Genomic DNA, 220,684 nt, shown 5'->3' on the forward strand with positions numbered 1-220,684 from the left:
GAAGTTCGAGCATCCCCATCTCGTTCTCGGTCACCTCCAGACCGAGGGTGTCCGCGTAGAACGCGCGAGCTGCCGGCAGGTCGTCGACGGCGAATCCGGAGAACGGTGCTCGGGCCAGATCGATGGTGGTCATGGACGAATTATCGCGCTGTCCCACGTGCTGCGGGCCGATATCCGAGTAGCGTGGCAGCCGTGACTATTCGCCTCGGTTACCAGATGCCCAACTTCAGCTACGACGGTTCGGTCGCGGAACTCTTTCCCCAGGTCATCGCGCAGGCGCGCGAGGCCGAAGCGGCCGGGTTCGACACTGCGTTCGTGATGGATCACTTCTACCAACTCCCCGGAATCGGAAAGCCCGACGAGCCGATGCTCGAGGCCTACTCCGCCCTGTCGGCGCTCGCGACGGCCACCGACACCATCCAACTCTCCGCCTTGGTCACCGGCAACACGTACCGCAACCCGGCGATCCTGGCCAAGACCGTCACCACCCTCGACGTCGTCAGCGGCGGCCGGGCCATTCTCGGTATCGGTGCCGGCTGGTACGAACTCGAGCACCAGAGCTTCGGACTCGAATTTGGTACGTTCACCGACCGATTCGAGCGCCTCGACGAGGCCCTACAGATCATCGAACCGATGCTCCGCGGCCAGCGCCCGACGTTCGACGGCCTGTGGTACCAGGTCGAGAACGCGATGAACGAGCCCCGCATCCGCGATGATCTGCCAATCATGCTCGGCGGTGGCGGCGAGAAGAAGACCTTCGGCCTGGCCGCACAGTTCGCCGACCACCTCAACATCATCTGCGACGCAAACGAATTGCCGCGCAAGATGGCGGCCGTTCAGGCTCGTTGCGAGGAAGTCGACCGCGATCCGAAGGATCTCGAGACGAGCTTCCTCGCCTTCGTCATCATCGACGAGGACGGCGACAAGGCCAAGGAGTTGCAGCGCGAGTTCGTGCTGAAGCAGGGCCTCGATCTGACGAACCTGTCCGAGGAGGACGCAGCGAAGGCCACCGATCGCCACTTCTGCGGAACGCCCGACGATGTCGCCGAGCAGGTGCAGAAGCGCGTCCTCGATCAGGGCATCGACGGCGTCATCATCAACCTGATCACCAACGGACACCAGCCCGGTGCCGTCGAATTGGCGGGCAAGGCTCTGAAGCCTCTCGTCTGACACGGCTGTCGCCTGCTCCGCACGAACGGCGGAGCAGGCGACGAGCAGCAGGACCCCAGCGGTGCTATCGAGGCGGTTTGACCGCCAGCACCGGCTTGGGGCACGAGAGAAGCAACTGCTGGGCGGAGCTGCCCATCAGCAACTTACCCACCGCGGATCGGTGTCTGATCCCGATGACCAGCACATCGGCGTCGTCGGCGTCCATGACGCTGAGCAGCGCGTCGACGGTATCCGGGACCACAGCCTGGTCGAGGACATAGTCGACCCCGGAACGATCGAGAGTCGCGTGCAATTCCGTCATTGCTTCGGAATCGGCGAATCGCGGATCGGCCAAGGAGTCACCGGTGGAGGTATTGACGACCTTGAGGCCGGTACTGCGAAACTTCGCCTCGGCGATTCCGTGTTGGAGTGCGGCTGCGCCGAATTTGTCAGGTGTGTAGCCGACGACGATCATGCATTTTCCTTCGTCTTCTGGAGGGTGGGTGCAGTACGGGGTCGTACGAGCTTTGCCACGAACGGCGCAGCCAGTAGCAGAACGATGACGATGTAGACCACGATGGCGATGGGTTCGGACAGGACGCTGCTCCATTCGCCGCCGCCGAGCTGCAGCGTCTGGCGCAGTTGACGTTCCACTCGCGGGCCGAGGATGACTCCGATGATGAGCGGCAGGACCGGTAGTCCGAAGCGCCGCATCATCAATCCGAGCAATCCGAAGATCAGCAGCAGAACCAGATCGAGCCACTGGAGATTGACGGCGTAGGCACCCAGCACGGCGAAGAACAGAATTCCTGCGTACAGATACGGCCGCGGGGTGCGCAGCAGCTTTGCCCACAGCGGTGCCAGCGGAAGGTTGAGCACGAGCAGCAGGAAGTTTCCGATGAACAAGCTCGCGATCAGCGTCCAGATCAGCAGCGGTTCCTTGTCGAACAACGTCGGTCCGGGCTGGATTCCGTAGGACACGAACGCGGTGAGCATCACTGCTGCAGTGGCGTTCGTGGGGAGACCCAAGGACAGCATCGGCACGAGAGTTCCTGCCGCCGAGGCATTGTTGGCGGCCTCCGGCCCGGCAACACCCTCGATGGCACCCTTACCGAACTCCTCCGGATGCTTGGAGAGCTTCTTCTCGGTGATGTACGACAGGAATGTCGGCAGCTCGGCCCCGCCGGCCGGCAACGCGCCGAACGGGAATCCGTATGCGGTGCCGCGCAACCACGGCTTCCACGACCGCTTCCAATCACTCTTGCCCATCCAGGGACGGCCGACGGGAATCACCTCGGCGGGCTTGCGGCGCAGATGTGCAGCGACCCACAGTGCCTCGCCCAGCGCGAACACTGCAACGGCGATGACCACGATGTCGATACCATCGGAGAGCTGCGCGACACCGAAGGTGGCTCGGGGCTGGCCGGTGAGGAAGTCGATTCCGACGAGTCCGATGGCAAGTCCCAGAAGCAACGAGATGCATCCGCGCAGCTTCGAGCTGCCGAGTACTGCGGTCACAGCGACCAAGGCCAGCAACATGATTGCCAGGTAGGAGGGCGCTCCCAGAGACACCGCGAAGCGCGAGACAATCGGGGCGAACAACACCAGCAGCATGGTTCCGATGGATCCGGCGATGAACGATCCGATGGCGGCCGTGGCGAGCGCTTGAGCAGCCCGCCCGGCCTTGGCCATCTTGTTGCCTTCGATAGCGGTGATCACCGACGACGATTCGCCCGGCGTGTTGAGCAGAATCGACGTGGTCGATCCGCCGTACATGCCGCCGTAGTAGATGCCTGCGAACATGATGAATGCCGCACTGGGACTGACGTTGTAGGTGATCGGAAGGAGTAGTGCGACGGTCATTGCCGGACCGATCCCGGGCAGAACACCCACCGCGGTGCCCAACAGGACTCCGATGCACGCATAGAGCAGATTCATCGGGGTGACGGCTTCGGCAAAGCCTTGCATGAGCCAGTTCAGATTGTCCATCAGAGTATTCCGTCCAGAATGCCTGCAGGCAACGGTATTCCGAGCCCGACGTAGAACGCGTAGAAGCTCAGGAGCGATAGGACGAGCCCGATCGCCAGGTTACGAACCCAGTGTCGATTGCCGAGAATCGTTGCGGCCCCGCCGAAGAGCATCGCCCCGACGATCACCCAGCCCAGAGTGTCCACGAGCACGATCGTCGCCACGAACAGGCCGACGAGCAGTCCGACGGTTTTCCAGTCGGCCGGAGTCGATGTGTCGATGTCTTCACCGCCGTCCTGTTCGCCCCGACTCCCTCTCAGAGTGGCCGCGGCGAGCAGGATGGAGCAGACGAGCATCGCGATCCCGACGACGACAGGGATCAGCTTGGGACCCACGGGGTCGACCTTGGCGAATTCGGCTGTGAGAGAGAGCGCGTCGACGATCAGGAATACGCCGACCACCAGCAGCACCGCACAGACCACGAGCTGCGCGCGGTCCGGACCGACCTGCTCCGACCCGGTCTCGCCGCCATCGTCGGTGCGGTCGACCGTGGCGGTCATACGAGTCCCAATTCTGTGAGTGTCGACTCGACCCGGGCATCCTGATCGCGCAGGAACTGCTCGAAAGCAGGTCCGGTCTCGAATGCGTCGATCCATCCGTTGGTCACGAGCGCTTCCTTCCATTCGTCGGTACCGTGCAGCTCGGTCAATGCCGCAACCATCTGTGCACGAACGTCTTCGGGTGTGCCGGGCGGTGCGAGAACACCGCGCCAGTTGGTGAACTGCAGATCGATGCCGGCTTCGGTCAGGGTCGGCGCATCGATGCCCGGCAGTCGCTCCGCTCCCGATACGGCCAGCACTCGAACCTGTCCGGCCTCGATCTGATCGACGTACTCGCCCAACCCCGACGTGCCTGCGGAGATCTTGTTGCCCAGCAGGGCCGTCAACAGATCGCCTCCGCCGTCGTAGGACACGAAGTTCACGGCCGTCGGATCCACGCCCACCGTGCGAGCGGTTTCCATCGGGAACAGGTGGTCGGGTCCGCCCGGAGAGGATCCTCCGCCGATCGTCACCGACGACGGGTCTGCTTTCCACGCCTCGACGAAGTCGCCGATGGTCTGGAACGGAGAATCCGCGGGGACGAGAATTCCCTCCTGCTCTTCGACGATCTTGGCGAGCGGGGTGGCGTCGGAGACTCGATCGGTCGAGCCGTTGGTGTACATCGCGCCGACGACGCCGAGTCCCATCATCATCATCAGATCGTCGTTGCCTGCCTCGTTCATCAATCGAGCCATGGCGACGGTTCCGCCTGCTCCGATGACGTTGAAGACCTCGACGCGGCCGGTGATGTCGGTTTCTTCCATGATCTTCACTGCGCTTCGTGCGGTGAGGTCGTAACCACCACCGGGACTGTTGGGCACCATCATCCGGATGCGGTGCAGCCCCTCGCCGTCGTCACCCCGCGTGACGCCACATGATGCGAGCGCAAGCACGAGCAGTGGGATCAGTGTCAACACCACTGTCAGCCTTCTGGGCATCGGTCCTCGTTTCGGTTCGGTCTCTGGGAGACTGTGATCGGTAGCAAGTATCGATCCGCCCGTGATGTAAGTCACTTTTGAGAAAACAATGGAAGTTAAGTTCTTTGTGGTCACGACAGAGTCGACGAGCCGTCAGCCCGCGACACACCCTCACCCTCGCCGGGCAATACTTGCTGCTGCAGCTCGCCGTCCTCACCCTCGTACTCGGTGCCGTCGCCGCGATCTCGATCGAGCAATCCACCGACGAGTTTCGCGACCTGCGAGGAGCCCGGATGCTCTCCGTTGCCGAGAATCTGGCGTCGACTCCGATAGTGCGTGATCAGCTGGACGCTCCATTGGTCGAGCGAGTGCTCGCGCCCGACGTAGATCGGGCGGTCGCGCTCTCCGGCGCAACGCTGGCGGAAATTGTGTCCACCGACGGTGACGTGATCGTGTCGACCGATCCCAGCCGAATCGGTAGTGCAGCCGCCCTGGGAGACAGTGACGTTCTCGACGGCCGCGGGTGGTCGGGCGACATCGAATCTGCGGGCATCCGGTCCATTGCCGGCCACGTCCCCGTCCTGGCACCCGACGGTTCGGTCCTCGCCATCGTGACCGTGGCGGAGCGGTACCCGTCGACATGGACGCTGTTGTCCGAGTCCGGAGCTCGGCTGATCCTGTATCTCGCGATCGGCGCTGGGCTGGGTGCCGTGGGGTCGTGGCTGCTCTCGCGGCGCATTCGGCGACACACACTCGGTCTGGAGACAGCGGAGATCGCAAGCCTGGCCGACCATCGAGAAGCGTTGTTGCACAGCATTCGTGAGGGTGTGATCGCCGTCGGGAACGACGGCAAGATCACCGTCGTCAACGACAGCGCCTGCACCCTTCTCGAGCTCGATCCCACCGTCGTCGGCAAGCAGGTGGACGACGTGGGAATCGACGACGCGGTACTGGACGTTCTGAAGTCCGACGGCGAGGTGGCGGACTTCATCGTCACCACGGCGCACCGTGTTCTTGCACTCAACCGCCGCACAGCCACCAGCCGCGGACAGCACATCGGTACCGTCACCACGATGCGTGACAGCACCGAGCTCGCCTCGATGCAGAGTCAGCTGACGTCACACCGAAGTGTCACCGACACGCTGCGCGCTCAGACCCACGAGTTCGCCAATCAACTCCATACGATTTCCGGTCTGGCCCAGCTGGGCAGCTACGACGAGGTGACAGCCCTCGTCGGCACACTCACCCGCAGGCGCGCGGCGATCAGCGAGTCGATCACCGCGTACATTCACGATCCAGCGGTGGCAGCGCTACTCATCGCCAAAACGTCGTTGGCCGCAGAGATCGGCGTACGCCTGACGTTGGACCCGGCGTCCAACCTCAGACCGCTCGACCCCGCGATGTCGACGGACGTGATCACGGTGGTGGGCAATCTCGTGGACAACGCGTTGGACGCATCTCGTGAGTCCGGCGATCGTGCCATCACGGTCCTCATAGTCGACGCGGACGGCTTGGTCATCGATGTCACCGACTCGGGCCAAGGGGTACCCGAACACATGCGACAGTCGGTGTTCTCGCGGGGAGTGACCTCGAAACCCGACCTGCCCGGTGGACGCGGAATCGGTCTCGCGCTCGTCCGATTGGTCAGTACGCAACACGGCGGGACGGCGATGGTGGACGACGCCGCTGACGGGGGCGCTAGATTTCGAGTGCGCATTCCGTTACCGGAGCGAGAGAGCACAGGAGAACGATGATGGCGTTGGCAGGCGTTCTCGTGGTCGACGACGATTTCATGGTTGCCGACATTCATCGACGCTTCGTCGATCGAACGGACGGCTTTCGCGCAGTGGGCGTCGCTCACACCGCAGCCGCCGCTCTCGAGGCGGCCACCGAACTCCGCCCGGATCTGATTCTGCTCGACGTTCATCTCCCCGACGGCTCGGGCCTGGACGTACTGCGCGCCTTGCGTGCGGACAGCAATGCCGTCGACGTCATCATGATCACCGCTGCACGCGAACTGGACACCGTCAGCACAGCATTGAGCGGTGGCGCTGCGGACTACCTGATCAAACCGTTCGAGTACACGAACCTGCGCGACAAACTCGAGGCGTATCTTTCCCGCCGCAAGGCCCTCTCCTCGGACCGGTTGGACCAGGGCGTCGTCGACACCCTGTTCGGTCGAAGCAACGCTGCCGCAGAACGAGCACGATTGCCCAAGGGAATGTCCGCGGAGACGGGAAAATCGGTGCTCGACGTCATCACTCCCGGCATCGAACTGTCCGCGAGCGAGTGCGCCGATCTGGTCGGCATCTCGCGAGTCAGTGCACGGCGCTACCTCGAGCACTACCTGACCCACGAAGTTCTCGACATCAGGTTGCAGTACGGCAAGGCCGGAAGGCCGGAACGGCTGTACCGGCGTCGCTGACAGGCTTTCGATATCGCCAGCAGTAGCCGCGGGGGCGTGAGCAGTGGCATAGTTCCCCCGTGGCTCAGCTGAGGATGAACGGGCACCGTGTCTTGGTCGCAGACCTGACCGGTGACTCTCTGCGCGCGATGTCGGGTTCGATGGTTGCCTACGAAGGCGATGTCGCCTTCAAGAGCGCAGGCATGGGCGGTGGCGGCGGTTTCCGCGCCGCGCTCAAACAGAAGGTGACCGGCGAGTCGTTGTCGCTGATGGACGTGTCCGGCAAAGGCACCGTGTACTTCGCGGTCGACGCCCAGGACATCACTCTGGTCGAGGTGCAAGGCGACAACCTGCACGTCGAATCGTCTCAATTGCTTGCTCTCACAGGTCAATTGAAGACGGACGTGAAGTTCTCCGGCCTTCGTGGTGCGACATCGGGGCAGGGACTGTTCACCACAGTCGTCAGCGGCTCCGGGACGGTGGCGCTGCTGTCGAAGGGTGGGCCGATCATCGCGCTCGCCGTCGATCCGCAGTATCCGCTCGTCGTCGACCCCGACGCCTTCGTCGCCCATCGCGGACAGCTCAACCAGAGCTTCGTCACCGACGTCACGTGGCGCTCCGCCATCGGCGGCGGCAGCGGCGAGGCGTTCTCACTCCGCTTCGACGGCCAGGGCGTCGTCTACATCCAACCCGAGGAGCGCTGACGTGCCGCTCGAACTCGTCAACAGCAAAGTCGTCAAATCCGGTCTGGCACCGAATCAGAGTGTGCTCGCTCGTCGCGGATCGATGCTCTACTACACCGGCGACGTCCGGTTCGTCCCGCATTCCATGGGCGGCGGCGCGGGTGCCATGCCCGGCATGAGCGGCGTCGCGGGGATGGCCGGCCGCATGATGGCAGGCGAGCACGTGGCGATGATGGCCGCCGAGGGTCAGGGCGAGGTCTTCTACGGCCACGCCGGGCTGTACGTCGAAGTGATCCATCTCGACGGCTCGTCCATGCTCACCGTGGAAGCCGACCGACTCCTGGTGCACGACGGCTACCTGCAGAGTTCCATCGTTGCGCTCACCTCTCAGGGCGGGGTTCGCGGAGCAGTGCGCGGTGCCATGACCGGGCAGGGTCTGTTCACGACACAACTGACCGGCCAGGGCAGCGTCGCGGTCCTGTCGCATGGCGGCGCGACTCCGCTGCAGGTCGGGCCCAACAACCCCATGGTCGTGGTCGATCCGCAGGCGTACGTATGCCACATCGGCAACATCAACGTCGACATCTCCGCCAACGTCGGTTGGCGTGACGCCGTCGGCAAGGGCAGCGGCGAGGCGATTCAGTTGAAGATGACCGGCATGGGCACCGTGTGGGTGCAGGCGTCCGAGCAGAAGTTCTAGGGAGCGGCAATGAGTTTGGAGATTCACACCCCGTACACCCTGCCGGTCAACGACAACGTCCCCGGCAACGATTACGCGTTCTGCGTCGAACTCGCAGGCCAGCCGTGGTTCACGTCGAAGGGCGCGATGATCGCGTACTACGGCAATGTTCGCTTCGAACCGCTCGGGCAGACGTCCATGCCCGCCATCGTGGCGGCGCGGTTCTCGTCGCCGCTGTACTCGAACGACTGGGTGCTGGCGCAGGGGCAGGGCAAGCTGATCCTCGGCGATCGCGGGTTCAACATCAACAGCTACGACCTCGACGACGGCAACCTGACGATCCGAGCCGCGAATCTGCTGGCCTTCGAGCCGACTCTGGACCTCAAGCAGTCCATCGTGCCCGGCTTCCTGACCCTGCTCGGTACCGGCAAGTTCCTCGCCTCGTCCAACGGCACGGTCATGTTCGCCGAGCCGCCACTACGCATCGACCCGGAAGCGCTTGTCGGTTGGGCGGATTGCCCGTCGCCGTCGCATCACTTCGATGCCGCCTGGATGCAGAACTTCCTCGGCGCAGCACGCGGATTCCTCGGGGCCAACAGTGGGGAAGAGCGTCAGTTCGATTTCACCGGCGCGGGCACGGTGCTGATCCAGTCGAGCGAGAAGGTTCTGAACGACACCCATCTGTTGCGGCACATCGAATCGCAGACGGTCTCGCTCGGCCAGAACTCACTGCGGGCTCTGCACAACACCATCGGGGCCCGACTGCAGCAGTAGCTTCTCGTCCAATCGGAGAAAGCGCGCATACTGGAGTTTCACTCAGGAGGTAGCGCCATGGCCAACCAGGGACCCTTCGGATTCGGATCCGACGACTTCGACAAGTTCGCGCGTGAAGCAACCGAGGGCCTGCGCGAGGTGGTCGGCTCACTGTTCGCCAACACGGGAGCACCCAAAGCCCCGCCGGAGCCGGAAACCACAGGCCAGAAAGGTGATGGCGTCTGGGCGATCTACAGCGTCGACGATGCCGGCTCGGCGCAGGTCGATCAGCTCTACGCCACCGAACTCGATGCTCTCCGTGCACACAAGGACAACACCGACCCGCGTCGACGGGTTCGTTTCCTGCCCTACGGCGTGAGCGTCAGCGTTCTGGAGGCCTGAATCGGTACCTTTGATTCTCGTGACTACACAGCAGGATGCAATCTCGATTCCGTTGGGCCGACCCGTGTTCGTTCAGGCGCTGAGGTACACCGCACTGTTCGATCAGAAGCCGTTCGCCGAGGCGTTGTTGATCTACACCGACAACGGCGCGTACAAGATCATGTCTCCGGGGGAAGATCATTACGGCAGCTACGTCTCGTACACCGATCCCGCCGAGAGCCCTCGGCACGTGATCTTCCTGTCGTGGCCGTCGGAGGATTGGGGCCGCAACGTCGCCTCGCACACTCTGACGTTCAATCCTGACTCTGCAGCGTTCACGCAGGTACTCGTTCTGCCCGGTAGCCCAGTGCCGCGCTCGCAGTACGGCTATGCGCTGCCGATCGCCGGTCCGGAGAGTGTGGACATGACGGCTTCCTGGGATCAGGTCCGCGACACGTACGCCGAGACGTTCGAGGAGTTGGCGACGCTGGCTACGTAGCCGCGCCGCCGGCATCGACACCGAATGCCTCGATCGCATTCGCGGCCTGGTCGACGCCGCCGTGCGCGCGCACCTCTGCGCTGATCTCACGTGCGCGCGGCGCGAGTCCCCGGGCCTGTTCGACGGCGTCGCGCAGTCCTGTCGCCGTCACCCCGTCGAAGTCGACGTGCACTCCCACGTCGAGTTCGGCGAGCATCGCCGCATTGCCGAATTGGTCGACCGCCTGCGGTAGGGCAACTGTCGGTACGCCGAACCACAGGGCTTCGGTGCACCCACCCATTCCGGCGTGGGTGACGAACACGGTGGCGGCGTCGAGCACCGCGAGCTGCGGAACGTGTTCGTGGACTTCGACATTCGCGGGCAGTTCCCCAAGTACGGCGGGGTCGACGCGTCGGCCGATGGAGATCACCACGTGCCAGTCCGTGTTCGCGAACGTCTCGATGCACAGCCGGTAGAAGTCGGGGCGTTCGTTGTACCCGGTGCCGAACGATACGTAGAGAACGGGCCCCTCGGGCGCGGACCACGATCGGTCGTGCAGTCGCGCCGGATCGAGACATGGGCCGACGAACTGCACCGAGCTGGGGACTCGATCGGCGTTCGGCTGCATCACTTTCGGGATCAACGACAGGCAGTGCTCCGGGTACGTGATCCAGTCCCACGGGTCTGCGTCGATGTCGTTCTCTCGCAACCAGGTCGCATAGGTATCGCGATACGCAACGCCGGTTGTCGACTCGCGGATAGAGGTCATCCCGTCACCGAGATCCTCGACGTAGCCGTCCCAGGCGACATACGTGGGGGAGAGCTGCACGGCCGTCACGCCGTACCGGACGCCGAGAATCGGGGCGGTCAGGCCGCCGATGTCGTAGAGGATCACATCCGGCTGATCGTCGTCGTAGAACGCGGTGAGCGCGGGAAAGGACGCGATCGCTTCGTCGAGGAACACCTGCATCGCCGACGCCGGGTCGTCCGGCCAGGAGCCCTCCCCGTCGGGAAGTATCGAGGGGAACGCCACCACCTCCACTCCAGCGGGTTCGACCAGGTGCCGCAACGACTCGCCGACGGCATAGGTGACGCGATGCCCGCGTCGGACCAATTCGGCGACGACGGCGAGCGAGGGGTAGATGTGACTCGGTGCCGTCGTGCCGATCATCGCGAAGTGCATGCCGCTCACCGTAGGACGCGAAGAGGGCGCGGGGCTACCGGTTTTCGTTGGCGATCAGATCGAGCAGACCGGGGAATCGCTCTTCGAGCTCGTGGCGACGCAGCGTCACTTTGCGACTGTTTCCGCGATCGACCTGAAACACCAGGCCTGCCTCGCGTAGCACTCGAAAATGGTGCGTCAGAGTCGATTTGGTGACACCGAGCTCGAACGACATACACGTCCGCTCGGCTCCGTCGTCGTCGCCGACGAGTTCGGTGACCACCTGGCGACGCAACGGATCGGCCAACGCGGACATCACCGCACCCAGTTGCATTTCCTCGGGCTCGGGATGCCCGTCCTTGTCCGCCATGCGCTCCTCCTACAAGGTACGACTTGCGCCGTACCTTAAAACCTGGTCTAGTACGACAACCATCGTACCTACGGTTCAGGGGGACACATGAAAGCAGTGCTACCGGTCGTACTCGCGGCTCAATTCGTCGTACCGATGTCCATCTCGGGTACTGCACTCGCCCTCCCGGTCATCGCCGGCGACCTCGGCACCGATCCGACGCCTCTGCAGTGGGTCGTCAACGGCTTCAACATCGCGTTCGCGCTGTTCACCGTCGTCTGGGGCGCGGTGTCGGATCGAATCGGTCACCGCACGTCGTTCCGCATCGGGGTGGTGCTGACGGCCGTCGCGAGTGCGGTCAGCGCCGTCGCGCCGTCGTTGTACCTACTCGATGTCGCGCGGGTGTTCGCGGGCATCGGAGCCGCAGCGGTTCTGGTGGGCTCCACTTCCATTCTCTCGCTTCACTTCCACGGCGCGGCCCGAGCAACGGCGTTCGCACTGTTCGGCACCGTGAACGGTCTCGGTCTGGCACTCGGGCCCACCATCTCCGGGCTGCTCGTCGCGGCGTTCGAGTGGCGAGGCGTGTTCGCCGCACAGGCGGCCGTCCTGGCTGCGGCGGCCATCGGAACTGTCGCTCTGCCGGTTCTGCGAACCGAATCGACGGCGCAGCGCCTGCTCGATTTCTCGCTGCTGCGCAACCGCAGATTCCTGGCCCTGTGCCTCGTTCCGGTGGCCGGCGCCATCGGATTCGTCACGCTGCTCACGTATCTGCCCGCTGCGCTGAGCGCTGTCGCGTCGCTGACGCCGGGGCTTGCCGGAGTGTTCATGCTGGCCATGACCATCCCCGTTCTGCTCGCTCCGCTGACCGTTGCCCGCCTGAGCCGCATGTTCGACGCCGTCACCCCCACTCGCGTCGTGCTGGTCAGCCTCGGCTGCCTCGTACTCGGCAATCTGGGCATGTTGGCGCTGCAACCGGGTGTCCCGCTCGGTGCCGTCGTGGTCCCGATGATCGCGTTGGGGCTCGGATTCGGACTCCCGATCGGCTTGGTGGACGGCGAGGCACTGGCTGCGGTGCCGCCGCACAGCAGCGGTACCGCGGCGGGCGTGCTGAACCTGTTTCGCATCGGCAGCGAGGCACTCATGGTGGCCGGATATGCCTGGTTGCTGACCGTCCTGGTCCGCGGCGAGCTACCCGACCGAGCCGACGCCGACGCCGCGGCAGCCGGACGCCCCGGGTTTGCCGACGCCTACGCACACGCCTACACCGAGGTCGTGTCGATCGTCGTCGTAGCTCTCGTCGTGACCGCGGCGGTGATCTTCTCGCTGTTGCGAACACCACGCCGGGACGTATCGTCGGCCAATGTCCTTTCTGCAACCGGTGACCCTCACTGACGACCTCGTGACCCTCGAGCCGCTGAGCCGCGATCACCTCGAGGGGCTGTGCGATGCCGCCCGCGACGGCGAGCTCTGGAATCTCTGGTACACGAGCGTTCCGAAACCGGAAGACATGGCCGCAGAGATCGATCGCCGGCTGGGACTGCTCGACGCGGGAACCATGCTTCCATTCACTTTGCGGCGCAACGATACCGGGCAGATTCTCGGCGCGACGACCTTCTGCAACGTCGATGCGAACAACCGTCGCGTCGAGATCGGGTACACCTGGAATGCGCGCTCCGCCCACGGAACCGGTACCAACGCGTCGAGCAAACTGCTGTTGCTGACGCACGCTTTCGAGGAACTCGGTTGTATCGCGGTGGAATTCCGCACCCACTGGATGAACCTCCAATCGCGGACGGCCATCGCGAAACTCGGAGCCAAGCAGGACGGCATTCTGCGCAATCACCAACGCATGGCCGACGGTTCACTGCGCGACACCGTCGTGTTCTCGATCATCGAATCCGAATGGCCCGCCGTGCGCAACGAACTCCGTCGACGTACCGCACGGTAAGTTGAGCCCATGCGCGTGGATGGGCGGGACGTTCCCGTAGCGGGAAACCTGCTGCAGCCGCTGGTGAGAAGAACCAGTGACATCATTCGGGTCGTTGCCGCCTCGGTGTTCTTGAGCTTGGTCATCGCCGGCTCGCTCATCACCCGAAATCAGTGGGACGCACTCGAACAATCGGTGTCCAACATCGTCGGCGTGCTCAGCCCCGATCAGTCCAACGCCGTCTACATCGTGTACGGCGTCGCGATCCTCGCCCTCCCGTTCGGAGTGTTGATCGGGCTGATCGCCGGACGCAAATGGAAACTGTTGGCCGGGTATGCGGCAGCAGCTCTGATCGCCGCGCTGGCTCTGTCCATCACCGGTACCGGAATCTCGACTCCGACGTGGGACCTGGACGTGCCCGAGCGACTCGACACGTTCCTGTCACAATTCCTCGACGATTCGCGCTGGATCGCCATGCTCGCCGCGGCACTCACGGTGTCGGGCCCGGGCCTGCCCGCGCGGTGGCGTCGAGCATGGTGGGCACTGCTGCTCGCCTTCGTACCGATACACCTGGTGGTGTCCACGGTGGTCCCGGCCCGTTCGCTGCTCGGGCTGGCCGTCGGTTGGCTCGTCGGTGCGATCATCGTGCTGCTGGTCGGCACTCCGGCACTGGAGGTTCCACTCGACGCGGCCGTGCGCCTGTTCCGCAGCCGGGGCGTCGACGTCCGCAGCTTCACCGTCGTGCGCCCTGCGGGCCCGGGCCCGTTGGTGTTGAACGCACACACCCCGGACGCCGATGTGGTGGTCGAGCTCTACGGGCAGAACCAACGCAGTGGTGGTGCGCTGCGCCAGTTCTGGCGATGGATCACCCGCCGCGGCAGCGAGACAGCGCCGTTGCACGCGTCCATGCGCCGTGCCGTCGAGCATCGCGCATTGATGGGCCTGGCCATCAAGAGTATGAACGCCGCAGGCAGCGACCCGTTGGCGGTAGCAGCACTCGACCGCGGCTGGACGTTGTACGCGCACAGCCAGCCCATCGGCGATCCCATCGAGGCCGAGCTCGACGATGCCGCGCTCAGAGCTCTCTGGTCGGCTCTGAACACGTTGCACGAGAACCAGATCTCGCACGGTGACCTGCATCGGGGTGAACTGCGGCTCCACGACGGTGCCGCACTGTTCTGTGGGTTCGGGCACGCAGAACTCGGCGCGTCGGACGCCCAGATGCAATCCGACGTCGCACAGCTGTTACTCACCACCGCAGACCTTTTCGGCTCCCATCGCGCCGTGGCCACGGCCGTCGAGGTACTGGGAATCGACGTCGTGATCGCGGCGTCCGGTCGATTGACCAAGTCCGCCATCCCCCTTCGGGTGCGTCAGTCGGTTGCCGATGCCGGAAAGACGATGAAGTCCGTCCGGCTCGAAGTGCTCGAACAGACCGGTGCCGCGAGGATCGAGGCCGAGCAGGTCACTCGATTCAGCCGCAACCAGATCATCTCGCTCGTGTTGCTGATCGGATTGGTCTACGTCGCGTACCCGTTCATCAGTGCAGTTCCCGCGTTCGTCGTCGAATTGGGCTCGGTCGACTGGTGGTGGGCACTTCTCGGTCTGGCCGTTTCCGCACTGACCTACATCGGTGCGGGTGCCGCATTGTGGGCCTGCGCATTCGGCAAGGTCAGCTTCAGGAATCTGACGATCATGCAGGTAGCGAATACTTTTGCCGCGACCACGACACCTGCGGGTGTCGGCGGCCTGGCCCTGAGCGTTCGCTTTCTGCAAAAGGGTGGATTGGGTACCGTCCGCGCGACGGCCGCTGTGGCACTGCAACAGTCGGTTCAGGTGATCACCCATGTCAGCCTGTTGATCTTCTTCAGCGTCGTCGCCGGAACGTCGTCGGGGCTGTCCAACATGGTGCCGGGCAACACCGTGCTGTACCTCATCGCCGGCGTCGCATTCGGAGTCGTCGGGACCTTCATGTTCGTGCCCAAGCTGCGACTGTGGCTGAAAGTGGCCGTCCGGCCCCAGGTTGCCGAAGTGCTCACCGAGCTCGGCGAACTCGCCCGCGACCCGAAACGGTTCTCGATCATCATCCTGGGTTGCGCCGCAACCACTTTGGGTGCTGCGCTCGCCCTGTGGGCGAGTGTCGAGGCGTTCGGCGGCGGAACGACGTTCGTGACGGTGACAGTGGTGACGATGATCGGTGGCACATTGGCCTCGGCCGCCCCGACGCCGGGCGGTGTGGGGGCCGTGGAAGCAGCCCTCATCGGTGGGCTTGCCGCGTTCGGTCTCCCTGCCTCCATCGCAGTCCCGTCCGTGCTGCTCTACCGCGTACTGACCTGCTGGTTACCGGTGTTTCTCGGCTGGCCGACGTTGCGCTGGCTCACCAAGCACGACATGGTCTGAACGGCTGTATCCCCACTACGGGACCAGGTGTGGGTGCTAGCGTTCACGCAGGTTAGTGGCTGGTTCTACGGAGGGCGTCACCATTTCCGAACCGGGAGACTTCGCACCCACCGCGGAGGAACGCTGGGTGCGGCTGTTCATCAGCGGAATGACGCTCACATTCGGCCTCGCCGGGGCCCTGATGGTCCCCGCCGGTCAGTTCTCCAACCCCATGTCGATCGCCGTGCTCCTGGCGTCCGTCACCACGGTGCCGGTGGCGATTGCCTGGTACCTCCGGCCGTGGGCATCCCCGAGAATGGCGATCGTCTACATCCTCTACGCCGACGTCGGTATCGTGACCGTTCTGTTCGCCTTCCAAACCCACTTCGACGCGATGCCGGGCTGTGCGATGTTCTCGATCGTCGCAGCGTTCATCGTCGTCGCGAGCTCGCACCGTGTCATGTTGATTCACTTGGCAATCGGCGCACTCACCCTTGCGGGCCTCGCCGCTCTGGCTGTCTCGGAGGGCGCCGATCCATGGTCCACCACTTCTCGAATGGTCACCATCGGATCCCTCTACGCCGCACCCTTCATGATCAAGTCGTACATCGGTCAGCTGCGAACGAGCGCGGCGAGAGCATTACGAGATCCGTTGACCGGCCTGTGGAACCGACGTGGGCTGCTCGATACCGTCGACTCGTTGCGCCTGTCCCCAGCAGAGGATCGCGCACAGCAAGCGGTCGGAGTGACCGTCCTCGACATCGACCGGTTCAAGCACATCAACGACAAGTTCGGCCATCCCTCCGGTGACGCCGTGCTCGTCGAGGTCGCCCGTCGCCTGTCCTATGCGGTGGGGGACAAGTCCGCGGTCGCACGACTCGGCGGCGACGAGTTCGTGGTCGTCAGCGTTGGAACCAGAGAGTCGATCGCCGAATCGGACAACAGGATTCGCGCATCGCTGGAGGAATCGTTCGACGGCCCGCCGTTCACCACCAGTGTGGGCTCGGCCGTGGAGACGCCACCCGCCGACACCGGCCTACACGTACTGGTACGACGGTTGATCGCTCTCGCCGACATCGAGATGTATCGCTTCAAAGCACGGACCTCGGGAAAGTTTCCGGAGACGGGCCTGTCCGCAGCGGATGCCCGCGAACAGGCCAGGCACAGAATCGATGCGCTCATCGAATCCGGCGGTCCCGACATTTTCTTCCAGCCCATCTGCGACACGGTCACCGGTTCGACCGTCGGCTACGAGGCACTGTCGCGGTTCCCGTTCGGCCACGGATCGCCCCTGTCGTGGTACCGCGACGCAGCCGAGGCCGGCGTCGGTCCACGGCTCGAACGCGCAGCGCTGGAACAGGCACTGGCGGATGTTCACCTGCTGCCACCGGGGCCGTTCGTGTCGCTCAATGCGTCGGCCGACACCATCCGCACGACCGACCTACTCGACCGGTTGCGTCCGCATCTGGCAACCCGAACCTTCCACCTCGAGATCACCGAGCACGAACGCGTCGACGACTACCGTGCGGTGACCCGCGCCATCGAGAATCTGCGCGACGCGGGGGTTCAAATCTCCATCGATGACGTCGGAGCCGGATTCGCCGGTATGCGCCACATCGTCGAGCTCAGGCCCGACACCCTCAAAATCGATTACGCACTCGTGCACGGAATCGACCGGGACTCGTTCCGTCGCGCCGCGGCCACGGCGATCATCGACTTCGCCCGACAGATCGGTGCCGGCGTGATCATGGAGGGTGTCGAGACCGACGCGGAATTACGGGTGGCGGCCGATCTCGGTGCCGACATGGTGCAGGGGTTCCTCACCGGTCGACCACAACCGGCCACCGTGGCCGGTGGCCGGATCGACGAACCCGCTACACCGAGGAATCGACGGTGAATTTCGTCAACGACGGTGCTGCGGCGAGCAGCGGCGGCAATTCGACGATCTTGCCCGGTCCGGCGCGGAACTCGCGGTACTTCGCGTCGGCCTCCGCCGACTCCCACGTCTCGTGCGCGACGACGTGCGCTTCGTTCTCTTCGTCGACCCACACCTCGACACCGAGGCACCCCTCGAACGCGCGGGTGTCCGCGAGAACGGTCCGCAGCAGCGCCCGTGCTTCGGCAAGGGATTCGGGCTTGAACGTCAGATCCAACAGTGCAATGAGAGCCATACCGTCACCCTAGACCCGCTCCGCGAACGCGTCGCAGACTCATCTCAATCGCAGTGCCAGATAGAACTCGATCCGGTCCTCGAGGCGCGACAGGTCCCGTCCGGTGAGTTCCTCGATGCGCGCGATTCTGTATCGGACCGAGTTGACGTGCATGTGCAGGTGCTCGGCGCACCGTGTCCACGCACCATTGGTGTCGAGATACATCGACAGCGTGGCGATGAGATCGGTGTGGTGTTGGGCGTCGTACTCGGTGAGCGGGGCGAGCAGGCGAGCCGTGAACATGCGTCGAACGTCGTCGGGGACGTTGGCGAGAAGTATTGTCAACGTGGCGAGTTCGTCGTGCCCGACGACGGCGCAGTCGCCGCCCCGACGCTCGGCGAGGCGGCGGCCGTAGCGTGCCTCTTCGATCGCGCTCCGCAGATCACCGGGCGCGGCGGGAGCACTGACACCGATCGAGATGCCGCTTCCGGCCAACCCTGGCATCAGAGCACGGACCGCCGACCTGACCGCTTCGGTCCGGTCGGCTGCGGCGTCGATCAGCGCGATCGCCTCACCGTCGACAGTGGCGACGGTGATGTCGAGCGGAGCCACGATTTCGCCGAGCAGCGGTCGCAGCTCACCCAGCCGAACCGTCTCTCCCGATGTTGCGGCAGCGATTGCCGCATACCGAGTTTCGACGTCGAGACCGATGATGCCCATCTGCGCCACGATGTCGGTGGGCAACGCGCCACCGACGATCGATTTGACGAACTCCTGCGCCAGGATGGCCGAACCGGTGCGACGGTCATCGGCCCGGCTGCGTTCGACCGCGACGATCGCCGCCAGCTGCCCGGCCAGCGAGATCCTCGGCGCATCCCATGTCTGCCAATCACTTTCGAAGGCGACGAACCAGTCCACCACCCGAGGTGACGCCTCCCCGTCGACCGGAAAGATCGACACACGATGCTCTCGGCTGAATTTCGGTAGCCGAGCGGCGGTCATGAACTCCTGCGCGAGCGCCTCGGTGTCGGGTGGGCCGTCCGATCCGGCGAGGACGCGTCCCGACGACGTGACGACCCAGCACTTCATGCCCAGATCCGAACTCACCATGTCCAGCAGCGGACCGAGGCCTCCACCTGGCCCGGCGCTCGCCACCAGGCGACGATGCCGATCCAGCACGAGGCTCAGATCGGATGCTCGTGCCGTGGACAGCTGCCGGACGACGCTCTCGGTGACCGTCGCGAACGCGATGTCGGCCGGGACCCGGAACAGCGGCAGTCCGTGCTCGCGGCATGCGGCGACCAAGTCGTCGGGAACGACACCGCCGTCGGAGGCCGCCAGTGCCGACACGCCCGCCTTGGAGACCGCCCGGACGAAGGTCTGCGAATCCGCGGGCCCGGTCCGCCACATCAACCCGGTCAGCACCAGTTCTCCGCCGTTGAGGTACCGACTCGGATCGAGCATGTCGGTGGTGACGACCCACCGGATCGTCGGGTCGAAATGATCCGGTGTGACGATCGGCTGGAGCATCAGGTCGGGCAAATCGGCCAGATCACGCAACCGCACGGTGACATCGACCTCGCTCTTCGTAGGATCCTCCAAAAGTAGCACTGTGATCGTCGTCATACTTCGTCGTTCCTGTCCCTCGTTCGCAGCACCTCCGGCGGCTGTACTGGGTGAACACGACCGAAAGACACGTGAGCGGAGAGCAGCACGATGGAATTTCTACGACCACAGACCTGGAGCGACGCGTTGGCCGCCAAAGCCGACGACGTCGACGTCGTCCCTATTCAGGGCGGCACCGACGTCATGGTCGAGATGAACTTCGACCTGCACCGGCCGGGCGGATTGCTCGACCTGAACCCGATCACCGAACTCACCGAATGGGAAGAGCTCGCCGACGGCACCCTGCGCGTCGGGGCAGGCGTGCCGTACGTCCGCATCATTGCCGAGCTCGGCGATCGCCTTCCCGGGATAGCGCAGGCGTCGCGCACCGTCGGATCTCCGCAGATCCGCAATCGTGGCACCGTCGGCGGCAATCTCGGGGGCGCGTCACCGGCAGGCGATCTGCACGCGCCCCTGCTCGCTGCAGGCGCGACTGTGGAAGTGGAATCGGCCGAGCGCGGGGTGCGGATGATCCCTGCCACCGAGTTCTACGTCGGCGTCAAGCGCAATTCGTGCGAGCCGGACGAGTTGATCCGAGCCTTTCACGTTGCGCCGGCTGCTGGGCCGCAATACTTCTCGAAGATCGGCACCCGTAACGCGATGGTCATCGCCGTGTGCTCGTTCTCCATCGCACTGTTTCCACAGGACGGCCGCGTCGGCACCGGTCTCGGCTCCGCTGCGCCGACGCCGCGGCGGGCTTACGATGCCGAGAACTACCTCGCGGCCGAACTCGAGTGGGACGGTGCCCTCGATCCTCGGGTATCGGAGGGGTTCGGTCGGTTGGTCAGTGCGGCAGCAAGTCCCATCGACGACGTACGTGGCACTGCCGATTACCGCAAGCACGCCCTGTCCGTGATGGCCCGGCGAACGCTGGGCTGGGCATGGCGAGACCTGACAGCCGCACGGAAGGTGGCCTGAACATGCGAGTCAACTGCACCATCAACGGAAGAGACATGGAAGCCGACGACGTCTGGGAGGGCGAAAGTCTGCTGTACCTACTGCGCGAGCGCATGGGACTGCCCGGATCGAAGAACGCGTGCGAACAAGGGGAATGCGGTTCGTGCACGGTCTATCTCGACGGTATCCCGGCGTGCGCCTGCCTGGTGGCCGCCGGACAGGTCGAGGGCCGCGAGATCCGTACCGTCGAAGGCCTCGCCGACGGCGACAAGCTGGACCCGATGCAGGAGGCGTTCGTCGAGTGCGGAGCCGTCCAGTGCGGCTTCTGCACCCCCGGACTCGTAGTCCAGGCGCACGATCTCATCGAGCGTGTTCCCAACCCGTCGGACGTCGAGATTCGTGAGTCTCTCGCCGGAAACCTCTGCCGCTGTACGGGATACGAGAAGATTCTGGATGCAGTTCGGCTCGCTGCGACACGAAAGGCCGAGGCAAAATGACCACTGTCATCTCGGGTGCGTACATCGCACCCATCGTCGGTGACGAAATCCCGAACGGCTACCTCGTCGTCGAGGGCACCACGATCAGCGCCATCGGATCGGGCACGGCACCGATCATCCCCGGGGCCGAGACGATCGACGCCTCCGGCTGTCTCGTCACCCCCGGCCTGGTGAACACTCACCATCACCTGTACCAGTGGGCGTCCCAGGGCCTGGCCAAGGACAACACTCTCTTCGAATGGCTTGTCGCACTATACAAGCCATGGTCCAAGATGGACGCCGAGGTGGTCGGTGGTGCTGCCGCAGCCGGGCTGGGATGGCTCGCGAAATCGGGCTGTACCACCAGTACCGATCATCACTACATCTTCCCCCAGGGACGAGGCGACCTGTTCGCCGCCGAGATCGACGCGGCCCAGCGCATCGGTGTGCGGTTCCAACCGTGCCGCGGCTCGATGGACCGGGGTGTGTCCGACGGCGGATTGCCGCCGGACGAGGTGGTCGAGTCGCTCGACGACATCCTCACCGCTACCTCCGACGCCATCGACACCTATCACGATGCCTCCTTCGGTTCGATGCTGCGCATCGCGGTCGCGCCATGTTCGCCGTTCTCCATCAGCAAAGAGCTACTTGTGGAGTCCGCCGGGCTCGCTCGCGCGAAAGGTGTTCGGCTGCATACCCACTTGGCCGAGACCCTCGACGAGGAGGAGCACTGCCTGGCCCAGATGAACTGCACCCCGGTCGAATACATGGAGCAGGTCGGCTGGCTCGGTGACGACGTGTGGTTCGCCCACGCGGTCCACCTGCACGACTCCGACATCGCGAAGATGGCGGCCACCGGCACCGGCACTGCGCACTGCCCGAGTTCCAATGCACGTCTGGGCGCAGGCATCGCGCGGATCTCGGACCTGCTCGCGGCCGGCGCACCCGTCGGCCTCGGTGTCGACGGTTCCGCTTCGGCCGAGATGGTGCCGCTTGCCGGCGAGGTCCGCCAGGCGATGTACATGCAGCGAGCCAAGTACGGTCCGACAGCACTGACCGCGCGTCAGGCACTCGAGATCGGAACTATCGGCGGGGCAACGGTACTGGGCCGTCAGAGCGAGATCGGTTCGCTCGAGGTCGGCAAGCTGGCCGATATCGCGATCTGGCGCACCGACGGGTTCTACTCGGCCGTCGACGATCCCGTCGTGGCATTCGCGTACGGGCAGACACCTCCACTGGCTCGGTTGATGGTGGGCGGTCGAACGATCGTCGAGAACGATGTTCTGACCAGCGCCCCGCAGGACGAAATAGGCCGCGCCGGTGCCGATGCGCACCGTCGCCTCATGAAACTCGCGGAGGACGTGCTGTGAGCGCCCCGACCACTACACCCCGGCAAGTACCCGCCGATATCCCCGCCCCGGGCCGCGGTCGCGTAGGCGACAGCCCGCTCCGGCCCGACGGAACGTTGAAGGTCAAGGGCGAGTTCGCATATTCCTCGGATCTGTTCATCGACGGCATGCTCTGGGGCGCAACGCTTCGCAGCCCACATCCGCGTGCGAAGATCGTTTCGGTCGACATCTCGAAGGCGTTGGCAACGCCCGGCGTCGAGGCGGTGCTCACCCACGAAGACGTACCGGGACGCAAGTGCTTCGGACTCGACCACACGTGGGACCAGCCGGTACTGGCCTTCGACGAGGTACGGCACGAGGGTGAGCCCATTGCTCTGATTGCGGCCGATCATCCCGAAACCGCCAGGCGCGCAATGGAAAAGATCGTCGTGGTCTACGACGTGCTCGAGCCACTCACCGATGCTCGCCGCGCCGCTCTGGATCCGAACTACCCGAAGGTGCAAGAGCGCGGCGGAGTGGCGCGCCATCAGCCGGTGCGCGTCGGCAACGTCGCCACCGCCCGTGCCCGCGCGGATGTGATCGTCAGCAGCGACTTCGCCGTCGGGATCCAGGATCAGGCATTCCTCGGACCCGAATCGGGACTGGCTGTTCCGGCCGAGGACGGCGGAATCGACCTGTACGTCGCGACCCAGTGGATGCACAACGACCTCGCCCAGATCGGCCCGTGCCTCGGACTGCCCGAGGAAAAGATCAGGATGACGCTCGCCGGTGTCGGCGGAGCATTCGGTGGCCGCGAGGACCTCTCGATGCAGATCCATGCGGCGATGCTCGCCATGCACACCGGCAAGCCCGTCAAGATCGTCTACAACCGTTACGAGTCGTTCTTCGGGCACGTACACCGGCATCCGGCGCAGATGCATTACGAGTACGGCGCCACCCGTGACGGCAAGCTCCTGTTCGCCGACGTCGAGATCATCCTCGACGGCGGGGCGTACACCTCCGCTACCCTCAACGTCGTCGGCAATGCGGCATCGCTGGGCGTCGGACCGTACGTCATCCCCAACATCGAGATCGACGCGTACGGGGTGTACACCAACAACCCGCCGTGTGGCGCGATGCGCGGATTCGGCGCAGTGCAGGCATGTTTCGCGTACGAGTCGATGATGGACAAGCTCGGTGAGGCCTGCGGCATCGGACCCGTGGCGATCCGGCAGATCAACGCCGTCAGCCAGGGATCGATCCTGGCCACCGGCCAGGTCATCGAAGCACCAGCCCCACTGGCCGAGATGCTCGCGCGAGCCGAGGCCATGGAACTGCCTGCCCCCGTGGATGCGTCGGACATCCGTAATCTGCCGGGTGGGGCATCGCAGACCACCCACGGCGAAGGCGTCGTGCGCGGGATCGGATACGGCGTCGGCATCAAGAACATCTGCTTCTCCGAGAACTACGACGACTACTCCACCGCCCGCGTTCGACTGGAGGTGATCGGCGGTGAGGCAACAGCATTGGTCCACACCGCTGCCGCCGAGGTGGGCCAGGGACTCGTGACGCTGGAAGCGCAGATCGCGCGCACCGAACTCGGCGTCACGAAGGTCGTCATCCACCCGGCCGACACCAAGGTCGGCAACGCGGGATCATCCTCGGCATCGCGCCAGTCGTACATGACCGGCGGTGCCGTCAAGACCGCGTGCGAGGCCGTCCGCGAGGCGGTATTCGTCCTCGCCGGCCTCTACCTCGGACGTGCTGTGGCCGACCTGAGCCTCGACGGCGGCAAGATCGTCTCGACCACCGACGGCGTGCTGGCGACGATCGAGGATGTACTCGGCGACCGCGTCATCGAGCAGACGCGCGAATTCCACCATCGCCCCACCAGCGGAATGAATCCGGTGACCGGGCAGGGCGCGAGCCACACCCAGCTCGCCCTGTGTGTGCATCGCGCCGTGGTGGACGTCGACGTCGATCTCGGGCTCGTGAAGGTGGTCGAGATGGCCGCCGTCCAGGACGTCGGCAAGATCCTCAACCGACTCTCGCTCGAAGGCCAGATCCACGGCGGCACAGCCCAGGGACTCGGTCTTGCGGTGATGGAGGAGATCGTCGTCGTCGACGGTTTGGTGAAGAACCCGTCGTTCACCGACTACCTCATCCCGACGATTCTCGACATGCCGCCCATGAAGCTGGACATCCTCGAGAATCCGGATCCATTGGCACCGTATGGTCTTCGCGGTGCGGGCGAGCCACCCACCCTCTCGTCGACGCCGGCCGTCGTCGCTGCCATCCGAAACGCCACCGGGCTCGCGTTGACGCGCGTTCCTGTTCGACCCGAACACATCATCAACCCCTGATTCATTCGACGAAACCTTCCAGGGCACAACCGCACCGACGCCAACTCCCCCGGCACGTCGGCCCGGCCCGACGCCCGGCAAGGTTGATCACGCCCTGGGAGGGCCGATCATGACCGATGTACACATACCCAGCACCCGTCGGAGCGGACGAGGTCGATCCCAGATCGACAAGTTCTTCGACATCACGGGACGTGGCTCCACCATCTCGCGCGAGATCCGCGGTGGTGTGACCACATTCGTGGCCATGGCGTACCTGATCGTTCTCATTCCGTTGATCATCGGCGATGCCCGTGACGTCACGGGTGCGACGCTCGATGCGGCACAACTGTCGACGATGGTCGCTCTGTCCGCCGGCCTGACGACGATCCTGATGGGAGTTGTCGGAAACGCGCCCCTCGCGATGGCAGCCGGACTCGGTGTGACGCCCATCGTGGTGTTCCAGGCAGCGCCGTACATGACGTGGCCGCAGGCGATGGGTCTGGTGGTGCTGGAAGGCGTCGTCATCGTCGTCTTCGCACTCACCGGGGTCCGGCAGCTCATCATGGACGCAATTCCCCTGGTGCTCAAGCAGGCGATCGGGGTCGGCATCGGTGCGTTCATCGCCCTTATCGGACTGGTCGACGCCGGTTTCGTCGGTCATCACGAAGCCGCCTCCACCGCAGTCACTCTCGGCACGTTCGGCAAGTTGGCCGGGTGGCCCGTGTTCGTGTTCTGCGTCGGTCTGATCCTGATGATCATGTTGTTCGTCCGCCGAGTGCCCGGTGCGATGCTGATCGGGATCTTCGTCGCCACCAATCTGGCGATCGTACTCAATGCCGTCTTCGACATCGATCCGAAGGCGTGGGGGCCGGTCGTGCCCAAGGTGCCCGATTCCGTCGTCGCCACACCACAATTCGATCTGTTGTTCAACGTCGACTTGTTCGGCGGGTTCGCCCGAGCAGGTGTCGTGACGGCCTCGGTCGTCCTGTTCACGCTCGTACTCTCCGGATTCTTCGACGCCATGGGCACTATCCTCGGAGTCGGGGAAGAAGCGGGCCTGGTCGACAAGCAGGGCAAGATGCCAGGGTTGAGCCGCATTCTGACCGTCGACGGCATCGGAGCCATCGTCGGCGGTGCGATCAACGGTTCGGCGAACACCGCCGTGGTGGAATCCGCGGCCGGTGTGACCGAGGGTGCGAGAACCGGTCTCGCCAGTATCGTGACCGGTGGCATGCTGACTAGCTTGATCTTCTTCACGCCACTGGCGGGGGTCGTACCGGTGGGTGCAGCCGCTCCTGCTCTGGTTCTGGTCGGTGCACTGATGATGACGCACGTCCGCAAGATCGATTGGCAGAACACCGATATCGCGATTCCTGCCTTCCTGACGATCGTGCTGATGCCCTTCACGTACTCGATCACCGTGGGAGTTGCCGCTGGCGTCATCTCGTACACCGTCGTCCGGCTCGCCAAAGGCAAAGCACGCGAGACGCATTGGTTGCTGTATCTGATGTCGGGAATCTTCCTGGTCTACTTCGCCCTGCATCCCATCGAAGAAGCGTTGGGAATCTCGTAACGTGAAAGAGATCGTCGATCGTCTGACCGCCTGGGACCACGCAGGCATTGCCTACGCGGTGGCGACGGTCATCGCGGTATCCGGAAGTGCCCCTCGGCTTCCGGGTGCCGCGATGGCGGTGTGCGCCGACGGGGAGGCAGTCGGCAGTGTCTCCGGTGGCTGCGTCGAAGGCGCTGTGTACGAGCTGTGTCGCGAGGTTCTCGAAACCGGCGAGTCCAAGCGAGAGTCGTTCGGCTACAGCGACGTCGACGCTTTTGCGGTCGGGCTGACTTGTGGGGGAGTGATCGAGGTGTTCGTTCGCCTCGGGCCTCCGCGGGCCGTGTTGGCAGCCGTTGCGTCGGACACTGCAGTGGCGACGGTGACGATGCTCGCCGGGGCCGGGCAGTCGCTTGCGGTCTCGTCCTCGGCAACCATGGGTACCACCGGTTTTTCGGACGTCGATGCAGTTGTCGTCGGCGAGGCGTTGGCGATGCTGGAGTCCGGGGGTACCGGCATCCGCTCGGTGCGGTGTCGGCCGGATCTCGACGTGTTCGTGCAGTCCTACGCCACCGCCCCGCGGCTGCTGATCTTCGGAGCCATCGATTACGCCGCAGCGCTGGCGCGTGTCGGAAAGTTTCTCGGATACCTCGTCACGGTCTGTGATGCACGACCAGTATTCGCCACTGCTGCACGATTTCCCGATGCCGACGAGGTGGTCACCGAATGGCCGCACAGCTACTTGGCACGTACGACTGTCGATGCCCGCACGGTGATCTGCGTACTCACTCACGACGCCAAATTCGATGTGCCGCTGCTCGAGGTGGCCCTGCGCCTGCCGGTGGCGTTCGTAGGGGCAATGGGATCGCGTCGGACCCATGAGGATCGCGCGGCCCGATTGCGTGACGTCGGATTGACCGAGCAGGAGCTCGCACGATTGAAGTCGCCCATCGGCTTGGACCTGGGAGCCCGAACGCCCGAGGAAACTGCGCTGGCCATCGCGGCGGAATTCGTCGCGGCCAGACGCGGGGGTAGTGCGCTGCCATTGACGCACACCGCCGGCCCGATCCACCACGACGCCGAGACTGCCGAATACGCTTAGGCCCACATCACACCCCCACGCACTCCGCCCGGACAGAGCGCCTGCTCAAAGGCCTGAGTCAGGCAAATCTGTTTCTTGTCGGTAGGTCGAGATACGCTTTCCCCAGTTCGAACACATGTTCTTAATTGTTGCTCACCGGGGGGTGAAAAATGGGTGCAGTACCGACCGTGTCGCTGGAGGCGTTGACCGCTGCCGCGCGGGAAGAGAATCGGCATGCGGCCCGAAAGATCGCTGCCTGCTACGACTTCCACCTCACCTGCATCGCGCAGGATGCGAAGCATCGGCAGTACAGCCGGTACGGACGCACCGAACTCGCTGTCGCGTTGGGATGCTCGGCGACGGTCGCCGAGGCCTACATCTCTGCCGGGGTTGCCCTGCGCACCCGTCTGCCGAAGCTTCGGGGAGAATTCGAGGCCGGGGAGATCGACCTTCCGCGAGTGAGGGTGGCGTGCCGGATTCTCGACAACCTCTCCGACGACATCGTGAAGTCGGTCGAGGACGAGATCGTCGAGGCGGCCCGCCGGTCGTCACCGGGTCCACTGGAGAAGGAGATCTGGGACATTCTGCTCCGGGTCGCACCGGAGGAAGCGGCAGCGTTGCGGGAGTTCGCGAAGAAGTTCCGCAATGTTTCGTACGCCCCAGCTGGGGAATTGGCCCGGATCCGAGCAGAATTGACCGCCCCCGAAGCCGCAGCCGCATGGCAGCTCCTGGAGGAAATGGCCGACACGCTCTGCCCGAAAGACCCCCGCGGCAAACAGGAACGACTGTGCGATGCGTTCATGGCCCGGATGCACGGAGAACCCCGGCTGGCATGCCTGTGCCAACGCGCGGACTGCCCGAAGACCGAGACCGAGACCGAGACCGAGACCATATTGCCGGATCGTCGGGTGCCGTTGACGATGATCACCGTCGACATCGCCACTCTCATCGGACTGTTGGCGAATCCTGCGTATCTGGCCGGGCACGGTTCCATCGATCCTGATCTGGCACGAGAGTTGGCCCGCAACAGCCAGTGGCAGATCCTGCTCACCGAAGCAGTGACCCTTGCAGAGAAACTCGGACTGGCGGTGCAGAACTCGGAGACCGGGGAGTGGGAACGACGATCGAACAGTGAGAAGGCGGGAGCTGCAACAGGACCCGAGACGGGAACAGTGGCGGAAACCGACGAAGACGCGGACGCGGACTCGGCTGCAAATGCTGATGCTCATGAGGGAATGCGGTCGGCCACGGATTCGGGTAGGCAGGCTGATTCCTCGACCGAACCGACTTCTGCCAGTTCACCTGCCCCTGCAACAGACAGCACTTCATCACCGGCACTGTCAGACGATGTCGACGAGTTCGGCGATGCTGGGGTAAGCAACGAGTCCGACGAGTCCGCACCCGTACCTGCAGCCGACCCATCGATGACTCCCGACGCAGGTGCGGCCGATCCTGTACGGAAGCACGCAGCAACACGCGCAGGGGCACAGGTGACCGACCCGCTAGCGGAGGCAACATCGGAGACCGGCCATGAGGGAGCTGCGTCGTCCGACCAGCGCCGCCAGGCATCGCTGGCCTCCGCTGCAGCCCTGTTCTGCACCCACACACCCGTCGGCAAAGGCACACGGCACAGCTCTGCCCTCGATCTGCCCTCCGCGATCCAGCGCAGCAACCGGACAACCCCCGCAGCAGGCCACGCACCCGCCAACCGCACGCCCTCCGGCATCTACCTCGGCAACGCGTCCCTCGCCGCGGCCCTCGAAGCCGCCATCGCCGCTGACCCGGCCCTCGGAAAGTCCGTCCGACGCGACCCACTCACCGACCGCGCCCTGATCTATCGGCCCGACGCCCTCACCGCCGCCGCAGTACGCCTGCGCGATCGGCACTGCCGCTTTCCCGGCTGCCACCGACCCGCGGACCGCTGCCAACTCGACCACGTGATCCCGTTCGACCACGCCAACCCGTTGGGCGGCGGCTGGACCACCGTCAACAACCTTCAATGCCTGTGCGAGTTCCACCACAGCGTCAAGACCGCAGGCTACTGGAAGGCAGTCATGCTCCCCGGCGGTGCCATCTTGTGGACATCGACATCGAAGAACACTCGAATCACTCTGTCCGCCAACGGAACATCCGTACCTATCCTCGGCAACGGCCTCCGGCCCTGCATCCCTACCAAACCCAGACGATCCGGCATCATCGCCTATCCCGACCCACCCGACAATCTCGAGCCGGAGCCGGTGCCGGACCCGAATAGCGAAGGGCCTCCACCATTTTGAACGGGTTCACACCAAGAAGAGAGGTCTATCGCGACAGCAATCTACCCGTCGAAAATTCCGAACCTGCGATCCACGACCGTCTCACCACACCCGACAGTCCAAGCCGATCGTAGGCACTCACCGGGTTGCGGTGGTACAGGCGATCCACGTCGACGGTGAACGTCTCGTCGGGCGCGAACACCACAAGGTCTGCAGCGCAACCGACCTCGATGCGTCCGCGATCAGTCATGCCCACCTGATCGGCGGTGTTCGTGGCCATCCACCGCACGATGTCGGTCAGCGCGAACCCACGGGCACGCGCCTCGGTCCACACCGCAGCAAGCGAGACCTGCAACGACGCAATCCCACCCCAGGCATCGCCGAAGTCACCGGTATCGAATCGCTTGAGGTCGGGCGTGCAGGGGGAGTGGTCGGTGACGATCGTGTCGATCGTGCCGTCGTGAAGACCCTGCCACAACGCCTCGCGATTACCGGCCTCGCGGATCGGCGGGCAGCATTTGAACTGAGTCGCGCCCGCCGGCACGCCCTCGGCGTCGAAACACAGGTAGTGCGGGCAAGTTTCGACGGTCACCCGCACGCCGTCCCGCTTCGCCGCCGCAATCATCGGCAGGGCATCCGCGCTCGACAAGTGCAGAATGTGGACCCGACACCCTGTCTGACGGGATAGCTCGATCACCTGCTCGATGGCCCGGTTCTCGGCCGCCCGAGGACGCGATTCGAGGAATCCCGAGTACTCACGGCCCACTGCCGCCGGAGCCTCGGCTATGACCTCGGCGTTCTCGGCATGCACGATCATCAGCCCGTCGAACGACGCGATCTCGATCAGCGCCTTCTCCAGTTCCGGCAGCGTCAGCGGTGGGAACTCGTCCACGCCCGATGCCAACAGGAAGCACTTGAAACCGAAGACTCCTGCGTCGTGCAGCGGTCGCAGCTGCTCGACGTTGCCAGGAACTGCCCCACCCCAGAATCCGACGTTGACGACCGACTTCTCGACCGCCACCCTGCGCTTGATCTCCAACGCCTCAACATCGACCGTCGGCGGAATGCTGTTGAGCGGCATGTCGACGATGGTCGTGATCCCTCCCGCGGCCGCAGCTCGGGTTGCGCTGGCAAAGCCTTCCCATTCGGTTCGGCCCGGATCGTTGACGTGCACGTGGGTGTCGACCAGCCCGGGCAGCAACACCTCGCCCGGCCCGAGCTCGACCACCGTCTTCGCAGATACGCCGGCATCCAGGGAGTCGATTGCGACGATCCGGCCGTTCGAGACAGACACAGTCGCCGCCACCTCACGCCCATCGATCACCGCGCGGGCAGCCCGAATGACCAGATCAGACTGCACTGGAGGCACTCTGGAGCTCGGCGGATTTCCATGCGACATCTGCCGCGTCGAGGGCATCGGCGTCCAGTTCGCCGAACAGTCGCAATCGGGACAAGCCGCCATCGGGATACACGTCGAGCCGCAGGTGTGTGTAGGCCTCGTTCGCGTTGAGCAGGAAGCGGTGACGCGTGTCCGGTTGCACCGCGGTGCGCTCGAGGATCTCGGTCCACGCCGTCGGGTCGGAGGTGTGTCGGCGACGAGAATCTATGGCGCTGAGCCGAACCCACCCCGGGGCGTTGCCGACGTAGTAGCTGGTGTCGACCTCGACGAAGCGCGGAGCGCCAGGTGCCGCAAGCTCGAACACTGCGAAGTCGTTTCCGCCGCCACGTCGGCGGGAGTTCTCCCATCCCTCACCCATGTTGCGTGCCCGCCCGGGCAGGATGATGTTGGCGGGGGAAGAGTAGAAGGCGTCGGAGCAGTCGGTGAGCCTGGCACCGTTCTCGGCGGCGAGCAGATCGATGGTGCCGCCGAGGAAGCGCGGATCCTGCACAACCTCACCGTGCACACGGAACCGGGCCACACCGCCGTCGGGGTAGATCGACAGACGCACATGCGTCCACCGGTGCCGATCGGCTACCTCGTAGGTATTCGCTGTATCACCCACTGCCGCAGACTTGTCGACAATGGTGTGCCACTCTGCCTTCAGCACATCGTCGATGGACGGGTAGCCCTCGATCGACGCGGCTTCGACGGAGACGAACGGCGGGTAGTTTCCGGTGAAGTGTGCGGTGTCGACCACTACACCGTGGACGATTCCCGGCGCACCGAGCCGGACGATCGCCCAGTCGTGGCCGCCCTCATCACGTCGGCGTCGAGTCTCCCAGCCGTCGTACACCTTTCCCTTGTGGCCGAAGTCCGCCGGATCGAACAGCGGGGCGTCGGGCTTGATCAGGTTCTCGCGCTGCGCGAACAGTTCGTCGTTCGCCGCCGAGACGCTGCCGCCGAGTGCCCGCGATGCGAGATCGGTCAGGGAGGTGAAATGAGTGGTACTCATGATATTCCTTCCGAAATGTGTGTGGTGGCCATCGTTTTGCCTACCTCGTGGAGCAGCGCGGCCGCGTCGCGCATGGAGATTCGAGGGTCCGGCTCTAGATCGGCCAACGCATAGGAGGCAACGATCCCGTGAGTGCGCAGCCGGTCCAGGCCGATGACGCTGCGCCCGGCTATGGTGATCACCGGAACACCCGCTTCGCGCGCTGCGTGCGCGACTCCGATGGGTGCCTTGCCGTAGAGGCTCTGCTCGTCCAGCGAGCCCTCGCCGGTGACGACCAGATCGGCCGACGCCAGAGCGCTGCCGAAGTCGATCAGCTCGAGCACCGTCTCGATCCCTGGCTTGGCAACCGCACCGAGTACAGCCATGGCACCGAACGAAGTTCCACCTGCTGCGCCGGTGCCGGCGAGCCCACTGACATCCCGGCCGATCGCGTTGCGCACAAGATGCGCCCACTGCCGCATCCCGTGTTCCAGATACAGCAGCTCCTGCGGTCCGGAACCCTTCTGTGGTCCGTATACCGCTGCTGCTCCGGTAGGGCCTAGCAACGGATTGTCGACATCGCACGCCAACTCGAACACCGCATTCCGAGCCGAAGGCACCAGGCCGGACAGATCGAGGTGAACTGCACCGCGCAGTGGACCACCGCCGAGCGCGACGTCGTTGCCGTCGGCATCGAGGATCCGCGCACCGAGTGCGACGAGCATTCCGGCACCGCCGTCGGTGGATGCGCTGCCGCCGAGCCCGACGACGATACGCCGCGCACCTGAAACAGAGCCGGCACCGAGAGCATGCGCGATGACAGTCCCCAGTCCGAACGTGCTGGCTCCCAGCGCATCCGGCCGTCCGTCCGGCAGGAGCTCGAGTCCGACTGCAGATGCCAGTTCGACGACGGCGGTATCACCGCGACGGGCGTACGACGTCTCGACCGGCTCACCGGTCGGTCCCGAGCACGTAACTGCGATCCGGTCCCAGCCGGCGGCAACGGCTGCGTCGACAGTGCCGTCACCCCCATCGGCGACGGGTAGGCACACCGTCTCGAGGGACGCATCGCCCGCGACCAGACCTTCGGCCAACGCCCGAGCGACCTCGGCCGCGGACAGCGAGCCCTTGAACTTGTCGGGAGCCAGCAGAATTCGCGTCATCTCTAGTCCAGCAGGAGCAGTGCAGTGGGCGCGTCCGCCGACGTGTTGGCCAATTCCTCGAACTCGCCGACGTTGTCGATCTCGGTACCCATCGAGATGTTGGTGACTCGCTCCAGGATGATTTCCACGACGACGGGGACCTTGTGCTCGTTCGCCAGAGTCCTGGCCCGCACGAGTGCCTCACCGATGAGTTCGGGCTCGGTAACACGGAGCGCTTTGCAGCCCAACCCTTCTGCCACCTGCACGTGGTCGACGCCGTAGCCCTTGGGGATGCCGGGCTCAGTGTCCAACGTGTCCTGGTGGTTGATGTTGTCGAATCCCAACTGCACGCAGAAGTCCATGTCGAAGGCGCGCTGCGCCTGCCGGATCAGCCCCAAGTACGAGTTGTTCACCACCACATGCACGTACGGCAGATTGAACTGCGCACCGACAGCCAGCTCCTCGATCATGAACTGGAAGTCGTAATCGCCGGACAGGGCAACGACATTCGCAGTCGGATCAGCAGCTACCGCACCCAGTGCCGCGGGAATGGTCCAGCCGAGTGGGCCGGCCTGCCCGCAGTTGATCCAGTTTCGAGGGGAGTACACGTGCAGGAACTGACCGCCCGCGATCTGCGAGAGCCCGATAGTGCTGATGTAGCGGGTATCGCGATCGAAGACCTTGTTCATCTCCTCGTACACGCGCTGCGGCTTGATCGGCACGTTGTCGAAGTGCGTGCGCCGATGCATCGTGCGCTTGCGGGTTGCGCAGTCGTCCACCCAACCGGACAGATCGCGCAGTGACCCTGCAGCACGACGCTCTTCGGCGACGGCGACGAACTGCTCGAGGGCTGCCTTGGCGTCGGAGATGATGCCGTAGTCCGGTGCGAAGACGCGTCCGATCTGGGTCGGCTCGATGTCGACGTGGACGAACTTCCGGCCCTTGCGGTATGTGTCGAGTCCGCCGGTATGCCGGTTGGCCCAACGGTTTCCGATGCCGAGCACGAAGTCCGAGGCCAGCAGCGTTGCGTTGCCGTATCGGTGCGCGGTCTGCAGACCGACCATGCCCGCCGCGAGGCGGTGATCGTCCGGGATGGTGCCCCAGCCCATCAGCGTCGGGATGACCGGCACGTCGAGGATCTCGGCGAGCTGCACGAGCAGGTCCGACGCATCGGCGTTGATGATGCCGCCGCCGGCCACGATCAACGGGCGCTCGGCAGCCAGGAGCATGTCGATGGCCTTCTCGGCCTGAGCACGCGAGGCGACGGGCTTGTGCACGGGCAGCGACTGGTACGTGTCGGGATCGAAGTCGATCTCGGCCAGCTGCACGTCGATAGGCAGATCGATCAACACCGGACCGGGGCGACCGGACCGCATCAGATGGAATGCCTGCGCGAAGGCACCGGGAACCTGGGCCGGCTCGAGCACCGTCATCGCCATCTTGGTGACGGGTGCCGCGATCGACGCGATGTCGACGGCCTGGAAATCTTCTTTGTGCAGCCGCGCGACCGGGGCCTGGCCGGTGATGGCGAGGATCGGAATCGAGTCGGCCATGGCCGAATACAGCCCGGTGATCATGTCGGTACCGGCCGGACCGGAGGTGCCGATACAGATGCCGATGTTCCCCGGTGCGGCCCGGGTGAAGCCCTCCGCCATGTGTGAGGCACCTTCGACGTGGCGGGCCAACACGTGGCGGATGCCACCGTGATTGCGCATCGCCGCGTAGAACGGGTTGATCGCAGCACCGGGTAGGCCGAATGCGGTCGTTGCACCTTCGAGTTCGAGAATCTTCACTGCGGCATCTGCCGCGCGCATCTTGGCCATGTCAGTTGTCCTTGCTTGTGATCGGGGAGCCCGAGAGGCGAGCGACACCGCGGTACAACGCCGAATGATCAAGTCCACCATCGCCGTTGGCGCGGGCGGAGGCCATCAGCTGCGCCAGCACTGCACCCATGGGAATCACGACGCCCGCTTCACGCGCAGCCGAGGTGACGATGCCGAGATCCTTGTGGTGCAGGTCGATGCGGAACCCGGGCTCGAACGACCGGTCGAGCATCTTCTGGGCCTTCTGGTTCAGCACGGCCGAACCAGCCAGGCCGCCGCCGAGAACCTCTACCGACGCAGCCAGATCGACGCCGTAGGCCTCGAGGAACGCGATCGCCTCCGCGAGCACCTGAATGTTGCCGGCCACGATCAACTGGTTGGCCGCCTTGACCGTCTGCCCGGATCCGCTCGGACCCACGTGCACGACGGTCTTACCGACAACGTCGAGAATTGGTTTGGCCGTGTGGAAGTCGTCCGCGCTGCCACCGACCATGATCGACAGCGTCGCGTTCTCGGCCCCGGCCTGGCCACCGGAGACCGGGGCATCGAGGATCCGGAAGCCGCGCGCAGTCGCGTCGGCGGCCAGTGTGGCGGTGACGTCGGGACGGATGCTGGAGAAGTCGATGATCAGCGCGTCGCGTCGAGCATTGTCGAACACACCGCCTTCACCGGCGAGAACGTCCTGCACATCGGGGGAGTCGGGGACCATGATCGCGACGATGTCGGCGTCGTGGACGGCCTTGGCGATCGAATCGGCAGCGGTGCCGCCGGCCTCGACCAGAGGACCCGTGCGATCGGGGGTCAGGTTGTAGCCGACCACCTGGTGGCCGGCCTTCGCGAGGTGAACGGACATGGGACTGCCCATGATTCCGAGGCCGATGAATGCAATGGTGCTCATGTGAAATCCCTACTTGGTAGTGGTGGCCAGTTCGAGCCACGCGAACGGATCCGGCTGGGTGGCCTTGTATTCGAGTCCGACGTAGCCGTCGTAACCCCGTGCTGCGAGACCGGTGAGCTGCCCGCCGAGATCGAGGCTGCCGGTTCCCGGCTCACCGCGGCCCGGGGAGTCGGCGATCTGTACGTGCCCGATCAGGTCGTGGTGGGACTCGAGTGATGCGGGAACGTCGTCTCCGTTGACGGCGAGGTGGTAGAGGTCTGCAAGCAGGCGGAGGTTGTGTACGTCCTGCTCACGGGCGACACGTCTGATGGTCGCGACGGCACCGGCGGCGGACTTCAGCGGGTAGGCGGGTGCGCCGCTGACCGGCTCCACCAATACGACGCCGCCGATCTTCGCGGCGGCTCTGCCTGCGGCGGCCAGGTTCTCGATCGCGACCTCGTCCTGATCCAGCGGATCCACACCGTCGATGCGGTTGCCGTACAGGGCATTAAATCCTTTGGTGCCCAGCTGCTCGCCGATGCCGACGGTGACGTCGATGTTGTCGCGGAACGCCTGTACCTGCGCCGGATCGGAGAGAATTCCGCGATCACCGGCCGGCATGTCTCCTGCGGCGAAGTTCAGGCCGGTCAGCTGTACGCCCGCATCGCGGACGGACGACACGAATGCATCGACGTCGGCATCGGACGGGACCGGGTTCGAGAACGGCCACCAGAATTCGACGGCCTCGAAGCCGGCGTCGCGGGCACGCTGCGGGCGATCGAGGAGGGGGATATCGGTGAAGAGGATCGAACAGTTGACGGTGTACTGGAGTCGAGAATCAGCAAAGATATTCATGCGCAGTGCCTTTCAGTTCTGAGGTTGCGGCAGTCCGCGGTATCGACGCCAGCTGCCGGCATAGGTGATGTCGGTCAGCTCGTCCGGTTGCGCGTCGAGCACCCCGGGGCGGAGACCGACGCCGAGGACGGAACGCCCGTCCTCGAGCGCAACCACGGTGAGCTCGAGCTCCGGCGGTTCGTCCGGGAGGAATGCCGTACGGATGTCGTCGAGCGGAATGTCGTACAGCTCTCCCTCGATGGCCGCGCCGGCGGTGTGGTCGAGCAGCAGCGCCGGGAATTCGTCCCGCACGGAGAAGAACCGGTAGTTGGGTGTGGTGCGCACTGTCCCCACGAACGGGTGGGACGAGACGTTGTGGTGCAGGCTGCCACCGCGCATTGCGCCACCGTTGCAGAAGAGTTCCGTCATGAAGTGGTGCCTCCTAGGGGACGACTATTCATAGCTAAAGTCCGTCATGCGGAATATTGATTCCGTAATGTGTTTCGAGTGTGGCGTGCACCACGTCGCTCTGTCAAGACCCGTACGCCCAGGCGGCCCTCGCGAACCGCCGAGTTCCGCAGTGCAGCAACACCGAAGGGCTCGACATGGACTGCCATGGATCAACCCTTGACAGTCGGTGTGATCGGTGTCACGCTCGTTTGGTGGAATCAACATTTCGTAATACGGAATCAGAGGCACACGGAGCCGTTGCCGATCTGAACACGGCCTCCGAGGCCGATGCGGTACGCACGCTCTCGCTCTGCCTCGACGTGCCTCGCTGGGTCGAGGGAGTTATCAGCGCCCGCCCGTTCACCGACATGCAGGCCCTGCGTCACGCCGTTCATCACGCTGCCGCACCCTTGACAGCCGACGAAGTACACCGCGCACTTGCGGTACATCCGCGCATCGGCGAGAAACCCGTCAATCACGATGCGAGTGCGGACTACGCGAGCGCCGAACAATCCGGCGTCGACGTCTCCGACGCGAGCGTCGAGCAGCGGCTACGAGCGGGAAATCTGGCCTACGAGAACCGCTTCGGGCAGGTCTTCCTGATCAGGGCCGCCGGCCGGGATGCCGACGCAGTTCTCGACGCTTTGCAGACCAGGCTCGGCAACGACCCCGAGACCGAGGCAGCCGTCGTCGAACACGAACTGCGGGAGATCGCCGAGATTCGCGCAACGGGAAGCCTCGGCAATGCCTGACCCGAGGAGCCACGTGACCGCTCACGTGCTCGATGCTGCGAACGGCGTCCCCGCGCAAGGGATATCGATCTCCCTGGCCGACGCTACAGGTACACAGACAGCCCACGCCGTCACCGACGAACAGGGCAGAGTCTCCTCACTCGGACCGAGCGAACTGACGCCGGGCACCTACCGGCTCACCTTCGCAACCGGCGCGTATTTCGCGGCCCAGCACACCGAATGCTTTCACCCCGAGGTGGTCGTCACTTTCGAGATCACCGCACCCGACCAGCACTACCACATCCCACTTCTGTTGAGCCCGTTCGCTTTCACCACCTATCGAGGGAGCTAGAACCCATGACCATCGTGCTCGGAGCAAACCAGTACGGCAAGGCCGAATGCAGGCTCGTGCGTATCGACCGCGAGACTCCTCGCCACCGCATCACCGACGTCAGCGTCACCTCGCAGCTGCGCGGCGACCTCGACGCCGTCCACATCGAAGGCGACAACGCCCACGTCGTCGCGACCGACACTCAGAAGAACACCGTCTACGCCTTCGCCCGCGACGGCATCGGCGCTATCGAGGACTTCGCACTCCGTCTCGGCGCGCACTTCACCGGCAACTTCCACTGGATCACCGGCGGTCGCTGGGAAATCGAGCAATACCAGTGGTCGCGTATCGCGAACGGTCAAGACGGCTACGACCATTCCTTCGTCAAGGCCGGCGACGAGAAGCGGAACACCATCGTCACGGTCGACGGCGACAACATCTCCATCGTCTCCGGAATCAGCGACCTCGTGGTCCTCAACTCGACGGCGTCGGAGTTCTGGGGTTACCCGAAGGACCGCTACACCACGCTGAAGGAAACCACCGACCGAATCCTCGCGACGTCGGTCAGCGCCCGCTGGCGGTACCTCACCACCGATCTCGATTTCGACAAGACCTTCGACGACGTCCGTTCGATCATGCTCGACGCCTTCGCATCGACTCACTCTCTTGCGTTGCAGCAGAGCCTGTTCCAGATGGGCAAGCAGGTACTCGAGGCGCATCCCGAGATCGGCGAGATCAAGTTCTCGATGCCCAACATCCACCACTTCCTCGTCGATCTGGAGCCGTTCGGACTCGACAACCCCGGTGAGGTCTTCTATGTCGCGGATCGCCCCTACGGTCTGATCGAGGCCACGGTGGAACGCGACGATGCCCCGGACGCAGGCCGCGCCTGGGATACCGTGCCCGGATTCTGCTAGGAGCGAGCCGACATGAAGCTGACGAAACGCGCGTCGACCAAGACCCATGCGCCGCACGACCCCGCCCGTCCCGAGGACGAGCGTTTGTCGATCGGCAGGTCGTACGTCTACGGATTGCAACACATCCTGACGATGTACGGCGGCGTCATCGCACCACCTCTGATCGTCGGCGGCGCAGCGGGATTGACCGGCACCGAGATCGCGCTGCTGGTCTCGGCCGCGTTGTTCGTCAGCGGAGCGGCCACGTTGCTGCAGACACTCGGAGTGCCCTACTTCGGTGCCAAGCTACCTCTGGTACAGGGAATTTCGTTTGCATCGGTGTCGACGATGGTGGCAATCGCAAGCGGCCCGGGTGGACTGAACTCGGTGTTCGGAGCCATCATCGCCGCCGGTGCCATCGGCATCCTCATCACCCCGTTCTTCAGCAAGATCGTTCGCTTCTTCCCACCGGTGGTGACCGGCACGATCATCACCGTCATCGGGATCTCGCTACTGCCCGTTGCGGTTCGGTGGGCGATGGGCGGTGATCAGCAGGCCGCCGACTGGGGCTCGATGTCCAACATCGGTCTCGCGGCGTTCAGCCTCGTGGTGGTTCTGCTCGTGAGCCGGCTCGTACAGGGCACGCTCTCGCGCCTGTCGATCCTCATCGGCATCATCGTCGGCACCCTGTTCGCTGTCCTGGTCGGCAAGGCCGATTTCTCCGGCGTGAGTGACGGTGCCATCTTCAGCTTCCCCGAGCCGTTCGCGTTCGGAGCACCGACATTCCAGGTGGCAGCCATCATGTCGATGGTCGTCGTCATCCTGGTGATCATGACCGAGACCACCGCGGACATCCTGGCCGTCGGTGAGATCGTCGGTACCGACGTCGATGCCCGACGCGTCGGCGACGGACTTCGAGCAGACATGGTCGCCACCACCATCGCTCCCGTGTTCGGCACCTTCCCGGCCAGTGCGTTCGCCCAGAACGTCGGACTCGTGGCCGTCACCGGCATCAAGAGTCGCTACGTCGTCGCAGCCGGCGGCTCGGTGCTGCTGTTCCTCGGCCTCTTCCCCGTCCTCGGGCTCGTCGTGGCATCGGTTCCACTGCCGGTACTCGGCGGCGCGGGCATCGTGTTGTTCGGCTCGGTGGCGGCCAGCGGTATCCGGACGCTGTCCAAGGTCGAGTTCGACGGCAATCTCAACCTCGTCATCGTGGCCGTGGCGATCGGGTTCGGGGTCGTTCCCATCGCCGTGCCGGGCTTCTACGCGGCCTTCCCCGACTGGGTCCACGTGGTGCTCGACTCGGGCATCAGCGCCGCGAGCATCGTGGCCGTCGTGCTGAACATCCTGTTCAACGTCATCACGAAGGGTCAGAAGCCCTCGCCCTCGGTGGTGACCGCTGCACCGCCGGTGGCGACGCGGCATCACCAGTAGAGTTCTTCGGGACGGGTACGACTACGACGGTGCGAGGTGGACTGTGGCGGCAGGCGGCGGGGTGCAGTCCGTGGAGCGAGCGTTCGAGTTGCTCGACATCATGGCCTCCTCGGGCGGATCCATCGGCATCAGCGAACTCGCCGAGGGCACCGACCTGCCGATGCCGACGGTGCACCGACTGATCGGCACCCTTGTCTCCCTCGGCTACGTCAGGCGTTTGCCGTCACGCCGATATGCATTGGGCACCAAACTGATTCGATTGGGTGACAGCGCGTCCAAGCTCATCGGTGGATGGGCCAAGCCATATCTCGCCGAGCTGGTGCGGATCACCCACGAGACCTCGAACATGGCATTTCTCGAGGACGACATGGCCGTGTACGTCGCGCAGGTCCCATCGGAACACGCGATGCGGATGTTCAACGAGGTCGGTCAGCGCGTGTTACCGCATTCCACGGGCGTCGGCAAGGCATTGCTGTCGCAGTTGGACGACGACGCCGTCCGCGCGATCGTCGGCCGCCTCGGCATGGCCCCACGCACCGTCAACACCATCACCACACTCGATGCGTTGCTCGAGGATCTCGCACTGATCCGCGAACGCGGGTACGCCGTCGACGACGGTGAGCAGGAAGTGGGAGTGCGCTGCTTCGCCGTTCCGGTGATCGGCGCTCCGACGCTCACGGCGATGTCCATTGCTGGGCCCACCGCTCGGGTCACGCTCGAGTCGGCAGAGCAGTTCGTACCCCTGCTGATCTCGGCCGCGGAACGCCTGGCGAAAGATCTCGCGAGCAACATCCCAGCGCCTTAATCTTTCAACACTCTCGCGTCGCGGGCGAAAGACCGCACCTGCTCGGTCAACCACACATGCGCCGGGACTGCTCCGCCGAGAAGCTCCCGCGCCAGAGCCGGGGAGTCCCCGATCGGGACGTCACTGCCGGCAATGATGATGTTGCCGTAGCGCCTGCCCTTGAGCATCGCCGGATCGGCGACGATCGCCGTGTGCGGAAATATACTTCCGATGGTCGACGCCTCTTGCTTCGCGAGCGAGAGATCGCGTCGATCACCGCAGTTGACGACATACATGCCGCCGGGCGAGAGAACGCGTCGAACATGCTCGGTGAACTCGGCGGTGAGCAGCGGGGTCGGAGTTGTGGCTCCGGAGAACACATCTCGCACGATCAGGTCTCGGCTGTTCTCGCTCAGCGTCTCGGTGACGGCCCGTGCCTCGCCGACGCGGATACGCAGCAGCGGTGCCCGAGGGAGGTCGAACCATTCACGAACCAGCTCCGAGAGCTTCCCGTCGAGCTCCACGACCACCTGACGCGCACCGGGGAATTCGGCGGTGAACGAGCGCGCCAGTGTGCACGCTCCGCCCCCGAGATGCAGAGCCCGCAGCGGGAAGCTCGAATCCCATTGCGCTCGAACCAGTCCCGAGATCCACCGCATGTACTCGAACTCGAGGACTGTGGGGTCGTTCATGTCGATGTGCGAGCTCGGGACGTCGTTGACGTTGACGACCCAGCCGTCGTCGGAGAACGTATCGCGCACCAGTTCGCAGGTGCCCGAGTCGATTTCGAACAGGCCGGGCTTCAGCCCTCCAGCGGACTCACGCTTCCTACCCATGGGAGTCCTCGAGCCGGAAGTCCTCGAAATCGAATCCCGGGGTGACGGTGCAGCTGACCAGGCTCGGCTCCTCGCCCATCGGACGCGCCCGCTGCCACACCGACGGTGGCACGATCTGCTGCGGAGATTCGGGTGCAACCAGCAGCGAAGTCACCTCACCCGGCTGGGTTCCATCACTGCCCAGGTCGAGTTGCACCGGACTGCCCCGGTGATAGAGCCACATCTCGGTGCCGCGAACGGTGTGCCAGGCCGACTGCTGACCGGGCATGAGCAGGAACAGAATTGCCGTCCCTGCCACGCGGGGACCGGGATAGCCGTCGGGCAGAGCTGCCTGTGGAATCGTGACCTCGCTGCGCCAGGTCTCCTTGAACCATCCACCCTCCGGGTGGGGTGCAAGGTCCAGGCTCTGAGCCCAGTCGGGCAACGATGTCATGCCGGCAAGCCTAGTCAGTCCGTGGCGACCTGAACCCGGAACCGGTCGCGCACGGTGTGCAGGCTCCACAGCTGCTCGGCGAGAGCCTCCGGGCTCTTCTTCGGATCGCTACCGTCGATGGCACCACCGATGATCAACTGCGACACCTGGATTCCCTCTTCGGCCAACTCCTCGTTGAGCAGCTGCGCATAGGCGGCCTGGCCTGCGAACGCGATGGATGTGCCGGTGACGGTACGACCGGGCTTGACGGCAGAGCCGCCGTTGACGAACAGGATCGTGCCTTTGTTCTCGCCGAGGAAGCGCATTCCCGGCAGCACCTGGTGGACCGCGGCGATGGGTCCGTAGATGGAGAACTCGACCGGACCGACCATGTCGGCCGGGGTGGTCTCGAGCACGGGCCGCATGAAGTCCTTCTGCGGAAGCGGGCTGTACTGCAGCACCTCGATGGGGCCGAGCGTTTCGGTGACCTGCTCGAGCGCTGCGGCGATCGAGGCCGGATCGCGCACATCGGCGACGAATCCCTTCGCGGATACACCGTCGGCCGCCAACTGATCAGCGAGTGCGTCGACACGGGACCGGTTGCGGGAGATCAGGCCGACCGAGAAGCCCTGCGCTCCGAACTTACGCGCCACTGCTGCTCCGAGACCTGCACCTGCTCCGACTATTGCTATCGATGTCATGTCGAATGCAAGGAGCGAGAATCCTCGACTATTCCGCCGACCGTCTCGAGCAGGGCTTCCGCACTCTCGTGCAACGCGGTGACATCCGCGGTCCAGCCGAGCACCCGCAGGGCGGCCTCGGCAATCCCCGCCGCATCCACCGTCGGGTCGCGCCGTCCGTTCTCGCGGTCGGCACGCGCGTTCACCACGGTCTCCACCAGACGAAACGGCAGGTCTTCCGTGCCCGGTCGGCGCTCGGAGCCGAGCTGAACCACCGTGTCCGACGCGATGGCGGCATACAGGCTCATCAGTGTGTAGCGGTGGTCTCGAAAGGCCTCGAAACGCTCACTGCGCAACTCGGGCAGCAGGTAGAGCGCACCCAGATTCCAGGTGGACGCAGCCAGCTGCCCGGCGTCGAAGTAGGCGAGGGCGTACATCTGGGTCGGGGCCTCGGCGCCGGAATCGCGGATTCGCTGCGCAACGGCCAACGGCGCGTCGACGGTGCCACTGAGCAGTGCGTCGAGGATGTCGTCCTTGGTGGCGAAGTGGTGATAGAGCGAGGCCTGACGCAGTCCGACAGCGTCGGCGATGACGCGGGTCGAGGTGTTGGTGAATCCGCGAGTGGTGAACAGCTCAGCCGAGGCGTCGAGTATTTCCTCGCGAGCGGTGTCTCCTGCCCGCTTCTTTGTGCTCAGCCGTGGTCTGCCTGCGCCGGTCATGACTGCATCTTGTCAGGTCCACGTGACGGTGAGATTTCTGTCATCTGATCGAAATAGACGAAACGAGCTTGTTTCACGACGGACACCACCCGGGAACGGCGGTGCCGAAAACTATCAACTGACAGAAACCCGCCTCGGCGATGCAGCGGGCGGTCACTCACCACCCACCTCGCCCGTAGGAGTGAACATGAGCTCGACAACACTGCCGGCCCCCGGCGCGGGATCGGAACCGGTTCGTACGACGGACCATTCGGATCTTGCTGCCCTCGGGTACGACCAGCAGCTGCACCGTAGCCTCGGCAAGTACGCGTCGTTCGCCGCCGGCTTCTCGTTCGTCTCTATCCTCACCACCATCTTCCAGCTCTTCGGCCTCGGCTTCAGCTTCGGCGGCCCGGCCTTCTTCCTCACCTGGCCGTTGGTGTTCCTCGGCCAGTTCATGGTCGCCTTGAACTTCGCCGAACTCGCCGCGCGCTATCCCATCTCGGGGGCCATCTACCACTGGTCCCGGCGCATGGGCGGTGAACTGGTCGGGTGGTTCGCCGGGTGGTTCATGATCATCGCGCAGATCGTCACCGCCTCCGCCGCCGCAATCGCGTTGCAGGTGGTGCTGCCCAGCATCTGGGGCGGATTCCAGTTCATCGGTGAGGACACCGCGCTGACCTCGTCGAGCGGAGCAGCCAATGCCGTTGTGCTGGGATCGATTCTGCTGGTACTCACGACCACCATCAACTGCATCGGCGTGAACTGGATGTCGCGCATCAACAGCATCGGCGTCACCTGCGAGATCGTCGGCGTCATCGCTCTCGTGCTGGTGTTCTTCACCCATGCCGAGCGCGGCCCGCAGGTGGTCTTCGACACCGGCAGTGCCGGAGCCGATCCCGGCTACATCGGGGCCTGGATCGTCTCGGGTCTGATGGCCGCCTACGTCATGGTCGGCTTCGGCTCGGCGGGCGAGCTCGCCGAGGAAACCCGCAATCCCCGACGCGTCGCACCGCGCACCATCCGCCTTGCCCTCTCGGCATCGGCTCTCGGCGGTGGCCTGATGATCGTCGGCGCACTGATGGCCGCACCCAGTCTCACCGACGGTCAGCTTGCGACGCAGGGACTTCCGTACGTCATCGATTCGATTCTCACCTCGCCGTGGGGCAAGGTCCTGCTCGTCGACGTCGCCATCGCCGTGTTCATCTGCACCCTCGCCATCCAGACCGCAGCCTCCCGATTGATGTTCTCCATGGCCCGCGACGGACGACTGCCGGCATCCGCTGCACTGGCCAAGGTCAACTCGCGCACCGGAACTCCCATCGCACCCTCGGTGCTGATCGGCCTCGCCTGCGTAGCCATCCTCGCCGTCAACGTCGGGAACTCCGCGATCTTCACGACCCTGTCGAGCGTCTGCATCGTGCTCATCTACCTCGCCTACATGATGGTGACCGTCCCGCTGCTGATCCAGCGACTCAAGGGCTGGCCGCACGGCGGCATCATGCACGACGCCGACGGCGAGAAGCTCTTCACCCTCGGCCGCCTCGGCCTGCCGGTCAACATCGCCGCAGTTCTCTACGGCGGGCTCATGGTGGTCAACCTCTCGTGGCCACGAGCCGAAATCTTCGACCCCACCGGCGAATTCCCACTGCTGCGCTGGGCCGCACCCCTGACCGTCCTCGCAGTGATCGTCGTGGGCATCGCCTGCCTGCCCCGCGGCAAAGCCCACCCGAAGCCCGTCACGATCGGAGCCTGAACCACCATGAGCACAGCAACCACCCATTCGGCCAAGGAACACGCGCGGTCCCAGGCGACCCTCGCACCGGCCCCCACAGCACCGGAGGGCGTGTCGGAACTGACGTGGGCAGAATCGGTGCCCGGCGGCAGCTACACCACGAAGGTTCTGGCTCGCGGAACCCGCTTGCGCCTCGTCGACGTCGACGGTGCCGCCTGCGCCAACCTGCTGCTCTATCGCGTCGACGCACCGTGGGAGCGCCTCAACACCGCGGACACCGTCAAGGTTCCGTGGCAGGCGTACCTGAGCGCGGGCCACCCCCTGCTCTCGGATCAGGGCCGCGTGCTGGCGACCATCGTCGCCGACACCTCCGGTCACCACGACGCGCTGTGCGGTACCACGTCCACGGCGACGAACATCGCCAAATACGGAGTGAGCGGACCGCATTCGTCCGCTCCGGCCGGCCGCGAGCTGTTCACCCTTGCCGCGGCCAAGCACGGACTCGAGCCGCGCGACGTCGGACCGTCACTGTCGTTCTTCCATGGCGTCACCGTCGCGGCGGACGGGAGCCTCGTCAGCACCGGCTCGGCCGGACCGGGCTGCTCGGTGGATCTGCTCATCCACCTGCCGGTGATCGTATTGCTCGCCAACACCGCTCACCCACTGAACCCCAGTCCCGAGTACGACACGACGACACTCGACGTACTGGCCTGGCGCGCACCGGAAGAGCTGCTCACACTCGACAACACCGAGCCGGAATACCAGCGCGCAGTGCAGAACACCGAGAACGCATGGAAGGCAGCGCAATGACTACCAGCACAGTGAACACGGTGACAGTGAGAGACGAGATCGCTCCCGCGTTCGGCCCCTGGTCGGCAATCGTCGAGGCCGGTGACATCCTGACCATCGTCGACCTCTACGGCAATCAGGCCGTCGACACCCTGCTGTACGCCGCACACGACCACTCGCTCCGGTACTCCGCGGCCGCGACCGTCACCGCGCAACAGAACCTGTTCCTGACCACCGGAACCGTTCTCCGCAGCGATGATTCGACACCTCTGATGACGATCATCGACGATGAGGTCGGCAACCACGACACCGTCGGCGGTGCGTGCTCCAAGGAATCGAACACCCTGCGCTACGGCCATCACACCCAGCACCAGCACGCGTGCGTCGAGAATTTCCTCATCGAGGGTTCCAAGTGGGGACTGGGCAAGCGAGATCTGGCCCCCAACATCAACTTCTTCATGAACGTCCCCGTCGACGCCGACGGCACCCTCGGCATCGTCGACGGTCTGTCGGCCCCCGGCAAGACGCTCTCGCTGCGCGCCGAGATCGACACGCTGGTGCTGGTGTCCAACTGCCCGCAGATCAACAACCCCTGCAACGGGTTCGACCCCACCGCGGTGCAGATGATCGTGACGCGATCATGACCGCTGTGAACAGTACGGCCGCCAAGATGACCGTGCAGCGGCCCGGCATGATCACGACGGTGCAGGACTGGCCGGGACGCGTCGGATATTGGAAGGTGGGCGTGCCGCCGTCGGGTCCGATGGACGATCTGTCGTTCCGGCTCGGCAACACCGCGCTCGGCAATCCCGAGGGTGCACCGGGACTCGAATCGACCATGGCCGGGCCGGCATTGACGTTCGACGCCGATATTTACGTCTGTGTGACCGGTGCCTCCGTTCCGGTGCGCATCGACGGCCGATCGGCCGCGCAGTGGAAACCGGTTCTGGTACCTGCCGGAGCAACATTGGACGTGGGTACCACCACCGGACACGGTCTGCGGGTGTATGTCCTGATCCAGGGCGGCCTCGACGTCGACGACTACCTCGGCAGCGCAGCGACATTCACGCTCGGTAAGTTCGGCGGACATCGCGGCGGCATCCTGGGCGAGGGAGACATCATCGGACTGGCCGGCCGCTCCGACAACTCCGCCGTCCTCGGACCGATCCCGATGGAACACCTGCCGGTGCTCACGTCCAACTGGGACATCGCCGTCACCGAAGGCCCACACGGAGCACCCGAGTTCTTCACCCGCGACGACATCGACACCCTCTACGCCACCCGCTACGAGGTCCACTTCAACTCCGATCGCACCGGAGTTCGGCTGATCGGACCCAAGCCGCAGTGGGCTCGCGCCGACGGCGGCGAGGCCGGATTGCACCCGTCGAACATCCACGACAACGCCTACAGCGTCGGGGCATTGGACTTCACCGGCGACACCCCGATCCTGCTCGGCCCCGACGGCCCGAGTCTCGGCGGATTCGTCTGTCCTGTCACCGTTGTCGCGGCCGAACGCTGGAAGCTCGGCCAGCTTCGGCCCGGTGACACCATCCGATTCGTGCCGGTCCGGGCTGCAGCCACCGCGCCGCTGGGATCGCTTGGCCTCGCTCGGCGCGCATCACTACCCGCGGTCTTCTCCGCCGGCGGTGACGGGGACGACGGCGTCATCGCTCGGCGTGACGCCGATACCTGCGTCACCTACCGGCGATCTGGGGACGACAACGTGCTGGTCGAATACGGCGACATGAAACTCGACCTCACCCTGCGAGCACGGGTGCACGCGCTGCATCAGCGTGTCGAAGCCATCGCGCCCCGAGGCCTGTTGGATCTGACCCCCGGCATCCGCTCACTGCAGGTCAAGGTGAATCCCGATGTGCTGTCGATCGATTCGCTGATGGGTCTGCTCGCCGAGGTCGAGGATGATCTTCCTGCCGCCTCGGAACTCGTGGTCCCCAGCCGTCAGGTTCGGCTCCCGCTCTCGTGGGACGACCCGTCGACCCGCGAAGCAATTCAGCGGTACATGCACGGCGTGCGTGCCGACGCCCCGTGGTGTCCCTGGAACATCGAATTCATCAGGCGGATGAACGGACTCGGTTCCGTCGCAGACGTTTTCGATACCGTTTTCGCGGCGGACTACATGGTGCTCGGGCTTGGTGACGTGTACCTCGGTGCCCCGGTGGCGACTCCGCTGGATCCGCGTCACCGCCTGGTGACGACGAAGTACAACCCGGCACGCACGTGGACGCCGGAGAATGCCGTCGGCATCGGCGGGGCATACCTCTGCATCTACGGCATGGAGGGTCCCGGCGGATACCAGTTCGTCGGCCGAACCACGCAGGTGTGGAACCACAGTGCCACGTACAGCGGAGGCCCGTTCGAGGAAGGAACCCCGTGGCTGTTGCGGTTCTTCGACCGAATCTCCTGGTACTCGGTCGAACCCGAGGAGCTGATGGACCTGCGCGCGGATCTCGCGGCAGGCCGAGGCGGTGGAGTCGAGATCACCGACGGTGAGTTCTCGCTCGCCGAGCACGAGAACTTCCTCGAGTCCAACGCCGAATCCATCGCGGAGTTCCGCGCGACTCAGGCCGTGGCCTTCGGGGCCGAGCGGGACGCGTGGTCGGCAGCCGGAGAATTCGACAAGAGAGGCAAGATCGATGCTGCCTGAGGTACGAGAACGAGTTCTGCAGGCCTACAAGCGAATAGCGGAGGTCGACCGACCCGAGGTGTGGATCACCCTGCGCGACGAGGACGACGTACTGGCCGAGGCGGTGTCGCTGGACGAGGCGCTCGCGGCCGGTGCAGATCTGCCGCTCGCCGGCGTGCTGGTTGCCGTCAAGGACAATATTGACGTCGCCGGTCTGCCCACTACTGCGGCGTGCCCAGAATTCGCCTACACACCAGCAATCTCCGCCGTCGCCGTCGAGCGATTGACGGGCCAGGGCGCTCTGATACTCGGCAAGACCAACCTGGACCAATTCGCCACCGGACTGGTCGGCACCCGCAGCCCCTACGGAGCAGTGCGCTGCGCCTGGGACCCCACGCTGGTCTCGGGCGGGTCCAGTTCCGGCTCGGCAGTGGCGGTGGCACTGGGGATCGCGGACATCGGAATCGGCACCGACACAGCCGGATCCGGGCGAGTCCCCGCCGCGTTCCACGGACTCGTCGGCATCAAGGCGACACTGGGGATCGTGCCGAACACCGGCGTCGTTCCCGCCTGCGCCGACTACGACTGCGTCACCGTTCTGGCCCACGATCTCGACAGAGCCACGGCAGCAATCAAAGTCATGACCGGTCCGACCACCACCGATCCGCGCAGCCGGGCCTGGCCGGCCGACGTTCGACTGGCCGCGTCACCGGAACCCCGGGTCGCCGTTCCGCGTGCCGCGGATCTGGTGTCGCTGAGCCCGGCGTACCGTCGGGCATTCGAGGAGACGGTCGCAGGCCTGGCCGAGAAGGGCTTCACCCACATCGAGGTCGATATCTCGGGGCTGCTCGATGCGGCGACACTGCTGTACGACGGAGCCATTGTGGCGCAGCGCTATTCGGCCGTCGGAGAATTTCTCGACGCCGCGCCGGACGGTGCCGATCCCACGGTCGCTGCCATCGTCCGCTCTGCAGCCGGCCCGTCCGCGCACCGGTACGTGGACGATCTGGGCACACTCACCCAGGCCAAGACTGCTGCCCGCGAATTGCTACGAGACGTCGACGGTCTGCTGCTGCCCACCACCACCGAACACCCGAGCATCGCTGCAGTGCAGGCAGATCCGCTCGGCATCAATCGCCGACTCGGCACGTTCACCAACTTCTGCAATCTGCTCGACATGGCCGCGGTGGCCGTCCCCGGTGCCCCGACGCCCGAGGGCAACCCGTTCGGAGTCATGTTCGTCGTGCCTGCGTTCGAGGATCAGATCGCCATCGACCTGGCTGCTCGGCTGAGCGAAGCGCCGTCACCCTCGTTGATCGACGACGGCATCGAGGTGCTGGCCGTAGGGGCACACCTACGCGGGTTCCCGGTGCACAGCCAGCTGACCGATCGGGGCGCACGGTTCAACGGCGAGGTGACCACATCTGCGGACTACCGACTCGTGGATCTGCACACCACACCGCCCAAGCCCGGTCTGGTGCGGCGGGAAGGGGACGGCGCACCCATTGCCGGAGAGCTGTACCGGATGTCCGCTGCCGCGCTCGGCACCTTTCTCGCCGGGTTGCCCGCGCCGATGGGCCTCGGTCCGGTCGAGTTGTCGGACGGACGCTGGGTCACCGGGTTCTGCTGCGCCCACGACGCGGCCGAGAAGGGCACCGACATCACCGAATTCGGCGGGTGGCGCACGTACTGCTCACGCGGGAACGGGCCTGCTGCCGTCGGTGGCGACGCGGACAGCCAGTAGCCCGAGCACGGTGCCCATGAGGTAGCGCTGCATCTTCAGCCAGGTGGGCCGGACGGCGAGGAATCGGGCGATCGATCCGGCGAGCACCACGATCGCCAGGTTGACCACCACGGCCACGGCGATCTGTACGCCGCCGAGCGTGAAGCCCTGCAGCAGAAGGCGGCCGGCCGCAGGATCGACGAACTGCGGGATGACGGAGATGTACATGATCGCGATCTTCGGGTTCAGCAGGTTGGTCAGCAGACCCATCGCGAACAGTCGACGGTTCGAGTCCTGTTGCAGCGCAGTCGGCTCGAAAGCGGAGGCCGTTCCGCGTAGCGCCTGTACGGCAAGCCAACCGAGGTAGACCGCACCGGCAAGCTTGACCGCGATGTACAACGCGGGCACGGCCGTGAACACCGCTGCCAGGCCGAGATTGGTGGCCGTCAGATAGACCAGAAAGCCGACAGCCACACCTACGAGGGACACCATCCCCGCCCGCCTGCCTTGCGAAATGCTGCGCGAGACGAGGTAGATCATGTTGGGACCCGGTGTCAGAACCAACACGAGGGCGACGGCGAACACGCCGAATACTGCGGACCACGAGACCATACGGTCGACACTTCCCGATAGTCGAACGCCCGGGTAGAGCCAGTTACCTTCCCGTGGACACCTATTCGCTTCGCACGATCGAGGCGACCTCGTCACCGATGGCGGCCATGCCGGCTGCCGTCGGGTGCAGTGGCGCAGCGGGGTTCTCCGGGATGACGCCCTCGAAGTACCGTTGATCGACTGCCGCACAGACATCGTGGGCGACGCTGAGTGCCTCGGTGTCGACGAACTCGGCCCCGTGCTCCTCGGCCTGTGTCTTCAGCGCCTGGTTCATGGCGGTGATGCTGCTCTGGATGTAGTCGGCGTCCTCGGGGAGAACCGGCTGGGTCGGGAAGCAGCCACCGTCGGGGAGATACGTTCCGTATCCGACGACGAGGATCCGCGCGTCGGGCGCACGCTCGGCCACCGCGTCGAGCATCGCGCCCCAACCCGGAGCCTTGTCCGCGATGGCGGCGGCGACGGTGTCGACACCGCCGGCGGTGAGCCGGTCCTTGCAGACGTTGCCTGTCGAGGAATTCGCGAACGTCAGGCAACCCACCGCGGTCGAGACGAGCCCGATGTCGTTGCCACCGATCGTCACCGTGACCAGATCGGTCTCGGGCGTCACCGCGTCGAGTTGGACGGGCTGATCCCCGCTGGAGGTGCTCTGGGGCGTCGAGACGAGGTTCTCGGTCACGGCCCCGCCGCACGTGACGTCGACGAACGACGCGACCTCGAGCTGAGCCGCGACGACGTGCGGGTAGTTCGAGTCGGACTGCTCACAACCCGGTACGCCCACCTGCTCCGGGATACGTGGCCCCGACGCCGCCGAATCACCCAGCGCCACATAGTTCAGTGAGGCCGAGGCCGGGACGTCCGGGACGTCGGCGTCGGGTGCACTGGGCGAAGAACACGCCGCCAGCAGACTCACGGCAACAACAATCCCGACGTAGATCCCAGGGTTCCTCACAGGCTCGACGCTACCGCGGCCGGTAACCTCGACCGGGTTGTCCCACGAGTACGTCTACACATCGAAGGAAAGGAACATCGCATGATCACCAACTTCATCAACGCGATCCTGGCCGGCTTCGGCTCCATTTCTGCTGGTAGCAGCGGCTTCGAGCTGGCACCGGGAACGCTGCCCTTCGGACTGTAGGACCGGCAGTTCGCCATCCGTGCGGTGCCGACGGTTCGTCCGGCACCGCACGGGTACACCGCACACATGACTGATCCGAAGCACGACGAGAACTCTGCCCCCGACGCCGACAAGGACGTGCAGTCCGACCCGGCTGCGGACGCAGACACCAACGACTGGTCCAGCGAGGGTGGGGCCATCGAAACCGGCCCGGCCATTGACGACGAGCGAACCGACGGCAGCTAGCCGAACAAGCGGCGAGGTGCCGACCGCACCGTCCGGACGTCACCGTCGGCCACGATGTGCTCCACCGCTTCTCCGCGCGCTCGCATCGACGGGTCGGCGGTGAAGTCCACTCGGGCGTCGCCGAGCCAGTCGATGCCTACGACGATCCCCACGGTTCCCTTCGGAATGCCGCTTCGCCAACGCACGCGTCCCAGATTTCTGATTGCGACGACCGTATCCCCGATTTCGAAATTCCCCATTGCGCCCCCAAATTCTTCCTGCCGATCAGTAGACCGCACCCGAACGGCCTGTTCAAGCGGTAGATCCGCGCTTACTGCCACCGATGGCAACCGTCGGTTCGGCCGACGCGGGGACAAACAGGGCAGCTACCTCGTTTTGTCTGCGCGAGTCGGAGCAACGGTATTTTCGTCTTCGACAAGTTGCTGTCCTGGCAATATTCCTTGCCAACCATGCAGTCCTGTCCGCACACTGCAGACATGACTTCAGACAACGCACACCCAGCCCCCGTCGAGAATGTCCCCGTCGACGCGATCATCGTCGGCGGCGGAGTCGCGGGGCTCAGCGCAGCCGTGGCTCTCGGACGCTCCCGCCGATCCGTGGCGATCGTCGACGCCGGCGATCCACGCAACGCTCCGGCCGCCCATTCCCACAACTACCTGACGCGCGACGGCGAATCTCCGCTCGAGCTCGTCCGTCTCGGCCGTATCGAGGCCGAGCACTACGGCGTCCGCATCGTCCACGGCAACGCGACCTCGGCTGCGCGGACCGACTCCGGGTTCGAGGTGTCCCTCGCCGACGGGACCGTCGTTCGAGGCCGTCGCCTCCTGGTCACCACCGGTCTCACCGACATTCTTCCCAGCATCCCCGGGCTCGCCGAGCGCTGGGGCCGCGACGTACTGCACTGCCCGTACTGCCACGGATGGGAAGTCCGAGACCGGGCGATCGGCATCATCGGCAGCGTCATGTCCGGACATCAGGCTCAGATGTGGCGTCAACTGTCGGAGAACGTCACCGTATTCACCCACACCGCAACGGAATTGAGCCCCGAGGAGCTGACGCGGATGCGCGCCCGCGGGATCGTCGTGGTCGAAGAAGAGATCACGCGAGTCGACGTCGAGAACGACGCCATCGTCGGCGTCACGTTGGCGAACGGCGTCGCCGTCGCGCTCGACGCCGTGGTCGTCGGCCCCAACTTCACTTCCCGCGCAGACGTTCTCGAGTCATTGGGACTCAAGACGACCGAGATGGTGATGAACGGTCACGTCTTGGGCACCTACATCGAGGCCGACCCGGTCGGCGCGACGTCCGTGCCGGGGGTGTGGGTGGCCGGCAACGTGGCGGCACCCATGGACACCGTCGTCGCGGCGTCGGCGGCAGGCGTGAAGGCCGGTGCCGCGATCAACGGTGACCTCATCGAGGAGGACGTACGGTTCGCCGTGGAACGGGCCGAAGCAATGGCCTCCTGACGTCGGACATCAGCTTCCCAGCGCGGTTGCCAATCCGCTCTCGATGGCGTCTTTGCGAACCCCGAGTTCGGCCAGGGTGGCATCCTCGTTCTCGAGCAGCGCCAACAGGATGTGCTCGGTGCCGATGTAGTTGTGCCCCAACCGAAGCGCTTCACGGAAGGTCAATTCCAGTGCCTTCTGGGCACCGGCGTCGAAGGGGATCAGCGCCGGCAGGGGATCGGCCGGTTCGGGCAGCGTCGCCGTCACCGCGGTACGGATCTGCTCATCGGTGAGCCCCTGCGCACCCAGTAGCTTCGCGGCGAAGCCCTCGGGCTCACCGAGCAGGCCGAGGATCAGATGGCCGGTGGTGATGTGATCGTTGCTCGTCGCCCGGGCCTCGTTCTGGGCCCCCACCACCACATTTCGTGCGCGTGGAGTGAAGCGCGAGAAGCCCTGACTGGCGTCGAGTTCGGCCGGGTCGTCGCCACCCTTGGCCACGAAGCGCTTCTGTACCGCCTGCTTGCTGACGCCCATGGACGCGCCGATGGCAGTCCAGGACGCACCGGACCGACGCGCTCGATCCACGAAGTGGCCGATCAGATGGTCGGCGATGTCGCCGAGCGCATCGGCGGCGATCACCGCGTCGGAGAGTTGATCGAGTGCGTCGGTGTGCACCTTCTCGATGGCGGCGATCAGGTCGTCGAGTCGGACTGGATTGGTGATCTTCGTCGATTCGGTCATACGTCAACTTTAGGTTGACGCCAACCTGCCGTCAACCCCCGGTTGACGACTCTGTGCCGATGGTCGATGGAGTCGAAGTTTGTTCGGGGGCAAATAGTGACCCTGATCACCGTTTTTGCTGGCAAAGACGTATATTCACCGATGAAGGCGTCAGTCGGGACGGTGCGAGTCCGCACGCGAGGGGAAGTGGGGTCCTTCGATGAATGCGAAGGCCTCTGTGCCCTTCGCCGTGCCGTCGGTGCGGACCGCGTTCCTGGCTGCGGTGGCCGTCATCGCGGTGACGGTGTTCGTCCAGGGCAGTGCCGACGTGCGTGCCGGCGTTCTGGCCGTCGTCGCCGTGGGATCGGTCGTGGCGATCACTGCGGCAATTCGTCGCTACCGCCCGACCGACGCCCGATGCTGGTGGGCTCTGTTCGGAGCCTCGGTGCTGTTCATGTTCGGAGTCTCGTTTCGCAGCGACCCGAACGCGCTGGATCGATCGTTCTCGCTGCTCCCGGATCTGTTCACTCTCACCGGGTACGCCCTGGTGGGATACGCCCTGTCTCGGTGGATCCGAGACCGCCGATCGATCGACGACATCACCCCACTCGTCGATGCAGGCCTGATCTTCCTCGGCACGCTGTTCCTGTCGTGGTTGCTGCTGATCTCTCCGGCCCTCGACCTGCCGCGTTCGTCCGTGTCGACGGTGGTGAACGGGATTTATCCGGCGATCGACGCGGCGCTGATCACGTTGACGACATATCTGCTCTTCTCCTCGAAACCCCGCTCCGCCGCGCTGTTCTGGGCGCTGCTCGCCCTGGTGGCGACATTCGTCGGCGACGTGTCCTACGCCTTCGCGGCGACGACCGACGACGCTCCGTCCTCAGGGTTGCTCGACGGCATCTACCTGTTCGCGTACCTGTCGCTGGCGATGGCAGCGCTCGACCCGTCGATGCGCACGGTGTCGCACCGGCAGACCCCCGCGCCCGCCCACAGCAGCCGTCGGGTGGTCTTCGTGGTGTTGATGTTGGTGGTCTGCGCGACCGTGCCGCTGCTCGGTTCGGCGGTCTCCACCGGCGACCTGATCGTCCGCTCGCTGTTGCTCGCCTCGATCCTGGTGGGTGCCTTCCTGCGCGGTGAACGCGCCCTGGCCCGAGTGCAGACCGGCGAGGAGCATGCCCGATACCTCGCGGCACACGATCTGCTCACCGGCCTGCCGAACCGCACGACGCTCGACGCGGAGTACGCCCGACACGAACGCGCTCAGCGACCCGGACGCACCTGCACTCTGTTCGTCGACCTCGACAACTTCAAGATGGTCAACGATTCGTACGGCCACCGCGTCGGAGACGAGTTGATCGTCGCCGCGGCACGTCGCATCCGCGCGGCCGTCGGTGCCGCCGACACCGTCGTTCGGTATGCCGGCGACGAGTTCGTGGTGCTCACCCGCCGCGACCGTTCCGGTTCGGAACTGTTGGCGCGCCGCATCATCGAACGACTGAGCGAGCCGTTCCCGCTCAGTGCTGCCACCGCCTACGTCTCGGCCTCGGTGGGCATCGCCGACGCCGAACGACTGCACGACGCCATCCGCGAGGCCGACACCGCGATGTATCACGCGAAATCTCTCGGGGCGTCTCGCTACGCGTTCTTCGACGAGTCCTTGCGTGCGCGAGCAACATCGGCGATCGAGACCGCCACCGCACTTCGCGGCGCGATCCGGCGCGGGGAGCTCGAGGTCTACTACCAACCGATCGTCGCGACGAAGTCCCGCAAGACCGTTGTCTACGAGGCGCTCGTGCGCTGGAACTGGCAGGGCCGAGTACGGACGCCGAACGAGTTCATCCCGATCGCCGAATCGACCAATCTCATCGAGGAGATCGGTGAGTGGGTACTGCGCACCGCGATCTCCGATCTGGTGACACTGCGCGCGAACGGGCAGGACGTCACCATGTCGGTCAACGTCTCGCCGATGCAGTTGCGCGACGACTCGCTGCCGGGCATCGTCCAACGGGTGCTCGATACCTTCGGCGTCACCGGTGCGGACCTGGCGCTCGAGATCACCGAAAGTGTTCTGATCGACGACATCGGCGCAGCGAAGACCGTGCTCGATCGGCTCGCCGCCATGGGCGTACTCATCGTGCTCGACGATTTCGGTATCGGCTACTCCTCGCTGAACCGGTTGCGCAAGATGCCGATTGCGCTGCTCAAGATCGACAAGTCCTTCGTCCACGAGATCGGCGTCTCCGATTCCGACGTCCAGCTGATTCGCGCCATCACCGCCATGGCGTCCGCGCTTTCCGTGACGACCGTCGCCGAGGGGGTCGAGACCGAGGAACAGGCCGCGATCATCGAGCAACTCGACTGCCGTTTCGCGCAGGGCTATCTGTACGGCAGGCCCGCCCCCATCGCGCATTGGCTTCTCGAATCCGCGCAGCAACGGTGACCACGGTGTTAGCGTCGAGCGGTGTCTGCAACCGGAATGCGCCCTGTTCGCTACACCGCCCTCGCCTGTGCTCTCCTGCTGGTGCCGCTCGTCGCGTGCAGCAGTAGCGACGACGCCGGTACCGACACCGCCGCGGCGGACAGTTGCGTACTCGGTGCCAGTGGCGGCACCCCGGTAGGGAAGGCCCCGAGCACCGGCTCGGGTGACATCTCCACCAATCCGGAAGTGGCAACCGGATATCGGTCGAACATGACTCCGGTGGAGACGCCGTCGTACTCGGTCTCCACCGCCAACCCGGTCTCCACGGAGGCCGCATGCGAGGTACTACGCGACGGCGGCACCGCGGCCGACGCCCTCATCGTGGCGCAGACCGTGCTCGGGCTCGTCGAACCCCAGTCGTCGGGAATCGGCGGCGGCGCTTTTCTGATGTACTACGACGCCGCGTCGGGCGAGGTGCAGAGCTACGACGGCCGCGAGACCGCGCCGATGAGTGCCACCGGCGACTATCTGCGGTACATCGACGACGTCAACCGCACTGTGCCGCAACCCGATGCGCGGTCCAGTGGCCGATCGATCGGCGTGCCGGGCGTTGTGCGCATGCTCGAGCAGGCGCACGAGGATCACGGTGACAAGCCGTGGGGGGATCTGTTCCGACCCGCGATCGAGCTCGCCGACAACGGAATCGAGATCAGCCCGCGCATGGCCTCGTCCATCGCGGACTCGGCACCGAAGCTCGCACTCGACCCAGCGTCCAAGGACTACTTCCTGCAGCCCGACGGTACCGGTAAGCCCGCCGGCACGGTGCTGAACAATCCGGCGATGTCGAAGACGTTGTCCACCATCGCAACCGACGGTGCCGATGCCTTCTACACCGGCGACATTGCCCAGGCGATCGTCGACGCGACAGCAGATACCACCGCCGGCCGTACCCCGGGGCAGATCACGGTGGACGACCTAGCCGGCTACGAGCCGAAGACCCGTACCGCAGTGTGCACGCCGTACCGCGATCACGACATCTGCGGAATGCCGGGGCCGTCCTCCGGCGGCATCGCGGTGGCGTCGACGATGGGCATTCTGTCCAACTTCGATCTGGCGCAATACGCCCCGACGGACATGGACGCCAACGGCGGCAAGCCGACCGCCGAGGCCGTGCACCTGATCTCCGAGGCCGAGCGTCTGGCGTACGCCGATCGCGACAAGTACGTCGCCGATCCGGATTTCGTACCCCTACCCGGCGGCTCGCCCGACGCCCTGCTCGACCCCGAGTACCTCAGCAGCAGAGCAGGACTGATCGACGAGGGCAAGTCGATGGGTACCGCGAAACCGGGCGACTTCGGGCCCGTGCAATTCGCCTCGTCCACCGATCCCGAGCACGGCACCAGCCACATCTCGATCGTCGACGGCGAGGGCAACGCGGCCTCGATGACGACAACTGTCGAGTCGGCCTTCGGCTCGTTCCACATGGTCGACGGCTTCCTGCTCAACAATCAGCTCACCGACTTCTCCGCCGCGCCGGTGGCCGAGGACGGAACTCCCATGGCCAACCGCGTCGAGCCAGGCAAGCGCCCGCGCAGCTCGATGGCCCCGACCCTGGTGTTCGATCGCAGCGACGACGGCACACGCGGAGATCTCGTTCTCGTCGCAGGCTCACCCGGCGGGTCTGTCATCATCCAGTTCGTCGTCAAAACACTGGTAGGACTTCTCGATTGGGGAATGGACCCGCAGCAGGCGGTGTCGATGGTCGACTTCGGAGCGGCCAACACCCCGTCCACCAACTACGGCGGCGAACATCCCAACGTGACCGGAGAGAACGATCCGGTCGTGGTGACGCTGCGCGAGAAGGGCCACCAGGTCTCGGTTGCCGACCAGTCGAGCGGGCTGAGCGCGCTGCAACGCACCGACGGTGGCTGGATCGGCGGAGCGGACCCACGCCGCGAAGGTGAGGTACTGGGTGGGTAGGTGCGGGCGCGGGTAGCGCTCAGCTCACGAATCGATAGCCCATGCCGGTCTCGGTGATCAGATGCACCGGTGCCGCCGGGTCTCGTTCCAACTTCTGGCGTAGTTGGCCGAGATAGATTCGCAGATAATGCGTTTCGCGTTCGTGCCCGGGTCCCCACACGGTACGCAGAATCTCTTTCTGCGACACCAGTTTCCCCTCGTTGCGGACGAGCAGTTCGAGGACGCCCCATTCGGTGCGCGTCAGGTGCACGTTCTCGCCCTGTCGAACAACGGTTTTGGCGGCGAGGTCGACCGTGAAGTCCGCGGTCTCGACGATGGGGTCCGGCACCGACTGCGGACCGCGGCGCAGGGCCGCGCGGAGTCGCGCCAGCAGCTCGTCCATGCCGAACGGCTTGGTCACGAAGTCGTCCGCCCCGGCATCGAGTGCCTCGACGGTGTCGGCCGAGTCGGTGCGCGCCGAGAGCACCAGAATCGGCACATCGGTCCATCCGCGCAGACCTGCTATGACGTCGATACCGTCGATGTCGGGCAGACCGAGGTCCAGAATCACGATGTCCGGGTGGAAGTTCGCGGCCACCCGCAGCGCTTCCCCACCCGTAGCCGCGCTGACGACCTCGAATCCGCGGACGTTCAGATTGATCCGCAGCGCCCGCACGATCTGAGGTTCGTCGTCGACGACGAGCGCCCGTACCTTCACCTGCTCGCCGCCTTCAACTCGACCGTCATCGTCAGCCCTCCGCCGACGGTGTCCGACGCCGTGACGGTACCGCCCATGGCCCGCACGAATCCTCGCACCACCGACAGGCCGAGTCCGACCCCCACCGAGTTGTCACGGTCGCCGAGGCGTTGGAACGCGTCGAACATGGTCGCTTCGGCCCCGACGGTGATGCCGGGGCCGTGGTCGACGACGGAGATGGCGGCCATGTCACCGTGCACTGCGGCGCGCACGGTGATCTCGCCGGTGGGGGCGTAGCGGGCACTGTTCGCCACCAGGTTCGCGAGCACTCGTTCGAGCAGACCCGGATCGGCGAGCACTTCGACGTCGCCCACCTCGACCCGCACGCGCTCGTCGACCCCCACCAGGGCGCCTGCCAGTACGTCGTCGACGAAGACGGGACGCAGACTGGGTTGGACCACACCGGCTTGCAGCCGCGAGGAGTCGAGCAGATTGGTCACCAATGCCGTCAACTGGTCGGCCGACTCGTCGATCGTGGCGAGCAGTTCGTCGGTGTCCTCGGGCGAGAACTGAACGTCGGTGCTGCGCAGCGACGACGAGGCTGCCTTGACCGCCGACAGCGGCGTCCGAAGATCGTGGCTGACGGCCGAGAGCAATGCTCGACGCAACGCGTCGGCCTCGGCCAGTGCGTTGGCGCGGCTGGCTTCCTCGGCCAAACGGGCTTGGCGCACCATGCCCGCGGCTTGGTTGGCGACGGCTGCGAGGACGCGGCGATCGTGGGCGCGGGTGCGTTCGCCGACGAGCAGCAGCGTGAAATCGCCCGCGTCGATCTCGGTGTCGGCCCCGTTGCGATCGGTCGGCGGGTGTTCGCCCGAGCTGCCCACGATGGATCGGGACTGGTTGTCCCACAATGCGACGCCGGACTGGCGGTACGTCTCCCGTGCGCGCTCGAGCAGCGCGCCCAGATCGGCACCGCGCAGGACGGACCCCGCGAACAGGGTCAACAGTTCGGCCTCCTGCGTCGCGCGCCGTGCCTGACGCGTCCGCCGAGCAGCCGCGTCCACCAGGGCCGCGACCGCGACAGCGACCAGCAGCAGTACGACTGTCACGACGAAGTTGTCCGGCTCGGCGATCGTCAGGCTGTATCTGGGTGTGGTGAAGAAATAGTTCAGCAGAAATCCTGCGATCAGCGCCGAGAGTGCCGCCGGTGCAACACCTCCCAACAGAGCCACACACAGCACCACCATGAAGAACAGGGCGCTCTCACCGCTGGAATCGAAGTCCGGACCGACCGTGCTCAGCACTGCAGCGGCCAAGCAAGGCACGAGAACCGCGGCCAGCCAGGCGATCACCCGTCGACGCCCCGAATCGACCTGCAGACTCCGCCGACGGGCCTGCTCGGCGTGAGTGACCATGTGCACGTCGATCTTTCCCGAGTTCTGCACCACGGCCGCACCGATACCCTCGTCGAGGATGCGGGCGGCCCGTGACCTTCTCGAGGTACCGATCACCAACTGCGTGGCGTTCACTCCGCGCGCGAAATCGAGCAGGGTGGTGGGCACGTCGTCCCCGACGACGCTGTGCACACTCGCACCGAGGCCGGCGGCGAGCTTGCGCACGGAACCCATCTGCGGTGCGGACACGCCCATGAGGCCGTCTCCGCGAACGATGTGCAGGACCATCAGTTCGGCACTGGACTTCGAGGCGATCCGGCTCGCCCGCCGCAGCAGGGTTTCCGACTCGGGGCCGCCCGTCACCGCGACCACCACCCGCTCGCGCGCCTCCCAGGTATCGGTGATGCGATTGTCCTTGCGGTACTTCACCAATGCGGCGTCGACCTGGTCGGCGATCCACAGCAGTGCGAGCTCACGCAGAGCCGTCAGGTTGCCGCCGCGGAAGTAGTTGCTCAGCGCGGCGTCCACCTTGTCGGCGGCGTAGACGTTGCCGTGCCGCAGCCTGCTCCGCAGCGCCTCGGGTGTGATGTCGACCAGCTCGACTTCGTCGGCGGCCCGAACCACGCTGTCGGGAACCGTCTCTCGCTGCGGAACACCGGTGATCTGCTGCACCACGTCGTTCAGAGATTCGAGGTGCTGCACGTTGAGGGTGGAGATGACATCGATGCCCGCGTCCAGCAGCACTTCGACGTCCTGCCACCGCTTGTCGTGGACGCTGCCCGGAGTGTTGGTGTGCGCCAGCTCGTCGACGAGCACCACCTCGGGGCGACGAGTCAGGACCGCGTCGAGATCGAGTTCCTGCGCAGAGGATCCGCGATAACGGACGGTGGCCATCGGCAGGACTTCGATGCCCTCGAGCGCCTCGATGGTTCGCGCCCGGCCGTGCGTTTCCACGACGGCCGCGACCACGTCACGTCCGCGATCCTGCAGCCGACGAGCTTCGCCGAGCATGGCGAAGGTCTTGCCGACGCCGGGCGCGGCACCGAGGTAGATCCGCAGCTCACCCCTGTCCGCCACAGCCTGTCTCCTCACCCGGCCGGTATGCGTCCCGCAGTGCCAGGTTCAACTCCGGGACATTCACCGCTTCGGCACCGAGTACACCGTACTGCGGGCCGCGGGTGTACTTGTCGACCAGAGCCTCGACATCGTCGACCGACGCTCCGTTGACCTGGGCCACCCGGGCGACCTGGAGGGCCGCGTAGGCGGGACTGATATCGGGATCGATACCGGATCCGGAGCCGGTGACGGCGTCGGCCGGAATCGTGGACGGGTCGACGTTCTCCCGGGCTGCGATGGCGGCTCGGCGCTGTTCGACGAACGACGCGAGTACCTCGCTCGACGGGCCCTGATTGGTCGGTAGCGCTGCGGCCGGATCTCCCGGCGCGAACGCGTCGTCGTCCGATACCGAGCCCGTGACGCGGGTGTGGAAGAACGGATCCGGCTCTCCCGGAGCCACCTGCGGATCGACGCCGATCAGCGAGCTGCCGACGACACAGCCCTGTGCGTCACGCAGCGGCGACCCCTCGGCGGAGTCGGTGCCGATGCGGCTGATGCCCCAGACCACAGCCGGATACGCGATGCCGAGGATCACGGTGAGCGCCAGCAGCACTGCGAAGCCTGCAACGACCTGACGGAGAAATCCCTGTACGAAACGCATGGTCAGCCAATCCCTGGAATGAGTCGAACGAGCAGGTCGATGAGCCAGATACCGACGAACGGACTGATGACGCCGCCGACGCCATAGACCAGTAGGTTCCGCCGCAGCAACGCAGCTGCGGACGCCGGGGTGTATCGAACACCTTTGAGTGCCAACGGAATCAGCGCGACGATGACCAGCGCGTTGAAGATGACCGCAGACAGGATGGCCGATTCCGGCGTCGCCAGGTGCATGATGTTGAGCCCGCCCAGCTGGGGATAGACGGTGGAGAACATCGCCGGCAGAATCGCGAAGTACTTCGCCAAATCGTTGGCCAACGAGAACGTCGTCAGTGCTCCTCGAGTGATGAGCAACTGCTTACCGATCTCGACGATTTCGATCAGTTTGGTCGGATCGGAATCGAGATCCACCATGTTGCCGGCTTCCTTGGCCGCCGAGGTGCCGGTGTTCATCGCCACGCCGACGTCGGCCTGCGCGAGAGCCGGGGCGTCGTTGGTGCCGTCGCCGGTCATCGCAACGAGCCTGCCGCCTTCCTGCTCCTGCCGGATGAGCGTGAGCTTGTCCTCGGGAGTGGCCTCGGCCAGGTAGTCGTCGACACCTGCCTCGGCAGCAATGGCTTTGGCGGTCAGCGGATTGTCACCGGTGACCATCACGGTTCGGATGCCCATGGCCCGCAGCTGAGCGAACCGTTCGGCAATGCCGGGTTTGACGACGTCCGAGAGTTCGACGACACCGAGAGCGCGAGCAGCAAAACCGGTTTCGCGTACCGCGACCACCAGCGGAGTGCCGCCGTTCTGCGCGATGTCGTGCACGGTGCCGTCCAGATCGGCCGTCCCGCCGCCGTCGCGAATCCAACTGTAGACCGAATCCGCTGCACCCTTGCGGATCTCCATGCCCGGTAGATCCAACCCGCTCATCCGAGTTTGCGCCGTGAACGCCACGAACTCCCCGCGCTCGGATTCGCCTTCTGCCGTGACGGAGTCGAAGTCGCGCTCGACCAGTTCGACGATGCTGCGTCCCTCGGGGGTGCCGTCGGCCAGCGACGACAGCCGAGCTGCGCGAGCCAATTCGGCGGCGTCGATGCCCGTCGCCGGATGCAGGCCGGTGGCGCGGCGGTTACCGAAAGTGATGGTCCCGGTCTTGTCCATCAGCAGGGTGTCGATGTCGCCTGCCGCCTCCACTGCCCGGCCGGACATTGCCAGTACGTTGCGCTGCACCAACCGGTCCATGCCCGCGATACCGATGGCCGAGAGCAGTGCCCCGATGGTCGTGGGGATCAGGCAGACGAGCAGGGCAATCAGCTGGATTGGATCCTGTTGCTGTCCAGCGTAATTCGACATCGGACCGATGGCGACGACAGCGAAGAGAAACACGATGGTCAGCGACGCGAGCAGGATGTTCAGGGCGATCTCGTTCGGCGTCTTCTGCCGCGCCGCGCCCTCGACGAGTGCGATCATCCGATCCACGAACGTCTCGCCCTGTGCTGCAGTGATCTTCACGACGATCTCGTCGGACAGCACGATTGTGCCGCCGGTGACGGCCGACCGGTCGCCTCCGGATTCACGGACCACAGGAGCCGATTCACCGGTGATCGCCGATTCGTCGACGGTCGCAATGCCCTCGATGACATCGCCGTCGCCGGGAATGACCTCACCGGCCGAGACGACGACCTCGTCGCCGACCTTCAATTCGGCACCGGCCACCTCGGTGATCACGAACTCGGCACCCGACGCCGTGCGTCGTCGAGCAGTAGTGTCCTGCTTCACCTTTCGCAGGCTGGCCGCCTGCGCCTTGCCGCGGCCTTCGGCTACGGATTCGGCGAGGTTCGCGAACAGCACCGTGAACCACAGCCAGCCGGTGACGAACCAGGCGAACACCGACGGCTGAGCGATCGACAGGATCGTCGTGACGATCGAGCCGAGAAAGACGACGAACATGACCGGGTTGCGGGCCAGGTGACGCGGATCGAGTTTGCGAAACGCGCCGGGTAGAGCGGTGTTCAGTGACAGGTTCATTGCATGGCCTCTGCTATGGGTCCGAGAGCAAGTGCGGGGAAGAAGGTGAGGGCCGCGACCAGGATGGAGGTACCGATCAGCAGCGTGCCGAACAACGGTCCATCGGTGGGCAGCGTGCCCGCGTTGGGCGCGCTGCGTTTGGTCGTCGCAAGCGAACCGGCCAGGGCCAACACGAAGACGATCGGCAGAAAGCGGCCGAGCAGCATCGCGATACCGAGGGAGATCTGGAACCAGTCGCTCGTCACGGTCAGGCCGCCGAACGCGCTGCCGTTGTTGTTCGATGCCGATGCGTAGGCGTAGAGCACCTCGGTGAAGCCGTGGATGCCCGGGTTGCCTTGATAGCTCGTCGTCGATTCGAGTATCACCGTGATCGACGTGCCGACGAGCACGAGGATCGGCATCACGAGAACCGAGAGCGCGGCCATCGTGATGGCCCGTCGACCCAGCTTCTTGCCGAGGAATTCCGGAGTTCGGCCGACGAGCAGACCACCGACGAAGACGGCGATGACCGCGAGCACCAGCAATCCGTACAGACCGGTGCCGACGCCACCCGGCGCGATCTCGCCGAACAGCATGTTCAGCAACACCGCTCCGCCGCCCAGCGCAGACATACTGTCGTGGGCCGAATTGACTGCGCCGGTGGATGTTCCGGTCGTCGACACCGCGAACAGCGCAGACGCCGGGATGCCGAAGCGAACTTCCTTGCCTTCCATCATCGCGCCCGCAGCCGTTGCTGCCACTCCACGGGTACCGGATTCGGCGAACAACGTCACCGCCAACAGCGTCGCCCACAGCGTCGCCATCACCGCCAACAGAGTCAGGCCCTGCTTGCGGTTGCCGATCATCGTGCCGAACGTACGAGTGAGGGCCACCGGAATCAGCAGCAACGAGATGATCTGCACGATGTTGGTCAGTGGTGTCGGGTTCTCGAACGGGTGCGCCGAGTTGGCCGCCAGAATGCCACCACCGTTGGTGCCGATCTCCTTGATAGCCTCCTGCGAGGCAACGGGCGCAAGCGCATTGGTGACCGTCTGCCCATCGAGACCGGTGGAGGTGAAGCCGGACGAGAACGACATCACCGTGCCCTGAGTCAGCATGATCACCGCGACGAGCACAGAGAGCGGCAGCAGAATACGGAGCGTCCCGCGCGTGAGGTCGACCCAGAAATTGCCGAGCTCACCGCCCGTCGACACCCGAACGAAGCCGCGCACGACGGCGATCGCCACCGCGAGACCGACTGCAGCAGAGACGAAGTTCTGCACCGCCAGCCCCAGCGGCTGCGTCAGATTCGACAGCGTGGTCTCGGGAACGTACGACTGCCAGTTGGTGTTGGTGACGAACGACGCCGCAGTGTTGAACGCCATCGCCGGACTCACCCCCGACAGGCCACCGTTCAGCGGGAGCACACCCTGAATTCGCTGCAGTACGAACAGGAATACGACCCCGGCGAACGAGAACCCCAGCAGGCTGGTGGAATAACCGACCCAGGTCTGTTCCGACGACGAGTTCACCCGGGCCACCCGATAGAGCAGACTCTCGACGCGAGTGTCGTGGGTAGAACCGAACACTCGGGCCATGTAGTCACCGAGCGGCACGTACGCCGCCGCCAACACGACTATCACGATGCCGATCTGAAGACCGGCAAGCAGAGCAGGATTCATGGCGCCGTCAGAACCTCTCCGGATCGAGGAGAGCGACGAACAGGTAGACCGCGACGAACGCGGCCACCGTGAGACAGAGCAATTCGGTCATTGCTCGATCTTGGATCCCACCAGCGAACGAAAACGCGTTCCTTACGCTTTCCTACGCTCACGACCTGCGGTCATGACGGAGTTTTTACGCTGGCCACGCTAGCGCTCCTCGGGCAATCGCGATCCGCTAGCGCTCCTCGATGTCGTCGACGCGGATTTCGACCGCATCCCTGCCGAGGGTGACGCCGAGCAGGTCCGCAACCACGTCGATGGCGATCGATGCCAGTTCTTCGCCTGCCGCCTGCAGATCGTCGCCGTACACGCCGATCACCGCGACGAACAGACCTGTGCAGGCGTGATCCTCGAGATCGAGGTCGATCTCGGTGGGCTGTGCACCGTGTACGCCCGCGAGAGCACGGCGCAACGTCGTCTTGACGATGTGATCGCTGATCCGCAGTGAGTCCCGTGGATCGGCCGCTGAACCCGCCGGGAAGACGCTGTCGATCGGCCAGGTGCGGCGCGTCGTATTGCGCACTTTCGCAAGGATGGACGAGCTGATGTCCACCCAGTTCGGTTCCTGCGGTGCCTCCCGAAGCTCGGTGGCAGCACGCGCGAGAACCGCATTCGGTTCTACCGGGTTCGCCATGACGCCAACCTTTCGCTCAATGTTGCTCGTGCTCTGGTCAATTGACCTCGTACTGCTCCTGCGGACAACGTCATGATCGCGCCGATCTCCGGATGGGTCAGGCCCTCGACCTCCCGAAGCAACCAGCAGGCCCGTTGCCGATAGGGCAACTCCGCCAGTGCCAAACCCAATTCGGCCATGAAGCTGTCTGCTTCGACGTCCGCCTCTGGATCACTTCCCGCGCCCGTGCTCTTGCGCTCGAATACCCAGTCTTCCGCAGGAGGAACGCTGCGACGCCGGCGATGATCTATCACTTTGTGCGAGACCAACGAGAACAGCCAGGTGCGCAGAGCCGAATCGCCACGGAAGTTGTCGAGCCCCTTCCACGCTGCGACGAACGCGTCCTGCACCACCTCCTCTGCTGCACCCTGATCGGACAGCATGTTTCGGGCGTACCGAAACATCTCCGGTCCGTATCGGCCCACGATCTCCTCGAACGCATCCGTCTCGCCGAGCGCGGCTGCGCCGACGAGTACGCGGTCCGACGCATCTCTCCACTCCATCGGGCCCCCAGACGTAATCTATGACGTAGGTCACTTTATTTGTACGTGCGTTTCGGTGATCGAGCTACGACCAACTCCTGACACACACTGTGCACCACTACTCAGCGAAGAGAGGCAGTCATGAGCTCCACGACGGACACCAAGGCAACCGTATCCGCAGCAGGCGAAGGCAAGACCGACATCACCACGAAGTCGGATTCCGTGCTCGTCAGCTCGCAGGGCCGCACCACCATTGCCGATACCGTCGTCTCGAAGATCGCCGGCATCGCCACCCGTGAGGTCCAGGGCGTACATGCCGTCGGCGGCGGAGCGAGCCGCGCGATCGGTGCCCTGCGCGAGCGTATCCCGGGCGCCCGCGTCAACCAGTCGCAGGGCGTCTCGGTCGAGGTCGGCGAGCGTCAGGCAGCGGTCGACATCGACATCGTCGCCGATTACGGCGTCTCGATCGCAGACCTCGCAGCAGGCATTCGTCGCAACGTCATCAACGCCGTCGAGCGCATGACGGGCCTCGAGGTCACCGAGGTCAACATCGTCGTTCACGACATCTACCTGGACGACGGCTCGGACGAAGAGGAGACCACCGAGACCGCCTCCACCCGAGTGCAGTGACCGACCCGAACCCGACGGACCGTGACAAGTCCGAGGACATCGCCGACGCCGTACAGGCGATCGACGGTGTCGTCGGGCTGCACGGCGGCATGTTCGGCGAGGCTGCGACCTACCTACCCGGACGCCGCGTCGCCGGCATCCGGATCGCAGACGACGGCACCGAGGTACACGTCACTCTCCAGTTCGGCTACGCCGTACGGGAGACCGCCGAGGCAGTGCGTAGCACCGTCGCGGCAATGGTAGACGGGCCCGTGCACGTCACAGTCGAGGATGTCGTGCGGGTCTGAATTGTGCGAGTCTGACCAGGTGAACGAGCATTCAGCGCACGACCGGGCCGCCGAGTACAAGGCGGCCCGGCGCGCTGTGGCCCGAGAACACCACCCCGACATCGGTGGTGATCCCGCCCGGTACATGGCAGAGCTCGCGGAAGTCGACCGCCGGTTCGCCGTACTTCCGTCGACTCCGATCAACACTGCCAGCGCACCGACAGCGTTCCGTTCGTCCTCGGTACCGACGCCACTGCGCACACTGCCGAAACGCATCGCCCGGCTCCGCAAACGCGTCACTCGACGCAACTACTTCGACATCTGAACCCTCGACATCCGAACACTCTGACTGGAGATCAAGACCATGACCACTGCAACCATCGGTTTGTTCGTGGGACTTCTGCTGGCCATCGCCGCAGCAGCCGGCGGCTTCACCGGCTTCCTCATCGCCATCGTCCTCGGCGGACTCGGTTTCTTCGTCGGCCGCTACATCGACGGTGAACTGGATCTGAACTCGATCATGCGTGGTCGCGGTCGTGACTGACACAGCAGCAGCCCCCACGACCCCCGGGACACCGGCAGCAACCCCGGGGTCACTCGCGGACCCCGGCGATCGCGGTTCCCTGGAGATCAAGCACAAGGCAGTCGAACGCCTGGCCGTTCTGGCGGCCCGCGGCACCGACTCCGTCACCGACCGCCAGCCCGGACTGCACCTCCTCGGTGGGCGTGATCTGCCGAAGGCCGATGTGACGATCACCGGCGAGCGCGTGCGAGCGAAGGTCTCCGTCGGAGTCACCTGGCCCTCGCCGTTGGCGAAAGTGGCTGCGAACGTTCGCGCCGCCGTGGCCAGAGACCTGTCCGAACTCGGTATCTACACCGTCGACCGAGTCGACGTGACGGTCGAATGCATACCGGCCGAGCCCACCAGCGAAGAAGGGAGAGTGCAGTGACAGAGCAAGCAAGCAAGAAGCCGGTGGCCAACCCCACCGCAGCTGTTCCGGCCGTCCTGTTCGCTCTCGTTCTCATCGCCGCAGGAGTCGTACTCGGCCGCGAGGCGCTGCTGAAGCTGGGCGCTCTCGACGGCTCCGAGTGGGTCGGCCCGGCCGCGTCGAACCTCGACGGGCTCACCGCTCAGCAGTGGATGCTGCCCGCAGGTATCGCCGCCGTCGTCATCGGATTCGTTCTCGTGTTCGTGGCAATTCGCCCACGTCGTCGCACCCACCGTGCTCTCACCGAGCAGGGCGTCTGGCTTCGTAAGGGCGACGTCGCTGCCGTCGCGCGATCTGCCGCCCTGGACAGTGTCGGCGTCGACACCGCGTCCGCCAAGGCGGGCAACAAGAAGGTCACCGTCGCCGTATCCACCGTGGCCGGTACCGACACCTCGGCTCTCAAATCCGCGGTCGTGACGTCCGTGGACGACGCCCTCCGCCCACTCGCGTCGGCACCCAAGGTGCGCACCCGAGTGCGAACGACAGGACAGGCCTCATGAAAGGACAGCAGCTGTGAAACGTGCAACCGCATCGCTCGACCGCACCGGCACAGCCGTCGTCGGGCTGGCTCTGATCGCTCTCGGCGGCGGAGCCATCGCGTGGGAACGCGGCGAGCTTCCCGGCCGCGAGCGGCTGGACGCCGCGTTCGTCGACACCGCCGTCGACGCCGGTTGGTGGCCCTGGGCTCTCGGCGTAGCCGCTGTCGTGCTGATCCTGCTGGGTCTGTGGTGGTTGCTCGCGCACCTGCCGCGCCGATCGGTCGGGACCGTGGCCTTCGGATCCACGTCGGCCGAGGTCACGAACGTGGACGGAGAGCAGGTCGACGGCAGGCTCAGCGTCGACCTCGGCACCGCCGCCCGTAGTGCAGCCAAGTCGCTGGCAGGTCACGATGGAATCGTCTCGGCCTCCGGTCGCTCTGTCTCGGACAGGGGACAGCGCGTGGTCGAGATCGTCGCGACGCTCGACCCAGCCGTAACGACCCTCGAGCAGGTCTCCGACGCCGCAGCACGGACCCGTGACGACATCGTGACCTCACTCGACGGAACTCCAGCCAAGGTGCGAATTCTGTTGCAGTGCGGCAAGTCTCGCAAGCAGTCGGCGCGCGTCAGCTGACTCCGGCGAACTCGATCTCCCCGATCAGACCGTGGTGGTCCGATCCCGGGAGGTCGATTCTTTCCAGTGATCGGGCGTGCCCGGAATTGGTGAGAATGTGGTCGATGCCGACGACGGCCGGAGTGCCTTTGTCCGTGGGATAGGTCGGTATCAGCCCCATCCCCAATTGTGCTGCAGCGTCGGAATATCCGGCATCGAGTAGATTCCTGAACTTCTTGTGCGAATACGTGGTGTTGAAATCACCGCTGACGATGACGGGACCGCTCGCAGACACCGCCTCGAGATCGCTACGGAGCGTGTCCAACTCGGCGGTCCAGATATCGGCCGGGGTGACGTATGCGGGGCCGGGATGGACGGCCAGCAGCGTCACTGGCTCCGATCCGGGAACGTCGACGGAGGTGGCCAGGTTCACCGGCCCGTAGCCGGCGAGTTCGCGGTTGTCGGACAGCGGTGTGCGACTGTAGATTCCGGCACCTCCGCCACCCGTCGGCAACGCTCGCAGGTAGCTGTACGGAAAGAGTTGCTCCATGCCGGCATCCCGTAGCCCGAGCACCGACGCATCGGTCAGCTCTTGGATCGTCACGACGTCGACGGCGTTGTCGCGTGCCGATCCGACGACCACCGACGGATCGGCGCTGCCCACCATCAGGTTGGCCTGCATCACCCGCAGCCGGACGGCATCGCCGCTCGCCTCGTCCTGGGATGCCGCGTCGGCCACGTACAGAGGTGCGTACGCCACTGCGGCTGCTGCCAACACGACCGCGGACACCGCCGCCAGAATCCATTGCCTACCGATCAGCGCGACGACGGCACCGACCACGACGGCGACGAGCATCAGGGGAACGAACGATGCCAGCGCGATCAGAACGTTGATGCGGGTGTCGGTGTAGTACGCCCCCATCGCGACGAGTCCGGTGACGATGCCCAGCGTCGCGATCGTTCCGGTGAGAATCCGTACCCAGGTTCGCTGCATCGCACCGAGAGTAGCTACGCCCTGACGCCGACGGTCAATGCTCGGACGGTTGTCCAGGTCAGAGACATCAAGCCCCGTACAGCCGCGAACGAGAACGCCGTCGACCACACCGTTCTGGTCGCCGGTTCGGCAACAGGAAGGCCGGCAAAGCGATCGGCCAGCCAGTCGAGGGTCAGGGGCGCACTGAGCGGATGCAGCGACAGGTGCTCGCTCAGCCGATCTCGCAGGTAGGTCACGTGTGCGCCGGCTTCGAGATACCGATCGACCTGGCCGTCGACGTCGTCGACGGCAATGATCTGGTCGTGCACGGCCTGCACGACCAGCAGCGGCACCGACGGCGCAGTGCGACCGGGCTGGATGTCCTGGAACACCTGCACGATCTCGGGTAGGGCGAGCAGGTCGGCAAGCGGAATGTCGATGTAGTTGTCGAGATCGTGCCGAGCCAGCCGCCTGACGGCGCGAACCGTCGTCATCGATTCGACGGAATCGAGAATGCGCATTCCGTCCTCGCTGACGTACTGACGCACCACGCGATCGAGATCGGGGTAGGTGCGTCGCAGTCCCGCGACAACAAGCGTCGGCAGAGCCGCGTGCAGCGTCGCGTTGAGCCTGGTGAACGCAGAACCCGGATCGCCGACGGGGGAGCCGAGGGCGGCACCGACGAGCTCGAGCTCCGGTGCGTATTCGGGGGCCATCTCCGCGGCCCACGACGTCGCGAGCCCGCCGCCCGAATATCCCCACAATGCGACGGGTGTGCTCTCGTGCAGTTCCAACGACTCGAACGACAGCGCCGCGCGGATCGCGTCGAGTGTGCAGAATCCTGGTTCCTGCGGCGACCCCCAATGTCCGTCCGGTCCCTCGTGGTCGGGGATCGAGATGGTCCATCCGCGGCGCAGGGCATGCAGAACCAGCAGAAACTCGAACTGGGGAACTGCGCCGAGGGCCTTCGAGCCGCGTCGAAGCGCGTAGGACGGAAAACACGAGGACGCGACGCCGTCGATGGCGCACTGGTACGAGAGCAACACCGGTTCGCCATTCTGCGGTCGCAGCACCGTCGTCACACTGGCCTGCGGTATACCGCCCAGATCGGCGGTTCGGTAGAGCAGCTGCCATGCGTCGACTCGCTGTCGCACGTGGCCGAACATCGCGACCTCGACCGGCCTCACCTTGAGAATCGTCCCCGGTAGAGCCGTTTCGTAGCCCTCGGGCGCGGCGTAGAACGGGTCGTTCTCCGGCCTGGTCGCATCCTCACAGCTCGGCCATTGTTCCACCGGCCAGGACTGTTCGTCCGCCATCGATCTGTCGACGCTCATATCCCACCGCTTCTTGTCCGAGTCTCTTCGTCACACTAACTTGCCCTGAACGGCCCCTTTTCATGCAGCCTGCTGCCAGTTGGTGATCAGAACGTCGGTCGCGTAGCTCAGGTCGAGGCCTTCCCCGCCCCAGTTCGGGACAATGGCGTCGGGTTCGATGTGCTGATATTGCCGCCGGAGGACCTCCGCGTCTCCGGACAGCGCCGGCGCATGAACCATCTTTGCTCCCGATGGGTGCCGGAACGTGAATCGTTGGTTGCCGAGGGATTCGATGAGGAAGTAGCCGTCGTGCAGTGCTCGATGGTGTTCGCCGCACAGGAGAACCAGGTTGTCGAGCGACGTCGCACCTCCCCGCGAGCGGTAGGTGACGTGGTGAGCATGCAGAAACCGGGTGCGCCCGCACCCGGGCACCGAGCAGCATCGATCGCGAATGATCAACTGACGCAACTGGGTTCGACTCGGAGCTTTGGCCGTGGTACTCCACCGCACAGTTTTTCCCAGCCGGCCGTGACCGACGACTCGCATGACCGACGAACACAACACCTGGGCGAGAGTTTCGTCGTCCAGACCAGGTCCGTCGTCGAAATGAGCATGATCGCACCCTGCTTCGCTGCTGTCTCCGAGGTGTACCAACACTTCCGCGGCAGGTGAGACGACCGGCGAATCGATGGCGTCACACACCATCTCCGCCATTGCGACGAGCGCAGGGGCGGGGTTCGGCGGTGCCGGGGCCGACCGGTCACCCTCGGATTCCACCTCCGTGCGAGTGCGCTCGTACTCGGCCCTGGTCACGGCGGCCAGAAATCGCTTGCCGTCCTCGGGCCGAAAGCGCGCCGTCACCACGAGCGAGCCGTCCTCGTCGTCCCAGCGCCACCGTCCCACACACGGATCGAGGTCGACACCGTTGCCCCTGGTCGGCCTCATCGCCTTCTTCAGACCACGGCAGAGACGTTCGATGTGCGCGGCGGGTGCATCGAGCGCCTTCTGCAACAGTGACGCTTCGTTGTCGGCAGTAGCGACACGGGTCATCGCGCGCACCTTCGAGTACGACACCGTGCCGCTCAGGTACGCAGAGGTGATCAGGGGCAGCTCTCGCATCGCCTTGGCCACCCGTACCTGCTCACGGGCAGTGTGCAGATCGACTCCCGCGCGCCAGGACAACCAGTGCGCACAGGACCTCGTCTCCCACGCGGCCCACCCACGTCGAGCATCGAACTCACCGACCAGGATCAGATACTGCGCAGATGCAGCCGCGATCTGGCCCGCCAGCGCGCATATCTCCGTCTCGATGTCTGCAATCTCGACCATGAATGCCCCCACTCGTCGAATGTATGTTCGACGAACAGTACGACGAGGCACCGACAAGAACGGCGAGAAACCGACGCACCCGTCCCCGCGGGGACGTCGTCGGGGTTGCTTTCTCGCCCACGGGCCCGATACTGAGCAGCAGATGCTGGATCCGACGGAAAGTGGGTGTGGCCATGAGCGGTTCGGAACAGGAAGGGGAACTCGCCTCCACACATCCGGGACGGGTCGGGCAGCGAATGCCATACATGGCCGACGCACCCAACCCGCTCGCGCGCTTTCGCAGTCCGCTGCGCAGCACGTGGTTGACGTCGGTGTTCGGCGCGGTGCTGCTCGTTGCGCTGCCGATCGTGATTCTGACGGGCCTACTGTCCTACAGCGCGTACGGGCCGCAGTTCGGCCAGGCCAAACCAGGTGCCGTCGGGTGGTTGCGCTTACCGTTCTTCGACTGGCCGACGAACCCAGCCTGGCTGTACCAGCTGACGCAGGGCGTGCACGTCGGGCTGGGCCTGATCATCGTCCCGCTCGTCATCGCCAAGCTCTGGTCGGTGATGCCCAAGCTCGTCGAACTGCCGCCGGTGCGGTCGCCGGCACATGCACTCGAACGACTGTCGCTGCTGGCACTCGTCGGAGGCCTGCTGTTCGAGATCGTGACCGGCGTGCTGAACATCCAATACGACTACGTGTTCGGCTTCGACTTCTACGCCGCTCACTACTTCGGTGCCTGGGTGTTCATCGCCGGATTCCTGGTGCACCTCGGCCTCAAGGTGCCGCTGATGTGGCGGACCCTTCGATCGGAATCGTTGATGGACGTCTTGCGCGCCCGCAACGAAGCGCCGAGCCGGCCACACCAGACCATGAGCCGACGCGGTGCGATCGGATTGGTCGCCGCCGGAATGGGTTTCGTGGCCGTGTTGACGGTGGGGCAGACCGTCGGCGGCGTCCTACGCAAGGCAGCAATTCTCCTTCCGCGGGGACGGTCGTACGGCGACGGGCCCAACGACTTTCAGATCAATCGCACTGCCGAGGCGGCCGGGGTCACCGAAGAACAGACGGGCGCAGACTGGACACTGTCCGTCGAAAGTACTTCGGAGAACATGGAACCGGTGGTTCTCTCCCGCGGCAGGCTGCTGTCGATGACTCAGCACACCGCCGAACTTCCCATCGCCTGTGTCGAAGGATGGTCGACCACGCAGAGTTGGACGGGCGTTCCGTTGGCCGAACTCGCAGCATTGGCAGGTGTACCCGCACCCAGGTCCGCGGAAGTCATCTCGATAGAACAGGGTGGCCCATTCGGTCGTGCTGTGCTGCAGGGTATTCAAGCGCTCCATCCCGATTCACTGTTGGCATTGAAAGTCAACGGCGTCGATATCTCGCTCGATCACGGCTACCCGGCACGTGTCATCGTTCCCGCGCTTCCCGGTGTGCACAACACCAAGTGGGTGGCGCGCATCGTGTTCCGTTCGTGACTTTGCAAAACCGCCCGGATGGTCGAGAATCTTTCATCGGTGGCCCGCGGGGCTGCCGACGAAGGAATGCTCCTTCGCCTGGACGAGTCCAAAAGGTCATGCCACGATGCACGCACTATCTCGAGGCCTTCTCGCCGCGGGTGCAGCCCTCACGCTGATGCTCGCCGCGGGCTGTTCGTCGTCCGACGCCGGCACCGCCGTTGCCGCAGACACCACCGCCTCCAGCAGCTCCGCAGCCCCCACTACCACCGACAACGTGTCCGGCCAGGAAGGCATCGACGCCGGTGGCTCCACCGACATCGACGTCGAGATCGGCCAGTGCGTCAAGCTCGGTGGCACGATGACGGCCGCCGAAATCGACAACGCCGAATGCGGCAGCATGGAGTCCAACTACAAGGTCATCGCCAAAGCCGCAGAGAACGAGCAGTGCCCCACCGACGTCAATCAGACGTACTACGAGACTCTGAACGGTGTCGAGCAGGGCGCACTGTGCCTCGACGTCGACTGGGTGATCGACGGCTGCATGAGCGTGCCGAGTACCGGAATGGACGAGCCCGCCCGCGTCGATTGCGCAGACCCCAGCGCGACGAGCGTCGAGAAGGTCACCGAGATCAAGACCGGTACCGCGGACCCCAACGACTGCCCCGAAGGCGGATTCGCCTACGAAGCACGGCAATTCGTCGTCTGCACCACGACGGTGGCCTAGCCTCGAGTCGCCGTCATCATCTGCGTGACGTACTGATAATCCAGGTGGCCGTGGCTGTCGATAGCCCCATGAACCGCTCGGAGCACTTCCTGCCGACGTGTGTCGGTGAGAATCAGGTGACTCGAATATGTCGCGGCCATCGCGCAGAATTCGTCCGCGGAGTAACGCTGAACCCACTCGTACGTCGACGTGGACCAGGGGCCGAAGCCGGCCGCGCGGGGTACCGCGGTCTCGGATTGCACGCCGAGGGAGTGCGCCAACAGCGGTGCGGCGTCCGGCTCGGTGGCGATGTACGCAGCGCGTACCGACTCCCACACCGGGCCGTCGAGCTGACCGGGCATGTTCCACCACAACCGAAGTGATCCCCCGGGGACCAACGCACGAGCCGCCACCGCGGCTCCTCGATCGGGGTCGACCCAGTGCCACGCTTGAGCAGCCACGACGACATCGAACGATGACGGCGCGCAGACGAAGTCCTCGAACCGGGAGACCCGAACATCGACGTCCATGTTCTCGGTGCGGCGTCGGATCACCTCGGCCATACCCGAATCCGGCTCGACCGCAACCACCGAAGCGCCACGTTCGGCCAACGCGACGGTGGCTTTTCCGGTGCCGGCTCCCGCTTCCAACACGCGGGTCGCACCGCCGGCAAGAACATCCGTGTACAGCGCCGCCGGGTATCCAGGGCGAGCCCGGTCGTACTCCTCGGCGACTCTGCCGAAGCTCAATCCGCGGGGTCGTTCCGGCTCGTCCGTCACGTTAGCCAGAGTACCGATTATTCGGGACTACCGATGTTCGGCCGATTCCAGTTGCGACCGCAATGTGGACTCGGTGTGCCGAATCGCCTGCCCGACGACGGGCTCCACGACGGCCCCGAGGACTTTACCGGCGATGCCCCCGGGCAAGCTGTAGCGGAAGATGACGTCGAGACGGGTCCGGCCCTCATCCAGGTCCGTGAAAGACCAGGTCGAGGAGTTGGACAGGCCTTCGACCGATTCGAGCGTGAGTCGCTCGTTCTCGACCCATTCGGTGACGCGAACGATCGAATTCAACGACTTGGGGCCGATCTGCATGGTTGCGTCGTACGTCGCCCCGAGACCGGAGGTGGTCTCACTCCTCGGCTCGAACCGCGTGATCCCGAACATCCACCGCGGGACGTTTCGATAGTCGTCGAGGTAGGCGAAAGCCGCATCGCGGGGTGTCGACGCGACCGCCGAATGGTTTATCTCACTCATTCCACCGACACTAATACACGCGACGGCGTGTTACACATAGATTGACGTCGGCTTCTACCGGCGGACGTAGCCCGCCTGCTTGTCCACCACATTGACCAGGGACTCGTTCCGCCGGTACCTATCGAGATTGTCCTCGAACAGCGTCCACAGCCGATCGGCGAAGTCGTCGGCGTCACCGGCCAGATGCGCCGTCAGAATCACGTTGTCGAGCTCCCACAGCGGACTCGACGCCGGGAGTGGCTCGACCTCGAAGACATCCAACACAGCCCATCCGATCGCCCCGGAATCCAACGCCTCACACAAGGCCTGTTCGTCGACAACGGGACCACGGGCGATGTTGACCAGACCCGCGTCGTGACGCATCGCCCCGAGCACCTCTGCATTCACGAGCCCGCGAGTCTTCTCGGTCAGCGGCGCGGACAGCACCACCACGTCGTATTCACCTGCGTAGGAGGGTAACTCGTCCACCGAACGAATTCTCTCGAACTCCGCATCTCCCGGCCGCTCGGATGTGCCGGCCGCGTCGACACGCATGCCGAGTGCCCCGAGAACGCGACCGATGGCGCGGCCGATCGAACCCGGACCGACGACCAGCACCCTTCTATCGTGGATTCCACTGGTGAGGCGATGCTCCCAGACCCGTTCGCGTTGCCGCCGAAGCGCTTCGGGCAGCTTCTTCATCGACGCCAGAACGCCCGCAGCGACGTATTCGGCGATCGCACGGTCGAGAATGCCGCCGGAGTTGGTCAGCACCCACGGACTGTCCCGCAGCACCGGATCCAGCACCCGATCGACCCCGGCGCTCGACACGTGAATCCAGCGAAGCTTGTCGGCGTGCGGCCACACATCCTGCAGGTCGACTGCCTCGAACGTGCGAAACAGTAGAACCTCCGCCCACGACACCGCATCGACGAGTTCGGGGATCGTGCAACTGCGGAAGTGGACTCCGCCGATCGACGGGAAGGCCTTTCGGTCCGAATCACTCTCGACCACAAGCACGTTCACCAAAGGACTCGTCACCTCCGTACGATGGCAGGGTGCTCACCGTAGAACTCGCGTCTGCCGCCGACGCAGCAACGATACTCGACCTCCGGCACGCCGCCGAGGACTGGTTGGCCGCCCGGCGAATCGCTCAGTGGGCACCGCGCGAGGTACCGCTGTCGACTGTCGCGGCCCAGATAGAGGCAGGGGAGTTCCACGTTGCCCGACGACACCCCGGTGGCCCGATTGTCGGAGCCCTACGACTGATCTGGGCCGATCCGAGCATCTGGCCCGAGCCCGATGTGCTCGCCGGCTACGTCCACGGACTCGTGATCGACAGAAGCGAAGCCGGTACGGGGCTGGGGACGTCGTTGCTCCGGTGGGCGTCGCAGCGGACCCGACAGGAAGGGCGAGGGCTGCTACGGCTTGACTGCGCCGAGACCAACACTGATCTACGCAACTACTACGTCCGGCAGGGTTTCCAGTACGTCGGCCGTCGCGACTTCGACGGTGGCAGTTCGTGGTTCAGTGTGGCGCTGTTCGAGAAGACGACCTGCTTGTAGCGTGTCCCCCATGAGCGAGAACCGAGATCGGATGTTGCGCGGCGAACTCTACCGAGACAGTGATCCCGACCTGGTGGCGTCTCGGGTGTCGTGTGGAAAGCTGCTCGACAGATTCAACGCAACCGAGGCAGACCAGGACGCAGAAAGACGTGAACTGCTCGGCGAACTACTCGGTTCCATCGGAGCGGACTCGTGGATCATGCCGCGCTTCCAATGCGACTACGGCACATACATTTCCATCGGGTCCAACAGCTTTCTGAACTACGACGCAATCCTGTTGGACTGTGCTCCGATCACGATCGGGAACGATGTCTCGATCGGTCCACGTGCGCAACTACTGACTGCGCTGCATCCCATGGAAGACCATGACGCTCGTCGATCTCGTTGGGAGAGCGCCCTTCCCATCACTATCGGAGACAATGTCTGGCTCGGCGGAGGCGTCATCGTCTGTCCCGGAGTCACGATCGGAGAGAACTCGGTGATCGGAGCCGGAAGTGTCGTCACTCGCGATGTACCGCCGCATACGTTCGCTGCAGGCAACCCGTGTCGGGCGATCCGCGCATTACCGTGAGATCACCGAGTTCAGGATTCTGTCGGAGTCACGAACCAGCGTGCCGACTGCCATTCGCGCGCCCCACCACATCCCCAGCCAGCCGATCGCTACGGCCACCGGGATCGACAGATACGCCCACGCTCCCGGAAGGAGCACTGCGAGAAGCAGTGCGGGCACGACCGACACGGCCAGGACCACTATCCCGAGGATGAGGAAGACGAATGCATTTCCGGTGAACGACCCCCGTGTGTTCATCGAGAACGACTTCGTAGCTTCGGGCACCGGGTAGGCACCGCGTACGGAGTTCACGGCGGTCAGACCGGCGCCGACTCCGAGCATCGAGATCGTCACGGCGACAGGGATCTCCCATCGGTCGAGCCCGAGATCGCCGAACACTCGAACCACCACGACCGGCACGATCGCGAAGGGGGTCGCGACCAGCAACCAGGCGATCTGCCGACCACGGATGTCGTCGGGGAGAGCCTGCGGAATCATCACCAGGTGCCACATCGAACCACCGTCGAGACCGTACGAATTCGATCCCGCACCCATCGCCATGAAGATCGCGATCCACGCACCCCAGGCTGCGCTGAACGGAATCGAGTCGGTCACCAGCGGGCCGATGCCGGCCAGCACTGCGAAAATCAGCACCGACAGCAGCTGACTCCGACGACGCATGTCACCGCGCCACAGAGACAGCTCTCGCGTCACTACCGCGCCGACGCGCGTTGCCCGCCACCCTGTTGCACCGTCGCGGCCCTTCTCTGCCGTCTGCTTACGGGTCGATCCCGACGACGTCGAGACCCGCCCCTCGAAGTGGCGTAGAACCAGTCGCTGCCAGGCCCACACCAGTGCGACGTCCAGCAGCAGCAATCCCACCACCGCGCCGATCGCCAACAGCCACTTGCCCTCCAGCACAGCATCGACGCCGGTGATGCCCCAGCCGAAGGGAATCGAATGGGCCAGTGTGAGCGGCCACGTCACCTCACCCGACAGCACACGATCGAGATTCTGCGTGATGGGGAACTGCAGGAAGTACAGGCCTCCGAAGACAGCGCCGAACGCCAGCAACGCGAATTCGCGGCTGCGGCGACTCTTGAGTAGTTGCGACATGGCCAGCGTCACCACCCGCGACAGCGTCACGAAGAACACCACCGTCGCGGGCCAGGCCACGAGCGCCAGAGGCACTGCGGCAACCGACCGCGACAGAGCGTAGATCGGAATGGACGCCGTCGCGACGACCGTCAGCGGAACCACCATGCCGATCACCGACGTGGTCAGCAGTGCACGGGCCAGTCGCGCAGGATCGACGGACAGCAATTGGAAGTGGCGGGGCTGGATGTTGTCGTCGGAGATACCCGACAGCACCGGGAAGAGCACCCAACTCAGACCCGTCAGGGTCAGTCCGAGGCTTGCGGTGCCGCCCACCAGTACCTGCGACGCGCCGGTTCGGGCCGCCATCACGCATGCGAGAACCGCGAGGGCCAGCCCCAGCAACCCGAACACGGTCTTGACCACTGCTTGTCCGCCCTTGAACTGCCTGCGGTAGAGCGTGATTCGCATCTGCAGGACGGTGCGACCGACCGACTTCACGAGCGCATCCAGGACAAGCCGTCCGGGTTCTGGTCTCGGGATCCGACGAGGCGCACGAAGGCGTCGTCGAGGGTGCCACCGGCGCGGACGTCGTCGACCGTTCCCGCCGCCACGACTCGACCACCGGTGATGACACCGACGTGGGAGCACAGCCGTTCCACGAGGGCCATGACGTGACTGGACAGAATCACCGAGCCACCGGAGCGAACGAACTGAATCAGGATGTTGCGGATCGTCGTGGACGAGATGGGATCGACGGCTTCGAAGGGCTCGTCCAACACCAAGAGGCGAGGCCCGTGCAACAGCGCCGACGCCAGTCCGATCTTCTTGGTCATTCCGGCGGAATAGTCGGCGATGACGGTTCCGCCTGCATCGGCGAGACCCAACGCGTTCAGTAGCTCGTCGCGACGTTGCGCGATGACGTCCTCCGGCATCGCGCGCAGTCGACCGATGTAGGTCAGGAGCTCGTGGCCGGTGAACTGGGAAGGCAATGTCAGTCCGTCGGGTAGCACGCCGAGCAGCTCCTTCGCCGCGATCGGATCGGCCCAGACGTCACGCCCGAAAACGAGGCTTCGGCCGTACTGCGGTCTGAGCAGCCCGACCGCCGTGGACAGACATGTCGTCTTACCAGCACCGTTGGGGCCGACCAACCCGAACATCGACCCGGGCGGAACCATCAACGACAGGTCGTCGACCGCAATCTTCGGGCCGAAGGCCATGCACATGTGCTCGAGCAGCAAAGCGGGAGGATTCGTTTGCACGGGTAACAGACTAACCGGTATGGGCGTTTTCGTCATGCGCTACGAACCGACTGCACCGGTACCATCTGGGCATGAATCGCACCGCAGTGGTCACCGGAGCTTCGTCGGGCATCGGAAGGGCCGTCGCGTCGGCGCTGGTCGCCCGCGGCTACCGAGTTATCGGCACTTCTCGGAATCCGGATTCGATGACCTCCGATCAACGGGCAGCAGGCGTCGAGTATCGCGCTCTCGATCTCACCGATTCCGCGTCGATCACCGCATTCGTGACCGAACTCGGCGCCGTCGATGTTCTGGTCAACAATGCCGGAGAGAGCCAGTCCGGGCCCTTCGAGGAACTGCCGACCGACGCCATCGAGCGATTGTTCCAATTGAACGTGTTCGGCGCAGTGACGCTGTCGCAGAACGTCATTCCCGGCATGCGTGAGCGCGGGTACGGCCGCATCGTCATGGTCGGGTCGATGCTTGCGAGCTTTCCGCTCGCCTACCGCTCCTCGTACGCGTCGACGAAAGCAGCCATCAAGGGCTTCTCCGACGCCGCGCGACTGGAACTCTCTCCGTTCGGCGTGTGGATGACCACCGTGGAGCCTGGATCGATCAACACCGGAATCAGCGAACGACGCACCAAGTACATCGCCGCGGATTCGGTCCACCGAGACGACTTCCACACAGCGATCTCGTCATTGGATCGAAAGGAGGGAACCGGAATCTCCGCCGAGGACGTCGCCGAAGTAGTACTGAAGGCCATCGAGGCCGACAAGCCGAAACCCTTGTACGCCAGAGGAAGCAACGCACCGGTCGTGTTTCTGGCGCGACGGTTGCTGCCGGCGACATTCATGGAGAAGACGATTGCGAAGATGTTCGGGTTGAAGAGATAGTTTGAACCCCTGACCTGGTGGAATACAGCCGGGTGATAGAAACTCTGGGCCTGGTCCTGGCGGCGACGGGTCTGATCGTCGCCGCGCAGGTGATCTCGAAGAAGACGGCGCTGCCCGCGGCAGCGTTGTTGACCTTGGCCGGCCTGGCCGTCTCGGCGTCGGCGTTGCCCGACATCGTTCTCGACCCCGAAGTCGTGCTGACCCTGGTGATCCCGCCGTTGCTCTACAGCGCTGCGCTGAACTCCTCGTTGATCGCGATCCGCCGCAACGTCTGGACGATCCTGAGTCTGTCGGTCGCCCTCGTGGTGGCCACGGCTGCCCTCGTGGGCGTCGGCATGTGGTTGCTCGTTCCGGGCATCACCCTGGCCGCCGGTATGGCGCTCGGTGCCGCTGTTGCGCCGCCGGACCCGGTCGCCGCCCTTGCGGTGGGTCGTCGCGCCGGTATCCCTCCGAAACTCGTCACCCTCATCGAAGGTGAGGGACTGCTGAACGACGCGACGGCGCTGACGATGCTGACCGTTGCGATCGCCGCGATATCCAGTCAGGACATGACCTTCGTCCACGCGGGTGGGTTGTTCGTGTTGGCGGCGGCCGGCGGAATCGTCGTCGGATTGGTCGTCGCCCTGCTGATTCGCCTCGTACAGCGCTACGTTCACGATTCGCTGCTGCTCAACATCGTGTCGCTGGCGACGCCGTTCGTGGCGTACCTGGCGGCAGAGGAAGTTCACGCCTCGGGTGTTCTCGCCGTGGTCGTCGCGGCTCTGGTGATCGGGCACCACACCCGCCACGCCATCTCCGGGGCCAGCCGACTGCAGACCAGCGCCGTGTGGCGACTGATAGATCTGCTGCTCGAGGGCTTCGTATTTCTGCTCATCGGTGAGCAACTGCCCACCGTGGTCGGCGGCCTCTCGGCCTACTCGGGAACGACCATCGCTCTCGCGGTCACGGTCACTCTGGCCGGCGTGCTCCTACTGCGTCCGCTGTGGTTGCTCACGACCGGGCTGTCCCCACGCGAGGCGGTGGTGATGAGCTGGGCCGGCACCCGCGGCGTCATCACCGTCGCCGCGGTGTTCACGCTCCCTTTGACGATCGACTCGGGCGAGCCGTTCGAGAGCCGAGACCTGTTGCTGTTCTGCGCATTTCTCGTCGTGCTGGTGACGGTCCTTGGACAGGGCCTCACGTTCGCTCCACTGGTCCGCAAGCTGAACGTCGTCGCGGACCCCGCCGCAGAGGCGCGTCTGCGAAACGAAGCACGTGAGGGATCGGCCAAAGCTGCACTGTCACAGCTCGATCGCATCGCCGACGAAGAGAACCTCGACGACGAGGGCCGGGAGATCCTGCGGAGCGAGCTCGAGCATCGCATCGACCGCTACCACCGTCGACTCGATCATCTCGACGAGACGGACGTCGGCGACGCGGTCATCTCACCGGAACAGATTGCCGCGATGAGTACGCGCCGCCGAATCCTCGATGTGGAGCGAGAAGAGTTGCTCTGCTGGCGCGATGCCGGCCGGCTACCGGACAACAGCATGCGCAGCCTCGAACACGAACTCGACCACGAGGAGCATTCGTTCCGCCCACACCGAGAGACCGATTAACCGGCGATCGCGGCGTGCATCTCCCAGACGATCACTTCGGCACCACTGGCACTGCTCAGTTTCTGACCGCCGCCTCCGCTGACGCGCACGGCGTCACCCTGCGCGAGGGGTCCGACTCCCTCGAGCATCGCCTCACCCTCGGCCACGAAGATGTGCACGAACGGTGCATCGGGAATCTCCACCGGAGCCTGCCCGGGCTGTAGGCGCGCCACGTGCATGGCGGCGTACTTGTTCTTGATGCGAATGGCGGCGTGATCGGCATGGTCGGGCATGCCGGATGCGACGGGAACCAGACCGCCGCTGAGCAATTCGTTGTCGATCTCGAGCTGTTCGTAGCCCGGGGTGATGCCCTGCTCGTCGGGCACGACCCACATCTGGACGAAGCGAACAGGATCGCCGTGCTTGCCCGAGTACGAGCCGGCAGTATCGCCGAGTCGCCACGAATCGTTCTTCTCCGAGTGGAGAATTCCGGTGCCCGCACTCATGCGTTGCGCGAGGCCGGGGTAGATGACTCCGGAGTGGCCCATCGAATCCTGGTGCACCAGCGATCCCTGCAGAACCCAGGTGATGATCTCCATGTCGCGGTGCGGGTGGGTATCGAATCCCATTCCCGGGGTGACGATGTCGTCGTTGTTGACCATGAGGACGCCGTGGTGGGTGTTACTGCGATCGAAGTGGTTGCCGAACGAGAAGGAATGCTTGGAGTCCAGCCAGCCGATCTTGGTCTTGAATCGGTCGTCGGCGCGGCGGAGGTCGAGTGTGGTTGCTGCAGAGGTCATGTCATTGCCTCGAATCTCGAAGTAGGTGGGTTCTCAGAGAACGTGCGAGCCGTACATTTCACCGAGTGGGTCGGCGATCAGTTCGAGCCGTGCACCGTCGGGGTCGCGGAAGTAGAGCGAGACCTCGCTGTGCTCGATCAATTCGATTCCCGCGTCGATCAGCTTGGTGCGCAGGTGCTCCCAGCGGGTGGGCTCGACACTGATGGCCACGTGGTGCAGACCGCCCAGCACCTCCGCGTACGGGCCGACGTCGAGTCCGGGGAAGTCGAAGAAGGCCAGCAGGTTGCTGTTGCCGATGTCGAAGAAGAAGTGCGACGAACCCGGGTAGTCACGGTTCTCGATGAGCTCGGTCAGAGGGAACTCGAGCAGGTCTTGATAGAACCGCACGGTCGCCTCGACATCGCCGCTGACCAAAGCCGTGTGATGAAGTCCGCGGGCAGACGATGCCGGACGCTCACCTGCAGGCTTCATGTACTGCTGACGGATGCGGTCCCGCTGCTCGGCGTGCTCCTGCGCGCGGCGTGTCTCGTCTGCAGTCAGTTCGTTGGTTTCAGTCATCGCTTCGGCCTCCGGTCAGGTAGTTGCTTCGTCAACTACCGAGAACAGTACACCGGTTAGTTGCGTTGTCAACTAGCATGGAGGCATGGACTCACCACGGTGGCTCGGTGCCGACGAACAGCAGGCCTGGCGCGCATACCTCGATGCGACGCGGCTGCTGCTTCGCGACCTCGACAATCAACTCACACGCGACTCCGGGATCTCCTTCACCGATTTCGAGCTGCTGGTCGTACTGTCCGAGGCACCCGACCATCGCCGACGAATGAGCGAACTCGCCGACGCCGTCACCACGACTCGTAGCGGCGTCACCAGAGCCATCAGCCGACTCGTCGACAACGGCTGGGTCACACGCGTCAAATGCGACGACGACAAGCGCGGAATGTCCGCCGAACTCACCGAAGCGGGCATGAACACCCTCGCCGCCGCCAGCCCGGGACACGTCGAAGCAGTACGAGAGAAAATGTTCGACCTGGTTGACCCGAACGATCTCGCGGCTCTGACGCGAACTTTCACGGCAATGCGGAATCACGCATCGTGACGGTGACTCACATACCCGGTGCGCAACGCCATCACTGGTGGAACGAATGGCTCGATTCCAAGCAGTCGTTTCCCGCCACCGGCAATTACGACCTGGCGGCCAATGCGCACGGGCTACTGATGGTGCACAACGAGGACACGGTGTTTCCCGGCGAAGGGTTCGACTCCCATCAGCACGAGAACATGGAGATCGTCACGTGGGTGTTGGAAGGGACGCTGAAACATACTGACTCCGAGGGTAATTCGGGGCTGATCTACCCCGGCCTCGTTCAACGCATGAGTGCCGGAACCGGAATTCGGCACACCGAGACCAATGCGTCGAGCCGGTCCAGCCGAGAAAAGCTGCGCGTGGTGCAGATGTGGATCCCATCCGACACCGATGGAACCGACCCCTCGTACGAAGAGCTGGACGTGCAGGACCAGCTGGCGAGCGGCGAGCTGGTTCCGGTGGCGTCCGGCATGCCGGGTCGGGGCGGCGTTTGGATCGGCAACCGCTACGCGACGCTGCATGCCGCCCGACTCGCACCGGGGGAGTCCGTCACCGTCCCTGACGCGCCGTACGGTCACGTCTTCGTCGCCGACGGTTCCGCAGTGTTCGAGACCGTCGGAGACGTTGCCCAGGGTGACGCGGTACGACTCACCGCCACCGGAGGTCACCGTGTGACAGCATCGACGGCGAGCGAGATCTTGATCTGGGAAATGCACGCCGGCTTCGCCTGACCGAGAACCACTGAGGTTACGACTGCTCGCGCCCGTCCACAGCCTCAGCACACGTAACAAGGCTGCGGTGCAACACTTCTCGCTCACTCTTGGACAGCGACGCAATCATGGCATTTTCCACCGCGGCGACAGCGGCCGACGCTTGCCGCAGGCGCTCCCTGCCCAGGGTTGTCACGTACAGACGCTGGTCTCGACCTACCCCCTCGATCTCCACCAGGCCGCCGCGCGTGAGCCCGGCCAGCAGTTGATGGGTTGCCTGCCTGCTGACGAATACCGCGCGCGCGAGTTCGGCGTTGGACAGTCCCGGTTTGTGCGCGAGGAGTTCGAGGCTCGAGTACTGCGAGACGGTGATATCGAGATCGCGTAGGCACTCGTCCATCGCCGAACGCAGGGCGGACGTGGCCCGCTTGAGGGCGTAACCGATCGAGGTGTCGACATCCACTTGACTCATGTCAACATCTTGACATACATTCAGTTCGTCAAGAACTTGACGAACTACCGAAAGGACACGACATGACCGTTGCAACCGTTTCCGGACCGAGCTTCCTCTCCCTCCAAGTACGCGACCTCGCCGTCAGTGCAGACTTCTACGAATCGCAGCTGGGCCTCGTCCGCGCACCCCAGGCACCACCCGGCGCAGTGGTGTTCACCACCTCACCGATACCGTTCGCCGTCCGAAACCCCGCTCCCGAAACGGATCTCGACAGTGGTCAGCCGGGACTCGGAGTTGCCCTCTGGCTGGTGTGCGACGATGCCGAAGCGCTCCACGAAAATCTCGTCGCCGCCGGCGTGACGATCGTGACCGCCCCCTTCGACGGCCCCTTCGGAAAGACCTTCGTCCTACGTGACCCCGACGGATACGCCGTCACCGTGCACAGCAGTTAGCCCCGAAGTCATCGACAAATGTGGGACCCTGAGCGCGGATGCCACCTCCGACGCGTAGGGAACACGACCATCATCGAGCGCCTGAAGAACCGCCTCATCGAGTCGGCGAACGCACCTCGAAAAGCCGCGAAACCGCCCGGGCCGATCCTGCTGGCGTTCACCACGATCGCCGCCGTCACGTGGGTATGCGTGTCCAGGAACTGGTGGCCCTCGCCCTACGGACAGTTCGCCTGGTTCGATCCGCTCCTCGCCGGCGCGTCATCGATCCTGGTGCTGCTGATCGTCGGGCTCATCTGGGCAATTCGCACCCTCCACGTCGTCGGCCAGGATCGAAGATGGTCGTGGTGGATAGCGCCGGCTCCGGTGGTGGTGGGCTTGGCAGCGGCTGTGCTGGTACTGCTGCCACCGGACAATATGCTGGACCATCGCGACGAATTCGAGGCCGTTGCGCGAGAATTGAGTGCACAGCCGTCGAGTAGCCGCGAACACATCGAGATCGGCCCGTTCGACATCAGCTCGGCACGCGCCACATCTGGCGGCGAGGTCTACTTCACCGAAGACGGCGGCTTCTCCCTCATGAGCTCCTCCGGCTGGGCCTACGCGCCAGGTGGGCCGCCCGCGGGATTCGACGACTTCACCGCCACCCACCTGGACGGTCCCTGGTACGAATTCTCGGCCATCTGGCGGGACTGATTTCTGTCTCCGAGCGACGGGTCCTCGAGCTGGCTCGTCGGTGACGAAAGCTGTTCAAAGCAGTCGCTTTTCCAGCCATACCTCGGCATACGGCTCGGCGTTGAATGCCGGCACCTCCCGATGGCCGAGCTTGAAGTACAGGCCCCGGGCCTCGACGAGGTCCGCTCGCGTATCCAATCGCATTGTCTTGCGGCGCGATTGGCGGACCGATTCTTCGACGAACTCGACGACCGACGCCCCGACGCCGTTTCCACGGGCACGCGCGTCGATGAAGACCCGGGTCAGTTCTGCGATGTCGTCGGAGACGAAACGAGCACCACCGCAACCGACCAGCGTCGAGCCCAGGTATGCGACAACGAACAGACCCGAATCACCCACGAGATCGTCACTCGGCTCGTCGACCATGACTCGTCGTACTTCCTCGTCCGACGCCTCGCGGCCGAAGAAGCGTCCGACGATATCGACGTTGTAGCGAAACAGGATGTCGAGCGCCGGCTCCGAGGAGGGATGAACGACGGCGAACGTCGCCGATACAGGCACTACTTCGCGGCGGCCCGCTTGGCGAGCACCTTCGAGATCCCGAGCTGCGCAACAACGATGATGCAGCCGACGATCGCACCGATGACTGCCGACGCGAGAGTGTTGACTATCCACGCCAGCACTCCGCCGACACCCGCGACCCCACGCACCGCATCCTCACCGTGGTGCACCAGCTCGTAGATGGGGTGGAAACCGAGCTCGTCGATGCCCACGAGAAGGATGTGCCCACCGACCCAGAGCATGGCTGCGGTGCCGACGACCGACAGCACTGCCATCACCTTAGGCATTCCCTTGACCAGTCCGCGGCCGAACTTCTCGACGAACCCGGACGAGCCCTCGGCCAGCTTCAGACCGATGTCGTCCATTTTGACGATGAGTGCGACGACGCCGTAGACGACGATGGTGATGACCACCGCGACGACCGCCAAGATGATGAGGCGACTCCAGAAGCCCTCGCTCGCAATGGTGTCGAGAGCGATGACCATGATCTCGGCGGAGAGAATCAGGTCGGTCCGAACGGCACCGGACACCACGCTGTCCTCGTCCCGCGGCTCGTTCTCTGCCTCGGCGTGATGATCGCCGTGGCCGAACAGCGCTCCCCAGATCTTATGCGCTGCCTCGTAGCTGAGGTAGCAGCCACCGAGCATCAGAATGGGCGTCAGCAGCCATGGAAGGAACTGACTGAGCAGCAGGGCGATCGGCAGAATGATCAGCAGCTTGTTGCGAAGCGAGCCGACAGCGATGCGCTTGATGATGGGCAATTCCCGTTCGGCCGCGAGACCGCGAACGTATTGAGGCGTCACCGCTGCGTCGTCGATCACGACACCGGCGGCCTTGGCCGTCGCTTTGCCGGTAGCGGCTCCCACGTCGTCGATCGATGCTGCCGCCAGCCGTGCCAGCGCGGCCACGTCGTCGAGCAGGGCTACCAGTCCGCCGGCCATCAGTAATCTCCGAGTGAAGACGAATGCACGATCAGGCTCCTAGGGCTGAGTACGACGCCGAAATCCGGCAATCCACGTGCTCGAACCATACCGCCAGTAGCTCGCTGCGGACCACACATCGGAGTGGGATGTATGGTTTGCTATACGTATAGCGAGCTATACCAACGAACGGAGCATTCAGGTGAGACTCAGATGGATATCGGTCGCCGCTGTCGGCCTTGCCACTGCATCGGCGACGGCACTGCTCGCCTGGCTCGTGTCACCCATCGCGCCAGGGGTTTCCGCGCTGGTGTTCGGCGTCACCGCGCTGCCCTTCGGCGCGATGCTGGGCTGGATACTGTTCGTCGCGCCGGTCACTGCTGACCAGACCTACACCTCGGGCGACAGCATCGAAAGCCATTGGACGACATCCGCGTCCAGCGGCACAGCCACCGATCTGGTGACCGTACTGGGTCTGACTCTTGCGGTGGTATCCATCGCAAGAGTCGACCCCCCGGCCACGCTGCTTCTGACGGGCTTGCTGTTGGCTGCGTTCGCATCGTTCACTGCGCGGTACGCGTTCGCGCGCTACCGGGCCCTGTCCGAGTGAAGAACGATGTTCGACGTCGTCGCACCGAGAAGGGGTGGTCTCAGAGCGAATTGGCCGAGCGAATCGACGTCACCCGACTGACGATCATCTCCATCGAGAAGGAGCGGTTCGACCCGAGCCTGCCCGTCGCCTTTCGCCTTGCCGCAGCTTTCGACTGCACGATCGAGGACCTGTTCGAGCCGGATTCGGTTTGAGCACTACTGCGAATACGAACTCATGAAGTTACCGAGCCGCTCGAGTGCGGTCGAGAGATCGTCCACGTTGGGCAGGGTGACGAGCCGGAAGTGGTCGGGCACATCCCAATTGAACGCTCGACCGTGACTGACCAGGATTTTCTCGGATTCGAGCAGATCGAGGACGAACTTCTCGTCGTCGACGATGCCGAAACGGTCGGTGTCGAGCTTGGGGAACATGTACAGCGCGCCCGCAGCCTGCACACAGCTGATCCCGTCGATGGAGTTCAGCATTCGATGCGCCAGATCCCGCTGCGCGGTCAACCGACCCGTCGGCAGCAGAAGGTCCTCGATCGATTGACGGCCGCCGAGCGCCGTCTGTATTGCGTGTTGTGCAGGCACATTCGCGCACATGCGCATGTTGGACAGCAACGTGATGCCCTCGATGAAGCTCGCCGCACGGCGTCGTGGACCGGTGATCGCCAGCCATCCGGCACGGAATCCACACACTCGGTAGGCCTTCGACAACCCCGAATAGGTCAGGCACAGCACATCTTTGCCGGTGAGAGTTGCGAGATTGGTCATCTCGGAACCGTCGTACACGATCTTCTCGTAGATCTCGTCGGCGAGCAGAATCAGATCGTGCTCGCGCGCGAGGTCGACGAAACGCTGCAGAACGTCGCGTGAGTACACCGCACCGGTGGGGTTGTTGGGATTGATCACAACGATGGCCCGGGTACGGGTGGTGATCTTCGATTCCAGATCCTCGAAGTCCGGAGCCCAGTCCTGAGTCTCGTCTGCCAAGTAATGGACCGGTGTGCCTCCGGCGAGAGCCACCGAACCCGTCCACAGCGGGTAGTCGGGGGAGGGGATCAGCACCTCGTCCTCGGGGTTGCACAGCGCCTGCATCGTCATGGTGATCAGCTCGGAGACCCCGTTGCCCAGGTAGACGTCGCCGACGTCGAGGTCGCTCAGGCCCTTGGTCTGGTAGTACTGCACCACCGCGGTGCGCGCCGAGAACAGGCCCCGCGAGTCGGAATATCCCTGCGCGGTAGGCAGATTGCGAATCATCGCCATCATGATCTCGTCGGGTGCCTCGAAACCGAACGGGGCCGGGTTACCCACGTTGAGGCGCAGGATCTTGTGCCCCTGCTCCTCGAGTTCCTCGGTCTTGTCCAGAATGCGGCCACGAATGTCGTAGCGAACATTCTCGAGCTTGCGTGCCTGATCGATCGATCGCGTCATGACGAAAGTTCCTCCTGTCGAACGGACGGCGACATCCGAGTTCGGACCGCCACTGTTGCACATACGATGACCGCTGCTCCACCCACGACCACCGGCCACGTCAGTCCCTCGTGGAGCAGAATCGCGGCCCAGCAGATCGTCAGCACCGGCTGAACGAGCTGCACCTGGCTCACGCTCGACATCGGACCGATGGCCAACCCCCGATACCAGGCGAAGAACCCCAGGTACATGCTCACGACGGCCAGATAGGCGAACGCAGCCCACTCTGCGACACCTCCGCTCGTGGGTTGATGCCACCACGCGAATGCCGTCATCGCTCCGGTCACCGGAACAGAGACGACGAGCGCCCACGAGACCGTCTGCCACGCTCCCAGTTCACGCGCAAGCAGCCCGCCCTCCGCATATCCCACCGCGGCCGCCACGACGGCTCCGAGGAGAAGCAGATCCGACCACCCCAGTCCGGCGACCTCGCCGCCCTGCACGGCCGCGAATCCGACAGCGACCGCCGCACCCATGGCCGCAACCAACCAGAACATCGGCCGGACGCGTTGCCGCTCGCGGACGACGGCGAAGGCCGCGGTCGCAGCCGGCAGAAGCGCGATGACGACGGCACTGTGGCCGGCGGAGGCGGTGGTCAGAGCGAACGACGTGAGCACGGGGAAACCGATGACGACCCCGGCCGCGATGACACCCAGTCGAACCCATTGCCGTCCGCGTGGCAACCGTTGCGAGGTCAGGGCCAGGGCGGCAGCAGCGAGGGCCGCGGCGACGACGGCGCGTCCGGACCCGACGAACAGCGGCGACAGGCCACCGGTCACGGCGATCCGAGTCAGCGGCACGGTGAACGAGAACGCCGTGACACCCGCCATTCCCCACAAGAGGCCGGCTCGGGATAGCAGTCCCGGCGCAGGCTGGATAGCGCTACTATGCTGTGTCATGTCTGACGATAGCAGTTCCCGGATCGTGTCTGCACTGCGAACCTGGATCGCAACCGCCCCGCCCGAGGCGAAGCTGCCATCCACTCGGGCGCTGGTGGCCCAGCATTCGGCCAGCCCTGTGACGGTGCAGAAAGCACTGCGCACTCTCATGTCGCAGGGTGTCATCGAAACACGGCCTGGCGTCGGAACATTCGTCAAGACCGTGCACACGGCCCGCCCGAACGACTACGGGTGGCAGACTGCCGCGCTCGGTGCACCCGGAAACAGATTGCAACTCCCCGCCGCACTGCAGTCCACGTCGAGTGACGTGATCGCTCTGCATTCCGGTTACCCGGCCCGAGAGCTGTTGCCGGAGCGACTCGTTCACGCTGCTTTCACCCGAGCCTCACGCACCGACGCAGTGGTTGCCCGGCCGCCCACCGCAGGTCTGCCCGAGCTTCGAGCTTGGTTCGCCGCGGAACTGGGCGCTTCCACCCCGCTGGGTATCACACCGCCCTCGGCCAGCGACGTGGTCATCATCCCGGGCAGCCAGACCGGCCTGAGCACGGCCTTTCGAGCGCTCGTCGGTGCGGGACGCCCACTTCTCATGGAATCACCGACGTACTGGGGAGCAATTCTGGCGGCAACGCAGGCGGGCGTTCGCGTGGTCCCGGTCCCCACCGGGGTCGACGGACCCGACCCGGACGCGCTGGAGCAGGCATTCGCCGAGTCCGGCGCGCGGGCGTTCTACGCTCAACCGACCTTCGCCAGCCCCACCGGAGCACAGTGGTCTCCGGACCTGTCCGAACGTGTGCTCGACATCGTTCGACGACACGGCGCGTTCCTGATCGAGGACGACTCCGCCCACGATTTCGGCATCACCGCCGAACCCAGCCCATTGGCCGCGCGAGACGACGGCGGACATGTGGTGTACCTGCGTTCGCTGACCAAGGTCATATCACCGTCGATTCGATTGGCAGGCTTGATCGCTCGTGGCCCGGCCCACGAACGTATCCTCGCCGACACGGGAGCCGAATCGATGTACGTCAGCGGCATCCTGCAAACCGTCGCTCTCGACGTCGTCACTCAACCCGCCTGGCGCACACACCTACGACGCCTACGCACGCAACTCGAAGCTCGTCGAGACCTATTGGCCCACAGCCTGATCGAGTTCGCTCCTCGCGGTCATCTCGATCGGATCCCCCGGGGCGGACTCAATCTGTGGATGCGCCTGCGTGACGACATCGACCTGGAAGACGTTGTGCACAAATGCAAATCGGCGGGTGTCATCGTCGGAGCGGGAGACGACTACTTCCCGGCCGAACCCACCGGCAAGTTCCTTCGTTTGAACTACGCGGGCTCGAACGCCGGTGAGTTCCCGGATGCGGCACGCACGATCGGATCGGTCATCTGAGACTGTTCGACGCTTCGACGGCGAACGTCGAGGTGCGGCCCCATACGAACCAGACCAGAGGCCCGAGGAACGGAAACGCGAGCACGACGAAGATCCACACCGCACGGCCTGCGACACTGTAATTGGGTGAGCGAAGGATGCTGACGAGCGCGGTGACGAACAGAACGACCGCGCCGAGCACCGCCACCAGGACGATGGTTCCCAGCCCGAACCCGAGTACCTGCTCGGTGGTCGAGTGTTGTTGTGAAAGTAGTACTGCGGCGTGCATGACGGTTCCTCTGCTGTGTTTGTTCTTCGTTGTTTCGTTGACGACCACAACGCTATGGACCCGAACGTTCCTGCACATCGGTCTGCACGCGTATCTCGTCGTACATCGGACGATGTAGGCCTACCGCCGGAGTCGTCGCGCAGTTACCGTGGTGCGGACGTATCCGACCTGGGGGGACTTGTGCAGACCGTCAAGAACGACTACACGACGTGGAGGGCCTTGGGGCCGGGCGGCTTACCGGCCAACGTCGGTGGGTGGTTGATCGCCACCGCGCTACGACCGTTGTCCAGACGTGACCTTATGACCGTCGCCGGCGCGTCGCCCGCAGGCCGGCACTGGCACCTCGAACCGCGCCGAGGACCACGTCCGACGATCGCCCCGTACCCGATTCCACATCGCCAGCTCACCGACCGTGCCACGCCCGTACTGACAGACAGGATCACCGGCGCAGTTGCTACCGAAGCGCGCACGAACAATCGATACCACCTGGCGCGCAGCCACTTCGAGAGGCGAGGGGACGCGTTGTATCTGGCGGATGTCACCACTGCTGCACCGTGGATTTCGCGAACCAACGGCGAGATACTCCACGTCCACGAGACCGAAGGATCGATGCACGTCGTCATGCAGCCCGACGATGCTCAGACCGTCATCTCCGCGGGCTGGGGTGAGCTACACCCCCTCGCCGGACGCCCTGGCCTCGGACTTCCCGAAACCTACGTCTTCCTCTACGCACCGAGAGACTCCGACGACGCAGATCGAATCGAACAGATCATCCATCGCGCAACAGCTACTTCGACGATATGACCCTGCGCTCCAGGGGGTTCGCCTTCATCGCCGGGTACATTCCTGAGCGCCACAAGGTCGCAGCCGTCGACCGCGGTCGCCTTCTCGATTCGATCTTCATCCTGGATGCGAAGTCTGCGGCGAAACCTTCTCGCGTATAGCTGGATTCGATGACATCCACGCAGTGCGGATCGAGGTCTCGAATCCGACGGCCACTGACGTCCAGGTATGCCGCATCGTGCAGTAGAGCCGCCTCCGGTTCCTCCGGTGTCGCGACGTCCATGTGCCTGGCTACAGTCTCGTGGACGATCTGCGCCGTTCGGTCGTCGCCTTCGTGTCGGCGGACGAACTCTTCGGCTCGCTCGGCACCGATCAGCGCAAAACATCCAGCCACCGGGTTCTGTTCTGCGCCGAGACCGACGTCATGCAACAGGCAGGCGACGTACAGCGCCTCCCGATCCGGCCGTAGACCGTCGATGCTCGCAAAGGCCGAGGCGTACTGCCAGCACCGCACGCTGTGCATCAGTATCGGCTCGCTCAGACACTCCCTCGCCTCCTCCAGTGCTTCCCGGCACAACCGTGAATCCGGAGCATCGACTGTGTGCCATGCGGAACCCGCCGAACGTCGCCGGGGACCGAGCACGGTACCGGGCAACATCGCGAGTTGTTCTCGCACAGCAGCTGCCACTATTCGCGCACGATGACCTGCGCTCAGCTCACCGGGTTTCATCGGGTGTTCCCTTCAGGTGGCGGAGCATATCCGCCCGCGTGATCGCGAGCATGGCGTCGAGCATGGATCGATCGACGATGCGTCGTTGATGCAGTGACACAGCACCGTTCATCGCCGCCCAGGCATTCAGAACCAGTGCACGGGGGAGGACGTCGGCACCGGCGTCCTCCACCGCACGCGTCACCGAATCGATGAGTTCACCGAGCGCAGTGTCGATCTTTTCCTTCGCCTCACCGACCGACGCGGACTCGGACTTGTCCACATCCGTCAGCGCCAGCAGCCGCAACGCCAATGGATCGTCGCGGTGAAACGCGATGTAGCGATCGAGGAACTCGGCAACGACGTGCGCAGATTCGACCGCATCGGTGGGGGCAGTCATTTGCTCAGCGTGGCTCTGGGCGGTTCGCCACGCGAGAGCGGCGTAGATGTCCACCTTGCCGGCGGGGAAGTTTGCGTAGATCGAACTCACCGCCACATCGGCTGCGGTGGCCAGCATCTCGATCGTCGTTGCCCGATATCCGTGGCGTAGGAAGAGCGAACGAGCGCCGTCGAGCACCGCAGTGTGTGTTCGACGCTTCCGCTTGTCGGTGGGGGTATCCAAGACCATAACTTTATCGTACTCTGATTCCGATATCGGAATCCAATTATGATAGAGGGGTAGCGATGACAGCCAACGAAGTACTGGCACCGGACAGCGGCATCTCGGCGATGACCATGTTTCTCCCGCAATCACCGTTCGTGCAGCAACTGGGCATCGAGCTGGTCGACATCGACGAGGGCACAGCTCGACTGCGGCTGCCGTACCGCGACGAGCTGTCCACCGTCGGCCAGATGCTGCACGGCGGCGTGATCGCCGGCTGTATCGATATCGGGATCATGACCGCAGCATGGGCCGGATCCGAGGTGCCCGAGAAGCTTCGGGGCGTCACGGTCTCCATGTCTGTGCAGTTCATGGAACCGGTATATGCCGAGGGTGTCGATATAGTCGGTACTCGGATACACGCGGGTCGGAGCCTGAAGACGTGTCGAGTCGACATCGTCGGGACCGAATCCGGCCGCCTCGTCGCAACCGGCACGGGAACCTACAAAGTCGGCTGAACTCTGGGCAGAGACCGCAGAACATGTGACGATCGATGAATGACACTCGATGACATCGTGAATCTGGTCGGCAGCTTCGACGGCACGTTGGCGCAGCTGCCTCGGGAGGGTGATGGGACTCCGGAACTCGCATGGGGCGATGTGTTCTTCTACTACTCGCCGGACGGAACTGTTCCGTCGTCCACCCAGCCGTTCGCGACCATCGTGACGAAGAACTATCCGGGTGACGAGTTGTCCCGGCTGGACCGGCCCGACGCGTTCCGTGTCAATGTCGTTGCAGGAAAGCAGGAGTTCGAACGCCTACTGGGACTGCCCCCACGCGAAGCAGCCCACGCACCGCAGGCCGATACCGACGACACCGTTGCCGCCCACCCTCAGTACGGCACTGCGGGCTGGTTGTCGGTGGTCAACCCGTCTTCGCAGACCGAATCGCAGATCGGGGAACTCCTCGAATCTGCGTACAGCGTCGCGAAGGCCAGGTACGAGCGCCGCCGACACTGATCACTCGAAGAAGTCGTCCATCGATCGGGATAGTCCTTCGATGTCGAGGCCGTTGGCTCGGTCGTGTTGGGCCACCGTTCCGTACTTTCTACGCTCTCCAGGCTCCACCCCGATCCCAAGTACCCGATGCCGTATGTCTGCCATCGCTCGATCGATCTGCGGCACAGAGGTTCCCGCGAGATAGGGCTCGACGATCATGATGTCCGGCGCAGTCAGCGTTTCTCGAAGAGTTGTACCGTCGAAGGGCCTGATCGTCGACGCGTGCATCACGGTGACGTCACGTCCACGGGCCGCGGCCAGCACCCGGTCCGTCATCGGACCGACCGAGATCACAGTGCCCGAATTACCCTGTTGCAGAACGGTCATCGAACCTCCGGGTCGACCGTACGAGTGATCGTTCGAGACTCCGTCGAGCCTGATGTAAACGCGGTCGTCGGATGCAGCGGCACCGCGCAGCATCCATTCGACCTCGTCGACGTGCCCGGGCACGTGCACCGTCCACCCGTCCAGGGTGTCCAGCAGTGCGACATCGCGTTGGCCGAAGTGCGTCTCACCGCCTTGTGGCCACCCGTAGGAGCCGCCCGAGCTGACCAGGATCGCGCCGACATCCTGATGTCCCAGATCGAGTTTCACCTGCTCGAAGGGTCGCTCGATCAGAAACGGTGGAAAGGTGTGCACGATCGGACGCATTCCGGCGAGCGACATACCGCCTGCGACACCGATCATCGCCTGCTCTCGAATACCCACGTTGACCACACGCGATCGGATGTCAGGAGTGAGGTGCGGTTCGAGATAGGCGGCGCCGATCTCGGCCAGTACCAGCACGACTCGCTCGTCCTGCACCAACAACTCCGGCAGCAGTCGGTAGAAGGACTCGCGTTGATCCGCGGTCCTGTTCATCGTCGACGTCATTTTAGTTCTCCTTCTTCTCCACGTGGGCGACCACCACGTGAGGTCGGTCGCCGTGATCGACGCGAAACGCCCGCCGGAGCGCACTGTGGTCCCTCCCGTCGACGTCGGAGGTCGACCACCCCTCGACGGCGAAGCGCGACGCGATGCCGCCGGGCCAACCCAGACCAGCCGAATCGTTGTCGATCACCACGGTGGTCAGGTTGCCCAGCTGCGATCGGCCGGCGAATTGGATGGCTTCCATGTTGCTGCCCTCGTCGAGCTCGGCGTCACCGATCAGTACGAACACCTGAGCCTGGCTTCGCTGAATCTGCAGCGCCACAGCAGTTCCGGCTGCCAGCGCCAGACCATGACCGAGTGATCCCGATCCGATGTCGACCCCGGGAATCAGCGTGCGGTCCGGATGATTGCCCAGCGGTGAGTGGTAGCTGCCGAACGACGCAAGCTCGTTCGGCGTCAAGAAGCCCCGTGCAGCGAGCACTGCGTAGTACGCCATCGGGCCGTGCCCCTTGGAGAGGTAGAACCTGTCGCGATCGGGATCGTCGGGCTGCGCCGCGTCGAGACGAAGAATGTCGGAGTACAGCACCCACAGCACGTCCAGCGTGGATGTGGCGCTCGCACCGTGCTTTTCGTCGCCGGTCATCAGCGTCATGAGTTGAGGCGACTCTTCGAAAGTCATCTGCATGGGACCACCCTGCAACCTCGAGTGCACTCGAGGTCAAGAGCGACGTACTACACCCAACCGTCCGACGACCGTCCCGCGAAGTTCGCCAGGCGTTCCAACGGCCCTGCCTCGGAACGGGGTTCCACGATGGGCCCGAAAGGGACTCCTGGAACCCGACTCTCCGCCGGCAGCAGTGCTCGAAGTTCCACGGCGACCGGATTGACGAGAGCCGGGTCGGCGTGGGCCGGTTGTCCTGTCGCAACGGCTAGGTCCCATCCGTGCACCAGTAACTCCCGCGCATATCCCCACACAGCCGATCGCCCCGGCACTTCACCCCACGGGACCGCGACCGGGCCATCGAGCAATTCATCGTCGGCCCACGCGGCACGGGCTTGCGTCACCGACGTGTCGAAGGATGCGGCGTCATGATCGGAGCACAAGGGCGACACAGAGTCCGGACTCCCGAGTTCGGCGATCGCAATCAGCCTTCGGACCGTCGCAACGAGATGGCCTGCCAGCGTCCGGACATCGAACTCGTCGCACGGAGTGGGAAGGTCCAGTTGGTCGGCGCGCACGCCTGTGAGCAGACCGCTCACCCATGCGGCGGACGTGAAGTACACCTCGCGCGGATCCGTCTGCTGCGTGGTCTCGATGGTGTTCATTGTCGATCCTTCCGTTTCGCGGCCACCGGGTGTGGCCTGCTGGGTAGAAGTAGATCGGGTGAACATGACATCTTCTGTCATGTTTTGGTGAGAGACTTTTCGGGTGCGCGCAGACCGGTTGTTGTCCATCGTCATGCTGCTCCAACATCGGGGCAGACTGAACGCTGCCGACATCGCCGCCCAGCTCGAAGTGTCCACGCGCACCGTGTTGCGTGACATCGAAGCCTTGTCTTCGGCGGGCATTCCGGTCTACACCGATCGCGGTCGCGGTGGTGGCATCAGTCTGCTGCAGGGCTATCGCACCGAGCTGACCGGTCTGACGGCCGCCGAGGCGACGGCATTGCTCGCTTCCGGCGCGGGACGCGTCGCCACCCCGGCGTTCGCGAGCGCCATGCGCAAGGTGATCGCCGCGATACCCGACGCTCACCGGGCGGCGGCAAGCACTGCGTCACAACGAATCCTGGTCCGGCCCGACGGTTTCGCGTATCCCCACGAACCGGAAGAACATCTGGTGGAACTCCAACGGGTCGTCATAGACGGTGTGCGGATAAGAATCACGTATCGCGATCGCAGCGGTTCGGTGAACGATCGAATCCTTGACCCCATCGGGCTGGTCTACGCCGGCGATCACTGGTACCTACTCGCCGGGCGTGAGGGCACCGAACGTGTCTACCGGGTATCGCGGATCGACGAACTGACTGTGCTCGACGAGCAGGCTCACCGCGCTTCCACCGTGGACCTGGAGGCCGCCTTCACCGCACACTGGAAGTCGTTCCGTGCGAGTTTGACCCACATCGAAATCACCTGCCTCGCAGAAGAATCAGTATGGATCTCGTTGACGAAGAACGTCGTTCGCGTGATCAGCGACCAAGTACAGGACGACGGACGACGCCTCGCAGTCATCGAGTTTTCCGGCCACAATCACGCTGTGGGGGCGTTGTGGCACTGCGGACCTGCGGTAACAGTGCTCCAGCCGAACACAATTCGCGACGAATTGGCTCAACGGGCTACGGCAACGGCGCGGTTGTACAGCTGACGTCGCGGCTGGATCTTCTGGGAAGGTGTGCACAGTGTCCACTATTACTAGGCCGGCGCGCTTTCCCGATTCTCGAGCCGAATTGTGGACACTCAGCGCACCACCGATCACCAAGTCATTACCATTGCGAATAGTCTGGTGCCTTCATAGGGTGGACGCGACTCCGAACAGGCAGGACGGCGCTATGGCTTTCAATCCACCCCGAAGTTGGTTCGGCCCGAAACGGTACGGCTGGGGAATCAGCCCGCACACCTGGGAGGGCTGGCTACTCCTGTTCGTCTTCGTGATAGTCGTCGTCACGCTGGGGGCCACCGTATTCTCGTGACATGTCGCGTCCACACCTCGACGTAGCAGGGATATCCATCGACTGCCCCGAACCGGTAGCCCTCGCTCGCTTCTACCTTGCGCTTCTGGGCGGAGACCTGTTGTGGGAGAACCCGTCGAGCTCGGGGATTCGCACGCACTCGGGCCTGAACATCGTTGCGCAAAGAGTGGCGAACTACATCCCGCCTACATGGCCGTCGGCGTCCATCGTGCACTTCGATCTCGATGCGGGAGTGAGCCTCGACGAATCCGTCGCTCATGCAGTCGAATGTGGGGCAACAGAGGCAGAGGAGCAACCTGACCCGCGGTGGCGAGTTCTCCTCGACCCCGCCGGTCACCCCTTCTGCATCACTATGGAGGTGTTCGACGGTTGACGGGGGCAATAGCCTGAGACGGTGCGCAATCTCGTCATCTTCCTGCTGCTGTTCGGATTTGTCGTCGGATTGGCTCCACTGGGTTGGTACCTGATCGATGATTGGACCACCGACCTGGACGACGTTGTGTATCAAGGTTCATATGAGCCCCTCGAGGGCGTGACGATGAGCCGGAGCTATTCCACCGATTTGGATAGGGATCTCAATGGCGATCCATTGATCTTTCGCTCTGCGTGGCTGTACCTGGTGCCAGTGGCGACCGGAGCTCTCGGCGCGCTGACCGGACTGGTTCTCGGACGATTTGGATTCATGTTGAACCGCAACAGGACCCGCGATGCCTGAAGTGGATCAACCCCCTCAAGTGGATCTCAGTCTCGACGACATTCGGCATGTCGCTGCGTTCGCAGCTGCTTGTGCCCGTCGGGCCTTTCCGATTTTCGAGGCCTCGCACCCGAACGATTTCCGTCCACGTTCGGCGATCGACGGTGCTGAGCCCTTCGCCAAGAACGGCCACCGAACGGCGGAGTTACGCAGGCTCGCATGGGACGCACAGCGTCGCTGAGCCATTGCCCTGATCCATCGGCGATGACAGCATGGAACACATGAGTCGACGTCCGTGGGTCCGGTACCTGTACGTCGCCTGGATGGCCTGGATTGCGTTCATTCTGATTTCCGACGTGATCTCAGAACCCTCGACCTGGGACTGGATCCAGCTGTCACTTGCGGGTGTAGCCATCCCCTGGCTGGTGTACAGCCATCTGCGTCCCGAAAGAGCCAGCGTCGACAAGATCGGACCCGAATCCGTACCCGCCGAGGATGTCGAAGCGGTAGTGGAAGAACGCGGCAGAACTGTCTACGCCATCAAAGCGCTGCGAGAGAAGCATCCCGGCCTCGGTCTGCTCGACGCCAAGAATCTCGTTCAACCGGATCACTGACAGGGGAGAAGTCGATGACATCGGTCAGCGATACACGTGCCGTCCAGGATCCCGCCGAATTTGTCGAGGCCGCAACCCTGTTGATCGATTTCAATCGCGAGTACGACTACCCTGTGCCCGAGCCGGATTGGCTTGCAGCACATCTCGACACCCTGGTGAAGTCCGGCGACACCAGCGTGCTGACGTTCGGCACTCCCGCCATCGGTGTAGCGGTTCTGCGTTTTCGGATCGGTACGATGAGCGCAGCCCCGGAGGCCTATCTTGCCGAGTTGTACATTCAGCCTGGTCTACGCGGGAAGGGGTACGGCACAACCTTTCTCGATAATGTCATCGAGCACGCACGCGGTAGGGGTGCGACCTATATGGACCTCAATACCTCGGAAGACGACGAGGCAGCCCGCCACGTGTACGAGAAGCGCGGCTTCGACTGCCACGAAGGACGCGGCGAGGGACCGAAGGCTCTGTACTACGAACTCGAGCTCGAACCGGACGGGTAACGTGACCTTATGGTTAGCCGAGATAACAGCTCGACGTCGTTCGGGACCGCCGCCGAGGTGTATGAATCAGCTCGTCCCGAATACCCGTCGGACGCAGTCGCGTGGATGTTGGAGCCCACTCTCGCGTCCGATCGTCGTCCACGAGTCGCTGACGTCGGTGCCGGCACGGGCAAGCTCACGCGCAGCATCGTTGCCGCTGGTTGCGACGCCATTGCCGTCGACCCTGATAACGCCATGCTCGACGCCCTGCGGATCGCGGTACCGGGTGTCCCGACCACGGTCGGTACTGCCGAGTCCCTCCCAATAGACGACGAGAGTCTCGATGGAGTGCTGCTTGGACAGGCCTGGCACTGGGTCGATCCGGTGGCCGCGTCACGCGAGATCGGACGGGTCCTGCGTCCGGGCGGCGTGCTGGGCCTGATCTGGAACGTTCGCGACGAGTCACAGGCCTGGGTTCGCCGCCTCAACTCCGTGGTCTCACGCGGCGGAGCGATGGCCATGTTCGACGACGGTCCGCCGCCGATAGCGGAGCCCTTCGACCATCTCGAAGAGCGACGATGGGCGTGGTCTCGCACGGTGAACCGATCGCTGTTGACCGACCTGGTTCGATCGCGCAGTTTCTACATCACCGCGACGGCCGACGAGCGCAACGGCATAGATCAGAATCTCGCCACCTTGTTCGACGAGCTAGGGCTGCATGGGTCTACAACTATCGACCTGCCTTATGTGACCAGAGCGTTTCGATCCACAAGGCCGAACCGATGACATCTGACATCGGTTCGTTCGTTGTCGAATCAGGCGGTTCGATCGTGGGAATCGGCGCACTACTCGTCGACGACGGATCGCTTCGCTTCACGCCCAATGCCCCCGACGAGCGGGCAGCGACCGAAAGCGCAGCGACCGTCCCGGTGTCTGTACGCAGCCCCGTCATGCCATCGGGTGGGTGGGTGTCGCTGAGCGGCACGTTGCTCGATGGAGCCATCGAAGCCGACGTGATCGATGGCATCGACAGGCCCGAATTTCCTGGGGAACCCGCACTGCGCATTCCTGGTCCGGCCGGAAGTACCTGGACCAGGAATGCCGTCCTGGAATCCGTAGAGCAGAGCGAGTCGGATCTTCGTAGCGCGTCGGGCGCGTATCGCGACAGCGATGGAACACTGGTGGTGACATTGGGGTATTTACACCTCGATCGACGTGCCTGCGACTGGCTCGCCCAACCTCACCCGGGCCCGATCGACGTATGGATGGCCCTGCGCCCCGGGGACCCCGCAAGTCGCCATGATCACAGGAAACGAATATGATTCCCAATAAGTGGGTACCGGTTCGAAAACGAGGAGCTAAAACATGGCGTTTCCGATCATCGTCGCGAAGGCAGTATCGACGGTCGTGACGGGTGCAGTCGGCGTCGCCGCATACAACGGTGCCAAGAAGCTGTACGAGAAGGCCCCCGTCCGCAAGGCTGCGGTATCGGCCACCGAACTCGGTCTACGCGCAGCGCGCAAGGCCGAGGTTCACGCGGAATCGGCCCGACTGGCCGTGTCCGACGTCGTCGCCGAGGCCCGAGACCGAATCGGCGAAGAGGTTCAGCCGCCCACGGCCTCCGATGCGGGCCACGGCCACGCGCACTGACCGGGACTGCTTCCGATTATGACGACCCTCGCCGAACGCCCCCTCGACATCGACGCGACGCAGGCAGACGGCATCGAGATTCTCTCCGACGCCGGCGGCCGTATGCGCCTCCGCGTCGACTGGCTCCGCTCGAGCCCGGGCCGTGCAGTTGCGGTCGAGGACCACGTGGACAAGATCCGCGGAGTGCGCGCCGTTCATGCGTACCCGCGGACGGCGTCGGTCGTCATCTGGTACTCCCGCACACGAATCGACAGGGCCGAACTCTTCGACGCGGTGAACGCGGGGCGCTCGACGAATTGGGCCCTGGTACCGGTGCGTAGTCCGCGCTCAGCTGACGTCACCAGCGGCGACGTCCTGCGGATGACCATCGGCGGCGCGGCTCTGGTCCTACTCGGTCTTCGCCGCTACGCGTTCCGTCGGCCGCCCATCCTCGGTCCCACCAGTCGTCTCGTTGCCACCGGCGCAACGATCTTCACCGGCTACCCGTTTCTCAAGGGAGCCGTGCGCTCGCTTGCCGGCAACAGGACGGCAGGAACCGACGCACTCGTCAGCGCCGCAACCGTGGCCAGCCTCGTGCTTCGCGAGAACGTCGTCGCCCTCACCGTGCTGTGGCTCTTGAACATCGGCGAGTACCTGCAGGAATTGACCCTCAAGCGAACTCGACGCGCGATCTCCGATCTGCTGACCGGCACACAGGACACCGCCTGGATCAGGCTGCCCGACGGCTCCGAGATCTCCGTCGACGTCGATCGACTCGAGATCGGCGACGAGGTCGTCGTGCACGACCACGTGGGCGTTCCCGTCGACGGCACCGTGGTCGACGGTGACGCGGTGGTGGATCAGTCCGCGATCACCGGCGAGACCTTGCCGGTATCGATCGTCGCCGGAGACCGTATTCATGCGGGATCCGTCGTCGTCCGTGGCCGCCTCGTCGTGCGCGCATCCGCCGTCGGTCGCGACACCACGATCGGCCGCATCATTTCTCGCGTCGAGGAGGCGCAGGAAGATCGTGCACCGATTCAGACTGTAGGAGAGAACTTTTCACGACGCTTCGTCCCCGCGTCCTTCATCCTGTCGGCGCTGACTCTCGTCGTCACCCGGGATGTACGACGTGCCATGACGATGCTGCTCGTGGCGTGCCCGTGCGCGGTCGGGTTGTCCACGCCGACCGCCATCAGCGCAGCCATCGGAAACGGTGCCCGCAGAGGCATTCTCATCAAGGGCGGATCTCACCTCGAACAGGCCGGCAGGGTCGACGCCTTTGTGTTCGACAAGACCGGAACCCTCACGGTGGGACGCCCAGTGGTGACCAATGTCGTTTCGTTTCAGGACGATTGGGAACCCGAGCAGGTGCTGGCCTACGCAGCGAGTTCCGAGATCCACTCTCGACATCCTCTGGCAGAGGCAGTCATTCGGAGTACGGAGGAACGGCACATCGTCATCCCTCCGCACGAGGAGTGCGAGGTGATCGTCGGGCTCGGCATGCGGACGGTCGCAGACGGACGGACGCTGCTCCTGGGCAGTCCATCTCTCCTCCGCAGCGAGGACGTCGCGGTGTCCGAGGATGCGCAGCAATGGGTTTCGCGGCTGCAGGACGAGGCCGAGACTCCGCTGCTGTTGGCCGTCGACGGCGTACTCGTCGGCTTGATCAGTCTCCGCGACGAAGTCCGTACCAACGCATCCACCGTTCTGAACGCGCTCCGTGCCGACGGTGTCGAACGCATCATCATGCTCACCGGCGACCACCCGAAGACGGCAGCGGCGGTCGCCGCGGAACTCGGTATCACCGAGTGGCGTGCCGAAGTGATGCCCGACGAAAAGCTCGAAGCCGTCCGAGAACTGCAGGACGCAGGCTACGTCGTGGCGATGGTCGGTGACGGCACCAACGATGCTCCTGCGTTGGCCGTCGCCGATATCGGAATCGCAATGGGATTGGCGGGCACCGACGTTGCCGTCGAGACCGCGGACGTGGCACTGGCAAGCGACGACTTGTCGCGTCTGCTCGACGTACGTGACCTCGGCCGGCACTCGGTGTCGGTCATCCGTCAGAACTACGGAATGTCCATCGCCGTCAACGCTCTCGGCTTGGCGGTCAGCGCCGGTGGTGCGCTGTCCCCAGTGCTGGCGGCAATCCTGCACAACGCCTCGTCGGTCGCGGTGGTCGGCAACAGTTCGCGATTGATCCGATACCGACTCTGATCAGTAGGTACCGAACGCCAGGGCGAGGTGTCCGGTACCTACTTCGCTACTTTGCGTCGCGGAAGTACGGTTCGACCGTGCCCTTGAGCTTGACGAGCATGGGGTTTCCGTAGCGATCCTTCGCGGTCGGGACCTCGACACGCACCCAACCCTCGGACACGTTGTATTCGCGAATGCTCGTCTTCTCGACGCCGTTGAAGCGAATGCCCACGTCGCGGCGAAGAACCTCTTCGTTGTAGAAGCGGCTGCTCGGATCGATCGAGAGATGGTTCGGTGGAACGTCTGTGTTCTGGTCCTCGGGCATGATTACTTTCGTCGATGTGCTGCGTTGGGTGCTGGGGTCTGAACCCCATGAAGAATACGCGACCTAACGTTGGACCAGCGCCGCTGTCCCTAGCCCCGTGCCATGTCCACGAATCGGGACAGGTGCAGCTGGTGCGCCACAGTGATTGTCGCCGTCGGGCCGTTACGGTGCTTGCCGAGGATCAGGTCGGCCTCGCCGCCGCGGGGGTCGTCGCGCTCGATGGCGTCGGGCCGGTGCAGCAGAATCACCATGTCGGCGTCCTGCTCGAGTGAGCCGGACTCACGGAGGTCCGAGACCATCGGCTTTTTGTCGGTTCGCTGCTCGGGACCACGGTTGAGCTGGCAGACCGCGACCACCGGGCATTCGAGTTCCTTGGCCAACAGCTTGAGCTGACGGGAGAAGTCCGAGACCTCCTGCTGACGCGACTCGACCTTCTTGCCGGACGACATCAGCTGAAGGTAGTCCACCACAATGAGTTTCAGGCCGTTGCGCTGCTTCAGGCGTCGCGCCTTGGCTCGAATTTCCATCATCGTCAGGTTGGGCGAATCGTCGACGAAAAGCGGTGCTTCGCTGATCTCGCTCATGCGACGGGCCAGCTTGGTCCAGTCGTCGTCGGTCATCTTTCCGGAACGCATGTCGCCGAGCTTGATCTTCGCCTCTGCGGACAGCAGACGCATGACGATCTCGGTGCGACTCATCTCCAGAGAGAAGATGACACTGGGCATACCGTGCTTGATGGAGCACGAACGCATGAAATCCATACTTAGGGTAGACTTACCAACGCCGGGCCTCGCCGCGACAATAATCATCTGACCAGGGTGAAGACCGTTGGTGATCTCGTCGAGTTCAGCGAATCCAGTCGGCACGCCGAGGGAGATGCCGCCGCGGCTGGCGATGGAGTCGATTTCGTCCATCGTGGGCTGCAGCAGCTCTTCGAGGGGGAGGAAGTCCTCGGAGGTGCGTCGCTCGGTGACCTCGTACACCTCTGCCTGTGCGCGGTCGACGACCTCGGCGACGTCCTGACCGTCGGCTCCGGCGTAACCGAACTGCACGATGCGGGTACCGGCTTGCACGAGCCGCCGGAGAATGGACTTCTCCGCCACGATCTCGGCGTAGTACCCGGCGTTGGCGGCGGTGGGCGTCGTCTGAGTCAGCGTGATCAGGTACGGCGGGCCGCCGATGCGCTTGAGCTCGCCGCGGCGATCCAGCTCGGCAGAGACGGTCACCGGGTCGGCAGGCTCACCGCGGCTGTAGAGGTCGAGAATGGCGTCGTAGACGTTCTGGTGTGCCGGCCGGTAGAAGTCGCCCGGACGGAGCACCTCGAGCACGTCGGCGATGGCATCCTTGCTCAGCAGCATGCCGCCCAACACGGACTGTTCGGCGGCCATGTCCTGTGGCGGCTGTCGCCCGAAGTCTTCGCCCGGACCTTCGCTGGAGGAGGAGCCGGAGTAGTCGGACTGTCCTCGATCGTCCACAACTGCCACGCGAACCGGCCGTCCTCTCCCCATAGTCCGAGCACGGCCGGATAACACCCGGACGTGCGGTCAAGCAAGTTCTACCCCCGGGCACCGACAGGTCCTGTTCGGCACCGGATCCGCGCTGCCCCGGCACCGTTCGACGGCATCGAGAGAGACGCTGGAGGGACGTTAAGCGGTATCGCCAGGAGTCACAACACAGGCTGTGGATGGATCTGTGGATGAAATGTGGACGAGGTTGAACAACGGTGTTGACCGTCTGGGGATAACCTGGGTATAACTTTTGGACTTTGCACCATTCCCGCACGTCAAGGCGTGTACATAAAGTTTTTTGCCTGTGCATCGTTCTGGGGGCGGCGTGTCGGCCGAATTGACAACTCGGGCGTGTTGAGTAAATGCCGAGTGAACTCGGTGGTGAAGTACGTCACACCGGCTGGAAATTGGCACTGAAAAAGTCTTAATGCTGGTTTTCGAGCCGAAGGGCCCGACCCCCGTCGGGAATCGGGCCCTCGTACTTCGCTCGAACAGACCGTCAGAGATCGGCCTTCTGCGGGCACAGCGCCGGGTCGAGAACAGTGATCTCCTTCGTACCGATCTGCAGCACCCGGGCCGACGGGATGTCGAAGAAGAGACCGGTGATCCGCAGACGACCCTCCGCGTTCGCGCGTCCCACCACCCGGTGACGGGTCAACGTCTGCAGCTGCACCGCCACATTGACCATCGCGAGCTGGTCGGCCTCGCCGAAGCCCAACTCCGCCGCTTGACGGCCCACCGCGTGCCCACTGCGGAACGCCTCCAGGCTGGCTCTCCCGTGCCCGAGCCACTCGGCCACCGACGGGTCGGCGGCGTTCTCCGCCCCGCCGAGAATTGCCTTCATGGCACCACAACCGGAATGGCCACACACCACGACCGACGACGTACCCACTTCGTCGACGCCGAAGGCGAGAGCTGCCTCCACCGAGCAATCCTGACCTTGGGTGGGGATCATGTTGCCGACGTTGCGCACGGTGAACAGGTCACCGGGGCCGCTGCTGGTGATCGTGTTCGGCATGACGCGTGAGTCGACGCAGCAGAGGAACAGCGTGTCCGGGTCCTGAGACTCGGTCAGACCTTCCAGGTGCGGACGAATGTTGGGGGCATGAGTGCGGTGGTACTCGGCCACTCCGCTCAACACCGGACGCAGAGCAGCGGGCGAATCCTCCTGCGTGTCGTCGCCCTTGAGCTGCCACGCCCGCCACGGTGCCAACGAGCTGCGCACCGTGGCAGATCCGCGCCGCGGTGGCCCTTCGGTGGCCGCAGCCATCGACGCCGTGCCCACCTCCTCGACGCGCACGGAACCACCGGTCGCCTCGTGTTGGCGGACCCACTCGTTCAACGCGTCGTGCACAGCATGGTCGAGGAAGTCGACTCCGAGGTGGACGGTGACCGACGTGCCTGCGGGCACCGTGGCCAACACTCGAGTCAGTCGCGGCAGCGCGAGGAAGCTCAGCGAGCCCTCCATCGTCACCCGCCAGGTTCCGTCGACCGTTTCCTCGGCCCGAATCTTCGCCAGCACCACGCGTCGCAGAACCAGGATGATCGAGAGCGCCAGGCCGATCAGCACTCCCTCGAGCAGGTTGAGCGCCACGACACCCAGCACCGTGACTGCGTAGACAGCGATGTCACCGGTCTTGTTCGCGATCTTGATGTCGGCCAGTTTGATGAGCTGCACACCGATCATCACGAGCAACCCGGCGAGCGCCGCGAAGGGCACGAGCTCGACGATCGAGATGAACAGCACCGAGAAGATCAGGATCCACACGCCGTGCAGAATCGCCGACGCACGAGACTTGGCACCGACCTTGACGTTGGTCGCGCTACGCACGATGACGCCGGTGATCGGCAGGCCACCGATGGCACCGGAGGCCATGTTGCCCGCACCCTGCGCCATCAATTCGCGGTCGAAGTTGGTGCGCGCACCGCTGTGCATCTTGTCGACGGCCACAGCGGACAGCAGGCTTTCGACGCTGGCGATCAGCGCGATGGTGATGACACCGGTGGCGAATGCACCCCACTGACCGTCGGGCATGATCGGGAAGCTCAGAGACTCGATGAGGTTGCCCGGCAACTCGATTCGCTCGACGTCGAGCGAGAAGAAGATCGAGACCGCGGTTGCGGTGACCACTGCAACCAGTGCCGCAGGCACTTTGGAAACCTTGGCCATCACACTGGACACGCCGGCCAGTCGCGGCCACGAGAACATCAGCACGACGACGATGCCGCCGACGACGATGGACGGCCATTGGCCGTCGGCCACGGAACGCGGAATGGCGAGCAGGTTCTGCACCGCAGAGCTTTCGGACTCTCCACCGAGCAGCACGTGAATCTGTTGCAGCGCAATGGTTATACCGATGCCGGCGAGCATCGCGTGAACAACCACCGGCGAAATGGCAAGTGCACTACGAGCAATGCGGCTCATGCCCAGCAGAACCTGGACGAGGCCGGCCAACACCGTGATGGCACATGTTGTGGCCCAACCGAATTGGTTGACCAACTCGGCGACCACCACAGTCAGACCCGCAGCCGGACCACTGACCTGCAACGGCGATCCGCCGAGAATACCGGCGAGAATGCCGCCGACCACAGCGGCGATGAGGCCGGCCATGATGGGAGCGCCGGAGGCGACAGCGATACCGATCGAAAGTGGCACTGCCACAAGGAAAACGACCAGCGAGGCCGGTAGGTCGTACTTGATTATCGACCCGACCCGAGACGGCGGCTCGGATCGGGTCTTCGGACTGGGTTCTGAATCGTGCTCTGCTGTCGTTGTCACGGCAGTTCCTCCGGGCGTCTAGGCGTCAGGTCGGTCGATCGTGTTCCGGCTTGGAATGTCGCCCCCAAGTAAAGGGTACGCAAACCTCGGCCGAAGGTGGCACCGAGAGAGATCCTTCACAATTTGGAAACCGTTGTGACAGTTGAATTTTGTGAGATGGCACGAAAAAACCCCACGAACCGAAGTTCGTGGGGTTTCTTGCAGCCGTTTCGGGCCGAAAGCTGAAAATCAGCTTCCGACGACCTCCAGCTTGAACTTGGCGGTCACGTCGGGATGCAGGTTCACGACGATGTCGTGCTTGCCCGTGCTCTTGACGTGAGCCTTCGGCAGATCGATGCTGCGCTTGTCGACGACCGGTCCACCGGCAGCCTTGAGTGCAGAAGCGACGTCCGACGCGGTGACCGAGCCGAACAGCTTGCCCGAGTCGCCGGCAGTCTTGACAGACAGCGTGACGGACTCGAGGCCCTCGATGGCCTGCTTGAGCTCGTTGGCGTGCTCGAGGCCGCGAACGGCCCGAGCTTCCTGAGCGCGGCGAATGCCGTCGACCTGCTTCTGAGCTCCACGGGTGGCCTGGATGGCCAATCCGCGGGGCAGCAGGAAGTTACGGCCGTAGCCGTCCTTGACCTCTACGGTGTCGCCAGGCGCACCGAGGTTGTCCACATCAGCGGTGAGGATCAGTTTCATACCAATCGCCCCTTTCTATCGAGCCGTCGCGGCGTAAGGCAGCAGTGCTACCTCACGCGAGTTCTTCACGGCAACGGCCACGTCACGCTGATGCTGGACGCAGTTGCCGGTGACACGGCGAGCACGGATCTTTCCGCGATCGCTGACGTACTTACGCAGCAACGTCGTGTCCTTGTAATCGATCGCCGTGTTCTTTTCCTTGCAGAAGGAACACGCCTTCTTCTTGAGCACCTTGTCGCGCAATGGCGGTTTGGGCATGGGTCTTTCTCCGTTACATCTGGTTGTTCTCGATCGAAGGATCTAGAACGGTGGCTCTTCGTCTCCGCCACGTCCGCCGAAGGAGCCCGACGCCGCCGGGGCACTGCCCCAGGGATCGTCTCCACCGGAACCGGAGTTGGACGAGGAGTTCGAGCGGCCGCCGCCCGATCCGCCGGAGGAACCCGAGCCGGAGTTGAAGCCGCCTCCGCCGCCACCTCCACCGCGATTGGCCTTGTTGACCTTTGCGGTGGCGTAGCGAAGTGAAGGTCCGATCTCGTCGACTTCGAGCTCGACGACTGTCCGCTTCTCACCCTCGCGCGTCTCGTACGAACGCTGCCGCAGCCGTCCGCTCACGATCACTCGTGAGCCTCGGGTCAGACTCTCGGCAACGTTCTCCGCTGCCTCGCGCCAGATGTTGCAGCGCATGAAGAGCGCGTCGCCGTCTTTCCATTCGTTCGTCTGACGATCGAATGTGCGCGGGGTGGATGCAACCGTGAAGTTGGCAACTGCCGCACCGGCGGGGGTGAATCGAAGTTCTGGATCAGCCGTCAAGTTTCCGATGACGGTGATGACGGTCTCGCCTGCCATGGTTCCTCTTTCAGTAGTAAGCGTTGTGAGTGCCAGCCTAGGGCCGGACACCGACAATTACTTGCCCTGTCGCAGGACCTTCGTACGCAACACGGACTCGTTGAGTCCGAGCTGACGATCCAGCTCGCTGACGGTGGCAGGCTCGGCGTTGAGGTTCACAACGGCGTAGATGCCCTCGGCATGCTTGAGGATCTCGTAAGCCAGACGACGCTTGCCCCATACATCGACCTTGTCGACGGTGCCGCCATCCTTGCGAACGACGTTGAGGAACGTATCGAGCGACGGAGCGACAGTGCGCTCGTCCAGATTGGGGTCGAGAATGACCATCAATTCGTAATGACGCATAAGACCTCATCACCTCCTGTGGACTAGTGAAAACGGCCACGGACTATCCGCGGCAGGAGGGTCGTTGCGTCAGCAACCCCTCAAAGATACACGACAGGGCCCTGACCTGCTAATTCCCTCTGGGCGCACAGTCGGGCATTCGCTCGTCATACTCTTGCACCATGCGATCCGGGGTCCGCGCCAGTCCGACGACGGTTGTCGTGGTCGTCGCGATGGCAGCAATCGGGTTGATTCTGGGATATCTGAACAAGGCCCGCTGCGCCGTCGCACCGTTCGACGAGTCCGGACGCAGCACAGTGTTCGACGTCATCAAGGACTCGTCCGTCTGCTACTCCGACATCCAGTTCCTGTGGCTCGGTCGCGATATCGACAATCACATATTTCCCTACATCCACGGGGCCATCACGAGCGACGGAATCCTCACCGGAGGGACGGTGGAGTATCCGGTTCTGAGCGGTCTGCTGATGTGGCTCGGCGCAATCCCGGCCCACACCGACGCGCAGTTCCTGTTGACCTCGGCACTGATCCTTGCGCCGTTCGGGCTTCTCACCGCCTGGATGCTCGGGCGGATGGCCGGCTGGCCGGCGCTGCTGTGGTCCATCTCCCCACCCCTGGTGATGTACGCCTTCCACAACTGGGAGCTACCGGTCGTCGCCTCTGCGGTAGGTGCGATCTTCGTCATGACATTGCCGATTGCATTGCGGCGCAAGGCAATTGCGGCTTCGGTACTGCTGGCGATCGGATTCTGCCTCAAGATCTATCCGGGCGCGTTCGTGCTCCCGCTCATTGCCTATGTCGTCACCGGCGGTACGAACGGTCGAGAAAAACCGGAGACCGTCCGTGGCCGCTACGACATACACGGCGGCCTGCAGGTCGCCGGAGCCGCGATCGCCACCGTCGTCGCCGTCAACCTGCCGTTCGCCGTCATCGGTTACGAGGGCTGGCGCGCGTCGTTCACCTTCCAGTCGCTGCGCCAGGCGGACCTGACGACCAACTCCATCTGGTACTGGGGGCTGCGTCACCTCTACGTCAACGACCGCATGACGCCCGACGCGTACAACGACGCCGAAGCGTCGTTCCAGAAAGTCGTCGACGTGGCCTCGCCGCTCCTGGTGTTCGTCGCGTTCGCGATCGCGCTGTGGCTCGGCTTCCGGCGCGCGAACGTGATCGGCACCTATCCCTGGGTCGCCGTGAGCGGGTCGATGCTGTGCGGCTTCATGCTGCTGCACAAGGTGCACTCACCCCAGTACACGCTGTGGCTGCTTCCCTTCCTCGTGTTGCTTCGGGTCCCCTGGGGAATCGTCGCCGCGTACTTGATGGTCGATCTGTCGATGGGGATCGGCGTGTTCAAGTACTTCGCTGCGCTGGCCTCCGGCGTCGACGCCAACGACGAGGAATTCTTCGTCCTCGTCGGAGTCTGGGGGCGAGCGCTGCTGCTGGTGGTGCTGTTCGTGATGTTCGCCCGCGCTTGCCTGCGGTTTGCCCAACCGGGCGAAACCGACTCGGAGTCGGTAACGTCGCCTCGTTCGTCGACGACATCTGTGACGGCATCACCGAGGCACTAGAGCTTCGGGAAACAGGGCGCTGGGGAAATAGCGCGCAGAGCGGGGCGGGGACATGGCACAGGTGTCGCAATCTCAGGGAAGTACCGAGGACGGCACTGCCGCGGTACGTCGGATCGGTTTGATCGAGGACCACGAATCCGTTGCGCTCGGCCTCAAGGCCATGCTGGCGGACGAACCCGATCTCGATCTCGTGATCATGGCCTCCACCGTGGACGAATTGCTCGCCCACCGAGAGCAGCTAGACCTGGTGGTACTCGATCTGCGCCTCGGCGACGGATCTTCTCCGCGCTCGAACGTGGAACAGTTGCACGCCGCGGGATCACGAGTGCTGGTGTACACCGGTGCCGAGAACGCATTCCTGGTTCGGTCCGCGGCACGCGCGGGAGTGCTCGGTGTGGTGCGCAAGTCCGCGCCCGCATCGGCCATCGTGTCTGCGATCCGGCGAGCCGCGAGCGGCGGGCAGGTGGTCACCACGGACTGGGCCGCGGCGATCGACGGCGATCCACAACTGCCCGACGTCGGCCTGAGCCCACGTCAACGCGAGGTGCTTGCCCTTTACGCGTCGGGCGAGAAGGCTGGACGCGTCGCCCGCCTGGCCGGACTGTCGGAACAGACCGTGAACGACTACCTCGTGCGCATCCGCAACAAATACGCCGAGGCGGGGCGTCCGGCACCGACCAAAACCGATCTGTACAAACGCGCGGTCGAAGACGGGTGGCTCCCGATGCCCGAGCTCCCCTCGCAGGACTGATGACCGGCTGGAGCGCGATTCATGACGCATCTTCAGAGTTGACGGTTCAAATGCCCATAGAAATCAGGGCAGCGAGTCTGTGATCGACCTGTGAGAATGAGTTGACTCAGGTTTAGACCGTCTCAACCTGCCTCGGCCCTCGGGAGAACTGATGTCCGCACTGCTCGATCCCATGCCCTCGGAACACAGCGACTCCATCTCTGCCGCACCGCTCGCTCGCGGACTGATCAGCCTGGTGCCGCCCGCTGAGCAGAGAGACAAGTTTCCCACTCGGCCCGGCCTGACCGACCGTGAGATCGAGGTACTGCTCTGCTGGATTCGCCTCGACTCCAAGACCGAGGTCGCCAAGGCACTGTTCCTGTCGCTGGGAACCGTCAACACCCACTTGACGCGTATCCGCGCGAAATACACCTCTGTCGGAAGGTCCGCCCCGACCAAGGCCGCCCTGGTGGCCCGGGCCCTGCAGGACGGACTCGTCGACATCTCGGAGCTGTAAGTCTTCGAGCTGTTGCGGTTCGAGAGCGTAGGTCAGACGTGGATTTCGGTGTCCACGCCTTCGCTCTCGAGACGCTTGTTGCGTCGGATGCTGCTGATCAGTGCGGCACCGATGAAGAGGATTCCGACGAAGCCGGTGATCAGTTCGTTGATGTGCACGCCGATCGACACGAGCAGGATGATGGCCAAGGCACCGATTGCCCAGTGCGCGCCGTGCTCGAGGTAGACGTAGTCCGACAACGTTCCCTTGCGAACGAGGAACACCGTGATCGAGCGAACGAACATGGCACCGATGAAGCCGAGGCCGAGCGCGATGATGATCGGGTCCGCGGTGATGGCGAAGGCTCCGATGACACCGTCGAACGAGAACGACGCGTCGAGGACCTCGAGGTAGAGGAACAGGAAGAAACCGGCCTTGCCGGTCGCCTTCGCCAGTTCGCTCGGGCCGCCGGAGGACTCTTCGCCCTCTTCCTCGATGTGGAACAGTTCGCCGAGACCGTTGACGGCAATGTACGTGATCATGCCGAGCACGCCGGAGACCATGACGGTGGAAATCTTGTCGTCGTCGGCGAGGAATTCGGCGCTGAGCACGAGCAGCAGGCCCGCGACGACAACGGACAGCTGATCGAGGCGACCGATCCGGGCGAGAGGCTTCTCCAGCCAGCTCAGCCACGTGATCTCGCGGTCCTCGAAGATGAAGCCGAGGAAGAGCATCAGCAGGAACATGCCGCCGAAGGCTGCGATCTGCGGATGTGCGTCGGTCAGCAGCGTTTCGTAGCTCGGCGACCCGTCCGGGAAGGTCGCGGCACCGTCGGCGGGCGGGTTGAGCGCCAGGTCGATGGCGGCGACCGGACCGAGGCCCGACGCAGCCCAGACGATGACCAGCGGGAACAGCAACCGCATGCCGAACACGGCGATGACGATGCCGATGGTGAGGAAGATCTTCTGCCAGAACTCACTCATCCGTCGCAACACGGTGGCGTTGATGACGGCGTTGTCGAAGGACAGGGACACTTCGAGCACGCCGAGGATGAGGACGAGAATCATCGCCTCGAGTCCGCCGTACAAGAAGGCCACGATGACGGACACGATGGTGACCGCAATCGACCAGCCGAAGATTCTCATAACCACGTCAGTGGCCTTTCTGGCTAGGAGCAGAGCCCGCAGGCGCGACCAAGTTGGGGGACGAAACGGAAAAACCCCCGCCCATCATGAATGACGAGGCGGGGGTATCCCCAATCTTGGGAGTGCCTTTACTAGACGTTTACTCCGAAGTCCCGGGCGATGCCTGCGAGTCCGGACGCGTAGCCCTGGCCGACTGCGCGGAACTTCCACTCCGCGCCGTTGCGGTACAGCTCACCGAAGACCATCGCGGTCTCGGTCGAGGCATCCTCGCTGAGGTCGTAGCGAGCAAGCTCGGAGTTGTCGGCCTGGTTGATGACGCGAATGAACGCGTTGCGCACCTGACCGAACGACTGCGAGCGAGCGTCCGCATCGTAGATCGACACGGGGAACGTGATGGTCTCGATCTCCGGCGGCACAGCGGCGAGATCGACCTTGATCTGCTCGTCGTCTCCGTCGCCTTCACCGGTGGTGTTGTCCCCGGTGTGCTCGATGGAGCCGTCGGGAGACTTCAAGTTGTTGAAGAACACGAAGTGCCCGTCGCTCAGGGCCTTCTTCGTCGAGTTCAATGCGATGGCGCTGGCATCGAGGTCGAAGTCGGTGCCCGTCGTCGTGCGGATGTCCCAACCGAGGCCGACCACGACCGCGGTCAGGTTCGGTGCTGCCTTGGTGAGCGAGACATTGCCACCCTTGCTGAGGCTGACGCCCATTGAGAGGTCCTTTCGCAATTGGTTTCCCGTTACGGGTACAACCGTAGTGGGAATGTCCGGTTTCTGGACGTACTCGACCAACGAGCGCGGTGATGCGGAGGTTCCCGTCGGTAGTATCGAACAGGTGACAAGTCGCTGGCCTGGGGTGTTTCGCCGAGGTTCCGAATCGGACGCCGCCGCGCGTCGTTCCCAGGACGCCGCTGTCGCCGCCTTTCTCGACATGGACAAGCGACAGTCCATCGCATCCGCCGGTGTCGAGGCATCCACCGCGCTGCGCCCGGAGGACGGACTCGCCCGTCGATGGTTCGATACCGAGAAGCTGTGTTTCGACGCGGGAGCGGCGTATCTCGCTGCCGTCGAACAGTTCGACGGAATCACCACTGCCGCCGCGAGGTCGGCATTCGACAACGCGACGCGGCTGCTCCACGACGCCAGCGTCGCCGTCGACCGTTTCTACGAGGCTCATCGCGGGACTCTCGAGCACGCCTCGGCACAGTTCGCGGCCACCCCGCGCCTGGTGCAGGACGCACTGGCCGAGGCGGACGCTGCGCGGTCCACCGTCGACGAGCAGTACGCCACCTATCCATCACTGCGGCAGGCCTGGAACGAACTGGATGCCGCCACAACACAATTGAACGATGTTCGACGGGATCCGCTGCGTGCGCGAGAGCAAGCCGCCGTCGTCCGGGACAGGTCCACTGCGTTGCGCGAGGCGGTTCGCTCGGCTCCCGGACGCCAGCAGGAGGCCCGGACCGCACTGGTCTCGGTGCGGACCCGAATCGAAGCCGTACGAACGAGATCCGAGGGGATCGCGCCGGCCTTCTCGAGTCTGCTCCGCGAATTCAATGCCAAGAGCTCGGCAGATCTATCGCACAACGAACGGTCGAGCACACGTCACATCGAACAGGCCGACGAGGATCTGCGAGCGGCCCGTTCGGCGCTCGACACGGGCAACCCCGAGCAGGCCTTGGATCTCGTCGCCCAGGCCCGGTCGCACCTGACCGATGCCGAGCACCTGGTCGATGCCGTCACCGATCGAGTTCGCCTGCTGCGCGCAGTCAAAGCCGATCCGAGCGAGACCGAGAACAAGGTCCGGTTCAAACTTCGTGACGCTCAACAACTCGCGATCAATCGCGGTCTGGTTGCCGAATGGGGCTCGGTGCTGGATGCTCAGCTCGCCCGGATCGACAGGGCGAGCAACGCACTGACGGGTACCCATCCCGACTACTGGTCATATCTGCAGGATCTGGCTACCATTTCGGACTTCATCGCAGGCGTGATCGAACGCATGCGCAGCTAGCACCGACCGCATTCACACGAAGGATCATGGTGCAACACTTTCGCCATCTCGACGCCGACACCCGCGAACGCATGTTCTTCCTGCAACCGGAGGACATCGCGGTCAGTGACGGAAACAACGTCGTAGCAACAGCACTCGGTGCGACGCTGTACATTCCCGCGACCCGTGCGGACCTGACCGCGACGGTGCACAAGCGCACCGATGAGGGCGTTCGATCGATCGTGATCGATCTCGAAGATGCAGTCGCAGATCATGATCTGCAGTACGCGGTGGAGAACACCATCCGAACTCTGAACGAACTCTCGGGTTCGAATGCACTGGTGTTCGTCCGAGCCCGCACGGCCCAACAGATTCGGACGGTCTGCGCCGGTCTGACTCCTGGGGCCGCTGGACTTGCCGGATTCGTCGTACCGAAGTTCACCTCGGCAACCGGAGCCGAGTACCTCGACGAGATTCTCGCCGCGTCCACCGCGCACGACACCCGCTTGTTGGCGATGCCGGTTCTCGAGTCGGCCGAGGTGGTCCACCGCGAAACACGCGACACCGAACTCGTTGCCATCCGAGAACTACTGGCAAAATACCGAGACATCGTGCTGGCAGTCCGCATCGGAGCCACCGACATGTGCGGCACCTTCGGCATTCGCCGCGACCGTGACCTGACGATCTATGACGTCCGCGTCGTAGCCGACGTGATCAGCGCGATCGTCAATCATCTGGGCCGCAACGACGGATCGGGATTCGTCATCACCGGGCCGGTGTGGGAGTACTTCGCAGACCACGAACGCATGTTCCGGCCATTGCTGCGCCAGACGCCGTTCGTCGACCAGGAGGCCGTGCGCTTCCGGCAGCAACTGGTCAGCAGCGACTTGGACGCACTGCTGCGCGAGGTCGCCCTCGACCGCGCCAACGGTATCCAGGGCAAGACGGTCATCCATCCATCCCACGTTCCTGCCGTGCACGCATTGTCCGCAGTGACGCACGAGGAATACCACGACGCCCTCGACATTCTGGCCTCCGACCAGGGCGGCGCGCAGGCCTCCGGATACCGGAACAAGATGAACGAGCTGGGACCACATCGCAATTGGGCGAAACAGACGATGGTTCGCGCCCGGGCATTCGGGGTCACCAACGAAGGGATCACGTTCGTGGACCTCCTGACGGCGCTGGCTCAGCGATGACCGACAACCCGGCCGACGGCATCGTCCTGACCGACACCGGCTCCTCGTCGTCGTGGACGGCACGACAACTGGTGCGTCCCGGCCTACGTCGCAATCCCCGACGGGCACACCTGTTGGTGTCCACTGTGCTCGGCAAACACATACCCGTGGATCCGGACGTCGTCATCGGTGCCGGCGATGAATTGGCCGGCCTGGTCGCTGCGGCGGTCGGCGGCTCCGACGTCGATGTTCTCGGATTCGCGGAGACGGCAACGGGATTGGGTCACACGGTGGCAACCGCCCTCGATGCGCGCTGCTATGTGCACTCGACCCGCCGCACGGTACCGGGCATGACGGTGCACGGTGAGTTCGAGGAAGGGCACTCGCACGCCACCGACCATCTGCTGATGCCGACCTCGGCGGACCTGCTCGGCGGCGAACTACCCCTCGTTCTCGTCGACGACGAGATCTCGACCGGAGCCACCGCGCTCGATGCGCTCCGCCAGATCCATTCCACGGCTGCGCGTTCCCACTACGTCATCGCATCCCTGGTGGACATGCGTACCGCCGAGCATCTCGACGCGACCGCAGCAACGGCCACCGAACTGGGCGTCGTGATCGACAACGTCAGCCTCGCTCAGGGATCGGTCGAGCTGGAACCCGGGCTCGTGGAGACGGTTCTGAGCCTCCCCGATCCGACGTTCAATCCGGTTGCTACACAACCCGGTTCGGTACGCCGCATCGACGCGCCCTGGCCCGCAGCTCTACCCGAGGGCGGCCGCCACGGCTTCCTCAGGTCCGATGCGGCCGGGTTCGCCGACGCGATCGAAGCAGTCGCGGCCACCGTCGACGCGTCGCTCCCCGACTCGGGTGCCGTCGTGGTCGTCGGGCACGAGGAGCTGATGTACCTGCCGTTACGCCTGGCGGCAGCGCTGCAACGACGCGGACACAGCGCACTGTTCCAGACGACCACCCGCTCGCCCGCCTACGTACTCGACGTGGCGGGCTACCCACTGCGCCGGGGCTTCGAATTCGCAGCGCCCGAGGACGAATCCTCTCTGCGCTACCTCTACAACGCCGACGCGCCGGCCGACTCGACCCTGGTGTTCGTCGCCGATGCCCCCGCGGATACCGACGCACTCACCGCCGCGGCGGAGACACTCGCGGCGGCGGGCACCGACGTGCTGGTCGTGGTCGTGACCGGTGCCGATCCGCAGGCGCTCGAGATCGCCAGGCGCGCCCGTCCGCTGCGTGGGCCCGAGTTCGGCTCGTACGCGCCGGACGAGGTGACCTGGCTACTGAAAGACCTGTCGGACGTCTCGCTGGAAGCAGCAACGGCGGAGCGCGAGAGGGCGATTCAGGCCGGCACGGCGCACTATGCCGAATCGCTGCCGGTCGAATACCAACCCGATCTTGCGTATCGCGAACTGTTCGAGAAGGTACTGCACGACAGTGCGGCGCGGCTCGCGGTCGCCGTTGGAACCGTCACCGAGGTGGTGCTCGCCGAGCGCGGACACGACATCGTGCTCGCATCGCTGGCGCGGGCCGGTACTCCGGTGGGAATTCTGATGCGGCGCTGGGCTTTCGCCGCCCACGGCATCGAGATACCGCACTACGCCGTCTCGATCGTGCGTGATCGGGGTATCGACAGCGTCGCTCTGCGCTACCTCGCCGAGCACCACGATTCACGCTCGGTGGTGTTCGTGGACGGCTGGACCGGCAAAGGTGCCATCGCACGCGAACTCACAGCGGCACTACGCGACTTCCCTGGGGCGGACTTCGACGACGATCTGGCCGTGCTCGCCGATCCCGGACACTGCGCTCGCACCTACGGGACCCGAGACGACTTCCTCATCGCGTCGGCCTGCCTGAATTCGACCGTCTCGGGCCTCGTTTCGCGAACTGTACTCAACGACAGCCTCATTCGGCCGGGTGATTTCCACGGCGCGAAATACTACGCAGACCTGGCTCCCGACGATGTGTCGCGGCATCTACTCGACGCGGTGACGGCTCGATTCGACGACGTGCGTGACGAGGTCGCGGAGACGGTGTCGTCGGTGCTCGCGTCCGACAGGACTCCCACCTGGTCGGGATGGGCATCGGTGGAGAAGGTCCGCCAGGAGTACGGCATCTCGCACGTCAACTTCGTCAAGCCCGGTGTCGGCGAGACCACGCGGGTGCTGCTACGCCGAGTACCGTGGCGCGTGCTGGTGCGCGACGCAAATGCTCCGGAGCACCAACATATTCGGATGCTCGCCGAAGCCAGGGGAGTACCGGTCGACGTGGTACCCGACCTCGCCTACTCGTGCATGGGTCTGATCAAGAACGTCTCCACCGAGGATGCCTCGTGAGCGCCCTCGTCGCCGTCGACCTCGATCGCACGATGATCTTCTCCGAAGGCGCGCTCGGTGTGCCCCTGGACGAGACGTTCGAGTGCGTGGAGGTGTACGAGGGTAAACCGTTGTCGTACATGAGCACTCGGTCCATGTCGCTGCTCCGCGGGTTGAGCGAGAGCGTCACCGTGGTTCCGACGACGACGCGAACCATCGAACAGTTCCAGCGTATCGACCTGCCGGGCGCCCCGTGGCGGTACGCCATCACCAGCAACGGTGGCAACATTCTCGTCGACGGCGAGCCGGATACGGCCTGGCGCAAGGGCTTCGATCTGGACCTGGCCGGCATCGGCGCAGAGTTGAGATCGAGGGTCTCCGAAGACTGGGTGCTCAAATACCGCGAGGCCGACGGCCTGTTCTGCTACCTCGTCGTCGACGTCACCGCCGTCCCACCGGACTTCGTCTCGAACTGGTCGCAGTGGTGCGCGGCACGCGACTGGAACGTCTCCCAGCAGGGTCGCAAGATCTACACGATGCCCAACGCGGTGTGCAAGAGCTCCGCCGTGGCCGAGGTCCGTTCCAGGCTTGTTCAGGACGGCTCCCTGGATGCCGAGGCCGGCGTGTTCGCTGCCGGTGACGGCGCACTCGACGCCGAGATGCTCATGGCCGCCGACGAGGCCGTTCGACCGCGGCACGGCGAGCTCGAATTGCTGGGGTTCACCCGGCCCGGGTTGACCGTCACCGATTCCTCCGGCGTGCGGGCCAGCGAGGAAATTCTCGAGTGGCTGCGGAACCGAACCACCGCGCACCGCGTCTAACACTTCGTCGGGGGGACAGGCGCGTGGCAAGGGGTGGGCATGGCGAATCCGTACGAGGAACTCGAAGCGACGATCGACGGGATAGTCACCAACATATTCGTGACCCCGGTGGGGCCCGAGCTCGTCGGCACCATGCTCGGGGAGGCGTTCGAGAAAGCGAACGGGGCATTCGACTACCGCGGTGACTACGAACCCAACGAAGTGACGATCACCGAACCGTTCGAGGTGATGTCACACGAGGACATCGCGGGCATGGTCGGGTCGTTGGCCATCGGTCCCATTGCGACTTCGTCGAAGAACTGGAACGACCTCTCGGCCGCCGCCGGCTCCGGATCCGACGGCTTCCGAACGGGAATCGAGGCGGCCATGGCGTCGGGCTGGTCCGGGCCGATGTCCGACGCCGTGCGCGGCGGCGTAGGCGATTACGTCTCGTCGGCGTCCGCGCTGGCCACGTCGATGAGCCTGATCGGGAACAAGCTGCTCGAAGCACACGCGGGATTCGAGCAGACCAAGTCGAGAATGCCGCCGGTGGTCGCGTCCGAGGCCAGCACCCTGATCGGTTCCCTGCTCCCCGTTCCGTTCGCTACCAAAACGGCGACGGCAGTGCAGGAGGAGCAGCAGAACGAAGCGCGTCGCATCATGCGATCGGTGTACGTACCGGGCGTGGTGCTGTCGGACACCAACGTTCCGGTGCTGCCGACGGCGCACAATCCCGTCGACGGCGGAGGCGGTGGTTCCACCGGCGGCTGGGCAGGCGGTTTCCCGCCGGGCAGTTTCCCGGCCGCCAGTGGGAGCGGCGGTGCGACGTCCGGTGGGGGCGCAGGCTCGGCAGGAGCCGTCGATCCCGCAGCGCAGTCGGCTGCGCAGCAGACCGATGCCGGCACCGCGACGCCTGGACAATCGGGCCCCGGGCAACCGGGTTCGAGTCCATCCGGACCGCTGCCGCCTGCAGATCGGTCCGGGGAAACCCGGGCCGCCGCAGCCGGTGGCCCCGGAAATGCTCCCGGGGGACTCGGAAGCAACGTGGGAGGCGGCGGATCCTCGGGGACAGGCTCCCCGGGCTCCGGCTACGGCGGCTCGGGCTACAGCGGCTCCAACTACGGCGGCTCGGGCTACAACGGATCCGGTGGCGGTGTGGGCTCCGGTGCAGGTTACGGCGGCTCTGTTCTCGGGTCGCCGATCGGTTCCAGCGGTTCCAGTGGCGGCCCGGGCGGCGCGAGTGCGGCGGCGGCCGGTCGAGCAGGGGCTCACGGTATGCCCGGAGTGGGCGGTATGGGCGCGGCGGGAGGTCGTGGCACCGGAGACAACGACGGAGAACACACCACCCCCGGCTATTTGATCGACGTGGGCAACGGCAGCGAACTGATCGGTGACCTGCCACTCGTCGCACCCCCTGTGCTCGGCGGCTGACGGTGACGCAGTGGACCGTGCGCGGCATGGATTTCGCGATGCTCTGCAGTCGTTTCGGACGGGATCGGCTGCCCTACCCTCTGGCCGTCACCGTCGACGTCGATACCGAGGGTCAGCTCCGACAGCTGCGGCGCGAAGCGTCGGCGAGGATCGACGCGCTGGTGGACGAGCGGCTCGAGGCAGCCATCGGAGTGGTGATCGACCCCGCTGTGCGCATCGAATGCCGAGGCGACACCCACGATCTCGGGCAGAGCCCGGTGCGCGTTCATGCAGCGGTGACCCATGATTTCGCGGTTGTCCTCACCCAACGCCCCGGGCCGGACTGTTCGGTCACGATCGACACGGTGACCCCGGCATCTGCCCCCGTACGGATCGCCGAGTCCGTGCCGACCGTGCAGGCCGGACGCCGTGCGGCCGCCACCCTCGAACATCCCTGCACTGCAACCACATCGAGCGGAGCAATCCTGTCCACGGCCACTCGACACGCGACTGCGGACGAGAAATTCGAGGCGTTCTTCGCCCGACCGCGATCGGCAGTCGGCGAGGTGATCGTCGCGCGCGGCGCCACCTACGACCACCGCCGCGATACCGATGCCGTCTCGTTCTTCTGGATGGACTTCGACGGGGACGGCCGCTACCTCGTTCGTTCCCACGCGTCGATCGACTTCGTGCCCGCCGATTCCACCCGATTCGTCGCCGAAATCGGGCGACAGTTGGAGTCGGCCTTACGCCGATGACACAGCCCACCCCTTGACACCGTATCGATTTTCGATAGGTTATCGATATTCGTTGTTATCGACTATCGATATGGAGGCGGCGGGATGGCATACGGACTGGGTTCCATGAGGACCAACAAGTGGGCGATGGTGTTCTACGGAGCACTGGCCGTGGGCTGGACCGGCTGGAAGATGTGGAAATACCACTCCTCGGACTACGTCCTTGCCACGGTCGAACCCGAGTGGAACACCCCGCCGGTGGAGTTGTTCGGAGGCCAGTTGCAACCGGGGAACTCGGTCGAGCTGAGCGTCCCGAAAGCCGAAATCGTACGACTGCTGGGCTTCATCGACGTGATGCGCTACGGATCCCTCGCCGTCGGACTGGTGATCATCCTGGTGGGCCTGCTGTTCTTCTACCGCTTCTGCGATCGCGTCATCGCCGGGAATCCCTTCACCAACGCCGCACGCACCGACGTCGTAGTGATCGGCGCGTGCATTCTCGCCTACCCCATCATCACTGGGTTCATGAACATGCTGGGCACCAACAGCGTCGTCGGTGCGCTCGAGCTGAGCGGGACCGTGGACACCGCTCGACCGGCCACCGGTCTCTGGATCGCAATTTTCGTGTCCACGTTCCTGCAATTCGTCTACGCCACCATCGCCCAGGGCTCCAAGCTCGCTCGTGATGCCGATGGTCTGGTCTGATGGCCGAGGAGTTGGTCGACCATCTCGTCGTGTGTCATCTCGGCGAGATCCTCGAAGCCCGCGGCATGACGCTCGCCGAACTGTCGCGTCTGGCGGGGGTCAGCGTCGTGAATCTGTCGGTACTCAAGAACGACCGCGCCAAGGCCATCCGATTTTCCACCCTGACCGCGGTGTGCCGGGTGCTCGGCTGCACCCCTGGCGACCTGTTCACCCTCCGCCAGATCTGACCGACAGGCCTTCGCGGTCACATCAGTCGGACAAATCGACCAAGTACATTGGATGACGGTAACCAGCACTTCGAGAGAGAGTCCACCACATTGTCTGCTCCGGCCGGTCAACCGTTGTCCAAGGGTCAGAACGGCCCCCTCACCGTCGGCGACGTCGTCGTGTCCATCGCCCTTGCGGTGCCGGCCGACCTGTCTGCACTTCTGGTCACCGACGCCGGAAAGGTGCGCACGGACGCCGATTTCGTGTTCTTCAATCAGCCGACCGGCCCCGGCGTCCGCCTCGAACCCGGGCAGGGCGGGCCGGCTCGGCTCGCCGTCTCGCTCGGCGCCGTTCCGTCCGACATCGAGCAGATCCGTGCGGTCATCACCCTCGACGACGCGTCGAGCAACTTCGGCCGATCGGCGCCCCCGGTCGCGCGAGTCAGCGACACCGCGGGAAATGTGTTGTACGAGTACACGATCGAGGGCCTCAGCTCCGAGTCCATCGTCATCGCTCTGGAGATCTACCGCCGCCAGGGGAGCTGGAAAGTGCGCGCCGTGGGGCAGGGATACGCGGGTGGTTTCGCTGCGTTGGTGACCGATCACGGTGTCTCCGTGGACGACGCGCCGGCTCCGGAAGTCAGTCTGACCAAGTCCAAGCCCGTCAGTCTGTCCAAGGGTCAGAAGGTCACGCTGCGCAAGGACGGCGGCGTGGCCCTGACGGTGATTCGCATGGGCCTCGGCTGGGATCCGGTGACGACACCGAAGAAGGGTGGACTGTTCGGCGGCGGAGGCCGTGCGGCGAACATCGACTTGGACGCATCGGCGATCATGCTGGCAGATCGCAACGTCAACGATGTCGTCTACTACGGCCAGCTCAACGCCAAGGACGGGTCGATCACCCATAAGGGAGACAACCTGACCGGTGAGGGCGAGGGCGACGACGAGGTCATCGTCGTCGATCTGACGCGGGTACCCCAGCACGTCACCGGCATCGTCTTCACGGTCACCTCGTACCGCGGCCAGACGTTCGAGCAGGTCGCCAATGCGTTCTGCCGGCTGGTCGACAACACCACCAACACCGAACTCGCCCGCTTCACCCTGCAGGGCGGCATGCCGTTCACCGGATTGGTGATGGCGAAGGTCTACCGCCAGGGCAGTGAATGGAAGCTACAGGCCATCGGCGACGGCATCCAGGCCAAGCACGCCGGTGAAGCCGTCAAGCAGCTCGGCCGCTATATGTGACCGCACGCCGACCGGTTCGATCTGCAGCGCCGTCGAGTACGCCACCGAGCGGGTCGACGGCGCTGCCGTTTCGAATGAGATCCTCCGACGGCCGGTAGATCTGCCGAACGATCAACGCGCACAAGCCGATCACTGCGATATCGCGCACGACCACGGTGGCGGTGAACCACTGTTCGGGCAGACCCTTGTTGTCCACGCCCAGGTAGTAGTACATCCGGGGGAACCAGACGAACGCGTCGATTGCCATCCACGCCAACAGGATTCGACGATGCGGTAGAGCCAGCACCGCGAGAGGGACCAGCCACAGCGAGTACTGGGGACTCCACACCTTGTTGGTCAGCAGGAACCCGGCCACCACCAGGAACACCAACTGGGCCAGCCTCGGCCGGGTCGGAGCCGTCGTACCGATGTAGGCGATCAGCGCACACAAGACGGCGAAGAGCATCAGCGTGACTGCGTTGAGAACCATCGGCTTGTCCCCCGGATAGAGGGGGCCGTCGAAGCCCGTCCATCCGGTGAAGGAAGTGACGACGTTGTACAGCGAATCGGGGTCGGCTCCGCGCTCGGAGTTGAGCCGGAAGAACTCGTACCACCCCGTCGGATACAGCAGGGCCAGTGGAAGATTGACCGCAAGCCAGGCCCCGAGGGCAGCCACTGCGGTCAGCCCCCACTCGCGCATGCGGCCGGCCCGCCAGCACAACACCAGCAGCGGTCCGAGGAACAACAGAGGATAGAGCTTGGTGGCACCGCCGAGGCCCAGCAGTACACCGGCCAATACGGGCCGCTTCTTGGCCCAGGCCAGCAGACCGGTGAGCGCGAATGCCGTTGCGAGAGCGTCGAAATTGGTGAATCCATGCACGATCACCAGCGGTGAGGCAGCCACCAGGGCAGCGTCCCAGATGCGTCGCCCCGCCGAGATCGCCGTCGCCCACACGGTGACCAGCCACGCGACGGCCAATCCCAGAGCAACGACGTTGAAGTAGACGACCACAGGCAGGGCTTGCGGCAGGAAACTCAGTGAGTTCCATGCCTTTCCGACGACCATCGAGCCGTACTGGTACAGGCCGGCAATGACCGGGTACTCCATGTACCGGATCTGACTCGACCCGTCGGCCTTGGTTTCTTCCCAGGACTTCTTGTACGGAAACGCACCTTGGTCGAGCCGCTCGGCACCGTAGAGCGGCACGGTGTCCGAATAGCACATCGCCACGTACTGGCGACTGCCGCTCCAGTCGAGACCGAGTTCACCGTTCGGACCCACCGGTGCCTGTTGAATGCACGCCGCCTTGGCGAACCAACCGAAGCAGAGAAAGACCACAGCGAGCAACAGGATGACCCGCAGCGCAGTGAACCACCGTTGCCGACCGACCAGAGCGTGCGCGCCCACCGGCCCGCCGATGACCGAGGACAGTTCCTCGGTCATCGGATCGGTACGGCTGGGTGCGTCACGGTCCGTTGCACTCGCCGTGTCCAGGCGACCAGGACTGGCAAGGGCTCTGCCCTTGCGCTCGGGTTCGGTCGTCACCGTTCGGTGCTACTGGCCGGGAGTCGCCGGTTCGGGGGCTGCCGGCTCGGGGGCTGCCGGTGGCTGTGCGGGCTGAGCCGGGGCCAGACCCGGCAGCGGAATGGTGACGCCCGGCAGAATCTCGACCTGACGCGGCGTGATGACCACCGGAGGCGAGATCTCCGTCGGAATCGGCAGAGTCACGGGCGGCGGCGCGGACGGAGCCACCGTCGTGACCGGGGCAGCCGGTGCCGAGTACTGCGGGACACCTGCCTGACCGGCGATGGCCTCGGGCGTCGGGAACGTCTCGTTCGAGGTGCCCTCGAGCGTGCCGTCCATCGTCGCCTTCCAGATGTCCGACGGTATGCCCGATCCGTAGATCGGACCGCCGTAACTGTTCTCGAGCGGCAAGCCCTGCTCGGTACCGACCCACACCGCCGTCGACAGTGACGGGGTGTACCCGACCATCCAGGCGTCCTTGTTCTGCCCGGTATCACCGAGCTGCGCGGTACCGGTCTTCGCCGCCGATTGACGACCACCCGCGAGGTTGTGACCGTTGGAGTACCCGGCGATCGGACGCATCGCCGACGTCACGTTGTCGGCCACCGCCGCCGAGACGACCTGCTGACCGGCCTCGGGTGCACGATCGAGCAACACCGTGCCGTCGGCCGTGACGACCTTCTGCACGAAGTGCGGGGTGTGGTAGACGCCGGAGGCTGCCAGTGTGGCGTAGGCCGAGGCCATATCGATCACCCGCGACTGGTACTGGCCGAGCACGATTCCGTAGTTCGGGCCCGCGTTGTCGGGCTCGGTCAGCGTGGGGCCGACGCCCTCGATCTCCTGCGGGATACCGAGCTTGTGTGCCATGTCCGCGATCGCCTGCGGGCCGTTGTCCATGCCCAGCATCATGCGGTAGAAGCTCGTGTTCAGCGACCGCTTGAGGGCTTCGGCGATGGTGCACGTGCCACAGGATTCGCCCTCGACGTTGCTGATCTGGATGCCGTTGACGTCGAGCGAGGAACTGTCGTACATCTTCGACAGCGGAATGCCTTGGTCCAAGGCAGCGGCGAGGCCGAACACCTTGAACGACGATCCGGTCTGCAACCCGGACTGAGCGAAGTCGAAACCGCGCCCGTCCGCGCCGCCGTAGTACGAGCGGACCGCGCCACTGCGCGGATCGATCGACACCGACGCCGTACGCAGCTCCGACGGCTCACCCTGCAGGTTGTTGTCCACGGCCTCGACCGCGGCGGCCTGCGCCCTCGGATCGATCGTCGTCGTGATCTGCAGACCCTCGGTGTTCAGATCCTGATCACTGACCCCGACAGCCGACAATTCACGCAAAACCTGCGCCTTGATCAGACCGTTGGGACCTGCGTCGGCGGCATCGCCCGAATCGACCTGAGAAATGGGGACCCACTGCGGATACTGCATCGCCGCACGCTGAGTCGCATCGAGCTGGCCCTGCGAGACCATGCCGTCGAGCACGTAGTTCCACCGCGACTGAGCACCGGTGGGGTTGACTTCCGGATCGAGTCCGGACGGTTGCTGGATGGTCGCAGCCAGTACTGCGCCTTCCTCGACCGAGAGCTGATCCACGGATTTGCCGAAGTACGCCGTCGACGCGGCAGCGATGCCATAAGCGCCACGACCGAAATAGATGGTGTTCAGATACGCCGCGAGAATGTCGTCCTTGGACCATTGGCGAGCCATCTTCGACGAGATGACCAGCTCCCGCATCTTGCGCGTCAACGTCCGCTCGGAGCCGACCACCGCATTCTTGACGTACTGCTGGGTGATTGTGGAACCGCCGCCCGCGCTGTCACGTCCGAGAACGTTGTCGCGCAGGGCACGGCCGAAGCCGGTCACCGAGAACCCGGGATTGGAATAGAAGTCGCGATCCTCCGCCGAGAGCACGGCGTTACGCACGTGCTCCGGAATCTGGTCGATCGTGACATCGGTTCGGTTGCCCTCGGGTGGCACCACCTTGCCGAGCACGCTCGACCCGTCGGAGGCGAAGATCGTCGCGACCTGATTGGTCCTGAGGTCACCGGGCCGCGGGACGTCCACCAGCGTGTACGCCACCATGAACAGCAGAATCGGCACTATCAGGCCCAAGGCGACCAACGCATACAACGTGCGTCGAACTACCCGCCACTTGGACTTCTTCTTCGTTTTCGCGGCGGAACCTCTTTCGGGGGGCTCGGGCGGTTCGTTGCCCGAGGAGCTAGCTGATGGATCGTTCGGTTCGTGTGGCGGCGGGACGGATCCCGATCGGGTGACACCTGCCGCGGCGTAGCGACCGTCACCGGGCGGTCGACCCTGCGGTGGCATCGGACGCTGGCCCGGAGGCGGACCCGGGCGTTGGCCGGCGGGAGGCATCGGCGGTCGACCCTGCGGTGGCATCGGACGCTGCCCAGGAGGGGGCCCGGGGCGCTGGCCCGGAGGTGGCATCGGCGGTCGCCCCTGCGGTGGCATCGGACGCTGCCCAGGAGGCGGTCCGGGGCGCTGACCCGGAGGCGGTAGCGGACGTTGGCCCGGAGGCGGTAGCGGACGTTGGCCCGGAGGAGGCACCGGACGTTGGCCCGGTGGGGGTACCGGACGACGTCCGGGCGGATCGGAATGGCGGCTGCCGCGCGGTGGTCCGGGCACGTCGGGGCGCCGTCCGGAGTCGCTACGGCCAGGTTCGTTGTTACCCGGGTTGTTGTCGTAGGGGGAACTCACGTACGAATCTCCAGTAATCTCGGCGGCCGCGTCGAATTCTCGGTGGCTGGGTTCAGCGAAGCGATTGTGTCATTCACTCGCAGTTCGACGGTTCGGTTGACGGGATCCCGATCGTGGGCGACGGGGTTGCTTGGGTGCGGGCACGGCCCCGAGGACGTAGGACTGGACGAGGTGATTCCAGCTGCACGAGCGGCAGACCTCGACCACATGGACCGAAAATTCCTCTTGGGTGGCAGCCAGCCGGCCGAGTTCGTCGGCCGTTCTCGCGGAGCCGGACAGGGGTCCGAGCTTCTCGCCGAACACCCACGACACCAGCGTGAGCTGCTCCTTCCGGCAGATCGGGCACACTACGTCGCTGCCGCGGCCGTGGAACTTGGCGGCACGTAGAAGATAGGGATCTGCGTCGCAGACCGCTGCCACGCCCGTCCTACCGGAGTAGACCTCGGCCAGCAGCGACCGACGCTGAAGGGCGTAGTCCACCACCTGTCGCTGAAGTCGCACGAGAACCAGAGTACGTGCGGCAGTGTCGATGGAGACCTGCGATCCCCGCCTGGACGACGATCGACCCCCATTCCTGGGCCGAGAAACTATGCTCCACCTGTGCCGACGCGACTGTCACCCAGTACGCGAGCGCGTGATGTGGATCGCACCGATACTTGCGCCACGTTGGACGAAGCACTCGCCGATGGCCAGCTGTCCGATTTCGAGCACGCCGCAAGGATCGATCTGGCGAAGGAAGCCGACACGATCGCCGATCTGCACGCCCTCATCGAGGACCTTCAGAACGACACCGATCTGCCGCCGATGGCCGACCCGATCGAGTTCGCGCATCCGATCACGACGGCAAAGGGCTCACGCCTGGGCTTCATGGCCGTCGCGGTCCCTGCCGTTGCCGCACTCGTGGCGCTCACCTTCGGCATTCGCGCGTGCTCGAACACCAATGACCCCGAATCGGGTCTCGGGTCGGCCGGGTACAAGAATCCCGCAGTCGTAGTGGATATCGTCGATGCACTGCAACAGAAGATCGGCACGTCGGTGGTCGACAGACTCGGGTTGTACGAGGACTACGCCGTCATTTCGGCACCTGCACCCGGGGTGCCACAGAAGCAGGTCAGCTACACCTATCGCAACGGCGTGATCGACGACTACGACGACAATTTCTCGAGCACCCGCGACTTCGACGGACCTCAGATCGACCTGGCGACGGTCGACCTGACGAAGGCAGCGGGGATCATCGCCGGTGCCCGCGAGAGCTTGAACATGAGTCGCATCGACAGCTACAACGTGAGCTTCCACGGCAGCGACAACGGTCCGCAAATTTCCGTCTCCGCCGACAACACCGACCAGGAAAGCGGAACTCTCCTGTTCGATCCCGCAGGCAACTTCCTGCGTGTCACGCCGTTTTCGTTCGGCTGATCAGTCCGGAAAGGAAGCCCGCAGGTGGCTCAACGACCCGATTTTCGCGCTCGCGACATAGACCGCGCGCTGACCGCCACCGTTCTGGACTCCGCTTACGCCGACGGCCAGCTCACCTTCGACGAGCACCGCCTACGCAGCGAACGTGCCCGGGTGGCCATCACCCTGCGTGATCTGCGACGACTGGTCTCCGACCTACAAATCGACGTCGACCTTCCGGAACCACCGCCGCGAACATCCGAACCGAAGAACCGGCTACTGCTGGCACTCGGCTCGGTCGTCATCGTGACTGTAGGGCTGGTGGTGTTTCTGTCGACCAGGACCGGCGAAGAACCGGTTCCGACTGCTGCCGTCGTCGCGTCCACGACGACGCGCAGCGTGACCCCCACCGTGCCGATGGACCTGCCGGTCGACGTCACCCCGATAGTCGCTCGCCCGTTCGTTTTCGACACGGCAGCCGGACTCGACGATTTCCGAGAACGCTACGTGGAACGCTTCGGGAGTTCGCAGGTTCTCGAGGTGTTCATTCAGATGGACGGCAACCGTGCCGACGTCTATCGCCCGACGGCAGAGGGCCGACGAGAGCGCGTGTTCGTCTCCGGGGGGTTCGAGGTGTATCACGAAACCGACGCGCCAGACGCACAAGAGGCGCTCTTCGACTGGGCCACAATCGATTCTGCGGTTCTGGCAGGCCTCGTCGCGGGAACGCCCGAGGCCGTCGGGGTTCCGGACGCCGCCGTCGAGTACGTCATGATCACCGATTCCCGCGGCGAGCAGCGCATCTTGATCACCGCACACAACGACGACGATCAGGGTGGCCGCGTCGAAGCGGACTTCGCGGGCAACATCGTCTCGGTAAGCCGATAGACGCCGCGAATCATGTTGCGTGTCAGCTACTTCGGGCTCTCGTGCGTGATGGCGCGGTAACCGGTTGCCCCTGCCCTGTCGACTGCGGCCTTGACGACGCCGAACACCGCACCGTGGACAGCTGCCGCGATCAGCACCTCTCGGACGGAGCGATTCAGATCCTTCGGGTCGGGGGCCGCCGCGTCGTCGTCGCCGACGTGCTTCCACACCTGCTTGAACACCGCGCCGGCCGCCAGCCCGCCGAGCACACTCGTCGCCAACGACATCGGTCTGTAGAACGCCTTCGATACTGCACTCATCGAAACACCTTTCTCGTACGTCGGCGACGAAGAAGAACCGTCACCAACACTGCGGTCACCACGAAGCCCACGGCCCCAGCGGCAGTGCCGGGCCTACTGCGCACCGCATCGGAGGCACGTGTCGCCTGTCGAGAGGCCTCGTTGCCCACTCGAGTGGGGATGTCGGCTTTGGCCGCGAGAGCGGCGACAGTGTCGGCCAGTTCGGAACGCTGTTCCTCGATGCTGGGCGGCTGATCGGAGTTGCCGGGAACACTGTGCGCCGGTGTGTCGGTCATCGGATTCCCTCCTTCACTGCGGTGATGTCGTCGCCGATACGTGCTGCGGTGTCCGCGGGAATCGGCGGCAAGGCCTTCTTGGCCCGTGACGCGCCGACTGCGGCCAGAATGCCCCCGATCGCCAGCACCACGATCGCGACGATCAGCGCTGCGAGCCATGCGGACAACACTGTCGCCAGTCCGAGCACTGCGGTAGCGATCAAGGTGGCGAGCCCGAGGAACAGCAGCAGCGCACCCGCGCCGGAGATTCCGACGCCTACCCCGAGGCGGCTTCCCTTGCTCTTGACTTCGGCGAGTCCGGCGTCGATCTCGGTCCGGACGAGCGTCGAGACCTGAGTCGTCAGTCGCTCGATCAGTTGCACCGTCGACAGGTCCGCCACGTGGGAACCGCGCTCGGACTCGCCGTTCGACAGCGGGGGCGGTTGATCGTATTCGTGCATGATGCGCTCCTTCGATGTAGTGCCGTCCTGTGTCGATACCCGCGAAGGACCCCGAAAAACACGTCCGCGAATGCCGGTTCGCGCGATGTAACCGGCCATTGGTTTGTCACTTCATGTATCGGCGCGATACATTCTCCGATAGTGTGGCTCATCGCATCGCCAGGATGTGATCGTTGGATTCGAGAAGGGGGAGTTGCATGCTCGAGCTCGCAATTCTCGGACTACTTCTCGAATCACCCATGCACGGTTACGAGCTTCGCAAGCGGCTGACCGGCCTGCTCGGAGCATTTCGTGCGTTTTCGTACGGATCGCTGTACCCGGCGCTCCGTCGACTACAAACCGACGGGCTCATCGCCGAGGACGCCGGTCCCGAACTGCTCGTGAAAAGACGAGCAAAACGGGTGTACGTGCTCACCCCCCTCGGCAGGGAACGATTTGCCGAACTGGTGGCCGACACCGGACCGCAGAACTACACCGACGACGGATTCGGCGTACATCTGGCCTTCTTCAGTCGAACCCCGGCAGAAGCTCGGGTCCGCATTCTCGAAGGCAGACGACGCCAGGTCGAGGAGCGCCGAGAAGGCCTCCGCGACGCTGTGGCCAAGGCGAACGGAACACTCGACCGCTACACCCGGCAACTCCACCAGCTCGGTCTCGAATCGAGCGAACGCGAGGTGCGCTGGCTCAACGAAGTCATCGCAGCCGAGCAAGCCGCCCCCAACCCAGCACCGTCCCACACAGCACCAAACAGGACAGTCAAGACAGAAGGAGAACCCGACCATGGGTGAGAACAACAACGCAATCCGCGTGGCCATTGTGGGTGTGGGCAACTGCGCCTCATCCCTGGTCCAGGGTGTCGAGTACTACAAGGACGCAGACGAGAACGCCACCGTTCCCGGCCTGATGCACGTCATGTTCGGCAAGTACCACGTCCGCGACGTCGAGTTCGTTGCCGCGTTCGACGTCGACGCCAAGAAGGTCGGCTTCGACCTCTCCGAGGCCATCTTCTCCAGCGAGAACAACACCATCAAGATCGCCGACGTGCCCCCGAAGGACGTCCACGTCCTGCGCGGACCGACCCTCGACGGCCTCGGAAAGTATTACCGCGAGACCATCACCGAGGCCGACGGCGAAGCAGTCGACGTCGCACAGGCACTGCGTGACGCCAAGGTCGACGTCCTCGTGTCCTACCTCCCCGTCGGATCCGAAGAAGCCGACAAGTTCTACGCACAGGCCGCCATCGACGCAGGCGTCGCCTTCGTCAACGCCCTCCCCGTCTTCATCGCCTCCGACCCCGTCTGGGCCAAGAAGTTCGAGGACGCTGGCGTCCCCATCGTCGGCGACGACATCAAGAGCCAGGTCGGTGCCACCATCACCCACCGTGTCATGGCGAAGCTGTTCGAAGACCGCGGCGTGCAGCTCGACCGCACCATGCAGCTCAACGTCGGCGGCAACATGGACTTCCTCAACATGCTCGAGCGCACCCGCCTCGAGTCGAAGAAGATCTCCAAGACCCAGGCCGTCACGTCGAACCTGCAGAAGGAATTCAACGCCAAGGATGTCCACATCGGACCGTCCGACCACGTCGGCTGGCTCGACGACCGCAAGTGGGCCTACGTCCGCCTCGAAGGCCGCGCCTTCGGTGACGTTCCCCTGAGCCTCGAATACAAGCTCGAGGTCTGGGACTCGCCCAACTCCGCCGGCGTCATCATCGACGCAGTCCGCGCCGCGAAAATCGCCAAGGACCGCGGCATCGGTGGACCGGTCATCCCGGCTTCCGCCTACCTGATGAAAAGCCCGCCGAAGCAGCTGGCCGACGACGTCGCTCGCGAACAACTCGAAGCCTTCATCATCGACGCGTAATTCTGTGCGGCACTGACGCCCGCCGGTCCACTCAACGTGACATTGACCCCCGAAAAGGCCACCAAATGTCACATTGAGTACCGGCGGGCGTTCGTCTATCCCGCCTCGACGATGGCGCGCGGGTCGAATGTCACCCTGATTTCGGTGATTTTGCCGTTCTCGATTCGTTGCCAGTTCGCGGTGGGGGCCGGGGGTGCGATCGACGTGTGCAGCTCGAACCACGTCAGCACGTTCGGGCCATCGACGAAGACGTGCGCGATGTCGATGTCGGTGACGATCTGCGACATTCCCTTCAACCCGGCGACGCATTCTTCGCCGCTGTCGGCGGTGCCCAGTGGACCCCGAAACGTGGCGTCTTCGTGCAGGATCGACGCCAGAGTGTCGAAGTCCTTCGCCTTCCAGGCCTCGAAGTAGGTTGCTGCAATTTGTGCGGGTGTCTGTGTCATGGATTCGAGTCTCGAACCGGCGCAGTCAGAAGTCCAACAGTTGGTTCCGATCATCACCAGAACTTTTACTCATAGCCGCAGCTAGACGCTACGCGCTATGGTTCTCGCGTGGCCATCGATCCCACCTTGAAGCATCCGATTCTCGAACGCGTTCGCGCTCTGGCGTTCGCGTACCCCGACGTGACCGAGAAGGTTTCGCACGGCAGGCCGACCTTCCGCACGACCTCGGTGTTCGTCTACTTCGGCGGTGGCGTCAAAGGCGGCGATCAGTTCGATCTGTCGATCATCGTCAAATGCGAGAGCGCCGAGGAGCAGCGAGCCTGCGAACTCGAGCCGCGCTACTTTCATCCCGCCTACCTCGGACCCGCAGGCTGGGTGGGGTTCGACCTGAGCAGTGACCGCAAAGACAAGGCCGACAGCGATGTCTGGGCCGAAGCCGCCGAACTGATCGACTGCAGCTACCGCGTCACCGCGCCGAAGCGCGCGATAGCCCGCCTCGATGCCGGCGAAGGTCCCGATCTGGGAGTACAGCAATGGAACTGAGGCAGCTCGAGTATTTCGTCGCGGTGGCCGAGGAAGCGAACTTCACCCGCGCTGCCGCCCGCGTTCACATCAGTCAATCGGGGGTCAGCGCGCAGATCAGGGCGCTCGAGCGCGAACTCGGGGCCGAGCTGATCGACAGATCCGGTGGCACAGCCACTTTGACCACAGCCGGCCAGGCGGCGTTGCCGCAGGCCCGCGCGACACTCGCCGCGGCAGGATCCGTCAAACAATCCGTCGACGATGTGACGGGCCTACTGCGCGGCACACTGAGCATCGGTATGGTCACCGCCTGCACCGTTCCCCCACTGTTCGACGCGTTGGCGGGCTTCCACGCGGCACATCCCGGCGTCGACATTGCTTTGCGCGAGGGTAATTCGGACGATCTCGTCGCGGATGTTCGATCCGGCGAGCTGGATCTTGCGTTGGTCGGTCTCGCTTCTCGGACCCCCGCCGGACTCGAATCGATGGTGGTGATCGACGAGCGGATCGTTGCCGCCGTGCCGGCGGAGCATCCACTGGCGGCGCAGAAGGACGCGACACTCGCCGAGGTGTGCGAATATCCGATCGTTGCCCTTCCGCCGGGCACCGGAATTCGTGCGGTGTTCGACAGGGACTGCGCCGGGGGAGGTCTGTCACCGTCGATCACGTTGCAGGCCAGCGCACCTGACGCGGTAGCCGACCTCGCCACCCGCGGTTTGGGGGTCGGGATTCTCAGCCGGTCGATGGCCGAATTCTACGGCGACCGGCTCGTCGCGATCGAGCTGACCGACTCGCACACCGCCGCCCTGCTGGCCCTGGTGTGGCGCAGCGCGATGAGTCCGGCACTGGCCGAACTGGTGGCCGTAGCGACGACGAGTTTCAGCGAATCTTCTTGACGGTGAACCACAGTGCGACCAGCAAGCCGAGCAGCGCTACGGACGGCAGCACGCCGGGATCACCTCCGATGATCCCGGCTACGGCGAAACCGAGAGCTACCAGCGCAAAGAACCCGAGAATGCCTGCCAACAACTGCAGGTGGTCCTGCGCCGTCACGACTTGACGCCGCCCGCCGTCAGTCCGGAGATGATGCGGCGCTGGAACAGCAGCACCATGATCACCAGTGGAATCGCAACGATGGTGCCCGCGGCCATGATCGCGGCATACGGCACCACGAGCGGATCGTTGCCGGTGAACCGCGCGATGGCGACGGTCACCGGTTCGGTCTTGTCACTCGAGAGCTGACTGGCCAGCAGGTACTCGTTCACTGCGGCGATGAACGCGAGAATCGCGGTGGTGAACAAGGCAGGCGCGGCGAGCGGGAGCATCACCAGGCGGAATGCCTGGAATCGTCCGGCACCGTCGATCCGCGCGGCTTCTTCGAGCTCCCAGGGCAATTCGGCGAAGAACGCCGCCAGCGTATAGATCGTCAGCGGTAGAACGAACGAGATGTTCGGGATGACCATTGCCTGGTAGCTGCCGATCCACCCGATGTTGGTGAAGAACTGGAACAGCGGGGTCACCAATGCGACGACGGGGAACATCGACGCACCCAGGATGATGCCCGTCACCACGTACTTGAAGCGAAAGTCGATGCGCGAGAGTGCGTATGCGGTGAAGATGCCGATGACCAACGCGATCAGTGTGGTCGCGCCGCCCACGATCAGACTGTTGCCCACCGCACGAAGAAAATTGTTGCCGTTCGCCGTCGACAACGCGTTCTCGAAGTTCTCCCACGTGACGTGCGTCGGCCACGGCGTCGTGTCGAAGGTGTAGCGCGGGTCGCGGAATGCGGTGACGACCATCCAATAGAACGGTGCCAGTCCCCAGACGAGAATGACGACGACACCGAGATAGATGCGAGCCTGCTTCATCGGCCGGGCCCCTTACGCTGATTGTCCTGAGTGGCAACGGCATTGGCACCAAGAAACTTCACCAGGATGAACGCCACGACGAATATGAAAATGAACGAGATGGTCGACAACGACGCCGCGCTGTTGAATCCCTGCCGAATCTGATCCACCACCAGGATCGAGATGGTCCGCGTCGCGGGATTGCCCTCGGTGAGGATGGCCGGCAAGTCGTACATACGCAGTGCGTCCATGGTGCGGAACAGAATTGCCACCATCAACGCGGGCTTGACCAACGGCAGTGTGATCTTGGTGAACCGCTGCCACGCCGACGCACCGTCGACCCGGGCCGCCTCGTAGACGTCGGCGGGAATCATCTGCAACCCGGCCAAAATCAACAGCGCCATGAACGGCGTCGTCTTCCACACGTCGGCGATGATGACGGCGAAACGAGCGGGCCACGCGTCGCCGGTCCACAGAATGTTGGTTCCCAGAATGCGATTGGCGACACCGTCGTACGCGAAGATGAAGTACCAGAGCTTGGCCGTGACCGCCGTCGGGATCGCCCAGGGGATCAGGATTGCCGCGCGCAACAGGGCGCGTCCGGCGAAGGTCTTGCCCATGATGACGGCCATTCCGAAGCCGATGACCACCTCGATGGACACCGTGACGACCGTGAAGAACGCGGTGTTTCCGACGGCACCCCAGAACTGCGACCCCAGCGTTCCCGGCGGGCAGGGCACCAATGTGCCCGACGCCGAGGTGCATTGCTGCAGGATCCAGTGCGTGTAGTTGTCGAAGCCGGCAGAACCACCGGTGACGAACATTCCGGTGGCGGGATCGAGACCGGGATCCTTGGAGAAGGACATCACCAGGGCTCGGATCACCGGGTAGACGATGACGATCGCGAGGATCACCATCGTCGGTGCGATCAACAGCCAGGCCCGACCCTGCGTCAGGCCGAACCGCTTGTTCTTGGACCGCACATGCCGACCGCGGCCGGGGGACGAGCCCCCGGCCGCGGTGGTTGCGGCGGCCCCACTGGTCACACCAGCAGGTACAGCCATTGGTTCTCCCGAAATCAGTTGGCGCCGGCGGTTTCGATACCGGCCTGCATGTCCGTGATCGCCTGGTCGACGCTCTTCTCACCCTTGATGGCAGCAGAGACGTTGTCCTGCACGGCCTTCGAGACGGCCGGGTAGAACGGGGTGACTGGACGCGGAACTGCGTTCTCGATGGATGCCTTCAATGCGGGAAGGTACGGCATCGCGGCGATCAGTGCGGGATCGTCGTACAGCGACGAGAGCACGGGCGGCAAAGCACCCTCGGCGATGATGCGCTGCGCCTTCTCGCCCTGCATGAAGCGCAGGAAGTCGGCAGCAGTTGCCTTGTTCTCGGAGTACGCGCTGATCGCGGCGTTGTATCCGCCGAGCGTCGAGGTGCCCACTCCGGTGACGCCGGGAAGCGGTGCGACCGCGTACTTTCCGACCACAGCCGAACCTTCTTCTGCGGCGGTGCCGTAGACGTACGGCCAGTTGCGCAGGAACAGTGTCTTTCCGTCCTGGAACGCCTGCTGGCTGTCGGACTCCTTGAACGTGGTGTCCTGGGCCGGGATGACGCCGGTCTCGAACGCGGTGACCAGAGTCTGCAGTCCGGCCTTGGCTTCCGGACTGTTGACGGTGGGGGTCTTGCCGTCTTCGCCGACGATCGATCCGCCGTGCGCGTTGATGATCTCCGACGCGTTGGCCGTCAGACCCTCGTAGGGGGCGAATTGCCCTGCGTAGCAGTCGATGTTGTTGTCGCGAGCGACCTGGCAGTCCTCGGTGAGCTCGGCCCAGGTGGTGGGCGCTTCGGGGAGCAGATCACTGCGGTAGTAGAGCAGTCCGCCGTTGGTGTTCTTCGGTGCGGCGTACTGCTTGCCGTTGTAGGTAGCGCTCGCGACAGTCGCGGGCAGAACGCCTGCGTTGTCGAGTGCGAATTCGCCCTCGAGCGGCACGAGCCAGCCCTTGGCCGCGAACTCGGCGGTCCAGACGACGTCGAGTGCCATGACGTCGTAGTCGCTCTGCTGCGCCTGGAGCTGCTGAACGAAGTCGTCGTGGGCCTGATCGGCGTCGGCGGACTGCTCCTTGAAGGTGACCTGCTGATCGGGGTTGGCGGCGTTCCACTCCGAGATGATCTGCTGGACGACACCGGTCTCGGTGGTGTCCTGGCCCTCTACATAGGTGATAGGTCCACGGCCGTCGGCATTTTCGGATGCAGCACCCGAATCGCCGCTCGAACCGCTGTCGCTCGAACATCCGGTGAGCGTCAGCAGCGTGGCTGCTGTCGCAACCACTGCCACCTTCGTGATCAAAGACGCCATTGTTTTCTCCACTTACTTCTACGCGGTGGTATGCGCCCGGAGATGGGCACGCAGAATCGTGCTGTGATGCTCCCCCGACACATATGTCGATGGGTACTGTGGCACACAACTCACCGCGTAGGGGTCATTATCGAGTTCCTGAATCGGTCAACCCGGACGTGTCGGAGGTGCCCGGTACCCTTTCGCTCATGAGTTCGGACAAGATGCTGACGCGAATCGGCGGATTGCTGCGTCAGGCGGAGTCCACCGACAACCCCCACGAGGCCGAGGCCTTCATGGAGGCCGCGCAGCGTTTGGCCACGTCGGCGTCGGTGGATCTGGCGGTGGCGCGTTCGCACAGCGCATCCCGCGAACGGCAGGCGACGCCGACTCAGAAGGTCATCCCCATCGGTGAACCGGGCAAGCGTGGACTCAAGACCTACGTTCAACTGTTCGTCGCCATCGCCCATGCAAACGATGTGCAGTGCGACGTCGCCAGATCGTCGACGCAGGTGTTCGCCTACGGTTTCGACTCGGACATCGAGACCACCGAGGCCCTGTACTCCTCTTTGCTGATTCAAATGGTCCGAGCGTCCGACGGGTACATCAAGTCCGGTGCCTACAAATCCGAGACGGCCATCCGCACCGTCACCGAGGTCAAGAATCGTCGCCGCTACACCCGACGCGAGGAAGTGCCCGTCGCCGCCGTCACGGCACGTCTGAACTTCCAGACGGCATTCGCGTCGCGCATCGGTCAACGGCTCGCGGAGGTCAAGAAGGACACCGAGGCCAAGGCCATCGCGCAGGAGACCTCCGGTGCCGGAACCGCTCTGGTGTTGCGAGACAAAGAGATCGAGCTACGCGACTACTACCGCCAGACGTCCACTGCACGCGGGCACTGGCGAGGCCAGAGCGCGAACGCCGGGTACTCCGAGGGCGCACGCAAGGCCGGAGATCGAGCGGGACGAAACGCGAAGATCGGTGCCCACGCAGAGATCGGCGGAGCAAGCCGGCAGCTGGGCCGCTGACTGCTACGTGGCCGGTGATGCCGTGAACACCGGCCATCCGATCTCGGTACGCCAGAGCGTCGAATTCTCGGTATCCCGCGGCCCGACGACATAGACCTCGCGAACCGGCCCCGCGATTGCGAGGCCGTTGGTCTCCACGTGCACCCCGAGCGCACCGTACGTGACGTCGATGTCGTCGTGGGGTCCGTGATGAACCGTCACCGCGAGTTCGACGGGAGGCAGCGTCATCGGCCGAACTCTGCCGACGGATGGCGCATCGACGGTGGGAACGTAGACGGTCAGCTCACCCCGCCCGTCGGTGAAGAGATCGTTGTCGTACAACCCGCCCGGCGGCCCCGTGGTGTCCGATACGACCGCGTCGATCTCGGCCATCGCGTCGGAGTACCAGCCCAGCACGTCGGACGCGTCGACCACCTCGGAAATGGCTGCGACAGAACACTGTTCAGTGAGAATTCGTCGGACATCGATCGCGGGCGGAGTGGGATCGAGCAACCGGCGCAGCGCCGTCACGGCTGATCTGGTGTCGTCCAACTGACGCTCGAGTCGAGTGAGATGTTCGGCGATCAGTCGAGCGCGGGCATCGGGATCGGGTGTCTGCACGATTGCCCGCACCTCCCGCTCCGGCATCTGCATCTTCCGGAATCGACCGATGATCTGCGCGACCCCGACCTGATCGGTGGCGTAGTACCGATAGCCCGAGTAGTCGTCGACCGTCGCGGGTTCGAGCAGCCCCGACTCGTGATAGCGACGCAGGGTCTTCACCGACAGATGGGTGATTCGAGAGAACTCGCCGATCGTGAGCAATCCGTTCATGCCCACATTCTCACCCCTCCCTGTGGGGGAGAGTCGACTCTCCCCCACAGGGAGGGGTGAGAATGTGGGCATGAACGGATTGCTCACGATCGGCGAGTTCTCTCGAATCACCCATCTGTCGGTGAAGACCCTGCGTCGCTATCACGAGTCGGGGCTGCTCGAACCCGCGACGGTCGACGACTACTCGGGCTATCGGTACTACGCCACCGATCAGGTCGGGGTCGCGCAGATCATCGGTCGATTCCGGAAGATGCAGATGCCGGAGCGGGAGGTGCGGGCAATCGTGCAGACACCCGATCCCGATGCCCGCGCTCGACTGATCGCCGAACATCTCACTCGACTCGAGCGTCAGTTGGACGACACCAGATCAGCCGTGACGGCGCTGCGCCGGTTGCTCGATCCCACTCCGCCCGCGATCGATGTCCGACGAATTCTCACTGAACAGTGTTCTGTCGCAGCCATTTCCGAGGTGGTCGACGCGTCCGACGTGCTGGGCTGGTACTCCGACGCGATGGCCGAGATCGACGCGGTCGTATCGGACACCACGGGGCCGCCGGGCGGGTTGTACGACAACGATCTCTTCACCGACGGGCGGGGTGAGCTGACCGTCTACGTTCCCACCGTCGATGCGCCATCCGTCGGCAGAGTTCGGCCGATGACGCTGCCTCCCGTCGAACTCGCGGTGACGGTTCATCACGGACCCCACGACGACATCGACGTCACGTACGGTGCGCTCGGGGTGCACGTGGAGACCAACGGCCTCGCAATCGCGGGGCCGGTTCGCGAGGTCTATGTCGTCGGGCCGCGGGATACCGAGAATTCGACGCTCTGGCGTACCGAGATCGGATGGCCGGTGTTCACGGCATCACCGGCCACGTAGCAGTCAGCGGCCCAGCTGCCGGCTTGCTCCGCCGATCTCTGCGTGGGCACCGATCTTCGCGTTTCGTCCCGCTCGATCTCCGGCCTTGCGTGCGCCCTCGGAGTACCCGGCGTTCGCGCTCTGGCCTCGCCAGTGCCCGCGTGCAGTGGACGTCTGGCGGTAGTAGTCGCGTAGCTCGATCTCTTTGTCTCGCAACACCAGAGCGGTTCCGGCACCGGAGGTCTCCTGCGCGATGGCCTTGGCCTCGGTGTCCTTCTTGACCTCCGCGAGCCGTTGACCGATGCGCGACGCGAATGCCGTCTGGAAGTTCAGACGTGCCGTGACGGCGGCGACGGGCACTTCCTCGCGTCGGGTGTAGCGGCGACGATTCTTGACCTCGGTGACGGTGCGGATGGCCGTCTCGGATTTGTAGGCACCGGACTTGATGTACCCGTCGGACGCTCGGACCATTTGAATCAGCAAAGAGGAGTACAGGGCCTCGGTGGTCTCGATGTCCGAGTCGAAACCGTAGGCGAACACCTGCGTCGACGATCTGGCGACGTCGCACTGCACATCGTTTGCATGGGCGATGGCGACGAACAGTTGAACGTAGGTCTTGAGTCCACGCTTGCCCGGTTCACCGATGGGGATGACCTTCTGAGTCGGCGTCGCCTGCCGTTCGCGGGATGCGCTGTGCGAACGCGCCACCGCCAGATCCACCGACGCCGACGTGGCCAAACGCTGCGCGGCCTCCATGAAGGCCTCGGCCTCGTGGGGGTTGTCGGTGGACTCCGCCTGACGCAGCAATCCGCCGATTCGCGTCAGCATCTTGTCCGAACTCATGAGCGAAAGGGTACCGGGCACCTCCGACACGTCCGGGTTGACCGATTCAGGAACTCGATAATGACCCCTACGCGGTGAGTTGTGTGCCACAGTACCCATCGACATATGTGTCGGGGGAGCATCACAGCACGATTCTGCGTGCCCATCTCCGGGCGCATACCACCGCGTAGAAGTAAGTGGAGAAAACAATGGCGTCTTTGATCACGAAGGTGGCAGTGGTTGCGACAGCAGCCACGCTGCTGACGCTCACCGGATGTTCGAGCGACAGCGGTTCGAGCGGCGATTCGGGTGCTGCATCCGAAAATGCCGACGGCCGTGGACCTATCACCTATGTAGAGGGCCAGGACACCACCGAGACCGGTGTCGTCCAGCAGATCATCTCGGAGTGGAACGCCGCCAACCCCGATCAGCAGGTCACCTTCAAGGAGCAGTCCGCCGACGCCGATCAGGCCCACGACGACTTCGTTCAGCAGCTCCAGGCGCAGCAGAGCGACTACGACGTCATGGCACTCGACGTCGTCTGGACCGCCGAGTTCGCGGCCAAGGGCTGGCTCGTGCCGCTCGAGGGCGAATTCGCACTCGACAACGCAGGCGTTCTGCCCGCGACTGTCGCGAGCGCTACCTACAACGGCAAGCAGTACGCCGCACCGAAGAACACCAACGGCGGACTGCTCTACTACCGCAGTGATCTGCTCCCCGAAGCGCCCACCACCTGGGCCGAGCTCACCGAGGACTGCCAGGTCGCTCGCGACAACAACATCGACTGCTACGCAGGGCAATTCGCCCCCTACGAGGGTCTGACGGCCAACGCGTCGGAGATCATCAACGCGCACGGCGGATCGATCGTCGGCGAAGACGGCAAGACCCCCACCGTCAACAGTCCGGAAGCCAAGGCCGGACTGCAGACTCTGGTCACCGCGTTCGAGACCGGCGTCATCCCGGCCCAGGACACCACGTTCAAGGAGTCCGACAGCCAGCAGGCGTTCCAGGACGGAAAGACACTGTTCCTGCGCAACTGGCCGTACGTCTACGGCACCGCCGCAGAAGAAGGTTCGGCTGTGGTCGGAAAGTACGCGGTCGCACCGCTTCCCGGCGTCACCGGAGTGGGCACCTCGACGCTCGGCGGATACAACGCCGCGATCAGCGCGTACTCCGAGAACAAGGCAACTGCTGCCGACTTCCTGCGCTTCATGCAGGGCGAGAAGGCGCAGCGCATCATCGCCGAGGGTGCTTTGCCGCCCGTGCTCTCGTCGCTGTACGACGATCCCGCACTGATCGCCGCGATGCCGTACCTTCCCGCATTGAAGGCATCCATCGAGAACGCAGTTCCGCGTCCAGTCACCCCGTTCTACCCGGCCGTCTCGAAGGCCGTGCAGGACAACGTCTCTGCTGCCATCAAGGGTGAGAAGAGCGTCGACCAGGCGATCACGGACATGCAGGCCGGTATCGAAACCGCCGGCGCCAACTGATTTCGGGAGAACCAATGGCTGTACCTGCTGGTGTGACCAGTGGGGCCGCCGCAACCACCGCGGCCGGGGGCTCGTCCCCCGGCCGCGGTCGGCATGTGCGGTCCAAGAACAAGCGGTTCGGCCTGACGCAGGGTCGGGCCTGGCTGTTGATCGCACCGACGATGGTGATCCTCGCGATCGTCATCGTCTACCCGGTGATCCGAGCCCTGGTGATGTCCTTCTCCAAGGATCCCGGTCTCGATCCCGCCACCGGAATGTTCGTCACCGGTGGTTCTGCCGGCTTCGACAACTACACGCACTGGATCCTGCAGCAATGCACCTCGGCGTCGGGCACATTGGTGCCCTGCCCGCCGGGAACGCTGGGGTCGCAGTTCTGGGGTGCCGTCGGAAACACCGCGTTCTTCACGGTCGTCACGGTGTCCATCGAGGTGGTCATCGGCTTCGGAATGGCCGTCATCATGGGCAAGACCTTCGCCGGACGCGCCCTGTTGCGCGCGGCAATCCTGATCCCCTGGGCGATCCCGACGGCGGTCACGGCCAAGCTCTGGTACTTCATCTTCGCGTACGACGGTGTCGCCAATCGCATTCTGGGAACCAACATTCTGTGGACCGGCGACGCGTGGCCCGCTCGTTTCGCCGTCATCATCGCCGACGTGTGGAAGACGACGCCGTTCATGGCGCTGTTGATTTTGGCCGGGTTGCAGATGATTCCCGCCGACGTCTACGAGGCGGCCCGGGTCGACGGTGCGTCGGCGTGGCAGCGGTTCACCAAGATCACACTGCCGTTGGTCAAGCCCGCGTTGATGGTGGCAATTCTGTTCCGCACCATGGACGCACTGCGTATGTACGACTTGCCGGCCATCCTCACCGAGGGCAATCCCGCGACGCGGACCATCTCGATCCTGGTGGTGGATCAGATTCGGCAGGGATTCAACAGCGCGGCGTCGTTGTCGACCATCTCGTTCATTTTCATATTCGTCGTGGCGTTCATCCTGGTGAAGTTTCTTGGTGCCAATGCCGTTGCCACTCAGGACAATCAGCGTAAGGGGCCCGGCCGATGAAGCAGGCTCGCATCTATCTCGGTGTCGTCGTCATTCTCGTCTGGGGACTGGCACCGTTCTATTGGATGGTCGTCACCGCATTCCGCGACCCGCGCTACACCTTCGACACGACGCCGTGGCCGACGCACGTCACGTGGGAGAACTTCGAGAACGCGTTGTCGACGGCGAACGGCAACAATTTTCTTCGTGCGGTGGGCAACAGTCTGATCGTGGGCGGCGCGACCACACTGATCGCGTTGGTCATCGGCATCTTCACCGCATACGCACTCTCGCGCATCGACTTTCGCTTCAAGTACGTGGTGACGGGCATCATCCTGGGTGCGTCGATGTTCCCCGTCGTCGCATTGGTGACCCCGCTGTTCCAGTTCTTCACCAACATCGGGTGGATCGGCAGCTACCAGGCAATGGTCATCCCGAACATCTCGTTCGTTCTACCGCTGACGATCTATACGCTGGCGGCGTTCTTCGCCGAATTGCCCTGGGAGCTCGAAGAAGCCGCGCGGATCGACGGTGCCGGACGATTCCAGGCATTCCGCCTGGTGATGCTCCCGCTCGCCGCGCCTGCCTTGTTCACCACCGCGATTCTCGCGTTCATCGCCGCAGTGAACGAGTACCTGCTGGCCAGTCAGCTCTCGAGTGACAAGACCGAACCGGTGACCGTCGCCATCGCGCGGTTCACCGGCAACGATCCGCTCGTGGTGCCGTATGCCGCGATCATGGCCGCGGGCACCATCGTTGCGATTCCACTGGTGATCATGGTGCTGCTGTTCCAGCGCCGCATCATCTCCGGACTGACGGCGGGCGGCGTCAAGTCGTGACGGCGCAGGACCACCTGCAGTTGTTGGCAGGCATTCTCGGGTTCTTTGCGCTGGTAGCTCTCGGTTTCGCCGTAGCCGGGATCATCGGAGGTGATCCCGGCGTGCTGCCGTCCGTAGCGCTGCTCGGCTTGCTGGTCGCACTGTGGTTCACCGTCAAGAAGATTCGCTGAAACTCGTCGTCGCTACGGCCACCAGTTCGGCCAGTGCCGGACTCATCGCGCTGCGCCACACCAGGGCCAGCAGGGCGGCGGTGTGCGAGTCGGTCAGCTCGATCGCGACGAGCCGGTCGCCGTAGAATTCGGCCATCGACCGGCTGAGAATCCCGACCCCCAAACCGCGGGTGGCGAGGTCGGCTACCGCGTCAGGTGCGCTGGCCTGCAACGTGATCGACGGTGACAGACCTCCCCCGGCGCAGTCCCTGTCGAACACCGCACGAATTCCGGTGCCCGGCGGAAGGGCAACGATCGGATATTCGCACACCTCGGCGAGTGTCGCGTCCTTCTGCGCCGCCAGTGGATGCTCCGCCGGCACGGCGGCAACGATCCGCTCGTCGATCACCACCATCGATTCGAGTCCGGCGGGGGTCCGAGAAGCGAGACCGACCAACGCAAGATCCAGCTCGCCGGATCGAACATCCGCGACGAGATCGTCCGAATTACCCTCGCGCAAAGCAATGTCGACGCCGGGATGTGCCGCGTGGAAGCCCGCCAACGCGTCGAACAGTGGGGGAACGGTGCAGGCGGTGACCATACCGATGCTCAGTGTGCCGCGCAGTAGGCCCGTCACATCGTCGACGGATTGTTTGACGGATCCTGCCGCGGCGAGTGTCGCGCGGGCCTGCGGCAACGCCGCCTGGCCGGCTGTGGTCAAAGTGGCTGTGCCACCGGATCTGTCGATCAGCTCGGCCCCGAGTTCGCGCTCGAGCGCCCTGATCTGCGCGCTGACCCCCGATTGACTGATGTGAACGCGGGCGGCAGCGCGGGTGAAGTTCGCTTCCTCGGCCACCGCGACGAAATACTCGAGCTGCCTCAGTTCCATTGCTGTACTCCCAGATCGGGACCTTCGCCGGCATCGAGGCGGGCTATCGCGCGCTTCGGCGCGGTGACGCGGTAGCTGCAGTCGATCAGTTCGGCGGCTTCGGCCCAGACATCGCTGTCGGCCTTGTCTTTGCGGTCACTGCTCAGGTCGAACCCCACCCAGCCTGCGGGTCCGAGGTAGGCGGGATGAAAGTAGCGCGGCTCGAGTTCGCAGGCTCGCTGCTCCTCGGCGCTCTCGCATTTGACGATGATCGACAGATCGAACTGATCGCCGCCTTTGACGCCACCGCCGAAGTAGACGAACACCGAGGTCGTGCGGAAGGTCGGCCTGCCGTGCGAAACCTTCTCGGTCACGTCGGGGTACGCGAACGCCAGAGCGCGAACGCGTTCGAGAATCGGATGCTTCAAGGTGGGATCGATGGCCACGCGAGAACCATAGCGCGTAGCGTCTAGCTGCGGCTATGAGTAAAAGTTCTGGTGATGATCGGAACCAACTGTTGGACTTCTGACTGCGCCGGTTCGAGACTCGAATCCATGACACAGACACCCGCACAAATTGCAGCAACCTACTTCGAGGCCTGGAAGGCGAAGGACTTCGACACTCTGGCGTCGATCCTGCACGAAGACGCCACGTTTCGGGGTCCACTGGGCACCGCCGACAGCGGCGAAGAATGCGTCGCCGGGTTGAAGGGAATGTCGCAGATCGTCACCGACATCGACATCGCGCACGTCTTCGTCGATGGCCCGAACGTGCTGACGTGGTTCGAGCTGCACACGTCGATCGCACCCCCGGCCCCCACCGCGAACTGGCAACGAATCGAGAACGGCAAAATCACCGAAATCAGGGTGACATTCGACCCGCGCGCCATCGTCGAGGCGGGATAGACGAACGCCCGCCGGTACTCAATGTGACATTTGGTGGCCTTTTCGGGGGTCAATGTCACGTTGAGTGGACCGGCGGGCGTCAGTGCCGCACAGAATTACGCGTCGATGATGAAGGCTTCGAGTTGTTCGCGAGCGACGTCGTCGGCCAGCTGCTTCGGCGGGCTTTTCATCAGGTAGGCGGAAGCCGGGATGACCGGTCCACCGATGCCGCGGTCCTTGGCGATTTTCGCGGCGCGGACTGCGTCGATGATGACGCCGGCGGAGTTGGGCGAGTCCCAGACCTCGAGCTTGTATTCGAGGCTCAGGGGAACGTCACCGAAGGCGCGGCCTTCGAGGCGGACGTAGGCCCACTTGCGGTCGTCGAGCCAGCCGACGTGGTCGGACGGTCCGATGTGGACATCCTTGGCGTTGAATTCCTTCTGCAGGTTCGACGTGACGGCCTGGGTCTTGGAGATCTTCTTCGACTCGAGGCGGGTGCGCTCGAGCATGTTGAGGAAGTCCATGTTGCCGCCGACGTTGAGCTGCATGGTGCGGTCGAGCTGCACGCCGCGGTCTTCGAACAGCTTCGCCATGACACGGTGGGTGATGGTGGCACCGACCTGGCTCTTGATGTCGTCGCCGACGATGGGGACGCCAGCGTCCTCGAACTTCTTGGCCCAGACGGGGTCGGAGGCGATGAAGACGGGGAGGGCGTTGACGAAGGCGACGCCTGCGTCGATGGCGGCCTGTGCGTAGAACTTGTCGGCTTCTTCGGATCCGACGGGGAGGTAGGACACGAGGACGTCGACCTTGGCGTCACGCAGTGCCTGTGCGACGTCGACTGCTTCGCCGTCGGCCTCGGTGATGGTCTCGCGGTAATACTTTCCGAGGCCGTCGAGGGTCGGTCCGCGCAGGACGTGGACGTCCTTCGGGGGCACGTCGGCGATCTTGATGGTGTTGTTCTCGCTGGAGAAGATGGCCTCGGAGAGGTCGAAGCCGACCTTCTTGGCGTCGACGTCGAACGCGGCAACGAACTCGACGTCGCGGACGTGGTACTTGCCGAACATGACGTGCATCAGGCCGGGAACGGTGGCGTTCTCGTCTGCGTCCTTGTAGTACTCGACACCCTGGACCAGGGATGAGGCGCAGTTGCCCACACCCACAATGGCCACGCGGATTGCGTTGTTGTTCTCACCCATGGTCGGGTTCTCCTTCTGTCTTGACTGTCCTGTTTGGTGCTGTGTGGGACGGTGCTGGGTTGGGGGCGGCTTGCTCGGCTGCGATGACTTCGTTGAGCCAGCGCACCTCGCGTTCGCTCGATTCGAGACCGAGCTGGTGGAGTTGCCGGGTGTAGCGGTCGAGTGTTCCGTTCGCCTTGGCCACAGCGTCGCGGAGGCCTTCTCGGCGCTCCTCGACCTGGCGTCGTCTGCCTTCGAGAATGCGGACCCGAGCTTCTGCCGGGGTTCGACTGAAGAAGGCCAGATGTACGCCGAATCCGTCGTCGGTGTAGTTCTGCGGTCCGGTGTCGGCCACCAGTTCGGCAAATCGTTCCCTGCCGAGGGGGGTGAGCACGTACACCCGTTTTGCTCGTCTTTTCACGAGCAGTTCGGGACCGGCGTCCTCGGCGATGAGCCCGTCGGTTTGTAGTCGACGGAGCGCCGGGTACAGCGATCCGTACGAAAACGCACGAAATGCTCCGAGCAGGCCGGTCAGCCGCTTGCGAAGCTCGTAACCGTGCATGGGTGATTCGAGAAGTAGTCCGAGAATTGCGAGCTCGAGCATGCAACTCCCCCTTCTCGAATCCAACGATCACATCCTGGCGATGCGATGAGCCACACTATCGGAGAATGTATCGCGCCGATACATGAAGTGACAAACCAATGGCCGGTTACATCGCGCGAACCGGCATTCGCGGACGTGTTTTTCGGGGTCCTTCGCGGGTATCGACACAGGACGGCACTACATCGAAGGAGCGCATCATGCACGAATACGATCAACCGCCCCCGCTGTCGAACGGCGAGTCCGAGCGCGGTTCCCACGTGGCGGACCTGTCGACGGTGCAACTGATCGAGCGACTGACGACTCAGGTCTCGACGCTCGTCCGGACCGAGATCGACGCCGGACTCGCCGAAGTCAAGAGCAAGGGAAGCCGCCTCGGGGTAGGCGTCGGAATCTCCGGCGCGGGTGCGCTGCTGCTGTTCCTCGGGCTCGCCACCTTGATCGCTACCGCAGTGCTCGGACTGGCGACAGTGTTGTCCGCATGGCTCGCAGCGCTGATCGTCGCGATCGTGGTGCTGGCGATCGGGGGCATTCTGGCCGCAGTCGGCGCGTCACGGGCCAAGAAGGCCTTGCCGCCGATTCCCGCGGACACCGCAGCACGTATCGGCGACGACATCACCGCAGTGAAGGAGGGAATCCGATGACCGACACACCGGCGCACAGTGTTCCCGGCAACTCCGATCAGCCGCCCAGCATCGAGGAACAGCGTTCCGAACTGGCCGACACTGTCGCCGCTCTCGCGGCCAAAGCCGACATCCCCACTCGAGTGGGCAACGAGGCCTCTCGACAGGCGACACGTGCCTCCGATGCGGTGCGCAGTAGGCCCGGCACTGCCGCTGGGGCCGTGGGCTTCGTGGTGACCGCAGTGTTGGTGACGGTTCTTCTTCGTCGCCGACGTACGAGAAAGGTGTTTCGATGAGTGCAGTATCGAAGGCGTTCTACAGACCGATGTCGTTGGCGACGAGTGTGCTCGGCGGGCTGGCGGCCGGCGCGGTGTTCAAGCAGGTGTGGAAGCACGTCGGCGACGACGACGCGGCGGCCCCCGACCCGAAGGATCTGAATCGCTCCGTCCGAGAGGTGCTGATCGCGGCAGCTGTCCACGGTGCGGTGTTCGGCGTCGTCAAGGCCGCAGTCGACAGGGCAGGGGCAACCGGTTACCGCGCCATCACGCACGAGAGCCCGAAGTAGCTGACACGCAACATGATTCGCGGCGTCTATCGGCTTACCGAGACGATGTTGCCCGCGAAGTCCGCTTCGACGCGGCCACCCTGATCGTCGTCGTTGTGTGCGGTGATCAAGATGCGCTGCTCGCCGCGGGAATCGGTGATCATGACGTACTCGACGGCGGCGTCCGGAACCCCGACGGCCTCGGGCGTTCCCGCGACGAGGCCTGCCAGAACCGCAGAATCGATTGTGGCCCAGTCGAAGAGCGCCTCTTGTGCGTCTGGCGCGTCGGTTTCGTGATACACCTCGAACCCCCCGGAGACGAACACGCGCTCTCGTCGGCCCTCTGCCGTCGGGCGATAGACGTCGGCACGGTTGCCGTCCATCTGAATGAACACCTCGAGAACCTGCGAACTCCCGAAGCGTTCCACGTAGCGTTCTCGGAAATCGTCGAGTCCGGCTGCCGTGTCGAAAACGAACGGGCGAGCGACTATCGGGGTGACGTCGACCGGCAGGTCCATCGGCACGGTGGGGGTCACGCTGCGCGTCGTCGTGGACGCGACGACGGCAGCAGTCGGAACCGGTTCTTCGCCGGTCCTGGTCGACAGAAACACCACCAGCCCTACAGTCACGATGACGACCGAGCCGAGTGCCAGCAGTAGCCGGTTCTTCGGTTCGGATGTTCGCGGCGGTGGTTCCGGAAGGTCGACGTCGATTTGTAGGTCGGAGACCAGTCGTCGCAGATCACGCAGGGTGATGGCCACCCGGGCACGTTCGCTGCGTAGGCGGTGCTCGTCGAAGGTGAGCTGGCCGTCGGCGTAAGCGGAGTCCAGAACGGTGGCGGTCAGCGCGCGGTCTATGTCGCGAGCGCGAAAATCGGGTCGTTGAGCCACCTGCGGGCTTCCTTTCCGGACTGATCAGCCGAACGAAAACGGCGTGACACGCAGGAAGTTGCCTGCGGGATCGAACAGGAGAGTTCCGCTTTCCTGGTCGGTGTTGTCGGCGGAGACGGAAATTTGCGGACCGTTGTCGCTGCCGTGGAAGCTCACGTTGTAGCTGTCGATGCGACTCATGTTCAAGCTCTCGCGGGCACCGGCGATGATCCCCGCTGCCTTCGTCAGGTCGACCGTCGCCAGGTCGATCTGAGGTCCGTCGAAGTCGCGGGTGCTCGAGAAATTGTCGTCGTAGTCGTCGATCACGCCGTTGCGATAGGTGTAGCTGACCTGCTTCTGTGGCACCCCGGGTGCAGGTGCCGAAATGACGGCGTAGTCCTCGTACAACCCGAGTCTGTCGACCACCGACGTGCCGATCTTCTGTTGCAGTGCATCGACGATATCCACTACGACTGCGGGATTCTTGTACCCGGCCGACCCGAGACCCGATTCGGGGTCATTGGTGTTCGAGCACGCGCGAATGCCGAAGGTGAGCGCCACGAGTGCGGCAACGGCAGGGACCGCGACGGCCATGAAGCCCAGGCGTGAGCCCTTTGCCGTCGTGATCGGATGCGCGAACTCGATCGGGTCGGCCATCGGCGGCAGATCGGTGTCGTTCTGAAGGTCCTCGATGAGGGCGTGCAGATCGGCGATCGTGTCGGCTTCCTTCGCCAGATCGATCCTTGCGGCGTGCTCGAAATCGGACAGCTGGCCATCGGCGAGTGCTTCGTCCAACGTGGCGCAAGTATCGGTGCGATCCACATCACGCGCTCGCGTACTGGGTGACAGTCGCGTCGGCACAGGTGGAGCATAGTTTCTCGGCCCAGGAATGGGGGTCGATCGTCGTCCAGGCGGGGATCGCAGGTCTCCATCGACACTGCCGCACGTACTCTGGTTCTCGTGCGACTTCAGCGACAGGTGGTGGACTACGCCCTTCAGCGTCGGTCGCTGCTGGCCGAGGTCTACTCCGGTAGGACGGGCGTGGCAGCGGTCTGCGACGCAGATCCCTATCTTCTACGTGCCGCCAAGTTCCACGGCCGCGGCAGCGACGTAGTGTGCCCGATCTGCCGGAAGGAGCAGCTCACGCTGGTGTCGTGGGTGTTCGGCGAGAAGCTCGGACCCCTGTCCGGCTCCGCGAGAACGGCCGACGAACTCGGCCGGCTGGCTGCCACCCAAGAGGAATTTTCGGTCCATGTGGTCGAGGTCTGCCGCTCGTGCAGCTGGAATCACCTCGTCCAGTCCTACGTCCTCGGGGCCGTGCCCGCACCCAAGCAACCCCGTCGCCCACGATCGGGATCCCGTCAACCGAACCGTCGAACTGCGAGTGAATGACACAATCGCTTCGCTGAACCCAGCCACCGAGAATTCGACGCGGCCGCCGAGATTACTGGAGATTCGTACGTGAGTTCCCCCTACGACAACAACCCGGGTAACAACGAACCTGGCCGTAGCGACTCCGGACGGCGCCCCGACGTGCCCGGACCACCGCGCGGCAGCCGCCATTCCGATCCGCCCGGACGTCGTCCGGTACCCCCACCGGGCCAACGTCCGGTGCCTCCTCCGGGCCAACGTCCGCTACCGCCTCCGGGCCAACGTCCGCTACCGCCTCCGGGTCAGCGCCCCGGACCGCCTCCTGGGCAGCGTCCGATGCCACCGCAGGGGCGACCGCCGATGCCACCTCCGGGCCAGCGCCCCGGGCCCCCTCCTGGGCAGCGTCCGATGCCACCGCAGGGTCGACCGCCGATGCCTCCCGCCGGCCAACGCCCGGGTCCGCCTCCGGGCCAGCGTCCGATGCCACCGCAGGGTCGACCGCCCGGTGACGGTCGCTACGCCGCGGCAGGTGTCACCCGATCGGGATCCGTCCCGCCGCCACACGAACCGAACGATCCATCAGCTAGCTCCTCGGGCAACGAACCGCCCGAGCCCCCCGAAAGAGGTTCCGCCGCGAAAACGAAGAAGAAGTCCAAGTGGCGGGTAGTTCGACGCACGTTGTATGCGTTGGTCGCCTTGGGCCTGATAGTGCCGATTCTGCTGTTCATGGTGGCGTACACGCTGGTGGACGTCCCGCGGCCCGGTGACCTCAGGACCAATCAGGTCGCGACGATCTTCGCCTCCGACGGGTCGAGCGTGCTCGGCAAGGTGGTGCCACCCGAGGGCAACCGAACCGATGTCACGATCGACCAGATTCCGGAGCACGTGCGTAACGCCGTGCTCTCGGCGGAGGATCGCGACTTCTATTCCAATCCCGGGTTCTCGGTGACCGGCTTCGGCCGTGCCCTGCGCGACAACGTTCTCGGACGTGACAGCGCGGGCGGCGGTTCCACAATCACCCAGCAGTACGTCAAGAATGCGGTGGTCGGCTCCGAGCGGACGTTGACGCGCAAGATGCGGGAGCTGGTCATCTCGTCGAAGATGGCTCGCCAATGGTCCAAGGACGACATTCTCGCGGCGTATCTGAACACCATCTATTTCGGTCGTGGCGCTTATGGCATCGCTGCCGCGTCGACGGCGTACTTCGGCAAATCCGTGGATCAGCTCTCGGTCGAGGAAGGCGCAGTACTGGCTGCGACCATCCAGCAACCGTCCGGACTCGATCCGGAAGTCAACCCCACCGGTGCTCAGTCGCGGTGGAACTACGTGCTCGACGGCATGGTCTCGCAGGGCCAGCTCGATGCGACTCAGCGTGCGGCGATGCAGTATCCGCAGTGGGTCCCCATTTCTCAGGTCGATTCGGGCGATGCCGCCGACGCAGGTCCCAACGGTCTGATCAAGGCGCAGGTTTTGCGTGAATTGTCGGCTGTCGGGGTCAGTGATCAGGATCTGAACACCGAGGGTCTGCAGATCACGACGACGATCGATCCGAGGGCGCAGGCCGCCGCGGTCGAGGCCGTGGACAACAACCTGCAGGGTGAGCCGTCGGAGCTGCGTACGGCGTCGGTGTCGATCGATCCGCGCAGTGGCGCGGTCCGCTCGTACTACGGCGGCGCGGACGGGCGCGGTTTCGACTTCGCTCAGTCCGGGTTGCAGACCGGATCGTCGTTCAAGGTGTTCGGCCTCGCCGCTGCCTTGGACCAAGGCATTCCGCTGTCGAAGATGTACGACAGTTCCTCGCTCGACGTCAACGGCATCCAGATCAGCAACGTCGAGGGCGAATCCTGTGGCACGTGCACCATCGCCGAAGCCCTCAAGCGGTCGCTGAACACGAGCTTCTACCGCATGATGCTGGGCATGGACAACGGCCCGCAGGCGATCGCGGACATGGCACACAAGCTCGGTATCCCGCAGGAGATCGAGGGCGTCGGCCCCACGCTGACCGAGCCCGACAACGCGGGCCCGAACTACGGAATCGTGCTCGGCCAGTACCAGTCGCGGGTGATCGATATGGCCTCGGCCTACGCCACACTGGCAGCCTCCGGCGTCTACCACACCCCGCACTTCGTGCAGAAGGTCGTCACGGCCGACGGCACGGTGTTGCTCGATCGTGCACCCGAGGCCGGTCAGCAGGTCGTCTCGGCGGCGGTGGCCGACAACGTGACGTCGGCGATGCGTCCGATCGCCGGGTACTCCAACGGTCACAACCTCGCGGGTGGTCGTCAATCGGCGGCGAAGACCGGTACCGCGCAGCTCGGTGATACCGGGCAGAACAAGGACGCCTGGATGGTCGGGTACACCCCGTCACTGTCGACGGCGGTGTGGGTCGGTACCGAGCAGGGCTTGCCGCTCGAGAACAGTTACGGCGGTCCGATCTACGGATCGGGCATACCGTCGGACATCTGGAAGGCGACGATGGACGGCACGCTCGAGGGCACCTCGAACGAGACGTTCCCGACGCCCGAGGCCATCGCCGGTCAGGCAGGTGTCCCGCAGTACTCGGCACCGGCTGCCCCGGTCACGACGGTGGCTCCGTCCGCGCCGCCGCCCGTGACTCTGCCGATTCCGACGGAGATCTCGCCTCCGGTGGTCATCACGCCGCGTCAGGTCGAGATTCTGCCGGGCGTCACCATTCCGCTGCCGGGTCTGGCCCCGGCTCAGCCCGCACAGCCACCGGCAGCCCCCGAGCCGGCAGCCCCCGAACCGGCGACTCCCGGCCAGTAGCACCGAACGGTGACGACCGAACCCGAGCGCAAGGGCAGAGCCCTTGCCAGTCCTGGTCGCCTGGACACGGCGAGTGCAACGGACCGTGACGCACCCAGCCGTACCGATCCGATGACCGAGGAACTGTCCTCGGTCATCGGCGGGCCGGTGGGCGCGCACGCTCTGGTCGGTCGGCAACGGTGGTTCACTGCGCTGCGGGTCATCCTGTTGCTCGCTGTGGTCTTTCTCTGCTTCGGTTGGTTCGCCAAGGCGGCGTGCATTCAACAGGCACCGGTGGGTCCGAACGGTGAACTCGGTCTCGACTGGAGCGGCAGTCGCCAGTACGTGGCGATGTGCTATTCGGACACCGTGCCGCTCTACGGTGCCGAGCGGCTCGACCAAGGTGCGTTTCCGTACAAGAAGTCCTGGGAAGAAACCAAGGCCGACGGGTCGAGTCAGATCCGGTACATGGAGTACCCGGTCATTGCCGGCCTGTACCAGTACGGCTCGATGGTCGTCGGAAAGGCATGGAACTCACTGAGTTTCCTGCCGCAAGCCCTGCCTGTGGTCGTCTACTTCAACGTCGTTGCTCTGGGATTGGCCGTCGCGTGGCTGGTCACCGTGTGGGCGACGGCGATCTCGGCGGGGCGACGCATCTGGGACGCTGCCCTGGTGGCTGCCTCACCGCTGGTGATCGTGCATGGATTCACCAATTTCGACGCTCTCGCAACGGCATTCGCGCTCACCGGTCTGCTGGCCTGGGCCAAGAAGCGGCCCGTATTGGCCGGTGTACTGCTGGGCCTCGGCGGTGCCACCAAGCTCTATCCTCTGTTGTTCCTCGGACCGCTGCTGGTGTTGTGCTGGCGGGCCGGCCGCATGCGCGAGTGGGGGCTGACCGCAGTGGCTGCCCTCGGGGCCTGGCTTGCGGTCAATCTTCCACTGGCCCTGCTGTATCCGACGGGGTGGTACGAGTTCTTCCGGCTCAACTCCGAGCGCGGAGCCGACCCCGATTCGCTGTACAACGTCGTCACTTCCTTCACCGGATGGACGGGCTTCGACGGCCCCCTCTATCCGGGGGACAAGCCGATGGTTCTCAACGCAGTCACGCTGATGCTCTTCGCCGTCTTGTGTGCGCTGATCGCCTACATCGGTACGACGGCTCCGACCCGGCCGAGGCTGGCCCAGTTGGTGTTCCTGGTGGTGGCCGGGTTCCTGCTGACCAACAAGGTGTGGAGTCCCCAGTACTCGCTGTGGCTGGTCCCTCTCGCGGTGCTGGCTCTACCGCATCGTCGAATCCTGTTGGCGTGGATGGCAATCGACGCGTTCGTCTGGTTCCCCCGGATGTACTACTACCTGGGCGTGGACAACAAGGGTCTGCCCGAACAGTGGTTCACCGCCACCGTGGTCGTGCGCGATATCGCAGTGATCGGCTTGTGCGCGTTGATCGTTCGGCAGATCTACCGGCCGTCGGAGGATCTCATTCGAAACGGCAGCGCCGTCGACCCGCTCGGTGGCGTACTCGACGGCGCTGCAGATCGAACCGGTCGGCGTGCGGTCACATATAGCGGCCGAGCTGCTTGACGGCTTCACCGGCGTGCTTGGCCTGGATGCCGTCGCCGATGGCCTGTAGCTTCCATTCACTGCCCTGGCGGTAGACCTTCGCCATCACCAATCCGGTGAACGGCATGCCGCCCTGCAGGGTGAAGCGGGCGAGTTCGGTGTTGGTGGTGTTGTCGACCAGCCGGCAGAACGCATTGGCGACCTGCTCGAACGTCTGGCCGCGGTACGAGGTGACCGTGAAGACGATGCCGGTGACGTGCTGGGGTACCCGCGTCAGATCGACGACGATGACCTCGTCGTCGCCCTCGCCCTCACCGGTCAGGTTGTCTCCCTTATGGGTGATCGACCCGTCCTTGGCGTTGAGCTGGCCGTAGTAGACGACATCGTTGACGTTGCGATCTGCCAGCATGATCGCCGATGCGTCCAAGTCGATGTTCGCCGCACGGCCTCCGCCGCCGAACAGTCCACCCTTCTTCGGTGTCGTCACCGGATCCCAGCCGAGGCCCATGCGAATCACCGTCAGGGCCACGCCGCCGTCCTTGCGCAGCGTGACCTTCTGACCCTTGGACAGACTGACGGGCTTGGACTTGGTCAGACTGACTTCCGGAGCCGGCGCGTCGTCCACGGAGACACCGTGATCGGTCACCAACGCAGCGAAACCACCCGCGTATCCCTGCCCCACGGCGCGCACTTTCCAGCTCCCCTGGCGGCGGTAGATCTCCAGAGCGATGACGATGGACTCGGAGCTGAGGCCCTCGATCGTGTACTCGTACAACACATTTCCCGCGGTGTCGCTGACTCGCGCGACCGGGGGCGCCGATCGGCCGAAGTTGCTCGACGCGTCGTCGAGGGTGATGACCGCACGGATCTGCTCGATGTCGGACGGAACGGCGCCGAGCGAGACGGCGAGCCGAGCCGGCCCGCCCTGCCCGGGTTCGAGGCGGACGCCGGGGCCGGTCGGCTGATTGAAGAACACGAAATCGGCGTCCGTGCGCACCTTTCCGGCGTCGGTGACCAGAAGTGCAGACAGGTCGGCCGGCACCGCAAGGGCGATGGACACGACGACGTCGCCGACGGTGAGGGGGCCGTTCTGACCCTTGGACAACGGTTGACCGGCCGGAGCAGACAATGTGGTGGACTCTCTCTCGAAGTGCTGGTTACCGTCATCCAATGTACTTGGTCGATTTGTCCGACTGATGTGACCGCGAAGGCCTGTCGGTCAGATCTGGCGGAGGGTGAACAGGTCGCCAGGGGTGCAGCCGAGCACCCGGCACACCGCGGTCAGGGTGGAAAATCGGATGGCCTTGGCGCGGTCGTTCTTGAGTACCGACAGATTCACGACGCTGACCCCCGCCAGACGCGACAGTTCGGCGAGCGTCATGCCGCGGGCTTCGAGGATCTCGCCGAGATGACACACGACGAGATGGTCGACCAACTCCTCGGCCATCAGACCAGACCATCGGCATCACGAGCGAGCTTGGAGCCCTGGGCGATGGTGGCGTAGACGAATTGCAGGAACGTGGACACGAAAATTGCGATCCAGAGACCGGTGGCCGGTCGAGCGGTGTCCACGGTCCCGCTCAGCTCGAGCGCACCGACGACGCTGTTGGTGCCCAGCATGTTCATGAACCCAGTGATGATGGGGTAGGCGAGAATGCACGCGCCGATCACTACGACGTCGGTGCGTGCGGCGTTGGTGAAGGGATTCCCGGCGATGACGCGATCGCAGAAGCGGTAGAAGAACAGCAGGCCCACCAGGATGATCACCAGTCCGACGGCGAGGGATCCGTAGCGCATCACGTCGATGAAGCCCAGCAGTCGTACGATTTCGGCTTTCGGGACGCTCAGCTCGACCGAGTTCCCCGGTTGCAACTGGCCTCCGAACAACTCCACCGGCGGGGTGTTCCACTCGGGTTCGACCGTGGCAAGGACGTAGTCCGAGGAGTGGTATTTCCACATCTTCCAGCCGGTCCAGCCCACGGCCAGTGCTCCGTAGAACACCATCGCCCACTTGTTGGTCCTCATGGAACCCAGTCCGTATGCCATCCCGCCGCCTCCATATCGATAGTCGATAACAACGAATATCGATAACCTATCGAAAATCGATACGGTGTCAAGGGGTGGGCTGTGTCATCGGCGTAAGGCCGACTCCAACTGTCGCCCGATTTCGGCGACGAATCGGGTGGAATCGGCGGGCACGAAGTCGATCGACGCGTGGGAACGAACGAGGTAGCGGCCGTCCCCGTCGAAGTCCATCCAGAAGAACGAGACGGCATCGGTATCGCGGCGGTGGTCGTAGGTGGCGCCGCGCGCGACGATCACCTCGCCGACTGCCGATCGCGGTCGGGCGAAGAACGCCTCGAATTTCTCGTCCGCAGTCGCGTGTCGAGTGGCCGTGGACAGGATTGCTCCGCTCGATGTGGTTGCAGTGCAGGGATGTTCGAGGGTGGCGGCCGCACGGCGTCCGGCCTGCACGGTCGGCACGGACTCGGCGATCCGTACGGGGGCAGATGCCGGGGTCACCGTGTCGATCGTGACCGAACAGTCCGGCCCGGGGCGTTGGGTGAGGACAACCGCGAAATCATGGGTCACCGCTGCATGAACGCGCACCGGGCTCTGCCCGAGATCGTGGGTGTCGCCTCGGCATTCGATGCGCACAGCGGGGTCGATCACCACTCCGATGGCTGCCTCGAGCCGCTCGTCCACCAGCGCGTCGATCCTCGCCGACGCTTCGCGCCGCAGCTGTCGGAGCTGACCCTCGGTATCGACGTCGACGGTGACGGCCAGAGGGTAGGGCAGCCGATCCCGTCCGAAACGACTGCAGAGCATCGCGAAATCCATGCCGCGCACGGTCCACTGCGTCACCGTCAGCCGCCGAGCACAGGGGGTGCGACGAGTGGCAGGTCACCGATCAGTTCGCTGCCGTTGCCCACGTCGATCAAATAGCCGGGGGTGGTGTGTTCTCCGTCGTTGTCTCCGGTGCCACGACCTCCCGCCGCGCCCATACCGCCCACTCCGGGCATACCGTGAGCCCCTGCTCGACCGGCCGCCGCCGCACTCGCGCCGCCCGGGCCGCCACTGGAACCGCTGGAACCGATCGGCGACCCGAGAACAGAGCCGCCGTAACCTGCACCGGAGCCCACACCGCCACCGGATCCGTTGTAGCCCGAGCCGCCGTAGTTGGAGCCGCTGTAGCCCGAGCCGCCGTAGCCGGAGCCCGGGGAGCCTGTCCCCGAGGATCCGCCGCCTCCCACGTTGCTTCCGAGTCCCCCGGGAGCATTTCCGGGGCCACCGGCTGCGGCGGCCCGGGTTTCCCCGGACCGATCTGCAGGCGGCAGCGGTCCGGATGGACTCGAACCCGGTTGCCCGGGGCCCGATTGTCCAGGCGTCGCGGTGCCGGCATCGGTCTGCTGCGCAGCCGACTGCGCTGCGGGATCGACGGCTCCTGCCGAGCCTGCGCCCCCACCGGACGTCGCACCGCCGCTCCCACTGGCGGCCGGGAAACTGCCCGGCGGGAAACCGCCTGCCCAGCCGCCGGTGGAACCACCGCCTCCGCCGTCGACGGGATTGTGCGCCGTCGGCAGCACCGGAACGTTGGTGTCCGACAGCACCACGCCCGGTACGTACACCGATCGCATGATGCGACGCGCTTCGTTCTGCTGCTCCTCCTGCACTGCCGTCGCCGTTTTGGTAGCGAACGGAACGGGGAGCAGGGAACCGATCAGGGTGCTGGCCTCGGACGCGACCACCGGCGGCATTCTCGACTTGGTCTGCTCGAATCCCGCGTGTGCTTCGAGCAGCTTGTTCCCGATCAGGCTCATCGACGTGGCCAGCGCGGACGCCGACGAGACGTAATCGCCTACGCCGCCGCGCACGGCGTCGGACATCGGCCCGGACCAGCCCGACGCCATGGCCGCCTCGATTCCCGTTCGGAAGCCGTCGGATCCGGAGCCGGCGGCGGCCGAGAGGTCGTTCCAGTTCTTCGACGAAGTCGCAATGGGACCGATGGCCAACGACCCGACCATGCCCGCGATGTCCTCGTGTGACATCACCTCGAACGGTTCGGTGATCGTCACTTCGTTGGGTTCGTAGTCACCGCGGTAGTCGAATGCCCCGTTCGCTTTCTCGAACGCCTCCCCGAGCATGGTGCCGACGAGCTCGGGCCCCACCGGGGTCACGAATATGTTGGTGACTATCCCGTCGATCGTCGCTTCGAGTTCCTCGTACGGATTCGCCATGCCCACCCCTTGCCACGCGCCTGTCCCCCCGACGAAGTGTTAGACGCGGTGCGCGGTGGTTCGGTTCCGCAGCCACTCGAGAATTTCCTCGCTGGCCCGCACGCCGGAGGAATCGGTGACGGTCAACCCGGGCCGGGTGAACCCCAGCAATTCGAGCTCGCCGTGCCGCGGTCGAACGGCCTCGTCGGCGGCCATGAGCATCTCGGCGTCGAGTGCGCCGTCACCGGCAGCGAACACGCCGGCCTCGGCATCCAGGGAGCCGTCCTGAACAAGCCTGGAACGGACCTCGGCCACGGCGGAGCTCTTGCACACCGCGTTGGGCATCGTGTAGATCTTGCGACCCTGCTGGGAGACGTTCCAGTCGCGTGCCGCGCACCACTGCGACCAGTTCGAGACGAAGTCCGGTGGGACGGCGGTGACGTCGACGACGAGGTAGCAGAACAGGCCGTCGGCCTCGCGGTATTTGAGCACCCAGTCTTCGGAGACCCTCGATCTCAACTCTGCGCCGATGCCGGCCAGGTCCAGATCGAAGCCCTTGCGCCAGGCCGTATCCGGCTCGCCGTCGACGAGAATGTTGCCACCGTTGCTGGTGATGGCGTACCGCCACGGGGCGCCCGGCAGGTCGATACGCTGGAACTGTTCGATGGTTCGCGTCGTCGTCGGAACCACGGTGACGCTCTCGCTCAACCCGCGGAGCAGCGACATGGACCGAGTGCTCATGTACGACAACGGTTTACCCTCGTACACCTCCACGCACTCGAACGTCTCGTCCAGGGGCACACCGAGCGCGCCTTCGGAGAAGATCATCGTGCGATCGAGGTCGACGGCGACGAGGGCGCTCACGAGGCATCCTCGGTGGAGACGTTCTTGATCAGACCCATGCACGAGTAGGCGAGGTCGGGTACCACGTCGACCGGTACTCCCCTGGCTTCGGCGAGCATCCGAATATGTTGGTGCTCCGGAGCATTTGCGTCGCGCACCAGCACGCGCCACGGTACTCGGCGTAGCAGCACCCGCGTGGTCTCGCCGACACCGGGCTTGACGAAGTTGACGTGCGAGATGCCGTACTCCTGGCGGACCTTCTCCACCGATGCCCATCCCGACCAGGTGGGAGTCCTGTCGGACGCGAGCACCGACGACACCGTCTCCGCGACCTCGTCACGCACGTCGTCGAATCGAGCCGTCACCGCGTCGAGTAGATGCCGCGACACATCGTCGGGAGCCAGGTCTGCGTAGTATTTCGCGCCGTGGAAATCACCCGGCCGAATGAGGCTGTCGTTGAGTACAGTTCGCGAAACGAGGCCCGAGACGGTCGAATTCAGGCAGGCCGACGCGATGAGGAAGTCGTCTCGGGTCCCGTAGGTGCGAGCGCAGTGTCCGGGATCGGCGAGCACGGCCAGATCGTCGTCGAAGTCCGCCCCAGGGAAGTCGCGTAGTGCCGCTGTGAGTTCGCGTGCGATGGCACCTTTGCCGGTCCAGCCGTCCACGAACACCACCGAGCGTGAATCGTGGTGCTCGGCGAGGTAGCGCAGAGCGACGCTGTCGATACCCCGATCACGCACGATCGAGACGGCGTAGTGCGGTATCTCGATGCCGTGGGCGGCGAAAGCCCAGCGCCGCATCAGAATTCCCACCGGAGTACCGGCCCGCGCCAGCGATGCGAGCACGATGTCGTGTCCGCGCTCGGCGAGCACCACCTCGGTGACGGTTCCAACGGCGACCGCGAGCCGCGCCGCACTGTCGTGCAGTACCTTCTCGAACAGTTCGCGATACGCAAGATCGGGTTGGTATTCGACCGGCAGCGATTCGGCATAGTGCGCCGTGCCGGCCTGAATCGCCCTCTCGCGCTCCGCCGTTGCTGCTTCCAGCGAGACGTCCGACAGGTCTTTCAGTAGCCAGGTCACCTCGTCCGGCGCGTACGAGCCGAACTCGGGCCCACGCAGCGGACGGGCGCGCCTGGCGATCTCGAGCGCCTGCGGATCGGCACCGGTCACGACCACGACCAGCACGTCGGTGCCCGCCGCCGCGAGTGTCTCCGCCGCGGCGGTGAGTGCGTCGGTATCCGCGGGGGCATCGGCGACGAACACCAGGGTCGAGTCGGCCGGCGCGTCGGCGTTGTAGAGGTAGCGCAGAGAGGATTCGTCCTCGGGCGCTGCGAATTCGAAGCCCCGGCGCAGTGGGTAGCCCGCCACGTCGAGTACGTAGGCGGGCGAGCGGGTGGTCGTCTGGAACAGTGCGCTGTGTCCGCGTCGTTGCAGCGCTGCCGCCAGGCGTAACGGCAGGTACATCAGCTCCTCGTGCCCGACGACCACGACGGCACCCGAGTCGGGGAGCGACGCGTCGACGGTGGCCGCGACTGCTTCGATCGCGTCGGCGAACCCGGCCGCATCGGACCTGAGGAAGCCGTGGCGGCCGCCCTCGGGTAGAGCTGCGGGCCAGGGCGCGTCGATGCGGCGTACCGAACCGGGTTGTGTAGCAACCGGATTGAACGTCGGATCGGGGAGGCTCAGAACCGTCTCCACGAGCCCGGGTTCCAGCTCGACCGATCCCTGAGCGAGGCTGACGTTGTCGATCACGACGCCCAGTTCGGTGGCCGTTGCTGCGGTCGCGTCGAGATGCTCGGCGGTACGCATGTCCACCAGGGATGCGATGACGTAGTGGGAACGCGCAGCCGTGGAATGGATCTGGCGGAGCGCATCGAGCGCGGTGGCTCCGGTCGAGATCTCGTCGTCGACGAGAACGAGGGGTAGTTCGCCGCCGAGCAGGTCCGCCGAGGTCGGCATCAGCAGATGGTCGGTGGCGTGCGAGTGCCCTTCCTCGAACTCACCGTGCACCGTCATGCCCGGTACCGTGCGGCGGGTCGAGTGCACATAGCAGCGCGCATCGAGGGCGGTTGCCACCGTGTGACCCAATCCCGTTGCCGTCTCCGCGAATCCGAGAACATCGACGTCGGAGCCGCCGACCGCCGCAGCGACCAGGCCGGCCAATTCATCGCCGGCACCGATGACGACGTCCGGATCCACGGGTATGTGTTTGCCGAGCACAGTGGACACCAACAGGTGTGCCCGTCGGGGATTGCGACGTAGGCCGGGACGCACCAGTTGTCGTGCCGTCCACGACGACGAGGAGCCGGTGTCGGTCAGGACGATGCCGTCGGCCGGGTTGTCGGTCATCGCTGAGCCAGCGCCGTCAGGAGGTCCACGAACGTGATCCCTTCGTTGGTGACCCCGAATGCCCGGGCGCGAACCATCGTCTGTTTCGCCCAATTGCGATGTGGTCCCAGCTCGTTCATCTTGTTCCGGTATCCGGAGGCCTGCGCGCCGCCCTGGTCGGAGGCCAGAATGTCGAGGGCGTCGTGGTATTCCTCGTGCGTCACTGCGGACAATGCGTGCACGGCAGGAACGTGGGATGGATGGATGACCGTCTTGCCCTGGATACCGTTGGCGCGGTCGAGGGCGACCTCGCGCAGCAGTGCGTCCAAGTCGCTGCTGACCAGTTGCTGCCGGAAGCGCACGGCCTCCTGGTCGACGAACGGCGTCTGGCGCAGCAATGGCCGGAACATGCGTTCGTGGTCTGCGAAGTACTCCCACACCGGCCCGGTGATGACGAATCCCGATCCGTCGTTGCGGCCCAGATGATTGACGATCGCGCTGATCACGTCGGCTACGACGCGGACGTCATAGATCGTCAGGTCACGGTCGCGGCGAATGCCGAAGGTGCCGCACATGTCGGTGGCTCCGATGCGGACTGCCAGCACGATGTCTCGGTATTTTGCCAGTAGTTCTCGGATGGCAACGAGTTCGGTGTCGCGTGTTTCGCGGTGGACCACCTCGGCCGACTCGAGAACCGGCATCGCCAACAAGCGGGTGTCGTGCGCGGTGGACGCGGCGAGAATCTCGTCGAGGTACTCGGCTCCGGTTGCCGAGGTGAACTTCGGTACGACGAATCCGGCAAGTCCAGCGGCCCCAGGAGTCAGACCGGCGCAGACCGTCCGAATCTGTTGGGCCGTGCGGGCTCGGACGAACACCAGTGCATTCGAACCCGAGAGTTCGTTCAGAGTTCGGATGGTGTTCTCCACCGCGTACTGCAGATCATGATCTGCGACTGCATCTTCGAGATCGATCACGATCGATCGAACGCCCTCATCGGTGCGCTTGTGCACCGTCGCGGTCAGGTCCGCACGGGTCGCGGGAATGTACAGCGTCGCACCGAGTGCTGTTGCTACGACGTTGTTTCCGTCACTGACCGCGATGTCCTCCGGTTGCAGGAAGAACATGCGTTCGCGGGTGTCGGCGTCGAGATGGCGAAAGTGTTGCACCATGATCCTTCGTGTGAATGCGGTCGGTGCTAGCTGCGCATGCGTTCGATCACGCCTGCGATGAAGTCCGAAATGGTAGCCAGATCCTGCAGATATGACCAGTAGTCGGGATGGGTACCCGTCAGTGCGTTGCTCGCCCTGTCGATCCGGGCGAGCTGAGCATCCAGCACCGAGCCCCATTCGGCAACCAGACCGCGATTGATCGCGAGTTGTTGAGCGTCACGAAGTTTGAACCGGACCTTGTTCTCGGTCTCGCTCGGATCGGCTTTGACTGCGCGCAGCAGGCGAACTCGATCGGTGACGGCATCGACCAGGTGCTCGGCATCGGTCAGGTGCGACCGGGCCTGGGCGACGAGATCCAAGGCCTGCTCGGGGTTGCCCGTGTCGAGCGCCGAACGGGCCGCTCGCAGATCCTCGTCGGCCTGTTCGATGTGACGTGTGCTCGACCGTTCGTTGTGCGATAGATCTGCCGAGCTCTTGGCATTGAATTCGCGGAGCAGACTCGAGAAGGCCGGCGCGATCCCCTCGGATCTCGTTCGTACGGCTTCGATTCGGGTCCGCACCGAGACCAGTGCGGTCCGGGCCTCCTGCTGGCGTCCGGGAGCCGAGCGAACCGCCTCGCGCAACGCAGTGGACCTGTCCCGGACGACGGCGGCTTGCTCTCGCGCACGCAGCGGATCCCGTCGAACATCGTTCAATTGTGTTGTGGCGGCATCCAGTTCGTTCCAGGCCTGCCGCAGTGATGGATAGGTGGCGTACTGCTCGTCGACGGTGGACCGCGCAGCGTCCGCCTCGGCCAGTGCGTCCTGCACCAGGCGCGGGGTGGCCGCGAACTGTGCCGAGGCGTGCTCGAGAGTCCCGCGATGAGCCTCGTAGAAACGGTCGACGGCGACGCTGGCGTCGTGGAGCAGCCGCGTCGCGTTGTCGAATGCCGACCTCGCGGCGGCAGTGGTGATTCCGTCGAACTGTTCGACGGCAGCGAGATACGCCGCTCCCGCGTCGAAACACAGCTTCTCGGTATCGAACCATCGACGGGCGAGTCCGTCCTCCGGGCGCAGCGCGGTGGATGCCTCGACACCGGCGGATGCGATGGACTGTCGCTTGTCCATGTCGAGAAAGGCGGCGACAGCGGCGTCCTGGGAACGACGCGCGGCGGCGTCCGATTCGGAACCTCGGCGAAACACCCCAGGCCAGCGACTTGTCACCTGTTCGATACTACCGACGGGAACCTCCGCATCACCGCGCTCGTTGGTCGAGTACGTCCAGAAACCGGACATTCCCACTACGGTTGTACCCGTAACGGGAAACCAATTGCGAAAGGACCTCTCAATGGGCGTCAGCCTCAGCAAGGGTGGCAATGTCTCGCTCACCAAGGCAGCACCGAACCTGACCGCGGTCGTGGTCGGCCTCGGTTGGGACATCCGCACGACGACGGGCACCGACTTCGACCTCGATGCCAGCGCCATCGCATTGAACTCGACGAAGAAGGCCCTGAGCGACGGGCACTTCGTGTTCTTCAACAACTTGAAGTCTCCCGACGGCTCCATCGAGCACACCGGGGACAACACCACCGGTGAAGGCGACGGAGACGACGAGCAGATCAAGGTCGATCTCGCCGCTGTGCCGCCGGAGATCGAGACCATCACGTTCCCCGTGTCGATCTACGATGCGGACGCTCGCTCGCAGTCGTTCGGTCAGGTGCGCAACGCGTTCATTCGCGTCATCAACCAGGCCGACAACTCCGAGCTTGCTCGCTACGACCTCAGCGAGGATGCCTCGACCGAGACCGCGATGGTCTTCGGTGAGCTGTACCGCAACGGCGCGGAGTGGAAGTTCCGCGCAGTCGGCCAGGGCTACGCGTCCGGACTCGCAGGCATCGCCCGGGACTTCGGAGTAAACGTCTAGTAAAGGCACTCCCAAGATTGGGGATACCCCCGCCTCGTCATTCATGATGGGCGGGGGTTTTTCCGTTTCGTCCCCCAACTTGGTCGCGCCTGCGGGCTCTGCTCCTAGCCAGAAAGGCCACTGACGTGGTTATGAGAATCTTCGGCTGGTCGATTGCGGTCACCATCGTGTCCGTCATCGTGGCCTTCTTGTACGGCGGACTCGAGGCGATGATTCTCGTCCTCATCCTCGGCGTGCTCGAAGTGTCCCTGTCCTTCGACAACGCCGTCATCAACGCCACCGTGTTGCGACGGATGAGTGAGTTCTGGCAGAAGATCTTCCTCACCATCGGCATCGTCATCGCCGTGTTCGGCATGCGGTTGCTGTTCCCGCTGGTCATCGTCTGGGCTGCGTCGGGCCTCGGTCCGGTCGCCGCCATCGACCTGGCGCTCAACCCGCCCGCCGACGGTGCCGCGACCTTCCCGGACGGGTCGCCGAGCTACGAAACGCTGCTGACCGACGCACATCCGCAGATCGCAGCCTTCGGCGGCATGTTCCTGCTGATGCTCTTCCTCGGCTTCATCTTCGAGGACCGCGAGATCACGTGGCTGAGCTGGCTGGAGAAGCCTCTCGCCCGGATCGGTCGCCTCGATCAGCTGTCCGTTGTCGTCGCGGGCCTGCTGCTCGTGCTCAGCGCCGAATTCCTCGCCGACGACGACAAGATTTCCACCGTCATGGTCTCCGGCGTGCTCGGCATGATCACGTACATTGCCGTCAACGGTCTCGGCGAACTGTTCCACATCGAGGAAGAGGGCGAAGAGTCCTCCGGCGGCCCGAGCGAACTGGCGAAGGCGACCGGCAAGGCCGGTTTCTTCCTGTTCCTCTACCTCGAGGTCCTCGACGCGTCGTTCTCGTTCGACGGTGTCATCGGAGCCTTCGCCATCACCGCGGACCCGATCATCATCGCGCTCGGCCTCGGCTTCATCGGTGCCATGTTCGTTCGCTCGATCACGGTGTTCCTCGTTCGCAAGGGAACGTTGTCGGACTACGTCTACCTCGAGCACGGCGCGCACTGGGCAATCGGTGCCTTGGCCATCATCCTGCTCGTGTCGATCGGCGTGCACATCAACGAACTGATCACCGGCTTCGTCGGAATCCTCTTCATCGGTGCCGCACTGATCAGCAGCATCCGACGCAACAAGCGTCTCGAGAGCGAAGGCGTGGACACCGAAATCCACGTCTGACCTACGCTCTCGAACCGCAACAGCTCGAAGACTTACAGCTCCGAGATGTCGACGAGTCCGTCCTGCAGGGCCCGGGCCACCAGGGCGGCCTTGGTCGGGGCGGACCTTCCGACAGAGGTGTATTTCGCGCGGATACGCGTCAAGTGGGTGTTGACGGTTCCCAGCGACAGGAACAGTGCCTTGGCGACCTCGGTCTTGGAGTCGAGGCGAATCCAGCAGAGCAGTACCTCGATCTCACGGTCGGTCAGGCCGGGCCGAGTGGGAAACTTGTCTCTCTGCTCAGCGGGCGGCACCAGGCTGATCAGTCCGCGAGCGAGCGGTGCGGCAGAGATGGAGTCGCTGTGTTCCGAGGGCATGGGATCGAGCAGTGCGGACATCAGTTCTCCCGAGGGCCGAGGCAGGTTGAGACGGTCTAAACCTGAGTCAACTCATTCTCACAGGTCGATCACAGACTCGCTGCCCTGATTTCTATGGGCATTTGAACCGTCAACTCTGAAGATGCGTCATGAATCGCGCTCCAGCCGGTCATCAGTCCTGCGAGGGGAGCTCGGGCATCGGGAGCCACCCGTCTTCGACCGCGCGTTTGTACAGATCGGTTTTGGTCGGTGCCGGACGCCCCGCCTCGGCGTATTTGTTGCGGATGCGCACGAGGTAGTCGTTCACGGTCTGTTCCGACAGTCCGGCCAGGCGGGCGACGCGTCCAGCCTTCTCGCCCGACGCGTAAAGGGCAAGCACCTCGCGTTGACGTGGGCTCAGGCCGACGTCGGGCAGTTGTGGATCGCCGTCGATCGCCGCGGCCCAGTCCGTGGTGACCACCTGCCCGCCGCTCGCGGCTCGCCGGATCGCAGACACGATGGCCGATGCGGGCGCGGACTTGCGCACCACACCGAGCACTCCCGCGCGTGCCGCGGACCGAACCAGGAATGCGTTCTCGGCACCGGTGTACACCAGCACTCGTGATCCCGCGGCGTGCAACTGTTCCACGTTCGAGCGCGGAGAAGATCCGTCGCCGAGGCGCAGATCGAGTACCACCAGGTCTAGCTGCTCTCGGTGGGCGAGCAATTCGTCCACGGTGGAGGCCATGATCACGAGATCGAGATCGGGTTCGTCCGCCAGCATGGCCTTGAGGCCGAGCGCAACGGATTCGTGGTCCTCGATCAAACCGATCCGACGTACCGCGGCAGTGCCGTCCTCGGTACTTCCCTGAGATTGCGACACCTGTGCCATGTCCCCGCCCCGCTCTGCGCGCTATTTCCCCAGCGCCCTGTTTCCCGAAGCTCTAGTGCCTCGGTGATGCCGTCACAGATGTCGTCGACGAACGAGGCGACGTTACCGACTCCGAGTCGGTTTCGCCCGGTTGGGCAAACCGCAGGCAAGCGCGGGCGAACATCACGAACAGCACCACCAGCAGCAGCGCTCGCCCCCAGACTCCGACGAGGACGAAGAATTCCTCGTCGTTGGCGTCGACGCCGGAGGCCAGCGCAGCGAAGTACTTGAACACGCCGATCCCCATCGACAGATCGACCATCAAGTACGCGGCGACGATTCCCCAGGGGACCCGAAGCAACACGAGGAAGGGAAGCAGCCACAGCGTGTACTGGGGTGAGTGCACCTTGTGCAGCAGCATGAAGCCGCACAGCATCGACCCGCTCACGGCGACCCAGGGATAGGTGCCGATCACGTTCGCGCGCCGGAAGCCGAGCCACAGCGCGATCGCGAACGCGACGAACACCAGGAGCGGCGAGGCCACGTCGACGACTTTCTGGAACGACGCTTCGGCGTCGTTGTACGCGTCGGGCGTCATGCGGTCGTTGACGTAGAGGTGACGCAGCCCCCAGTACCAGATGGAGTTGGTCGTCAGGTCCGCCTGGCGCAGCGACTGGAAGGTGAACGACGCGCGCCAGCCCTCGTAACCGATGACGGCGAACGGCAGGTTGACGGCGACGACGGTGGCGATCGCGGCTCCGGCGACCTGCAGGCCGCCGTGTATGTCGTAGCGGCCACGGACGGTCTCCGGTTTTTCTCGACCGTTCGTACCGCCGGTGACGACATAGGCAATGAGCGGGAGCACGAACGCGCCCGGATAGATCTTGAGGCAGAATCCGATCGCCAGCAGTACCGAAGCCGCAATTGCCTTGCGCCGCAATGCAATCGGCAATGTCATGACGAAGATCGCACCTACCGCAGAGGCGACGACCGGTAGCTCCCAGTTGTGGAAGGCGTACATCACCAGGGGTGGGGAGATGGACCACAGCAGCGCCGGCCAGCCGGCCATCCGCCCGAGCATCCAGGCGGTGAGAAGCCCGAACGGCGCAAGGATCAGTGCCGAGGTCAACAGGAACTGCGCGTCGGTGTGGGCCGGGATTGCGCCGAGCCACATCAGCAGACCGCTCAGAACCGGATACTCCACCGTCCCTCCGGTGAGGATTCCGTCGCTCGTGATGGCCCCGTGGATGTAGGGAAATATGTGATTGTCGATATCGCGACCGAGCCACAGGAACTGGATGTCGGAGTAGCAGACGGACGAGTCCTTGATGACGTCGAACACTGTGCTGCGTCCGGACTCGTCGAACGGTGCGACGGCGCAGCGGGCCTTGTTCAGATATCCCAGAATCAACCCGATTGCTGCCATCGCGACGACCACGACAACCGTCGTCGGACTGGCGCGGACCCCGGATCGCATGGTGCAAGAGTATGACGAGCGAATGCCCGACTGTGCGCCCAGAGGGAATTAGCAGGTCAGGGCCCTGTCGTGTATCTTTGAGGGGTTGCTGACGCAACGACCCTCCTGCCGCGGATAGTCCGTGGCCGTTTTCACTAGTCCACAGGAGGTGATGAGGTCTTATGCGTCATTACGAATTGATGGTCATTCTCGACCCCAATCTGGACGAGCGCACTGTCGCTCCGTCGCTCGATACGTTCCTCAACGTCGTTCGCAAGGATGGCGGCACCGTCGACAAGGTCGATGTATGGGGCAAGCGTCGTCTGGCTTACGAGATCCTCAAGCATGCCGAGGGCATCTACGCCGTTGTGAACCTCAACGCCGAGCCTGCCACCGTCAGCGAGCTGGATCGTCAGCTCGGACTCAACGAGTCCGTGTTGCGTACGAAGGTCCTGCGACAGGGCAAGTAATTGTCGGTGTCCGGCCCTAGGCTGGCACTCACAACGCTTACTACTGAAAGAGGAACCATGGCAGGCGAGACCGTCATCACCGTCATCGGAAACTTGACGGCTGATCCAGAACTTCGATTCACCCCCGCCGGTGCGGCAGTTGCCAACTTCACGGTTGCATCCACCCCGCGCACATTCGATCGTCAGACGAACGAATGGAAAGACGGCGACGCGCTCTTCATGCGCTGCAACATCTGGCGCGAGGCAGCGGAGAACGTTGCCGAGAGTCTGACCCGAGGCTCACGAGTGATCGTGAGCGGACGGCTGCGGCAGCGTTCGTACGAGACGCGCGAGGGTGAGAAGCGGACAGTCGTCGAGCTCGAAGTCGACGAGATCGGACCTTCACTTCGCTACGCCACCGCAAAGGTCAACAAGGCCAATCGCGGTGGAGGTGGCGGCGGAGGCGGCTTCAACTCCGGCTCGGGTTCCTCCGGCGGATCGGGCGGCGGCCGCTCGAACTCCTCGTCCAACTCCGGTTCCGGTGGAGACGATCCCTGGGGCAGTGCCCCGGCGGCGTCGGGCTCCTTCGGCGGACGTGGCGGAGACGAAGAGCCACCGTTCTAGATCCTTCGATCGAGAACAACCAGATGTAACGGAGAAAGACCCATGCCCAAACCGCCATTGCGCGACAAGGTGCTCAAGAAGAAGGCGTGTTCCTTCTGCAAGGAAAAGAACACGGCGATCGATTACAAGGACACGACGTTGCTGCGTAAGTACGTCAGCGATCGCGGAAAGATCCGTGCTCGCCGTGTCACCGGCAACTGCGTCCAGCATCAGCGTGACGTGGCCGTTGCCGTGAAGAACTCGCGTGAGGTAGCACTGCTGCCTTACGCCGCGACGGCTCGATAGAAAGGGGCGATTGGTATGAAACTGATCCTCACCGCTGATGTGGACAACCTCGGTGCGCCTGGCGACACCGTAGAGGTCAAGGACGGCTACGGCCGTAACTTCCTGCTGCCCCGCGGATTGGCCATCCAGGCCACCCGTGGAGCTCAGAAGCAGGTCGACGGCATTCGCCGCGCTCAGGAAGCTCGGGCCGTTCGCGGCCTCGAGCACGCCAACGAGCTCAAGCAGGCCATCGAGGGCCTCGAGTCCGTCACGCTGTCTGTCAAGACTGCCGGCGACTCGGGCAAGCTGTTCGGCTCGGTCACCGCGTCGGACGTCGCTTCTGCACTCAAGGCTGCCGGTGGACCGGTCGTCGACAAGCGCAGCATCGATCTGCCGAAGGCTCACGTCAAGAGCACGGGCAAGCACGACATCGTCGTGAACCTGCATCCCGACGTGACCGCCAAGTTCAAGCTGGAGGTCGTCGGAAGCTGATTTTCAGCTTTCGGCCCGAAACGGCTGCAAGAAACCCCACGAACTTCGGTTCGTGGGGTTTTTTCGTGCCATCTCACAAAATTCAACTGTCACAACGGTTTCCAAATTGTGAAGGATCTCTCTCGGTGCCACCTTCGGCCGAGGTTTGCGTACCCTTTACTTGGGGGCGACATTCCAAGCCGGAACACGATCGACCGACCTGACGCCTAGACGCCCGGAGGAACTGCCGTGACAACGACAGCAGAGCACGATTCAGAACCCAGTCCGAAGACCCGATCCGAGCCGCCGTCTCGGGTCGGGTCGATAATCAAGTACGACCTACCGGCCTCGCTGGTCGTTTTCCTTGTGGCAGTGCCACTTTCGATCGGTATCGCTGTCGCCTCCGGCGCTCCCATCATGGCCGGCCTCATCGCCGCTGTGGTCGGCGGCATTCTCGCCGGTATTCTCGGCGGATCGCCGTTGCAGGTCAGTGGTCCGGCTGCGGGTCTGACTGTGGTGGTCGCCGAGTTGGTCAACCAATTCGGTTGGGCCACAACATGTGCCATCACGGTGTTGGCCGGCCTCGTCCAGGTTCTGCTGGGCATGAGCCGCATTGCTCGTAGTGCACTTGCCATTTCGCCGGTGGTTGTTCACGCGATGCTCGCCGGCATCGGTATAACCATTGCGCTGCAACAGATTCACGTGCTGCTCGGTGGAGAGTCCGAAAGCTCTGCGGTGCAGAACCTGCTCGCCATTCCGCGTTCCGTGGCCGACGGCCAATGGCCGTCCATCGTCGTCGGCGGCATCGTCGTCGTGCTGATGTTCTCGTGGCCGCGACTGGCCGGCGTGTCCAGTGTGATGGCCAAGGTTTCCAAAGTGCCTGCGGCACTGGTTGCAGTGGTCACCGCAACCGCGGTCTCGATCTTCTTCTCGCTCGACGTCGAGCGAATCGAGTTGCCGGGCAACCTCATCGAGTCTCTGAGCTTCCCGATCATGCCCGACGGTCAGTGGGGTGCATTCGCCACCGGTGTCATCACCATCGCGCTGATCGCCAGCGTCGAAAGCCTGCTGTCCGCTGTGGCCGTCGACAAGATGCACAGCGGTGCGCGCACCAACTTCGACCGCGAATTGATGGCGCAGGGTGCGGGCAACATGGCCTCCGGTGCCATCGGTGGCCTGCCGATCACCGGCGTCATCGTGCGTAGCGCGACCAACGTCAAGGTCGGTGCCAAGTCTCGTGCGTCGGCGATTCTGCACGGCGTGTGGATCCTGATCTTCTCGGTGCTGTTCATCTCGATCGTCGAGCTCGTGCCCTTCGCGGCGCTCGCCGGGTTGCTCGTGATGATCGGTGTGCAGCTCATCAAACTGGCCGACATCAAGATCGCGAACAAGACCGGTGACATCGCTGTCTACGCAGTCACGGTGCTGGGTGTCGTGGCGCTCAACCTGCTCGAGGGAGTGCTGATCGGCCTGGCGCTCTCGATCATCCTGGTTCTGCGACGCGTGGTGCTGGCGAAGATTCGGGCCGAGGAAACGGTCGACGGAACCTGGCGGGTGACGATGGAGGGCTCGCTGAGCTTCCTCGCGCTGCCGCGACTGACTCGAGTGTTGGCCACGGTGCCCGCAGGCACGTCGGTCACCGTCCACCTCGGAGTCGACTTCCTCGACCATGCTGTGCACGACGCGTTGAACGAGTGGGTCCGCCAACACGAGGCGACCGGTGGTTCCGTGCGCGTCGAGGAGGTGGGCACGGCGTCGATGGCTGCGGCCACCGAAGGGCCACCGCGGCGCGGATCTGCCACGGTGCGCAGCTCGTTGGCACCGTGGCGGGCGTGGCAGCTCAAGGGCGACGACACGCAGGAGGATTCGCCCGCTGCTCTGCGTCCGGTGTTGAGCGGAGTGGCCGAGTACCACCGCACTCATGCCCCCAACATTCGTCCGCACCTGGAAGGTCTGACCGAGTCTCAGGACCCGGACACGCTGTTCCTCTGCTGCGTCGACTCACGCGTCATGCCGAACACGATCACCAGCAGCGGCCCCGGTGACCTGTTCACCGTGCGCAACGTCGGCAACATGATCCCCACCCAAGGTCAGGATTGCTCGGTGGAGGCAGCTCTCGCCTTCGGCGTCGACGAAGTGGGTACGTCGTCGGTCGTGGTGTGTGGCCATTCCGGTTGTGGTGCCATGAAGGCAATTCTCGGCGGGGCGGAGAACGCCGCCGACCCGTCGGTGGCCGAGTGGCTCGGGCACGGGAGAGCCAGCCTGGAGGCGTTCCGCAGTGGGCACGCGGTGGGCCGTCAAGCGGCGGAGTTGGGCTTCGGCGAGGCCGACCAGCTCGCGATGGTCAATGTGGCGGTGCAGCTGCAGACGTTGACCCGTCACCGGGTGGTGGGACGCGCGAACGCGGAGGGTCGTCTGCGGATCACCGGTCTCTTCTTCGACATCCCGTCGGCCCGGGTGCTGCAGATCGGTACGAAGGAGATCACTGTTCTCGACCCGGCGCTGTGCCCGCAGAAGGCCGATCTCTGACGGTCTGTTCGAGCGAAGTACGAGGGCCCGATTCCCGACGGGGGTCGGGCCCTTCGGCTCGAAAACCAGCATTAAGACTTTTTCAGTGCCAATTTCCAGCCGGTGTGACGTACTTCACCACCGAGTTCACTCGGCATTTACTCAACACGCCCGAGTTGTCAATTCGGCCGACACGCCGCCCCCAGAACGATGCACAGGCAAAAAACTTTATGTACACGCCTTGACGTGCGGGAATGGTGCAAAGTCCAAAAGTTATACCCAGGTTATCCCCAGACGGTCAACACCGTTGTTCAACCTCGTCCACATTTCATCCACAGATCCATCCACAGCCTGTGTTGTGACTCCTGGCGATACCGCTTAACGTCCCTCCAGCGTCTCTCTCGATGCCGTCGAACGGTGCCGGGGCAGCGCGGATCCGGTGCCGAACAGGACCTGTCGGTGCCCGGGGGTAGAACTTGCTTGACCGCACGTCCGGGTGTTATCCGGCCGTGCTCGGACTATGGGGAGAGGACGGCCGGTTCGCGTGGCAGTTGTGGACGATCGAGGACAGTCCGACTACTCCGGCTCCTCCTCCAGCGAAGGTCCGGGCGAAGACTTCGGGCGACAGCCGCCACAGGACATGGCCGCCGAACAGTCCGTGTTGGGCGGCATGCTGCTGAGCAAGGATGCCATCGCCGACGTGCTCGAGGTGCTCCGTCCGGGCGACTTCTACCGGCCGGCACACCAGAACGTCTACGACGCCATTCTCGACCTCTACAGCCGCGGTGAGCCTGCCGACCCGGTGACCGTCTCTGCCGAGCTGGATCGCCGCGGCGAGCTCAAGCGCATCGGCGGCCCGCCGTACCTGATCACGCTGACTCAGACGACGCCCACCGCCGCCAACGCCGGGTACTACGCCGAGATCGTGGCGGAGAAGTCCATTCTCCGGCGGCTCGTGCAAGCCGGTACCCGCATCGTGCAGTTCGGTTACGCCGGAGCCGACGGTCAGGACGTCGCCGAGGTCGTCGACCGCGCACAGGCAGAGGTGTACGAGGTCACCGAGCGACGCACCTCCGAGGACTTCCTCCCCCTCGAAGAGCTGCTGCAGCCCACGATGGACGAAATCGACTCCATCGCCAGCCGCGGCGGCATCTCCCTCGGCGTGCCGACTGGATTCGCTGAACTCGACGAGATCACCAACGGTCTTCACCCTGGTCAGATGATTATTGTCGCGGCGAGGCCCGGCGTTGGTAAGTCTACCCTAAGTATGGATTTCATGCGTTCGTGCTCCATCAAGCACGGTATGCCCAGTGTCATCTTCTCTCTGGAGATGAGTCGCACCGAGATCGTCATGCGTCTGCTGTCCGCAGAGGCGAAGATCAAGCTCGGCGACATGCGTTCCGGAAAGATGACCGACGACGACTGGACCAAGCTGGCCCGTCGCATGAGCGAGATCAGCGAAGCACCGCTTTTCGTCGACGATTCGCCCAACCTGACGATGATGGAAATTCGAGCCAAGGCGCGACGCCTGAAGCAGCGCAACGGCCTGAAACTCATTGTGGTGGACTACCTTCAGCTGATGTCGTCCGGCAAGAAGGTCGAGTCGCGTCAGCAGGAGGTCTCGGACTTCTCCCGTCAGCTCAAGCTGTTGGCCAAGGAACTCGAATGCCCGGTGGTCGCGGTCTGCCAGCTCAACCGTGGTCCCGAGCAGCGAACCGACAAAAAGCCGATGGTCTCGGACCTCCGTGAGTCCGGCTCACTCGAGCAGGACGCCGACATGGTGATTCTGCTGCACCGGCCCGACGCCATCGAGCGCGACGACCCCCGCGGCGGCGAGGCCGACCTGATCCTCGGCAAGCACCGTAACGGCCCGACGGCGACAATCACTGTGGCGCACCAGCTGCACCTGTCCCGATTCGTGGACATGGCACGGGGCTAGGGACAGCGGCGCTGGTCCAACGTTAGGTCGCGTATTCTTCATGGGGTTCAGACCCCAGCACCCAACGCAGCACATCGACGAAAGTAATCATGCCCGAGGACCAGAACACAGACGTTCCACCGAACCATCTCTCGATCGATCCGAGCAGCCGCTTCTACAACGAAGAGGTTCTTCGCCGCGACGTGGGCATTCGCTTCAACGGCGTCGAGAAGACGAGCATTCGCGAATACAACGTGTCCGAGGGTTGGGTGCGTGTCGAGGTCCCGACCGCGAAGGATCGCTACGGAAACCCCATGCTCGTCAAGCTCAAGGGCACGGTCGAACCGTACTTCCGCGACGCAAAGTAGCGAAGTAGGTACCGGACACCTCGCCCTGGCGTTCGGTACCTACTGATCAGAGTCGGTATCGGATCAATCGCGAACTGTTGCCGACCACCGCGACCGACGAGGCGTTGTGCAGGATTGCCGCCAGCACTGGGGACAGCGCACCACCGGCGCTGACCGCCAAGCCGAGAGCGTTGACGGCGATGGACATTCCGTAGTTCTGACGGATGACCGACACCGAGTGCCGGCCGAGGTCACGTACGTCGAGCAGACGCGACAAGTCGTCGCTTGCCAGTGCCACGTCCGCGGTCTCGACGGCAACGTCGGTGCCCGCCAATCCCATTGCGATTCCGATATCGGCGACGGCCAACGCAGGAGCATCGTTGGTGCCGTCACCGACCATCGCCACGACGTAGCCTGCGTCCTGCAGTTCTCGGACGGCTTCGAGCTTTTCGTCGGGCATCACTTCGGCACGCCACTCGGTGATACCGAGTTCCGCGGCGACCGCCGCTGCCGTCTTCGGGTGGTCGCCGGTGAGCATGATGATGCGTTCGACACCGTCGGCACGGAGCGCGTTCAGAACGGTGGATGCGTTGGTACGGACTTCGTCGCGGAGACTGATCAAGCCGACGAGTACGCCGTCGACGGCCAACAGCAGCGGAGTCTCGGCCTCGTCCTGCAGCCGCGAAACCCATTGCTGCGCATCCTCGGACACCGCGACGTCCTCGCTGCGGAGGAGAGATGGACTGCCCAGGAGCAGCGTCCGTCCGTCTGCGACCGTCCGCATGCCGAGCCCGACGATCACCTCGCACTCCTCGTGCGGAGGGATGACGATGTGCCGTTCCTCCGTACTCCGAATGACTGCCTCTGCCAGAGGATGTCGAGAGTGGATCTCGGAACTCGCTGCGTAGGCCAGCACCTGCTCGGGTTCCCAATCGTCCTGAAACGAAACGACATTGGTCACCACTGGGCGTCCCACCGTGAGGGTTCCGGTCTTGTCGAACACAAAGGCGTCGACCCTGCCGGCCTGTTCGAGGTGAGATCCGCCCTTGATGAGAATGCCTCTGCGGGCACCGTTTCCGATGGCTGCGCTGATGGCGGTCGGCGTGGACAACCCGACCGCGCACGGGCACGCCACGAGCAGCATCGTCATGGCACGTCGTACATCCCGGGTGACGACGAGAGTCAGCGCCGACAGGATGAAGGACGCGGGGACGAAGCGTCGTGAAAAGTTCTCTCCTACAGTCTGAATCGGTGCACGATCTTCCTGCGCCTCCTCGACGCGAGAAATGATGCGGCCGATCGTGGTGTCGCGACCGACGGCGGATGCGCGCACGACGAGGCGGCCACGGACGACGACGGATCCCGCATGAATACGGTCTCCGGCGACGATCGATACCGGCAAGGTCTCGCCGGTGATCGCGGACTGATCCACCACCGCGTCACCGTCGACCACGGTGCCGTCGACGGGAACGCCCACGTGGTCGTGCACGACGACCTCGTCGCCGATCTCGAGTCGATCGACGTCGACGGAGATCTCGGAGCCGTCGGGCAGCCTGATCCAGGCGGTGTCCTGTGTGCCGGTCAGCAGATCGGAGATCGCGCGTCGAGTTCGCTTGAGGGTCAATTCCTGCAGGTACTCGCCGATGTTCAAGAGCCACAGCACGGTGAGGGCGACGACGTTCTCGCGAAGCACGAGGCTGGCCACGGTTGCGGCGCTGACGAGTGCGTCGGTTCCTGCCGTCCTGTTGCCGGCAAGCGAGCGCACGGCTCCCTTGAGAAACGGGTAGCCGGTGAAGATCGTTGCGCCGGTGGCAACGAGACGACTGGTGGGACCGAGGATGGGCGGCCGACGGAACGCGTAGCGGCGAAGACCGAGTAGGACCAGAGCCGCGCCGCCGATGGTCATCCGCAGGACGTCGCCGCTGGTGACGTCAGCTGAGCGCGGACTACGCACCGGTACCAGGGCCCAATTCGTCGAGCGCCCCGCGTTCACCGCGTCGAAGAGTTCGGCCCTGTCGATTCGTGTGCGGGAGTACCAGATGACGACCGACGCCGTCCGCGGGTACGCATGAACGGCGCGCACTCCGCGGATCTTGTCCACGTGGTCCTCGACCGCAACTGCACGGCCCGGGCTCGAGCGGAGCCAGTCGACGCGGAGGCGCATACGGCCGCCGGCGTCGGAGAGAATCTCGATGCCGTCTGCCTGCGTCGCGTCGATGTCGAGGGGGCGTTCGGCGAGGGTCGTCATAATCGGAAGCAGTCCCGGTCAGTGCGCGTGGCCGTGGCCCGCATCGGAGGCCGTGGGCGGCTGAACCTCTTCGCCGATTCGGTCTCGGGCCTCGGCGACGACGTCGGACACGGCCAGTCGGGCCGATTCCGCGTGAACCTCGGCCTTGCGCGCTGCGCGTAGACCGAGTTCGGTGGCCGATACCGCAGCCTTGCGGACGGGGGCCTTCTCGTACAGCTTCTTGGCACCGTTGTATGCGGCGACGCCGACTGCACCCGTCACGACCGTCGATACTGCCTTCGCGACGATGATCGGAAACGCCATGTTTTAGCTCCTCGTTTTCGAACCGGTACCCACTTATTGGGAATCATATTCGTTTCCTGTGATCATGGCGACTTGCGGGGTCCCCGGGGCGCAGGGCCATCCATACGTCGATCGGGCCCGGGTGAGGTTGGGCGAGCCAGTCGCAGGCACGTCGATCGAGGTGTAAATACCCCAATGTCACCACCAGTGTTCCATCGCTGTCGCGATACGCGCCCGACGCGCTACGAAGATCCGACTCGCTCTGCTCTACGGATTCCAGGACGGCATTCCTGGTCCAGGTACTTCCGGCCGGACCAGGAATGCGCAGTGCGGGTTCCCCAGGAAATTCGGGCCTGTCGATGCCATCGATCACGTCGGCTTCGATGGCTCCATCGAGCAACGTGCCGCTCAGCGACACCCACCCACCCGATGGCATGACGGGGCTGCGTACAGACACCGGGACGGTCGCTGCGCTTTCGGTCGCTGCCCGCTCGTCGGGGGCATTGGGCGTGAAGCGAAGCGATCCGTCGTCGACGAGTAGTGCGCCGATTCCCACGATCGAACCGCCTGATTCGACAACGAACGAACCGATGTCAGATGTCATCGGTTCGGCCTTGTGGATCGAAACGCTCTGGTCACATAAGGCAGGTCGATAGTTGTAGACCCATGCAGCCCTAGCTCGTCGAACAAGGTGGCGAGATTCTGATCTATGCCGTTGCGCTCGTCGGCCGTCGCGGTGATGTAGAAACTGCGCGATCGAACCAGGTCGGTCAACAGCGATCGGTTCACCGTGCGAGACCACGCCCATCGTCGCTCTTCGAGATGGTCGAAGGGCTCCGCTATCGGCGGCGGACCGTCGTCGAACATGGCCATCGCTCCGCCGCGTGAGACCACGGAGTTGAGGCGGCGAACCCAGGCCTGTGACTCGTCGCGAACGTTCCAGATCAGGCCCAGCACGCCGCCCGGACGCAGGACCCGTCCGATCTCGCGTGACGCGGCCACCGGATCGACCCAGTGCCAGGCCTGTCCAAGCAGCACTCCATCGAGACTCTCGTCGTCTATTGGGAGGGACTCGGCAGTACCGACCGTGGTCGGGACACCCGGTACCGCGATCCGCAGGGCGTCGAGCATGGCGTTATCAGGGTCGACGGCAATGGCGTCGCAACCAGCGGCAACGATGCTGCGCGTGAGCTTGCCCGTGCCGGCACCGACGTCAGCGACTCGTGGACGACGATCGGACGCGAGAGTGGGCTCCAACATCCACGCGACTGCGTCCGACGGGTATTCGGGACGAGCTGATTCATACACCTCGGCGGCGGTCCCGAACGACGTCGAGCTGTTATCTCGGCTAACCATAAGGTCACGTTACCCGTCCGGTTCGAGCTCGAGTTCGTAGTACAGAGCCTTCGGTCCCTCGCCGCGTCCTTCGTGGCAGTCGAAGCCGCGCTTCTCGTACACGTGGCGGGCTGCCTCGTCGTCTTCCGAGGTATTGAGGTCCATATAGGTCGCACCCCTACCGCGTGCGTGCTCGATGACATTATCGAGAAAGGTTGTGCCGTACCCCTTCCCGCGTAGACCAGGCTGAATGTACAACTCGGCAAGATAGGCCTCCGGGGCTGCGCTCATCGTACCGATCCGAAAACGCAGAACCGCTACACCGATGGCGGGAGTGCCGAACGTCAGCACGCTGGTGTCGCCGGACTTCACCAGGGTGTCGAGATGTGCTGCAAGCCAATCCGGCTCGGGCACAGGGTAGTCGTACTCGCGATTGAAATCGATCAACAGGGTTGCGGCCTCGACAAATTCGGCGGGATCCTGGACGGCACGTGTATCGCTGACCGATGTCATCGACTTCTCCCCTGTCAGTGATCCGGTTGAACGAGATTCTTGGCGTCGAGCAGACCGAGGCCGGGATGCTTCTCTCGCAGCGCTTTGATGGCGTAGACAGTTCTGCCGCGTTCTTCCACTACCGCTTCGACATCCTCGGCGGGTACGGATTCGGGTCCGATCTTGTCGACGCTGGCTCTTTCGGGACGCAGATGGCTGTACACCAGCCAGGGGATGGCTACACCCGCAAGTGACAGCTGGATCCAGTCCCAGGTCGAGGGTTCTGAGATCACGTCGGAAATCAGAATGAACGCAATCCAGGCCATCCAGGCGACGTACAGGTACCGGACCCACGGACGTCGACTCATGTGTTCCATGCTGTCATCGCCGATGGATCAGGGCAATGGCTCAGCGACGCTGTGCGTCCCATGCGAGCCTGCGTAACTCCGCCGTTCGGTGGCCGTTCTTGGCGAAGGGCTCAGCACCGTCGATCGCCGAACGTGGACGGAAATCGTTCGGGTGCGAGGCCTCGAAAATCGGAAAGGCCCGACGGGCACAAGCAGCTGCGAACGCAGCGACATGCCGAATGTCGTCGAGACTGAGATCCACTTGAGGGGGTTGATCCACTTCAGGCATCGCGGGTCCTGTTGCGGTTCAACATGAATCCAAATCGTCCGAGAACCAGTCCGGTCAGCGCGCCGAGAGCTCCGGTCGCCACTGGCACCAGGTACAGCCACGCAGAGCGAAAGATCAATGGATCGCCATTGAGATCCCTATCCAAATCGGTGGAATAGCTCCGGCTCATCGTCACGCCCTCGAGGGGCTCATATGAACCTTGATACACAACGTCGTCCAGGTCGGTGGTCCAATCATCGATCAGGTACCAACCCAGTGGAGCCAATCCGACGACAAATCCGAACAGCAGCAGGAAGATGACGAGATTGCGCACCGTCTCAGGCTATTGCCCCCGTCAACCGTCGAACACCTCCATAGTGATGCAGAAGGGGTGACCGGCGGGGTCGAGGAGAACTCGCCACCGCGGGTCAGGTTGCTCCTCTGCCTCTGTTGCCCCACATTCGACTGCATGAGCGACGGATTCGTCGAGGCTCACTCCCGCATCGAGATCGAAGTGCACGATGGACGCCGACGGCCATGTAGGCGGGATGTAGTTCGCCACTCTTTGCGCAACGATGTTCAGGCCCGAGTGCGTGCGAATCCCCGAGCTCGACGGGTTCTCCCACAACAGGTCTCCGCCCAGAAGCGCAAGGTAGAAGCGAGCGAGGGCTACCGGTTCGGGGCAGTCGATGGATATCCCTGCTACGTCGAGGTGTGGACGCGACATGTCACGAGAATACGGTGGCCCCCAGCGTGACGACGACTATCACGAAGACGAACAGGAGTAGCCAGCCCTCCCAGGTGTGCGGGCTGATTCCCCAGCCGTACCGTTTCGGGCCGAACCAACTTCGGGGTGGATTGAAAGCCATAGCGCCGTCCTGCCTGTTCGGAGTCGCGTCCACCCTATGAAGGCACCAGACTATTCGCAATGGTAATGACTTGGTGATCGGTGGTGCGCTGAGTGTCCACAATTCGGCTCGAGAATCGGGAAAGCGCGCCGGCCTAGTAATAGTGGACACTGTGCACACCTTCCCAGAAGATCCAGCCGCGACGTCAGCTGTACAACCGCGCCGTTGCCGTAGCCCGTTGAGCCAATTCGTCGCGAATTGTGTTCGGCTGGAGCACTGTTACCGCAGGTCCGCAGTGCCACAACGCCCCCACAGCGTGATTGTGGCCGGAAAACTCGATGACTGCGAGGCGTCGTCCGTCGTCCTGTACTTGGTCGCTGATCACGCGAACGACGTTCTTCGTCAACGAGATCCATACTGATTCTTCTGCGAGGCAGGTGATTTCGATGTGGGTCAAACTCGCACGGAACGACTTCCAGTGTGCGGTGAAGGCGGCCTCCAGGTCCACGGTGGAAGCGCGGTGAGCCTGCTCGTCGAGCACAGTCAGTTCGTCGATCCGCGATACCCGGTAGACACGTTCGGTGCCCTCACGCCCGGCGAGTAGGTACCAGTGATCGCCGGCGTAGACCAGCCCGATGGGGTCAAGGATTCGATCGTTCACCGAACCGCTGCGATCGCGATACGTGATTCTTATCCGCACACCGTCTATGACGACCCGTTGGAGTTCCACCAGATGTTCTTCCGGTTCGTGGGGATACGCGAAACCGTCGGGCCGGACCAGGATTCGTTGTGACGCAGTGCTTGCCGCCGCCCGGTGAGCGTCGGGTATCGCGGCGATCACCTTGCGCATGGCGCTCGCGAACGCCGGGGTGGCGACGCGTCCCGCGCCGGAAGCGAGCAATGCCGTCGCCTCGGCGGCCGTCAGACCGGTCAGCTCGGTGCGATAGCCCTGCAGCAGACTGATGCCACCACCGCGACCGCGATCGGTGTAGACCGGAATGCCCGCCGAAGACAAGGCTTCGATGTCACGCAACACGGTGCGCGTGGACACTTCGAGCTGGGCGGCGATGTCGGCAGCGTTCAGTCTGCCCCGATGTTGGAGCAGCATGACGATGGACAACAACCGGTCTGCGCGCACCCGAAAAGTCTCTCACCAAAACATGACAGAAGATGTCATGTTCACCCGATCTACTTCTACCCAGCAGGCCACACCCGGTGGCCGCGAAACGGAAGGATCGACAATGAACACCATCGAGACCACGCAGCAGACGGATCCGCGCGAGGTGTACTTCACGTCCGCCGCATGGGTGAGCGGTCTGCTCACAGGCGTGCGCGCCGACCAACTGGACCTTCCCACTCCGTGCGACGAGTTCGATGTCCGGACGCTGGCAGGCCATCTCGTTGCGACGGTCCGAAGGCTGATTGCGATCGCCGAACTCGGGAGTCCGGACTCTGTGTCGCCCTTGTGCTCCGATCATGACGCCGCATCCTTCGACACGTCGGTGACGCAAGCCCGTGCCGCGTGGGCCGACGATGAATTGCTCGATGGCCCGGTCGCGGTCCCGTGGGGTGAAGTGCCGGGGCGATCGGCTGTGTGGGGATATGCGCGGGAGTTACTGGTGCACGGATGGGACCTAGCCGTTGCGACAGGACAACCGGCCCACGCCGACCCGGCTCTCGTCAATCCGGTCGCCGTGGAACTTCGAGCACTGCTGCCGGCGGAGAGTCGGGTTCCAGGAGTCCCTTTCGGGCCCATCGTGGAACCCCGTTCCGAGGCAGGGCCGTTGGAACGCCTGGCGAACTTCGCGGGACGGTCGTCGGACGGTTGGGTGTAGTACGTCGCTCTTGACCTCGAGTGCACTCGAGGTTGCAGGGTGGTCCCATGCAGATGACTTTCGAAGAGTCGCCTCAACTCATGACGCTGATGACCGGCGACGAAAAGCACGGTGCGAGCGCCACATCCACGCTGGACGTGCTGTGGGTGCTGTACTCCGACATTCTTCGTCTCGACGCGGCGCAGCCCGACGATCCCGATCGCGACAGGTTCTACCTCTCCAAGGGGCACGGCCCGATGGCGTACTACGCAGTGCTCGCTGCACGGGGCTTCTTGACGCCGAACGAGCTTGCGTCGTTCGGCAGCTACCACTCACCGCTGGGCAATCATCCGGACCGCACGCTGATTCCCGGGGTCGACATCGGATCGGGATCACTCGGTCATGGTCTGGCGCTGGCAGCCGGAACTGCTGTGGCGCTGCAGATTCAGCGAAGCCAGGCTCAGGTGTTCGTACTGATCGGTGACGCCGAGCTCGACGAGGGCAGCAACATGGAAGCCATCCAATTCGCCGGCCGATCGCAGCTGGGCAACCTGACCACCGTGGTGATCGACAACGATTCGGCTGGTCTGGGTTGGCCCGGCGGCATCGCGTCGCGCTTCGCCGTCGAGGGGTGGTCGACCTCCGACGTCGACGGGAGGGACCACAGTGCGCTCCGGCGGGCGTTTCGCGTCGATCACGGCGACCGACCTCACGTGGTGGTCGCCCACGTGGAGAAGAAGGAGAACTAAAATGACGTCGACGATGAACAGGACCGCGGATCAACGCGAGTCCTTCTACCGACTGCTGCCGGAGTTGTTGGTGCAGGACGAGCGAGTCGTGCTGGTACTGGCCGAGATCGGCGCCGCCTATCTCGAACCGCACCTCACTCCTGACATCCGATCGCGTGTGGTCAACGTGGGTATTCGAGAGCAGGCGATGATCGGTGTCGCAGGCGGTATGTCGCTCGCCGGAATGCGTCCGATCGTGCACACCTTTCCACCGTTTCTGATCGAGCGACCCTTCGAGCAGGTGAAACTCGATCTGGGACATCAGGATGTCGGCGCGATCCTGGTCAGCTCGGGCGGCTCCTACGGGTGGCCACAAGGCGGTGAGACGCACTTCGGCCAACGCGATGTCGCACTGCTGGACACCCTGGACGGGTGGACGGTGCACGTGCCCGGGCACGTCGACGAGGTCGAATGGATGCTGCGCGGTGCCGCTGCATCCGACGACCGCGTTTACATCAGGCTCGACGGAGTCTCGAACGATCACTCGTACGGTCGACCCGGAGGTTCGATGACCGTTCTGCAACAGGGTAATTCGGGCACTGTGATCTCGGTCGGTCCGATGACGGACCGGGTGCTGGCCGCGGCCCGTGGACGTGACGTCACCGTGATGCACGCGTCGACGATCAGGCCCTTCGACGGTACAACTCTTCGAGAAACGCTGACTGCGCCGGACATCATGATCGTCGAGCCCTATCTCGCGGGAACCTCTGTGCCGCAGATCGATCGAGCGATGGCAGACATACGGCATCGGGTACTTGGGATCGGGGTGGAGCCTGGAGAGCGTAGAAAGTACGGAACGGTGGCCCAACACGACCGAGCCAACGGCCTCGACATCGAAGGACTATCCCGATCGATGGACGACTTCTTCGAGTGATCAGTGTCGGCGGCGCTCGTACCTGGCCTTCGCGACGCTGTACGCAGATTCGAGGAGTTCCCCGATCTGCGATTCGGTCTGCGAAGACGGGTTGACCACCGACAACCAGCCCGCAGTGCCGTACTGAGGGTGGGCGGCAACGGTGTCGTCGGTATCGGCCTGCGGTGCGTGGGCTGCTTCGCGTGGGGGCAGTCCCAGTAGGCGTTCGAACTCCTGCTTTCCTGCAACGACATTGACACGGAACGCGTCGGGCCGGTCCAGCCGGGACAACTCGTCACCCGGATAGTTCTTCGTCACGATGGTCGCGAACGGCTGGGTGGACGACGGAACAGTTCCGTCCGGCGAGTAGTAGAAGAACACATCGCCCCATGCGAGTTCCGGAGTCCCATCACCCTCCCGAGGCAGCTGCGCCAACGTGCCGTCGAAGCTGCCGACCAGATTCACGATGTCATCGAGTGTCATTCATCGATCGTCACATGTTCTGCGGTCTCTGCCCAGAGTTCAGCCGACTTTGTAGGTTCCCGTGCCGGTTGCGACGAGGCGGCCGGATTCGGTCCCGACGATGTCGACTCGACACGTCTTCAGGCTCCGACCCGCGTGTATCCGAGTACCGACTATATCGACACCCTCGGCATATACCGGTTCCATGAACTGCACAGACATGGAGACCGTGACGCCCCGAAGCTTCTCGGGCACCTCGGATCCGGCCCATGCTGCGGTCATGATCCCGATATCGATACAGCCGGCGATCACGCCGCCGTGCAGCATCTGGCCGACGGTGGACAGCTCGTCGCGGTACGGCAGCCGCAGTCGAGCTGTGCCCTCGTCGATGTCGACCAGCTCGATGCCCAGTTGCTGCACGAACGGTGATTGCGGGAGAAACATGGTCATCGCCGAGATGCCGCTGTCCGGTGCCAGTACTTCGTTGGCTGTCATCGCTACCCCTCTATCATAATTGGATTCCGATATCGGAATCAGAGTACGATAAAGTTATGGTCTTGGATACCCCCACCGACAAGCGGAAGCGTCGAACACACACTGCGGTGCTCGACGGCGCTCGTTCGCTCTTCCTACGCCACGGATATCGGGCAACGACGATCGAGATGCTGGCCACCGCAGCCGATGTGGCGGTGAGTTCGATCTACGCAAACTTCCCCGCCGGCAAGGTGGACATCTACGCCGCTCTCGCGTGGCGAACCGCCCAGAGCCACGCTGAGCAAATGACTGCCCCCACCGATGCGGTCGAATCTGCGCACGTCGTTGCCGAGTTCCTCGATCGCTACATCGCGTTTCACCGCGACGATCCATTGGCGTTGCGGCTGCTGGCGCTGACGGATGTGGACAAGTCCGAGTCCGCGTCGGTCGGTGAGGCGAAGGAAAAGATCGACACTGCGCTCGGTGAACTCATCGATTCGGTGACGCGTGCGGTGGAGGACGCCGGTGCCGACGTCCTCCCCCGTGCACTGGTTCTGAATGCCTGGGCGGCGATGAACGGTGCTGTGTCACTGCATCAACGACGCATCGTCGATCGATCCATGCTCGACGCCATGCTCGCGATCACGCGGGCGGATATGCTCCGCCACCTGAAGGGAACACCCGATGAAACCCGGTGAGCTGAGCGCAGGTCATCGTGCGCGAATAGTGGCAGCTGCTGTGCGAGAACAACTCGCGATGTTGCCCGGTACCGTGCTCGGTCCCCGGCGACGTTCGGCGGGTTCCGCATGGCACACAGTCGATGCTCCGGATTCACGGTTGTGCCGGGAAGCACTGGAGGAGGCGAGGGAGTGTCTGAGCGAGCCGATACTGATGCACAGCGTGCGGTGCTGGCAGTACGCCTCGGCCTTTGCGAGCATCGACGGTCTACGGCCGGATCGGGAGGCGCTGTACGTCGCCTGCCTGTTGCATGACGTCGGTCTCGGCGCAGAACAGAACCCGGTGGCTGGATGTTTTGCGCTGATCGGTGCCGAGCGAGCCGAAGAGTTCGTCCGCCGACACGAAGGCGACGACCGAACGGCGCAGATCGTCCACGAGACTGTAGCCAGGCACATGGACGTCGCGACACCGGAGGAACCGGAGGCGGCTCTACTGCACGATGCGGCATACCTGGACGTCAGTGGCCGTCGGATTCGAGACCTCGATCCGCACTGCGTGGATGTCATCGAATCCAGCTATACGCGAGAAGGTTTCGCCGCAGACTTCGCATCCAGGATGAAGATCGAATCGAGAAGGCGACCGCGGTCGACGGCTGCGACCTTGTGGCGCTCAGGAATGTACCCGGCGATGAAGGCGAACCCCCTGGAGCGCAGGGTCATATCGTCGAAGTAGCTGTTGCGCGATGGATGATCTGTTCGATTCGATCTGCGTCGTCGGAGTCTCTCGGTGCGTAGAGGAAGACGTAGGTTTCGGGAAGTCCGAGGCCAGGGCGTCCGGCGAGGGGGTGTAGCTCACCCCAGCCCGCGGAGATGACGGTCTGAGCATCGTCGGGCTGCATGACGACGTGCATCGATCCTTCGGTCTCGTGGACGTGGAGTATCTCGCCGTTGGTTCGCGAAATCCACGGTGCAGCAGTGGTGACATCCGCCAGATACAACGCGTCCCCTCGCCTCTCGAAGTGGCTGCGCGCCAGGTGGTATCGATTGTTCGTGCGCGCTTCGGTAGCAACTGCGCCGGTGATCCTGTCTGTCAGTACGGGCGTGGCACGGTCGGTGAGCTGGCGATGTGGAATCGGGTACGGGGCGATCGTCGGACGTGGTCCTCGGCGCGGTTCGAGGTGCCAGTGCCGGCCTGCGGGCGACGCGCCGGCGACGGTCATAAGGTCACGTCTGGACAACGGTCGTAGCGCGGTGGCGATCAACCACCCACCGACGTTGGCCGGTAAGCCGCCCGGCCCCAAGGCCCTCCACGTCGTGTAGTCGTTCTTGACGGTCTGCACAAGTCCCCCCAGGTCGGATACGTCCGCACCACGGTAACTGCGCGACGACTCCGGCGGTAGGCCTACATCGTCCGATGTACGACGAGATACGCGTGCAGACCGATGTGCAGGAACGTTCGGGTCCATAGCGTTGTGGTCGTCAACGAAACAACGAAGAACAAACACAGCAGAGGAACCGTCATGCACGCCGCAGTACTACTTTCACAACAACACTCGACCACCGAGCAGGTACTCGGGTTCGGGCTGGGAACCATCGTCCTGGTGGCGGTGCTCGGCGCGGTCGTTCTGTTCGTCACCGCGCTCGTCAGCATCCTTCGCTCACCCAATTACAGTGTCGCAGGCCGTGCGGTGTGGATCTTCGTCGTGCTCGCGTTTCCGTTCCTCGGGCCTCTGGTCTGGTTCGTATGGGGCCGCACCTCGACGTTCGCCGTCGAAGCGTCGAACAGTCTCAGATGACCGATCCGATCGTGCGTGCCGCATCCGGGAACTCACCGGCGTTCGAGCCCGCGTAGTTCAAACGAAGGAACTTGCCGGTGGGTTCGGCCGGGAAGTAGTCGTCTCCCGCTCCGACGATGACACCCGCCGATTTGCATTTGTGCACAACGTCTTCCAGGTCGATGTCGTCACGCAGGCGCATCCACAGATTGAGTCCGCCCCGGGGGATCCGATCGAGATGACCGCGAGGAGCGAACTCGATCAGGCTGTGGGCCAATAGGTCTCGACGAGCTTCGAGTTGCGTGCGTAGGCGTCGTAGGTGTGTGCGCCAGGCGGGTTGAGTGACGACGTCGAGAGCGACGGTTTGCAGGATGCCGCTGACGTACATCGATTCGGCTCCCGTGTCGGCGAGGATACGTTCGTGGGCCGGGCCACGAGCGATCAAGCCTGCCAATCGAATCGACGGTGATATGACCTTGGTCAGCGAACGCAGGTACACCACATGTCCGCCGTCGTCTCGCGCGGCCAATGGGCTGGGTTCGGCGGTGATGCCGAAATCGTGGGCGGAGTCGTCCTCGATCAGGAACGCGCCGTGTCGTCGAACGATGTCGAGCACACGTTCGGACAGGTCCGGAGACCACTGTGCTCCGGTGGGGCTGGCGAAGGTCGGTTGAGCGTAGAACGCCCGCGCGCCGGACTCGGCGAATGCCTGCTCCAGCGCGTCCGGGTCGGGTCCGTCGACCCCGGTGGGGACCGGGACCACGCGAACGCCCGCCTGCGTTGCCGCCAGAATTGCTCCCCAGTACGTCGGTGATTCCATGAGAAGTGGGCGTCCCGCACCGACGAGCGCTCGAAAGGCCGTGCTCAGGCCGGTCTGGCTGCCCGGGATGATGACCACGTCGCTGGCCGAGGGCGGTGTGATACCCAGCGGGGTGGAAGCGCCCAGTTCCGCGGCGAACCAAGCTCGAAGCTCGGGCAGACCTGCGGTGGGCGGCCGGGCAACCACTGCGTCGGTGCGTGAGGCTCGGGTGAAAGCAGCGTGAACGAGTCGCTCCGGCAACAGCTCTCGGGCCGGGTAACCGGAATGCAGAGCGATCACGTCACTCGACGTGGACTGCAGTGCGGCGGGGAGTTGCAATCTGTTTCCGGGTGCACCGAGCGCGGCAGTCTGCCACCCGTAGTCGTTCGGGCGGGCCGTGTGCACGGTCTTGACGAATGTTCCGACGCCAGGCCGTGTTTCGATGACACCCTGCGACATGAGAGTGCGCAGTGCTTTCTGCACCGTCACAGGGCTGGCCGAATGCTGGGCCACCAGCGCCCGAGTGGATGGCAGCTTCGCCTCGGGCGGGGCGGTTGCGATCCAGGTTCGCAGTGCAGACACGATCCGGGAACTGCTATCGTCAGACATGACACAGCATAGTAGCGCTATCCAGCCTGCGCCGGGACTGCTATCCCGAGCCGGCCTCTTGTGGGGAATGGCGGGTGTCACGGCGTTCTCGTTCACCGTGCCGCTGACTCGGATCGCCGTGACCGGTGGCCTGTCGCCGCTGTTCGTCGGGTCCGGACGCGCCGTCGTCGCCGCGGCCCTCGCTGCTGCCGCCCTGGCCCTGACCTCGCAACGGTTGCCACGCGGACGGCAATGGGTTCGACTGGGTGTCATCGCGGCCGGGGTCGTCATCGGTTTCCCCGTGCTCACGTCGTTCGCTCTGACCACCGCCTCCGCCGGCCACAGTGCCGTCGTCATCGCGCTTCTGCCGGCTGCGACCGCGGCCTTCGCCGTCGTCCGCGAGCGGCAACGCGTCCGGCCGATGTTCTGGTTGGTTGCGGCCATGGGTGCGGCGGTCGCTGTCGGATTCGCGGCCGTGCAGGGCGGCGAGGTCGCCGGACTGGGGTGGTCGGATCTGCTTCTCCTCGGAGCCGTCGTGGCGGCCGCGGTGGGATATGCGGAGGGCGGGCTGCTTGCGCGTGAACTGGGAGCGTGGCAGACGGTCTCGTGGGCGCTCGTCGTCTCTGTTCCGGTGACCGGAGCGATGACGGCATTCGCGTGGTGGCATCAACCCACGAGCGGAGGTGTCGCAGAGTGGGCTGCGTTCGCCTATCTGGCCGTCGTGAGCATGTACCTGGGGTTCTTCGCCTGGTATCGGGGGTTGGCCATCGGTCCGATGTCGAGCGTGAGCCAGGTGCAGCTCGTTCAGCCGGTGCTGACGATCTGCTGGGCCGCGATTCTGCTCCACGAGGGACTGACGTGGCCGGTGGTCGTGGGTGGAGCAGCGGTCATCGTATGTGCAACAGTGGCGGTCCGAACTCGGATGTCGCCGTCCGTTCGACAGGAGGAACTTTCGTCATGACGCGATCGATCGATCAGGCACGCAAGCTCGAGAATGTTCGCTACGACATTCGTGGCCGCATTCTGGACAAGACCGAGGAACTCGAGGAGCAGGGGCACAAGATCCTGCGCCTCAACGTGGGTAACCCGGCCCCGTTCGGTTTCGAGGCACCCGACGAGATCATGATGGCGATGATTCGCAATCTGCCTACCGCGCAGGGATATTCCGACTCGCGGGGCCTGTTCTCGGCGCGCACCGCGGTGGTGCAGTACTACCAGACCAAGGGCCTGAGCGACCTCGACGTCGGCGACGTCTACCTGGGCAACGGGGTCTCCGAGCTGATCACCATGACGATGCAGGCGCTGTGCAACCCCGAGGACGAGGTGCTGATCCCCTCCCCCGACTACCCGCTGTGGACGGGTTCGGTGGCTCTCGCCGGAGGCACACCGGTCCATTACTTGGCAGACGAGACTCAGGACTGGGCTCCGGACTTCGAGGATCTGGAATCGAAGATCACCACCCGTACCCGGGCCATCGTTGTGATCAATCCCAACAACCCCACCGGTGCGGTGTACTCACGCGACGTTCTGCAGCGTTTCGTCGACCTCGCGCGCGAGCACGATCTGATTCTGCTCGCCGACGAGATCTACGAGAAGATCGTGTACGACGGTTCCGAGATGACCAATCTCGCAACTCTCACCGGCAAAGATGTGCTGTGCCTGACCTATTCGGGGTTGTCGAAGGCCTACCGAGTGTGTGGATTCCGTGCCGGATGGCTGGCGATCACCGGTCCACGACGCCGTGCGGCGAGCTTCATCGAGGGCATCACGTTGCTGTCCAACATGCGCATGTGCGCGAATGTGCCTGCACAACACGCAATACAGACGGCGCTCGGCGGCCGTCAATCGATCGAGGACCTTCTGCTGCCGACGGGTCGGTTGACCGCGCAGCGGGATCTGGCGCATCGAATGCTGAACTCCATCGACGGGATCAGCTGTGTGCAGGCTGCGGGCGCGCTGTACATGTTCCCCAAGCTCGACACCGACCGTTTCGGCATCGTCGACGACGAGAAGTTCGTCCTCGATCTGCTCGAATCCGAGAAAATCCTGGTCAGTCACGGTCGAGCGTTCAATTGGGATGTGCCCGACCACTTCCGGCTCGTCACCCTGCCCAACGTGGACGATCTCTCGACCGCACTCGAGCGGCTCGGTAACTTCATGAGTTCGTATTCGCAGTAGTGCTCAAACCGAATCCGGCTCGAACAGGTCCTCGATCGTGCAGTCGAAAGCTGCGGCAAGGCGAAAGGCGACGGGCAGGCTCGGGTCGAACCGCTCCTTCTCGATGGAGATGATCGTCAGTCGGGTGACGTCGATTCGCTCGGCCAATTCGCTCTGAGACCACCCCTTCTCGGTGCGACGACGTCGAACATCGTTCTTCACTCGGACAGGGCCCGGTAGCGCGCGAACGCGTACCGCGCAGTGAACGATGCGAACGCAGCCAACAGCAAGCCCGTCAGAAGCAGCGTGGCCGGGGGGTCGACTCTTGCGATGGATACCACCGCAAGAGTCAGACCCAGTACGGTCACCAGATCGGTGGCTGTGCCGCTGGACGCGGATGTCGTCCAATGGCTTTCGATGCTGTCGCCCGAGGTGTAGGTCTGGTCAGCAGTGACCGGCGCGACGAACAGTATCCAGCCCAGCATCGCGCCGAAGGGCAGCGCGGTGACGCCGAACACCAGCGCGGAAACCCCTGGCGCGATGGGTGACACGAGCCAGGCGAGCAGTGCCGTCGCCGATGCAGTGGCAAGGCCGACAGCGGCGACCGATATCCATCTGAGTCTCACCTGAATGCTCCGTTCGTTGGTATAGCTCGCTATACGTATAGCAAACCATACATCCCACTCCGATGTGTGGTCCGCAGCGAGCTACTGGCGGTATGGTTCGAGCACGTGGATTGCCGGATTTCGGCGTCGTACTCAGCCCTAGGAGCCTGATCGTGCATTCGTCTTCACTCGGAGATTACTGATGGCCGGCGGACTGGTAGCCCTGCTCGACGACGTGGCCGCGCTGGCACGGCTGGCGGCAGCATCGATCGACGACGTGGGAGCCGCTACCGGCAAAGCGACGGCCAAGGCCGCCGGTGTCGTGATCGACGACGCAGCGGTGACGCCTCAATACGTTCGCGGTCTCGCGGCCGAACGGGAATTGCCCATCATCAAGCGCATCGCTGTCGGCTCGCTTCGCAACAAGCTGCTGATCATTCTGCCGATCGCCCTGCTGCTCAGTCAGTTCCTTCCATGGCTGCTGACGCCCATTCTGATGCTCGGTGGCTGCTACCTCAGCTACGAGGCAGCGCATAAGATCTGGGGAGCGCTGTTCGGCCACGGCGATCATCACGCCGAGGCAGAGAACGAGCCGCGGGACGAGGACAGCGTGGTGTCCGGTGCCGTTCGGACCGACCTGATTCTCTCCGCCGAGATCATGGTCATCGCTCTCGACACCATTGCGAGCGAGGGCTTCTGGAGTCGCCTCATCATCTTGGCGGTCGTCGCGGTGGTCATCACCATCGTCGTCTACGGCGTCGTCGCACTCATCGTCAAAATGGACGACATCGGTCTGAAGCTGGCCGAGGGCTCGTCCGGGTTCGTCGAGAAGTTCGGCCGCGGACTGGTCAAGGGAATGCCTAAGGTGATGGCAGTGCTGTCGGTCGTCGGCACCGCAGCCATGCTCTGGGTCGGTGGGCACATCCTTCTCGTGGGCATCGACGAGCTCGGTTTCCACCCCATCTACGAGCTGGTGCACCACGGTGAGGATGCGGTGCGTGGGGTCGCGGGTGTCGGCGGAGTGCTGGCGTGGATAGTCAACACTCTCGCGTCGGCAGTCATCGGTGCGATCGTCGGCTGCATCATCGTTGTTGCGCAGCTCGGGATCTCGAAGGTGCTCGCCAAGCGGGCCGCCGCGAAGTAGTGCCTGTATCGGCGACGTTCGCCGTCGTTCATCCCTCCTCGGAGCCGGCGCTCGACATCCTGTTTCGCTACAACGTCGATATCGTCGGACGCTTCTTCGGCCGCGAGGCGTCGGACGAGGAAGTACGACGAGTCATGGTCGACGAGCCGAGTGACGATCTCGTGGGTGATTCGGGTCTGTTCGTTGTCGCATACCTGGGCTCGACGCTGGTCGGTTGCGGTGGTGCTCGTTTCGTCTCCGACGACATCGCAGAACTGACCCGGGTCTTCATCGACGCGCGTGCCCGTGGAAACGGCGTCGGGGCGTCGGTCGTCGAGTTCGTCGAAGAATCGGTCCGCCAATCGCGCCGCAAGACAATGCGATTGGATACGCGAGCGGACCTCGTCGAGGCCCGGGGCCTGTACTTCAAGCTCGGCCATCGGGAGGTGCCGGCATTCAACGCCGAGCCGTATGCCGAGGTATGGCTGGAAAAGCGACTGCTTTGAACAGCTTTCGTCACCGACGAGCCAGCTCGAGGACCCGTCGCTCGGAGACAGAAATCAGTCCCGCCAGATGGCCGAGAATTCGTACCAGGGACCGTCCAGGTGGGTGGCGGTGAAGTCGTCGAATCCCGCGGGCGGCCCACCTGGCGCGTAGGCCCAGCCGGAGGAGCTCATGAGGGAGAAGCCGCCGTCTTCGGTGAAGTAGACCTCGCCGCCAGATGTGGCGCGTGCCGAGCTGATGTCGAACGGGCCGATCTCGATGTGTTCGCGGCTACTCGACGGCTGTGCACTCAATTCTCGCGCAACGGCCTCGAATTCGTCGCGATGGTCCAGCATATTGTCCGGTGGCAGCAGTACCAGCACAGCCGCTGCCAAGCCCACCACCACCGGAGCCGGCGCTATCCACCACGACCATCTTCGATCCTGGCCGACGACGTGGAGGGTGCGAATTGCCCAGATGAGCCCGACGATCAGCAGCACCAGGATCGATGACGCGCCGGCGAGGAGCGGATCGAACCAGGCGAACTGTCCGTAGGGCGAGGGCCACCAGTTCCTGGACACGCATACCCACGTGACGGCGGCGATCGTGGTGAACGCCAGCAGGATCGGCCCGGGCGGTTTCGCGGCTTTTCGAGGTGCGTTCGCCGACTCGATGAGGCGGTTCTTCAGGCGCTCGATGATGGTCGTGTTCCCTACGCGTCGGAGGTGGCATCCGCGCTCAGGGTCCCACATTTGTCGATGACTTCGGGGCTAACTGCTGTGCACGGTGACGGCGTATCCGTCGGGGTCACGTAGGACGAAGGTCTTTCCGAAGGGGCCGTCGAAGGGGGCGGTCACGATCGTCACGCCGGCGGCGACGAGATTTTCGTGGAGCGCTTCGGCATCGTCGCACACCAGCCAGAGGGCAACTCCGAGTCCCGGCTGACCACTGTCGAGATCCGTTTCGGGAGCGGGGTTTCGGACGGCGAACGGTATCGGTGAGGTGGTGAACACCACTGCGCCGGGTGGTGCCTGGGGTGCGCGGACGAGGCCCAGCTGCGATTCGTAGAAGTCTGCACTGACGGCGAGGTCGCGTACTTGGAGGGAGAGGAAGCTCGGTCCGGAAACGGTTGCAACGGTCATGTCGTGTCCTTTCGGTAGTTCGTCAAGTTCTTGACGAACTGAATGTATGTCAAGATGTTGACATGAGTCAAGTGGATGTCGACACCTCGATCGGTTACGCCCTCAAGCGGGCCACGTCCGCCCTGCGTTCGGCGATGGACGAGTGCCTACGCGATCTCGATATCACCGTCTCGCAGTACTCGAGCCTCGAACTCCTCGCGCACAAACCGGGACTGTCCAACGCCGAACTCGCGCGCGCGGTATTCGTCAGCAGGCAGGCAACCCATCAACTGCTGGCCGGGCTCACGCGCGGCGGCCTGGTGGAGATCGAGGGGGTAGGTCGAGACCAGCGTCTGTACGTGACAACCCTGGGCAGGGAGCGCCTGCGGCAAGCGTCGGCCGCTGTCGCCGCGGTGGAAAATGCCATGATTGCGTCGCTGTCCAAGAGTGAGCGAGAAGTGTTGCACCGCAGCCTTGTTACGTGTGCTGAGGCTGTGGACGGGCGCGAGCAGTCGTAACCTCAGTGGTTCTCGGTCAGGCGAAGCCGGCGTGCATTTCCCAGATCAAGATCTCGCTCGCCGTCGATGCTGTCACACGGTGACCTCCGGTGGCGGTGAGTCGTACCGCGTCACCCTGGGCAACGTCTCCGACGGTCTCGAACACTGCGGAACCGTCGGCGACGAAGACGTGACCGTACGGCGCGTCAGGGACGGTGACGGACTCCCCCGGTGCGAGTCGGGCGGCATGCAGCGTCGCGTAGCGGTTGCCGATCCAAACGCCGCCCCGACCCGGCATGCCGGACGCCACCGGAACCAGCTCGCCGCTCGCCAGCTGGTCCTGCACGTCCAGCTCTTCGTACGAGGGGTCGGTTCCATCGGTGTCGGATGGGATCCACATCTGCACCACGCGCAGCTTTTCTCGGCTGGACCGGCTCGACGCATTGGTCTCGGTGTGCCGAATTCCGGTTCCGGCACTCATGCGTTGAACGAGGCCGGGGTAGATCAGCCCCGAATTACCCTCGGAGTCAGTATGTTTCAGCGTCCCTTCCAACACCCACGTGACGATCTCCATGTTCTCGTGCTGATGGGAGTCGAACCCTTCGCCGGGAAACACCGTGTCCTCGTTGTGCACCATCAGTAGCCCGTGCGCATTGGCCGCCAGGTCGTAATTGCCGGTGGCGGGAAACGACTGCTTGGAATCGAGCCATTCGTTCCACCAGTGATGGCGTTGCGCACCGGGTATGTGAGTCACCGTCACGATGCGTGATTCCGCATTGCCGTGAAAGTTCGCGTCAGAGCCGCGAGATCGTTCGGGTCAACCAGGTCGAACATTTTCTCTCGTACTGCTTCGACGTGTCCCGGGCTGGCGGCGGCGAGGGTGTTCATGCCCGCTTCGGTGAGTTCGGCGGACATTCCGCGCTTGTCGTCGTCGCATTTGACGCGTGTGACCCAGCCGTTGTCGACGAGTCGGCTGATGGCTCTGGTGACGCCGCTACGAGTCGTGGTGACGGCGTCGGCGAGTTCGCTCATTCGTCGGCGATGGTCGGGTGCCTCGGACAGTACGACCAGCAGCTCGAAATCGGTGAAGGAGATCCCGGAGTCGCGTGTGAGTTGATTGTCGAGGTCGCGAAGCAGCAGCCGCGTCGCATCGAGGTATGCGCGCCAGGCCTGCTGTTCGTCGGCACCGAGCCACCGTGGTGAGTCCATGCCTCCATGCTAGTTGACAACGCAACTAACCGGTGTACTGTTCTCGGTAGTTGACGAAGCAACTACCTGACCGGAGGCCGAAGCGATGACTGAAACCAACGAACTGACTGCAGACGAGACACGCCGCGCGCAGGAGCACGCCGAGCAGCGGGACCGCATCCGTCAGCAGTACATGAAGCCTGCAGGTGAGCGTCCGGCATCGTCTGCCCGCGGACTTCATCACACGGCTTTGGTCAGCGGCGATGTCGAGGCGACCGTGCGGTTCTATCAAGACCTGCTCGAGTTCCCTCTGACCGAGCTCATCGAGAACCGTGACTACCCGGGTTCGTCGCACTTCTTCTTCGACATCGGCAACAGCAACCTGCTGGCCTTCTTCGACTTCCCCGGACTCGACGTCGGCCCGTACGCGGAGGTGCTGGGCGGTCTGCACCACGTGGCCATCAGTGTCGAGCCCACCCGCTGGGAGCACCTGCGCACCAAGCTGATCGACGCGGGAATCGAATTGATCGAGCACAGCGAGGTCTCGCTCTACTTCCGCGACCCCGACGGTGCACGGCTCGAACTGATCGCCGACCCACTCGGTGAAATGTACGGCTCGCACGTTCTCTGAGAACCCACCTACTTCGAGATTCGAGGCAATGACATGACCTCTGCAGCAACCACACTCGACCTCCGCCGCGCCGACGACCGATTCAAGACCAAGATCGGCTGGCTGGACTCCAAGCATTCCTTCTCGTTCGGCAACCACTTCGATCGCAGTAACACCCACCACGGCGTCCTCATGGTCAACAACGACGACATCGTCACCCCGGGAATGGGATTCGATACCCACCCGCACCGCGACATGGAGATCATCACCTGGGTTCTGCAGGGATCGCTGGTGCACCAGGATTCGATGGGCCACTCCGGAGTCATCTACCCCGGCCTCGCGCAACGCATGAGTGCGGGCACCGGAATTCTCCACTCGGAGAAGAACGATTCGTGGCGACTCGGCGATACTGCCGGCTCGTACTCGGGCAAGCACGGCGATCCTGTTCGCTTCGTCCAGATGTGGGTCGTGCCCGACGAGCAGGGCATCACCCCGGGCTACGAACAGCTCGAGATCGACAACGAATTGCTCAGCGGCGGTCTGGTTCCCGTCGCATCCGGCATGCCCGACCATGCCGATCACGCCGCCATTCGCATCAAGAACAAGTACGCCGCCATGCACGTGGCGCGCCTACAGCCCGGGCAGGCTCCGGTGGAGATTCCCGATGCACCGTTCGTGCACATCTTCGTGGCCGAGGGTGAGGCGATGCTCGAGGGAGTCGGACCCCTCGCGCAGGGTGACGCCGTGCGCGTCAGCGGAGGCGGCGGTCAGAAACTGAGCAGTGCCAGTGGTGCCGAAGTGATCGTCTGGGAGATGCACGCCGCGATCGCCGGTTAATCGGTCTCTCGGTGTGGGCGGAACGAATGCTCCTCGTGGTCGAGTTCGTGTTCGAGGCTGCGCATGCTGTTGTCCGGTAGCCGGCCGGCATCGCGCCAGCAGAGCAACTCTTCTCGCTCCACATCGAGGATTCGGCGGCGCGTACTCATCGCGGCAATCTGTTCCGGTGAGATGACCGCGTCGCCGACGTCCGTCTCGTCGAGATGATCGAGTCGACGGTGGTAGCGGTCGATGCGATGCTCGAGCTCGCTCCGCAGGATCTCCCGGCCCTCGTCGTCGAGGTTCTCTTCGTCGGCGATGCGATCGAGCTGTGACAGTGCAGCTTTGGCCGATCCCTCACGTGCTTCGTTTCGCAGACGCGCCTCTGCGGCGGGGTCCGCGACGACGTTCAGCTTGCGGACCAGTGGAGCGAACGTGAGGCCCTGTCCAAGGACCGTCACCAGCACGACGAGAAATGCGCAGAACAGCAACAGGTCTCGGCTCTCGAACGGCTCGCCCGAGTCGATCGTCAAAGGGAGCGTGAACACCGCGGCGACGGTGATGACGCCGCGGGTGCCGGCCCAGCTCATCACCACCGCCTCGCGTGGGGACAGCCCGGTCGTGAGCAACCACAGCGGACGCAGTAGGAGCACGCCGGCCAGAGTGACCGTGACCGCGAGAGCGATGGTCGTTCCCGAGTAGGCCGAGAGGCCGCCGACCACGGTGGGCAGTTGCTCACCGATGAGCAGAAATACGAAGCCCTCGAGCAGCAGATCTATCAGTCGCCACACGGCGCTGGTCTGCAGTCGGCTGGCCCCGGAGATGGCGTGGCGGGTGTGGTGCCCGATCACCAGAGCCGCGACGACCACGGCGAGAACACCCGAGGCGTGAACTTCCTCTGCCGCCAGGTACGCCACGAACGGCGTCGCCAGCGACACGATGTTGAGCAGCAGCGAATCGTGAACGTAGCGCTGTACGAGGCGAATCAGCAGGGCGACGACCAATCCGACGACGATTCCGCCGGCCGCCGCCAACACGAACAACCCACCCGCGTGGACGAAGGTCATGTCCTGACTGGATATCGCGGCGATCGCAACGGTCAGCATCGTCAGCGCCGTCGCGTCGTTCAGCAGTCCCTCACCTTCGATGAGGGTGACGAGTTTCGGAGGGATACCGGCGCGACGACCCACCGCAAGGGCGGCGACCGGGTCCGGCGGCGCAACAGCGGCACCGAGCGCCATACCGGCGGCCAGGGTGATGCCCGGAACGAGCAACCACATGCCGACGCCCACGAGGGCAGCCGTGGCCACCACGAGGGCGACCGACAGACTCAGGATCGTCCAGACGTTGCGGCGGATCGCGATCAACGAGGAGTTCAGCGCAGCGCTGTAGAGCAACGGCGGGATCACCAGGGTCAGCACGACTTCGGGGTCGAGAACGATGTCGGGCAACGCCGACGCCGAGACGGCCAGGCCGGCCAAGGTCAACAACGCTGCCGCGGGCAGCGCCGTCTTCTTCGAGATCACCTGCGCGGCGACGATCAGACCCGTCGCCGCCAGGACCAGGCCCAGAGTTTCTATCACCCGGCTGTATTCCACCAGGTCAGGGGTTCAAACTATCTCTTCAACCCGAACATCTTCGCAATCGTCTTCTCCATGAATGTCGCCGGCAGCAACCGTCGCGCCAGAAACACGACCGGTGCGTTGCTTCCTCTGGCGTACAAGGGTTTCGGCTTGTCGGCCTCGATGGCCTTCAGTACTACTTCGGCGACGTCCTCGGCGGAGATTCCGGTTCCCTCCTTTCGATCCAATGACGAGATCGCTGTGTGGAAGTCGTCTCGGTGGACCGAATCCGCGGCGATGTACTTGGTGCGTCGTTCGCTGATTCCGGTGTTGATCGATCCAGGCTCCACGGTGGTCATCCACACGCCGAACGGAGAGAGTTCCAGTCGCGCGGCGTCGGAGAAGCCCTTGATGGCTGCTTTCGTCGACGCGTACGAGGAGCGGTAGGCGAGCGGAAAGCTCGCAAGCATCGACCCGACCATGACGATGCGGCCGTACCCGCGCTCACGCATGCCGGGAATGACGTTCTGCGACAGCGTCACTGCGCCGAACACGTTCAATTGGAACAATCGCTCGATGGCGTCGGTCGGCAGTTCCTCGAAGGGCCCGGACTGGCTCTCTCCGGCATTGTTGACCAGAACATCGACGGCGCCGAGTTCGGTCACGAATGCGGTGATCGACGCGGAATCGGTGAGATCGAGAGCGCGATACTCGACGCCTGCTGCCCGTTGATCGGAGGTCATCGAATCCGGATTCCGAGAAGTGCCGATAACTCGGTAGCCGCGGGCGACCAGCGCCGACGCGACGGCCCTTCCGATGCCCGACGAAGCTCCGGTGACCACTGCGGTGCGATTCATGCCCAGATGGTACCGGTGCAGTCGGTTCGTAGCGCATGACGAAAACGCCCATACCGGTTAGTCTGTTACCCGTGCAAACGAATCCTCCCGCTTTGCTGCTCGAGCACATGTGCATGGCCTTCGGCCCGAAGATTGCGGTCGACGACCTGTCGTTGATGGTTCCGCCCGGGTCGATGTTCGGGTTGGTCGGCCCCAACGGTGCTGGTAAGACGACATGTCTGTCCACGGCGGTCGGGCTGCTCAGACCGCAGTACGGCCGAAGCCTCGTTTTCGGGCGTGACGTCTGGGCCGATCCGATCGCGGCGAAGGAGCTGCTCGGCGTGCTACCCGACGGACTGACATTGCCTTCCCAGTTCACCGGCCACGAGCTCCTGACCTACATCGGTCGACTGCGCGCGATGCCGGAGGACGTCATCGCGCAACGTCGCGACGAGCTACTGAACGCGTTGGGTCTCGCCGATGCAGGCGGAACCGTCATCGCCGACTATTCCGCCGGAATGACCAAGAAGATCGGACTGGCGTCGGCGCTGTTGCACGGGCCTCGCCTCTTGGTGTTGGACGAGCCCTTCGAAGCCGTCGATCCCATCTCGTCCACGACGATCCGCAACATCCTGATTCAGTTCGTTCGCTCCGGTGGCTCGGTGATTCTGTCCAGTCACGTCATGGCCCTCGTGGAACGGCTGTGCTCCCACGTCGGTGTCATCACCGGTGGTCGAGTCGTGGCGGCGGGAACGGTCGACGACGTCCGCGCCGGTGGCACCCTCGACGACGCCTTCGTGCGCCTCGTCGGATCCCGAGACCAGAACCCGGACGGCTTGTCCTGGATGCGCTCGTGAAGTCGGTCGGTCGCACCGTCCTGCAGATGCGAATCACGCTCTACCGCAGGCAGTTCAAGGGCGGACAAGCAGTGGTCAAGACCGTGTTCGGGTTGCTGGGGCTGGCCCTCGCGGTTCTCGCATGCGTGATGGCGGCCCGAACCGGCGCGTCGCAGGTACTGGTGGGCGGCACCGCAAGCCTCGGACTGACCCTGACGGGTCTGAGTTGGGTGCTCTTCCCGGTGCTGTCGGGTATCTCCGACGACAACATCCAGCCCCGCCACTTCCAATTGCTGTCCGTCGATCCTGCGCGACTGGCCCGTGCACTGCTGACCACGTCGGTGATCGGCATGGTGGTTCCGCTGACGGTCGTCGCGACGGCGTCCATTCCGATCTACGCTCTGTCGCGGTCGGTTGCCGCAGTGCCTCTGGCGCTCGTGGCCTGGCCCGCGACGGTGGTGTTCTTCGTGACGCTGTCGCGGGTGGTGACGCTGGCCATGTCGCAACTACTCAAGAGTCGCCGCAGCCGCGAATTCGCGTTGCTGGCGTTCGGCGCTGTCTTCGGAGGCCTGTACTTCCTGCAGTTCCCCATCACGCAGAATCTCGATCGTGTGCTGTCGGGTGAGGTGACGTGGCCGCTCACACTGGCCCATTCGATTCCCTTCGGCTGGGGCATCACCGGCGTCGATGCTGTGCTGGAGGGCAAGTGGCTGTTGGCGATCGGCGCGGTGGTGGGATTGCTGCTGCTGGACGTCGCACTGGTGTGGGCCTGGCAGCGACTGGTTCTACGCCACTTCGAGGGGCGGGTCTCGACGTCGTCGGGATCGACCCGTAAGCAGACGGCAGAGAAGGGCCGCGACGGTGCAACAGGGTGGCGGGCAACGCGCGTCGGCGCGGTAGTGACGCGAGAGCTGTCTCTGTGGCGCGGTGACATGCGTCGTCGGAGTCAGCTGCTGTCGGTGCTGATTTTCGCAGTGCTGGCCGGCATCGGCCCGCTGGTGACCGACTCGATTCCGTTCAGCGCAGCCTGGGGTGCGTGGATCGCGATCTTCATGGCGATGGGTGCGGGATCGAATTCGTACGGTCTCGACGGTGGTTCGATGTGGCACCTGGTGATGATTCCGCAGGCTCTCCCCGACGACATCCGTGGTCGGCAGATCGCCTGGTTGCTGGTCGCGACCCCCTTCGCGATCGTGCCGGTCGTGGTGGTTCGAGTGTTCGGCGATCTCGGGCTCGACCGATGGGAGATCCCTGTCGCCGTGACGATCTCGATGCTCGGAGTCGGCGCCGGTCTGACCGCCGTGAACTCCGTACGCGGTGCCTACCCGGTGCCCGAAGCTACGAAGTCGTTCTCGATGAACACACGGGGGTCGTTCACCGGAAATGCATTCGTCTTCCTCATCCTCGGGATAGTGGTCCTGGCCGTGTCGGTCGTGCCCGCACTGCTTCTCGCAGTGCTCCTTCCGGGAGCGTGGGCGTATCTGTCGATCCCGGTGGCCGTAGCGATCGGCTGGCTGGGGATGTGGTGGGGCGCGCGAATGGCAGTCGGCACGCTGGTTCGTGACTCCGACAGAATCCTGAACTCGGTGATCTCACGGTAATGCGCGGATCGCCCGACACGGGTTGCCTGCAGCGAACGTATGCGGCGGTACATCGCGAGTGACGACACTTCCGGCTCCGATCACCGAGTTCTCTCCGATCGTGACTCCGGGACAGACGATGACGCCTCCGCCGAGCCAGACATTGTCTCCGATAGTGATGGGAAGGGCGCTCTCCCAACGAGATCGACGAGCGTCATGGTCTTCCATGGGATGCAGCGCAGTCAGTAGTTGCGCACGTGGACCGATCGAGACATCGTTCCCGATCGTGATCGGAGCACAGTCCAACAGGATTGCGTCGTAGTTCAGAAAGCTGTTGGACCCGATGGAAATGTATGTGCCGTAGTCGCATTGGAAGCGCGGCATGATCCACGAGTCCGCTCCGATGGAACCGAGTAGTTCGCCGAGCAGTTCACGTCTTTCTGCGTCCTGGTCTGCCTCGGTTGCGTTGAATCTGTCGAGCAGCTTTCCACACGACACCCGAGACGCCACCAGGTCGGGATCACTGTCTCGGTAGAGTTCGCCGCGCAACATCCGATCTCGGTTCTCGCTCATGGGGGACACGCTACAAGCAGGTCGTCTTCTCGAACAGCGCCACACTGAACCACGAACTGCCACCGTCGAAGTCGCGACGGCCGACGTACTGGAAACCCTGCCGGACGTAGTAGTTGCGTAGATCAGTGTTGGTCTCGGCGCAGTCAAGCCGTAGCAGCCCTCGCCCTTCCTGTCGGGTCCGCTGCGACGCCCACCGGAGCAACGACGTCCCCAGCCCCGTACCGGCTTCGCTTCTGTCGATCACGAGTCCGTGGACGTAGCCGGCGAGCACATCGGGCTCGGGCCAGATGCTCGGATCGGCCCAGATCAGTCGTAGGGCTCCGACAATCGGGCCACCGGGGTGTCGTCGGGCAACGTGGAACTCCCCTGCCTCTATCTGGGCCGCGACAGTCGACAGCGGTACCTCGCGCGGTGCCCACTGAGCGATTCGCCGGGCGGCCAACCAGTCCTCGGCGGCGTGCCGGAGGTCGAGTATCGTTGCTGCGTCGGCGGCAGACGCGAGTTCTACGGTGAGCACCCTGCCATCGTACGGAGGTGACGAGTCCTTTGGTGAACGTGCTTGTGGTCGAGAGTGATTCGGACCGAAAGGCCTTCCCGTCGATCGGCGGAGTCCACTTCCGCAGTTGCACGATCCCCGAACTCGTCGATGCGGTGTCGTGGGCGGAGGTTCTACTGTTTCGCACGTTCGAGGCAGTCGACCTGCAGGATGTGTGGCCGCACGCCGACAAGCTTCGCTGGATTCACGTGTCGAGCGCCGGGGTCGATCGGGTGCTGGATCCGGTGCTGCGGGACAGTCCGTGGGTGCTGACCAACTCCGGCGGCATTCTCGACCGTGCGATCGCCGAATACGTCGCTGCGGGCGTTCTGGCGTCGATGAAGAAGCTGCCCGAAGCGCTTCGGCGGCAACGCGAACGGGTCTGGGAGCATCGCCTCACCAGTGGAATCCACGATAGAAGGGTGCTGGTCGTCGGTCCGGGTTCGATCGGCCGCGCCATCGGTCGCGTTCTCGGGGCACTCGGCATGCGTGTCGACGCGGCCGGCACATCCGAGCGGCCGGGAGATGCGGAGTTCGAGAGAATTCGTTCGGTGGACGAGTTACCCTCCTACGCAGGTGAATACGACGTGGTGGTGCTGTCCGCGCCGCTGACCGAGAAGACTCGCGGGCTCGTGAATGCAGAGGTGCTCGGGGCGATGCGTCACGACGCGGGTCTGGTCAACATCGCCCGTGGTCCCGTTGTCGACGAACAGGCCTTGTGTGAGGCGTTGGATTCCGGGGCGATCGGATGGGCTGTGTTGGATGTCTTCGAGGTCGAGCCACTCCCGGCGTCGAGTCCGCTGTGGGAGCTCGACAACGTGATTCTGACGGCGCATCTGGCCGGTGACGCCGACGACTTCGCCGATCGGCTGTGGACGCTGTTCGAGGACAATCTCGATAGGTACCGGCGGAACGAGTCCCTGGTCAATGTGGTGGACAAGCAGGCGGGCTACGTCCGCCGGTAGAAGCCGACGTCAATCTATGTGTAACACGCCGTCGCGTGTATTAGTGTCGGTGGAATGAGTGAGATAAACCATTCGGCGGTCGCGTCGACACCCCGCGATGCGGCTTTCGCCTACCTCGACGACTATCGAAACGTCCCGCGGTGGATGTTCGGGATCACGCGGTTCGAGCCGAGGAGTGAGACCACCTCCGGTCTCGGGGCGACGTACGACGCAACCATGCAGATCGGCCCCAAGTCGTTGAATTCGATCGTTCGCGTCACCGAATGGGTCGAGAACGAGCGACTCACGCTCGAATCGGTCGAAGGCCTGTCCAACTCCTCGACCTGGTCTTTCACGGACCTGGATGAGGGCCGGACCCGTCTCGACGTCATCTTCCGCTACAGCTTGCCCGGGGGCATCGCCGGTAAAGTCCTCGGGGCCGTCGTGGAGCCCGTCGTCGGGCAGGCGATTCGGCACACCGAGTCCACATTGCGGTCGCAACTGGAATCGGCCGAACATCGGTAGTCCCGAATAATCGGTACTCTGGCTAACGTGACGGACGAGCCGGAACGACCCCGCGGATTGAGCTTCGGCAGAGTCGCCGAGGAGTACGACCGGGCTCGCCCTGGATACCCGGCGGCGCTGTACACGGATGTTCTTGCCGGCGGTGCGACCCGCGTGTTGGAAGCGGGAGCCGGCACCGGAAAAGCCACCGTCGCGTTGGCCGAACGTGGCGCTTCGGTGGTTGCGGTCGAGCCGGATTCGGGTATGGCCGAGGTGATCCGACGCCGCACCGAGAACATGGACGTCGATGTTCGGGTCTCCCGGTTCGAGGACTTCGTCTGCGCGCCGTCATCGTTCGATGTCGTCGTGGCTGCTCAAGCGTGGCACTGGGTCGACCCCGATCGAGGAGCCGCGGTGGCGGCTCGTGCGTTGGTCCCCGGGGGATCACTTCGGTTGTGGTGGAACATGCCCGGTCAGCTCGACGGCCCGGTGTGGGAGTCGGTACGCGCTGCGTACATCGCCACCGAGCCGGACGCCGCACCGCTGTTGGCGCACTCCCTCGGCGTGCAATCCGAGACCGCGGTACCCCGCGCGGCCGGCTTCGGCCCCTGGTCCACGTCGACGTACGAGTGGGTTCAGCGTTACTCCGCGGACGAATTCTGCGCGATGGCCGCGACATATTCGAGTCACCTGATTCTCACCGACACACGTCGGCAGGAAGTGCTCCGAGCGGTTCATGGGGCTATCGACAGCCACGGCCACCTGGATTATCAGTACGTCACGCAGATGATGACGGCGACTCGAGGCTAGGCCACCGTCGTGGTGCAGACGACGAATTGCCGTGCTTCGTAGGCGAATCCGCCTTCGGGGCAGTCGTTGGGGTCCGCGGTACCGGTCTTGATCTCGGTGACCTTCTCGACGCTCGTCGCGCTGGGGTCTGCGCAATCGACGCGGGCGGGCTCGTCCATTCCGGTACTCGGCACGCTCATGCAGCCGTCGATCACCCAGTCGACGTCGAGGCACAGTGCGCCCTGCTCGACACCGTTCAGAGTCTCGTAGTACGTCTGATTGACGTCGGTGGGGCACTGCTCGTTCTCTGCGGCTTTGGCGATGACCTTGTAGTTGGACTCCATGCTGCCGCATTCGGCGTTGTCGATTTCGGCGGCCGTCATCGTGCCACCGAGCTTGACGCACTGGCCGATCTCGACGTCGATGTCGGTGGAGCCACCGGCGTCGATGCCTTCCTGGCCGGACACGTTGTCGGTGGTAGTGGGGGCTGCGGAGCTGCTGGAGGCGGTGGTGTCTGCGGCAACGGCGGTGCCGGCGTCGGACGACGAACAGCCCGCGGCGAGCATCAGCGTGAGGGCTGCACCCGCGGCGAGAAGGCCTCGAGATAGTGCGTGCATCGTGGCATGACCTTTTGGACTCGTCCAGGCGAAGGAGCATTCCTTCGTCGGCAGCCCCGCGGGCCACCGATGAAAGATTCTCGACCATCCGGGCGGTTTTGCAAAGTCACGAACGGAACACGATGCGCGCCACCCACTTGGTGTTGTGCACACCGGGAAGCGCGGGAACGATGACACGTGCCGGGTAGCCGTGATCGAGCGAGATATCGACGCCGTTGACTTTCAATGCCAACAGTGAATCGGGATGGAGCGCTTGAATACCCTGCAGCACAGCACGACCGAATGGGCCACCCTGTTCTATCGAGATGACTTCCGCGGACCTGGGTGCGGGTACACCTGCCAATGCTGCGAGTTCGGCCAACGGAACGCCCGTCCAACTCTGCGTGGTCGACCATCCTTCGACACAGGCGATGGGAAGTTCGGCGGTGTGCTGAGTCATCGACAGCAGCCTGCCGCGGGAGAGAACCACCGGTTCCATGTTCTCCGAAGTACTTTCGACGGACAGTGTCCAGTCTGCGCCCGTCTGTTCTTCGGTGACCCCGGCCGCCTCGGCAGTGCGATTGATCTGAAAGTCGTTGGGCCCGTCGCCGTACGACCGTCCCCGCGGAAGGAGAATTGCTGCCTTGCGTAGGACGCCGCCGACGGTCTGCCCCACCGTCAACACGGCCACGAAACCCATTCCGGCGGCGACCAATCCGATCGCACCGCGTCGGCTCATGGTCTGGTGTGGCCGGCTCGGCGCTTCGTTGCGGGCGCGCAAGACGTCCATCAACGATTCCGATCGAAGGGTCCGCCACATCAGCGGCACCTTGAGGCCGAGGTGCACCAGGAATCCGGCGATGAACACCCAGGCACCGAAGTAGTGAGCGGCGTAGAAGTCGAAGCCGAACACGTAGTCGTATTGGATGTTCAGCACGCCGGTCACGATCTCGAACAGCAGGCCTCCGACGAGTGCCAGCAGCGACAGTCGTTCGAGTGCATGTGCCGGCGACCGCACCGGCGGCAGTTCGACGAGCTTGGGCATCACCGACCAGAGCTTGGCGATGACGAGCGGGACGATGATCAGGCCCAGCCCGACGTGCACGCCCTGCGTCAGCTGGTACAGCCAGGCTGGGTTCGTCGGCCAGTCGAAGAACGGTAAGCGCAACCACCCGACGGCACCTGGTTTGGCCTGGCCGAACTGCGGCCCGTACGCGCTGTAGGACAGTAGGCCCGTCAGAATCACGATCGGCAGCGCAACGAGCAGCACCGCGCCGAACACCGACGTCAACCACGTGCTGCGCAGCGGACTGCGAAAGCGCGCGAGCGGGTTGGGTGCGTCGGCCATGTATGGCATTCGCTGCCCGACCCGTCCCGGATGTGTGGAGGCGAGTTCCCCTTCCTGTTCCGAACCGCTCATGGCCACACCCACTTTCCGTCGGATCCAGCATCTGCTGCTCAGTATCGGGCCCGTGGGCGAGAAAGCAACCCCGACGACGTCCCCGCGGGGACGGGTGCGTCGGTTTCTCGCCGTTCTTGTCGGTGCCTCGTCGTACTGTTCGTCGAACATACATTCGACGAGTGGGGGCATTCATGGTCGAGATTGCAGACATCGAGACGGAGATATGCGCGCTGGCGGGCCAGATCGCGGCTGCATCTGCGCAGTATCTGATCCTGGTCGGTGAGTTCGATGCTCGACGTGGGTGGGCCGCGTGGGAGACGAGGTCCTGTGCGCACTGGTTGTCCTGGCGCGCGGGAGTCGATCTGCACACTGCCCGTGAGCAGGTACGGGTGGCCAAGGCGATGCGAGAGCTGCCCCTGATCACCTCTGCGTACCTGAGCGGCACGGTGTCGTACTCGAAGGTGCGCGCGATGACCCGTGTCGCTACTGCCGACAACGAAGCGTCACTGTTGCAGAAGGCGCTCGATGCACCCGCCGCGCACATCGAACGTCTCTGCCGTGGTCTGAAGAAGGCGATGAGGCCGACCAGGGGCAACGGTGTCGACCTCGATCCGTGTGTGGGACGGTGGCGCTGGGACGACGAGGACGGCTCGCTCGTGGTGACGGCGCGCTTTCGGCCCGAGGACGGCAAGCGATTTCTGGCCGCCGTGACCAGGGCCGAGTACGAGCGCACTCGCACGGAGGTGGAATCCGAGGGTGACCGGTCGGCCCCGGCACCGCCGAACCCCGCCCCTGCGCTCGTCGCAATGGCGGAGATGGTGTGTGACGCCATCGATTCGCCGGTCGTCTCACCTGCCGCGGAAGTGTTGGTACACCTCGGAGACAGCAGCGAAGCAGGGTGCGATCATGCTCATTTCGACGACGGACCTGGTCTGGACGACGAAACTCTCGCCCAGGTGTTGTGTTCGTCGGTCATGCGAGTCGTCGGTCACGGCCGGCTGGGAAAAACTGTGCGGTGGAGTACCACGGCCAAAGCTCCGAGTCGAACCCAGTTGCGTCAGTTGATCATTCGCGATCGATGCTGCTCGGTGCCCGGGTGCGGGCGCACCCGGTTTCTGCATGCTCACCACGTCACCTACCGCTCGCGGGGAGGTGCGACGTCGCTCGACAACCTGGTTCTCCTGTGCGGCGAACACCATCGAGCACTGCACGACGGCTACTTCCTCATCGAATCCCTCGGCAACCAACGATTCACGTTCCGGCACCCATCGGGAGCAAAGATGGTTCATGCGCCGGCGCTGTCCGGAGACGCGGAGGTCCTCCGGCGGCAATATCAGCACATCGAACCCGACGCCATTGTCCCGAACTGGGGCGGGGAAGGCCTCGACCTGAGCTACGCGACCGACGTTCTGATCACCAACTGGCAGCAGGCTGCATGAAAAGGGGCCGTTCAGGGCAAGTTAGTGTGACGAAGAGACTCGGACAAGAAGCGGTGGGATATGAGCGTCGACAGATCGATGGCGGACGAACAGTCCTGGCCGGTGGAACAATGGCCGAGCTGTGAGGATGCGACCAGGCCGGAGAACGACCCGTTCTACGCCGCGCCCGAGGGCTACGAAACGGCTCTACCGGGGACGATTCTCAAGGTGAGGCCGGTCGAGGTCGCGATGTTCGGCCACGTGCGACAGCGAGTCGACGCATGGCAGCTGCTCTACCGAACCGCCGATCTGGGCGGTATACCGCAGGCCAGTGTGACGACGGTGCTGCGACCGCAGAATGGCGAACCGGTGTTGCTCTCGTACCAGTGCGCCATCGACGGCGTCGCGTCCTCGTGTTTTCCGTCCTACGCGCTTCGACGCGGCTCGAAGGCCCTCGGCGCAGTTCCCCAGTTCGAGTTTCTGCTGGTTCTGCATGCCCTGCGCCGCGGATGGACCATCTCGATCCCCGACCACGAGGGACCGGACGGACATTGGGGGTCGCCGCAGGAACCAGGATTCTGCACACTCGACGCGATCCGCGCGGCGCTGTCGTTCGAGTCGTTGGAACTGCACGAGAGCACACCCGTCGCATTGTGGGGATATTCGGGCGGCGGGCTCGCGACGTCGTGGGCCGCGGAGATGGCCCCCGAATACGCACCGGAGCTCGAGCTCGTCGGTGCCGCCCTCGGCTCCCCCGTCGGCGATCCGGGTTCTGCGTTCACCAGGCTCAACGCGACGCTGCACGCGGCTCTGCCGACGCTTGTTGTCGCGGGACTGCGACGCACCTACCCCGATCTCGATCGCGTGGTGCGTCAGTACGTCAGCGAGGACGGAATGCGCATTCTCGATTCCGTCGAATCGATGACGACGGTTCGCGCCGTCAGGCGGCTGGCTCGGCACGATCTCGACAACTACATCGACATTCCGCTTGCCGACCTGCTCGCCCTACCCGAGATCGTGCAGGTGTTCCAGGACATCCAGCCCGGTCGCACTGCGCCGTCGGTGCCGCTGCTGGTCGTGCAGGCCGTGCACGACCAGATCATTGCCGTCGACGACGTCGACGGCCAGGTCGATCGGTATCTCGAAGCCGGCGCACACGTGACCTACCTGCGAGATCGGCTGAGCGAGCACCTGTCGCTGCATCCGCTCAGTGCGCCCCTGACCCTCGACTGGCTGGCCGATCGCTTTGCCGGCCTTCCTGTTGCCGAACCGGCGACCAGAACGGTGTGGTCGACGGCGTTCTCGTTCGCGGCTGTACGGGGCTTGATGTCTCTGACCTGGACAACCGTCCGAGCATTGACCGTCGGCGTCAGGGCGTAGCTACTCTCGGTGCGATGCAGCGAACCTGGGTACGGATTCTCACCGGAACGATCGCGACGCTGGGCATCGTCACCGGACTCGTCGCGATGGGGGCGTACTACACCGACACCCGCATCAACGTTCTGATCGCGCTGGCATCGTTCGTTCCCCTGATGCTCGTCGCCGTCGTGGTCGGTGCCGTCGTCGCGCTGATCGGTAGGCAATGGATTCTGGCGGCGGTGTCCGCGGTCGTGTTGGCAGCAGCCGCAGTGGCGTACGCACCTCTGTACGTGGCCGACGCGGCATCCCAGGACGAGGCGAGCGGCGATGCCGTCCGGCTGCGGGTGATGCAGGCCAACCTGATGGTGGGCAGCGCCGATCCGTCGGTGGTCGTCGGATCGGCACGCGACAACGCCGTCGACGTCGTGACGATCCAAGAGCTGACCGATGCGTCGGTGCTCGGGCTACGGGATGCCGGCATGGAGCAACTCTTTCCGTACAGCTACCTGCGAGCGTTGCCGACGGGTGGCGGAGGTGCCGGAATCTACAGTCGCACACCGCTGTCCGACAACCGCGAACTCGCCGGCTACGGGCCGGTGAACCTGGCCACCTCCGTCGACGTTCCCGGATCGGAGCCAGTGACGCTGCTGGCCGTCCATCCCGGCCCCGCATACGTCACCCCGGCCGATATCTGGACCGCCGAGTTGGACACGCTCCGTAGCGATCTCGAGGCGGTGTCTGCGAGCGGTCCCGTCATCGTCAGCGGTGATTTCAACACCACGTATTCGCACAAGAAGTTCAGGAATCTACTCGATGCCGGATATTCCGACGCTGCAGCACAATTGGGGATGGGGCTGATACCGACCTATCCCACGGACAAAGGCACTCCGGCCGTCGTCGGCATCGACCACATTCTCACCAATTCCGGGCACGCCCGATCACTGGAAAGAATCGACCTCCCGGGATCGGACCACCACGGTCTGATCGGGGAGATCGAGTTCGCCGGAGTCAGCTGACGCGCGCCGACTGCTTGCGAGACTTGCCGCACTGCAACAGAATTCGCACCTTGGCTGGAGTTCCGTCGAGTGAGGTCACGATGTCGTCACGGGTCCGTGCTGCGGCGTCGGAGACCTGCTCGAGGGTCGTTACGGCTGGGTCGAGCGTCGCGACGATCTCGACCACGCGCTGTCCCCTGTCCGAGACAGAGCGACCGGAGGCCGAGACGATTCCATCGTGACCTGCCAGCGACTTGGCTGCACTACGGGCGGCGGTGCCGAGGTCGACGCTGAGCCTGCCGTCGACCTGCTCTCCGTCCACGTTCGTGACCTCGGCCGACGTGGATCCGAAGGCCACGGTCCCGACCGATCGGCGCGGCAGGTGCGCGAGCAACCACCACAGACCCAGCAGGATCAGCACGACAGCGGCTACGCCGAGAGCCCAGGGCCACCAACCGGCGTCGACGGCGGTGTCGACGAACGCGGCGTCCAGCCGCTCGCGGCCGGGAAGCTCGCCGCGTTCCCACGCGATGGCTCCGCCGCCGAGAGCGATCAGAGCCAGCCCGACGACGGCTGTGCCGGTGCGGTCGAGCGATGCGGTTGCACGTTTCACAGCTGCTGTCCTTTCATGAGGCCTGTCCTGTCGTTCGCACTCGGGTGCGCACCTTGGGTGCCGACGCGAGTGGGCGGAGGGCGTCGTCCACGGACGTCACGACCGCGGATTTGAGAGCCGAGGTGTCGGTACCGGCCACGGTGGATACGGCGACGGTGACCTTCTTGTTGCCCGCCTTGGCGGACGCGGTGTCGACGCCGACACTGTCCAGGGCGGCAGATCGCGCGACGGCAGCGACGTCGCCCTTACGAAGCCAGACGCCCTGCTCGGTGAGAGCACGGTGGGTGCGACGACGTGGGCGAATTGCCACGAACACGAGAACGAATCCGATGACGACGGCGGCGATACCTGCGGGCAGCATCCACTGCTGAGCGGTGAGCCCGTCGAGGTTCGACGCGGCCGGGCCGACCCACTCGGAGCCGTCGAGAGCGCCCAGCTTCAGCAGCGCCTCGCGGCCGAGTACGACTCCTGCGGCGATGAGAACGAGAGCGAACAGGACGGCCGGAACAGCTGCGGTGGGGTTGGCCACCGGCTTCTTGCTTGCTTGCTCTGTCACTGCACTCTCCCTTCTTCGCTGGTGGGCTCGGCCGGTATGCATTCGACCGTCACGTCGACTCGGTCGACGGTGTAGATACCGAGTTCGGACAGGTCTCTGGCCACGGCGGCGCGAACGTTCGCAGCCACTTTCGCCAACGGCGAGGGCCAGGTGACTCCGACGGAGACCTTCGCTCGCACGCGCTCGCCGGTGATCGTCACATCGGCCTTCGGCAGATCACGCCCACCGAGGAGGTGCAGTCCGGGCTGGCGGTCGGTGACGGAGTCGGTGCCGCGGGCCGCCAGAACGGCCAGGCGTTCGACTGCCTTGTGCTTGATCTCCAGGGAACCGCGATCGCCGGGGTCCGCGAGTGACCCCGGGGTTGCTGCCGGTGTCCCGGGGGTCGTGGGGGCTGCTGCTGTGTCAGTCACGACCGCGACCACGCATGATCGAGTTCAGATCCAGTTCACCGTCGATGTAGCGGCCGACGAAGAAACCGAGTCCGCCGAGGACGATGGCGATGAGGAAGCCGGTGAAGCCGCCGGCTGCTGCGGCGATGGCCAGCAGAAGTCCCACGAACAAACCGATGGTTGCAGTGGTCATGGTCTTGATCTCCAGTCAGAGTGTTCGGATGTCGAGGGTTCAGATGTCGAAGTAGTTGCGTCGAGTGACGCGTTTGCGGAGCCGGGCGATGCGTTTCGG

At 64.3% G+C, this 220,684-nt stretch carries 253 protein-coding genes (2 of these 253 only partly in view); 128 read left to right on the top strand and 125 right to left on the bottom strand.

Features of this window, described 5'->3' with window-relative positions:
• On the bottom strand, positions 1-133 hold the beginning of the coding sequence (locus tag CH268_RS02075) for a VOC family protein (protein ID WP_032389367.1). 245 nt of this gene lie to the left of the window's left edge; the window shows 133 of its 378 coding nt (coding positions 1-133); it begins with the start codon at positions 131-133; the stop codon falls past the left edge of the window.
• A 59-nt stretch (positions 134-192) separates the two neighbouring features.
• Here CH268_RS02075 and CH268_RS02080 point away from each other — a divergent pair, with 59 nt between their 5' ends.
• Positions 193-1,170, top strand: a complete 978-nt coding sequence (locus CH268_RS02080; RefSeq protein WP_032368006.1) for an LLM class F420-dependent oxidoreductase — start codon at positions 193-195, stop codon at positions 1,168-1,170.
• A gap of 64 nt (positions 1,171-1,234) precedes the next feature.
• Here the strand turns inward: CH268_RS02080 and CH268_RS02085 are convergent, their stop codons facing one another.
• The 4 genes from CH268_RS02085 to CH268_RS02100 are packed head-to-tail and all read right to left on the bottom strand — an operon-like array spanning position 1,235 to position 4,654.
• Positions 1,235-1,624 carry a universal stress protein gene (locus tag CH268_RS02085; protein WP_094662266.1) on the bottom strand — a complete coding sequence of 130 codons (390 nt, stop codon included), beginning with the start codon at positions 1,622-1,624 and terminating at the stop codon, positions 1,235-1,237.
• Entirely contained in the window at positions 1,621-3,138 is a 1,518-nt protein-coding gene (locus tag CH268_RS02090; protein WP_032389369.1) for a tripartite tricarboxylate transporter permease, read from the bottom strand. The genes CH268_RS02085 and CH268_RS02090 overlap by 4 nt, the downstream gene beginning before the upstream one ends.
• The gene (locus CH268_RS02095) at positions 3,138-3,677 is read right to left on the bottom strand and encodes a tripartite tricarboxylate transporter TctB family protein (RefSeq protein WP_032389370.1); all 540 of its coding nucleotides are present in this window, start codon (positions 3,675-3,677) and stop codon (positions 3,138-3,140) included. Before CH268_RS02095 ends, CH268_RS02090 begins: the two co-directional genes overlap by 1 nt.
• A complete protein-coding gene (locus CH268_RS02100) occupies positions 3,674-4,654 on the bottom strand; it encodes a Bug family tripartite tricarboxylate transporter substrate binding protein (protein WP_032389371.1) in 981 nt (326 codons plus the stop codon). The genes CH268_RS02095 and CH268_RS02100 overlap by 4 nt, the downstream gene beginning before the upstream one ends.
• Before the next feature lie 104 nt (positions 4,655-4,758).
• On the opposite strand from CH268_RS02100, the gene CH268_RS02105 reads away from it, so the two are divergent.
• From CH268_RS02105 to CH268_RS02135, 7 genes are all read left to right on the top strand, one after another.
• Entirely contained in the window at positions 4,759-6,387 is a 1,629-nt protein-coding gene (locus tag CH268_RS02105; protein ID WP_255182271.1) for a sensor histidine kinase, read from the top strand.
• Positions 6,388-6,392: 5 nt separating this feature from the next.
• Complete coding sequence (locus CH268_RS02110; RefSeq protein WP_094662443.1) at positions 6,393-7,058, top strand: response regulator; 666 nt, start codon at positions 6,393-6,395, stop codon at positions 7,056-7,058.
• Between the two features lie 74 nt (positions 7,059-7,132).
• Positions 7,133-7,741, top strand: a complete 609-nt coding sequence (locus CH268_RS02115) for an AIM24 family protein (RefSeq protein WP_027495163.1) — start codon at positions 7,133-7,135, stop codon at positions 7,739-7,741.
• A 1-nt stretch (position 7,742) separates the two neighbouring features.
• Positions 7,743-8,420, top strand: coding sequence for an AIM24 family protein (locus CH268_RS02120; protein ID WP_094662270.1), 678 nt, complete (start codon positions 7,743-7,745; stop codon positions 8,418-8,420).
• Between the two features lie 9 nt (positions 8,421-8,429).
• Positions 8,430-9,173: an AIM24 family protein gene (locus CH268_RS02125; protein WP_032367735.1), complete on the top strand. Its 744-nt coding sequence runs from the start codon at positions 8,430-8,432 to the stop codon at positions 9,171-9,173.
• 57 nt (positions 9,174-9,230) lie between these two features.
• A complete protein-coding gene (locus CH268_RS02130) occupies positions 9,231-9,554 on the top strand; it encodes a hypothetical protein (RefSeq protein ID WP_048318840.1) in 324 nt (107 codons plus the stop codon).
• Between the two features lie 19 nt (positions 9,555-9,573).
• The gene (locus tag CH268_RS02135; protein ID WP_032373489.1) at positions 9,574-10,032 is read left to right on the top strand and encodes a hypothetical protein; all 459 of its coding nucleotides are present in this window, start codon (positions 9,574-9,576) and stop codon (positions 10,030-10,032) included.
• On the opposite strand, the gene CH268_RS02140 is transcribed toward CH268_RS02135, so the two are convergent.
• Together CH268_RS02140 and CH268_RS02145 are read right to left on the bottom strand one after the other, a co-directional pair.
• Positions 10,025-11,194 carry a macrolide family glycosyltransferase gene (locus CH268_RS02140; RefSeq protein WP_094662445.1) on the bottom strand — a complete coding sequence of 390 codons (1,170 nt, stop codon included), beginning with the start codon at positions 11,192-11,194 and terminating at the stop codon, positions 10,025-10,027. The genes CH268_RS02135 and CH268_RS02140 overlap by 8 nt on opposite strands.
• A gap of 34 nt (positions 11,195-11,228) precedes the next feature.
• Positions 11,229-11,543, bottom strand: coding sequence for an ArsR/SmtB family transcription factor (locus tag CH268_RS02145; protein WP_027495157.1), 315 nt, complete (start codon positions 11,541-11,543; stop codon positions 11,229-11,231).
• Positions 11,544-11,630: 87 nt separating this feature from the next.
• Here CH268_RS02145 and CH268_RS02150 point away from each other — a divergent pair, with 87 nt between their 5' ends.
• The 4 genes from CH268_RS02150 to CH268_RS02165 are packed head-to-tail and all read left to right on the top strand — an operon-like array spanning position 11,631 to position 17,725.
• Positions 11,631-12,914 (top strand): MFS transporter, encoded by a 1,284-nt coding sequence (locus CH268_RS02150; RefSeq protein WP_094662272.1) that lies wholly within the window; start codon positions 11,631-11,633, stop codon positions 12,912-12,914.
• Positions 12,883-13,470 carry a GNAT family N-acetyltransferase gene (locus CH268_RS02155; RefSeq protein ID WP_032367733.1) on the top strand — a complete coding sequence of 196 codons (588 nt, stop codon included), beginning with the start codon at positions 12,883-12,885 and terminating at the stop codon, positions 13,468-13,470. Before CH268_RS02150 ends, CH268_RS02155 begins: the two co-directional genes overlap by 32 nt.
• 9 nt (positions 13,471-13,479) lie before the next feature.
• Positions 13,480-15,849 (top strand): lysylphosphatidylglycerol synthase transmembrane domain-containing protein, encoded by a 2,370-nt coding sequence (locus CH268_RS02160; protein ID WP_094644083.1) that lies wholly within the window; start codon positions 13,480-13,482, stop codon positions 15,847-15,849.
• A gap of 55 nt (positions 15,850-15,904) precedes the next feature.
• On the top strand, positions 15,905-17,725 hold the full coding sequence (locus tag CH268_RS02165) for a bifunctional diguanylate cyclase/phosphodiesterase (protein WP_255182272.1): 1,821 nt from the start codon (positions 15,905-15,907) through the stop codon (positions 17,723-17,725).
• On the opposite strand, the gene CH268_RS02170 is transcribed toward CH268_RS02165, so the two are convergent.
• The gene (locus CH268_RS02170; RefSeq protein ID WP_032367731.1) at positions 17,703-17,999 is read right to left on the bottom strand and encodes a putative quinol monooxygenase; all 297 of its coding nucleotides are present in this window, start codon (positions 17,997-17,999) and stop codon (positions 17,703-17,705) included. The genes CH268_RS02165 and CH268_RS02170 overlap by 23 nt on opposite strands.
• A gap of 39 nt (positions 18,000-18,038) precedes the next feature.
• A complete protein-coding gene (locus CH268_RS02175; protein WP_094662274.1) occupies positions 18,039-19,604 on the bottom strand; it encodes a PucR family transcriptional regulator in 1,566 nt (521 codons plus the stop codon).
• Between the two features lie 90 nt (positions 19,605-19,694).
• Here CH268_RS02175 and CH268_RS02180 point away from each other — a divergent pair, with 90 nt between their 5' ends.
• The 7 genes from CH268_RS02180 to CH268_RS02210 all read left to right on the top strand — a co-directional run bounded on the left by CH268_RS02180 (position 19,695) and on the right by CH268_RS02210 (position 29,592).
• On the top strand, positions 19,695-20,561 hold the full coding sequence (locus tag CH268_RS02180; protein WP_094662276.1) for an FAD binding domain-containing protein: 867 nt from the start codon (positions 19,695-19,697) through the stop codon (positions 20,559-20,561).
• Between the two features lie 2 nt (positions 20,562-20,563).
• Complete coding sequence (locus CH268_RS02185; RefSeq protein ID WP_032402213.1) at positions 20,564-21,037, top strand: (2Fe-2S)-binding protein; 474 nt, start codon at positions 20,564-20,566, stop codon at positions 21,035-21,037.
• Positions 21,034-22,386: an 8-oxoguanine deaminase gene (locus tag CH268_RS02190; RefSeq protein ID WP_094662278.1), complete on the top strand. Its 1,353-nt coding sequence runs from the start codon at positions 21,034-21,036 to the stop codon at positions 22,384-22,386. Before CH268_RS02185 ends, CH268_RS02190 begins: the two co-directional genes overlap by 4 nt.
• On the top strand, positions 22,383-24,707 hold the full coding sequence (locus CH268_RS02195; RefSeq protein ID WP_255182273.1) for a xanthine dehydrogenase family protein molybdopterin-binding subunit: 2,325 nt from the start codon (positions 22,383-22,385) through the stop codon (positions 24,705-24,707). The genes CH268_RS02190 and CH268_RS02195 overlap by 4 nt, the downstream gene beginning before the upstream one ends.
• Positions 24,708-24,816: 109 nt before the next feature.
• Positions 24,817-26,259 (top strand): NCS2 family permease, encoded by a 1,443-nt coding sequence (locus tag CH268_RS02200; protein WP_094662280.1) that lies wholly within the window; start codon positions 24,817-24,819, stop codon positions 26,257-26,259.
• 1 nt (position 26,260) lies between these two features.
• Positions 26,261-27,337, top strand: coding sequence for an XdhC family protein (locus CH268_RS02205; protein WP_217900892.1), 1,077 nt, complete (start codon positions 26,261-26,263; stop codon positions 27,335-27,337).
• 149 nt (positions 27,338-27,486) lie between these two features.
• Positions 27,487-29,592: an HNH endonuclease signature motif containing protein gene (locus CH268_RS02210; RefSeq protein WP_094662282.1), complete on the top strand. Its 2,106-nt coding sequence runs from the start codon at positions 27,487-27,489 to the stop codon at positions 29,590-29,592.
• A gap of 25 nt (positions 29,593-29,617) precedes the next feature.
• On the opposite strand, the gene allB is transcribed toward CH268_RS02210, so the two are convergent.
• From allB to CH268_RS02245, 7 genes are read right to left on the bottom strand one after another with little or no spacing between them, the layout of a single operon-like run.
• Positions 29,618-30,970 (bottom strand): allantoinase AllB, encoded by a 1,353-nt coding sequence (gene allB / locus CH268_RS02215; protein WP_094662284.1) that lies wholly within the window; start codon positions 30,968-30,970, stop codon positions 29,618-29,620.
• Positions 30,921-31,964 carry an allantoicase gene (alc, locus tag CH268_RS02220; protein WP_094662286.1) on the bottom strand — a complete coding sequence of 348 codons (1,044 nt, stop codon included), beginning with the start codon at positions 31,962-31,964 and terminating at the stop codon, positions 30,921-30,923. The genes allB and alc overlap by 50 nt, the downstream gene beginning before the upstream one ends.
• On the bottom strand, positions 31,961-33,106 hold the full coding sequence (locus CH268_RS02225; protein ID WP_094662288.1) for a glycerate kinase: 1,146 nt from the start codon (positions 33,104-33,106) through the stop codon (positions 31,961-31,963). The genes alc and CH268_RS02225 overlap by 4 nt, the downstream gene beginning before the upstream one ends.
• A 2-nt stretch (positions 33,107-33,108) precedes the next feature.
• Positions 33,109-34,908, bottom strand: a complete 1,800-nt coding sequence (gene gcl, locus CH268_RS02230) for a glyoxylate carboligase (protein WP_094662289.1) — start codon at positions 34,906-34,908, stop codon at positions 33,109-33,111.
• Between the two features lies 1 nt (position 34,909).
• Positions 34,910-35,806: a 2-hydroxy-3-oxopropionate reductase gene (locus CH268_RS02235; RefSeq protein ID WP_094662291.1), complete on the bottom strand. Its 897-nt coding sequence runs from the start codon at positions 35,804-35,806 to the stop codon at positions 34,910-34,912.
• Between the two features lie 9 nt (positions 35,807-35,815).
• A complete protein-coding gene (locus tag CH268_RS02240) occupies positions 35,816-36,640 on the bottom strand; it encodes a hydroxypyruvate isomerase family protein (protein WP_094662293.1) in 825 nt (274 codons plus the stop codon).
• 12 nt (positions 36,641-36,652) lie between these two features.
• Positions 36,653-37,048 carry an allophanate hydrolase-related protein gene (locus tag CH268_RS02245; RefSeq protein ID WP_032385160.1) on the bottom strand — a complete coding sequence of 132 codons (396 nt, stop codon included), beginning with the start codon at positions 37,046-37,048 and terminating at the stop codon, positions 36,653-36,655.
• Between the two features lie 233 nt (positions 37,049-37,281).
• On the opposite strand from CH268_RS02245, the gene uraD reads away from it, so the two are divergent.
• The 5 genes from uraD to CH268_RS02270 are packed head-to-tail and all read left to right on the top strand — an operon-like array spanning position 37,282 to position 41,266.
• Positions 37,282-37,821 carry a 2-oxo-4-hydroxy-4-carboxy-5-ureidoimidazoline decarboxylase gene (gene uraD, locus CH268_RS02250; protein WP_255182274.1) on the top strand — a complete coding sequence of 180 codons (540 nt, stop codon included), beginning with the start codon at positions 37,282-37,284 and terminating at the stop codon, positions 37,819-37,821.
• Positions 37,814-38,152 (top strand): hydroxyisourate hydrolase, encoded by a 339-nt coding sequence (gene uraH, locus CH268_RS02255; RefSeq protein ID WP_094662295.1) that lies wholly within the window; start codon positions 37,814-37,816, stop codon positions 38,150-38,152. Before uraD ends, uraH begins: the two co-directional genes overlap by 8 nt.
• A gap of 5 nt (positions 38,153-38,157) precedes the next feature.
• Positions 38,158-39,048: a factor-independent urate hydroxylase gene (gene pucL / locus CH268_RS02260; protein WP_094662297.1), complete on the top strand. Its 891-nt coding sequence runs from the start codon at positions 38,158-38,160 to the stop codon at positions 39,046-39,048.
• Positions 39,049-39,060: 12 nt separating this feature from the next.
• On the top strand, positions 39,061-40,461 hold the full coding sequence (locus CH268_RS02265) for a nucleobase:cation symporter-2 family protein (protein WP_094662299.1): 1,401 nt from the start codon (positions 39,061-39,063) through the stop codon (positions 40,459-40,461).
• 43 nt (positions 40,462-40,504) lie between these two features.
• Positions 40,505-41,266, top strand: coding sequence for an IclR family transcriptional regulator (locus CH268_RS02270; RefSeq protein ID WP_032385163.1), 762 nt, complete (start codon positions 40,505-40,507; stop codon positions 41,264-41,266).
• Here CH268_RS02270 and CH268_RS02275 read toward each other — a convergent pair.
• From CH268_RS02275 to CH268_RS02290, 4 genes are read right to left on the bottom strand one after another with little or no spacing between them, the layout of a single operon-like run.
• A complete protein-coding gene (locus tag CH268_RS02275) occupies positions 41,263-42,081 on the bottom strand; it encodes a spermidine synthase (protein ID WP_057474529.1) in 819 nt (272 codons plus the stop codon). The genes CH268_RS02270 and CH268_RS02275 overlap by 4 nt on opposite strands.
• Complete coding sequence (locus CH268_RS02280; RefSeq protein WP_094662301.1) at positions 42,074-42,514, bottom strand: cupin domain-containing protein; 441 nt, start codon at positions 42,512-42,514, stop codon at positions 42,074-42,076. Before CH268_RS02280 ends, CH268_RS02275 begins: the two co-directional genes overlap by 8 nt.
• A 14-nt stretch (positions 42,515-42,528) precedes the next feature.
• Positions 42,529-43,194: an SDR family NAD(P)-dependent oxidoreductase gene (locus CH268_RS02285; protein WP_094662303.1), complete on the bottom strand. Its 666-nt coding sequence runs from the start codon at positions 43,192-43,194 to the stop codon at positions 42,529-42,531.
• The gene (locus CH268_RS02290; RefSeq protein ID WP_094662305.1) at positions 43,191-43,892 is read right to left on the bottom strand and encodes a TetR/AcrR family transcriptional regulator; all 702 of its coding nucleotides are present in this window, start codon (positions 43,890-43,892) and stop codon (positions 43,191-43,193) included. Before CH268_RS02290 ends, CH268_RS02285 begins: the two co-directional genes overlap by 4 nt.
• 187 nt (positions 43,893-44,079) lie before the next feature.
• Here CH268_RS02290 and CH268_RS02295 point away from each other — a divergent pair, with 187 nt between their 5' ends.
• Genes CH268_RS02295 through atzF form a run of 5 tightly spaced genes read left to right on the top strand, consistent with a single transcriptional unit; the run spans position 44,080 to position 50,783 of the window.
• Complete coding sequence (locus CH268_RS02295) at positions 44,080-45,627, top strand: amino acid permease (RefSeq protein WP_094662428.1); 1,548 nt, start codon at positions 44,080-44,082, stop codon at positions 45,625-45,627.
• A gap of 6 nt (positions 45,628-45,633) precedes the next feature.
• The gene (locus tag CH268_RS02300; protein WP_094662307.1) at positions 45,634-46,416 is read left to right on the top strand and encodes an urea amidolyase associated protein UAAP1; all 783 of its coding nucleotides are present in this window, start codon (positions 45,634-45,636) and stop codon (positions 46,414-46,416) included.
• On the top strand, positions 46,413-47,039 hold the full coding sequence (locus CH268_RS02305; protein ID WP_094651324.1) for an urea amidolyase associated protein UAAP2: 627 nt from the start codon (positions 46,413-46,415) through the stop codon (positions 47,037-47,039). Before CH268_RS02300 ends, CH268_RS02305 begins: the two co-directional genes overlap by 4 nt.
• Positions 47,036-49,060: a 5-oxoprolinase/urea amidolyase family protein gene (locus CH268_RS02310; RefSeq protein WP_094662309.1), complete on the top strand. Its 2,025-nt coding sequence runs from the start codon at positions 47,036-47,038 to the stop codon at positions 49,058-49,060. Before CH268_RS02305 ends, CH268_RS02310 begins: the two co-directional genes overlap by 4 nt.
• Positions 49,050-50,783 carry an allophanate hydrolase gene (gene atzF, locus CH268_RS02315; protein ID WP_094662311.1) on the top strand — a complete coding sequence of 578 codons (1,734 nt, stop codon included), beginning with the start codon at positions 49,050-49,052 and terminating at the stop codon, positions 50,781-50,783. The genes CH268_RS02310 and atzF overlap by 11 nt, the downstream gene beginning before the upstream one ends.
• On the opposite strand, the gene CH268_RS02320 is transcribed toward atzF, so the two are convergent.
• On the bottom strand, positions 50,733-51,374 hold the full coding sequence (locus tag CH268_RS02320) for a LysE family translocator (protein ID WP_094662313.1): 642 nt from the start codon (positions 51,372-51,374) through the stop codon (positions 50,733-50,735). The two genes, atzF and CH268_RS02320, sit on opposite strands and share 51 nt — an antisense overlap.
• Positions 51,375-51,435: 61 nt before the next feature.
• On the bottom strand, positions 51,436-52,323 hold the full coding sequence (locus tag CH268_RS02325; RefSeq protein ID WP_176457825.1) for an SGNH/GDSL hydrolase family protein: 888 nt from the start codon (positions 52,321-52,323) through the stop codon (positions 51,436-51,438).
• A 252-nt stretch (positions 52,324-52,575) separates the two neighbouring features.
• Between CH268_RS02325 and CH268_RS27695 the strand changes: the two genes are divergently transcribed.
• Positions 52,576-52,734, top strand: coding sequence for a hypothetical protein (locus CH268_RS27695; protein ID WP_176457826.1), 159 nt, complete (start codon positions 52,576-52,578; stop codon positions 52,732-52,734).
• Here the strand turns inward: CH268_RS27695 and CH268_RS02335 are convergent.
• Positions 52,731-52,973 (bottom strand): hypothetical protein, encoded by a 243-nt coding sequence (locus CH268_RS02335; RefSeq protein ID WP_094662317.1) that lies wholly within the window; start codon positions 52,971-52,973, stop codon positions 52,731-52,733. The two genes, CH268_RS27695 and CH268_RS02335, sit on opposite strands and share 4 nt — an antisense overlap.
• A 237-nt stretch (positions 52,974-53,210) precedes the next feature.
• Between CH268_RS02335 and CH268_RS02340 the strand changes: the two genes are divergently transcribed.
• Entirely contained in the window at positions 53,211-54,200 is a 990-nt protein-coding gene (locus CH268_RS02340; protein ID WP_094662455.1) for an NAD(P)/FAD-dependent oxidoreductase, read from the top strand.
• A 9-nt stretch (positions 54,201-54,209) separates the two neighbouring features.
• Here the strand turns inward: CH268_RS02340 and CH268_RS02345 are convergent, their stop codons facing one another.
• A complete protein-coding gene (locus CH268_RS02345) occupies positions 54,210-54,920 on the bottom strand; it encodes a Clp protease N-terminal domain-containing protein (protein ID WP_176457827.1) in 711 nt (236 codons plus the stop codon).
• A 199-nt stretch (positions 54,921-55,119) separates the two neighbouring features.
• Here CH268_RS02345 and CH268_RS02350 point away from each other — a divergent pair, with 199 nt between their 5' ends.
• A complete protein-coding gene (locus tag CH268_RS02350) occupies positions 55,120-57,342 on the top strand; it encodes a putative bifunctional diguanylate cyclase/phosphodiesterase (RefSeq protein WP_094662319.1) in 2,223 nt (740 codons plus the stop codon).
• A 36-nt stretch (positions 57,343-57,378) separates the two neighbouring features.
• Entirely contained in the window at positions 57,379-59,301 is a 1,923-nt protein-coding gene (ggt, locus tag CH268_RS02355) for a gamma-glutamyltransferase (RefSeq protein ID WP_094662321.1), read from the top strand.
• A 19-nt stretch (positions 59,302-59,320) separates the two neighbouring features.
• Here ggt and CH268_RS02360 read toward each other — a convergent pair whose 3' ends face one another.
• From CH268_RS02360 to CH268_RS02395, 8 genes are all read right to left on the bottom strand, one after another.
• The gene (locus CH268_RS02360; protein ID WP_032369992.1) at positions 59,321-59,998 is read right to left on the bottom strand and encodes a response regulator; all 678 of its coding nucleotides are present in this window, start codon (positions 59,996-59,998) and stop codon (positions 59,321-59,323) included.
• A complete protein-coding gene (locus CH268_RS02365; protein WP_094662323.1) occupies positions 59,995-62,448 on the bottom strand; it encodes a sensor histidine kinase in 2,454 nt (817 codons plus the stop codon). The genes CH268_RS02360 and CH268_RS02365 overlap by 4 nt, the downstream gene beginning before the upstream one ends.
• Entirely contained in the window at positions 62,432-63,088 is a 657-nt protein-coding gene (locus CH268_RS02370) for a potassium-transporting ATPase subunit C (RefSeq protein WP_032367715.1), read from the bottom strand. The genes CH268_RS02365 and CH268_RS02370 overlap by 17 nt, the downstream gene beginning before the upstream one ends.
• Before the next feature lie 2 nt (positions 63,089-63,090).
• Positions 63,091-65,103 carry a potassium-transporting ATPase subunit KdpB gene (kdpB, locus tag CH268_RS02375; protein WP_094662325.1) on the bottom strand — a complete coding sequence of 671 codons (2,013 nt, stop codon included), beginning with the start codon at positions 65,101-65,103 and terminating at the stop codon, positions 63,091-63,093.
• A complete protein-coding gene (kdpA, locus tag CH268_RS02380; protein ID WP_032367713.1) occupies positions 65,100-66,764 on the bottom strand; it encodes a potassium-transporting ATPase subunit KdpA in 1,665 nt (554 codons plus the stop codon). Before kdpA ends, kdpB begins: the two co-directional genes overlap by 4 nt.
• Before the next feature lie 7 nt (positions 66,765-66,771).
• Positions 66,772-66,855, bottom strand: a complete 84-nt coding sequence (locus tag CH268_RS28390; protein WP_072691966.1) for a potassium-transporting ATPase subunit F — start codon at positions 66,853-66,855, stop codon at positions 66,772-66,774.
• Between the two features lie 126 nt (positions 66,856-66,981).
• Positions 66,982-67,440, bottom strand: coding sequence for a hypothetical protein (locus CH268_RS02390; RefSeq protein WP_032385180.1), 459 nt, complete (start codon positions 67,438-67,440; stop codon positions 66,982-66,984).
• Positions 67,425-67,982: an RNA polymerase sigma factor gene (locus CH268_RS02395; RefSeq protein ID WP_094662327.1), complete on the bottom strand. Its 558-nt coding sequence runs from the start codon at positions 67,980-67,982 to the stop codon at positions 67,425-67,427. The genes CH268_RS02390 and CH268_RS02395 overlap by 16 nt, the downstream gene beginning before the upstream one ends.
• Before the next feature lie 120 nt (positions 67,983-68,102).
• Between CH268_RS02395 and CH268_RS02400 the strand changes: the two genes are divergently transcribed.
• The 7 genes from CH268_RS02400 to CH268_RS02430 are packed head-to-tail and all read left to right on the top strand — an operon-like array spanning position 68,103 to position 70,959.
• Positions 68,103-68,591, top strand: coding sequence for an Asp23/Gls24 family envelope stress response protein (locus tag CH268_RS02400; RefSeq protein WP_027495128.1), 489 nt, complete (start codon positions 68,103-68,105; stop codon positions 68,589-68,591).
• Positions 68,588-68,878: an Asp23/Gls24 family envelope stress response protein gene (locus CH268_RS02405; RefSeq protein ID WP_027495127.1), complete on the top strand. Its 291-nt coding sequence runs from the start codon at positions 68,588-68,590 to the stop codon at positions 68,876-68,878. The genes CH268_RS02400 and CH268_RS02405 overlap by 4 nt, the downstream gene beginning before the upstream one ends.
• A 19-nt stretch (positions 68,879-68,897) precedes the next feature.
• Complete coding sequence (locus CH268_RS02410) at positions 68,898-69,182, top strand: hypothetical protein (RefSeq protein WP_176457821.1); 285 nt, start codon at positions 68,898-68,900, stop codon at positions 69,180-69,182.
• A 39-nt stretch (positions 69,183-69,221) separates the two neighbouring features.
• Positions 69,222-69,401 (top strand): hypothetical protein, encoded by a 180-nt coding sequence (locus tag CH268_RS02415; protein WP_027495126.1) that lies wholly within the window; start codon positions 69,222-69,224, stop codon positions 69,399-69,401.
• A complete protein-coding gene (locus tag CH268_RS02420; RefSeq protein WP_032370065.1) occupies positions 69,394-69,807 on the top strand; it encodes an Asp23/Gls24 family envelope stress response protein in 414 nt (137 codons plus the stop codon). The genes CH268_RS02415 and CH268_RS02420 overlap by 8 nt, the downstream gene beginning before the upstream one ends.
• Positions 69,804-70,346 (top strand): DUF6286 domain-containing protein, encoded by a 543-nt coding sequence (locus tag CH268_RS02425; RefSeq protein WP_052053617.1) that lies wholly within the window; start codon positions 69,804-69,806, stop codon positions 70,344-70,346. Before CH268_RS02420 ends, CH268_RS02425 begins: the two co-directional genes overlap by 4 nt.
• 13 nt (positions 70,347-70,359) lie before the next feature.
• The gene (locus CH268_RS02430; RefSeq protein ID WP_094662331.1) at positions 70,360-70,959 is read left to right on the top strand and encodes a hypothetical protein; all 600 of its coding nucleotides are present in this window, start codon (positions 70,360-70,362) and stop codon (positions 70,957-70,959) included.
• Here the strand turns inward: CH268_RS02430 and CH268_RS02435 are convergent.
• Genes CH268_RS02435 through CH268_RS02445 form a run of 3 tightly spaced genes read right to left on the bottom strand, consistent with a single transcriptional unit; the run spans position 70,952 to position 74,553 of the window.
• Positions 70,952-71,932 (bottom strand): endonuclease/exonuclease/phosphatase family protein, encoded by a 981-nt coding sequence (locus tag CH268_RS02435; protein ID WP_094662333.1) that lies wholly within the window; start codon positions 71,930-71,932, stop codon positions 70,952-70,954. The genes CH268_RS02430 and CH268_RS02435 overlap by 8 nt on opposite strands.
• Before the next feature lie 14 nt (positions 71,933-71,946).
• Complete coding sequence (locus CH268_RS02440; RefSeq protein WP_027495123.1) at positions 71,947-73,245, bottom strand: lipase family protein; 1,299 nt, start codon at positions 73,243-73,245, stop codon at positions 71,947-71,949.
• A gap of 60 nt (positions 73,246-73,305) precedes the next feature.
• Positions 73,306-74,553: an HNH endonuclease signature motif containing protein gene (locus tag CH268_RS02445; protein ID WP_176457828.1), complete on the bottom strand. Its 1,248-nt coding sequence runs from the start codon at positions 74,551-74,553 to the stop codon at positions 73,306-73,308.
• 236 nt (positions 74,554-74,789) lie between these two features.
• Between CH268_RS02445 and CH268_RS02450 the strand changes: the two genes are divergently transcribed.
• Entirely contained in the window at positions 74,790-76,019 is a 1,230-nt protein-coding gene (locus CH268_RS02450) for a molybdopterin-dependent oxidoreductase (protein ID WP_094662337.1), read from the top strand.
• 106 nt (positions 76,020-76,125) lie between these two features.
• On the top strand, positions 76,126-76,725 hold the full coding sequence (gene lppU / locus CH268_RS02455; RefSeq protein ID WP_032367706.1) for an LppU family putative lipoprotein: 600 nt from the start codon (positions 76,126-76,128) through the stop codon (positions 76,723-76,725).
• On the opposite strand, the gene CH268_RS02460 is transcribed toward lppU (CH268_RS02455), so the two are convergent.
• From CH268_RS02460 to CH268_RS02470, 3 genes are read right to left on the bottom strand one after another with little or no spacing between them, the layout of a single operon-like run.
• Positions 76,722-77,483, bottom strand: a complete 762-nt coding sequence (locus tag CH268_RS02460) for a class I SAM-dependent methyltransferase (RefSeq protein WP_176457829.1) — start codon at positions 77,481-77,483, stop codon at positions 76,722-76,724. The genes lppU (CH268_RS02455) and CH268_RS02460 overlap by 4 nt on opposite strands.
• Positions 77,484-77,510: 27 nt before the next feature.
• Complete coding sequence (locus CH268_RS02465) at positions 77,511-77,960, bottom strand: SRPBCC family protein (protein ID WP_094662341.1); 450 nt, start codon at positions 77,958-77,960, stop codon at positions 77,511-77,513.
• A 54-nt stretch (positions 77,961-78,014) separates the two neighbouring features.
• On the bottom strand, positions 78,015-78,980 hold the full coding sequence (locus CH268_RS02470; protein ID WP_141215076.1) for a D-2-hydroxyacid dehydrogenase: 966 nt from the start codon (positions 78,978-78,980) through the stop codon (positions 78,015-78,017).
• A 17-nt stretch (positions 78,981-78,997) separates the two neighbouring features.
• Between CH268_RS02470 and CH268_RS02475 the strand changes: the two genes are divergently transcribed.
• Together CH268_RS02475 and CH268_RS02480 are read left to right on the top strand one after the other, a co-directional pair.
• Positions 78,998-79,504: a GNAT family N-acetyltransferase gene (locus tag CH268_RS02475; RefSeq protein ID WP_094662345.1), complete on the top strand. Its 507-nt coding sequence runs from the start codon at positions 78,998-79,000 to the stop codon at positions 79,502-79,504.
• A 10-nt stretch (positions 79,505-79,514) separates the two neighbouring features.
• Positions 79,515-80,075: a sugar O-acetyltransferase gene (locus tag CH268_RS02480; protein WP_032367702.1), complete on the top strand. Its 561-nt coding sequence runs from the start codon at positions 79,515-79,517 to the stop codon at positions 80,073-80,075.
• Here CH268_RS02480 and CH268_RS02485 read toward each other — a convergent pair.
• Positions 80,067-81,650: an ABC transporter permease gene (locus CH268_RS02485; RefSeq protein ID WP_094662347.1), complete on the bottom strand. Its 1,584-nt coding sequence runs from the start codon at positions 81,648-81,650 to the stop codon at positions 80,067-80,069. The genes CH268_RS02480 and CH268_RS02485 overlap by 9 nt on opposite strands.
• On the bottom strand, positions 81,647-82,447 hold the full coding sequence (locus CH268_RS02490) for an ABC transporter ATP-binding protein (RefSeq protein WP_094662349.1): 801 nt from the start codon (positions 82,445-82,447) through the stop codon (positions 81,647-81,649). Before CH268_RS02490 ends, CH268_RS02485 begins: the two co-directional genes overlap by 4 nt.
• A 35-nt stretch (positions 82,448-82,482) precedes the next feature.
• Between CH268_RS02490 and CH268_RS02495 the strand changes: the two genes are divergently transcribed.
• Positions 82,483-83,286, top strand: coding sequence for an SDR family oxidoreductase (locus CH268_RS02495; protein WP_027495114.1), 804 nt, complete (start codon positions 82,483-82,485; stop codon positions 83,284-83,286).
• 32 nt (positions 83,287-83,318) lie between these two features.
• Complete coding sequence (locus CH268_RS02500) at positions 83,319-84,884, top strand: Na+/H+ antiporter (protein ID WP_045841719.1); 1,566 nt, start codon at positions 83,319-83,321, stop codon at positions 84,882-84,884.
• On the opposite strand, the gene CH268_RS02505 is transcribed toward CH268_RS02500, so the two are convergent.
• Both CH268_RS02505 and CH268_RS02510 read right to left on the bottom strand, forming a co-directional pair.
• Entirely contained in the window at positions 84,881-85,663 is a 783-nt protein-coding gene (locus CH268_RS02505; RefSeq protein WP_094662351.1) for a pirin family protein, read from the bottom strand. The genes CH268_RS02500 and CH268_RS02505 overlap by 4 nt on opposite strands.
• Before the next feature lie 33 nt (positions 85,664-85,696).
• On the bottom strand, positions 85,697-86,221 hold the full coding sequence (locus tag CH268_RS02510; RefSeq protein ID WP_094662353.1) for a VOC family protein: 525 nt from the start codon (positions 86,219-86,221) through the stop codon (positions 85,697-85,699).
• Between the two features lie 85 nt (positions 86,222-86,306).
• Here CH268_RS02510 and CH268_RS02515 point away from each other — a divergent pair, with 85 nt between their 5' ends.
• Together CH268_RS02515 and CH268_RS02520 are read left to right on the top strand one after the other, a co-directional pair.
• Complete coding sequence (locus CH268_RS02515; protein WP_094662355.1) at positions 86,307-86,759, top strand: MarR family winged helix-turn-helix transcriptional regulator; 453 nt, start codon at positions 86,307-86,309, stop codon at positions 86,757-86,759.
• Positions 86,756-87,478, top strand: a complete 723-nt coding sequence (locus CH268_RS02520; RefSeq protein ID WP_094662357.1) for a pirin family protein — start codon at positions 86,756-86,758, stop codon at positions 87,476-87,478. Before CH268_RS02515 ends, CH268_RS02520 begins: the two co-directional genes overlap by 4 nt.
• 16 nt (positions 87,479-87,494) lie before the next feature.
• On the opposite strand, the gene CH268_RS02525 is transcribed toward CH268_RS02520, so the two are convergent.
• Positions 87,495-87,929, bottom strand: a complete 435-nt coding sequence (locus tag CH268_RS02525; protein WP_094662359.1) for a MarR family winged helix-turn-helix transcriptional regulator — start codon at positions 87,927-87,929, stop codon at positions 87,495-87,497.
• A gap of 62 nt (positions 87,930-87,991) precedes the next feature.
• Between CH268_RS02525 and CH268_RS02530 the strand changes: the two genes are divergently transcribed.
• Together CH268_RS02530 and CH268_RS02535 are read left to right on the top strand one after the other, a co-directional pair.
• Positions 87,992-88,363 (top strand): VOC family protein, encoded by a 372-nt coding sequence (locus CH268_RS02530; protein WP_032367695.1) that lies wholly within the window; start codon positions 87,992-87,994, stop codon positions 88,361-88,363.
• An 18-nt stretch (positions 88,364-88,381) separates the two neighbouring features.
• Positions 88,382-89,056 (top strand): DUF1109 domain-containing protein, encoded by a 675-nt coding sequence (locus CH268_RS02535; RefSeq protein WP_255182275.1) that lies wholly within the window; start codon positions 88,382-88,384, stop codon positions 89,054-89,056.
• Positions 89,057-89,110: 54 nt separating this feature from the next.
• On the opposite strand, the gene CH268_RS02540 is transcribed toward CH268_RS02535, so the two are convergent.
• Positions 89,111-89,596, bottom strand: coding sequence for a GNAT family N-acetyltransferase (locus tag CH268_RS02540; RefSeq protein WP_094662361.1), 486 nt, complete (start codon positions 89,594-89,596; stop codon positions 89,111-89,113).
• Positions 89,596-90,537 (bottom strand): DUF808 domain-containing protein, encoded by a 942-nt coding sequence (locus CH268_RS02545; protein WP_094662363.1) that lies wholly within the window; start codon positions 90,535-90,537, stop codon positions 89,596-89,598. The genes CH268_RS02540 and CH268_RS02545 overlap by 1 nt, the downstream gene beginning before the upstream one ends.
• A gap of 181 nt (positions 90,538-90,718) precedes the next feature.
• Here CH268_RS02545 and CH268_RS02550 point away from each other — a divergent pair, with 181 nt between their 5' ends.
• Positions 90,719-91,126, top strand: a complete 408-nt coding sequence (locus CH268_RS02550; protein WP_094621841.1) for a hypothetical protein — start codon at positions 90,719-90,721, stop codon at positions 91,124-91,126.
• A complete protein-coding gene (locus CH268_RS02555) occupies positions 91,123-91,320 on the top strand; it encodes a helix-turn-helix transcriptional regulator (RefSeq protein ID WP_032382393.1) in 198 nt (65 codons plus the stop codon). The genes CH268_RS02550 and CH268_RS02555 overlap by 4 nt, the downstream gene beginning before the upstream one ends.
• A 3-nt stretch (positions 91,321-91,323) precedes the next feature.
• Here CH268_RS02555 and CH268_RS02560 read toward each other — a convergent pair whose 3' ends face one another.
• On the bottom strand, positions 91,324-92,544 hold the full coding sequence (locus CH268_RS02560) for a pyridoxal phosphate-dependent aminotransferase (RefSeq protein ID WP_027495099.1): 1,221 nt from the start codon (positions 92,542-92,544) through the stop codon (positions 91,324-91,326).
• Complete coding sequence (locus CH268_RS02565) at positions 92,541-93,482, bottom strand: DMT family transporter (RefSeq protein ID WP_176457830.1); 942 nt, start codon at positions 93,480-93,482, stop codon at positions 92,541-92,543. Before CH268_RS02565 ends, CH268_RS02560 begins: the two co-directional genes overlap by 4 nt.
• Between CH268_RS02565 and CH268_RS02570 the strand changes: the two genes are divergently transcribed.
• Positions 93,481-94,875, top strand: a complete 1,395-nt coding sequence (locus CH268_RS02570; protein ID WP_094662368.1) for an aminotransferase-like domain-containing protein — start codon at positions 93,481-93,483, stop codon at positions 94,873-94,875. The two genes, CH268_RS02565 and CH268_RS02570, sit on opposite strands and share 2 nt — an antisense overlap.
• Here the strand turns inward: CH268_RS02570 and CH268_RS02575 are convergent.
• Positions 94,868-95,143, bottom strand: coding sequence for a PLD nuclease N-terminal domain-containing protein (locus tag CH268_RS02575; protein ID WP_048319244.1), 276 nt, complete (start codon positions 95,141-95,143; stop codon positions 94,868-94,870). The genes CH268_RS02570 and CH268_RS02575 overlap by 8 nt on opposite strands.
• Before the next feature lie 180 nt (positions 95,144-95,323).
• Between CH268_RS02575 and CH268_RS02580 the strand changes: the two genes are divergently transcribed.
• The gene (locus tag CH268_RS02580) at positions 95,324-95,947 is read left to right on the top strand and encodes a luciferase domain-containing protein (RefSeq protein WP_141215077.1); all 624 of its coding nucleotides are present in this window, start codon (positions 95,324-95,326) and stop codon (positions 95,945-95,947) included.
• Here CH268_RS02580 and CH268_RS02585 read toward each other — a convergent pair.
• Together CH268_RS02585 and CH268_RS02590 are read right to left on the bottom strand one after the other, a co-directional pair.
• Complete coding sequence (locus tag CH268_RS02585; RefSeq protein WP_094662372.1) at positions 95,931-96,656, bottom strand: HD domain-containing protein; 726 nt, start codon at positions 96,654-96,656, stop codon at positions 95,931-95,933. The two genes, CH268_RS02580 and CH268_RS02585, sit on opposite strands and share 17 nt — an antisense overlap.
• Positions 96,643-97,263: a TetR/AcrR family transcriptional regulator gene (locus tag CH268_RS02590; protein WP_032407920.1), complete on the bottom strand. Its 621-nt coding sequence runs from the start codon at positions 97,261-97,263 to the stop codon at positions 96,643-96,645. Before CH268_RS02590 ends, CH268_RS02585 begins: the two co-directional genes overlap by 14 nt.
• A 56-nt stretch (positions 97,264-97,319) precedes the next feature.
• Here CH268_RS02590 and CH268_RS02595 point away from each other — a divergent pair, with 56 nt between their 5' ends.
• Together CH268_RS02595 and CH268_RS02600 are read left to right on the top strand one after the other, a co-directional pair.
• On the top strand, positions 97,320-97,754 hold the full coding sequence (locus tag CH268_RS02595) for a PaaI family thioesterase (RefSeq protein ID WP_094662374.1): 435 nt from the start codon (positions 97,320-97,322) through the stop codon (positions 97,752-97,754).
• A 39-nt stretch (positions 97,755-97,793) separates the two neighbouring features.
• Positions 97,794-98,255: a DUF6194 family protein gene (locus CH268_RS02600; RefSeq protein WP_094662376.1), complete on the top strand. Its 462-nt coding sequence runs from the start codon at positions 97,794-97,796 to the stop codon at positions 98,253-98,255.
• Here CH268_RS02600 and CH268_RS02605 read toward each other — a convergent pair whose 3' ends face one another.
• Genes CH268_RS02605 through CH268_RS02615 form a run of 3 tightly spaced genes read right to left on the bottom strand, consistent with a single transcriptional unit; the run spans position 98,256 to position 100,490 of the window.
• Positions 98,256-99,167 carry a transketolase family protein gene (locus CH268_RS02605; RefSeq protein WP_094662378.1) on the bottom strand — a complete coding sequence of 304 codons (912 nt, stop codon included), beginning with the start codon at positions 99,165-99,167 and terminating at the stop codon, positions 98,256-98,258.
• Position 99,168: 1 nt separating this feature from the next.
• Positions 99,169-99,843: a thiamine pyrophosphate-dependent enzyme gene (locus CH268_RS02610; protein ID WP_255182276.1), complete on the bottom strand. Its 675-nt coding sequence runs from the start codon at positions 99,841-99,843 to the stop codon at positions 99,169-99,171.
• A gap of 53 nt (positions 99,844-99,896) precedes the next feature.
• Entirely contained in the window at positions 99,897-100,490 is a 594-nt protein-coding gene (locus tag CH268_RS02615; protein WP_176457831.1) for a TIGR03086 family metal-binding protein, read from the bottom strand.
• 103 nt (positions 100,491-100,593) lie between these two features.
• On the opposite strand from CH268_RS02615, the gene CH268_RS02620 reads away from it, so the two are divergent.
• The 11 genes from CH268_RS02620 to CH268_RS02665 all read left to right on the top strand — a co-directional run bounded on the left by CH268_RS02620 (position 100,594) and on the right by CH268_RS02665 (position 107,484).
• A complete protein-coding gene (locus tag CH268_RS02620; protein WP_094662382.1) occupies positions 100,594-101,526 on the top strand; it encodes a helix-turn-helix transcriptional regulator in 933 nt (310 codons plus the stop codon).
• 184 nt (positions 101,527-101,710) lie between these two features.
• Positions 101,711-101,851: a hypothetical protein gene (locus CH268_RS27700; protein ID WP_176457832.1), complete on the top strand. Its 141-nt coding sequence runs from the start codon at positions 101,711-101,713 to the stop codon at positions 101,849-101,851.
• Position 101,852: 1 nt separating this feature from the next.
• The gene (locus CH268_RS02625; protein ID WP_094662384.1) at positions 101,853-102,224 is read left to right on the top strand and encodes a VOC family protein; all 372 of its coding nucleotides are present in this window, start codon (positions 101,853-101,855) and stop codon (positions 102,222-102,224) included.
• A gap of 21 nt (positions 102,225-102,245) precedes the next feature.
• Positions 102,246-102,566, top strand: a complete 321-nt coding sequence (locus tag CH268_RS02630) for a hypothetical protein (protein ID WP_094662386.1) — start codon at positions 102,246-102,248, stop codon at positions 102,564-102,566.
• On the top strand, positions 102,559-102,786 hold the full coding sequence (locus CH268_RS28395; RefSeq protein ID WP_369597495.1) for a putative immunity protein: 228 nt from the start codon (positions 102,559-102,561) through the stop codon (positions 102,784-102,786). Before CH268_RS02630 ends, CH268_RS28395 begins: the two co-directional genes overlap by 8 nt.
• 40 nt (positions 102,787-102,826) lie before the next feature.
• A complete protein-coding gene (locus CH268_RS02640) occupies positions 102,827-103,159 on the top strand; it encodes a hypothetical protein (protein WP_094662388.1) in 333 nt (110 codons plus the stop codon).
• A 14-nt stretch (positions 103,160-103,173) separates the two neighbouring features.
• Positions 103,174-103,656, top strand: a complete 483-nt coding sequence (locus tag CH268_RS02645) for a GNAT family N-acetyltransferase (RefSeq protein ID WP_094662390.1) — start codon at positions 103,174-103,176, stop codon at positions 103,654-103,656.
• Between the two features lie 57 nt (positions 103,657-103,713).
• Positions 103,714-104,421, top strand: coding sequence for a class I SAM-dependent methyltransferase (locus CH268_RS02650; protein ID WP_217900893.1), 708 nt, complete (start codon positions 103,714-103,716; stop codon positions 104,419-104,421).
• On the top strand, positions 104,418-104,957 hold the full coding sequence (locus CH268_RS02655; RefSeq protein WP_094662394.1) for a hypothetical protein: 540 nt from the start codon (positions 104,418-104,420) through the stop codon (positions 104,955-104,957). Before CH268_RS02650 ends, CH268_RS02655 begins: the two co-directional genes overlap by 4 nt.
• 43 nt (positions 104,958-105,000) lie before the next feature.
• On the top strand, positions 105,001-105,285 hold the full coding sequence (locus tag CH268_RS02660) for a DUF1490 family protein (RefSeq protein ID WP_027495086.1): 285 nt from the start codon (positions 105,001-105,003) through the stop codon (positions 105,283-105,285).
• A gap of 18 nt (positions 105,286-105,303) precedes the next feature.
• Complete coding sequence (locus CH268_RS02665) at positions 105,304-107,484, top strand: heavy metal translocating P-type ATPase (protein WP_094662396.1); 2,181 nt, start codon at positions 105,304-105,306, stop codon at positions 107,482-107,484.
• A 46-nt stretch (positions 107,485-107,530) separates the two neighbouring features.
• Here CH268_RS02665 and CH268_RS02670 read toward each other — a convergent pair whose 3' ends face one another.
• The 7 genes from CH268_RS02670 to rpsF (CH268_RS02700) form a co-directional block, all read right to left on the bottom strand.
• A complete protein-coding gene (locus tag CH268_RS02670) occupies positions 107,531-107,788 on the bottom strand; it encodes a DUF3297 family protein (RefSeq protein WP_032367678.1) in 258 nt (85 codons plus the stop codon).
• An 89-nt stretch (positions 107,789-107,877) separates the two neighbouring features.
• The gene (dnaB, locus tag CH268_RS02675) at positions 107,878-109,272 is read right to left on the bottom strand and encodes a replicative DNA helicase (RefSeq protein WP_027495083.1); all 1,395 of its coding nucleotides are present in this window, start codon (positions 109,270-109,272) and stop codon (positions 107,878-107,880) included.
• 523 nt (positions 109,273-109,795) lie between these two features.
• The gene (locus CH268_RS02680) at positions 109,796-112,075 is read right to left on the bottom strand and encodes a SulP family inorganic anion transporter (protein WP_094662398.1); all 2,280 of its coding nucleotides are present in this window, start codon (positions 112,073-112,075) and stop codon (positions 109,796-109,798) included.
• Positions 112,076-112,303: 228 nt separating this feature from the next.
• Positions 112,304-112,759 carry a 50S ribosomal protein L9 gene (rplI, locus tag CH268_RS02685; RefSeq protein WP_027495081.1) on the bottom strand — a complete coding sequence of 152 codons (456 nt, stop codon included), beginning with the start codon at positions 112,757-112,759 and terminating at the stop codon, positions 112,304-112,306.
• 15 nt (positions 112,760-112,774) lie between these two features.
• Complete coding sequence (gene rpsR, locus CH268_RS02690) at positions 112,775-113,017, bottom strand: 30S ribosomal protein S18 (RefSeq protein WP_027495080.1); 243 nt, start codon at positions 113,015-113,017, stop codon at positions 112,775-112,777.
• Between the two features lie 42 nt (positions 113,018-113,059).
• Complete coding sequence (locus CH268_RS02695; RefSeq protein ID WP_027495079.1) at positions 113,060-113,605, bottom strand: single-stranded DNA-binding protein; 546 nt, start codon at positions 113,603-113,605, stop codon at positions 113,060-113,062.
• A gap of 57 nt (positions 113,606-113,662) precedes the next feature.
• Positions 113,663-113,950 (bottom strand): 30S ribosomal protein S6, encoded by a 288-nt coding sequence (rpsF, locus tag CH268_RS02700; RefSeq protein WP_008711385.1) that lies wholly within the window; start codon positions 113,948-113,950, stop codon positions 113,663-113,665.
• A gap of 161 nt (positions 113,951-114,111) precedes the next feature.
• On the opposite strand from rpsF (CH268_RS02700), the gene CH268_RS02705 reads away from it, so the two are divergent.
• The 3 genes from CH268_RS02705 to CH268_RS02715 all read left to right on the top strand — a co-directional run bounded on the left by CH268_RS02705 (position 114,112) and on the right by CH268_RS02715 (position 116,762).
• Positions 114,112-115,515, top strand: coding sequence for a glycosyltransferase family 87 protein (locus tag CH268_RS02705; RefSeq protein WP_094662400.1), 1,404 nt, complete (start codon positions 114,112-114,114; stop codon positions 115,513-115,515).
• Positions 115,516-115,567: 52 nt separating this feature from the next.
• Positions 115,568-116,266: a response regulator transcription factor gene (locus CH268_RS02710; protein ID WP_048318943.1), complete on the top strand. Its 699-nt coding sequence runs from the start codon at positions 115,568-115,570 to the stop codon at positions 116,264-116,266.
• Positions 116,267-116,417: 151 nt separating this feature from the next.
• Positions 116,418-116,762: a response regulator transcription factor gene (locus CH268_RS02715; protein ID WP_027495076.1), complete on the top strand. Its 345-nt coding sequence runs from the start codon at positions 116,418-116,420 to the stop codon at positions 116,760-116,762.
• Positions 116,763-116,794: 32 nt separating this feature from the next.
• Here the strand turns inward: CH268_RS02715 and CH268_RS02720 are convergent, their stop codons facing one another.
• Together CH268_RS02720 and CH268_RS02725 are read right to left on the bottom strand one after the other, a co-directional pair.
• Positions 116,795-117,892, bottom strand: coding sequence for a DUF475 domain-containing protein (locus CH268_RS02720; protein ID WP_094662402.1), 1,098 nt, complete (start codon positions 117,890-117,892; stop codon positions 116,795-116,797).
• Positions 117,893-118,017: 125 nt separating this feature from the next.
• Positions 118,018-118,593: a TerD family protein gene (locus tag CH268_RS02725; protein ID WP_027495074.1), complete on the bottom strand. Its 576-nt coding sequence runs from the start codon at positions 118,591-118,593 to the stop codon at positions 118,018-118,020.
• A gap of 220 nt (positions 118,594-118,813) precedes the next feature.
• On the opposite strand from CH268_RS02725, the gene CH268_RS02730 reads away from it, so the two are divergent.
• The 9 genes from CH268_RS02730 (at position 118,814) to CH268_RS02770 (ending at position 128,483) form a co-directional block, all read left to right on the top strand.
• Entirely contained in the window at positions 118,814-119,893 is a 1,080-nt protein-coding gene (locus tag CH268_RS02730; protein WP_094662461.1) for a hypothetical protein, read from the top strand.
• A 29-nt stretch (positions 119,894-119,922) separates the two neighbouring features.
• Entirely contained in the window at positions 119,923-121,071 is a 1,149-nt protein-coding gene (locus tag CH268_RS02735; RefSeq protein WP_094662463.1) for an HpcH/HpaI aldolase/citrate lyase family protein, read from the top strand.
• Positions 121,068-123,401, top strand: coding sequence for a phosphoribosyltransferase (locus CH268_RS02740; protein WP_094662404.1), 2,334 nt, complete (start codon positions 121,068-121,070; stop codon positions 123,399-123,401). Before CH268_RS02735 ends, CH268_RS02740 begins: the two co-directional genes overlap by 4 nt.
• Complete coding sequence (locus tag CH268_RS02745; protein WP_053068751.1) at positions 123,398-124,201, top strand: hypothetical protein; 804 nt, start codon at positions 123,398-123,400, stop codon at positions 124,199-124,201. The genes CH268_RS02740 and CH268_RS02745 overlap by 4 nt, the downstream gene beginning before the upstream one ends.
• Before the next feature lie 39 nt (positions 124,202-124,240).
• Positions 124,241-125,611: a PPE domain-containing protein gene (locus tag CH268_RS02750; RefSeq protein ID WP_094662406.1), complete on the top strand. Its 1,371-nt coding sequence runs from the start codon at positions 124,241-124,243 to the stop codon at positions 125,609-125,611.
• A 2-nt stretch (positions 125,612-125,613) separates the two neighbouring features.
• Entirely contained in the window at positions 125,614-126,348 is a 735-nt protein-coding gene (locus CH268_RS02755) for an ESX secretion-associated protein EspG (protein ID WP_094662408.1), read from the top strand.
• Between the two features lie 105 nt (positions 126,349-126,453).
• Positions 126,454-127,032, top strand: coding sequence for a hypothetical protein (locus CH268_RS02760; RefSeq protein ID WP_230591619.1), 579 nt, complete (start codon positions 126,454-126,456; stop codon positions 127,030-127,032).
• On the top strand, positions 127,032-127,259 hold the full coding sequence (locus tag CH268_RS02765) for a helix-turn-helix domain-containing protein (RefSeq protein WP_032367670.1): 228 nt from the start codon (positions 127,032-127,034) through the stop codon (positions 127,257-127,259). Before CH268_RS02760 ends, CH268_RS02765 begins: the two co-directional genes overlap by 1 nt.
• A gap of 90 nt (positions 127,260-127,349) precedes the next feature.
• Positions 127,350-128,483: a TerD family protein gene (locus CH268_RS02770; RefSeq protein WP_255182277.1), complete on the top strand. Its 1,134-nt coding sequence runs from the start codon at positions 127,350-127,352 to the stop codon at positions 128,481-128,483.
• Here CH268_RS02770 and CH268_RS02775 read toward each other — a convergent pair.
• The 3 genes from CH268_RS02775 to CH268_RS02790 form a co-directional block, all read right to left on the bottom strand.
• A complete protein-coding gene (locus CH268_RS02775) occupies positions 128,458-129,906 on the bottom strand; it encodes a glycosyltransferase family 87 protein (protein WP_094662467.1) in 1,449 nt (482 codons plus the stop codon). The two genes, CH268_RS02770 and CH268_RS02775, sit on opposite strands and share 26 nt — an antisense overlap.
• Positions 129,907-130,017: 111 nt before the next feature.
• The gene (locus CH268_RS02780; RefSeq protein ID WP_255182278.1) at positions 130,018-132,369 is read right to left on the bottom strand and encodes a transglycosylase domain-containing protein; all 2,352 of its coding nucleotides are present in this window, start codon (positions 132,367-132,369) and stop codon (positions 130,018-130,020) included.
• A gap of 411 nt (positions 132,370-132,780) precedes the next feature.
• Positions 132,781-133,212 carry a DUF5318 domain-containing protein gene (locus tag CH268_RS02790; protein ID WP_027495064.1) on the bottom strand — a complete coding sequence of 144 codons (432 nt, stop codon included), beginning with the start codon at positions 133,210-133,212 and terminating at the stop codon, positions 132,781-132,783.
• Positions 133,213-133,311: 99 nt separating this feature from the next.
• Between CH268_RS02790 and CH268_RS02795 the strand changes: the two genes are divergently transcribed.
• Positions 133,312-134,127 (top strand): DUF1707 SHOCT-like domain-containing protein, encoded by an 816-nt coding sequence (locus CH268_RS02795; protein ID WP_255182279.1) that lies wholly within the window; start codon positions 133,312-133,314, stop codon positions 134,125-134,127.
• Positions 134,128-134,151: 24 nt separating this feature from the next.
• The gene (locus tag CH268_RS02800) at positions 134,152-134,994 is read left to right on the top strand and encodes a DUF1707 SHOCT-like domain-containing protein (protein ID WP_094662414.1); all 843 of its coding nucleotides are present in this window, start codon (positions 134,152-134,154) and stop codon (positions 134,992-134,994) included.
• A gap of 26 nt (positions 134,995-135,020) precedes the next feature.
• On the opposite strand, the gene CH268_RS02805 is transcribed toward CH268_RS02800, so the two are convergent.
• The 3 genes from CH268_RS02805 to CH268_RS02815 are packed head-to-tail and all read right to left on the bottom strand — an operon-like array spanning position 135,021 to position 136,008.
• On the bottom strand, positions 135,021-135,293 hold the full coding sequence (locus tag CH268_RS02805; RefSeq protein WP_032370038.1) for a DUF4235 domain-containing protein: 273 nt from the start codon (positions 135,291-135,293) through the stop codon (positions 135,021-135,023).
• A complete protein-coding gene (locus tag CH268_RS02810) occupies positions 135,290-135,568 on the bottom strand; it encodes a DUF3618 domain-containing protein (protein WP_032367665.1) in 279 nt (92 codons plus the stop codon). The genes CH268_RS02805 and CH268_RS02810 overlap by 4 nt, the downstream gene beginning before the upstream one ends.
• Entirely contained in the window at positions 135,565-136,008 is a 444-nt protein-coding gene (locus tag CH268_RS02815) for a phage holin family protein (RefSeq protein WP_255182280.1), read from the bottom strand. Before CH268_RS02815 ends, CH268_RS02810 begins: the two co-directional genes overlap by 4 nt.
• Positions 136,009-136,205: 197 nt before the next feature.
• Between CH268_RS02815 and CH268_RS02820 the strand changes: the two genes are divergently transcribed.
• A complete protein-coding gene (locus CH268_RS02820; RefSeq protein WP_027495058.1) occupies positions 136,206-136,796 on the top strand; it encodes a PadR family transcriptional regulator in 591 nt (196 codons plus the stop codon).
• The gene (locus tag CH268_RS02825) at positions 136,789-137,871 is read left to right on the top strand and encodes an inositol-3-phosphate synthase (protein ID WP_027495057.1); all 1,083 of its coding nucleotides are present in this window, start codon (positions 136,789-136,791) and stop codon (positions 137,869-137,871) included. The genes CH268_RS02820 and CH268_RS02825 overlap by 8 nt, the downstream gene beginning before the upstream one ends.
• A 95-nt stretch (positions 137,872-137,966) precedes the next feature.
• Here the strand turns inward: CH268_RS02825 and CH268_RS02830 are convergent, their stop codons facing one another.
• On the bottom strand, positions 137,967-138,317 hold the full coding sequence (locus CH268_RS02830; RefSeq protein WP_032385218.1) for a nuclear transport factor 2 family protein: 351 nt from the start codon (positions 138,315-138,317) through the stop codon (positions 137,967-137,969).
• Between the two features lie 108 nt (positions 138,318-138,425).
• On the opposite strand from CH268_RS02830, the gene CH268_RS02835 reads away from it, so the two are divergent.
• Together CH268_RS02835 and CH268_RS02840 are read left to right on the top strand one after the other, a co-directional pair.
• Positions 138,426-138,860, top strand: coding sequence for an MmcQ/YjbR family DNA-binding protein (locus CH268_RS02835; RefSeq protein WP_094662416.1), 435 nt, complete (start codon positions 138,426-138,428; stop codon positions 138,858-138,860).
• A complete protein-coding gene (locus tag CH268_RS02840; protein WP_094662418.1) occupies positions 138,851-139,735 on the top strand; it encodes a LysR family transcriptional regulator in 885 nt (294 codons plus the stop codon). The genes CH268_RS02835 and CH268_RS02840 overlap by 10 nt, the downstream gene beginning before the upstream one ends.
• Here CH268_RS02840 and CH268_RS27705 read toward each other — a convergent pair.
• Genes CH268_RS27705 through CH268_RS02855 form a run of 4 tightly spaced genes read right to left on the bottom strand, consistent with a single transcriptional unit; the run spans position 139,719 to position 143,048 of the window.
• Positions 139,719-139,892 carry a hypothetical protein gene (locus tag CH268_RS27705; RefSeq protein WP_167327633.1) on the bottom strand — a complete coding sequence of 58 codons (174 nt, stop codon included), beginning with the start codon at positions 139,890-139,892 and terminating at the stop codon, positions 139,719-139,721. The two genes, CH268_RS02840 and CH268_RS27705, sit on opposite strands and share 17 nt — an antisense overlap.
• Positions 139,889-140,710 carry a carbohydrate ABC transporter permease gene (locus CH268_RS02845; RefSeq protein ID WP_032367661.1) on the bottom strand — a complete coding sequence of 274 codons (822 nt, stop codon included), beginning with the start codon at positions 140,708-140,710 and terminating at the stop codon, positions 139,889-139,891. Before CH268_RS02845 ends, CH268_RS27705 begins: the two co-directional genes overlap by 4 nt.
• A complete protein-coding gene (locus tag CH268_RS02850; RefSeq protein ID WP_176457834.1) occupies positions 140,707-141,753 on the bottom strand; it encodes a carbohydrate ABC transporter permease in 1,047 nt (348 codons plus the stop codon). The genes CH268_RS02845 and CH268_RS02850 overlap by 4 nt, the downstream gene beginning before the upstream one ends.
• A 14-nt stretch (positions 141,754-141,767) precedes the next feature.
• Positions 141,768-143,048, bottom strand: a complete 1,281-nt coding sequence (locus CH268_RS02855) for an ABC transporter substrate-binding protein (protein WP_032370043.1) — start codon at positions 143,046-143,048, stop codon at positions 141,768-141,770.
• 188 nt (positions 143,049-143,236) lie between these two features.
• On the opposite strand from CH268_RS02855, the gene CH268_RS02860 reads away from it, so the two are divergent.
• The gene (locus CH268_RS02860) at positions 143,237-144,055 is read left to right on the top strand and encodes a DUF2786 domain-containing protein (RefSeq protein ID WP_032385407.1); all 819 of its coding nucleotides are present in this window, start codon (positions 143,237-143,239) and stop codon (positions 144,053-144,055) included.
• Between the two features lie 3 nt (positions 144,056-144,058).
• Here CH268_RS02860 and CH268_RS02865 read toward each other — a convergent pair whose 3' ends face one another.
• A complete protein-coding gene (locus CH268_RS02865; protein WP_094662420.1) occupies positions 144,059-144,868 on the bottom strand; it encodes a MerR family transcriptional regulator in 810 nt (269 codons plus the stop codon).
• Positions 144,869-144,938: 70 nt separating this feature from the next.
• Here CH268_RS02865 and CH268_RS02870 point away from each other — a divergent pair, with 70 nt between their 5' ends.
• Positions 144,939-145,748, top strand: coding sequence for a MerR family transcriptional regulator (locus CH268_RS02870; protein ID WP_094662420.1), 810 nt, complete (start codon positions 144,939-144,941; stop codon positions 145,746-145,748).
• Between the two features lie 3 nt (positions 145,749-145,751).
• On the opposite strand, the gene CH268_RS02875 is transcribed toward CH268_RS02870, so the two are convergent.
• A complete protein-coding gene (locus tag CH268_RS02875) occupies positions 145,752-146,570 on the bottom strand; it encodes a DUF2786 domain-containing protein (RefSeq protein WP_032385407.1) in 819 nt (272 codons plus the stop codon).
• A 188-nt stretch (positions 146,571-146,758) separates the two neighbouring features.
• Here CH268_RS02875 and CH268_RS02880 point away from each other — a divergent pair, with 188 nt between their 5' ends.
• The 4 genes from CH268_RS02880 to CH268_RS27710 are packed head-to-tail and all read left to right on the top strand — an operon-like array spanning position 146,759 to position 150,088.
• Positions 146,759-148,039, top strand: a complete 1,281-nt coding sequence (locus CH268_RS02880) for an ABC transporter substrate-binding protein (RefSeq protein WP_032370043.1) — start codon at positions 146,759-146,761, stop codon at positions 148,037-148,039.
• A 14-nt stretch (positions 148,040-148,053) separates the two neighbouring features.
• On the top strand, positions 148,054-149,100 hold the full coding sequence (locus CH268_RS02885; RefSeq protein WP_176457834.1) for a carbohydrate ABC transporter permease: 1,047 nt from the start codon (positions 148,054-148,056) through the stop codon (positions 149,098-149,100).
• A complete protein-coding gene (locus tag CH268_RS02890; protein WP_032367661.1) occupies positions 149,097-149,918 on the top strand; it encodes a carbohydrate ABC transporter permease in 822 nt (273 codons plus the stop codon). Before CH268_RS02885 ends, CH268_RS02890 begins: the two co-directional genes overlap by 4 nt.
• On the top strand, positions 149,915-150,088 hold the full coding sequence (locus CH268_RS27710; RefSeq protein ID WP_167327633.1) for a hypothetical protein: 174 nt from the start codon (positions 149,915-149,917) through the stop codon (positions 150,086-150,088). The genes CH268_RS02890 and CH268_RS27710 overlap by 4 nt, the downstream gene beginning before the upstream one ends.
• Here the strand turns inward: CH268_RS27710 and CH268_RS02895 are convergent.
• Complete coding sequence (locus tag CH268_RS02895) at positions 150,072-150,956, bottom strand: LysR family transcriptional regulator (RefSeq protein ID WP_094662418.1); 885 nt, start codon at positions 150,954-150,956, stop codon at positions 150,072-150,074. The genes CH268_RS27710 and CH268_RS02895 overlap by 17 nt on opposite strands.
• Positions 150,947-151,381: an MmcQ/YjbR family DNA-binding protein gene (locus tag CH268_RS02900; protein ID WP_094662416.1), complete on the bottom strand. Its 435-nt coding sequence runs from the start codon at positions 151,379-151,381 to the stop codon at positions 150,947-150,949. The genes CH268_RS02895 and CH268_RS02900 overlap by 10 nt, the downstream gene beginning before the upstream one ends.
• A gap of 108 nt (positions 151,382-151,489) precedes the next feature.
• Between CH268_RS02900 and CH268_RS02905 the strand changes: the two genes are divergently transcribed.
• On the top strand, positions 151,490-151,840 hold the full coding sequence (locus CH268_RS02905; protein ID WP_032385218.1) for a nuclear transport factor 2 family protein: 351 nt from the start codon (positions 151,490-151,492) through the stop codon (positions 151,838-151,840).
• Between the two features lie 95 nt (positions 151,841-151,935).
• Here CH268_RS02905 and CH268_RS02910 read toward each other — a convergent pair whose 3' ends face one another.
• Both CH268_RS02910 and CH268_RS02915 read right to left on the bottom strand, forming a co-directional pair.
• On the bottom strand, positions 151,936-153,018 hold the full coding sequence (locus CH268_RS02910; RefSeq protein ID WP_027495057.1) for an inositol-3-phosphate synthase: 1,083 nt from the start codon (positions 153,016-153,018) through the stop codon (positions 151,936-151,938).
• Entirely contained in the window at positions 153,011-153,601 is a 591-nt protein-coding gene (locus tag CH268_RS02915; RefSeq protein ID WP_027495058.1) for a PadR family transcriptional regulator, read from the bottom strand. The genes CH268_RS02910 and CH268_RS02915 overlap by 8 nt, the downstream gene beginning before the upstream one ends.
• Before the next feature lie 197 nt (positions 153,602-153,798).
• Between CH268_RS02915 and CH268_RS02920 the strand changes: the two genes are divergently transcribed.
• From CH268_RS02920 to CH268_RS02930, 3 genes are read left to right on the top strand one after another with little or no spacing between them, the layout of a single operon-like run.
• Complete coding sequence (locus CH268_RS02920; protein WP_255182280.1) at positions 153,799-154,242, top strand: phage holin family protein; 444 nt, start codon at positions 153,799-153,801, stop codon at positions 154,240-154,242.
• The gene (locus tag CH268_RS02925; protein WP_032367665.1) at positions 154,239-154,517 is read left to right on the top strand and encodes a DUF3618 domain-containing protein; all 279 of its coding nucleotides are present in this window, start codon (positions 154,239-154,241) and stop codon (positions 154,515-154,517) included. The genes CH268_RS02920 and CH268_RS02925 overlap by 4 nt, the downstream gene beginning before the upstream one ends.
• Positions 154,514-154,786, top strand: a complete 273-nt coding sequence (locus CH268_RS02930) for a DUF4235 domain-containing protein (protein WP_032370038.1) — start codon at positions 154,514-154,516, stop codon at positions 154,784-154,786. The genes CH268_RS02925 and CH268_RS02930 overlap by 4 nt, the downstream gene beginning before the upstream one ends.
• A 26-nt stretch (positions 154,787-154,812) precedes the next feature.
• Here CH268_RS02930 and CH268_RS02935 read toward each other — a convergent pair whose 3' ends face one another.
• Positions 154,813-155,655 (bottom strand): DUF1707 SHOCT-like domain-containing protein, encoded by an 843-nt coding sequence (locus tag CH268_RS02935; protein WP_094662414.1) that lies wholly within the window; start codon positions 155,653-155,655, stop codon positions 154,813-154,815.
• 24 nt (positions 155,656-155,679) lie between these two features.
• Complete coding sequence (locus CH268_RS02940; protein ID WP_255182279.1) at positions 155,680-156,495, bottom strand: DUF1707 SHOCT-like domain-containing protein; 816 nt, start codon at positions 156,493-156,495, stop codon at positions 155,680-155,682.
• Positions 156,496-156,594: 99 nt separating this feature from the next.
• On the opposite strand from CH268_RS02940, the gene CH268_RS02945 reads away from it, so the two are divergent.
• From CH268_RS02945 to CH268_RS02960, 3 genes are all read left to right on the top strand, one after another.
• Entirely contained in the window at positions 156,595-157,026 is a 432-nt protein-coding gene (locus CH268_RS02945) for a DUF5318 domain-containing protein (RefSeq protein ID WP_027495064.1), read from the top strand.
• Positions 157,027-157,437: 411 nt separating this feature from the next.
• Positions 157,438-159,789 carry a transglycosylase domain-containing protein gene (locus CH268_RS02955; RefSeq protein WP_255182278.1) on the top strand — a complete coding sequence of 784 codons (2,352 nt, stop codon included), beginning with the start codon at positions 157,438-157,440 and terminating at the stop codon, positions 159,787-159,789.
• Between the two features lie 111 nt (positions 159,790-159,900).
• A complete protein-coding gene (locus CH268_RS02960; protein WP_094662467.1) occupies positions 159,901-161,349 on the top strand; it encodes a glycosyltransferase family 87 protein in 1,449 nt (482 codons plus the stop codon).
• Here the strand turns inward: CH268_RS02960 and CH268_RS02965 are convergent.
• From CH268_RS02965 to CH268_RS03005, 9 genes are all read right to left on the bottom strand, one after another.
• Positions 161,324-162,457, bottom strand: coding sequence for a TerD family protein (locus tag CH268_RS02965; protein ID WP_255182277.1), 1,134 nt, complete (start codon positions 162,455-162,457; stop codon positions 161,324-161,326). The genes CH268_RS02960 and CH268_RS02965 overlap by 26 nt on opposite strands.
• Before the next feature lie 90 nt (positions 162,458-162,547).
• Positions 162,548-162,775 carry a helix-turn-helix domain-containing protein gene (locus CH268_RS02970; RefSeq protein WP_032367670.1) on the bottom strand — a complete coding sequence of 76 codons (228 nt, stop codon included), beginning with the start codon at positions 162,773-162,775 and terminating at the stop codon, positions 162,548-162,550.
• Entirely contained in the window at positions 162,775-163,353 is a 579-nt protein-coding gene (locus CH268_RS02975; protein WP_230591619.1) for a hypothetical protein, read from the bottom strand. Before CH268_RS02975 ends, CH268_RS02970 begins: the two co-directional genes overlap by 1 nt.
• A 105-nt stretch (positions 163,354-163,458) precedes the next feature.
• Positions 163,459-164,193: an ESX secretion-associated protein EspG gene (locus CH268_RS02980; protein ID WP_094662408.1), complete on the bottom strand. Its 735-nt coding sequence runs from the start codon at positions 164,191-164,193 to the stop codon at positions 163,459-163,461.
• A 2-nt stretch (positions 164,194-164,195) separates the two neighbouring features.
• Positions 164,196-165,566 (bottom strand): PPE domain-containing protein, encoded by a 1,371-nt coding sequence (locus CH268_RS02985; protein ID WP_094662406.1) that lies wholly within the window; start codon positions 165,564-165,566, stop codon positions 164,196-164,198.
• 39 nt (positions 165,567-165,605) lie between these two features.
• Positions 165,606-166,409, bottom strand: a complete 804-nt coding sequence (locus tag CH268_RS02990) for a hypothetical protein (protein ID WP_053068751.1) — start codon at positions 166,407-166,409, stop codon at positions 165,606-165,608.
• Positions 166,406-168,739 (bottom strand): phosphoribosyltransferase, encoded by a 2,334-nt coding sequence (locus CH268_RS02995; RefSeq protein ID WP_094662404.1) that lies wholly within the window; start codon positions 168,737-168,739, stop codon positions 166,406-166,408. Before CH268_RS02995 ends, CH268_RS02990 begins: the two co-directional genes overlap by 4 nt.
• Positions 168,736-169,884, bottom strand: coding sequence for an HpcH/HpaI aldolase/citrate lyase family protein (locus CH268_RS03000; RefSeq protein WP_094662463.1), 1,149 nt, complete (start codon positions 169,882-169,884; stop codon positions 168,736-168,738). Before CH268_RS03000 ends, CH268_RS02995 begins: the two co-directional genes overlap by 4 nt.
• Positions 169,885-169,913: 29 nt before the next feature.
• Entirely contained in the window at positions 169,914-170,993 is a 1,080-nt protein-coding gene (locus tag CH268_RS03005) for a hypothetical protein (protein ID WP_094662461.1), read from the bottom strand.
• A 220-nt stretch (positions 170,994-171,213) separates the two neighbouring features.
• Here CH268_RS03005 and CH268_RS03010 point away from each other — a divergent pair, with 220 nt between their 5' ends.
• A complete protein-coding gene (locus tag CH268_RS03010) occupies positions 171,214-171,789 on the top strand; it encodes a TerD family protein (RefSeq protein ID WP_027495074.1) in 576 nt (191 codons plus the stop codon).
• 125 nt (positions 171,790-171,914) lie between these two features.
• Entirely contained in the window at positions 171,915-173,012 is a 1,098-nt protein-coding gene (locus tag CH268_RS03015) for a DUF475 domain-containing protein (RefSeq protein WP_094662402.1), read from the top strand.
• Between the two features lie 32 nt (positions 173,013-173,044).
• Here the strand turns inward: CH268_RS03015 and CH268_RS03020 are convergent, their stop codons facing one another.
• The 3 genes from CH268_RS03020 to CH268_RS03030 all read right to left on the bottom strand — a co-directional run bounded on the left by CH268_RS03020 (position 173,045) and on the right by CH268_RS03030 (position 175,695).
• Positions 173,045-173,389, bottom strand: coding sequence for a response regulator transcription factor (locus tag CH268_RS03020; RefSeq protein ID WP_027495076.1), 345 nt, complete (start codon positions 173,387-173,389; stop codon positions 173,045-173,047).
• A 151-nt stretch (positions 173,390-173,540) separates the two neighbouring features.
• Positions 173,541-174,239 carry a response regulator transcription factor gene (locus CH268_RS03025; protein WP_048318943.1) on the bottom strand — a complete coding sequence of 233 codons (699 nt, stop codon included), beginning with the start codon at positions 174,237-174,239 and terminating at the stop codon, positions 173,541-173,543.
• Positions 174,240-174,291: 52 nt separating this feature from the next.
• A complete protein-coding gene (locus CH268_RS03030) occupies positions 174,292-175,695 on the bottom strand; it encodes a glycosyltransferase family 87 protein (RefSeq protein ID WP_094662400.1) in 1,404 nt (467 codons plus the stop codon).
• A 161-nt stretch (positions 175,696-175,856) separates the two neighbouring features.
• On the opposite strand from CH268_RS03030, the gene rpsF (CH268_RS03035) reads away from it, so the two are divergent.
• The 7 genes from rpsF (CH268_RS03035) (at position 175,857) to CH268_RS03065 (ending at position 182,276) form a co-directional block, all read left to right on the top strand.
• On the top strand, positions 175,857-176,144 hold the full coding sequence (rpsF, locus tag CH268_RS03035; RefSeq protein WP_008711385.1) for a 30S ribosomal protein S6: 288 nt from the start codon (positions 175,857-175,859) through the stop codon (positions 176,142-176,144).
• Between the two features lie 57 nt (positions 176,145-176,201).
• Entirely contained in the window at positions 176,202-176,747 is a 546-nt protein-coding gene (locus CH268_RS03040; RefSeq protein WP_027495079.1) for a single-stranded DNA-binding protein, read from the top strand.
• 42 nt (positions 176,748-176,789) lie between these two features.
• On the top strand, positions 176,790-177,032 hold the full coding sequence (gene rpsR, locus CH268_RS03045) for a 30S ribosomal protein S18 (RefSeq protein WP_027495080.1): 243 nt from the start codon (positions 176,790-176,792) through the stop codon (positions 177,030-177,032).
• A 15-nt stretch (positions 177,033-177,047) separates the two neighbouring features.
• Entirely contained in the window at positions 177,048-177,503 is a 456-nt protein-coding gene (gene rplI, locus CH268_RS03050; RefSeq protein WP_027495081.1) for a 50S ribosomal protein L9, read from the top strand.
• A 228-nt stretch (positions 177,504-177,731) separates the two neighbouring features.
• A complete protein-coding gene (locus CH268_RS03055; RefSeq protein WP_094662398.1) occupies positions 177,732-180,011 on the top strand; it encodes a SulP family inorganic anion transporter in 2,280 nt (759 codons plus the stop codon).
• Between the two features lie 523 nt (positions 180,012-180,534).
• Positions 180,535-181,929 (top strand): replicative DNA helicase, encoded by a 1,395-nt coding sequence (gene dnaB / locus CH268_RS03060; RefSeq protein ID WP_027495083.1) that lies wholly within the window; start codon positions 180,535-180,537, stop codon positions 181,927-181,929.
• Between the two features lie 89 nt (positions 181,930-182,018).
• Positions 182,019-182,276 (top strand): DUF3297 family protein, encoded by a 258-nt coding sequence (locus CH268_RS03065; protein WP_032367678.1) that lies wholly within the window; start codon positions 182,019-182,021, stop codon positions 182,274-182,276.
• Between the two features lie 46 nt (positions 182,277-182,322).
• Here the strand turns inward: CH268_RS03065 and CH268_RS03070 are convergent, their stop codons facing one another.
• The 11 genes from CH268_RS03070 to CH268_RS03115 all read right to left on the bottom strand — a co-directional run bounded on the left by CH268_RS03070 (position 182,323) and on the right by CH268_RS03115 (position 189,213).
• Positions 182,323-184,503: a heavy metal translocating P-type ATPase gene (locus tag CH268_RS03070; protein ID WP_094662396.1), complete on the bottom strand. Its 2,181-nt coding sequence runs from the start codon at positions 184,501-184,503 to the stop codon at positions 182,323-182,325.
• 18 nt (positions 184,504-184,521) lie between these two features.
• The gene (locus CH268_RS03075; RefSeq protein WP_027495086.1) at positions 184,522-184,806 is read right to left on the bottom strand and encodes a DUF1490 family protein; all 285 of its coding nucleotides are present in this window, start codon (positions 184,804-184,806) and stop codon (positions 184,522-184,524) included.
• A gap of 43 nt (positions 184,807-184,849) precedes the next feature.
• Positions 184,850-185,389, bottom strand: a complete 540-nt coding sequence (locus tag CH268_RS03080) for a hypothetical protein (protein ID WP_094662394.1) — start codon at positions 185,387-185,389, stop codon at positions 184,850-184,852.
• Entirely contained in the window at positions 185,386-186,093 is a 708-nt protein-coding gene (locus CH268_RS03085; protein ID WP_217900893.1) for a class I SAM-dependent methyltransferase, read from the bottom strand. Before CH268_RS03085 ends, CH268_RS03080 begins: the two co-directional genes overlap by 4 nt.
• 57 nt (positions 186,094-186,150) lie before the next feature.
• The gene (locus tag CH268_RS03090; protein WP_094662390.1) at positions 186,151-186,633 is read right to left on the bottom strand and encodes a GNAT family N-acetyltransferase; all 483 of its coding nucleotides are present in this window, start codon (positions 186,631-186,633) and stop codon (positions 186,151-186,153) included.
• Between the two features lie 14 nt (positions 186,634-186,647).
• Positions 186,648-186,980: a hypothetical protein gene (locus tag CH268_RS03095; protein ID WP_094662388.1), complete on the bottom strand. Its 333-nt coding sequence runs from the start codon at positions 186,978-186,980 to the stop codon at positions 186,648-186,650.
• Between the two features lie 40 nt (positions 186,981-187,020).
• Positions 187,021-187,248, bottom strand: a complete 228-nt coding sequence (locus CH268_RS28400) for a putative immunity protein (RefSeq protein ID WP_369597495.1) — start codon at positions 187,246-187,248, stop codon at positions 187,021-187,023.
• Entirely contained in the window at positions 187,241-187,561 is a 321-nt protein-coding gene (locus CH268_RS03105; protein WP_094662386.1) for a hypothetical protein, read from the bottom strand. Before CH268_RS03105 ends, CH268_RS28400 begins: the two co-directional genes overlap by 8 nt.
• A gap of 21 nt (positions 187,562-187,582) precedes the next feature.
• The gene (locus CH268_RS03110; protein ID WP_094662384.1) at positions 187,583-187,954 is read right to left on the bottom strand and encodes a VOC family protein; all 372 of its coding nucleotides are present in this window, start codon (positions 187,952-187,954) and stop codon (positions 187,583-187,585) included.
• 1 nt (position 187,955) lies between these two features.
• Positions 187,956-188,096: a hypothetical protein gene (locus tag CH268_RS27715; RefSeq protein ID WP_176457832.1), complete on the bottom strand. Its 141-nt coding sequence runs from the start codon at positions 188,094-188,096 to the stop codon at positions 187,956-187,958.
• Positions 188,097-188,280: 184 nt separating this feature from the next.
• Positions 188,281-189,213, bottom strand: a complete 933-nt coding sequence (locus CH268_RS03115) for a helix-turn-helix transcriptional regulator (protein WP_094662382.1) — start codon at positions 189,211-189,213, stop codon at positions 188,281-188,283.
• A 103-nt stretch (positions 189,214-189,316) separates the two neighbouring features.
• Between CH268_RS03115 and CH268_RS03120 the strand changes: the two genes are divergently transcribed.
• Genes CH268_RS03120 through CH268_RS03130 form a run of 3 tightly spaced genes read left to right on the top strand, consistent with a single transcriptional unit; the run spans position 189,317 to position 191,551 of the window.
• A complete protein-coding gene (locus CH268_RS03120) occupies positions 189,317-189,910 on the top strand; it encodes a TIGR03086 family metal-binding protein (protein WP_176457831.1) in 594 nt (197 codons plus the stop codon).
• A gap of 53 nt (positions 189,911-189,963) precedes the next feature.
• Complete coding sequence (locus CH268_RS03125; RefSeq protein WP_255182276.1) at positions 189,964-190,638, top strand: thiamine pyrophosphate-dependent enzyme; 675 nt, start codon at positions 189,964-189,966, stop codon at positions 190,636-190,638.
• 1 nt (position 190,639) lies between these two features.
• Entirely contained in the window at positions 190,640-191,551 is a 912-nt protein-coding gene (locus tag CH268_RS03130) for a transketolase family protein (protein WP_094662378.1), read from the top strand.
• On the opposite strand, the gene CH268_RS03135 is transcribed toward CH268_RS03130, so the two are convergent.
• Positions 191,552-192,013, bottom strand: coding sequence for a DUF6194 family protein (locus CH268_RS03135; RefSeq protein ID WP_094662376.1), 462 nt, complete (start codon positions 192,011-192,013; stop codon positions 191,552-191,554). It lies immediately after the preceding gene.
• A 39-nt stretch (positions 192,014-192,052) separates the two neighbouring features.
• On the bottom strand, positions 192,053-192,487 hold the full coding sequence (locus CH268_RS03140; RefSeq protein WP_094662374.1) for a PaaI family thioesterase: 435 nt from the start codon (positions 192,485-192,487) through the stop codon (positions 192,053-192,055).
• Between the two features lie 56 nt (positions 192,488-192,543).
• Between CH268_RS03140 and CH268_RS03145 the strand changes: the two genes are divergently transcribed.
• Entirely contained in the window at positions 192,544-193,164 is a 621-nt protein-coding gene (locus CH268_RS03145; RefSeq protein WP_032407920.1) for a TetR/AcrR family transcriptional regulator, read from the top strand.
• Complete coding sequence (locus tag CH268_RS03150) at positions 193,151-193,876, top strand: HD domain-containing protein (protein WP_094662372.1); 726 nt, start codon at positions 193,151-193,153, stop codon at positions 193,874-193,876. The genes CH268_RS03145 and CH268_RS03150 overlap by 14 nt, the downstream gene beginning before the upstream one ends.
• On the opposite strand, the gene CH268_RS03155 is transcribed toward CH268_RS03150, so the two are convergent.
• Entirely contained in the window at positions 193,860-194,483 is a 624-nt protein-coding gene (locus CH268_RS03155; RefSeq protein WP_141215077.1) for a luciferase domain-containing protein, read from the bottom strand. The two genes, CH268_RS03150 and CH268_RS03155, sit on opposite strands and share 17 nt — an antisense overlap.
• 180 nt (positions 194,484-194,663) lie before the next feature.
• Here CH268_RS03155 and CH268_RS03160 point away from each other — a divergent pair, with 180 nt between their 5' ends.
• Positions 194,664-194,939, top strand: coding sequence for a PLD nuclease N-terminal domain-containing protein (locus CH268_RS03160; RefSeq protein ID WP_048319244.1), 276 nt, complete (start codon positions 194,664-194,666; stop codon positions 194,937-194,939).
• Here CH268_RS03160 and CH268_RS03165 read toward each other — a convergent pair.
• Positions 194,932-196,326: an aminotransferase-like domain-containing protein gene (locus CH268_RS03165; RefSeq protein WP_094662368.1), complete on the bottom strand. Its 1,395-nt coding sequence runs from the start codon at positions 196,324-196,326 to the stop codon at positions 194,932-194,934. The genes CH268_RS03160 and CH268_RS03165 overlap by 8 nt on opposite strands.
• Here CH268_RS03165 and CH268_RS03170 point away from each other — a divergent pair.
• Together CH268_RS03170 and CH268_RS03175 are read left to right on the top strand one after the other, a co-directional pair.
• Entirely contained in the window at positions 196,325-197,266 is a 942-nt protein-coding gene (locus CH268_RS03170) for a DMT family transporter (RefSeq protein WP_176457830.1), read from the top strand. The genes CH268_RS03165 and CH268_RS03170 overlap by 2 nt on opposite strands.
• Entirely contained in the window at positions 197,263-198,483 is a 1,221-nt protein-coding gene (locus CH268_RS03175; protein ID WP_027495099.1) for a pyridoxal phosphate-dependent aminotransferase, read from the top strand. The genes CH268_RS03170 and CH268_RS03175 overlap by 4 nt, the downstream gene beginning before the upstream one ends.
• Positions 198,484-198,486: 3 nt before the next feature.
• Here the strand turns inward: CH268_RS03175 and CH268_RS03180 are convergent, their stop codons facing one another.
• Positions 198,487-198,684: a helix-turn-helix transcriptional regulator gene (locus CH268_RS03180; RefSeq protein ID WP_032382393.1), complete on the bottom strand. Its 198-nt coding sequence runs from the start codon at positions 198,682-198,684 to the stop codon at positions 198,487-198,489.
• Positions 198,681-199,088 carry a hypothetical protein gene (locus CH268_RS03185; RefSeq protein ID WP_094621841.1) on the bottom strand — a complete coding sequence of 136 codons (408 nt, stop codon included), beginning with the start codon at positions 199,086-199,088 and terminating at the stop codon, positions 198,681-198,683. The genes CH268_RS03180 and CH268_RS03185 overlap by 4 nt, the downstream gene beginning before the upstream one ends.
• Before the next feature lie 181 nt (positions 199,089-199,269).
• Between CH268_RS03185 and CH268_RS03190 the strand changes: the two genes are divergently transcribed.
• A complete protein-coding gene (locus CH268_RS03190) occupies positions 199,270-200,211 on the top strand; it encodes a DUF808 domain-containing protein (protein ID WP_094662363.1) in 942 nt (313 codons plus the stop codon).
• Positions 200,211-200,696, top strand: coding sequence for a GNAT family N-acetyltransferase (locus CH268_RS03195; RefSeq protein WP_094662361.1), 486 nt, complete (start codon positions 200,211-200,213; stop codon positions 200,694-200,696). The genes CH268_RS03190 and CH268_RS03195 overlap by 1 nt, the downstream gene beginning before the upstream one ends.
• Before the next feature lie 54 nt (positions 200,697-200,750).
• Here the strand turns inward: CH268_RS03195 and CH268_RS03200 are convergent, their stop codons facing one another.
• Both CH268_RS03200 and CH268_RS03205 read right to left on the bottom strand, forming a co-directional pair.
• Positions 200,751-201,425 (bottom strand): DUF1109 domain-containing protein, encoded by a 675-nt coding sequence (locus CH268_RS03200; protein WP_255182275.1) that lies wholly within the window; start codon positions 201,423-201,425, stop codon positions 200,751-200,753.
• Between the two features lie 18 nt (positions 201,426-201,443).
• Positions 201,444-201,815: a VOC family protein gene (locus CH268_RS03205; RefSeq protein ID WP_032367695.1), complete on the bottom strand. Its 372-nt coding sequence runs from the start codon at positions 201,813-201,815 to the stop codon at positions 201,444-201,446.
• A 62-nt stretch (positions 201,816-201,877) separates the two neighbouring features.
• Between CH268_RS03205 and CH268_RS03210 the strand changes: the two genes are divergently transcribed.
• A complete protein-coding gene (locus tag CH268_RS03210; protein ID WP_094662359.1) occupies positions 201,878-202,312 on the top strand; it encodes a MarR family winged helix-turn-helix transcriptional regulator in 435 nt (144 codons plus the stop codon).
• A 16-nt stretch (positions 202,313-202,328) separates the two neighbouring features.
• On the opposite strand, the gene CH268_RS03215 is transcribed toward CH268_RS03210, so the two are convergent.
• Positions 202,329-203,051: a pirin family protein gene (locus CH268_RS03215; RefSeq protein WP_094662357.1), complete on the bottom strand. Its 723-nt coding sequence runs from the start codon at positions 203,049-203,051 to the stop codon at positions 202,329-202,331.
• Positions 203,048-203,500 carry a MarR family winged helix-turn-helix transcriptional regulator gene (locus CH268_RS03220; RefSeq protein ID WP_094662355.1) on the bottom strand — a complete coding sequence of 151 codons (453 nt, stop codon included), beginning with the start codon at positions 203,498-203,500 and terminating at the stop codon, positions 203,048-203,050. The genes CH268_RS03215 and CH268_RS03220 overlap by 4 nt, the downstream gene beginning before the upstream one ends.
• Positions 203,501-203,585: 85 nt before the next feature.
• On the opposite strand from CH268_RS03220, the gene CH268_RS03225 reads away from it, so the two are divergent.
• Complete coding sequence (locus CH268_RS03225) at positions 203,586-204,110, top strand: VOC family protein (protein ID WP_094662353.1); 525 nt, start codon at positions 203,586-203,588, stop codon at positions 204,108-204,110.
• 33 nt (positions 204,111-204,143) lie between these two features.
• Positions 204,144-204,926 carry a pirin family protein gene (locus CH268_RS03230; RefSeq protein ID WP_094662351.1) on the top strand — a complete coding sequence of 261 codons (783 nt, stop codon included), beginning with the start codon at positions 204,144-204,146 and terminating at the stop codon, positions 204,924-204,926.
• Here CH268_RS03230 and CH268_RS03235 read toward each other — a convergent pair.
• Positions 204,923-206,488, bottom strand: a complete 1,566-nt coding sequence (locus CH268_RS03235) for a Na+/H+ antiporter (protein ID WP_045841719.1) — start codon at positions 206,486-206,488, stop codon at positions 204,923-204,925. The genes CH268_RS03230 and CH268_RS03235 overlap by 4 nt on opposite strands.
• Positions 206,489-206,520: 32 nt before the next feature.
• Entirely contained in the window at positions 206,521-207,324 is an 804-nt protein-coding gene (locus CH268_RS03240; RefSeq protein WP_027495114.1) for an SDR family oxidoreductase, read from the bottom strand.
• Positions 207,325-207,359: 35 nt separating this feature from the next.
• On the opposite strand from CH268_RS03240, the gene CH268_RS03245 reads away from it, so the two are divergent.
• Positions 207,360-208,160: an ABC transporter ATP-binding protein gene (locus CH268_RS03245; protein WP_094662349.1), complete on the top strand. Its 801-nt coding sequence runs from the start codon at positions 207,360-207,362 to the stop codon at positions 208,158-208,160.
• Positions 208,157-209,740: an ABC transporter permease gene (locus CH268_RS03250; protein WP_094662347.1), complete on the top strand. Its 1,584-nt coding sequence runs from the start codon at positions 208,157-208,159 to the stop codon at positions 209,738-209,740. The genes CH268_RS03245 and CH268_RS03250 overlap by 4 nt, the downstream gene beginning before the upstream one ends.
• Here the strand turns inward: CH268_RS03250 and CH268_RS03255 are convergent.
• Together CH268_RS03255 and CH268_RS03260 are read right to left on the bottom strand one after the other, a co-directional pair.
• Positions 209,732-210,292, bottom strand: coding sequence for a sugar O-acetyltransferase (locus CH268_RS03255; RefSeq protein WP_032367702.1), 561 nt, complete (start codon positions 210,290-210,292; stop codon positions 209,732-209,734). The genes CH268_RS03250 and CH268_RS03255 overlap by 9 nt on opposite strands.
• A 10-nt stretch (positions 210,293-210,302) precedes the next feature.
• Positions 210,303-210,809 (bottom strand): GNAT family N-acetyltransferase, encoded by a 507-nt coding sequence (locus CH268_RS03260; protein ID WP_094662345.1) that lies wholly within the window; start codon positions 210,807-210,809, stop codon positions 210,303-210,305.
• A gap of 17 nt (positions 210,810-210,826) precedes the next feature.
• Here CH268_RS03260 and CH268_RS03265 point away from each other — a divergent pair, with 17 nt between their 5' ends.
• The 3 genes from CH268_RS03265 to CH268_RS03275 are packed head-to-tail and all read left to right on the top strand — an operon-like array spanning position 210,827 to position 213,085.
• Positions 210,827-211,792: a D-2-hydroxyacid dehydrogenase gene (locus tag CH268_RS03265; protein WP_141215076.1), complete on the top strand. Its 966-nt coding sequence runs from the start codon at positions 210,827-210,829 to the stop codon at positions 211,790-211,792.
• 54 nt (positions 211,793-211,846) lie between these two features.
• The gene (locus CH268_RS03270; protein WP_094662341.1) at positions 211,847-212,296 is read left to right on the top strand and encodes an SRPBCC family protein; all 450 of its coding nucleotides are present in this window, start codon (positions 211,847-211,849) and stop codon (positions 212,294-212,296) included.
• A gap of 27 nt (positions 212,297-212,323) precedes the next feature.
• A complete protein-coding gene (locus tag CH268_RS03275) occupies positions 212,324-213,085 on the top strand; it encodes a class I SAM-dependent methyltransferase (RefSeq protein WP_176457829.1) in 762 nt (253 codons plus the stop codon).
• On the opposite strand, the gene lppU (CH268_RS03280) is transcribed toward CH268_RS03275, so the two are convergent.
• Both lppU (CH268_RS03280) and CH268_RS03285 read right to left on the bottom strand, forming a co-directional pair.
• Positions 213,082-213,681 carry an LppU family putative lipoprotein gene (lppU, locus tag CH268_RS03280; protein ID WP_032367706.1) on the bottom strand — a complete coding sequence of 200 codons (600 nt, stop codon included), beginning with the start codon at positions 213,679-213,681 and terminating at the stop codon, positions 213,082-213,084. The two genes, CH268_RS03275 and lppU (CH268_RS03280), sit on opposite strands and share 4 nt — an antisense overlap.
• Before the next feature lie 106 nt (positions 213,682-213,787).
• Entirely contained in the window at positions 213,788-215,017 is a 1,230-nt protein-coding gene (locus CH268_RS03285; protein WP_094662337.1) for a molybdopterin-dependent oxidoreductase, read from the bottom strand.
• Between the two features lie 236 nt (positions 215,018-215,253).
• Between CH268_RS03285 and CH268_RS03290 the strand changes: the two genes are divergently transcribed.
• Genes CH268_RS03290 through CH268_RS03300 form a run of 3 tightly spaced genes read left to right on the top strand, consistent with a single transcriptional unit; the run spans position 215,254 to position 218,855 of the window.
• Complete coding sequence (locus tag CH268_RS03290; RefSeq protein WP_176457828.1) at positions 215,254-216,501, top strand: HNH endonuclease signature motif containing protein; 1,248 nt, start codon at positions 215,254-215,256, stop codon at positions 216,499-216,501.
• 60 nt (positions 216,502-216,561) lie between these two features.
• Positions 216,562-217,860 carry a lipase family protein gene (locus CH268_RS03295; protein WP_027495123.1) on the top strand — a complete coding sequence of 433 codons (1,299 nt, stop codon included), beginning with the start codon at positions 216,562-216,564 and terminating at the stop codon, positions 217,858-217,860.
• Between the two features lie 14 nt (positions 217,861-217,874).
• Positions 217,875-218,855: an endonuclease/exonuclease/phosphatase family protein gene (locus CH268_RS03300; protein ID WP_094662333.1), complete on the top strand. Its 981-nt coding sequence runs from the start codon at positions 217,875-217,877 to the stop codon at positions 218,853-218,855.
• Here the strand turns inward: CH268_RS03300 and CH268_RS03305 are convergent.
• The 5 genes in view from CH268_RS03305 to CH268_RS03325 are tightly spaced (at most 39 nt apart) and all read right to left on the bottom strand, a layout consistent with a single transcriptional unit that may run on beyond the window.
• Positions 218,848-219,447, bottom strand: a complete 600-nt coding sequence (locus CH268_RS03305) for a hypothetical protein (protein WP_094662331.1) — start codon at positions 219,445-219,447, stop codon at positions 218,848-218,850. The genes CH268_RS03300 and CH268_RS03305 overlap by 8 nt on opposite strands.
• Before the next feature lie 13 nt (positions 219,448-219,460).
• Entirely contained in the window at positions 219,461-220,003 is a 543-nt protein-coding gene (locus CH268_RS03310; RefSeq protein ID WP_052053617.1) for a DUF6286 domain-containing protein, read from the bottom strand.
• Positions 220,000-220,413, bottom strand: coding sequence for an Asp23/Gls24 family envelope stress response protein (locus CH268_RS03315; RefSeq protein ID WP_032370065.1), 414 nt, complete (start codon positions 220,411-220,413; stop codon positions 220,000-220,002). Before CH268_RS03315 ends, CH268_RS03310 begins: the two co-directional genes overlap by 4 nt.
• Positions 220,406-220,585 carry a hypothetical protein gene (locus tag CH268_RS03320; protein ID WP_027495126.1) on the bottom strand — a complete coding sequence of 60 codons (180 nt, stop codon included), beginning with the start codon at positions 220,583-220,585 and terminating at the stop codon, positions 220,406-220,408. The genes CH268_RS03315 and CH268_RS03320 overlap by 8 nt, the downstream gene beginning before the upstream one ends.
• A 39-nt stretch (positions 220,586-220,624) precedes the next feature.
• Positions 220,625-220,684, bottom strand: partial view of a hypothetical protein gene (locus CH268_RS03325; protein WP_176457821.1) — the 3' end only. The gene runs 225 nt beyond the window's last position; 60 of the gene's 285 nt are visible here — the last part of the coding sequence; the start codon falls outside the window, past its right edge — the gene reads right to left on this strand; the stop codon is at positions 220,625-220,627.

It is taken from the genome of Rhodococcus sp. 06-1460-1B, assembly GCF_002258475.1.
Classification (GTDB): domain Bacteria; phylum Actinomycetota; class Actinomycetes; order Mycobacteriales; family Mycobacteriaceae; genus Rhodococcoides; species Rhodococcoides fascians.

What these genes read in the sequence shown, in the direction of transcription:
- CH268_RS02235 (WP_094662291.1), bottom strand. Translation starts at nt 35,806, where the DNA reads ATGAGCACCATTGCATTCATCGGCCTCGGAATCATGGGCAGTCCCATG.
- CH268_RS03220 (WP_094662355.1), bottom strand. Translation starts at nt 203,500, where the DNA reads ATGGACTCACCACGGTGGCTCGGTGCCGACGAACAGCAGGCCTGGCGC.
- CH268_RS02225 (WP_094662288.1), bottom strand. Translation starts at nt 33,106, where the DNA reads ATGACGCGAATTCTGCTGGCTCCCGACAAGTTCAAGGGCTCGCTGTCC.
- CH268_RS28400 (WP_369597495.1), bottom strand. Translation starts at nt 187,248, where the DNA reads ATGCCTGAAGTGGATCAACCCCCTCAAGTGGATCTCAGTCTCGACGAC.
- CH268_RS27695 (WP_176457826.1), top strand. Translation starts at nt 52,576, where the DNA reads ATGACTGATCCGAAGCACGACGAGAACTCTGCCCCCGACGCCGACAAG.
- CH268_RS02600 (WP_094662376.1), top strand. Translation starts at nt 97,794, where the DNA reads ATGACACTCGATGACATCGTGAATCTGGTCGGCAGCTTCGACGGCACG.
- CH268_RS03170 (WP_176457830.1), top strand. Translation starts at nt 196,325, where the DNA reads ATGACACAGCATAGTAGCGCTATCCAGCCTGCGCCGGGACTGCTATCC.
- CH268_RS02750 (WP_094662406.1), top strand. Translation starts at nt 124,241, where the DNA reads ATGGCGAATCCGTACGAGGAACTCGAAGCGACGATCGACGGGATAGTC.
- CH268_RS02960 (WP_094662467.1), top strand. Translation starts at nt 159,901, where the DNA reads ATGACCGAGGAACTGTCCTCGGTCATCGGCGGGCCGGTGGGCGCGCAC.
- CH268_RS02395 (WP_094662327.1), bottom strand. Translation starts at nt 67,982, where the DNA reads ATGGAGTGGAGAGATGCGTCGGACCGCGTACTCGTCGGCGCAGCCGCG.
- CH268_RS02775 (WP_094662467.1), bottom strand. Translation starts at nt 129,906, where the DNA reads ATGACCGAGGAACTGTCCTCGGTCATCGGCGGGCCGGTGGGCGCGCAC.
- CH268_RS03320 (WP_027495126.1), bottom strand. Translation starts at nt 220,585, where the DNA reads ATGACCACTGCAACCATCGGTTTGTTCGTGGGACTTCTGCTGGCCATC.
- CH268_RS02590 (WP_032407920.1), bottom strand. Translation starts at nt 97,263, where the DNA reads ATGGTCTTGGATACCCCCACCGACAAGCGGAAGCGTCGAACACACACT.
- CH268_RS28390 (WP_072691966.1), bottom strand. Translation starts at nt 66,855, where the DNA reads ATGACCGAATTGCTCTGTCTCACGGTGGCCGCGTTCGTCGCGGTCTAC.
- CH268_RS02760 (WP_230591619.1), top strand. Translation starts at nt 126,454, where the DNA reads ATGAGGACCAACAAGTGGGCGATGGTGTTCTACGGAGCACTGGCCGTG.
- gcl (WP_094662289.1), bottom strand. Translation starts at nt 34,908, where the DNA reads ATGGCCAAGATGCGCGCGGCAGATGCCGCAGTGAAGATTCTCGAACTC.
- CH268_RS02145 (WP_027495157.1), bottom strand. Translation starts at nt 11,543, where the DNA reads ATGGCGGACAAGGACGGGCATCCCGAGCCCGAGGAAATGCAACTGGGT.
- CH268_RS03125 (WP_255182276.1), top strand. Translation starts at nt 189,964, where the DNA reads ATGACTTTCGAAGAGTCGCCTCAACTCATGACGCTGATGACCGGCGAC.
- CH268_RS02925 (WP_032367665.1), top strand. Translation starts at nt 154,239, where the DNA reads ATGACCGACACACCGGCGCACAGTGTTCCCGGCAACTCCGATCAGCCG.
- CH268_RS02560 (WP_027495099.1), bottom strand. Translation starts at nt 92,544, where the DNA reads ATGACGCGATCGATCGATCAGGCACGCAAGCTCGAGAATGTTCGCTAC.
- CH268_RS02130 (WP_048318840.1), top strand. Translation starts at nt 9,231, where the DNA reads ATGGCCAACCAGGGACCCTTCGGATTCGGATCCGACGACTTCGACAAG.
- CH268_RS02670 (WP_032367678.1), bottom strand. Translation starts at nt 107,788, where the DNA reads ATGCCCGAGGACCAGAACACAGACGTTCCACCGAACCATCTCTCGATC.
- rplI (WP_027495081.1), bottom strand. Translation starts at nt 112,759, where the DNA reads ATGAAACTGATCCTCACCGCTGATGTGGACAACCTCGGTGCGCCTGGC.
- CH268_RS02525 (WP_094662359.1), bottom strand. Translation starts at nt 87,929, where the DNA reads ATGAGTCAAGTGGATGTCGACACCTCGATCGGTTACGCCCTCAAGCGG.
- pucL (WP_094662297.1), top strand. Translation starts at nt 38,158, where the DNA reads ATGACCATCGTGCTCGGAGCAAACCAGTACGGCAAGGCCGAATGCAGG.
- CH268_RS02240 (WP_094662293.1), bottom strand. Translation starts at nt 36,640, where the DNA reads ATGAATATCTTTGCTGATTCTCGACTCCAGTACACCGTCAACTGTTCG.
- CH268_RS02625 (WP_094662384.1), top strand. Translation starts at nt 101,853, where the DNA reads ATGTCGCGTCCACACCTCGACGTAGCAGGGATATCCATCGACTGCCCC.
- CH268_RS03110 (WP_094662384.1), bottom strand. Translation starts at nt 187,954, where the DNA reads ATGTCGCGTCCACACCTCGACGTAGCAGGGATATCCATCGACTGCCCC.
- CH268_RS02085 (WP_094662266.1), bottom strand. Translation starts at nt 1,624, where the DNA reads ATGATCGTCGTCGGCTACACACCTGACAAATTCGGCGCAGCCGCACTC.
- CH268_RS02820 (WP_027495058.1), top strand. Translation starts at nt 136,206, where the DNA reads ATGCTCGAGCTCGCAATTCTCGGACTACTTCTCGAATCACCCATGCAC.
- CH268_RS02100 (WP_032389371.1), bottom strand. Translation starts at nt 4,654, where the DNA reads ATGCCCAGAAGGCTGACAGTGGTGTTGACACTGATCCCACTGCTCGTG.
- CH268_RS02275 (WP_057474529.1), bottom strand. Translation starts at nt 42,081, where the DNA reads ATGGGTAGGAAGCGTGAGTCCGCTGGAGGGCTGAAGCCCGGCCTGTTC.
- CH268_RS03120 (WP_176457831.1), top strand. Translation starts at nt 189,317, where the DNA reads ATGAACACCATCGAGACCACGCAGCAGACGGATCCGCGCGAGGTGTAC.
- CH268_RS02880 (WP_032370043.1), top strand. Translation starts at nt 146,759, where the DNA reads ATGGCGTCTTTGATCACGAAGGTGGCAGTGGTTGCGACAGCAGCCACG.
- CH268_RS03160 (WP_048319244.1), top strand. Translation starts at nt 194,664, where the DNA reads ATGCACGCCGCAGTACTACTTTCACAACAACACTCGACCACCGAGCAG.
- CH268_RS02845 (WP_032367661.1), bottom strand. Translation starts at nt 140,710, where the DNA reads ATGAAGCAGGCTCGCATCTATCTCGGTGTCGTCGTCATTCTCGTCTGG.
- CH268_RS02345 (WP_176457827.1), bottom strand. Translation starts at nt 54,920, where the DNA reads ATGACCGAATCGACGAAGATCACCAATCCAGTCCGACTCGACGACCTG.
- CH268_RS02615 (WP_176457831.1), bottom strand. Translation starts at nt 100,490, where the DNA reads ATGAACACCATCGAGACCACGCAGCAGACGGATCCGCGCGAGGTGTAC.
- CH268_RS03130 (WP_094662378.1), top strand. Translation starts at nt 190,640, where the DNA reads ATGACGTCGACGATGAACAGGACCGCGGATCAACGCGAGTCCTTCTAC.
- CH268_RS02780 (WP_255182278.1), bottom strand. Translation starts at nt 132,369, where the DNA reads ATGCCTCCCGCCGGCCAACGCCCGGGTCCGCCTCCGGGCCAGCGTCCG.
- ggt (WP_094662321.1), top strand. Translation starts at nt 57,379, where the DNA reads ATGCGCCCTGTTCGCTACACCGCCCTCGCCTGTGCTCTCCTGCTGGTG.
- CH268_RS03020 (WP_027495076.1), bottom strand. Translation starts at nt 173,389, where the DNA reads ATGTCCGCACTGCTCGATCCCATGCCCTCGGAACACAGCGACTCCATC.
- CH268_RS03145 (WP_032407920.1), top strand. Translation starts at nt 192,544, where the DNA reads ATGGTCTTGGATACCCCCACCGACAAGCGGAAGCGTCGAACACACACT.
- CH268_RS02465 (WP_094662341.1), bottom strand. Translation starts at nt 77,960, where the DNA reads ATGAGTGAGATAAACCATTCGGCGGTCGCGTCGACACCCCGCGATGCG.
- CH268_RS02450 (WP_094662337.1), top strand. Translation starts at nt 74,790, where the DNA reads ATGCCATACATGGCCGACGCACCCAACCCGCTCGCGCGCTTTCGCAGT.
- CH268_RS02815 (WP_255182280.1), bottom strand. Translation starts at nt 136,008, where the DNA reads ATGCACGAATACGATCAACCGCCCCCGCTGTCGAACGGCGAGTCCGAG.
- CH268_RS02640 (WP_094662388.1), top strand. Translation starts at nt 102,827, where the DNA reads ATGAGTCGACGTCCGTGGGTCCGGTACCTGTACGTCGCCTGGATGGCC.
- rpsR (WP_027495080.1), bottom strand. Translation starts at nt 113,017, where the DNA reads ATGCCCAAACCGCCATTGCGCGACAAGGTGCTCAAGAAGAAGGCGTGT.
- CH268_RS02830 (WP_032385218.1), bottom strand. Translation starts at nt 138,317, where the DNA reads ATGACACAGACACCCGCACAAATTGCAGCAACCTACTTCGAGGCCTGG.
- CH268_RS03080 (WP_094662394.1), bottom strand. Translation starts at nt 185,389, where the DNA reads ATGACATCTGACATCGGTTCGTTCGTTGTCGAATCAGGCGGTTCGATC.
- CH268_RS02245 (WP_032385160.1), bottom strand. Translation starts at nt 37,048, where the DNA reads ATGACGGAACTCTTCTGCAACGGTGGCGCAATGCGCGGTGGCAGCCTG.
- CH268_RS02510 (WP_094662353.1), bottom strand. Translation starts at nt 86,221, where the DNA reads ATGACTGAAACCAACGAACTGACTGCAGACGAGACACGCCGCGCGCAG.
- CH268_RS03230 (WP_094662351.1), top strand. Translation starts at nt 204,144, where the DNA reads ATGACCTCTGCAGCAACCACACTCGACCTCCGCCGCGCCGACGACCGA.
- CH268_RS02445 (WP_176457828.1), bottom strand. Translation starts at nt 74,553, where the DNA reads ATGGTCGAGATTGCAGACATCGAGACGGAGATATGCGCGCTGGCGGGC.
- CH268_RS02305 (WP_094651324.1), top strand. Translation starts at nt 46,413, where the DNA reads ATGACTACCAGCACAGTGAACACGGTGACAGTGAGAGACGAGATCGCT.
- CH268_RS03225 (WP_094662353.1), top strand. Translation starts at nt 203,586, where the DNA reads ATGACTGAAACCAACGAACTGACTGCAGACGAGACACGCCGCGCGCAG.
- CH268_RS02805 (WP_032370038.1), bottom strand. Translation starts at nt 135,293, where the DNA reads ATGAGTGCAGTATCGAAGGCGTTCTACAGACCGATGTCGTTGGCGACG.
- CH268_RS02705 (WP_094662400.1), top strand. Translation starts at nt 114,112, where the DNA reads ATGCGATCCGGGGTCCGCGCCAGTCCGACGACGGTTGTCGTGGTCGTC.
- CH268_RS03065 (WP_032367678.1), top strand. Translation starts at nt 182,019, where the DNA reads ATGCCCGAGGACCAGAACACAGACGTTCCACCGAACCATCTCTCGATC.
- CH268_RS02655 (WP_094662394.1), top strand. Translation starts at nt 104,418, where the DNA reads ATGACATCTGACATCGGTTCGTTCGTTGTCGAATCAGGCGGTTCGATC.
- CH268_RS02840 (WP_094662418.1), top strand. Translation starts at nt 138,851, where the DNA reads ATGGAACTGAGGCAGCTCGAGTATTTCGTCGCGGTGGCCGAGGAAGCG.
- CH268_RS02185 (WP_032402213.1), top strand. Translation starts at nt 20,564, where the DNA reads ATGCGAGTCAACTGCACCATCAACGGAAGAGACATGGAAGCCGACGAC.
- CH268_RS02970 (WP_032367670.1), bottom strand. Translation starts at nt 162,775, where the DNA reads ATGGCCGAGGAGTTGGTCGACCATCTCGTCGTGTGTCATCTCGGCGAG.
- CH268_RS02915 (WP_027495058.1), bottom strand. Translation starts at nt 153,601, where the DNA reads ATGCTCGAGCTCGCAATTCTCGGACTACTTCTCGAATCACCCATGCAC.
- CH268_RS02490 (WP_094662349.1), bottom strand. Translation starts at nt 82,447, where the DNA reads ATGACGAAAACGCCCATACCGGTTAGTCTGTTACCCGTGCAAACGAAT.
- CH268_RS02605 (WP_094662378.1), bottom strand. Translation starts at nt 99,167, where the DNA reads ATGACGTCGACGATGAACAGGACCGCGGATCAACGCGAGTCCTTCTAC.
- CH268_RS03090 (WP_094662390.1), bottom strand. Translation starts at nt 186,633, where the DNA reads ATGACATCGGTCAGCGATACACGTGCCGTCCAGGATCCCGCCGAATTT.
- CH268_RS02930 (WP_032370038.1), top strand. Translation starts at nt 154,514, where the DNA reads ATGAGTGCAGTATCGAAGGCGTTCTACAGACCGATGTCGTTGGCGACG.
- rpsR (WP_027495080.1), top strand. Translation starts at nt 176,790, where the DNA reads ATGCCCAAACCGCCATTGCGCGACAAGGTGCTCAAGAAGAAGGCGTGT.
- CH268_RS02545 (WP_094662363.1), bottom strand. Translation starts at nt 90,537, where the DNA reads ATGGCCGGCGGACTGGTAGCCCTGCTCGACGACGTGGCCGCGCTGGCA.
- CH268_RS02350 (WP_094662319.1), top strand. Translation starts at nt 55,120, where the DNA reads ATGAATGCGAAGGCCTCTGTGCCCTTCGCCGTGCCGTCGGTGCGGACC.
- CH268_RS03135 (WP_094662376.1), bottom strand. Translation starts at nt 192,013, where the DNA reads ATGACACTCGATGACATCGTGAATCTGGTCGGCAGCTTCGACGGCACG.
- CH268_RS02645 (WP_094662390.1), top strand. Translation starts at nt 103,174, where the DNA reads ATGACATCGGTCAGCGATACACGTGCCGTCCAGGATCCCGCCGAATTT.
- CH268_RS02310 (WP_094662309.1), top strand. Translation starts at nt 47,036, where the DNA reads ATGACCGCTGTGAACAGTACGGCCGCCAAGATGACCGTGCAGCGGCCC.
- CH268_RS02865 (WP_094662420.1), bottom strand. Translation starts at nt 144,868, where the DNA reads ATGAACGGATTGCTCACGATCGGCGAGTTCTCTCGAATCACCCATCTG.
- lppU (WP_032367706.1), bottom strand. Translation starts at nt 213,681, where the DNA reads ATGCACGCACTATCTCGAGGCCTTCTCGCCGCGGGTGCAGCCCTCACG.
- rpsF (WP_008711385.1), top strand. Translation starts at nt 175,857, where the DNA reads ATGCGTCATTACGAATTGATGGTCATTCTCGACCCCAATCTGGACGAG.
- CH268_RS02440 (WP_027495123.1), bottom strand. Translation starts at nt 73,245, where the DNA reads ATGAGCGTCGACAGATCGATGGCGGACGAACAGTCCTGGCCGGTGGAA.
- CH268_RS02505 (WP_094662351.1), bottom strand. Translation starts at nt 85,663, where the DNA reads ATGACCTCTGCAGCAACCACACTCGACCTCCGCCGCGCCGACGACCGA.
- CH268_RS02295 (WP_094662428.1), top strand. Translation starts at nt 44,080, where the DNA reads ATGAGCTCGACAACACTGCCGGCCCCCGGCGCGGGATCGGAACCGGTT.
- CH268_RS02885 (WP_176457834.1), top strand. Translation starts at nt 148,054, where the DNA reads ATGGCTGTACCTGCTGGTGTGACCAGTGGGGCCGCCGCAACCACCGCG.
- CH268_RS02115 (WP_027495163.1), top strand. Translation starts at nt 7,133, where the DNA reads ATGAACGGGCACCGTGTCTTGGTCGCAGACCTGACCGGTGACTCTCTG.
- CH268_RS02150 (WP_094662272.1), top strand. Translation starts at nt 11,631, where the DNA reads ATGAAAGCAGTGCTACCGGTCGTACTCGCGGCTCAATTCGTCGTACCG.
- CH268_RS02515 (WP_094662355.1), top strand. Translation starts at nt 86,307, where the DNA reads ATGGACTCACCACGGTGGCTCGGTGCCGACGAACAGCAGGCCTGGCGC.
- CH268_RS02995 (WP_094662404.1), bottom strand. Translation starts at nt 168,739, where the DNA reads ATGACCGACAACCCGGCCGACGGCATCGTCCTGACCGACACCGGCTCC.
- CH268_RS02850 (WP_176457834.1), bottom strand. Translation starts at nt 141,753, where the DNA reads ATGGCTGTACCTGCTGGTGTGACCAGTGGGGCCGCCGCAACCACCGCG.
- CH268_RS02725 (WP_027495074.1), bottom strand. Translation starts at nt 118,593, where the DNA reads ATGGGCGTCAGCCTCAGCAAGGGTGGCAATGTCTCGCTCACCAAGGCA.
- CH268_RS03095 (WP_094662388.1), bottom strand. Translation starts at nt 186,980, where the DNA reads ATGAGTCGACGTCCGTGGGTCCGGTACCTGTACGTCGCCTGGATGGCC.
- CH268_RS02090 (WP_032389369.1), bottom strand. Translation starts at nt 3,138, where the DNA reads ATGGACAATCTGAACTGGCTCATGCAAGGCTTTGCCGAAGCCGTCACC.
- lppU (WP_032367706.1), top strand. Translation starts at nt 76,126, where the DNA reads ATGCACGCACTATCTCGAGGCCTTCTCGCCGCGGGTGCAGCCCTCACG.
- CH268_RS02905 (WP_032385218.1), top strand. Translation starts at nt 151,490, where the DNA reads ATGACACAGACACCCGCACAAATTGCAGCAACCTACTTCGAGGCCTGG.
- CH268_RS03150 (WP_094662372.1), top strand. Translation starts at nt 193,151, where the DNA reads ATGAAACCCGGTGAGCTGAGCGCAGGTCATCGTGCGCGAATAGTGGCA.
- CH268_RS02175 (WP_094662274.1), bottom strand. Translation starts at nt 19,604, where the DNA reads ATGACGACGATCACAGTGCTACTTTTGGAGGATCCTACGAAGAGCGAG.
- CH268_RS02985 (WP_094662406.1), bottom strand. Translation starts at nt 165,566, where the DNA reads ATGGCGAATCCGTACGAGGAACTCGAAGCGACGATCGACGGGATAGTC.
- CH268_RS02290 (WP_094662305.1), bottom strand. Translation starts at nt 43,892, where the DNA reads ATGACCGGCGCAGGCAGACCACGGCTGAGCACAAAGAAGCGGGCAGGA.
- CH268_RS02595 (WP_094662374.1), top strand. Translation starts at nt 97,320, where the DNA reads ATGACAGCCAACGAAGTACTGGCACCGGACAGCGGCATCTCGGCGATG.
- CH268_RS03075 (WP_027495086.1), bottom strand. Translation starts at nt 184,806, where the DNA reads ATGGCGTTTCCGATCATCGTCGCGAAGGCAGTATCGACGGTCGTGACG.
- allB (WP_094662284.1), bottom strand. Translation starts at nt 30,970, where the DNA reads ATGTCGCATGGAAATCCGCCGAGCTCCAGAGTGCCTCCAGTGCAGTCT.
- CH268_RS02955 (WP_255182278.1), top strand. Translation starts at nt 157,438, where the DNA reads ATGCCTCCCGCCGGCCAACGCCCGGGTCCGCCTCCGGGCCAGCGTCCG.
- CH268_RS03190 (WP_094662363.1), top strand. Translation starts at nt 199,270, where the DNA reads ATGGCCGGCGGACTGGTAGCCCTGCTCGACGACGTGGCCGCGCTGGCA.
- CH268_RS02480 (WP_032367702.1), top strand. Translation starts at nt 79,515, where the DNA reads ATGAGCGAGAACCGAGATCGGATGTTGCGCGGCGAACTCTACCGAGAC.
- CH268_RS28395 (WP_369597495.1), top strand. Translation starts at nt 102,559, where the DNA reads ATGCCTGAAGTGGATCAACCCCCTCAAGTGGATCTCAGTCTCGACGAC.
- CH268_RS02740 (WP_094662404.1), top strand. Translation starts at nt 121,068, where the DNA reads ATGACCGACAACCCGGCCGACGGCATCGTCCTGACCGACACCGGCTCC.
- CH268_RS02975 (WP_230591619.1), bottom strand. Translation starts at nt 163,353, where the DNA reads ATGAGGACCAACAAGTGGGCGATGGTGTTCTACGGAGCACTGGCCGTG.
- CH268_RS02320 (WP_094662313.1), bottom strand. Translation starts at nt 51,374, where the DNA reads ATGGTCTCGTGGTCCGCAGTATTCGGCGTGTTCGCCGTCGCCCTCGTG.
- CH268_RS02390 (WP_032385180.1), bottom strand. Translation starts at nt 67,440, where the DNA reads ATGGCGAACCCGGTAGAACCGAATGCGGTTCTCGCGCGTGCTGCCACC.
- CH268_RS03205 (WP_032367695.1), bottom strand. Translation starts at nt 201,815, where the DNA reads ATGACCGTTGCAACCGTTTCCGGACCGAGCTTCCTCTCCCTCCAAGTA.
- CH268_RS03005 (WP_094662461.1), bottom strand. Translation starts at nt 170,993, where the DNA reads ATGGACAAGCGACAGTCCATCGCATCCGCCGGTGTCGAGGCATCCACC.
- CH268_RS02300 (WP_094662307.1), top strand. Translation starts at nt 45,634, where the DNA reads ATGAGCACAGCAACCACCCATTCGGCCAAGGAACACGCGCGGTCCCAG.
- CH268_RS02660 (WP_027495086.1), top strand. Translation starts at nt 105,001, where the DNA reads ATGGCGTTTCCGATCATCGTCGCGAAGGCAGTATCGACGGTCGTGACG.
- CH268_RS03025 (WP_048318943.1), bottom strand. Translation starts at nt 174,239, where the DNA reads ATGGCACAGGTGTCGCAATCTCAGGGAAGTACCGAGGACGGCACTGCC.
- CH268_RS02665 (WP_094662396.1), top strand. Translation starts at nt 105,304, where the DNA reads ATGACGACCCTCGCCGAACGCCCCCTCGACATCGACGCGACGCAGGCA.
- CH268_RS03200 (WP_255182275.1), bottom strand. Translation starts at nt 201,425, where the DNA reads ATGTGGGACCCTGAGCGCGGATGCCACCTCCGACGCGTAGGGAACACG.
- CH268_RS02370 (WP_032367715.1), bottom strand. Translation starts at nt 63,088, where the DNA reads ATGCGTTTCGTACAGGGATTTCTCCGTCAGGTCGTTGCAGGCTTCGCA.
- CH268_RS02860 (WP_032385407.1), top strand. Translation starts at nt 143,237, where the DNA reads ATGAGTTCGGACAAGATGCTGACGCGAATCGGCGGATTGCTGCGTCAG.
- CH268_RS02910 (WP_027495057.1), bottom strand. Translation starts at nt 153,018, where the DNA reads ATGGGTGAGAACAACAACGCAATCCGCGTGGCCATTGTGGGTGTGGGC.
- CH268_RS03295 (WP_027495123.1), top strand. Translation starts at nt 216,562, where the DNA reads ATGAGCGTCGACAGATCGATGGCGGACGAACAGTCCTGGCCGGTGGAA.
- CH268_RS03010 (WP_027495074.1), top strand. Translation starts at nt 171,214, where the DNA reads ATGGGCGTCAGCCTCAGCAAGGGTGGCAATGTCTCGCTCACCAAGGCA.
- kdpA (WP_032367713.1), bottom strand. Translation starts at nt 66,764, where the DNA reads ATGAATCCTGCTCTGCTTGCCGGTCTTCAGATCGGCATCGTGATAGTC.
- CH268_RS02285 (WP_094662303.1), bottom strand. Translation starts at nt 43,194, where the DNA reads ATGACATCGATAGCAATAGTCGGAGCAGGTGCAGGTCTCGGAGCAGCA.
- CH268_RS03285 (WP_094662337.1), bottom strand. Translation starts at nt 215,017, where the DNA reads ATGCCATACATGGCCGACGCACCCAACCCGCTCGCGCGCTTTCGCAGT.
- CH268_RS27700 (WP_176457832.1), top strand. Translation starts at nt 101,711, where the DNA reads ATGGCTTTCAATCCACCCCGAAGTTGGTTCGGCCCGAAACGGTACGGC.
- CH268_RS02180 (WP_094662276.1), top strand. Translation starts at nt 19,695, where the DNA reads ATGGAATTTCTACGACCACAGACCTGGAGCGACGCGTTGGCCGCCAAA.
- CH268_RS03290 (WP_176457828.1), top strand. Translation starts at nt 215,254, where the DNA reads ATGGTCGAGATTGCAGACATCGAGACGGAGATATGCGCGCTGGCGGGC.
- CH268_RS03210 (WP_094662359.1), top strand. Translation starts at nt 201,878, where the DNA reads ATGAGTCAAGTGGATGTCGACACCTCGATCGGTTACGCCCTCAAGCGG.
- CH268_RS03070 (WP_094662396.1), bottom strand. Translation starts at nt 184,503, where the DNA reads ATGACGACCCTCGCCGAACGCCCCCTCGACATCGACGCGACGCAGGCA.
- CH268_RS02125 (WP_032367735.1), top strand. Translation starts at nt 8,430, where the DNA reads ATGAGTTTGGAGATTCACACCCCGTACACCCTGCCGGTCAACGACAAC.
- CH268_RS03175 (WP_027495099.1), top strand. Translation starts at nt 197,263, where the DNA reads ATGACGCGATCGATCGATCAGGCACGCAAGCTCGAGAATGTTCGCTAC.
- CH268_RS02920 (WP_255182280.1), top strand. Translation starts at nt 153,799, where the DNA reads ATGCACGAATACGATCAACCGCCCCCGCTGTCGAACGGCGAGTCCGAG.
- uraH (WP_094662295.1), top strand. Translation starts at nt 37,814, where the DNA reads ATGCCTGACCCGAGGAGCCACGTGACCGCTCACGTGCTCGATGCTGCG.
- kdpB (WP_094662325.1), bottom strand. Translation starts at nt 65,103, where the DNA reads ATGAACCTGTCACTGAACACCGCTCTACCCGGCGCGTTTCGCAAACTC.
- atzF (WP_094662311.1), top strand. Translation starts at nt 49,050, where the DNA reads ATGCTGCCTGAGGTACGAGAACGAGTTCTGCAGGCCTACAAGCGAATA.
- CH268_RS02160 (WP_094644083.1), top strand. Translation starts at nt 13,480, where the DNA reads ATGCGCGTGGATGGGCGGGACGTTCCCGTAGCGGGAAACCTGCTGCAG.
- CH268_RS02810 (WP_032367665.1), bottom strand. Translation starts at nt 135,568, where the DNA reads ATGACCGACACACCGGCGCACAGTGTTCCCGGCAACTCCGATCAGCCG.
- CH268_RS02435 (WP_094662333.1), bottom strand. Translation starts at nt 71,932, where the DNA reads ATGCAGCGAACCTGGGTACGGATTCTCACCGGAACGATCGCGACGCTG.
- CH268_RS02875 (WP_032385407.1), bottom strand. Translation starts at nt 146,570, where the DNA reads ATGAGTTCGGACAAGATGCTGACGCGAATCGGCGGATTGCTGCGTCAG.
- CH268_RS02570 (WP_094662368.1), top strand. Translation starts at nt 93,481, where the DNA reads ATGTCTGACGATAGCAGTTCCCGGATCGTGTCTGCACTGCGAACCTGG.
- CH268_RS03165 (WP_094662368.1), bottom strand. Translation starts at nt 196,326, where the DNA reads ATGTCTGACGATAGCAGTTCCCGGATCGTGTCTGCACTGCGAACCTGG.
- CH268_RS02565 (WP_176457830.1), bottom strand. Translation starts at nt 93,482, where the DNA reads ATGACACAGCATAGTAGCGCTATCCAGCCTGCGCCGGGACTGCTATCC.
- CH268_RS02855 (WP_032370043.1), bottom strand. Translation starts at nt 143,048, where the DNA reads ATGGCGTCTTTGATCACGAAGGTGGCAGTGGTTGCGACAGCAGCCACG.
- CH268_RS02495 (WP_027495114.1), top strand. Translation starts at nt 82,483, where the DNA reads ATGAATCGCACCGCAGTGGTCACCGGAGCTTCGTCGGGCATCGGAAGG.
- CH268_RS02610 (WP_255182276.1), bottom strand. Translation starts at nt 99,843, where the DNA reads ATGACTTTCGAAGAGTCGCCTCAACTCATGACGCTGATGACCGGCGAC.
- CH268_RS02585 (WP_094662372.1), bottom strand. Translation starts at nt 96,656, where the DNA reads ATGAAACCCGGTGAGCTGAGCGCAGGTCATCGTGCGCGAATAGTGGCA.
- CH268_RS02530 (WP_032367695.1), top strand. Translation starts at nt 87,992, where the DNA reads ATGACCGTTGCAACCGTTTCCGGACCGAGCTTCCTCTCCCTCCAAGTA.
- rpsF (WP_008711385.1), bottom strand. Translation starts at nt 113,950, where the DNA reads ATGCGTCATTACGAATTGATGGTCATTCTCGACCCCAATCTGGACGAG.
- CH268_RS02695 (WP_027495079.1), bottom strand. Translation starts at nt 113,605, where the DNA reads ATGGCAGGCGAGACCGTCATCACCGTCATCGGAAACTTGACGGCTGAT.
- CH268_RS02400 (WP_027495128.1), top strand. Translation starts at nt 68,103, where the DNA reads ATGAGCTCCACGACGGACACCAAGGCAACCGTATCCGCAGCAGGCGAA.
- CH268_RS02715 (WP_027495076.1), top strand. Translation starts at nt 116,418, where the DNA reads ATGTCCGCACTGCTCGATCCCATGCCCTCGGAACACAGCGACTCCATC.
- CH268_RS03030 (WP_094662400.1), bottom strand. Translation starts at nt 175,695, where the DNA reads ATGCGATCCGGGGTCCGCGCCAGTCCGACGACGGTTGTCGTGGTCGTC.
- CH268_RS03240 (WP_027495114.1), bottom strand. Translation starts at nt 207,324, where the DNA reads ATGAATCGCACCGCAGTGGTCACCGGAGCTTCGTCGGGCATCGGAAGG.
- CH268_RS02155 (WP_032367733.1), top strand. Translation starts at nt 12,883, where the DNA reads ATGTCCTTTCTGCAACCGGTGACCCTCACTGACGACCTCGTGACCCTC.
- CH268_RS03245 (WP_094662349.1), top strand. Translation starts at nt 207,360, where the DNA reads ATGACGAAAACGCCCATACCGGTTAGTCTGTTACCCGTGCAAACGAAT.
- CH268_RS02280 (WP_094662301.1), bottom strand. Translation starts at nt 42,514, where the DNA reads ATGACATCGTTGCCCGACTGGGCTCAGAGCCTGGACCTTGCACCCCAC.
- CH268_RS03270 (WP_094662341.1), top strand. Translation starts at nt 211,847, where the DNA reads ATGAGTGAGATAAACCATTCGGCGGTCGCGTCGACACCCCGCGATGCG.
- CH268_RS03040 (WP_027495079.1), top strand. Translation starts at nt 176,202, where the DNA reads ATGGCAGGCGAGACCGTCATCACCGTCATCGGAAACTTGACGGCTGAT.
- CH268_RS02190 (WP_094662278.1), top strand. Translation starts at nt 21,034, where the DNA reads ATGACCACTGTCATCTCGGGTGCGTACATCGCACCCATCGTCGGTGAC.
- CH268_RS02170 (WP_032367731.1), bottom strand. Translation starts at nt 17,999, where the DNA reads ATGGCTCTCATTGCACTGTTGGATCTGACGTTCAAGCCCGAATCCCTT.
- alc (WP_094662286.1), bottom strand. Translation starts at nt 31,964, where the DNA reads ATGAGTACCACTCATTTCACCTCCCTGACCGATCTCGCATCGCGGGCA.
- CH268_RS02415 (WP_027495126.1), top strand. Translation starts at nt 69,222, where the DNA reads ATGACCACTGCAACCATCGGTTTGTTCGTGGGACTTCTGCTGGCCATC.
- CH268_RS02870 (WP_094662420.1), top strand. Translation starts at nt 144,939, where the DNA reads ATGAACGGATTGCTCACGATCGGCGAGTTCTCTCGAATCACCCATCTG.
- CH268_RS03140 (WP_094662374.1), bottom strand. Translation starts at nt 192,487, where the DNA reads ATGACAGCCAACGAAGTACTGGCACCGGACAGCGGCATCTCGGCGATG.
- CH268_RS27715 (WP_176457832.1), bottom strand. Translation starts at nt 188,096, where the DNA reads ATGGCTTTCAATCCACCCCGAAGTTGGTTCGGCCCGAAACGGTACGGC.
- CH268_RS02335 (WP_094662317.1), bottom strand. Translation starts at nt 52,973, where the DNA reads ATGGGGAATTTCGAAATCGGGGATACGGTCGTCGCAATCAGAAATCTG.
- CH268_RS03255 (WP_032367702.1), bottom strand. Translation starts at nt 210,292, where the DNA reads ATGAGCGAGAACCGAGATCGGATGTTGCGCGGCGAACTCTACCGAGAC.
- CH268_RS02890 (WP_032367661.1), top strand. Translation starts at nt 149,097, where the DNA reads ATGAAGCAGGCTCGCATCTATCTCGGTGTCGTCGTCATTCTCGTCTGG.
- CH268_RS02575 (WP_048319244.1), bottom strand. Translation starts at nt 95,143, where the DNA reads ATGCACGCCGCAGTACTACTTTCACAACAACACTCGACCACCGAGCAG.
- CH268_RS02200 (WP_094662280.1), top strand. Translation starts at nt 24,817, where the DNA reads ATGACCGATGTACACATACCCAGCACCCGTCGGAGCGGACGAGGTCGA.
- CH268_RS02140 (WP_094662445.1), bottom strand. Translation starts at nt 11,194, where the DNA reads ATGCACTTCGCGATGATCGGCACGACGGCACCGAGTCACATCTACCCC.
- CH268_RS02730 (WP_094662461.1), top strand. Translation starts at nt 118,814, where the DNA reads ATGGACAAGCGACAGTCCATCGCATCCGCCGGTGTCGAGGCATCCACC.
- CH268_RS02340 (WP_094662455.1), top strand. Translation starts at nt 53,211, where the DNA reads ATGACTTCAGACAACGCACACCCAGCCCCCGTCGAGAATGTCCCCGTC.
- CH268_RS02535 (WP_255182275.1), top strand. Translation starts at nt 88,382, where the DNA reads ATGTGGGACCCTGAGCGCGGATGCCACCTCCGACGCGTAGGGAACACG.
- CH268_RS02825 (WP_027495057.1), top strand. Translation starts at nt 136,789, where the DNA reads ATGGGTGAGAACAACAACGCAATCCGCGTGGCCATTGTGGGTGTGGGC.
- CH268_RS02895 (WP_094662418.1), bottom strand. Translation starts at nt 150,956, where the DNA reads ATGGAACTGAGGCAGCTCGAGTATTTCGTCGCGGTGGCCGAGGAAGCG.
- CH268_RS02765 (WP_032367670.1), top strand. Translation starts at nt 127,032, where the DNA reads ATGGCCGAGGAGTTGGTCGACCATCTCGTCGTGTGTCATCTCGGCGAG.
- CH268_RS02210 (WP_094662282.1), top strand. Translation starts at nt 27,487, where the DNA reads ATGGGTGCAGTACCGACCGTGTCGCTGGAGGCGTTGACCGCTGCCGCG.
- CH268_RS02265 (WP_094662299.1), top strand. Translation starts at nt 39,061, where the DNA reads ATGAAGCTGACGAAACGCGCGTCGACCAAGACCCATGCGCCGCACGAC.
- rplI (WP_027495081.1), top strand. Translation starts at nt 177,048, where the DNA reads ATGAAACTGATCCTCACCGCTGATGTGGACAACCTCGGTGCGCCTGGC.
- CH268_RS03300 (WP_094662333.1), top strand. Translation starts at nt 217,875, where the DNA reads ATGCAGCGAACCTGGGTACGGATTCTCACCGGAACGATCGCGACGCTG.
- CH268_RS02095 (WP_032389370.1), bottom strand. Translation starts at nt 3,677, where the DNA reads ATGACCGCCACGGTCGACCGCACCGACGATGGCGGCGAGACCGGGTCG.
- CH268_RS02710 (WP_048318943.1), top strand. Translation starts at nt 115,568, where the DNA reads ATGGCACAGGTGTCGCAATCTCAGGGAAGTACCGAGGACGGCACTGCC.